We start from the raw sequence: 230,686 nt of genomic DNA, 5'->3' as shown, positions 1-230,686 counted from the left end.
GCAAGTTTGTTATTCATGGCGTTGTGCCTTTTGTCCCAGACGCAGCGCGCCGACTAACATCAATATCCAACCAATCAGGAAGAAGGTTCCGCCGATTGGTGTAACAAAGACCCATAATTTGAGTCCTGACAGCGCCAGACAGTAAAGGCTGCCGCTAAACAATACCGTCCCCAGAGCAAGACAGGCGCTGCTCCAGTAAAACCAAAAGCTGCTGCGATGTTGCATGGCAACGCCCAGCGCCAGAATCGCCAGAGTATGAACGCTCTGGTAGTTTAATCCGGTCTGAATCCAGGCCATTTCGGCCGAACCCAGAGATTGACTTAACACGTGCGCACCGAAGGCGCCAAAGGCTACGTAGATAAAGCCGCTGATAGCGGCAAAAATCAACATTGCACGACTGGTCATAGTAGTTGTTATCCTTTGAAATCTTTTGGATTTACGTTTGGGGCTGATCGTAACGAAAGCGCAGCTTTTCTTGCTCGCTGGCGGCACGCGCCAGGATCCACTGACGAAAGGCGGCTATTTTACCCAGTTCTGCCTGACTGTCATGACAAACAAGATAAAAAGCGTTTTTACTGATTAAAACTTCATTAAACGGACAAACCAGACGCCCGGCTTCAATCTCGGTTTGCGCCATCACGTTGTTGGCTAGCGCAACGCCCTGCCCGTGAACGGCCGCCTGTACCACCATCGCACTGTGGCTAAATATTGGCCCCTGCTGGACGTTAATATGTTGCAGACCCAGCTGCTTGGTGTAGGCCAGCCAGTCGCGGCGTGACGCATCGTGCAATAAAGTGTGTTTCGCCAGATCTTCTGGCGTTTTCAGCGCATTATCGCCCATTAACAGCGAGGGTGCGCAAACGGGCAGTAAATATTCGGCGTAAAGGCGCTCGGTGCGTAGTCCTGGCCAGTTGCCGCGCCCGTGAAAAATAGCTACGTCAACATCGTCCGATAATTTGTCCTCATCGCGATCAACAGCCTGGATGCGAACGTCTATCCCCGGATAAGCTGAGTTAAAGCCAGCCAAACGCGGCACCAACCATTGAATGGCGAAGCTCGGCGGCAAACTTACAGTCAATGCGCCCTTGGCACTGCGCGCCTGAAGCTTGCGCGTTGCCTCGTTCAGTGACGAAAATATTTCTTTAATATCCAGATAATAGCTCTGCCCTTCTTCGGTCAGCAGCAGAGAGCGATTGCGTCTACGGAACAGTTTTAAGCCCAAAAAGTCCTCAAGTGACTTGATCTGGTGGCTTACTGCCGCCTGTGTGACAAACAGTTCTTCGGCTGCCTTGGTAAAACTCAGGTGCCGGGCCGCTGCGTCAAACACACGCAAAGAGTTCAGTGGGGGTAAACGTTTTGACATGAAATGGATACTTCTCATTCAAGCTACGAGCCAAAGGCCAGTGCGCTATTTTAGTTATTAGTTTTTTTAATCCGAGACATTATAAATTGTCCATTGAGGATGTACAGGCAAAAACCTATAGTTGCGCAACTTCCAGTAGCCGGAACGAAAAGTTGATTGGTATGAGGATGCCGAGAGGCTTTTGGCTTGTGGTTGTGATGTTGTGTTTGTATTGTCTGGCAATCCAGACCAGTAGCTTAAATGCTACAAATTTTCACTTCCTGTACATTACCCTGTCTGTCCAAAGTGATTTTTTAGCACCGCAATTTGCGGTGCTTTTTTTTGCCTGCGGAATTAATTCCCTTCAGCCATCTCTTTTACTTCTGACTTATTAATCTGCTGTTTGTTACCATAGGCATCTTTGTAGCTGATCATACCGGTGTCACTGTCTGTGCTTGGTTTACCCTCGGCGACGATAGTGCGACCGTCGTTGGTGTGCATCACATAGTTGCTCGAACAAGCAGCCAGGGTACCGGCAAGTAAAACAGCTGAAACTACGGCGAAGATCTTCTTCATAATTAACTCCTGTAGATTAAAACACTTGAATTTTAGTGCAAATATCGCGCTAAAATTCGATAGCCATCATAATTCAGCATAACAAGCTTCTGGACTATTTCCAGGTAAGCATTCCTAAAGGTGATATAAGCCGATCCCCAGAACGGTGCCGCTTTCACCTTGTTTTAAGCCAGAACAGGACAGCCTAACACTATGACGCCTTTTGATTTCATCGAGTTTCGTCGCCATTTTCCCGCGCTGCGCCCCGACGACTCACCGCCGCTGTGCTATCTCGACAGTGCAGCAACGGCGCTAACGCCGCAGGCAGTGATCGACGCAACGGTGAATTACTATCAAAACGCCGGTGCCACGGTGCATCGCAGTCAGCATAAAGCCGCGCAGTCTTTAACTGAGCGCTATGAGCTGGCCAGAAGTCAGGTGGGTGATTTTATTGGCGCGCCGCAAGCGGAGGATATTGTCTGGACCCGCGGCACCACAGAGTCCATTAATCTGGTCGCTCAAAGCTATCTGCGTCCACGTTTGCAGCCCGGCGACGAAATTATTGTGAGTCAGGCCGAACATCATGCCAACCTCGTTCCCTGGTTAATGCTGGCGGAACAGTGCCAGGTTAAGGTGGTCACGCTGCCGCTCAATGCTGAAAATCTGCCGGATATCTCCACCCTGCCGGCACGGCTAAATTCTCGTACGCGCCTGTTGGCGATAAGCCAGATGTCGAACGTAACCGGTGGTCAACCTGATCTCACTACCGCCATTCGCCTGTCTCACGCCAACGGTACGCCGGTTTTAGTCGACGGTGCACAGGGCGTGGTGCACGGCCCCGTAGACGTTCAGGCTATGAATATCGATTTTTATGCCTTCTCGGGCCACAAGCTTTATGGCCCGACCGGCATTGGCGTGCTGTATGGGAAAACTGAATTGCTGGCCTCTATGGCCCCTTGGCATGGAGGCGGCAAGATGCTGACCCAAACCACGATGCAGCACTTTACACCCCAGCAGGTTCCACACCGTTTTGAAGCAGGAACGCCGAATATCGCCGGTGTTTTGGGCCTGGCGGCGGCGGTGGAATGGTTAAGTAGAGTTGACCGCATCACCGCCGAAGCCTACAGCGCCGAACTGGCAGCCACAGCAGAGTCTGCGCTGGGCAAACTGCCGGGCTTTCGTAGCTTCCGCCACGGTAACTCTTCAATTTTGGCCTTTGATATCGCAGGCATTCACCACAGTGATATTATTGCTCTGCTGGCTGAGAAAGGCGTTGCCCTGCGTGCCGGTCAGCATTGCGCACAACCGCTGACTGAGGCGCTGGGCGTGAGTGGCACACTGCGGGCGTCGTTTGCCCCCTATAATACCTTGCAGGACGTTGAGCGCCTGATCGACGGCGTTAACTTTGCCGTTGATCTTTTGTCCGACTGAATACCGATTAAATAAGAGAGAAATTATGTTAGCCCCGCACCCGTTTGGAAATGAAATTACCGAGCCGTCACTAATCGAAAAATTCTCGGATTTTCGCCAATGGGAAGACCGTTATCGCCAGCTGGTAATGCTGGCAAAAGTTCTGCCGCCGCTCGATGCATCATTGAAAACTGCCGCTATAGAACTGTCAGGATGTGAGAATCGCGTGTGGCTGGGCTATGAGAGAATGGAAAACGGCGGAATTCATTTTTATGGCGACAGCGAGGGGCGCATCGTTAAGGGCCTGCTCGCAGTACTGCTGACGGCAGTTGAAGGCAAAAAGCCGGAAGAGATCTTGAGTCGCGATCCGCTGGCGTTGTTCGATACTCTGCAACTTCGCCAACAGCTGAGCAGCAGCCGCGCCAGCGGTCTGGCTGCGCTCTCACAGGGCGTACAGGATATTGCCCACGCCTGTCTGGGATAACATTTTTATACGGTCGCTGTCGCACCTTTGGCCGCTTCCGCTGCCTGACGCTGCGCCTTAGCCATCATCTTCTTCAGCACGTGTGAAACCGCCACAAAGCCGAAGCTTGCCGTTACCATCGTGGCGGCACCAAACCCTGACTCACAGTCCATACGTTTCGGCCCTTCAGCGGTAGCACGTGAAGCACACACCTGACCATCGGGCTGCGGATACATCAGCGGTTCACTGGAAAATACACAGTCGATCCCCAGCTTGCCCTTGTTATTTCTGACCACGTTAAAATCATTTTTCAACCGCTCACGCAATTTGGCCGCCAGCGGGTCCTGAATAGTTTTCGCCAGATCGGCGACTTCAATTCGCGTCGGATCGATTTGCCCACCCGCACCGCCGGTAGTTACAACGGGTATTTTATAGCGACGGCAATAGGAAAGCAGCGCGGCTTTCGGTCGTACGCTGTCAATGGCGTCAATCACGTAGCTAAAATCACGGTTGAGCATTTCGGCAACGTTGTCTGGCGTAATAAAGTCGTCAATGCAGGTCACCTTGCACTCCGGATTGATCGCTAAAATGCGCTGCGCCATGATCTCAACTTTTGATTGCCCGACGTTTTCACGCAGTGCGTGGATCTGACGATTAGTATTGGTCACACACACGTCGTCCATATCAATCAGCGTGATTGCGCCAATGCCGGTGCGAGCCAGTGCTTCGGCCGCCCACGACCCCACGCCACCAATTCCAATCACACAGACATGTGCGGCAGAAAACAGCGCCAGAGCCTGCTGGCCGTAAAGTCGCGCCGTGCCGCCGAAACGCTGTTGATAAGCCTCAGAATATTCTGCCGCCATGTTGTATGACCTCTCTATCTACTTGCTAATGACTTATTTTCAATCTGAAAAAGGATTTTTTGCACCCTCAGCCGGAACCAGCTGTGACCCACCACTCAGCGTATTCGTCTGATAGCTGGTCATCAAAGGTGCGCTACTCTGCGTCGATTTTAACACCCATACGCGTCCATAGTGATTATAAAATCCTGCTGCATGCCCCGCGTCAGGACCAATACCTTGATACATATCGAAATGTTGTCCCTTAATCGCGCCGCCTACGTCGAGCGCAACCATCAGACGCAAATGATATTTGCCGGTAAATTTACCTTTATTGTCCAGCTCAGGCACTTCAGCCAGCAGCGAGGTACCGGTTGGGATAAGCGAACGGTCAGACGCTACCGACGCTTTAGCCACCAGTGGCACACCCGCCGCGCCTCTTACTGGCGCAAAAGGTTCGGGCTTGAAGAAGACGAATGACGGATTCTGCTCAAGAAGCTCTCGCACTTCTGCCGCGCTGTGGGCATCGGCCCAGTTGCGTATAGCCTGCATCGACATATCCTGACGCGCTACTTCACCTCGGTCGATAAGCACCTTGCCGATACTGCGGTAGGCATGACCGTTTTTACCGCCGTAGCCAAAGAACATCAGCGGACGACCGTCACCGTAGTCAACATAGCCGCTGCCCTGCACTTCCATCATGAAGTTATCCATCAGCGAGTTGGTATAGGCAACGGCATACTTACTGCTTAACGCCCCCGAATAAATGGCTGCACGGTCGGGTAAACGGCCACCGCGAGGTTTTGGCGGCATGCGGTACAGCGGATATTGGAACTCGCCCTGCGGCGTGTAACGCGCCTGTACTACCGGCGTGTAGTAACCGGTGAACTGCACGTTACCGAAATTATCCGCACCTTCCATCTGGTAAGCGCTCAAACCATGCTGGCTCAGCGTACGCGTATCGGCACCTGAGCGGACCCACTGCTCAATAGCTTTATAGGTACTGGTGTTACGGTTATAAAGAGAAGAGGATGCAGACTGCACCTCCAACACCTGATCCGCATAATCTCTGGCATTTACTGGCTTGCCGGTGGCGTTAGGCTCATTAACATACTCGAGCGCATTATCGAGTCGCCCATCCTTATACTGCTGTCCCCTGTCGGTGGGCCGTGATGAACAGCCGGCTAAAATGGCGATCACCAGTCCACTCAGCAAATACTTTGTCCAACGTCCTTTCATTAATGCACTCTCTTGCTCTGGGGAAGGGGAATATTTAAACGAGAACGATAACAAAGGGGGGAAGGGAAGGGAATTGTGCCAAACAAAAAAAAGCCTTAACGCAAAATGGCAGAAATTAGCAGCACAATGCGCAAAAATGGAGCAATAAACTGCTTTATCTCAATTAAATACAAAAAGGGGTTGCAACATTTAGCGTGGGGAGTATAGTTCGCCTCCATCGGACGCGGGGTGGAGCAGCCTGGTAGCTCGTCGGGCTCATAACCCGAAGGTCGTCGGTTCAAATCCGGCCCCCGCAACCAATTCGATGTTGTTTGATAAGAATTGGAAATGCGTTCGATAAGTACGTGATTTAATAGCGTATATAGTGTAGAGTAAGTCAGCAGTAAACGGACGCGGGGTGGAGCAGCCTGGTAGCTCGTCGGGCTCATAACCCGAAGGTCGTCGGTTCAAATCCGGCCCCCGCAACCAACTGACTGAAAGCATTAAAGTAGTGAGAAGTAACAGACTGTAGTAGACGGACGCGGGGTGGAGCAGCCTGGTAGCTCGTCGGGCTCATAACCCGAAGGTCGTCGGTTCAAATCCGGCCTCCGCAACCAATCTACTGAATTTTATATAAAGTCTGTTAAAAACAAGCACCCATCAGGGTGTTTTTTTTTGCCTGCAATTTAGAGAAACGGATACGCCACCGAGCGTTGAATCCCCTGCTTAGCGCCTTGCCAACATACCGCCTTCAGCAAAATAGGCTTTAATTCCTGCCAAAATCGATTCCGCCACCTGCTGTTGAAAATGACTGGTCTTCAATTTGCGCTCTTCATTGACGTTGCTGATAAAAGCCGTCTCTACCAGAATCGACGGAATATCGGGGGCTTTTAATACCGCAAATCCTGCCTGATCGACTTTATGCTTGTGCAGATGATTGACCTTTCCGATGCGCGTGAGCACCTCTTTACCAAATTTCAGGCTGTCGGTGACCGTCGCCGTTTGCAGCAAATCAAATAAAGTATGGTCAAGATAACGGTCGCCGCTTTTACTCACCCCGCCAATGCTGTCTGACTCATTCTGAGTCTGCGCCAGGAAACGCGCGGCCGCGCTGGTTGCGCCTTTGGTTGAGAGCGCAAATACTGAGGAGCCGTGCGCTGCGCGGTTGGTAAAGGCATCGGCGTGAATCGAAATAAACAGATCGGCACGCAGTTTGCGCGCCTTGGCGACGCGAACCTTTAACGGAATAAAAATATCTTCGTTGCGGGTCATATAAACCGTCATGTTGGGCTGCTGCTTAATGAGCTTTTGCAAACGCCGGGCAATCTGCAGCACCACGTCTTTCTCACGCGTTTTATATTTCCCAATCGCCCCCGGGTCTTCGCCGCCGTGACCCGGGTCGAGCATAATCACCAGCGGGCGCTCGTGCCCTGCTTTGCCGTCTTTCTTTTTCTCGGGCGGGAGCGTTCTCGCCACGTCTCCGCGGTTGTAATCCTCTAACAGTGCCAACAGCGGATCGTCCTGTTCACCGCCGCTGTTCTTCTCAGGATAAAGATCGACGACCAGACGATGGCGGAACTCTGCAACGGGCGGAAGAGTAAACAGGTGTGGTGCTGCGGTTTGCTTGAGCTCCACAACCAGCCGTACCGTGGATTTATCGAACTGCCCGACCCGTAACCGCTGAATATAAGGGTCACTCGCGTTAATCTTTTCACCCAACCCTTTAAGCACCGAGTTGAGCTGAACGTCTTCAATATCGACCACCACGCGATGCGGATCTTGTAACATAAACTGCTTATACTTGAGCGGCTGGCTCGACTCCAGCGTAATACGGGTATAAGTAGATGATGGCCAAACGCGTACCGCAACGACGTGCGAACTGGCTGCAGCACCCACGCGTGTTACGCTCAACAACCATGATGCTGCAACGCCCTGCAGGAGAAGACGTCGGCGAGAATTATGTTGTTCGTCAGGCATGTAGTCTCAAAGATATCAAAAGATGAGTAAAAGTAACAAAACGCAATAGGACGAACTTTAACGAATCGCCCCTCCCCTGTCATCCTTTGTATTGTCAGGATTTTTCAGTTTTTTGATTGTTAGAAATAATTGAATTTCAAAAACAGAGATTTCTTACTTGCCACAGGGTCATAAAAGAATAAAAATACAAAAATTACGAATAAAAATGCAAAAGAGGTTTTGCCGTGAAGGAACGAAGCACTGAACTGGTCCAGGGTTTTCGCCACTCAGTTCCCTACATTAATGCTCACCGGGGTAAGACTTTCGTTATCATGCTCAGTGGTGAGGCCATCGAACATGAGAATTTCACAAACATAGTCAATGACATCGGGCTGTTGCACAGTCTGGGCATCAGGCTGGTTGTGGTTTATGGCGCACGTCCGCAAATCGACACTAACCTGTCTGAGCATAACTATGAGCCGATTTATCATAAAAACACCCGCGTCACCGACGCCAGAGCTCTGGAGTTAGTGAAGCAGGCTGCGGGCCTTTTGCAGCTTGATATCACCGCGCGGCTCTCAATGAGTCTCAATAATACGCCGCTGCAGGGCGCGCACATTAACGTGGTGAGCGGCAACTTTATTATCGCGCAGCCATTGGGCGTAGACGACGGCATCGACTATTGCCACAGCGGACGCATTCGTCGCATCGATGAAGAGGCAATTCATCGCCAACTCGACAGCAACGCGATTGTCTTGCTGGGTCCGGTTGCAGTATCAGTCACTGGCGAAAGTTTTAATCTGGTTTCTGAAGAAGTTGCCACCCAACTGGCTATAAAGCTCAAGGCAGAAAAAATGATCGGCTTTAGCGCCGAACAGGGCGTTATTGACAGCGAAGACAACATTATCTCGGAACTTTTCCCGAATGAAGCGCAGGATTTCATTGAGAAAATTGAAGAGCGGAAAGACTACCAGTCTGAGACCGTGCGCTTCCTGCGCGGTGCAGTTAAAGCCTGCCGCAGCGGCGTGCGCCGCAGCCACCTGATAAGCTATCAGGAAGACGGTGCGCTTATTCAGGAACTGTTCTCGCGCGACGGTATTGGCACGCAGGTGGTGATGGAGAGTGCTGAACAGGTGCGTCGTGCCACGATAAACGACATCGGCGGAATTCTGGAACTCATCCGTCCGCTGGAGCAGCAGGGTATTCTGGTACGTCGCTCCCGCGAACAGCTGGAAATGGAAATCGATAAATTCACTATTATCGAACGCGATAACCTCACCATTGCCTGCGCGGCGCTCTACCCGTTTCTCGATGAAAAGATTGGGGAAATGGCCTGCGTGGCTGTGCATCCCGACTATCGCAGCTCGTCGCGCGGTGAAATGCTGCTTAAACGCGTAGCCAGCCATGCCAAGCAGATGGGCCTGACCCGACTCTTCGTGCTGACCACGCGCAGTATCCACTGGTTCCAGGAACGCGGCTTCAAGCCCGCCGACGTCGACGTTCTACCGATTCAAAAACAAGAGATGTACAACTACCAGCGACGTTCAAAAATCCTGATAGCAGATCTTTAATGGCCAAACGGTCAAATAAGAGACAAAAAAGGCGGAATGACTATCATCCCGCCTTTTTTATCATTTGCCGCTACCGTTAGCGAGAGGTCAGCCGCTCAACCAGGCCGCTACGCCTTTGCGTAGGCGTACTAATCGCCTTGGCTAATACCTTTTCACTGGCATAAAGCGACAGTTTTCGCTTGGCGCGGGTAATGGCCGTATAAACCAGCTCTCGCGTTAATACCGGTAAGAAATGGTTAGGCAGCACCAACAGCGTGTGCTCAAACTCCGACCCCTGCGACTTGTGAACCGTCATGGCATAGGCGGTATCATGCACCGGCAGACGGCTCGGCTGTACAGACTTTATTTGGCCATCGGGCAGCTGAAAATAAACCCTCAGCTCACCTAACTCATTGCGTAGGGCGATGCCGATATCCCCGTTAAACAACCCAAGGGCACTGTCATTGCGACTGATCATGACCGGCCTTCCTGCATACCAACGCCCGCCCAGTGCAGTTGGGCGACGAATTAGCCCCTGACGCTGCAGCAGTTGCTCGATGCGCTCATTTAATCCAGCAAGGCCAAACGGCCCTTCACGCAAGGCACAAAGCACCTGAAATTCGCTAAAAGTCTTCAGTATATCGGCAGGTGGCGCGGCATTAACCACCGCCTGCAAGTAGGGGCGATAACCCGCCACACAGGCATTGAGCAATGATTGAAAATCATCCGTTTCATTGAGCGGGAAACTGGCCACGTCGGGCAAATTTTGCGACAGCACCCGGCGGGCTGCGTGGCTGTCGCCGGAATTAACCGCGGCGGCTAGCAGACCAATGCCCGACTCGGCATCAAAGCGGTAGCTCTTACGCAGCAAGCAAAGCGTATCGCGCACGCTGGCAGGATGTTCACGTTCAGTGCCTTGAAGCGGGCAGCCGGTTAAACGCGCCAACTGTGCGGCGCGCGCTTGGCTGTAACCCTGCTCGGCGAAACGGCAAATATCGCCCAGCACCGCGCCAGCCTCTACCGAAGCCAACTGATCGCGGTCACCAAGAAAAATAACGCGTGCCTGAGCAGGCAACGCCGCGATCAGTCGGGCCATCATCGGCAGGTCGACCATTGAGGCTTCATCGACCACCAGCACATCAATATGTAGCGGATTTCCCCGATGATAACGCATTCGTTGGCTATTAGGCTGTGCGCCGAGCAGGCGGTGGAGCGTTGAAGCTTCATCGGGGAACTGCGCTCGCTGAGCTTCAGTAAGCTCAAGCCTTTGGCTGGCCTGCCCCAGTGACTCCGTCAATCTTGCTGCTGCCTTACCGGTTGGGGCTGCCAGTTGGATACGTAAGCGGCTCTCGGGATTAAGTTGCACCAACGCGGCCAAAAGTTTGGCCACCGTTGTCGTTTTACCGGTACCCGGCCCGCCAGAAATAATGGCAATACGACGGGTCGCGGCCACGGCGGCAGCGACTTTCTGCCAGTCAATGTCGTCCATACTGGCGGGGCCAAACAGCTGGTCAAGCACTTGACGCAGCCGCACTTCATCCACGAAAATTTCGCTATTTTTCTCAATAAAATCAATCTGTGGCGAGGTGTTTTCATCAATGAAAAACGCGGCAACCTGGCCTTCATCCTGCCACATTCTTTGCAGATACAGACGCTGCTGTTGCAGCACCAGCGGCGTAGCGTGAGTTCCGTCGCTCACCGCCGTATGCTGTTGCAACAGTTCAAGCCAGGCGGACTCATCGGGCTCGTCGGCCGCTAACCACATCGCATTCGCTAATGCCGGAAAACGACCTTCAAAAAGCCGATCAGGCTGCAGTTCATCAAGGCGTAAACACACGTGACCACGCCCTGCTTCAGCACTGAGGCTGGCAGCGGCAAGCATCATCGCCGGATTCTCGCCCGCCACCATGCGCGCAAACTGCACGTCCAGCGCCCGCAGCGCACCCAGCGCCATTGCCTGTTCATACAGTGAAATCATTACGCCACCTCCTGCGGCAAAGGCAGGCCTTTAAACAGCGCGTCCATCGACTTAATAAATTCCTCGCTGGGGCGGTGACGGAAAATGCCGTTGTTAGGATGCTCGGCATCTACGCCGCGCAAAAACAGATAAATGACACCGCCAAAATGCTGTTGGTAGTTATAGTTTGCTAACCGGTGCTGCAAATAGCGATGCAGGGCCAGCGTGTAAAGTTGATATTGAAGGTCGTACCGGTGGTGAGCCATCGCATTTTCCATGGCTGACTGCGTATAGGCACTGCTGTCTTCTCCCAGCCAGTTGGACTTGTAGTCGAGCAGGTAATAACGCCCTTGCCAACAGTAAACCAGGTCGATAAAACCCTTTAGCATGCCACGCACTTGCTGAAAGTTTAACGGCGGACACTGCGCAGAAAGGCTGTCGTGCGCACGCGCCAGGGCGTCAAGTTGCTCGGATTTAAGCAGCCCATCAATCGGCAAATAAAATTGCAGTTCGGACTGGTGTTGTGAAGGATCCAATGCGCTAAGCGACATCTCATGGTCGTCAAGTGGCGTGCTCAATACCGCATTGACCCACTCTTCCAACACGGGCAGCCATGCGGCGTCATAGCCTTGAGCCTCCAGCATCTCTTGCAACCAAGATGTCTCTACCGGCTGACTAAAGTCGATTTCCTCAAACAAACTGTGCAAGAAAGTCCCGGGCCCTGCACCACGAGGGAAACTGTGTGGCGTCATTTGCGGCTCGCGGTCCTGCGGCTGTTCGCCGGCGGCGTCAACATCCAGCTTCGGTAAAAGATCCTGAGCCAGCGCCGACCCGTGCTGCTGTAAACCCGAATAGCTGGTCACTCGCCAAAAATCAGCAATAGTGCGGCTTACCTGCGCTGCGACAAGCTGTGAAGACTCAACAACCGGCGGGATCCACACCGTTTGCTCATTACCACCGGCAGGTGAAACAGCAATATTTTCATCAGCCAGAGTCTGTAAACACTCGGCAAGATAGCCTGCATCACCCGCCTGTCCGTTTTGAATCAAATAACCCATCGCACCGAGATGTATATCAGTATCACCCTGTTTTTTGCGATTACCCTGCATCAATGGCGCAATGCCGAGACTACAGTGATAAACCGATCGGGTGAGTGCCACATACAGCAGACGTAAATCCTCCGCCAGTCGCTCTTCTTCTGCCAACTGTAGGCTCTGTTCATCCTCACTCAAATCAAGCAGTGCCGCGAAGCTGGTACGGTCATGGTAAAGACCTTTCTGCTGCTGACGGAAATTACTGATAAAGGGCAGCCAGACCAACGGATACTCCAGCCCTTTTGACTTGTGGATAGTGACAACTTTAACAAGGTGTTTATCACTCTCAAGCCGCAGCTGCTGGCTTTGTGACTGTGTGTCTGGTTGCGCTATTTGCTGAGCCAGCCAGCGCACGACGGCGTGTTCACTGTCGAGTTGCGCCGCCGCCTCCTGCAACAGTTCGCCCAAATGCAGCAGATCGGTGAGTCGACGTTCCCCTCCGGGATTAGCCAGCAAGTCTTCGGCAATATGGCGGCTTAAAATAAGACCTTTGAGCATCGGCAGTACGCCCCGCTGCAACCAGCGTTGGCGATAGCCGTCAAACTCGTCCACCAGCTTGTCCCATGCGAGCTCGTCTTGACTTAACGCATCCAGAGTCAACGCATCCAGCCCCATCAGGCCGGTTGCCATAGCGCTGCGCAATGTTCTCTCATGCTCCGGCGTCAATACGGCCTGCAGCAGCCAAAGTACATCCATGGCCTCAGGTGTATCAAAAACGCTGTCGCGATTTGAGAGATAAACCGAAGGAATATTGAGCACCGCAAGCGCATCACGAATAAGAGCGGCTTCGCGGCGACTGCGAATAAGGATAGTAATATCAGATGCCTGCACGGGACGACGTTTGTCTCCAGACACCAGCCACGCCTGCTGCCGCTGACCGGCGGTGAGCCAGTCACGAATCTGCGCAGCACAGTGCTGGGCCATAAACTGCTGATAATCGTTTACGCCAACGCCTTCACCAGGCTGTAGCCAACACTGCAGCCCGGGCTGTTTTTCTCCTTCCAGCTCAAAGCATAGGGCGGAATTTTTAGGCGCAGGCTGCACCGAAATAAAGGGGATTTCCGAGAACAAAAACGGTGACGGCAGCCGCGAGAATAGCTGATTGACACTCTTTACCATAGAAACCGACGAACGCCAGTTGGTGTCCATGGTGTAATGAGCACTCACTTCGGAACGTGCACGCATATAGGTAAAGATGTCAGCCCCGCGGAACGCATAAATCGCCTGCTTGGGGTCACCGATTAGCAGTAACCCACACTCAGGCTGGTTACCGTAGAGGCAGTGGAAGATACGATATTGCTGCGGATCGGTATCCTGAAATTCATCAATCATTGCCAGAGGATAACGCTGACGTATTGCCTGAGCCAATAGCTCACCCGAAGGCTGACGCAGTGCGTTATCAAGGCGACTTAGCAGGTCATCAAATCCCATCTCGGCGCGCTGGCGCTTCTCTTCGGCAATTGACCGACGTATTTCATCTAACGCGCGGGCAATCACCAGGTCACGGATGCTCAGTGGTTCTTCGTAAAGAAGGTCTATAGCATTAAAAACGGTGTGTTCTGGCGGCTGCCCTTTCTTTGTTTTCTCAAACAGTGTCGATTGCCTAAAACGCTCAAGTTCTTTCGGCAACGTGTAGCTTTCGGTCGGTTGAGAGGCCCAATCACCGACAGAGGCCAGCCAGTTAGGCAGATAACGACTGCTGTAGCTTCGCTTGTCGACGCCGGATTGGGTGATTTCACGCTCAAAGTCAGCGGCGCCCGTGCGCCACTGCTGTTTAATATCATCAATTCTGTCAACGATCCGCTGATGACGACTTTCAAGCGTTTCATTGCTATCAGGGGGAAAGCGCAACTGTGGTGCTTCGCCGTGAAGATAAGAGGAAAGGTCGGCAAGCAGCGCTTCCGGCCCACTCCACTCCTGCGACACCGCGCGTGCAATATTCAAAGGCAGTGGATAACAGTAGCGCCGCCAAAAATCCGCACAGGCCTGACGGCGCAGCGGCAGTTCATCCTGAATCAACGTTTGTTCAAAAAGAATGCCGGATTCGAACGCATTGTGCATCAGCATGCGCTGGCAGAAACCGTGAATGGTGTAAATCGCCGCCTCGTCCATCTGTCGCTCGGCAGCCAACAGGGTTGAGGCCGCCTCAGACAAATCGGCGATTTCAGTCATCAACATGGTCAGCACCGCGTTATGACTTTCACCACGAATGCAGGCCAGCCGCAGCTCGTGGATATTGCTGCGTATACGCCCGCGCAGCTCTTCGGTTGCCGCCTCGGTAAACGTCACGACCAGAATTTCTTCTACAGTCAGTCTGCGGGAAAAAGCCGCTTCCTTACCCAACCCCAGCAGCAGCCGCAGGTAGAGCAAAGCCAGCGTAAACGTTTTTCCGGTACCCGCAGAAGCCTCAATCAGTCTCTCGCCAGACAGCGGCAAAGTGAGAGGATCGAGCCTGTGCGGGATAATTTCTTTCATTATTTATTAACCTGATGTGGAAAGGTTTTTTGTAAACTTGAGGTTGTTGGATAGGTTTTCCAACCCGCAGGGGCGGCGTACTCTGGCGTTTTACTGTCATTGCCAGAAACCTGCGAAAGCATGGCAAAGCCGGTTTGGCTGATAACCGCCTGATGATAGAAGTCTGCCAGCTCTTTTTGCGTCAGCCCCTCAATCACGGCAATCACTTTTTCACGCGTGTTAAATTTGTCGTTACCACGGCTAAAGTCTTCACCAAATCGCCCGACCTCCTCGCCCATGGTTTGCGGACGCTGCTGCATTTCGTTCAGCAACCCTTGCTTGTACTGAGCAAACTCGTTGTCCTTCATGGCTCGCAGCCGCTGTTCAGCCTGAGGGTAAAATGCCAGATAGCGCTGGTAGAGATATTTGGGCTGCTTGCTGTTACTTTGCAGCAAGAATCCAATTCCCCACTGCTTGCCCACCGGCATCGGGAAAGCAAACACCGCATAGCCGAGCTGTTCCTGAGTGCGCAGTTGGCTGTAGAACCAAGGCTGAATAATTTGCCCCAGCAGAGCGCAATAGCCCATGCTTCGGACTTCATCATAGCCGACCGGCACATAGACTGCCGCCAGCGCGGAGTCAGTCGAGGTGCCCACTCGCTGCATATTTACCTTTTGACGATGGTTAACGATGATGCTGCTGCCACGCCACCACTGAGTACCCTGCGGTTTTATTTTGCTCTTAATATTATCGACCATTTTTTCAACCTGAGGCGCCGTCATATTGCCCATTACCAGGACTTCCAACGCTCCTTTATCAAGCAAGCTTTTGCGATAATCGATAACCTCCTGCAGCGTGATGCCCTTGACCATCTTTTCGCGGACTTCACGTTCGCTGTAAGGCAGTCGGGAGATCAACTGTACCGGCTGCAGCGCCAGCTCGAAGGCTTTACCCTTATCTGCGGCTGCCAGGCGCTCCAGATACCAAGATTTGGCCTGTTCCAGTTGCTCGGACGTGGGCACTATCTTTGGATACTGTTCAACCAGTTCGCTCAGCAAATCGGGAAGATGGTCCGTAAAGCCGTTGGCATTAAACTCCAGACCGTGATCCGGAGAGGTCGAGAAACTGATGCCGCCAATCGATGCCTGATAGCTTAGTTGGTCAAATGCGACCCCCGTCAGATAGTCGTTAAGGCCGTAGAGTACCTGCTTTCTGGCCGTATCTAAGGACTGTTCGCTGCGAAACGCCAGCGTCACGTCGGCTTTCGGTTCTGAAGAGAAATAGCGGCTCGGCATGTAGAGCACACGCAGCCCTTTTTGATTCACAATCAATGTCGGGCGGGTTTGCTCAGCGTTCTTGTTCACCACCTCAAGATTTTCAGGAATATACGGATTCAACAACGGTAAAGATAAGCTGACCTGTTTTTCCAACTGTTGCCATTGGGTAAAATCATTGGCCGAAACTTTATCAACCTCATAAGGTGCATCAACAAAATAGGCCATTTTGTTGTGCGGTTCATTGGGGCTAATAATCCAGAAACGCGCATGCTCGGGGGTCAATGAGTCAAGACGATTATCAATGGCCTGAGGGTCAAATCGGTCAGTAATATAGGGCGAGTCCAGCACGTGATCGACCGGCACACGTACCATGGTGTCAACCAGCCATTCCACGTAGTCCATATTTCGGGTCACTGCCGGATAGCGGAAATCCAAGGCCAGAACGTGGGCAATTTCGTCGAAATACTCTTTTTTAACGCCCTGCGAACGGATAAGCGATAAGTAGTTGAAAACTGCCGCGATCACGCGATTCTTCTCGGCAAGACCTTTATCCGTCAGGGAAACCGAGATGGCAAAAACCCCCATATTACCCTGCACCATCGGGTCGGCACCTGCACTTATACCGTCCGACAGACCCTGTTTTTGCAACCAGTCAGACAGCGTGTTTTTGCTACGATTACCAATTAAATAACTTATATAAGTATCTGTTTTACTGCGAAAAGCAGCACTATTGTTATCGATCGCAAACTCGATACGCAACTGTTTACGAGGCTCGGCCGGCACGTAATGAATGAGAATGCCCTGCTGTTCCGGTGTAACACTAGAAACGGTTATCGGCGGAACAGTGGCGTTATGATTAACGATTTTGCCAAAGGTATCAGATGCAATCTGCGCAAGTTCCGACAGAGGTTTATTGCTATAAATTACCCCCACCATCAGATTCGCGGAGTAATAACGATTGTAGAATGCTACCAGCGCATCGTGGAGGTTATTGCCTGGTTTGTCTTTAAGCGTATCGAGGTTGCCTCCGGCGTAGCGCGACCCGGGATGCAGAGGATTGAGTGTTTCGGCTCTGACCTGCCCCATGCGCATGCCGTCTCTTGAACGCGCCATCGTCAACTCGGCATTCACCGCATTACGCTCTTTGTCAGCATAATTAGCGTCAAGCAGTGGCTCACCCACCGCATCGGCAAGACGGTCGACGGCTTCTTTCAGGGCATCATTTTCAACTTCGAGATAAAACGCTGTGCGATAAGATGCCGTGCTGCCATTGTGGCTACCGCCGTGCATTTTCAGGAATTCGGACAGGCTTTCAGGTTTGGGGTATTTCTTTGACCCCATCAGCAGCATATGTTCGGTAAAATGCGCTAATCCGAGTTGTCCGTCGGGGTCTTGAAGCGATCCCACCGATACTGCCAGCGCTGCCAGCGATTTACTGGCGTCTGCATCAGAAACAAGGAGCACCGTCATACCATTGGCGAGTTTTATCCCCTGATACTGACGTGGATCGTTTTGGCTTTTATGTATTGTTTCTGCAATTGGTTGCCAGTCTGTTGCGGACCAGACTGCGGGGGCCCAAAACGTCAACAACAACAGTAACCCGCTTACACGGGTAACCTGTTTCAACATTACCTGTCTCCCTTGATTTAATATGAAAAATTCAGGTTAAGGAGTCGAAAGTGTGCGAACCCGTAACCAAAAGCATAGTAATTAACTCAGACCCCGTCAGAGGCAGATAGTTTTTTATAACGAAACAGCATTAAATCTATCCCGTTTTTCCTGCCATTGTATTAAGCCAGATTATGTTGAACTACCGGCAAAAGAAAGCGCTCTGATTCACGGATGATGGCTTCGATGTTTTCATTATCCAGTTGACGCATGGCCCGTTGCACATAAGGGTCTTGTCCTTCGCCCGGCACTCTGGCATCACCCTGCCAGGCCTGCACTAACTTATTAACGGCTTTGGTTTGCAGCTCGACATCTGTGCTGATAGCGCCTGTCTGGGTATCGAAGCAGACATCGAGCCATGCCCAACCACTTTTACTCAACAGTTTTAGCGGCGAACGTAGCCCTTCTCTGTAACCGGCAACCAGTATCTCCAGTTGGCTCAACGCGACGTCTGGCGGCAGATTAGCGTAGCGAAAAGCCGAGCCGCTACGACCAAACATTTTGCTTTCACCCTGACCACCGCTGGCGCAGTAAACCACGTGCTCAATCCACAGCAGCAGGCCATCTCGGGCCAGCAGTACCGCAGGCCGCCACCGCAATAGGCCATCGTCCTGAACCTGATGCAGCCAGCCGGTCAATTGGCCGTCGGCCAGTTGAAGGGTTAACTCCATGCTTGTGCTCTCGGTGCGGGCCTCGCTAACTTGGTCTGCGAGTTCAACCATCTCTTCACACTGTTTCTGCCAGTAAATCTCGCCGAAAGGCCCATAGGGCAGTCCGCCGGAGGCTTTTACATGGCTAAACAGAATAGCGGGATCCTGCTGCTCAATAAGCGCGTTGAGTAGCTGGGTGTTCAATTGATAACGATTCAAATTATCGAGAATAAAAGGCTCTTCATCCGAAAGCTCCGTCTCTTCAATAATAAAGCTCACGTTCAGTCGCATCTGGAAAAAAGCCTTAATCGGATGACGATAAAAACGCAGCAAATTATCCAGTGATATGTCGTTTAACGGCAGAGCCTCAAGTGGCTGATTAAAATCAGTCACCGGCTTACCTTCTCCCCCTGCAGCGGGTAACCATTCCGCGGCATAGCTCTGCATCTCACCTTGGTTGTCGAAATTACTGGCATCAAACGGCGTTCTCGAATGCCAATACTCAAGATGCTGACGCAGCCTTTTTTCACTGTCATCGGCGTTGAGTTCGCGGTCTTGCTCCAGGCAGTAGCTTTGCCCGATATACTCAAGCAGTTCGCTGACCAGCACGGAAGGGTAACGCTCACTGTTGTCTTGTATTGAACGGCCTATATAGCTGATATACAGCTTGTCCTGAGCGGACAGTAACGCCTCCAGAAAGAGGTAGCGGTCATCATCGCGACGGCTGCGGTCACCCCGTTTAACCTGTCGGGCCATTAAATCGAAACCCAGCGGCGGTAAAGTACGAGGATAAATACCGTCATTCATGCCGAGCAGGCATACGACCTTAAATGGGATGGATCGCATCGGCATCAGCGTACAAAAGTTGATCGGTCCTGCAAGGAAACGCTGACTTATACGCTCCTGGTCGAGTCTTGAGGCCAGTTCATCGCGAAGAATAGACAGCGGAACATCATCAGGATATTGCGCTGCGATACCCTGGTTAATCACCTTTTGCCACTGCTGCTCAATCAATGCGAGGGCCACTTCTGTTTCACCTTCTGGGGAGAAAAAGGTGTTGAGCAATTCGTGGCATACGGATAGCCAATCATTTAGCGAACGAGACTGCGCAAGGCGAATACGCCACTGACTCAACTGCATTAACAGTTCGGCAAGGTGTCCGGCAAGCTCGGCTGCAAGTCCCGTAGATTCATCATAGGGCAGCACACCCTGCCAGTCGCCCGCGCGGCTATCCATGGCATAGCCCAACAACATGCGCGTAAGACCAAAATGCCAGGTGTGCTGGCCGGTAGCGGGAAGGGCCAGCTCTCGCACATTGTCGTCGTCCAGTCCCCAGCGAATACCCGACTCGCCCACCCATTGACGCAGCAGGCGCAGACCGTCTTCATCAATTGAGAAACGCGTAGCCAGAGCAGGAACGTCTAACAGCCCCAGCACCTGTTCGGAGGTGAAGCGGCTTAATGGCAGGTCGAGCAGGGAAATAAAGGCCTGTAGCGCCGGATGCGACTGGCTGGCCTTGCGGTCTGAAATAGCAAAAGGCAGATAACGCTCTTTCGGCGCATTGCCAAATACTGCCTGAATATAGGGTGCGTAACTGTCGATATCCGCAACCATCACAATAATATCGCGCGGCGTGAGGCTATCGTCGTTTTCCATCATCGCCAGCAAATTGTCGTGCAATACTTCAACTTCTCGCTGGGGGCTATGGCAGATATTCACACTGACCGAGCGGTCTTGAGACTGCAGTACACGTTTAGTTTCACTGCTTGCCAGCGTCTCTTTTGTCATGCCAATAACGGCATGGTCTTCAAGATCAAGCATGTCCTGCTGAAGTGCATGCAGCAGGGTTTCATTCCCTACATCAACAAAAGCATGCACTTCCTGAATATCATCAACCTGAGACAGCAGATACATATGGTCGCGCCCCAGCTTTCCCCAAGATGCCAACAGCGGATTACTGAGGTTTTGCTCGCCTTCTTCATTGAAAAGCTGCTGAGCCAAGTGCGGTTCGCGAAACAGCGATGTTTCGACTGATTCAAGGTAGTGACGGCGTTTACGGCTCTGCAAACGCGCGAGAAAAGCATAGTTTTGAATATCGCCCCAATAGTAGCGGCAGGGGTTAGTAAACATCAGATGAATATCAATGTGTTTACCCAGTGCCTGTAGCGCTTGTAAATAAACCGGTGGCAGCGCTGAAATACCGCAGATGAATACCCTTTTGGGCAAACCCTCCGGGCAGGCGTCCGTGCTATTTAGCGCATGAATAAAGCGCTCATAAAGATTGGCCCTGTGCCATTCTGGCTGCTGCAGCGCCTCGGTGTATTCACACAGCGCCCGCCACAGCGGAGCCTGCCAAAGCTGTGATGCATCAAGCTGCTCGTCTTCAACCAGCTTTCCCTGCTGCCAGGTTTTTAGCCATTCCGGTCGGTACACCAGATATTGGTCAAACAGGTCAGCAACGCGTGCGGCCAGCTGATGAATTTTTCTTTTGTCACGATCATCGGTCAAATAGTTCTGCAATGCAGCAAACTCCGGCTCTTCAAGCTTGCCGGGCAGCAGCCACATCAGCTTCCAGGTCATGGCGTCTTTACTGAAAGCGCTCTCCTTGGGAATGCCGGGCAGCACCTTGGTGAACATGTCCCAAATAAACGTTGCGGGCAGCGGAAAAGCTATTTGAGCAGCAATACCAAAAGTCTGAGCCAGCTCCATTTGTAGCCACTGTGCCATTCCGGGGCTTTGGACCAGTATGACCTCTTGATGAAAGGGATTATCAAGAGGACGGCCTTCAATCAGCCGGGTAGTCAGTATCTTGAGAAGATCTAACTGATTGGAATGGTACACAGTAAACATAGCCGTTTCCTTGAGGCTCCTTAAGGAGCAAATATCTTCACGCTGCAGGCTCCCAGCCCTGTTATCAGACCGAGTAATTCATACTTTACCCACCCATTCACCTAAAGCAAAGAAAGGTGGGCAATAAACCTTTGTTAAGAATGATTAATCAGCATCTGGCCGACAAATCCAGCGACTTAATTGGCTGGTGTAGCGCAACGGGGTTTCTACGCTGATGGACACTCGCTGGCAATTTTCAGTGGCCTTGATATCAGTGATTTGCACCCGCCAGCCGTTTTTTTGCAGCACTTTACCTTTGCCCGTTACCGCGAAGCTTTCAAGTTGATCGTGAGCTTCACTCCAGGCCTGGCGCACATGCCATTGACGGCTGAATCCCTGGCTCAATGACTGATAATATTGCAGCAGGCCCAGTAGAGAAACGGAGAGTAACAATGTAGCAATTAGCGTTTCAGGTAAACTTAACCCTTCCTGTCGGCTCATCAGGTGCTTCCTTTTCGCTGCATTTAGTTTCGTCCTTGAACGGGCAAAAATCGAGCCAGCCATCTTTAATAGCAGTCAGTCGAATTTCACCAGCATTTATAATTTTCATAGTCGCCAGTTGGTATAAAAATACTGATTCTACAGCAGCGCCCTTCCCTTCTCCGCGTACGACGTAATGGTCGGCCAACTCGGCAGGTTTAAAACAGCTGCGCAGTTCAGAATTCGCCGAGCCAGCATCAGGGCGCTGCGCGCATTGCCATTGATTATTGGCTTGCAAGGCCCAGCGGCGGCTTATTCCCCAATTGAGTGATGACGCGGCTAACTCCCGGGCGACGAGATAATTCTTTTCACTGCGTGTTAATGAAAGAGCCGCATTCAGATGCTGATTAACGGTATTCAGCGCCAACAGGCCCAAGGTCATCATCATCATGATGGTCAGTATTAGGGCACTGCCGCGCTGACTGGCCTCATTCGACTGCCTGGACTTTTTCATTGCACTTTTACGACAGTATTTAGCCTGCTGCCTACTGAAGCATTTTTTTTCCAATTCGCCCGCATCTCTAATACCAGCAATTTACCGCCCGAATCACCCGTAATGGCAGAAAGCTGAAACTGTGAAAACTCGACTTCGCTAGGATCTAACATTCTCTCCCAGCCGGGACCGTTGCACTGTGTTACACCGCGCTGGCTTTCCAGCATCCGGTTGCGAAGCCGATAGCCAAAATACTCTGATTCACCATGACCGGCAGGCTCCCAACGCCCGTTTCGATTAAGGTCATAAGCGACGATGATGCAGGAATTTTTTGCCTCACCGCTGGCCTGCGTGATTACTATAGCCTTGCCGCTACATTTTCCGGCACAGAAACCCGCGCGCCTAAAATCCTTCTGCAACGTTAATGCCGTCTGTCGCAGTAGTTGATCAAGCTGATAGTGCTGACTCAGTTGCTGCGTTCGTTGGCGTAACATCGGGAAAAACTGCATCGCGCCTAAAATCAGTACACTGCCAATTCCCATTGCCAACATCGCTTCCGGCAGCGTAAACCCCTTTTGATTAACACGGTATGAAGCAAAATTTCTAATTTTCAACATAACGCAATACCGCCTAGGCTCTGCGTTTCACTGCACAGCCTTAAACGTCCTCTGGCAGAAAGAATAATTCGAATCGTTCCCGCCGAGTTGTGCAGACTAATATGCCCAGACTGGGCCATATTGCGCAGACCATAAAATCCCATGACCTTCTCGGAATAAGCTTTAACAGAAATATCTGGCGCAGTGAGTTGAAACATCCCTGGCTGGTGAGGCTCACATCTATCCGGCTTAACTCCGCTCCCCACGCAGCCCCCTTTTCCATCGATTGTCCACAGCAACCGTGTTTGGTTATTGCGGTAGGCCATCGACTGCATTCCAGTTAAATAAATGCGAAGACGCTGAACCTGTTGCTCTAGCTGCATTCTTTGCTGATGTTCACGCCACCCCTGTAACGACCACAGCCCCAGCATGGCTATCAGAGCCAGCACTAGCATGATTTCTATGAGGGTCATTCCCCGCTCTCTTGATGAAGTATTCATGTCCATGAGGCGAGTGTAGGGGGAAGGTAAAAAAACAAAAACCCGAAAAAGCAGACTACTCGGCATGCCTCGCAAAAAACAACGCTATGTTGCATAAGGCGGCATCAGCTCAGGAAGAGACATTCCAACACGCTGAATTTATGGGATAAAAATCTGTTAAGGATATTTTTTTGAGGTACAACGGAACAGGGGAAAGCAGCATAACCGAGAGGGAAATATACCGCCCGGGGGTGCCGGACGGTGGGAGTTAGCTATCGTTATTCAAGTCTAGATTGCAACCGGTGCCTTAATAGCAGGATGCGGGTCATAACCTTCGATTTCGAAATCTTCAAAATTATAATCAAACAAAGAGGCAGGTTTGCGTTTGATGATCAATTTTGGCAAGGCGCGAGGTTCACGACCGAGTTGCAGATGAGTCTGTTCCATGTGATTGCTATAAAGGTGAGTATCCCCCCCCGTCCAGACAAAATCACCCACTTCGAGGTCACACTGCTGGGCCATCATATGGACCAGCAGGGCGTAGCTGGCAATATTGAACGGTAAGCCGAGGAATACGTCACATGAGCGCTGATACAGCTGACAAGAAAGCTTGCCGTCTGCGACATAAAACTGGAAGAAAGCGTGGCAAGGCGCCAACGCCATCTGATCAAGTTCGCCCACGTTCCAGGCAGAAACAATAATACGTCGGGAATTAGGATCCTGCTTGAGCTGGTTTACAACGTTGGCAAGCTGATCGATCTGCTTGCCGTCGGGAGCACCCCATGCGCGCCACTGCTTACCATAAACAGGGCCAAGGGAGCCGTTTTCATCGGCCCATTCGTCCCAGATGGTGACTTTGTTATCACGCAGATAAGCAATATTGGTTTCACCTTTCAGGAACCATAACAGTTCGTGAATGATAGAACGTAAATGGCAGCGCTTGGTGGTCACCAGCGGAAAACCTTCTTGCAGATTGAAACGCATCTGATGGCCAAAAATCGACAATGTCCCTGTACCGGTACGGTCGGCTTTAGGTGTGCCTTCATCAAGCACTCGCTGCATTAATTCCAGATACTGTTTCATATTACCTCAAGACAATTGTTTCTGCGGGCGACGATAGGCCCAGATGACCATAATGATACCAAAGACAATCATCGGAATGGAGAGAATCTGCCCCATGCTGATGACACCGTCGAATAAACCAAGTTGAGCATCTGGCTGACGGAAGTGTTCAACGATAATGCGGAAGGCACCGTAGAAAATAAGGAACAAACCGGAAACGCTGCCCATTGGACGCGGCTTGCGAATAAACAAGTTGAGGATGATAAACAGCACCACGCCCTCAAGTAGCAGTTCATAAATTTGCGACGGGTGACGCGGCAATACGCCGTATTGGTTCAACAGCGGCTGTAAACTAGGGTTGGCCGCGGCGATAGCAACGTCTTCATCATGTGAACCCGGGAACAGCATAGCCCAAGGAACATCGGTAGTGACTCGCCCCCAGAGCTCGCCGTTGATGAAGTTACCCAGACGACCCGCACCGAGTCCAAAAGGGATCAGTGGCGCAATAAAGTCGGAAACCTGGAAGAAGGTGCGCTTGGTTCTGCGGGCAAACCACAGCATGACGACGATTACGCCAATCAAACCGCCGTGGAACGACATGCCGCCATCCCAGACTTTAAAAAGATACAGCGGGTTATCAAGGAAAAGAGGGAGATTGTAGAACAACACGTAACCTACACGGCCGCCGATAAAGACGCCAAGGAAGCCAGCATAAAGCAGATTTTCAACTTCTTCCTTTTTCCAGCCACTGCCCGGTTTGTTAGCACGACGGACGGCAAGCCACATGGCAAACACAAAACCCACGAGGTACATCAAACCGTACCAGTGAAGTGAAACCGGTCCGAGTGAGAAAATCACTGGATCAAACTTGGGAAACGCCAGATAGCTGTTACTCATCTATCACCACAAATTGATTGTTGTTGTGGGCCAAAAGCTCAATTTAATCAAAATCATACCCTAAGTAATTGAAGTTGAAGCTTCAACAACATCAGATGTAAAAATGAAGGGCTCAAGACCAGAGGAGCAAATGATAGCATAAGAGAGAAGAAGTCTGGTTCAACAGCGCTGGAAAAGAACTGTAAAAAAAAGTCTCGTTATTTTGTAACTCTCTAGCAATACGAGACTTTTTTTGTTCACAAAACAACCAGCATGCAGTTACTTACCGCCGCGGATAAGGCCACCTAAGCCACGGCGTTCCATGAAGGCCGCCGTCATATGGCGCACTTCGGTAGTAAACTGTGCCTTCAGAACGCGGCGTGCCAGCTCCTGTGCATCGGCAATATCAATTTGGCGCAGCAAGAACTTCACTCTAGCGACACTGCGTCCGTTCATACTGATATTACGAAAACCTAGGCCGACCAGTAAAAGTGCGCCCATTGGGTCACCGGCCATTTCACCGCACAGGCTAACGTCGATACCCGCTACTGTACTTTCGACAATAATTTGATTCAGAACGCGTAACATCGCGGGATGTAGGCTGTCATAAAGCCCCGCAACGCGAGTGTTATTGCGGTCAACCGCCAATAAGTACTGCGTCAGGTCATTGGTACCCACGGAGATAAAATCGACTCGGCCGGCAAGCTCGGGCAGCATGAATACCATCGACGGTACTTCAATCATCACGCCAATACGCGGTTTTGGCTGCGCGTAACCTAACGCCTCTTCCACTTCACGTCCGGCACGGTCAATTAATCGGCGCGCTTCATCAATTTCTTCGAGACTGGTGATCATCGGCAACAAAATACCCAGATTACCGGTCGCGGCATTGGCGCGCAGCATCGCTCTAACCTGGATCAGGAAGATCTCTGGCTGATCGAGCGTAATGCGAATTCCGCGCCAGCCCAGACAAGGATTTTCTTCGCTGATTGGCATGTAGGGAAGCTGCTTATCTGAGCCAATGTCCAGAGTACGCAAAGTAACCGGCTTGGCCGGGAACAGCTGCAGCATGCCCTGATACTGCGCAACTTGCTCTTCTTCAGAAGGAAAACCGCTTTGCAGCATAAACGGAATTTCAGTGCGATAGAGACCAATCCCGTCTACTCTGCCGCCAAACAGTTTTTCATGGTCAGCGCTTAGGCCGGCATTGAGCATCACCTGTACCCGCTCACCGCTTTGCATTTTAGCCGGTTGTTCTACATCACTTTCAGCGCGCTCACTCAGCTCCATCTCTTCACTGATCAAGCGACGATATTCATTAACCAGTACAGGTTCGGGATCGATTAACAGCTCACCGCGATAGCCATCGACAATCAGTTGACGCTGATTGAGCAGCGACGGCTGAATGTCTGCCCCCATAACCGTGGGTACGCCCATCGCACGAACAAGGATCGCCGCATGAGAGTTGGCGGCACCGTCACGGACTACTACGCCCTTAAGGCGCTCCTGTGGGACTTCAGCCAGCAGCGTCGCCGTGAGCTCGTCGGCAACCAGAATAAAGTTTTCAGGCCACTGCGTGTCACCCTGGGCAGTGTCATCGAGATGAAACACCAGTCGCTGCCCAAGCGCACGCAAGTCGCTGCCCCGCTCTCGCAGGTAAGTATCTTGCAAACTGGCAAACTGAGCCGCGAATTTCTCGACCACTTTTTTTACCGCCCACTCAGCCACTGCACCCTGATCGACCTCAGTAAATAACTCGCGCTTGAGCCTGGCGTCGTTTAACAGATGAGAATAGAGATCGAAAATTGCGGCGCTTTCTTTCTGCGCACTGGCGGTAAAACGCTTACTGAACCGGCGAAACTCTGCCCCCGCGTCTTCCAGGGCACGGGTTAAACGCTCGCGCTCGCGAACGGGGTCAAGCGTTGATGCCATGTAAACATGGTCAAGAGAAGGTTGGCTGCTGTCCTGCCAGCCGGTCCCGATAGCCACGCCGGGCGATGCGGCCAGCGCTTTGACGCGAGTCTGACGGAATCGCCCATAAAGGACATTAAGCTGGGCCTGTGAAAGGATCGCCGCCATTTGTGTGGCCAGCGTGACCATGAAGGACTCTTCACTTTCATCAAACTGACGATGTTCACGCTGCTGAATAACCAGCACGCCCAACAGCTGGCGTCGATGGATAACCGGCACCCCAAGGAAGGAGCGGAATAAATCTTCTTTAACCTGAGGAATATATTTAAAACTGGGATGGCTTTGTGCATCAGCGAGGTTGATGGGTTCTGCCAGACGGCCTACTAATCCGACAATGCCTTCATCAAATGCGAGTGCAATAGTTCGCCCGCGAGGCTTTTTCAAGCCTCGCGTAGCCATCAGGTAGTAACAACGACGATCGTTATCAGCGAGATAGATTGAACACACTTCAGTGTCCATCGCCTGACAGGTTTCATTAACCAAAACATCCAGCGCATCATTCAGGCTGGATGCCATCGCTACCTTTTCAACTATTTCTCGCAACCGCGTAAGCATTTCTTCGTGACTTAGCCTCTTTTTCGACGATAAGCGGGAGTTGTGCGGTTAATTGGCACTTCCTGCATTGGCATCACAGTTGTGGAAAACTCTTTCATCACCCGGCGATATACGTCACGTTTAAATGATACAACCTGACGTACCGGATACCAAAAACTCACCCAGCGCCACCCGTCAAACTCGGGCGTGCTGCTGCGTTGCATATTGATGTCTGCATCATTACACATGAGTTGTAACAGGAACCATTTTTGCTTTTGGCCGATACAGACCGGCTTTGTGTCCCAACGCACCAAACGTTTTGGCAATTTATAACGTAACCAGTTGCGGGTCGAAGCCAGAATACGAACGTCTTTTCTACTCAGTCCCACTTCCTCAAACAGTTCACGATACATGGCTTGCTCAGCCGTTTCTCCGGGGTTAATACCTCCCTGTGGAAACTGCCATGAGTGCTGTCCATACCGACGGGCCCACAACACTTGCCCCTGCTTGTCACAGATTACGATACCAACATTCGGGCGGTAGCCATCATCATCGATCACCGGACTACCTCGATAAGCTTAAAATGCATAGATAGTCTGATTGTTTCATACTACCAACAGGCGGTAAACCACTGGTTATCACTCTGTTCAAATGGGCAAAAGCGGGATAACTTTCGTAAAACCTCGAAGTTATAAACAGCCAGTGCGGTATTTAAGGAATTTTATTCACTTTTTCTGTGGATAGATATGTGAAGAACATAAGAGTAAGAGGGGTAAAACTAATTTCAACCTGGCGACCGGCCGCAAAAATATTAAAATTAACCCTATAAAAAACATAAGGTTATTGTGATATCCACCGGTTTAATACAGACAGCAACCTCAGGCTTTGCCCCCCAAGATCCTAAACTGGCGAAAGATCACACAATGTTGATTTTATCCACAGATAATTAACTGAATCAGGTTACATATGGGACAAAACCTCATAAAAACCCCCTCGTCAAGCCTGTAAATGGAAACAGTGCTACCCAATACTGTGGGTTATCCCACAAATCTGTGGATAACTAGGGGGGTGATCCTGTTCATTATCTCCGTCAACAGGTGGTCAACTCTAATAAAGGCATTCCATAATCCACAGAAAGGCGGAAAAAACCTATGGCAAATCATGCTATTATTAAGGTTAATCACAGCACGCAAATTTAATTTTTTGTGCTCGCCAAGGTGCGTACAATTTTTAACCAAAAAGACTGAGACTTTTTTATGTCGATCCCCCTACCCGCACTTCAACCTCCACAAGATGAGCACGCTTTACTTTTTCGCGCTCAGTCGCTGGCAGGATACACATTGGGCGAACTCGCAGAGCGGGCAAACCTGGCTATTCCGCCGGATCTAAAACGTGAGAAAGGTTGGGTTGGTATGCTGCTTGAAGTGTATCTTGGCGCCAGTGCGGGGAGTAAACCCGAACAAGACTTTCCTGAAATAGGCGTTGAGCTGAAAACCATTCCTGTTGACAACACCGGTAAACCGCTTGAAACCACCTTTGTGTGCGTTGCGCCGTTAACCGGTAACAGCGGCGTCACCTGGCAGAGCAGTCACGTTAAACACAAGCTGACACGCGTGCTGTGGATACCCGTTGAAGGTGAACGACAAATTCCCTTATCTGTTCGCCGAGTGGGTACGCCACTGCTGTGGAGCCCTTCCGCTGAGGAGGACGAACAGCTGCGCCAGGACTGGGAAGAGTTAATGGATCTTATCGTTCTGGGGAAAGTTGAAAGTATCACTGCCCGCCACGGCGAGGTGCTGCAGCTGCGCCCCAAGGCGGCCAACAATAAGGCCAGAACCGAGGCCATTGGTGAAAAAGGTCAGCCAATCATGACGTTGCCACGTGGCTTCTATTTAAAGAAAAGCTTTACCCGCCAACTGCTCGCCCGCCACTTCTTGCTTTAATCGTCAGCTTCCTCGTTACATTAGTCATTACATTCTGCAAATTGCCATTCTTTGCTAACATTAATGGGGAAGTCTAATCAGACCAATTCAAAGGGTTTTACAATGAAAAATTCTTTTAAACTCGTCAGCGCGATAGCGTTGGTATTTACCTTGGCGGGTTGTGCCAGTGATTATGTAATTGCGACTAAAGACGGCAACATGATTTTGACCGAGGGTAAGCCTAAACTTGATAAAAGTACTGGTTTGCTAAGTTATGAAGACGCTCAGGGCAACGAACGGCAAATTAATAATGACCAGGTCACTCAGGTTATGAAACGCTGATACTGGCTTATTGAGCCGTCTTGGCATCAAGACTTATGTGACGAGAACGACTCCCGGCGGCTTGCTCCGCCGGTATTTCTACTTGGCTTTAGCCAGACGTTATGGCAGTTCACCCCTTTTTTTCATGCCAGGCAATGCCACCGCAAGCTCCATTAATGCAATAACTGCTAATGCAGAAATAAACCAGAACTTACCGAGTTCAACCAGTATCCATCCCCCTATCGCCGGGAATCCAAATATCCCGATAAAATAGGCAACGACGAACCACGTTAATGCAGCGTGTCTGTTTTCCTGCGCCGATTCATTTATTGCCCACGTCTGAATAACCGGATAAGCCAGTCCGTAGCCCAGTCCGGTCAGAATAGCGGCCGCAATGTGAAACGACGGATGCATCCAGACACCCATTAATGCAATGAGACCCAAGGTCAGGCACGACAGCAGCGTAATTAGGAGTGGCCGACGCGGGATCACAGATAATCGATTGGCAAGCAGCAGCCTAGATGCCACAACGGTTATGGCATGCACCGCGTAAAAGGTGGCGGCCTTTAACTCGGTTCCTGCCAAAATAGAACTCTGAAACGACATCATTCCCGAAAATACGCAGCCGCCAAGCCCCACCATAATAATCGGACTTATCGCACTGCTGCGGGCGATCGTTGTGATTTTTCTGACCCAAGGCCGCAGTAAAGTTTCCTGCCGGCTGCGAGGTTCTCGCCAACCAAAAGAGAAAAACATTATTGAGGCGACAACACCCAGCAGCCCAACCCAGACAAAAGCAGTTTGGACAGACGTACTGGCTTGTTCAATCGCAACGTTGAGCAGAATAGGGCTGGCGCAAATCCCTGCCATTTGGAAGGCACTAAAGCGCGTAAACCAGTTTCCCCGCTCTGCGTCAGTGATGCGTTCTGACAGCGCCATCGGCGCGCTGATGTAAAATATGCCCCAACCCAAGCCAATTAGCAGCGTGGCAAAACGAATAACAACCTTGAGTTCGACATTGACGCAGCCAAACAGGACAAAACCGCCAGACATAGCCAACGCCGCTATCGCCGAAAGTCGCGAGGCTTCAATTCTACCTGAGAACCAGCCGACCAGAGGCACACCAATCAGAGTGCCTATCAAAGCAAGCCCCAACGTCTGGCCGGCATCGATATCGCTGCCGCCCTGCAAGCGAAAAAACGCTGAAATCAGAAAGGTCGCACCGTAACCTCCCGCCATAAACAACGTGCCGAAAAGTAGAAAAAATGCCGACGATGTTCGCATAGATGAAACTCCATTTTTGATTTATTTAATTGGAAATGGAGTGGGGCACCATCGAACGCAGTTTTTTCACAGCCTCATTCATGCGTAGACATAAATAACTCACTTCATCTTCATGATTAAATCTCCCAAATCCAATGCGCACACTAGATTGTGAATTAACGTCATTTACGCCTATTTCTTTTAAAACATGAGAAGGCTTATCACTTCTCGATGTACATGCAGAGCCGGAAGATAGCGCTACTTCTGGAATTTCCAATAATAGTGATTCCGCATCCACACCCAAAAATGAGATATTTAACAATCCAGGAACGATATTTTCAGGAGTTTTTCAGTTAAGAGTATATGAGTTAAATATTGTCTTACAGAACCCTCATGTATAACAAATATTTCACACATGTCTATTTGATATTTTCCGAAATCGATTTATATACATCCTGAATGCTATAATGTAAATTATTCAATCGCGGATTACGCTTTTGTGAATTAGTCAGCCCTTCTGCTAAAAACTGTAAACGGAAGATCCCAAGATGATCAAAAGCTACAGATATTCGTGGCAGATACCCCTCACTTTCCTGAATTTTTTTAGCACATGATAAAGCCGCATCGAATGCCATCAATTGACAATCCACTGTCACCTCATTACTTTCATTAAAATAAACTCGCGAGTTTCCCGCAAGAATACTTACCCGTCCCTTAGGTTGAAACATACCCCCTCCTTCCTAAAAGAAAAATCAGTTTATACAAAGCGACATGAAATCACCCAGAGATTATATACCCACACTTTCCAAGATATTTAATCACTCGTCACATCAAAAGAAAAAACAATAATTTTAATCGTTATTTAATAAAATACCTTTGAAAAAATAAACATTAAAAACAAAAAACCAAACCTTTAACCTTTTGGCTAAAGATGAATTACTCACCCTCTATATTAGGAAGAAAATAACAATATGACGACAACGAGTCGATTTATCTTTTTAAGAGCAGTGCATACATTGAAAGGTAGCAAAACGGGCGCTTTCCCGCTTTGCTCTTCCCCCTCTGGCATCGCTTGTATATAGTCAATACTGCGTGGCTGCTGCGATACGCGTTTTTTTGGCTATAACAAAGCACGTCCCTGTCTATAGCGGGGCACAACATTGAAGCGCCAGCCAGACATTCTCAGACACTAAGGAAGACAGGCAATGCAATATCACCGTATACCCCACAGTTCTTTAGAAGTGAGCGTACTGGGATTGGGCACCATGACCTATGGTGAACAAAACAGTGAAGCCGAAGCTCATCAGCAACTCGATTATGCCCTTGCGGCGGGTATCAATCTGATCGATACCGCAGAGATGTATCCGGTTCCGCCACGCCCGGAAACTCAGGGTCTGACAGAAAGCTATATCGGTAGCTGGATCAAGGCGCGCGGAAACCGTGAGAAAATCATTCTGGCGAGTAAAGTGGCGGGGCCTTCTCGCGGCAATGATGCCTCAATTCGCCCAGGTCAGGTACTGGATCGCAAGAATATCCGCGCAGCGTTGGATGCCAGCCTGAAGCGTCTGAATACTGATTATCTCGACCTTTATCAGCTGCACTGGCCGCAGCGCCCAACTAACTTCTTCGGCAAGCTGGGTTATACCTACAGTGCGGATAATTCTGCAGTCACGCTGCTGGAAACACTGGAAGCGTTGAACGAACAGGTGCGTGCCGGTAAAATTCGCTACATCGGCGTGTCGAACGAAACGCCATGGGGCGTGATGCGCTATTTGCAGTTGGCGGAGAAGCACGACCTGCCGCGCATTGTTTCAATTCAAAACCCGTACAGCCTGCTTAACCGCAGTTTTGAAATTGGCCTGGCTGAAATTAGCCAGCACGAAGGCGTTGAACTGCTCGCATACTCAAGCCTGGCATTCGGTACACTGAGCGGCAAATATCTCAACGGCGCTAAACCGGCAGGTGCGCGTAATACGCTGTTCAGTCGCTTTACTCGCTACTCTTCTGCCCAGTCAGAGGCCGCGGTGGTCGAATATGTTGGTCTGGCCAAAAAACTTAATCTGGATCCTTCGCAGATGGCGCTGGCGTTTGTTCGTCAACAGCCGTTTGTCGCCAGTACCCTACTTGGTGCAACGACGCTGGAACAGCTGAAGATTAATATCGATAGTCAGGATTTAACGCTGGATGAAGAGGTGATCAACGCGCTGGAAGCTATCCACAAACGTTTCACTATTCCTGCACCTTAATCATCGCCCGATGGCGACCCCCCCCTCCCGATTGATGGGCAGGGGACTTTTATGTGATCCCCTACCGATGCGATAGGGGATTTTTCTATCACTCTCGTCGAGCTTATGTACGCTGCTGTTTAATTTGCCATAACCACAGTCCGACAATTGCTAACGCAAATATCACCCCAAAGCCCACGCCAATCGCAATCACCGGTGCACCCAGCATCACCACCAGCGAGTACAACCCCAACATCAGCAACATTGCCGTGTTTTCGCCGAGGTTCTGCACCGCAATTGCATTTCCCGCACCTACCGTTTTTTTACCCAGATGCTGCAGCAACGCATTCAGCGGCACCACAAAGAAGCCCCCTAGGACCCCAATCAAAGCCAAAAGCACATACGCATTTATCATGCTGTGCTGAAGAGTAAATAACGTCACCACCACGCCAATACCGATGCCCGCAGGCAGACAGCGTTTAACCGTTTTAAGCGTTATCAGCCGTGCAGCGGCACCGGCACCTAGCACAATGCCGACTGCCACCATCGCGTTCAGCAGCGTAGGCGTAGTGTTATCCGTAATACCGAGTGCGACCGGTACCCACAGCACCAGCAGAAAACGCAGCGTCACGCCCGCGCCCCAAAACAAACTGGTGCCTACCAGCGAGAAACGCGTTTCACCATCGGCCCAAAGGGTGCGGCAGGCGCTGAAGAAGGTAGAAGACATTCGGCGCGGGTTCCAGGACTGCCCGGGGCGTGCCGCAGCCAGTTTGGGGATAAAAATATTCGCCCCCACCGCGGCCGCATAGGCTAAACCGCAAATCATCAGTGCCGCGGTGATATGCCAGTCTGCCAATGCGCCACCCGCTACGGATCCCAGTAAAATAGCCGCAATCGTCGAAGATTCCATCAGGCCATTCGCTTTAACCAGCTGATCGCCAGAGGTTATTTCACCAAGAATGCCATACTTGGCCGGTGAATAAGCAGCCGCGCCAACGCCGACCAGCCCGTAGCCGAGAAACGGGTTAAAACCGAAACAGATAACCAAAGCGCCCAGCAACTTCAGGCCATTGGAGAACATCATCACGCGCCCTTTGGCGAAGCTGTCGGCAAACTGACCGACGAAAGGGGCGAGAATAATATAGGCAGCGACAAAAGCCATTTGCAGCACTGGTTGGCTCCAGTCAGGATAAAGTTCCTGCTTAATGAGCGCCAGCGTGGCAAACAGCAGCGCATTGTCACCGAAGGCAGATAAAAACTGCGCAACAATGACGGCAGTCATGCTACGGGACATCAAGGGAAATTCGCTCCCCAGCGGTTTACTCATGCTTTACTCTCCGGTGTTTCTGCCATCTCTCGCAGGGTAACAAAATCGGGTTTGCCACTGCCTAAAAGCGGCAGAGCTTTAACGACACGAATATCGCGCGGAACGGCAAGCTCGGGGATGCCAAGCTCGCGGGCGCTTTTTGAAAGTTGCTCACGCGCCAACTGCGGGTCAGTGGTGAATAGCACCAGTGCTTCCCCTTTGGCGCTGTCGCTGCGCGAGGTGGCGGCATGTTGCTCGTCCGGTGAAGCATTGAGTGCAAGTAACTCAACGCTTTCAAGCGACACCATTTCACCGGCCAGCTTCGCAAAGCGTTTTACCCTGCCGCGAATGGCGCAGTAGCCTTGCTCATCAAGCGTAACGATATCACCCGTGTCATACCACCCTGCTTCCATCTCGCCCTGGGCATTTTCTGCAGCAGGTGTTTCAAGTACGCCGGGATTTTCGACCCGTAAATAGCCTTTCATAATGTTGGGGCCGCGCAGCTGGAGACGCCCCCCCTTTTCGATACCCGGTACCGTCATCAGGCGCGACTGCATACCCGGCAAAATTTTACCCACGGTGTTCACTTTGGCGGCCATCGGCACATTAATTGCCACTACGGGCGCGCATTCGGTCACGCCGTAGCCTTCAAGAATGCGCAGACCGAACTTATCCTGCCAGATTTGCTTAGTACTCTCAGCCAGCTTCTCTGCGCCGGCCACCACATAGCGCACACGTGCAAAATCATACGGATGAGCAAAACGGGCATAGTTGCCGAGGAAAGTGGAGGTGCCAAACAGCACAGTGCAGTTCTGGTCGTACATCAGTTCAGGCACAATGCGATAATGCAGCGGGCTGGGATATAAAAAAACGCGCGCACCGGTGATTATGGGTGTAAACAACCCCACCGTCAGCCCAAAAGCGTGGAACAGCGGTAACGCCGACATAAATCGGTCTCGCGGGGTAAAGTCGGCCACAGTACGAATTTGCTCAACGTTGGCGAGCAGGCTGGCGTGTGAGTGCACCACACCTTTGGGGTTCCCTTCCGAACCCGAGGTAAACAGCACGAGCGCTGCATCATCCGGCTGCTGATGCAGCATCGCACGACGCGGGAAAATAAGGTGAAAGAGGATCCACAGCTTGTCTTCACGCGTCACCGTGTCTTTCAAGTCCTCAAGATAAACCCATTTAACCTCGGTAACCTGCTCCGGCAAGTTGGTCAGCTTTCCCTTTTCCAGAAACTGGCGCGAGGTGACGATGGTTTGAATCTGCGCCGCTTTCACCGCGCTTTTTATTCCTTTGGCACCGGAGGTGTAGTTCAGCAGCGCCGGAATACGATTGCGCATTGAAGCGCCAAAAATAGCTGCGGCGGTAATGGTGGCATTGGGCAACAACATGCCAACGTGCTCTCCCTCAAGGGTAAAGCGTTGCAGAATGCGGCTCACGCCAAGTGATTTTTTAAGCAGTCCCTGATAGCTATCTTCTTTAAACGAGATATCGGCGATGCAGGGTTTACGGCGACCATAGCGTGTTTGCGCGGATAACAGCGCCTGATACAGCGTTTCTGGAGGTCGGGTTGCCATTCTGGCTTCCATCATGATGCTGTGCAGTTGCTGTCCGGCCAGTACGCGGCGGTCACGCGCGCGGGGAGCTTCGGGCATTGTCACGGTTTGCGGCGGAAGAACGTTAATCGATATTTTAGGGAACCAGCGCAGTTTGAAGCTGCCGTACAGGCGGCTGAAAAGGGTGTACTCCGCTCCATCAATGCGGATAGGAATAACCGTTGCCTGAGATTTCGCTGCCACAAAGGCCGCGCCATCATAAATTTTCATGAGCGAACCGGTCACGGTAATACGCCCTTCTGGAAACACAACCACCGGCCGCCCTTTCTCTATTTCACGTACCAGACGCTTTATTGCCATCGGTTTAGTGGGGTCAAGCGCCACAAAGTCGATGTAAGTGCTGAGCCAGCGCATGTACCAGCTCTCGGTAATATTGGAGTAAACGGCAAACACCGGTTTTATCGGCAGGAAAAGTACCAGCAGCATCGCGTCAATAAACGAAACGTGGTTGGGAGTCAGCAGCATTTTCGGATAGCTAAAAGCGGCATCAGCAGGGGTTACGCTAACGCGGAATATCACCTTAAACAGTGCGCGGAAAAATGAGTGTAATAACCGATAGAGCATTCCGTTCTCCTCAAAATTTATACCTATCCGAATGAGAACAGGCAGTTAACGAGGTTAGCATAGCGGAGCTTTCTTTGACGACAGCTATGGGATTTTAAGGAAAAAATCAGAACAAAATAAGGATGAAATAAGGACAAAAAAAAACCTACGCATCTGCGTAGGTTGGTGCAATTTTAATCGGTTTCAACATGCAGAACATGTTGGATGATTCACCAATCAATACCTCTGGGACCACCAACATTAGAGAAGCGCGGGATAATGCACTACCTTTCAATCGCAAGAGTTCTGCGCAAACTGCAACCAACTGTAAAATTGCCACAGGGAATGTAAAGTGGAGGTTTGGTTAATGTAACTTAGAGGTTAAATTTGGACAAAAGGCAAAAAAAAACCTACGCATCTGCGTAGGTTGGTGCAATTTCAATCGGTATCAACACACACTGTATGTTGATGATTCACCAATCAATACCTCTGGGACTGTTAATGTAGCCGCTTAGGCCCTCTGACAACCAGCGGGCAATCGCAACATTACGCCGCAAAGTGTAACCAGCGGTGAGATTCAAACAGCCGATACTTCAACCAGGCAGCTCATCGCATTTGGCCCCTGAGTCAACCTTGAGGTACCGATATCCAGCGTTAATACGTTTGGGTTACCAGCCTGCTCAGTTTCACTCCATTTTTTACCGAAACCCGGATTAAACCAGGCCCCGGTCGCCATCAATACTACGCTACGGGTAATGCCGTCATTTAAGGAAACGCCGGCCAGACAGCTGCCCCGTTCGTTGCTGACTTTTATAAGGTCGCCTTCTTTCAGATTTCGCATCGCCGCGTCTTCTGGGTGCATGTAAAGCGTCTCTTTACCGGCTGTTTTGTTACTTTGTGCCAGCGACGTCTGATCCAGCTGACTGTGCAGGCGATCCTTCGGCTGGATAGAAATCAGGTGCAGCGGCCACTTTTTGGCGGTTTCAGACCCCAGCCATTCAATCGGCGGCTGCCACTGCGGATGCGGTGCAAAGTCCTCATAGTGATAATCGGCAATTTTTTGGCTGAATAGCTCAATCTTGCCGCTTTGCGTTCCCAGCGGGTTAGCACGCGGACTTTTACGAAACGATTCAAAAAATACGTAATCTTTTTCAGGCTTCGGCAACTCGACAAAACCGCGCTCCCAAAAGGTTTCAAAATCAGGCCATTCAATCTCGGTGCCGTGCTGCGCTTCGCCACACTGTTTGTAAATTTGACGCAGCCAGGCATCCTCATCCCTGCCCTGCGTATAGGCTTCACGATAACCGAGACGCTCGGCCAGATCGGCAAAAATGTCATAGTCGTTGCGCGCCTGATGCTGCGGGGCCACAGCCTGATGCATCGCCAGCACGTAGCGATCGCGGGATGAACCGCCGATGTCATTACGTTCCAGCGACGTCGTTGCCGGCAGCACGATGTCGGCCATGCTGGCCGCCGAGGTCCAGACGTTATCCTGCACAATCACGGTGTCAGGTTTTTGCCAGCCTTTAACCAGCCGATTGAGCTGCTGATGATGGTGAAACGGATTACCGCCCGCCCAGTGCACCAAGTGAATATCAGGATACGTTAGCGTCTCGCCCTGAAATTCATAAGGCTGTCCAGGGTTGAGCAACATGTCGCTGATGCGCGCAACCGGGATCGACAGCCCGGAAGGATTGGGACCCGTGCTAACCGCCGGTCCCGGCGTATCAAAGCGCGGATTGCCTACGCTGTTCATTGAGCCATGACCAAACGAGAAGCCGCCACCCGGCAGTCCCACCTGCCCCAGCATCGCCGAAAGTGCAATCATCATCCAGTAAGGTTGCTCGCCGCGGTGGGCGCGCTGAACCGAATAAGAGCAGGTTATAAAGCTGCGTACACCTATCAACTGATCGGCGAGCCGCGCGATGCGTTCGGCGGGTATCCCAGTGATTGCACTGGCCCAGTCAGGCGTTTTCGCCACGCCGTCTTTAGCACCGGTAAGATAGTCTGCCAACTGCGGGTAACCGACGCAATGTGTAGCCAGAAACGCGCTGTCCTGCGCCTCTTTTCGCTGAATCTCAAAGGCTATCGCCATCATCAGCGCGGCGTCTGTATTGGGACGAATGGGTATCCACTCAGCGTTAACAAACTCCGGGCAGTCGTCGCGCATCGGACTGATATTAATGATTGGCGTGCGCTTTTTAGCCAACTGCTCGAGCGCCGGTTTTAGGGTATGTTCCACTGCCCCACCCGAGGCAACCTGCGCATTTTTCAGCGCCAGTCCGCCGAAGGCCAGCAAAATATCACAGTGTTCGACCACGCTCGGCCAGGTGGTTACGCGGCCGGTCAACGGAGTGTAGGTGCCTATCACATAAGGCAGAAAAAACTGTGCCGAACCCCAGCTATAATTCCCCTGCTGGTCAACGCCACCGCCACCGGCAAAGTAGAAACGGCGTACCAGCGAGCGCGCATGGTGTAAACGCCCAGCAGAAGACCAGCCGTAAGAGCCGTTAAAAATGCCGGATGCGCCATAGCGGTCGCGGACGCGGCGGTTTTCGTCGGCCACCAAATCAAGCGCCACGTCCCAGTCTACTTCAACAAAATCTTCGCGCCCGCGCAGCGTTCTGTCGCTGTTTTCTCTATTTTTCAGCCACGAACGGCGCACGGCAGGTTTGCGTATGCGCTTGTCTGAATAGACAAGTTCAGGAATAGAGGCAAGCATTGGTGAGGGATCGGCATCCGCAGAGTAAGGTTCGCAACGGATCAAACGACCGTTTTCCACAACGGCCGTATAGGCTCCCCAGTGAGCCAGCTGCGGGTAGCGTTTTATAGACATGATTCTCTCTGTGCAGGTGTTATATAAAATTGAAAGTGTCGCGCCATCGCCCGTCGTAGTTGGGGAGAGCCATTTTTTCTAAAAAAGCGTTATAGCTGACAAAATAGCAATCCTGCCGGTGAGACTCAAAGCACAAATGCAGATAAAGGCGCCGAATTGAGCCATTTAGGGCCGTTGCGCAGATTCCGCGGACTGAAAGGCTTAATTTATGAAGATTAGGCGAGTATTATTCGCCGTTTCAATACGCTTGCTTGTGAAGTTGCGATCTACACCCCTTGCGGACACCTGCATTTTCCGCAAAACTGCACCATGTAAACGTTTACCCTCAATACGTTGGATACTGATAATGGCTACGATTAAGGATGTCGCAAGACTGGCGGGTGTTTCTGTGGCTACAGTTTCACGCGTGATTAACCACTCCCCAAAAGCCAGTGAAAGCTCGCGCGATGCGGTAATGAGCGCAATGCAACATTTGCAATATCATCCTAATGCCAACGCCCGCGCCCTTGCACAGCAGGTTACCGAAACATTGGGCCTGATTGTCGCCGACGTCTCGGATCCCTTTTTCGGCGCGATGGTTAAAGCTGTGGAACAGGTCGCCTACGCCACCGGCAATTTTTTACTGATTGGTAACGGTTATCACAACGTAGACAAAGAGCGTCAGGCAATTGAGCAGTTAATCCGCCACCGCTGTGCGGCCCTGGTGGTTCACGCCAAGATGCTGCCGGAAGATGAACTGAGCAGCCTGATGAAACAGATCCCCGGCATGGTGTTGATTAACCGAACTTTACCGGAGTTCGAACACCGCTGCGTAGCGTTGGATGACCGCTACGGATCTTGGCTCGCCACGCGACATTTGATTCAGGCCGGACATCAGCGCATTGCGATTCTGTGTTCAAATCACAATATTTCCGATGCCCGCGACCGGCTGCAGGGGTATCTCGATGCCTTGGCAGAGCACGGAATTGCGGTGGATGAACGGCTTATTGTTTCCGCCGAACCGGATGAGGTCGGTGGCGAACAGGCGATAACCGAGCTTCTCGGCCACGGTAAAAACTTCACCGCCGTAACCTGCTATAACGACCCGATGGCCGCAGGCGCGCTTTCCGTTCTGAGTGATAACGGCATTGACGTGCCGGGCGAGATTTCACTGATTGGTTTCGATGACGTATTAATTTCGCGCTACCTGCGCCCGAGATTAACCACTATTCGTTATCCCGTCGTGGCGATGGCCAATCAGGCCGCCCAGCTTGCCCTTGCCTTGGCCAGCGGCCAGCCGCTACCCGAAACAACGCATATGTTTAGCCCAACCCTAGTCCGCCGTCACTCAGTCAGTGTGCCGAATCAGTGAAAAAAATTTAAACGTTTATGAGGCAATAAATTTATAAACCTACGTCATCGGGGTAGCGGTGACATTTATAGATGCGTACTGATTTGTTGGGATAATCCAGCGCGTTCCCCATGTAATGCCAACCGTAGCGCTCGTAATAGCCTGAAAACGTTGCCCAAAGATAGAGATGTTCATATCCGGCTGCTTGGCTGTATTCTTTTATGAAGCGCTGCATTTGCTGGCCCACTCCCTGCGAGCGCCACTCCGGGTGAACATACAGCGCCGCCAACCACGGGGTTAAGTCCTGACGGCTAATTAAATCACAGCGCCAAAGGCCGACGGTACCCACAATTTTTGTGCCCTGCAACGCAATAAACGTTAGCGGTAAATCGGCTGTATTCAGGCTGCTATCAATGACGCTGGAGAAAAACTCCCGCGTATTTTCGGCATCAAACTCCTGCCACAACCAGTCGATAACCCTGTCGCGATACTGCGGATGATCACGTAAATTTTCAATGCGTATCATGGCTATACCAGCTTACCCTGAAAAATGGGCACCGATTCGAACAGATAGCCGTCAAACTCCGGCGCATCGACGTCAGACAATTCCATCAGAGTATTTTTGACGTTTTCCATATGCTGCCACATCGCCTGGTATGAGCCCATCACGTCGCGACGGCGCAGTGCGGCAAGAATATTTTGATGGTCGGCTAACCACTTAAGGCGATAGCCGCGGGTAGCAATATGACTGTGCAACTGTTTCCAGAGTGGGCTGGAATCACGGTGCGCCCAAATATTTTTAACTGAATCGAGAAGCATCTGATTTTGCGTTGCACCCGCAATCAGCAGGTGAAACAGTTTGTCGTTGTCGCCGCTTTCGTCGTTGGCAACGATGGCGCTTTGCTCCTGCTCCAAGGTGCGGCGCAAATTTTCAATGTCTGATTTAGTGGCCATTTTGGCGGCAAAGGCGGCGATATTACTTTCGAGGAGCTGACGCGCCTGCAGAATTTCAAACGGCCCTATTTGCCCTTGATACAGCGAATCATCCTGCCCTTCTTCCTCAAGAGGAATGCGCACCACGTAAACACCCGAACCTTGTCGGATATCGACAATGCCTTCGAGTTCGAGCATCAGCAGCGCTTCACGTACGATGGTGCGGCTCACGCCATAGGTTTCGGCCATATTCCGCTCAGGGGGCATGCGCGAGCCAATCGCAAAATGTCCCTGTTTGATTTTTTCACGCAGATCGTGACCAATTTCCTGATATTGCTTTCTTTCCTGCGAAACCACGGCCTTATCCACTTTCTCACCTTACGCGCGGCAAAAACCGCAAAATATGCCCCGTGACAGGCCGCCTCACGGGGAGAAGCGGCCCTCTTTGTGGCCTAGTCTACCAAACCCAGCGCCTGATCGAGTACCTTTGCACCATTTAAGGTGCCATAGGCCACAGTATCAATCACCGCGATAGGGATCTGATAGCGGTCGGTAAGCTTTTTATTTTCAGTCAGTTTAAAGCGAACCTGCGGGCCAAGCAGCACGACGACCACATCCTGGCCAAAAGCTTCCAGCTCATCGCGCAGGTTTTGTTCAGGAATGGCGTAAATCTTGTATTCAAGCCCGCGCGCGGCCGCCTCTTTTTCCATTTTGGTCACCACCAGTGAGGTGGACATACCCGCCGAGCAGGCTAAAACAATACGTTTCATAATATTCTCCGGGTTATTTTTCTTCATCGTCCAAGGTTAATGACAGTGTCCGCTCATCCACCAACTGCTTAAACCAGTGGGAGGATTTCTTGCGACGGCGCTGGCGCTGATTTTCCAAGTCTATTTCGATCAGTCCGTAGCGGTTTTTAAAGGCATTCATGGGAGAAACGTTATCGGTAAAAGCCCACAACATATAACCGAGACAGTTGGCCCCCTCCTCGCGCGCCTTCAGCGCCCAATAAATATGTTCGGCGACGAATTCAATGCGGTAATCGTCCTGAATCTCTCCGCTTTGCGCGTCACGGAAACGGCCTTCATCCTCGATGCCCATGCCATTTTCCGAGATAAACCACGGCTTGTTGCCGTATTCGGATTTCATGCGCATCGCCATGTCATAAACGATTTTTGGATAAATTTCCCAGCCGCGGGACTTGTTCATTCGACGGCCCGGCAGTTCAAAGTGCTCGTAATAATAAGCAGGATGGAAAGGCGTTTCTTTATTCCACTCTCGGCTGGGTGCTTTCACCCGATGCGGGTAATAAAGATTAATCCCCACTTCATCGACGGTATTCTCGCGAATAATATCCAGCTCTTGCTGTGAATAAATAAAATCAACCTGGTGGCTGGCGAGGAGATTAAGCAACTCCTGCGGGTATTCGCCTTTAATAAGTGGATCGAGAAACACGCGATTGTAGAAAAGATCATAAAGATGCGCGGCCCGTTGGTCATGCGCCGCAGACGAACGCGCATAGGTCACTTCAGGATTCAGTATGACGCCAATACTGCCCTTGTCGGCATAGCCTTGGGCGCGGAACAACGCCACAACTTTTGCCGTCGCCAGCACCTTATGGTGATTCCACTGCATCCATTTAGTGGTGTTTTGCTCGTACGGCCAGCGAATGGCGTCGAGATAAACGCGCGTTTGCACGACAATCGGTTCGTTAAAGGTAAACCAGCGTGTCACTTTGCCAGCGAAGCGCTCAAAGACTTTTTCCGCATAGAGAACAAACAGTTCCACAACCTTTTTAGAACTCCAACCGTCATATTTTTCAATCAGATAGGCAGGTAATTCATAGTGTTCGAGGCACAGCATCGGCTCGATGCCCGCGCGGTGCATCTCGTCCAGCAGGTTGTCGATATAGCTGGCGTACTCTTCATCCACAATGCCATTTTCATAATCGGTAAGAAAACGTGCCCAGTTGATTGAGGTGCGGAAATGCGTCAATCCACTGGCCTTCATCAAGGCCACGTCTTCTTGGTAGCGATTAATAAAATCTGTCGCCTTGGCGGGACCGTAGCCGTTGTGCCACACGTGACGATCGTTTTTGTACCACAGGTCAAGATAAGAGTCCTGACCGGCCTTTTTGCCACTCCAGCCCTCGGTTTGCCAGGCCGAAGAGGCGGCCCCAAGGATAAAATCTTCAGGAACAGTGATTGAAATCTTACTCATGACTTATCTCCATTTTAAAGTCAGGCCGGACGCTGTACGGCGGCGGAGTGATTCTGCAGGGCCTCTTTCTGGGCCTGCTCGGCTCGGCGCGAAGCCACTTTAACGAACGGCAGATAAATACCGGTCGCCACCACGATGCACACCAGCTGCGTGACCACCGCGCCCATTGAACCGGCAGTTGAAAGCCAGGCATTAATCACCGGCGGTGTGGTCCAGGGCACCATAACAACGGCCCGTCCGGCAAAGCCTAGGCTGGTAGCAAAATAACCAATAGTGCCGGTAATTAGCGGGGTGATAATGAACGGAATGGCGAGGATTGGATTGAGCATGATCGGCATACCGAAAATCACCGGCTCATTGATATTGAAGAAGCTTGGCCCGAGCGAAAGTTTGGCAATCTCTTTCATCTCTTTTCGACGGGTGGCCATCAGCACCGCCAGCAGCAGGCCAATGGTGCAGCCCGAACCGCCAATGCTCATGTACACATCCCAAAAAGGCATGGTGATAATGTTCGGAATTTCTTTACCCTGCTCGAAAGCGGTCATGTTCACCATGATGGCGCCCAGCAGCAGCGGTTCACGAATAGGTTTAATCATCTGGTTGCCATGAATGCCGATCACCCAAAACAGCTGAGCGACAAACATCAGCAGCAAGATCCCCGGCAGACTTTGCATCACAGATTCCAGAGGACGCTGAATAACCTGATACACGGCGTCATAGAGATAAATACCGGTTATCTGATGGAAAACAAAACCAAAGGTGGCGATCAATACCACGGTAATAATTGCCGGGATCAGCGCAGAAAACGAGGCAGACACGTTGGGCGGAACGCTTTCCGGCATTTTTATCCGCAGCCTGTCGAAAGATTCAAGCTTGGAATATATTTCTACCGCAAGAATGGCAATAAACATTCCCAAGAACAGACTTTTAGTATCAGAGAATTGCTTCGCCAACACGTCTTTCACTTCCTGCATATGCCCGTTAACCATCATATCCAGCGTGGTCGGCGTGACCGCAATAAAGCAGATTACCGCCAACAGTCCGGGAAATAACGAGCGTGAACCGTTTATCTTTCCCAGTTCGATACCAATCAAAAATACCGCGCCAATGGTCAGAAAACTCAGCGTGGCATAATTAATACTGGTCATGATCGGTTTAAGGGTGGCGAGGAACGAAAATATCTCGAAATGCGCCAGGCCGTTTTTCGGATCCATCACCATGTTAGAAATAAGCACGGAGAATGCACCGACAATAATCACCGGCATCAGGGTGATAAATGCGGCCTTAATCGCCATAATATAGCGCAGGCTGTTAAAGGTATTGGCAAAGCCCCCCAGAGAATCAATAAAACGGTCTTTATAAGACATGACAGCACCTCTGCGTATTGCATGGTTGTGTTGTTGTTAGGTGTCGAACGTATGTTGTGTTGAAAACCAGCACTCATTGGTATGCCAAAAATAGCTTAATTAGACTTTATTTCTGTGATCGCATTCTCAGAAGCCAATATTGGAATTCCAATATGATGAATTACGCTAATTTTGGCATACCAATATGGAATTATGTATGAGTTTTGACCTAGAACAAACTGTAATGGAACTGTTGATCAATGCTGGGGAAGCGCGATCGTGCGCTATGATGGCGATTCAAAGCGCCCGCAAGCAGGAATGGCATGAGGCAGACCAGCAATTAGAGGCATCGCAAACGGCGGCACGCGAGGCGCATAAAGTTCAGACGCAGCTGATTGGGCTTGATGAGGGAAGCGGAAAAATCCCGATGACGCTGATTATGGTGCACGCGCAGGATCATCTAATGACCGCCATGCTGTGCCGTGACCTGGCCGAGGAGATTGTGTTGCTCAGGCGCGAAATGTTCGATAAAAATCAGTAAATTATTGGAAAATAAGGCAATAAAAAGCCGCGACGTTCAGTACGTCACGGCGTTTTCCCTGCGTCAGTTTAGTTAGATAAGTTCTAACGCCAGCAGCTCTTCAATCGTTTGACGGCGGCGGATCAGGCGCGGAACACCGTTTTCGAACAGCACTTCTGGGATCAGTGGACGGCTGTTGTAGTTTGACGACATGGAAGCACCGTAGGCGCCCGTGTCGTGGAACACCAGATAATCATCAATTTCAGCCTCGGGAAGGTGGCGAGTTTCAACGCCACCGCCAGCTTGTTGAGTAAATACGTCGCCGGATTCGCATAGAGGGCCGGCAATCACTGACTCACGCAGCGGCTGCTGGCTGAGGTCGCGGCCGTCAGCAGGCAGCACCGAAATATGGTGGTAACTGCCGTACATTGAAGGACGCATCAGCTCGTTGAAGCCCGCATCAACAAGCACGTAGTGACGGCGGCCCATGGACTTGGCCGCGCGAATTTGCGCCACCAACACCCCTGCTTCTGCTACCAGAAAACGGCCTGGCTCAATTTCAAGACTCACAGGATGCCCCAAATGCGCAGCGATTTGTTCACGAGCGCGGTTCCACAAACCGTAGTAGTGGTTGGTATCAATCGACTCCTCGCCGAACTGATAGGGGATCGATAAACCGCCGCCAGCAGAAATCGCTTCAATATCATGACCAAGCTCAATCACCTGCTTGACCATGGTGTCGCACACTTGCTCAAGGTGTTGATAATCAACGCCAGAACCAATGTGCATATGAATCCCCACTAGTTTGAGCTGATAGGCGTTAATTTTTTCCAACGCTTTCGGCAGGTCGCCAAACCAGATGCCGTGCTTGCTATTTTCACCGCCGGTATTGGTTTTCTGGCTGTGTCCGTGGCCAAAACCAGGGTTCACACGCAGCCATACCGGATGCCCCGGCTTGCGCTGACCAATCTGCTCCAGCATGTCGATTGAACCCGCATTGACCGGAATCGACAGCTCGGTTACGCGGTCCAACGTCGGTTGATCCAGAAGATCCGCGGTAAACACGATCTCACTGTGTTCGCCGGGCTGGTAACCCGGTTTAAAACCGGCCACCAATGCTCGCTCTATTTCGCCTAGAGATACGGAGTCAACTTTCACTCCCTGCTGGTGCATCAGGCGTAAAATATGGGTGTTGGAACTGGCTTTTTGGGCGAAGCGGACCACGTCGAACTGACGGAGTTGGGCGATTCGTTGCGCAATAACCTGCGCGTCGTAGGCCCAGATCGGACAGCCAAACTCCTTGACGGCTTTTAGAAGGTTATCACCGTTGAGTGCATTATCAGTATTATTCAGTGCAAATGGCATCACATTCTCCGATGATCAACTCGCTGTGACAGCGATTGATAAATATTAAGGATTAAACAGTTATAGCTGCATTATGACCGTCGCTGCCTCGGGGATAAAATATCTATTTAGTGGCAATCTATTCATTTATGATATGGCATTGCGCCTTCTTAAGGATTCACCCAGTGCCCGCTCTTTCCTTACGCCACATCGAGATTTTTCATGCCGTGATGACCACCGGCAACCTTACCGAAGCAGCATTGCTGCTGCAAACGTCGCAACCTACGGTAAGCCGTGAACTGGCCCGCTGCGAAAAACTGCTTAATTTGCAGCTTTTTGAGCGCTTGCGTGGGCGTCTTTTCCCTACGGCCCAGGGGCTTAGGCTGTTTGAAGAGGTTCAGCGCTCATACTACGGTTTGGATAGAATTATCAATGCCGCCGCCGGGATCCGCCAGTTTGAACAGGCACAGCTGTCGGTAGCCTGCCTGCCGGTATTCTGTCAGTCGCTGCTGCCCGCGGTGTGCCAACCTTTTCTTGAGCAGTATCCCGAAGCGAGTTTTAACATTGTGCCGCAGGAGTCGCCGCTGCTGGAAGAGTGGCTTTCGGCGCAGCGTCACGACTTGGGCATCACCGAGAACCCGCATACCCCCGCCGGTACCGAAAGGCAAACGCTGCTGACGCTGAATGAAGTTTGCGTACTGCCGGTCGATCATCCTCTGGCGGCAAAGTCGATTATTACGCCACAGGACTTTAGTGCGCTGAATTTTATCAGCCTGTCGGCGACCGACAATTACCGCCAACTGCTGGACATATTATTTTCAGAACGCGGTATCTCAAGACGGATGGTGATGGAAACGCACAGCGCCGCGTCAGTGTGCAGCATGGTGGCGCAGGGAATTGGCGTTTCGATTGTGAATCCGCTGACCGCACTGGAGTATGCGCGTCCGCCGGGTCAGGGAAGCGGCAGAATTGTGGCGCGGCCGTTTAGTGAAAACGTGCCTTTTACCGTGAGTCTGGTTCGCCCACTGCATCGTCCGGCGTCGGCGCTGGTTGATACCTTTATTGCCCACTGTCATCAGCAGGCCGCGCGCTTTCCCGCTCGCCTCGCCTCGGCACTTAAGGTTTAGCCCGGCGTGCGACACTCGCGCCGTCGTTTATCCAGCGCGGATTAGCGGCAAACCATTCAACCAGGAAGTCGAGTAACGCCCGCAGTGCCACTGGCATTTGCCGTCTAGACGAATAAATGGCAAAAATCCCCAATGACTGCGGCTCCCATTCCGGCAGCAGTCGCACCAGTTGGCCGCTGGCAATCAGCGAGGCCACGGAATAGACCGGCTGCATCACAATTCCCACGCCTTCTACCGCGCCGCTGAGTAAAACCAGTGATTCATTAGCACTCAAATTGCCGCTGACCGGCACACTGATCTTCTTGCCATCACGCTCGAAGTTCCACAGGCTTTTGCCAAAATAGGTGTACGTCAGGCAGTTATGCAGCGCCAAATCGTCGGGCTTTCGCGGCGTACCGTGGCGCGCCAGATAGGCAGGAGAAGCGCAAATGACGGAATCACAGTGCGCCAGCGGACGCGCAATCAGGTTAGGATCGAGATCGTTGGTAATACGCAGCGCCAGATCGATGCGTTCCTCCACCAGATTTACCGACCGGCTTTCTAGCTGCATATCAATGATGAGCTGCGGGTGACGTGCTAAAAATTCCGCTACTGCAATCACTACAGCTCCCTGACCAAACGACTGTGAACAGCTCAGGCGTAGCAGTCCGCGCAGGGCCTGATCGCCCTCTTGTGCCACACTTTCCATGTCGACCGCCAACTGCAGCAGTTGGCGGCAACGCAACAGGGTATTTTCACCGGCGTCGGTCAGGCTGAGCTTGCGCGTTGTACGATGCAACAAACGCGCGCCTGACCATTTCTCCATTTCTGATAGATAGCGGGTCACCATCGCCCGTGACATATTCAGCGACTCAGCGGCGTTGATCATCGATCCTCGCTCAACGATCGCCACAAAGACCTGCGCAGCAATAATTCTATCCATCGATGATTCGTCCGATTTATGCAACAAACAGTTGCACATTATCCGGTTTTTCCGGCGAGTTATGCAACGTAGAATTCTTGGCAAGCATCCTAATAACAAACCTCTGAGGAATCGTCATGCGTTTACTTTCACTCTCTTTCGCTGCCGCCGTGCTGTTGACCAGCGCACTGGGCGCACAGGCCGCCGAGAAACCGGCTCCCCTTAAACTCGACGTTTATAACCCCGGTGAGCAGAGTATGTTTGCCGTCTCTTCTGAAATCATCAGCGGCAATAAAGACGTGATGCTGATTGATGCCCAGTTTCAGCGCAACGATGCGCAAAAACTGGTCGAAAAAATTAAGGCCACCGGTAAAAAGCTCACCACGATTTATATCAGCCAGTCAGATCCTGACTTTTATTTTGGGCTGAGTACACTGCACGCGGCGTTCCCGCAGGCAAAAATTGTTGCTACTCAGGCCACGGTTGACACTATCAATGCAACTAAGGACGGAAAGCTGACTTTCTGGGGGCCGAAACTGCGTGAGAATGCGCCCGACAGCGTGATTGTTCCTGAAGTGTTAAAAGGGAATACGCTGTGGCTCGAGGGGAATAAGCTTGAAATAAAAGGCGTGATGGCCGACAAAACGTTTGTGTGGATCCCGGCGTTGAAAGCCGTGGTTGGCGGCGTGCTGGTTGATGGCAATAACATGCACGTTTGGGTTGCCGACAGCCAAACCAAAGAGCAACGCCAGAAGTGGCTAGCCTCGCTTGAGCAAATTACGCAGCTGAAGCCAACCGTGGTCGTACCGGGGCATTTCCTGCCGGGCGCGCCGCAGAACCTGGAATCAGTCAACTTCACTCGCCAATATCTGCAAACTATTGAGGCCGAACTGCCTAAAACGCAGAACTCCACGCAGCTTATTGCCGCCATGAAAGCGCATTATCCGCAGTTAAAGGAAGAAAGCTCGCTGGAGTTAACCGCCAAGGTACTGAAAGGCGAAATGAAGTGGCCGCAGTAAAAAACCCGCTTAGATATTTTTGGGGATAACTCAAAAAGCCCTCCCTAATCTTTGGGGAGGGCCAGGGTGCGCAATCCAGCGTCTCATTAGTCGCAGGAATGTTTAACTCATCAGCTCGCTGCACTCACCCGCACGTAGTCGCCAGAAGCCGTGACGTTTTGACCAAATCCACAGTCACCGATGCTTTTCAGACTTAGATTCTCGCCGGCAAAGTTCATGGTGACCGTACAGTTCGTTCCTTCGGCGGTGGCATCGTCAATTGAGCGGTATACCGCCTGATTATCCTTAATCGCCGTTACGGTTGAGAAATCCCCCACGTTCGGGCCGTAATAGAGCGACATCGCCCCCATATACAGGCCGCTGAAGTGGATGACAAACTGGCTTTCCTCCGGTTTCACCTCAATAGTGTTCCAGCTTCCCTGTCCGGCATATTGCCAATAAAGCCCCGCAGGGCCGCTGGAGCGTGGCGCCTCGGCAAGTTGGCTCTCGATTTTCGCGAGATTGAACTGGGTCTTTTTATCCTGCGGTGCCAGACTTAACCAGGCTTTTGCCTTACCGTATTGGCCTAAATGCATGTAGGTCAGAGCGATATTATTGTAAGCCGTTGCCGTAGCGCCTTCGGGTAAATGACAGAATTCACTCCAGGCAACCTGACTCTTGAACAGGTCCTGCGCCTTGGCGTAGGCGCCCTGCTGGTAAGCGGCTTTTCCGGCAGACGCATAAATACCCGTTTTCAGACAATCGGCTTTTATATCCGGTTCATCAATTTTTGCCCAAACGCTTGAGCAACAAAACCAGCCTACAATTAAGAACGCAGGCAACCAAAATTTCATCGATCTCCCCTTTGTATCGCTTCGGATCCACTGTGGCAAAGGTATAGAACTGTGGTGGACGAAAAACATCCTTACAAGTAGGGCATTGCCCTCTCGCACACTGTCACTCATTCTGGGATGATTAGGAACCACCACTTATTACTATTTTATATGGCTATTTATGACTAAAAAACCTGGGAAAACGGCACGGTGGCGTGCAGTCTGGCAGTTGATTAAGCCCTATTGGCAGTCCGAAGAAAAATGGAAGGCCTGGAGCATGTTGGCGGCAATCATCATTCTTTCGCTGGGATCTGTCTACCTCAGCGTGCAATTTAACGAATGGAACCGCGTATTTTATGATGCTTTGCAAAACAAAAACTTCCCGGTCTTCAAGCAACAGCTGTTTAAATTTACCTGGCTGGCGCTGATTTTTATTGTGGTCAGTATCTACAAAGTCTACCTCACGCAGGGCCTGCAAATGAACTGGCGGCGCTGGATGACCAACGAATATATGGATAAGTGGTTACACAACCACGCCTACTATTATACTGAACACCAACATCAGGTGGATAACCCCGATCAGCGTATCGCCTCCGACCTTAGCGCACTGACCTCGGGAACGCTGTCGCTGTCGCTGGGTCTGCTTTCGAGCCTGGTCACGCTGTTCTCTTTTGTGACCATTCTCTGGTCGGTGAGCGGCCCGATGAGCTTTATGCTCGGTTCGCACAGCTTCACCATTCCCGGCTACATGCTGTGGTTTGCCTTGCTCTACGCGCTGATTGGCTCGGTGATTATCGGATTTATTGGCCGTCCGCTAGTGAGATTGAGCTTTAACCAAGAATGGTTCGAAGCAAACTTCCGTTTCGGTCTGATCCGCATTCGTGAAAACAGCGATGCTATCGCGCTGTATCACGGTGAAAAAAGTGAGAAAAAACAGCTCGGTGACAACTTTGAGGCTATCCGATCCAACTGGTGGTCATCAATGCGCGTCACTCGACGCCTCAATTTTGCCAGCTCTTTTTATGGTCAGTTCGCCATTATCTTCCCGATTTTAGTTGCGGCACCGCGCTATTTTTCCGGCGCCATACAGATGGGCCTGCTGATGCAGATCTCCTCGGCGTTCGGACAGGTACAGGATTCTTTATCCTGGTTTATCAATGCGTTCAATGACTTAGCCAGTTGGAAAGCCTGCGTAAACCGTCTTGCAGGCTTCAACGCCGCTATCGATCAGGTGAACACCCAGCCGCGCAATATTTCTCTGGGCAACGCCAGCGAACATGATCTACAGCTGAACAACCTGACGCTGAATTTACCCAACGGTAATCCGCTGTTCTCCTCAGTAACGGCTGCATTGCCAACCGGCGCACGCGTGCTGGTTGCAGGCCCGTCTGGGTGCGGCAAGTCAACCCTGCTGCGGGCGATTGCAGGTGTCTGGCCTTACGGTTCAGGTGAGATTAATACGGCGAAAAGTAAGAAGCAGCTTTTCCTGCCGCAACGCAGTTATATTCCGATTGGCTCACTGCGTGAAGGGCTGATTTATCCGGAAGAAGACACGTTGGAGTACACGGAAGAACGGCTTTGCGAGGTGCTAAATCTGTGCAGCTTAGGCTATTTACAGCCGTTACTGGACCAGTACGCTAACTGGAGCCAGCGACTTTCGCCGGGTGAGCAGCAGCGCCTGGCCTTTGCACGCGCGATGTTGATTAAACCTGATATTCTTTATCTTGATGAAGCCACCAGTGCACTGGATGATGATACCGAGCAGCGCATGTACAGCCTCTTGCTTGAAAAACTGCCGCAAACTACCGTGGTCAGCGTGGCTCACCGCAACAGCGTCGCGAAATATCACCAGCAATGCTGGCGCTTCAAACTTCAGGATGACGGCCAATGCAGCATGACCAGTTCGGTTCTGCATGCACCCGCGCAGTAAACTGAATGATTGAGCTGAATTCCTAATAAAACCCCCACAGCGCATCTTCACTGTGGGGGTTTTTATTTATCTAACAATCGTCGTCATGACCGTGCTTTTACGATTTTGGAATTACTCCGTTATCACCACGTCAGGGAAGTTTAATTTCACACATTTTGCATAATCCCCCTGGATCAAGGCGCTCAACGGTGAGTTCTGCCAAGTTGCCAGCTTACAGGCATAGGATTTACCGCCCGGATTAGCCGATACATAACGGTCGTCGGCAACCCAATAGACCGGCATCACTGCACTGCTGTTATCGCCAAACACTTTCACATTTTTACAACCCAGCACCTCTGAATCAGAAACCGGTACGCCAAGCTGTTTAGCAAAGTCTTTGTAATAGCTGATGCGATTAGAAGACTGGATATTTTCAGTCGGTCCGCCACACTCAACGCCTCCGTTGATGATGGTGGTCGTAATACCAAAACCTGGCACACGCCCTTCGGCCAGATCATGTGCATTTGGCTGCCAAGTACCGTCCAGAGCAAATTGCATACTCGGTTTTGGAGACTGCGGATAAATATAGAAGAAGATTGCGCTAGCAAGATTCAACCACGTATCAGCAACTAAGTGGGGCTGTTTAAGCAACACGTTCACATCGCCGTACATGGACTGTGAAAATGCGCCGTAGTTGTAGTTATAGCTTAGCTGCTTGGCACCGCGGCCAAAGTAGCTAAGCTTGTTACCATGCTCATCTGTGGCACAAGGCCACGCCTTGCCCTGCCAAACTGCAGCGTTACAGGTGTCGCCAGTGTACATATCAAAGGATTTTTCACTGAGGTTCATTTCGCGTACCCAGTGCAGTCCCTGCTGCCACTGATGAACATCACTCTGAACGGCATGCTCACCCGTTTCCTGAGTGAAGTGCGCAAACATGGTGGCCAGCGTTTTTTTACAAATAGCGTCCTGGTCGCGACCGTCGTTGATATCACCACACAGCACCGGGAATTTACCGACCGCTTTCAGGAAATTTTCATAAGTATAAGCAACGTCGCGATGTGGGAAGAAAACATTCCATTTATGCTCATCAATTAGCGCTTCAACACGCTTAACGTTTGAGGGATTTTTCGCGTCGCCGGGCTTAATTTTCTCAACGACGCCATTATCAAGAGTACGCACCGATGCTTTAGTCAATTGCATCAGCTTCCCACTGGTCAGTTGATGCTCTATTTTATCGAGTTCTTTTTGGCTGATTGCTAAACCAGGGACCACTGCACCGCCCAACTGCGACCAAGCCGATTGCCAGGCGTGTCCTTCCCCCGGAACATACACGGGCGAGCTACTGCTGCACCATGGCGCAATATTACAAATGTACTCAATGCCTTTATTGGAAACCTTGTCACCCACGGCATAGGCTTTACCGATAACATAGCTTGGATGTTCAGACGGGGTGTCATCTGGGTCGGGCTTAGGGTCCGGCTTAGGGTCCGGTTTTGGATCTGGCTTAGGATCAGGTTTCGGGGGTACGACACTGTCCGCCATTTTTACCCAAGGACTGTCCCAGCTTTGGTGCGCTTCCAGAATAGGCATCTGTCCTGGATTTGCATACCATTGTGCCTTGAAGTCACTATTTTCATAGGTAACTTCAGAACCACCCTGGTAAGACTTTGACGAATCATATTTTTCAAATGCCAGAGCATTAAAGGAAAGTATGATACTGCTGGCAACGAAAGAGAGAACCAGTACTTTATTTTTCGCAATCAAAACAACGTCCCTATTAAATTTATTGATATTTCCAAAATATTCCCTGTGCGGTTATAAATTATGATGCCAAATTTATGCTGCATACTATCTCTGGAAGTAAATATAGAAAATTCTATAACATAGAAAGAGTATTCCCGTGAAAATACTGCAACGTTAAGAGGAAGGTTTGAGAGGCAGATTATGCTTAGGTTCGGGTGACCTATGCCCGTTCAAAATAATTTTTGGGCGACTGTCCACAAAATTTAGCATGACATTTGTTCAAATTGTATAGCTCACCATACAATTAACAAATACCGCAGGAGGGATAATGAACATCGATAAAAACTCGCTCATTCCATTTTACTTACAAATAGAACAGCAACTTACCGAAAAGATAAGCTCTAACGAAATTAAGCCCGGCGATGCAATCCCCACTGAAGCAGCGCTGTGCGAAATTTATGGCGTGTCACGCATGACCGCTCGCAAGGCGGTGGATTATTTGGTTAGGCAAGGACGCGTGGCGCGGTTTCGCGGCCGTGGAACCTTCGTTATCGACAATCGCAGTGAACATAAAATGGTTTTGCCGCTCGACCGCCACTTTACCTCAACTGAAATAGCGCGTGAGCTTAACCAAAATATTGAAAACAGAGTGTTGGAGTTTCGTAAAGTCAAAGCCGAGGAGGATATCGCAGATCTGCTGAACTTACAGGCCGATGCTCAGGTTTATTTTATGATTAGACTGCGGTTTCTCGATAATAAACCTTTTGTTTATGAAAAAAGTTGGATGCTGTATGAGCCTTTCCCCGATCTTACCCGAGAAGCGCTAACACACTCTAAATATGCCTATCTTCGAGAAAAAGGTTTTACTCCGGCGGGAAGCAATAAACATATTTCGGCAGAGCTGCCAGCCAATAAAATCAGACAATCGCTGGATTTATCACGCGATGAACCGATATTGCATGCGCGGTCTGTGGCATATTTTACTGACACAACGCCGTTTGAAGTCGCCGATATTTATTATAACCAGCGATATTTTAACTTTAGCCTAAGGGCGCGATGTGAAAAAGAATAAAGACGATAGATTAAGAATAGCCTACCGATCTTGAATGAGGTCATCACATCAGGATCGCGCAGGCTTACTGTAGATATAAAATAATTTTCTCATCTAAGAGTGCCGCATTATTTCTTAACGCCGACCGTTAGCGGAATATCAAAGGTAGAAAATTGTTTCGCTTTTTCTGCAACATACCCCGTTCTGGTAAAAAGAAATTCTTGGCCGTAGACTTTTATTCTTTCTGCAGGATTGCTCTTATTGAAGTCAACTTTAAGAATCGTTTCACCATAGATCTTATACTGCGGGCGGGGATTTTTGTGCACAATACTTTTTTCAAGCTCTTCTGGCGTGAGTTTAGGTTTAATCCAGGTTGTATTATTATCCGCTGATAGTGAACGCTGATACTGCAAGCCAAACACGCCTGTCATTAACGCTGCACGAAAGGGATTAACAAGGTTGTTTGTTATGGGTGCCGAGCGCAGTGCCACTGATTTATTAACGTTTTGAGTTCTCACTCTTAAAGGCGGCAGTTCAGGAGTGGGTTTAGATTCAAAAAATTGCCTAAGCGATTGAATTTTAGGCGACATTTCCGCTCGCAGCGGTTTAACTACATTAGATGAAATATTAACGCTGGTCTGTTCAAAGGACTTTATGAATTTCTTAAAACTTTCGCCAATTTTCATTTTCGGGAGAAATTCAGCGCCCAATGCTTTATATATTCCAGCCGACCTTGTGATTTGCATAAAACGTCCCTTTATTTCCGTTTGTTTTTTCAATACTAAACTGAAAAATTCCCCATCCCTAGAAAAAACCGCTCATGTGAAAATAATGAGCGGTTTCTATAAATTTAAATTAAAGGAACAATTAACTGGCGAGCTCGTTCTTCACGTCATGGGCTATTTTTTCAACCTGAGGCCCATATATAACGTGTACATCGTTCTCAGTCACCCGTTTTACGCCCATTGCACCGGTGGTCATTAATGTTTTATCAACGACCTGATTCATGTCTTTTACTTTGACGCGCAGGCGGGTGAAACAGCAGTCTACACTGTCGATATTTCCCTCCCCCCCCAACCCTTTAATAATGTTGCTGGTCTTGTCACTGGCGGTGGATGAGGACAACGCCGTCGCCGATGAGGGCGAGGCCGCAGACCCGCGCAACTCTTCGCTTTCGGCATCATCTTCACGGCCGGGTGTTTTGACCTGCATTCGCGTGATAATCCAACGGAATGAGAAATAATAAAGCGGTGCATAAATAATGCCGAGCATCAGCGGATACCACCAGTGGGTTTTACTGCCGCCCAGGATGCCAAAAATGACCCAGTCGATCGCTCCACCCTGCACGTTACCAATCATCACATTCAGCATTTGCATCAGCACAAACGAGAGCCCGGTCAGCACCGCATGCATCACATAAAGCACCGGGGAAACGAAGATAAAGCAGAACTCCAGCGGCTCGGTGATACCGGTCGTAAACGAAGCCAGCGCACCGGCAAGCATCAGCGCTTTAACTCGGCCCTTATGCTCAGGCTTGGCGCAGTGGTACATCGCCAGCGCAGCGGCAGGCAAACCAAACATCATTACCGGTATTTTACCCTGCGCCAGAAAACGCGTGGCCTGTCGGGTCACCTCGTCGTTGACAGTGCCCGGATGGGCCAGGGCGGCGTTGAAAATGTTTAGCGCCCCGACAATGCTCTGATTATCAACAGTGGTCACGCCACCCAAGGGGGTAAATCGTACGGTTTCGTTAATAATATGATGCAGCCCGGTCGGGATAAGCAGCCGCTCAGAGGTCGCATAGATAAAGGTGCCTGCCTCGCCGGTTCGCCCGATCAGTTCGCCCACCCATTGAATACCCAAGGCAATAGTCGGCCAAACCAGCGAGACCAGCACGCCCACTATCGGCAACACCACCACCGTGATAATCGGCACAAATCGCCTGCCGCCAAAGAAGGCAACCGCGGTAGGCAATACGATAGTGTAGAAGCGGTTATGCAGCAGCATGGTGATAAGCCCCACCAGCACCCCGCCGAGCACGCTCATGTTATAGGTAAAAATACCCAGCGTGTTGGTAAATTCCGAGGCGTAAATCAGCGCTTCGCTGGTGCCCATTCCCTGCGCGGTCAGGTGTTCAACGCTGGTGGTGGCTGGCGTAATATTTTGTGCCAGCAGGCTATAGTTGATGCCGACATGCATCGCAACGAAACCGATCACTGCGGAAAAGGCGGCCGTTGCCTTCTCTGCATTGGCCAGTCCCATGGCGGTTGCAACGGCAAAAAACAGCGGCAGGTTGGCAAACAGCGCACTCGAGACTTGTCTGATGAAGCCGATCACCAACTGGAGTGATTTCATTTGAGTAAACGTGTCGCCCATGACGTTTGGATTTTGCAACGCCGAGGCTAATCCCAGAAAAATACCTGCCGCCGCGATGACCGAAATCGGCGTCATCAGCGCCTTTCCCAAGTCGTGGATTTTACTTCCTAGTTTTAGCATGTCCCTTTCCCCTCAATGTTGACGCTTAAAAAACGCTCACTATTGAGTAAAGTCAGAGAATGTATAGCTGTATAGACAAAGAGTTCAGGTTTATGAAAGAGATCACAGTTTGTTAACAAATCGAAAGGAGGTTACAATGAAGGTGTAAAGTTTGTACGAAGCACTGTGCGGGCGAAAAAAAGCCCACATCGGACAGTGGGCGTCGGGGTTGCGATATACCGATTCATATAAAGCGGCTGCAACAATGCAAATATGAGAACTGCTCGCTCTCGATAACCACGGTAACGGCATTTTGCCGATACCCACAGACATTTCAGGTAAGGTCAATGTTAAAAAGTATGTCTTACTTTGATCGCGATCATACTTTTATGATTTCCTGCAAAAACTCTAAAGCAGAATATCCGTCTATTTAGTGCTGTTAAGTTGGTTTAGTTCTTCGTCATCGCTCGTTCAGAAAATTTTTAATCCCAAATAATCTGCATTGCTCACAAAAAATCACACGCGGTTTGATTTTTATTGTCATGTATTTTTGAAATATTAAGACATATCTGAAAACCAAATACATACAGAGTGATTTCACTGCCTCTCGTATAGTGGGGGACTTATTGAGAATGATTGTTCTCAACCCCTCAAGAGAGTGAATTCTATGCGCCTGAAGGTTCTTTCTGTCAGTACTGTGGTACTGCTTTCCGCTTGCGATGGTTCCGCTGGGACGGCCTCGCAACCTGCTGCTCAAGCTCCAGCCGTTGAATACGTCACCTTACAATCTAAACCGGTCACCTTAACGACTAGCCTGCCAGGCCGCACCTCTGCAGTAAGAACCGCAGAAGTTCGCCCTCAGGTCAGTGGTGTTATCTTGAAACGCACCTTTGTTGAAGGTAGCGAAGTTAAAGCCGGTCAACAGCTTTACCAAATCGACCCTGCGACCTATCAGGCTGCCTATGATAAAGCTCTGGCAACTTATAAAAGCGCAGCGGCAACCTCTACGCGCTACAAAGGACTGGTCGCCTCTCAGGCCGTTAGCCGTCAGGTTTATGACGATGCGGTAGCTACCACCGGTGAAGCGGCCGCTGACCTGGAAACGGCGCGTGTTAACCTGCAATACACCAAGGTTTATGCGCCAATTTCCGGTCATATTGGCCGTTCATCTGTAACAGAAGGCGCATTGGTCACCAACGGCCAAACCACCGACCTCGCGACTATCGACCAGCTTAATCCTATCTACGTTGACGTTAGCGAGTCCTCACTAGACATGCTGCGCCTGCGTCGCGCGCTGGCCGATGGCAAACTGGCCTCTGCCGGTGAAAACGCCGCTCAGGTCTCGCTAACGCTGGAAGACGGTAGCAGCTATAAACTGCCCGGCAAACTTGAATTCTCCGAAGTTACTGTGAACCAGAGCACAGGTTCCGTGACCCTGCGCGCGTCATTCCCTAACCCGAACGATGAGCTGCTGCCGGGAATGTTTGTTCACGCCACGCTGAGCCAGGCGGTTGATCAAAACGGTATTCTGGTTCCTCAAGAAGCGATCATGCATGACAACAAAGGCAGAGCGTATGTCTATGTTGTGAAAGCAGATAACAGCGTTGAACAGCGTGATATTACCACCGGTCAAATGATGTCCGGTAACTGGTTAGTCACGTCTGGCCTGAACGCGGGCGACAAAGTGATCACCGATGGGCTGCAGAGTGTACACCCTGGTGCCAAAGTTAACGGCAGCGAGCGTAAAGACGCTGAACCCAAAGTGGACGCAAATCTGTCAATGACTGACCCATCCGCGCAATAGAGGAATACAGATGTCGACTTTCTTTATTAATCGCCCGATATTTGCCTGGGTGATCGCGATTGTCATTATGATAGCCGGTGCGCTATCGATAATGAAATTGCCCATAAACCAATATCCAAACATTGCTCCTCCGGCGATTTCCGTGACCGTGACCTATCCAGGCGCATCCGCAGAAACGGCGCAAAACACTGTGGTTCAGGTTATTGAGCAGCAGTTGAACGGTCTCGACGGCCTGCGCTATATCGAATCGCAAAGTAACAGCGACGGCAGCGCAACCATTATTGTGACCTTTAATCAGGGTACTGATCCGGATATCGCGCAGGTTCAGGTTCAGAACAAAGTGTCTCTGTCCGAATCTCAGTTGCCTACTGAAGTGGTTAATCAGGGGATCCGCGTTGCCAAGTATCAGCAAAACTTTATGCTGGTTGTTGGCCTGGCCTCTACCAACGGCAAAATGAGCAACTCCGACCTGGGTAACCTGCTGGTCACCAAGCTGGAAGACCCTATCGTGCGCACCAAAGGCGTGGGTGACTTCCAGGTATTCGGTTCTGAGTACGCGATGCGTATCTGGCTCGATCCGTCCAAGCTGTACAAATACTCGCTGGTCCCAAGTGACGTCACGGCGGCGATTACCGCGCAAAACGTGCAGGTTTCTTCCGGCTCACTTGGCGGTCTGCCAACGGTTAAAGATTCAAAACTTAACGCCACGATTATCGGTAAAACGCGTTTCGACAGTGTTAAGCAGTTCCAGAATGTGCTGTTGAAAGTGAACACCGACGGTTCTCAGGTTCGTCTGAAAGACGTCTCCAATATTGATCTTGGTCCTGAGAGCTATTCAATTTCGACGACCTATAACGGCAGTCCGTCAACGGGTATCGCCCTGCGTCTGGCAACCGGTGCCAACGTACTCGACACCGCTAACGCGGTTAAGGCCACCATCGACGGCTTGAAATCTTCCCTGCCTGAAGGCGTGGAAGTGGTGTATCCGTACCAGACTTCACCGGTGGTCAGTGCATCGATTCATGAAGTGGTGAAAACCCTGATTGAAGCTATCGTGCTGGTGTTCTTCGTGATGCTACTGTTCCTGCAGAACCTGCGCGCCACCTTGGTTACGACGCTGGTTGTACCGGTAGTATTGCTGGGGACCTTCGGCCTGCTTAACGCCTTTGGCTTCTCAATAAACACCCTGACAATGTTCGGGATGGTGCTTGCCATCGGCCTGTTGGTGGATGACGCCATCGTGGTGGTTGAGAACGTCGAACGTGTCATGCACGAGGAAAAACTTTCCCCGAAAGAGGCCACCATCAAGTCAATGGGGCAGATTCAGGGCGCGCTGTTCGGTATCGCACTGGTACTGTCTGCCGTACTGATCCCTATGGCATTCTTCGCCGGTTCTACGGGGATTATTTATCGTCAGTTCTCGATAACTATCGTCTCGGCGATGGCACTTTCCGTGCTGATGGCGCTTATCTTTACCCCAGCGCTGTGTGCGACTATTATCAAACACAGCGATGACGACAAGAAAACCACCGGTTTTGCGGGCTGGTTTAACCGTACCTTTGATAAAGGCGCGGCTAAATATACCTCAAGCGTAGCGGGCGTTATTTCACGTCGTCGTCTGTTCATGGTTATCTATCTGCTGATCGTTGTTGCCATGGGGTACATGTTTACCCGCGTGCCAACGACCTTCTTGCCGGATGAAGACCAAGGCATTCTGTTCGTACAGGCAACCTTGCCAGCCAACGCCTCGGCGGAACGTACTCAGGAAGTGTTGGATCAGGTGCGTCAATACTTCCTGACCAGCGAAAAAGCCAACGTTAACTCGGTATTTACCGCCAACGGCTTCAGCTTCGCCGGTCGTGGTCAAAACGTCGGTATCGGCTTCGTCTCGTTGAAAGGTTGGGATGATCGTCCGGGTGCGCAGAACGGCGTGCAGGCCATTGCGGGTCGTGCAATGGCGCATTTTGCCGGCATTAAAGATGCAAGAGTGTTTGCCTTCGTTCCTCCTGCGGTTCTGGAATTGGGTAACGCCACCGGTTTCGACTTCTATTTACAAGATACCAACGCACAGGGTCATGCCGCGCTGATGGCTGCCCGTAACCAGTTCCTGGGCATGGCCGCACAAGACAAACGCCTAATGGCCGTGCGTCCTAACGGTATGGAAGACGAACCACAGTACCAGCTTGAAATTGACGACGAACGTGCGCAGGCGTTAGGCCTGAGCCTGAGCGACATCAATGACACCTTGTCTGCGGTGTGGGGTTCCTCCTACATTAACCAGTTCATGTACAACGATCGCGTTAAGAAAGTGTACATTCAGGGCCGTGCCGCCGCGCGCGTTACCCCTGAGGACCTGGGTAAATGGTACTTCCGCAACGGCTCGGGTCAAATGGTTCCTTGGTCAGCGTTTGGCAAAGGTAAGTGGGTTTACGGATCTCCACGCTTCGAACGTTTCAACGGTGTGTCTTCTGTTGAAGTGTTAGGTTCTCCGGCTGCGGGCTACAGCTCGGGTGATGCCACCCAAGCCGTTCTCGAGATAGCCAAAAAGCTTCCTCCGGGCTTCAAGATTGCATGGCACGGTCTGTCATACGAAGAACAGTCAGCAGGTTCTCAGACTCCGGCGTTGTACACGCTGTCGATTATCGTCGTGTTCCTGTGTTTGGCAGCACTATATGAGAGTTGGTCGATTCCATTCTCTGTCATGCTTGTCGTTCCATTGGGTATAATTGGTACCATAGGTGCCGTTTTACTCCGTGGATTGTCCAACGACGTCTTCTTCCAGGTAGGCCTGTTGACAACGGTGGGGCTGGCGGCCAAAAACGCCATCCTAATCGTTGAATTTGCCAAAGAACTACACGAAAAAGAGGGAATGTCGATCACCGAAGCAGCAATCGAAGCGGCTAAACTGCGTATCAGGCCAATTATTATGACCTCGATGGCATTTATCCTCGGCGTGGTACCGCTCACCATTTCTCATGGTGCCGGTTCCGGTAGCCAGCACTCGATTGGTACTGCGGTAGTGGGTGGGATGATAACGGCAACATTCCTGGCGATTTTCTTTGTTCCAATGTTCTACGTGGTCGTGGTTAATCTATTTACCCGTAAGTCAAAAAAACAAGATAAGCCGCATTCAGATACTGAGGTTTCGAACCATGAATAAACCACGTTTTGCGCTGCCGCTGTTCTCGGCGCTGACACTGACAGTACTTGCTGGCTGTACTATGGAGCCAAAGTACGACCGACCGGCACTGCCGGTCGCCACCGACTGGACCACCAGCAAAGGCGTTGATGCTGGCAAGGCTCAGGATATCGGCTGGAGTCAGTTCTTCAATCAGCCTGAAATGAAGCAGGTCATTACTTTAGCTCTGGCAAACAACCGCGACCTTCGTGTCGCGGCGTTAAATGTTGACACCGCGCGTGCCACCTTCCAGATCGACCGTGCAGCGTTGCTGCCGACGCTGGACGCCACAGGCAGTCAAACTGCTCAGCATTTACCCGGCGGCCTTTATTCAACGAAAAGCACCGGCCCGGTGACTTATCAGCAATACAGTGCGGGCGTAGGCGTCAGTGCCTACGAACTCGACCTGTTTGGCCGCGTACGCAGCCTGCGTGACCAGGGTCTCGAGACCTATCTGGCCACGGCGGCAACCCAGCGCGCGACGCAGATAAGTCTGGTATCACAGGTTGCAGAAGGGTATCTGAGCCTGGCGGCGGACAACGATTTGCTGAAACTGGCAATCGACACCGCCAACAGTCAGAACAGCTCTTACGAGTTAACCAAGCGCAGCTATGACCAAGGCGTAAGCAACTCGCAGGACTTGGCTCAGGCAGAAACCACCGTGCGCAGTGCGCAGGCTGATATTGCACAGTACACCCGTCAGGTTCGTCAGGACGTTAACGCCCTGACCCTGCTGGTTGGCGCTGAGATCCCACAGCAACTGCTGCAAAATGCCAGCTTGAACAACAACTGGAACTTCCCGCAAACGCCAGCGGGTCTGCCTTCCGATCTGCTGACTCGTCGTCCGGACATTATCGCTGCCGAGCACACGCTGAAAGCGGCTAACGCCAATATCGGCGCAGCGCGCGCCGCGTTCTTCCCACGCATCTCCCTGACCGGTTCTGCCGGGACTGAGAGCAGCAGCCTGAGCAACCTGTTCAGCGCGGGTTCCGGTGCATGGTCGTTCGGCCCGTCGATTAGCATTCCTATCTTTGACGGCGGCGTGAACAGTGCGAATCTGGACATTGCTAAAACCGAGAAAAAGATTGAGATTGCCAACTACGAGAAAGCGATTCAAACCGCGTTCAAAGAAGTTTCCGACGGTCTTGCCGGTCAGGCAACCTACGGCGACCAGTTGAAAGCAATTCAGCAGGAAAACGCCGCAAACCAGCGTAACTTTGACCTGTCACAGCAGCGCTTTAAAGGCGGCGTTGACAGTTATCTGAGCGTACTGGTCGCACAGCGTTCACTGTACGCCGCTCAGCAAACGCTGATTTCCACCAAGCTGGCACAGTTGAACTCTGACATTACACTGTTTAAAGCACTCGGCGGCGGCTGGAAGAAATAGTCCACTCAGCCTCGTAAGCTTTAAAAGTAAAACGCCAGCATTTCTGCTGGCGTTTTTTTATGTTCATTTATCACGATGTCCCGTTACTCTGCCGCCTTCCAGCCACCGCCGAGTGCAGCGATAAGCTTCACGCTGGTCACCATCTGCGTACTCAGCAGTGACAGGACGTTTTGCTGTTGGCTAAGGCTGGTATTTTCCGTTGAGGCGACGTCCAGATAGTCAATCATGCCTGCCTGATACTGATTGAACGTCACGCGCGCCGACTCTTTGGCAGACTGCGCCGCATTTTGCTGGGCAATCATTTGACTGTCGATGGTGTGAAGCTCAACCAGATAATCCTCGACTTCGCCCATGGCGGTCAGCACCGTTTGGCGGTAGGCCGCAACGTCGGCATCGTAGGCCGCTTCGGCTTCGGCAACTTTGCCGCGCGTCGCGCCGAAATCCAGCACCGTCTGGCTTAGCGACGGCCCTAACGACCAGACGCGGTTTGGCAGCGAGAATAAATTGTGCAGCACCGAACTGCTAAAACCACCGGATGCGCTTAGAGTGATATCAGGATAGTACGCGGCAGTCGCAACGCCCACGGCGGCGTTTGCCGACGCCATGGTGCGCTCAGCAGCGGAAATATCCGGACGACGCTGTAGCAGCTGAGACGGCAAGGCCGCCGGCATCGCAGGCAGTGTAAACTTGATAGGCGTAGCCGCCAGGCTGAACTCTGCCGGCGGCTTGCCAATCAGAATCGCAATCGCGTGCTCCAACTGCGCGCGCTGCCACTGCAAACTCAACGCCGACGCCTTAGTCGTTTCAAGCTGGGTCTGCGCCTGTGCCAGCGTGGCCCGCGACGTGTTGCCGCCGGTATACTGATTCTGAATCACCGTCAGGTAGCGCTGATAGGCCTGAATACTTTGTTGATAGAGCGCAATTTGCGCGTCCATCACCCGCAGTTGGAAATAGTCCTGCGCCAGCTCGGACTGCGCGCTGAGCGTGGCGTTGGCCAAATCTGCTGCGCTGGCCTGAACATTGGCCTTCTGCTCCTCTTCGGTGCGGCGCAGCTTACCCCAAATGTCCAGCTCCCAGCTCGCCCCAAGCTCGGCTGAATGCTGATTACTGGTGGTTTTCGCCGTACCGCTGCGCGTGCTGTCAACGGTTGCCGTCACCTGCGGGAACAGCTCCGCACGCGCCTGCGTCACTAATGCCTGTGCCTGACGATACTGCGCGGCGTACTGGGCCACGTTCTGGTTCGAAATCTGCACCTGACTCATCAATGCTGAGAGCTGTGGGTCTTGATACACTTGCCACCAGTCACCCTTGCTTTGTCCCTCTTTAGGCACCGCCGCCGTCCAGCCTTTCGCTTCTTTAAACGCGGTCGGCATCGTCACCGCAGGGCGATGATAGTCAGGGCCCACGGTACAGCCAACAACCATTAACACCAGCGCCAGCGGAGCCAGACGAAACAACGTTGAACCTGCTTTAGTACTTGTCATGACGGGCTTCACTTTATCAAGAATCATATTATTCATGGCGTTCAGGCTCAGATGGCGTGTGGTGCGGACGAATTCGCGCCCATAAACGCTTGGTTGCACGACTGCTTCTGTCCATATACAGGTAAACAACCGGCGTCGTAAACAGCGTGAGGACCTGGCTCATCGCCAATCCCCCAGCAATTGCCAACCCCAGCGGGCTGCGCAAATCTGCGTCACCACCACTGCCCAGCGCCAAAGGCAAGGCACCGAAAAATGCGGCCAGCGTGGTCATCATAATCGGGCGGAATCGCATCAGGCAGGCCTGCACAATGGCCTGCTGCGGCGAAAGCCCCAGCCTGCGTTCCGCATCAAGCGCAAAGTCGATCATCATAATGGCATTCTTCTTAACAATGCCTATTAGCAACAGAATGCCTATCAGCGCAATCACCGTAAGCTGAGTATTGGTCATTAACATCAGCAACAACGCACCAAGCCCCGCCGACGGCAGGGTGGAAAGAATGGTCAGCGGATGGATGTAACTCTCATACAGCATGCCCAGCACGATATATACCGCCGCCAACGCCGCTAAAATCAGCCACGGCATCTGCTGCGCCAACGCCTGAAATGCCTGCGCCGTGCCCGCATAGCCGGACTGAATAGTGTCCGGCAGACCAATTTTAGCCATTGCGGTTTTTACCGCTGACTGCCCTTCTTCGATAGACACGCCGTCGGCCAGGTTAAAGGCAATGGTGGTCGTTGCAGACTGCCCCTGATGCGCGACGGACAGCGGTGCATTGGCGCTGCTAAAGGTGGTAAAGGCCGAAAGCGGCACCTGATTACCCTCACTGGTCACCACGTACATCTGATTAAGCACGTCAGGATCGCTGGTAAAGTCCGGCGTCAGGTACATCACCACGTGATACTGGTTAAGCGTTTTGTAAATAGTCGCTACCTGCCGCTGGGCAAAGGCATTGTTTAACATTGCATCAATCGTTTTGACATTAACGCCCAGCTGAGTCGCTTTGTCGCGGTCGATATTGAGCATCACTTCTTGGCCGCCGGTCTGAGAATCCGAATCAACGCCGGTCAGCTGCGGCAGTGCACTCAGGGCAGCTTTAACCTTCGGGCCCCATTCACGCAGCAGCGACAAATCATCGGCCTGCAGGCTAAATTGATACTCAGAGTTGGCGCTGCGGCCACCGATGCGCAAGTCCTGCGCCGCCATCAGGAACAGCTGTGAGCCAGGCAGCTTGGCGGTCTCCATCATGATGCGGTTGGCAATCTGATTAGCCGTAGATTTACGCTGGTCAAAGTCTTTCAAGCGGATAAAGAACAGCGCCGTGTTACGCGATCCAAAGCCGCCGCTGCCCGCCGAGCTCATCACCGTGGCGACGTCTGGGTCATGCTGAATAATTTTGGCGTAATTAATCATCTGCGGCTGAATAGATTGGAAAGAGGTGTTTTGGTCAGCACGAAGCATGCCGATCAGCATGCCGGTGTCCTGCTCGGGGAAAAAGCCTTTCTCGACCACGGTGTAGAGATAAAAATTCAATACCACGGTGAGCATTAACACCACCATGGTCAGCGGCTGATGCCGCATTACCCAGTTTAGTCCGTTGGAATAGGCCTGCAACAGGCCATTGAGCCAGCGCTCGATAAGCCGATAAATACGCGGCTGGCGTTTTTCAACCGGCGGTTTGCGTTTTAAGAAGCGGGCACACAGCATGGGCGTCAGCGTTAAGGACACCAGCATCGAAATCAACAGCGAAATCGACAGCGTCACCGCAAATTCACGGAACAAACGGCCCACGATGCTGCCCATCAGCAGAATCGGAATAAACACGGCGATAAGCGACAGCGTCATCGACAGCACGGTAAAGCCAACTTCGCCCGCCCCGCGAATTGCCGCCCTCACCGGACTTAGCCCCTCTTCGATATGTCGGGTAATGTTCTCCAGCACCACGATGGCGTCATCGACCACAAAGCCGGTGGCAATAATCAGCGCCATCAGCGACAGGTTATCGAGGCTGTAGCCCAGCAGATACATGATGGAACAGGTACCGATCAGCGAAACCGGCAGCGCGAGCGCCGGTATTAACACCGCTCTGCCGTTGCGCAGGAACACAAACACCACGGCGATAACCAGCAGAGTGGCTTCGAGCAGCGTAGTTTCTGTGTCACGCAACGACTCTTTCACGGTCGGTGAGCGGTCCAGACCTACGCTAAGTTTCACGTCACCCGGCAGCTCTTTTTCCATCTCCGGTAAGGCATCTTTGATGGCACTGATGGTGGTGAGCATGTTGGCACCGGCCTGACGCGTGACCGCAATCATCACCGAGGGCGTGCCGTTGAAATAGCCGACGTTGTACTTGTCCTCCACCGAATCATAAACGTTAGCAATATCACTAAGGCGAATGGCGTTGCCGTTTATATAAGTCACGATCAGCTTACGATACTGCGCCGCCGTGCTTTGCTGGCCATTGCCCTCCACCATCCACGACTGTCCATTGCCCTGAAGTACCCCTTTAGGCAGATTGGTGGTGCTGTTAGCTATCGCGGTGCGAATAGTATCGAGCGAGATACCATACGAACTGATCGCCTGCGGGCGCAGGTCAATACGCACGCCAGGCAAGGCGCTACCGGTCAGTGATACCTGCCCCACACCGTTAACCTGAGCAATTTTTTGCTGCAGTTGGCTGGAGGCAATGTCATAAAGCTCGCCGTTGCTGCGCGTTGACGAGGTCAGTGCCAGCATCACAATCGGCGCATCGGCGGGGTTGGCTTTGCGATAGGTCGGCAGTGAAGGCATGCTGCTCGGCAGCAGCGAACGCGAGGCGTTAATTGCCGCCTGTACATCGCGTGCGGCACCGTTAATATCGCGGTCCAGGTCAAACTGCAAAACGATGCGCGTCGAGCCTTGCGAGCTGGAGGAGGTCATTTCACTGACCCCGGAAATGCTGCCCATCGCCCTTTCGAGCGGCGTAGCCACCGTCGCGGCCATCGTCTCGGGACTGGCACCCGGCAGGCTGGCGCTGACCATAATGGTTGGGAAATCCACCTGTGGCAAAGGGGCCACAGGCAGCAGGTTATAGCCCAACAACCCCAGCAGCACGATTGCCGAGGTGAGCAGCAGCGTGGCTACCGGTCGAAAAATAAAGAAGCGGGAAATATTCATTCCTGTTCCTGTACTTTACGGCGGGCCGGACGCCAGCGCGTCGCCAGTCGGTCAAACATCAGATAAATAACCGGCGTGGAGAACAGCGTCAGCACCTGGCTGAAGATAAGCCCGCCGACGATAACCAGACCCAGCGGCTGGCGCAGTTCTGCTCCGCTTCCGCTGGCCAGCATCAACGGCAGTGCGCCGATTAACGCGGCCATGGTGGTCATCAAAATCGGCCTAAAGCGCAGTAAACAGGCCTGATGAATCGCATCACGCGGCGACATATGCTGCTTTTGCTCCGCCTCAAGCGCAAAGTCGATCATCATGATGGCGTTCTTTTTCACAATACCGATCAGCAAAATCACGCCGATGAGCGCAATCAGGCTGAACTCGGTGCCGCTGAACAGCAGAGACAATAACGCCCCCACGGCGGCCGAAGGCAGCGTTGAAAGAATGGTTACCGGATGAATAAAGCTTTCATAAAGAATGCCGAGCACCACGTACATGGTCAGCAGCGCGGCCAAAATAAGCCACAGCGTATTGCCCGTCGCGCTTTCAAATGAAGCAGCAGACCCCTGATAACGCAGGGTAATACTGTCCGGCAGGCCGATTTCCGCACGGGTTTTCTTAATCACTTCCTGCGCCTGCTCAATCGAATAACCCTCGTTAAGGTTAAACGACACCGTCACCGCTGGAAGCTGATTTAACCGCGCTTGCAACAGTGCACCGGTGCGCATGTGAATGCTGGCAATCGAGGTCAATTTGACCATTCCCGTCGAGTTAGTGCCCGAGCTGCTGGACGTCGTTGAGCTGCCGGAAGCACTGTTGCTGTCGGTACTGGTCGTCGTGCTGCCTGTCGTACTGCTTGAGCTGCTGCTCGAACTGCTGCTGGTGGTTGAGCTACTGCTTGATGAACTGCTGCCATTGCTGGCCGCCAGATAAACATCATCAAATGACTCGGGTGATTGCTGATACTGCGGGGCCACTTCCAGCACCACACGATACTGGTTTGACTGGGTAAAGATAGTGGATACCAGTCGCTGTCCGAAGGCGTTATACAACGCCGTATCTACGTCGGACGCAGTAATGCCATAGCGCGCCGCCGCGTCGCGGTTAAGCTCGACGTAGGCCACCTGCCCCTGCTGCTGCAGGTTGCTGACCACGCTATTAAACTCCGGTTCCGCACGCAGCTTATCGAGCAGTTTTGGCGTCCAGCTCACCAGATTCGAGCTGTCGGTGTCATCAAGCGTAAATTGATACTGACTCGGTGTAACCTGATCGTCGACGGTCAAATCTTGCGAAGCCTGAAGATAAAGTTCAATGCCAGGGACGGAGGCCGTTTCCTGTTTCAAACGCGCAATAACCGCGGGCGCACGGTCGTCTCGCAGGCTAATCGCCTTGAGGCTAATCTGCAGACGGCCGCTGTTAAGGCTGGTGTTATTACCGTCCACACCAATGGTCGATGCGACGCTCTCTACGTCTTTGTCTTTTAGGATTATTTCTGCCAGTGCCTGCTGCCTGCGCCCCATTTCACTAAATGAAACATCCTGCGAGGCCACAGTGATCCCTTGAATCATCCCGGTATCCTGCGACGGGAAAAAGCCTTTGGGAACAATTAAATACAGCAGTGCGGTAAACACCAGCGTGGCGAGTGCGACCAGCAGCGTCAACCGTTGGTGATTGAGCACCACGGTGAGCATGCGGTCATAACCGGCAATCAGCTTGTCAAATACCTGCCCGCCCTTGCGGTAGAAACGGCTCTGCTTTTCTTCAGGAATATGGCGCAGAAGATAGGCGCACAGCATCGGTGTCAGGGTTAATGACACCAGCATCGACACAATAATCGACACCGCCAGCGTAATCGCAAACTCGCGGAACAGGCGTCCCACCACATCGCCCATAAACAGCAGCGGAATAAGCACCGCGATCAGCGAGAAGGTTAACGAGATAATGGTGAAGGCAATCTGTTTGGATCCGTTCAGCGCCGCCTGCATCGGCGTTTCGCCCTCTTCGAGCCGACGCGAAATGTTCTCAACCACCACGATGGCGTCATCAATAACAAAGCCGGTAGCAATGGTCAGCGCCATCAGCGACAGGTTATTGAGACTGAAACCGCACAAGTACATCACGCCAAAGGTGCCAACCAGCGAAAGCGGAACCGCCACGCTAGGGATAAGCGTCGCCGCCATGTTGCGCAGGAAAAGGAAAGTGACCATGACGACCAGTGCAATTGACAGCAGCAGTTCAAACTGCACGTCGCTTATAGACGCGCGAATGGTCTGGGTACGGTCAGAAAGCACAGTAACTTTGATGGAGTCCGGCAACGCGGACTGCAATTTTGGCAGTTGCGTCTTGATAGCATCAACCACTGAAATCACGTTAGCACCCGGCTGACGCTGAACGTTGATAATAATTGCCGGCTTATTGTTAGCCCAGGCCGAAAGATACTGGTTTTCCGGGGCTTCGCTCAGCGTGGCAATGTCTTTCAAACGCAGCGCCGCACCGTTGCTGTAGGTCACAATCAGATTGCCGTACTCTTCTGCCGTGCGCAGTTGATCGTTAGCGTCAATAGTAATTGAATGATGTTTACCGTCGAATCCGCCTTTCGAACCGTTGACATTACTGTTGCCAATCAGGGTGTTAATGTCTTCAAGCGTAAGATTATGCGCCGCCAAGGCACGCGGATTAACCTGCACGCGAACCGCAGGCTGATGCCCACCGGCCAGCGTAACCAGTCCCACACCCGATATTTGTGAAAGCTTGAGCGCCACGCGGGTGTTAACCAAGTCCTGCACTTTGGTCAGCGGCAGAGAGTCGGAAGTCACCGCCAGCGTGATCACTGCGCTGTCGGCAGGGTTTACCTTTTTATAGGTCGGTGGATTGGGTAAATCGCTGGGCAGCAGGCTGTTCGCGGCGTTGATTGCCGCTTGCACTTCCTGCTCGGCCACGTCGAGTGAAAGCTCCAGCGAAAACTTCAGCGTAATAATCGACGAACCTGTCGAGCTGGTCGAATACATCTGGCTGAGGCCGGGCATTTGCCCAAGCTGACGCTCCAGCGGCGCGGTAATCCCCGAGGCCATGACGTCAGGGCTGGCGCCCGGATAGAGCGTGGTCACCTGAATGGTCGGATAATCAACCTGCGGCAGCGCCGACGTTGACAGCATGTTGTAGGCAAAAATACCCGACAACAGTACCGCCACCATCAGCAAGACCGTGGCGACCGGCCTTTGGATAAAGAGGCGTGATGGATTCATTTAGGCCCGCTGTCTTTGCCGGTAGTCGCTTTGTCTACACCGGTTTTATCCGTTTTTTCCGTCCCCGCAGCGGCAGCGGCCGCGCTGGCCGCCGTCACGACCTGAACCTTGACGCCGTCGTTTAGTCTATCAATACCGGTAGTCACAACCTGTTCACCCGGCGTTACGCCTGATAGCACCGCAACCTGGTCATCGCCAAAGTTCGGTCCAGATTTTACCGCCGTGCGCACAACGCTGCCGTCCTGTTTAATAACATAAACGAAATCACCGTCGGAGCTGAGTTGCAGTGCGGCAGAGGGGATAACGGTCGCGTTTTCAAGCAGGCCGACCTGCAATCGCGCATTTACAAACTGATTCGGATACAGCGCGTCATCACTGTTATCAAACACCGCTTTGAGCTTGACGCTGCCGGTGGTGGTGTCGATTTCGTTGCTCATAAACTGCAGTTTACCCTGCGCCAGTACCTTGTCACCGTTTTGGTCAAAGGCGGTAGTAGGCATGGTTTGCCCGCTGCGCAGTGCTTTAAGGATAGTTTGCAGATTGCTTTGCGGCACGCTGAAGGTAACGGCAATCGGCTGAGTTTGGGTAATGGTAACAATGCCGGTGGTTGAACTGCTCGACACCATATTGCCCGGGTCCACCAGACGCAGGCCAACGTGACCGCTGATTGGCGCCGTAATACGTGCAAACTGCAGGTTCAACTTGGCAGCATCAATTTGCGCCTGATCGGCCTTCACCGCGCCGCTATACTGACCGGCGGTTGCAATTTGGCTTTCAAGGTCCTGACGCGCCAGCGAGTCCTGCGCATAAAGTTTGCGGTAGCGGGCCAACGTCAGTTGGGCACTTTTTTCCAGCGCCTGATTCTGCGCCAAATCTCCCTGATACTGTTCAAGCGTTGCCTGATAGCTGCGCGGGTCAATCTGCGCCAGCAACTGACCTGCTTCGACTTTCTGACCTTCGGTGAAAAAGACCTTCATCAGTTGACCGTCAACGCGGCTGGTGACCGTAACCGATGCATTAGGAACCACCGTTCCCAGTGCGCGCAGATAAACCGGCACGTTGGCCTGTTCTACCCTCCCCGCCTGAACCGGCGTAGCACCGCCTGCACCGGGCATTCCCCCTCTCATTCCGCCACGCATGCCGCCGCGGTGACGCTCGTTACCCGCGGGTGCACCGCCTGTTGGCGCACTCTTGTGAAAAAAGAAAAACCAGGCCGCTATCGCCAGTACGATAACAGTAAGAATTAACCACAACGTTTTGCGGTTTTTAGAACGAGATGAGGCAGTTGGCAGCATAAATTTCTTTAGTTCGCACGAGTGATGGGAAGAAACAGCTGAAAGAGGTCGTTCAACCAGATAGGTCCATTATCCAGAATTTACAGGTAGACTGTTTTTAGGACAACGTAAAGATTCAGTAAGCAAGTATGTACAAATAATTCATAAATGCCCACTATTTACATAAGAACATAAATGCAGGAATTTTAGGGTTTATCGAGGCAATATCAGGAGAAGTATAAATTAAGGCCCTGAAAATTCAGAGCCTGGAGAGTATTATTTACCGCCGTCCACGCTTAGCACTTGGCCCGTTACCCAGTTGGCCCAGTCGGAGGCGAAGTAAAGCACAGCGTGAGCAATGTCTTCCGCTGCACCGAGACGCTTCATGGCCACATTGTCAATGTGGCGTTTTTGGCCTTCGCTGCCCATCGCTTCCCACTGTTTTTCCGTTGAAGGATTACTGCGTACGAAACCGGGCGCCACGTTATTCACCGTAATATTCCACGGGCCAAGCTCGTGCGCCAGTTGGCGCGTCAGGCCAATCTGCCCAGCCTTGGCGCTGGCATACGCCTGAATACCGGTCAAACTTACGCCCAACCCTGCCCCGCTGGAGATGTTAATGATACGACCAAACTTTTGCTGCTTCATCGCACCGACGGCCGCCTGAGACATCAGGAATGCGCCGTTGAGATTAACGGCAACAATCGCCTGCCACTGCTCAAAAGTCACATCCTCCAGCGGCTGGCCCTTTTGGCCGACCACGCCACCGGCATTATTGACCAAGGTATCCACGCTTAATCCGCGCGCCGCCAGAGAAGCAAACAGCGCGTTCACCGCCTCGGGAGAACTGATGTCAGACTCCAGCGCTATGCAGCGCTCGCCACACAGCGCCGCCGTCTCATCAACCCGATCTTTTTGAATATCACAGGCAACAACCTGTGCACCGCGCTGTGAAAAAGCCAGACAAATTGCACGACCAAATCCTTGCGCAGCACCGGTTACCAGCACAGTGCGTTGGGAGAAATCAAAAGGGTTTTGCATGGGAGGTTTCCGCGTCAGGGTGTTCAAACAGTATAAGAGTGTTCAAGCAGTGCCAGCGTGTCTAACGATTGCGGCAGTTCACCGCATTCAATCAGGTGTATAAGCTCAACCAGTCGCGTGGTGAGTGGCATCGTCAGATCAAAGCCGATGCCGATATCAATGGCCGGGGCAATCTGCGCATCGACTTCGGTTTGGCGTTTGCGTACAGCCAAATCGCGCCAAATACCTGAGTGAGACTTCGCCGAACGACGGTTGTGCGCCACCATATCGTCAAAGGACTGCTGCGTATGTTCAGCACTGGCATCGGGTAAAAATGCCGAGGGATCAAAGCCGTCAAAGCCTTGCAGCTCAATACCCTGCGCGTGGGCAACCGCACCAATTTCGCGTGCTAGCGAAGTCAACAACGGACGAAATCGCGGCATCGCCAGCACATCGGCAATGCTGTCATCGGTCAAGGCAGTGGCAAAAAGCAGCGCACCATAAATCATTTTCGCCCACAGGAATCCCCAGATGTTGGGCGTGAGCACGGCCGCGGGATCAAAATGCAGCAGCAGGGTATACAACGCCTCGGTGCGCGGCCGCGTAATGGCATCGAGCTCACCGATAACCACCGCACCTCGTCCGCCGTGGTGGATAACGCCCGGTTCGATAAAGTCGGCACCAAAATTCAGAAAGGCACCCACCGTCCGTTCTGCACCTATTACTTCGGCAATAACATGCTCATTTAGCCCGTTTTGCATCGATACTACATAGCCATGCGGGGCAAGCAGTGGCGCTATTTGTTTAATCGCCGCCGCCGTGTGGTGAGACTTAACCGCCAAAAGTACACATTGATAATTACCGTCGAGATCTTCTGGCATGAAAGCCTGCGCCGGAACGGTTTTATCACCCAATGGCCCGGTGATGCGCAGGCCGTGCAAATTCATTGCCGCCACGTGCTCGGCGACGTTATCCACAAATATCACCGGCTGACCGGCTTCAATAAAGGATGCGCCTATCGCGCCGCCAATCGCGCCCGCGCCCCATACCACAATTGGGGATAGCGCCTGTGGCTCATTGGGAAAGGGCTCTTCTTCAAACAAAGTGGCTATCGACATCGGTTCTTCCTCCACATTAACAGCCAAAATCGGTGAGCTTAAAGCGCGCTGATAACGTCGCGAATTTCAGCCACTGCGGTTTGCCAAATAGCCAGCATCTCGTCGTCGGCACGCTGATAAAAACCGCCGTAGTTGCCGTCACCGAGATAGGCCCGCGCCTGCGTGGGGTCAAGTTTGCGTAGCGCCACCAAATCGAGCATCGGTTTACGTTCTTCTGGCATGGCTACGCCCGGCAAACGCGTCCAGGGGAAGTTTTCCATCCACGAAGCATGTGAGGCAACGGGGTCGATAGAAGCGACTTTTTCCCAGGTTTTCGGTGCATTCCACCAGTTGTGCAGTTGCACCGTGATACCCGGATTATTGACCATCCATTCGCCGATAATGTTCTGCGCCGGTGAATTTCCACCGTGACCGTTTACAAACAAAATACGACGAAAACCCTGTCGTTTCAGATTGTTAAGAATGTCGTAGATTAAGCCAATATAGGTTTGCATACTCAGACTGATGGTGCCGGGATAGTCGCTAAACGCGGGCGTCATTCCGAAAGGCATGACCGGAAAAACGGGAATACCGAAAGGCTCTGCGGACTCTGTTGCGACCTTCTCTGCCAAAATCGAATCCACCGAAAGGCTGAGGTAGGCGTGCTGCTCGGTACTGCCAAGCGGCACAATAACCCTGTCGTCGGTGGCAAGATAGCTTTCTAACTGTTGCCAGTTCATCTCACTGATTTTCATTGCGGTCCCCGGTGTTGGACGCTTGTAGAATGCCCTGCTGCAGTAGCGGAACCACAACTCGCTGGATCTCGCCTGCATCAGGAACGTGCCTGTATTCAAAGGATTGCTGCCCTTCACTCAGCTGAGAGGTGAGATCCTGAGCGCCGGTGGCATACACCAGTGCATCGGTCTCTTTTATAAGCTCTGACAGCTGAGGATCATCGCGGTGGACCACGATGACCTGGGTGACATGAGGTGCAAAACGCTCTACGCCGCGGGTCATCAACGACGTAAACTCTGGAAAAATAGACACCACCAGCGTGCGGGTCAGCGGCTCGAGCGAGGCCAGAGAGCGGCGGGTGGTTTCAGAAGGAATAAAGCTGATGTTCAGCAGCGGCAGTCCGGGCAAAAGCACGCTGACTTCGCGCCGGCGATGGGCGAAGGTCAGCAACAGGTCGGCGTCGCCAGCGCGTTGAAGCAGTAGCTCATCGTTTTTTAATTCTGTAATGGTAGTCGCTTCAACCTGTGCGATTTCACCCAGTGTTTCACTGATACACTGCGCATAGTCGCGCGCGGCGTCGATAAAATTACCGATCAAAAACACGGTTTTCTTTTTGAGCTGACGCTGTCTTTCACTGAATCGATTACTGACCAGCGCACCCAAATCTGAGGCGCTAAACCCCATCAGCATGCCACAATTAATCAGAGCATCCAGATGGCGATGCAGCTCATCGAGATTCTGGCTCGACGAACCTAATAACGAAGACGCATCCGCAATAAACGTACCGGCTCCCGGTTTGCTATAAACCAGTTCGGCCGCTTTCAATTCGCGATAAACCTGAGCCACAGTCATTGGCGCCACGCCGATTAAATCGGCCATTTCCCTGACCGACGGAAGCTGTTCGCCGGGCTTTAGTGCGCCAAAAGTGATCGCATATTCAATCATTCCGCGCAGTTGAGCGCCCAACGGAATAGAAGAGTTACGGTCGAGGTGGAATTCCATAGCCTGCCTTGGTAACTGTATTGGTCTACTAATACAATAATGCTGTTTTTTACAGCAATGCAAGCCATCTTCGAAAAATAATTGCGCAATTTAGTCAGAAATTTACACCACACTTACTTTGTTGCATTTTTTTTGCGCTGATTATTGACAAATTGTGACCAATGCTTCAAATATCGTATTAGTTAACTAGAACACAATCCACAACGGTATTTTTGCAGGTTCAGCCTTTAGCGTTTTTAAAGGCAAAAATTCTTTCCTGGCGAGCACTTTTTTCTGACGAACAGAGGGGCATGGTAATGAAAGTTAAGCCTAAATTGACATTAATGGCATTATTGGCAGTCGGTGCACTCGGTGTACTCTCTGCGCAGGCAGCCGAAGTAGTACAGCGCGGCGGCACCCTGATTTATGGCCGCTATGCCGACAGTAATTTTCTCGAACCGGTTTTAAACGAAAGTAACAATGATATCTGGATACTTTCCAACCTGTACGACACGTTGCTACTGCCCACCAGCGACGGCAAAGGCATCAAGCCCGGTCTCGCCACCGCCTGGAAGCTTTCAGATGATGGCAAAAGCGTCACCCTTACCCTGCGCCCCGAGACTAAATTCTCCGACGGCTCACCCATTACCGCAGAAGACGTAAAATGGTCGCTAGAACGCGCCGCTAAACCGGGCAACGGCGTATGGCAATTTTTGGTCAGCGCAATCGATAACGTGACCATCACTGACCCGCACACCGTGGTCATCCACCTGTCTCATCCCGACCCGGCCATTCTCAGCGCGCTGACGGTTTTCAACACCGCCATCATGCCCGAAAAACAGTTCGAGGCTGAACCGGGTGCGACTGATCATGATAAGGCCACCGCCTTTGCAGAGCATCCTGTTGGTTCGGGTCCGTTTATCCTGAAATCGTGGCAGCACAACTCGACCATGACGCTGGTGCGCAACCCCTACTATTGGGCAAAAGGCGCAGACGGGAAGTCGCTGCCCTACCTCGACGGCATCAAGTTCGAAATTGTGCCTGATGACGCGACGCGTATTTTGAAACTGCAGTCTGGCGAGCTCGACGGCGCTGAATTTATTCCTTATTCACGTGTAAAAGAGCTACAGGGCAATCCGGCGCTAAATATGGTGCTGTTCCCTTCAACACGTGTTGAAGTGGCCAGCGTCAATGCGCGCCCCGAGATTGACGGCAAGCCAAATCCCCTGGCGAATCCGAAAGTGCGTCAGGCGCTGAACTACGCGACCGACAAAGACGGAATTATCCAGTTGGTGACCTTTGGCCTGGGTAAACCGATGACGTCGTTTATGTCGACCTCAACCCCGCTGAGCTATGGCAACAAACCGCTCTATCCGGTCGACGTTGAAAAAGCGCAGGCGCTGATGAAAGAGGCCGGTTATGCCGATGGTTTCAGCACCAGCATGAACATTTTGGCAGGCAACGAAGACAGCCTGAGCATTGCTACCGCGCTGCAGCAAATGTGGTCGCAAATTGGCATTAAACTCACCATTAATCAGATGGATAACGCCACGCTCAATAACAACTATCGTAAAGCCAATTTCAGCACGCGCCTTGGGCCGTGGACCGACGACATTGCCGATCCAAACGAAATTACGTCGTACTACGCCTATTCCAAAAATATTCAGGCGCTGCACTCCGGTTGGAAAAGTGACGAGCTGGATCAATTGTTTGAAGCGTCGCAGAAAGAGACCAACCCGGAGAAGCGCGCAGAACAGTACAAGAAGATTCAGGCTATTTACAACGCCAGCGGCCCCACTATTCCGCTGTATGAGAGCTCCTACCCTGTGGCACTTAAAAAAGACGTGCAGGGATTTGTGCAGATCCCACTGGGTAACAACATCTTCACTGATACCTGGCTGAAGAAATAACGCGTTATAAAATCTGAATAACTTGAAGTCGTGAAGGCTGCGGCTTCAAGTATCAAGTTTTACAGAGGGACTGATGTGACAGAGTTTTCATACATTTTAAAGCGCATCCTATTAATTATTCCCACGCTGCTGGTTATTTTGGTGGTGACGTTTACCATCGTGCGTCTGCTGCCGGGTGATCCGGCCAGTGCGATGATTGGCGACCGCGCAACAGATGCCGACGTCGCGCGCATTAATAAAGAGTTGGGCCTCGACCAGCCGCTGCCAGTGCAGTTTCTCTATTTTGTTCGCCAAGTGGCGACGGGCAATCTCGGCAACTCTTACGCCATGCACGCGCCGGTGACCTCGGTTATTGCCGAACGTCTGCCGGTCACGCTGCTTCTGACCGCAATGGCGGCCTTTTTCTCGATTGTGATGGCTATTCCGCTGGCGTTTATTTCGGCGCTCAGACGCAACAGCGCCGCCGACGTGACGATTCGCGGCGCGTCGCAAATTACGCTGTCGATGCCGTCCTTTTATATCGGACTGGTTTTATTAACCATTTTCGCCGCCCAGCTGCACTGGTTCCCGGTGGGAGGCTACGGCGACACCTTCGGGCAGAGAATTTACCACCTGTTTTTACCGGCTATCACGCTGGCGGTGAGCATCACGTCGGTATTGATTGGCAGCCTGCGGAACTCGATTATTGCCGTGCTCGATGCTGAATACGTCACCTTTGCCCGTGCAAAAGGACTGAGCAGCCGCGTGGTACTGATGCGACACGTGTTGCGTAACTCACTGATCCCGATGTTGAGCCTGTTTGCACTTAATATCAGCACCACGATTGGCAGCGCGGTAATTACTGAAACGGTCTTTGCCGTGCCGGGCATCGCACGCCTGATGGTCGACAGTATTTTCAGCCGTGATTACCCGATGATTCAGGGGCTGGTGATTGTGCTGTCTGTCCTGGTGTCGCTGATTTTTCTGGTGACCGACATCATTCAGGTGATGATTGACCCGAGGAGAGCAAGATGAGCGAACTCATTGCCCAGCGTTCTATCACCCGTAAATGGCGCAAGCACCTGCCCTGGTCGTCGCTGCTGGGCTGCATCATTCTGGTCCTTAGCCTGCTGATGGCGTTTTTTCCACACTGGGTCGCCCCCTTCGATCCTCTTAAATTTGACTACCGAGCCATTTTGAAAGGCCCGAGCCTGCAGCACCTGTTCGGCACCGATAACTTCGGCCGCGACATCTTTTCGCGGGTGATTTATGCCTACCGTATTGACCTGCAAATTGCCTTTTTCACCACGCTGTTTCCAATGGTGTTCGGCACGCTGGTGGGCCTGCTGGTGGGTTACTACGGTGGCCTCGCCGAGACACTTTTTCAACGCATTGTCGATGCGGTGGTCACTTTTCCTTTACTGGTGTTGGTGATAGCCATTGTGGCCATTCTTGGGCCTGGGTTAAACAGTATGTACATCGCGGTCGGCATTATTTACTGGGTATTTTATGCCCGGTTGATTGCGGGTGAGGTCAGTATTCAGAAACGTCTTGAGTACGTCGCGGCTGGAAAGGTCATGGGCTATAGCCCGATGCGAATCATCTTCCGCCACGTTTTGCCGAACGTGATAACCACTACGCTGGTGTACTGGATGACCGACATGGCGCTGGCCATTCTGCTTGGTTCAAGCCTTGGCTACCTCGGCCTCGGCGCTCAGCCACCTACCGCCGAGTGGGGCGTATTAATTGCCTCAGGTAAAAACTTTATGGATACCGCCTGGTGGATAACTATTTTCCCCGGCATCGCCATTGTATTAACCGGGTTGGGATTTAGCCTGTTTGGAGACCTGCTGTCAGACTGGCTGCGTCCGGGAAGCCGTTAACATTAATGCCCGCACTGCGCATTAAGCCACTGACAAGACCTTAAGCCGTTAGCAAAAATGAGAGCAAACTATGCCCAGCCAAACGCGCGAACAAAATAGTCATACAGAAAATTTGCTCGACGTGAGCCAACTCAACACCCAGATCCACACGTCGCGTGGCAGTTTAAACGCGATCCAGAATGTCAGTTTTACCCTCAAGCCGGGAGAAATTCTGGGGTTGGTGGGCGAATCCGGCTCGGGAAAAAGCGTTACTCTCCGCTCCTTGCTGCGCCTGATGCCCGCCAACGCCGAGGTAAGCGGTTCGGTGAAGTGGCAGGGGCGAGAAATTTCGACCATGAAACCCGCCGAGCTGCGCGCGATTCGCGGTGGTGAAATCGCGATGATTTTTCAGGAGCCGATGATTGCCCTGAATCCAGTGCTCACCGTTTGGCGACAGATTGAAGAGAGCCTGCATGCGCACACCGACCTGAATCGCAAACAACGCCGCCTGCGGGCCGTTGAGCTGTTGAATCAGGTGGGTATTCCAGCACCGGAGTTGCGCCTTGATGACTATCCGCACCAGTTTTCGGGCGGCATGCGCCAACGCGTGATGATAGCCATCGCGCTTGCCGGTAACCCGCGCCTGCTGCTAGCCGATGAACCGACTACTGCGCTCGACGTCACCATTCAGGAGCAAATCCTTAAGCTTTTGTTCAGCCTACGCGACGAACTCGGCATGGGCATTATCTTTGTGACGCACGACCTCGGCGTAGTGGCGCAGCTGTGCGACAGGGTGGCGGTAATGTATGCCGGACGGATTGTTGAAAGTGCACCGGTTGGCGAGATTTTTAGCCGCCCTCGCCATCCTTATACTCAGGGGCTGATTGCGTCAGTGCCACAAAGCGGCGGCGAGCGAAAACCTCTGCTGTCGATTGAGGGCACGCCGCCTTCGCTGCTTAATCTGCCGCAGGGGTGCAGCTTCGGCCCACGCTGTCGCTATAAAACCGACGTCTGTCAGCAGCAGGTTCCGCCTTTGGAGTCTTTAAATTCGCTGCATCAGATGGCATGCCATCATCATGCCAATTTGGTCGCCACTTCATCGTCACAGCCGCTGTCGGAGGGGGTATAACATGAGTGACGTTTCCGTAAGCAAAACGATACCCATCGTCAGTGTTGAAGAAGCCATGGTGCATTTTCCGATTGCCCACTCGATTCTCGATAAAATTCAGGGCAAGCCGCGCCGCTATGTGCAGGCGTTAAACGGCGTGCGTCTGGAACTGATGCGTGGTGAAACGCTTGGCGTAGTTGGGGAATCTGGATGCGGTAAGTCAACTCTGGCGCGTGCCATGGTCGGGTTACTGCAAACCAGCGAAGGTAAAATTTATTTCAACGGCAAAGATATCGCCACCCTGCACGGGAAAGCGCGGCGCAGCTTTAACCGTCAGGTACAGATGATTTTTCAGGATCCGTACAGTTCGCTCAACCCGCGTATGACCGTCGGGCAGATGCTGACCGAGGCACTGTCGGTGCATAACATGTGTCCTAAAAAGGACATTCCTGCGCGTATTCGCCAACTGATGGAGCTGGTGCGCCTCCCGGCCGACGCCATTGACAAACTGCCGCACGAATTTTCCGGCGGTCAGCGTCAGCGCATCGGCATTAGTCGGGCGTTGGCGGTCGAACCCGAGGTGTTGATTGCCGATGAGCTGGTCTCGGCGCTGGACGTCTCGGTGCAGGCACAGGTGGTTAATCTGCTGCTCGACCTGCAGCAAAAGCTCAGCCTGACGGTACTGTTTGTCGCCCACGACCTGCGCCTGGTGCGCCATATTTCACACCGCGTGGCGGTGATGTATCTCGGCGAAGTGGTCGAGGTTGGCGATACCGAAGCACTGTTTCAAACGCCGCTCCATCCTTACACTCAGGCCCTGCTGCGCGCCGCACCGAGCATGGACCCGACCGATCGCGGTAAAAATGTTAGCCTGACCGGCGAACTGCCCAGCCCACTTTCGCCGCCTGCAGGCTGTCGTTTTCATACCCGCTGTCCGAATGTGACAGACCGCTGTCGCATAGAAAGGCCAATACTGGCGTCAAAACCTGGCGGCCAGCGCGTCGCCTGTCATTTAGTGTAAGAGAAAAAGAGAAGACAATGACTGATAAAACTGCCGCTATTTCCTTGGCGCTGCACGGCGGATGCGGCGTGATGGCCGAAGAAGACATGACACCGCAAGAGTGGGAGGAAGCCCGCGACGATCTCAAGCAGGCTTTGCGCGCCGGATGGCAAGTTCTGCAGCAAAACGGCAGCGCCGTGGATGCAGTGCAAGCTACCGTTTTAGTGATGGAAGATTCTATCTATTTTAATGCTGGCTTCGGTGCGGCACTTAATGCCAAGGGCGAGCACGAACTGGATGCGGCCATTATGGACGGCACTACGCTGGCCGCCGGTGCAGTTTGCGGTGCACGCCATATTCGTAATCCGGTACTGGCGGCCCGCAGCCTGCTCGACGGCGGCGAGAGCGTTTTGCTCAGCGGATCCGGTGCCGACGACTATGCCCGAGATCAGGGTCTGGCCTGCGTCGAGAGTGACTATTTTACCACCCCACGCCGCGTACAGGCGCTTGATTCTATGCGCCGCCACCAGATAGCGGGCACTTTCAAAGCGGCGCGTGAATCTGAAAAACACGGCACGGTGGGCGCCGTCGCCCTAGACGCACAGGGGCATCTGGCGGCGGCAACCTCAACCGGGGGCTATACCAATAAACCGGTTGGACGCATCGGTGACAGCCCGTTAATTGGCTCGGGCACTTACGCCCGCGACGGCGTTTGTGCCGTTTCAGGCACCGGTCAGGGTGAGTATTTTATCCGCAACGTGATGGCCTACGATATTGCCGCACGCATGATTTATGCCGGCGAAAAGCTGCAAACGGCTTCCGAGCATCTGGTGATGGGCGAATTTCGCGACCTTGGCGTGGGTGCAGGCGTTATTGCCATTGATGCCAACGGCCAGGTCAGTGCGCCCTACAATACGCTCGGCATGTTCCGCGCGTGGGTTACCGAAGACGGACGTGGCGTTGTAGCAAGCCATCATCAGCTCTATGACTTCGACCTGTGATTAAATTGTACAATAATTAACATTGACCTTGGCTTCACCGTTGATATCTTAAGGTATTGAAATTTTCCCGCACTGAATTGCCGTGCCTCACGTCGTTTCAGTGTGATATCGCAGGTGAATAAGCATGAGCATTACTCCTCATTCCAGGCCGGTTATAGGCGTGACGTTAGACAGCGAAGAAGCCGGTGGTTATGCCGATTATCCGTGGTATGCACTGCGTCAAAACTATATGGCCAGCCTGGCCGAGTTGGGTGCCGTCCCGCTGGCGCTGCCCCACCACGGCGAGCTGGCCGATGAATTTTTGGCCCTGTGTGATGGAATAATCGTTACCGGCGGTGCGTTCGACGTGCCGCCGGAACTGTTTAATGAGCAGCAAAGCAGTGACCAGGTTCGGCTAAAACCGGCGCGCACGCTGTTTGAAAGCGCGATTGTCAAAGGGGCCATGCTCCGCGACATGCCGCTCCTGGGGATTTGCGGCGGCGAGCAGTTGCTGGCCGTACTGACCGGTGGCACGCTTATTCAGCACATTCCCGACGCCCTGCCTGACGCGCTCGAGCACAGCACCACGGTAGACACCGAAAATGCGGGCGGCAAGAAACGCGCCCGTCATCAGGTTGAAATCCTTGAGAACACGAGGCTTAGCAAGTTAGTCAGCGCTCGCACATATGAGGTGAACAGTTCGCATCATCAGGCCGTGAAAACGCTGGGATCAGGCTGCCGCGTTAATGCGGTGTCTCCAGACGGGGTAATTGAAGGCATTGAGTGCGATGACTATTATTTCTGCCTCGGCGTGCAGTGGCATCCGGAGTATTTGCAGCATGAGCAGGACCGCCAACTGCTGAAAGCCTTTGTCGAAGCCGCCGACGACTATAAAAATGCGCGCCGTTCTTCCGGCAAGGCGATGGCCAAAGCCATGAACCTGTCTCACGGGAAATAACTGCCCATGTTTGCCGTTGAAAACGCGAAACAAATTAAGCAATGGCTAGAGCAACTGGGTATTGACAGCGAAGTGATTGCTCACCGCACTCTGCCGTTCTTTCCTGAAGTTGATAGCGCTTCTCTCGTCACCGCCGAGACCCATGCCGAAGGCAGAACCTTTCTTTTAACGCCAGAAGCGGCAGCAGCCTGGTGGAAACTGCGTGAATCTGCCAAGGCTGCTGGCATTGACCTGTATCTGGTATCAGCATGGCGCAGCGTTGAGTATCAAATGGCGCTGATCCGCAAAAAACAGCAACTGGGTATTCCTCCTGCGGCGTTTTTCAGCTACCTCGCCCCGCCCGGCTGCAGTGAACACCACACCGGCTGCGCCGTTGACATCAACACTCCTGACTGTGATGAGGTCAGCGGCGTATTTGGTGAAACGCCCGCTTTTGAATGGTTGCGACAACACGCAGGTGAATTCGGTTTTGTCATGTCTTTCCCCCTAAACAACCCGTGGGGATTTATTTACGAACCCTGGCATTGGTGTTGGCATCCCGCGCCTCAGTGAGACTGATAAAACGGATAAGTGAACAGCAATAAATGGCAGAGGTTAAGCCCAAAGTGAAATAGGGTTGAGACCCACAGTCTGCCGCTCCACATCCACGCCAGCCCATATATAAGACCGGACAACGCCGCGAAGATGACCAGTAGTGCGCCACCGGCAAGATGGGCCAGCCCGAATACCAGCGCAACAATCAGCAGCGCCGGAACGTCTCCCAACCATCCCGCCACGCGCTGCTGCAGATAGCCCCGAAACAGTGCCTCTTCAGCAAAGGAGACAAAAAAAAGATTTGCCAGCATAAAACTGCCTAGCCAATCGGGGAAATGCGGCTCAATGCGCAGGCCGCCGAGCATCACTGCCACCAGCAGTAAAAGGGGGATGCTCGCCGCTAACAGCAGCCACTGCCAGATTCGGGGGCTGAATCTGCTTTTTACAAACAGCAGGCTCGGCAACGCTGCCAGCAGCACAAAGGGCAGCAGCGCCTTGTCAAAATTAAAATACAGGGTAAATGGCGCACTGTGTGGCCCCGTTTTCACGGCGTCGAGTATTTTGGGATTAAAGAATCCGGGTATAAGATGCCCAAATAAAGCCAGCCCGGCGGCAAGTAGTAAAGCTTCTGCGCCTAACGTTAATGCATGCGAACGCCCCTGCGCATGCATTCTTACTCGCGCAATCAGCACAATAATACCGAGGATAATCAAACCTCGAAGATCGACAACGCCTGCTGCGCATGCCCATCCCACACTGATAACGCCCAACAGTAACGCCAGTGTGCGCTGCATGGGCAAGACGGCCAATGAGCCGGCTAGCATCCACCACATTTGAGTTTCTCCTTATCAGTAGCAGCTATTCTGCGGCGCTCATTATAGGTGATATTTCACGCTCAAACTTGTACATTACGACAATCGCCATAACAATAAAGCATTGATAAACATTTAAAAAACTTAACAAAGCGAGAAACGAACAATGGAACTGGAACTCTCTATTGATAACCTCTACCTAAAAATATTAACCCCAGAAGACGCGCCGCAGGTGCAGAACTATTTTGCCGTCAATCATAACCATTTGGCTCCTTGGGAACCGTTAAGGCCTGAAAACTTCTACTCCCGCGCTCAGGTGCATCAGCGGCTAGTCAACAGCCAAGCCGAAGCAGCGCTCGGCAGCAGCTATCAGTTTGGGATTATGAGCCGTATCAGCGGCGAGATGCTGGGGGTGGTCAGTTTTACCGGCGTTGTGCGCGGCGTGTTTCAGGCCTGTCATTTGGGCTATTCGTTGGCAGAGAACCAGCAGGGTCGCGGCGTGATGACGCAGGCGCTTAACCGTGCCATTAAATTTATCTTTGAGGACGTTGGCCTGCATCGGATCATGGCGGGTTATATCCCGAATAACGAAAAAAGCGCCCGCGTTCTCCAGCGCCAGGGATTCGAAAAAGAAGGCTACGCAAAATCCTATTTAAAAATAGCCGGTCAATGGCAGGATCACGTGCTGGTCTCGCTCATTAATCCTGCCCACCTCTCTTAGCCGGTGGCAGTGCGGTGATTCAACTTGATTCAGCACTGGAATAATAAATAAGCCTCAGCGTAATAGTTTAAGCGAGCCGGTCAGTGACTTAACCCATTTCTCCGGTCCTGCCAACCCCAGGCCGTCGAGTGTTTCCTCAGCCAAATTTCTTTCAGGAAAATGCCGCGCATACTCATCAAAGTTGTGCATCGCGCGGGCAAAGGCAGGAAATGGCACAATCGCCACCTCGCCTTCTGCCTGTAATGCTTTGTGCAAGAGTGCACTGATTTGATCTGCCGTGGCCTGCAGGATAGGAACCGGCAGTTTTGAACTCACGTCGATAGTCTTGCCATCGGCATCGCTAAGCCTGCCCCCCGCCAGCGCCGGGAACTTGGCCGCTAAACCTATCGCCACCGCACTGCTGGTATTGGCCAGCAGCCCTAATGGAAGCGCGGGGTTTACAATCACCGCAATACGCATTGTTTCTATCAAAATACTCTCCTTGTTGACCGCTGATACTTAAATTCTGATAAAAAATCATAACGATATTGCGCAGGAAAGTGCTTCCTTTTAACCGGTTAAACACGATAAATTTGGAAAATCCTACCGGATTTTTAATCAGATGAGGAAAGCCATGCCAACTCGACTTTTTACCCTGGCCGATATCAAGATCCTCAAGCAATTGCAGCAGGCGGGAAGAATAACCAATCAGGAGTTGGCCGATAAGGTAGGCATGGCCACCTCGCCGTGCTGGCGACGAGTGAAACAGCTCGAAGAAAGCGGCGTGATTGCCGGATATCAGGCCGTGCTGGACCGCCGCAAACTGGGGCTGGGGATCTTGGCGTTTATTCGGGTGAAGATAGACAGCCACAGCGAGGAGGAAGCACAGCATTTTGAGCGGCAGGTTGCGGCACTCGAGCCGGTGATTGCCTGCTACGCCGTGGCAGGCGACGCCGATTTTCTGCTGCAGGTCGTGGCCGAAGATCTCGACACTTTCTCCACCTTCGCCATGTCCACCCTCCGCCGACTGCCGGGGATTAAAGAGATGCACACGACGCTGGTATTGCGCGAGGTGAAACCACTCACCCCGCTGCCGGTGGGCGCGTAAACGCCGACGCACTGATTAACCTAATACCTTCTGCACGCAGCCTTTAAACTCGCGCACGCCAATTTCCAGCGCCTCAAGATCAAAGCGCATTTCGGGATGATGAAGCCCCGGCGTCAGATTGGCGCCCAATCCCCAGAATCCGGTGTTAACCTCAGGACGCTGGCGCGGATAGTGGAAAAAATCTTCACTGCCCGGGGTAAATTTTGGTTCAGTCAGCCCCTCGGCACCCAGCACCACCGATGAATGACCGTCGTGGTCGAGTTATCAGGAAACAATTCGCATAACAATCATGGCAATAATCGAGTTGAGCACGCTGGTCAGCATCAGCAGCGGCCAGTACTTCTTCGGCACATCGGCCACGCCCAACAAACGTCCCATGTACTGCAGCTGCGCGCCCATCAGGAAAATAGCCGGTGCCAGAATAGTTAACTGTGCAGGGTCTAATGTGCCCTTGCTCAGCAAGCTAATCGCCACACCGGTTCCGGCAGAAGACGACAACCACGCAGTCAGCAGAACGGTAACCGCTTCACCCGGCAAGCCCAGCAGGCCCATTAAAGGTGCAAAAAGATGACCCACGAAATTCATCACGCCCAGCAGGTTGAGAATTTCGGTAATAACGTAGGCCATGATGACGTTGGGCATCAGATTGTTAATGGCGATATTGAAACCTTTGCGCGCGCCAATAACAAAAATATCGAACGGGTTATTTGAAATCTTGGCTACATTACTCATTGTCGAAATCTCTTTTATAAACAGTATTCAGAACGAAGCGTACAAACACCGCGCCGACAAACTTCATCACAAACATCAGCAACAGCGGAACAATCACCGGAATAGTTAATGACGCGAACATCGCGGACCCAATGGTAAAGTAGTTATTAATTAACCCCGCGCCCGAATACTGCCAGGCGCCCATAATAACGACATCTTTGCGGGTAATACGTTTACTGTCGAAAAGCTCTTTACTCAACGCCGCGCCCGCATCGGTGCTTTGCAGGTCGGTAATTAATGCCAGACCGGTGTGCCCCGGAATGCCCAATATAGGTTTTAACAGCGGTGTCAGCAGCTTGTGCGCAGCGCGGATTGCCCCATAGTGGGTAAATATTTCCAGCAGTCCCAGCGCCAGCATTACTGTAGGCACCAGAGACAGTGCGAAGAGGAATCCTGCTTTGGCGCTGAGCCCCCCGGACCCAATAAAGGTGTCGGTGCTGGTATTTTTCATGGTGCCAAAAGCGCCGCCCAGCGTGGTAAAGTCAAACGCGCCCAGCCACGGCATGCCGTCCACTTTTAAAAAAGCGCCGGAGAACATTAAAATAACGGCAACCAAGGCAATATAAGCGCCTTTGCCGACTTTCCATTCTTCTGCTTCTTCGACCGGTTTATCTTCAGATATTCGTGTATCACTCATGCAGCCTACCTTCTTTGGTGTTAATTCGAATCCAATGCCCGTCAGTGCTTAATTAACCCCATGGCTAATAATCTTCTGACCATTACTATTACGTCGCGCATTTATTATTTTTCACTCATGAGAGATAAGGCAGGATCCGTGCCAATATGCCAAAAACAGCAAAACAATATTGCAAAATAAACATAAGCAATCTTAAGTTAAATAAATTAGAAAAAACCAACTAAAAAAATAAAAATTAATATAAGCACAAAAACCACCCTTAATTAAATAAGGATGGTAATCATTAACCGACTTAATAATCTGCTCACCCACCCACTTCGCGCACTATTTTGGAGCGCAGTGCATCAGAATAGAACCCACGTTGGGTAGGTGGCTTTGGGTTAACGCTGAGTCATGCGCTGTTTCCTGCGTCACCCAGAATGATTTCGGCCATCAGTGCCGCGCGCATCGCAATATCTGCAATAATAATGTGCTCGTGGCGCGCATGAATTCCTAATCCCGTCGCGCCCAACCCGTCAAGCGTGGCGATGCCCAGTGCAGAGGTAAAATTACCGTCACTGCCGCCGCCAACGGCTTTTCCTTCGAGATGAAGGCCCAAGCGTTTTACCGCCTTCTGCGCCTGTTGAAACAGTGCCAGGTTTTGCAGCGTTTGCTCCATGGGTGGCCGTGACATGCCGCCGGTAACAACCACTTTTGCGCCCGCAAGCTGCGGCCTGCAGGCTTTAATGGCCGCCTCTACCCGCACCGCTTCGGCCATATTGGTCACGCGCAGGTCAACGCCTAGCGTCGCCTCGTCCGCCACTACGTTGATTTTACTGCCGCCTTTTGCCACCCCTACGTTCACCGTAGTGCCAACATCAGGCGCGTTTAAGGCATGGAGATAAAGTATCTGGTGCGCCATCTCTTGCACCGCGCTAATGCCCTCTTCGGGATTATTGCCCGCATGGGCCGCGCGACCGGTGATGCGAACCTCAAAACGTCCCGACCCTTTGCGGGCAATTTTGGCCTCATTACTGTGTGCGACGGCCGGTTCAGCCACTAAAACGCGCGAAGAGCCGCGGGCCTGCTGCTCAATCCATTGACGGGAGCTGGGGCTGCCGAGCTCCTCATCGGAAGGACAAATCATGCGAATGCTGTGCTGTGCCAGACGGCCGGTCTGTATTAATGCACGCACCGCCCAGATGGACTGAATCAGACCGGCTTTCATATCCAACACGCCCGGGCCGTAAAGCTTGCCGTCTTCTTCGCGCAGCGGAATTTCGTCAATCTCCCACACCGTATCAAAGTGCCCGAGAATACTGGTGACCTGCGGGCCTTCACCGATGCAAAACAGCAAATGATTGCCCAATATGGGCTGCTGACAGACCTGAGCCGCCACGCCCAGACGTTCGTGCACCAGACTTTGCAGAACCTCACCACACAGATCAGTAGCTTCTTTATTCAACGAAGGAGACTGTGCTTGCACCAGACGTTTAATGTCACTGAGGATAAGCGGCGCGTGCTGCTGCAGATATTCATAAGGTGTGGCCATAGGTATTCCAGACATTGTGCATCAGTTTAGAGGTCAATTTGATTATCACTAACCTGGCGCTCCCTATAAATGTAGCGTCAATGAGTATATTGTTGACCTATAAGCAACAGTCATGAGTCGTTAAAATGAGCCAACTGTTTCACGAAAAGCAAATCAGCTATCTGTATGAAGTCGGTCTTCAGGGCGGTATCCGGCGAGCGGCGGATATTCTGGGCATTAATGCGTCGGTGATTAGCCGGCAAATCGCCCTGCTTGAACGTACTTTGCAACTGCCGCTGCTCGAACGCAAAGGCCGTAGCGTGGTGCTAACCGAGGCTGGTAAACTGCTGGCCGATGATTTCTTTGAAAGCCGCGAACGGCGAACCCGGCTCGAGCGCCATTTGAAAGATTTACGCTATATGAAAAGCGGCGCAATCGTCATTCGCGTGGGTGCAGGGTTGGTTGATACCTTTGTGGAGCACGTGCTGAAAAAGTTTGCCGCCTCTTATCCCCACGTGTTTGTCGAAATTGTGGCGGGCAATATGCAGAACACACTGGCGGCCATCGTTCAGGGAGAGGCCGACATGGCGCTGGCTTTTGGGCCGATTGGTAATCCGGAATTAAAGCGCCACAGCTTTCCCTGGGGGCCGATTTGCGCAGTCGTCAATCCGCAGCATCCGATTGCCCTTTTAAAGAAGGTCACTATTGAAGAGTTGAATAAGCATCGCCTGATTTCGCTGAGCGAAACATTTGGCTTGCAGCGCCACATGAACGCCATGTTCCAAAGTAAGGGCTACCTGTTTACTCCGGCGTACCGCTGTAACCTGTTTTCGACCGCCATGAGTTTGAGTATTTCAGGGATGGGGATTTCGTTTATGACCGCACAGGCGGCGGGCGAGCGGATTGAGCACAATATTCTGGTCGCCGTGCCTATCGATCATCCCATTGCGACCGAGGCGCAGTGCCATCTTTTACGCAATTCCGACCGAAGATTTACGCCGGCGGCACATCACCTCTGGCAACTATTGTTGAATTGTTTCCAGCAAAAGGGGGAGCGTGAAGCTCCCCCTGCGTAATCTTTCTCTTATATTAAAGAAAGGAACGTTTAGTGGAATGCACTCATCAGTTTGCCGAGGATAATCCCGACGACGCCGAAGTCCGCATCACCAAAGGTGGTGGAGTTAGACAGCCCGCCCAACACTGACAACAAGATTGCTGGCAGGAAGGAGATGATCAGTCCGTTGACGAAGGCGCCAACAATCGCGCCGCGACGTCCGCCGGTTGCATTACCGTAAACACCTGCGGTTGCACCACAGAAGAAGTGCGGAACCAGTCCCGGTACGATGATGCTCAGTCCCAACATCGGGAAGAAGAACATGCAGATAAGACCGGCGCAGAAGCTGCTCAGGAAACCGATAATCACCGCGTTGGGGGCAAACGGGAATACGGTTGGGCAATCCAGCGCAGGTTTTGCGTCTTTTACCACTTTATCGGCGATACCTTTAAAGGCAGGGACGATTTCGGCAATGACCATGCGCACACCGGCTAAAATAATGTAAACACCAGCAGCAAAGGTAATAGCCTGAATAATGGCGAAGATAATGTAGTTCTGACCGCCGCTGACCTGAGTCTCGGTGAATTCTTTACCCGCAATCAATACCAGAACGATAAACAGGATGGTCATGGTCAGCGCGATAGCGATTGAAGAGTCGTGTAAGAACTTCAGGTGTTTAGGCACCTTGAACTCTTCGGTCGAACGGCTGCCTTTACCAATCAGTTTACCCACCAGCGCCGCACAGAAGTAACCGGTTGAACCAAAATGGCCCAGCGCGAAGTCGTCAGTGCCGGTGATTTTACGGGTAAATGGCTGCAAGATAGCCGGTGATATCACCATCAGTGCGCCGAGGATCAGTGCGCCGGTCAATACCAGCGGGAATCCGCTCATCCCACCGGTTGCCAGAATCACCGCCAACATGGCTGCCATATAAAGCGTATGGTGACCGGTCAGGAAGATGTATTTTAGCGGTGTAATACGAGCAAACAGAATATTGAACAGCATGCCCAATATCATGATCATTGCCGTTGAAGTACCAAAATTCTTTTGTGCAATCGCCGAGACGACGTCGTTATTTGGCACCACGCCCTGAATATTAAAGGAGTGAACAAATAACTCACTGAAGCTGGTCAACGTGGTGGCAATAACGCCCGCACCGGCAATTAAAATCAGGAACCCCATGATAGTTTTCAGGGTGCCGGAAATAGTATCTGAGAAAGACTTTTTCTGTAGCAGCAGGCCAATTAATGAAAACAGGCCAACGAGTATTGCAGGCGTCCCTAGTACATCATTAATAATAAACGTGAGCATAAACCACTCCAAATAATCGGTAATATTGTCCCTTTGGCCTTTCAAGCGCAGAGGGAAACTGGCCGCCCTGTGGCAGCCTGAAAGGTTTGGGGCTTATCGTTATAGGCTAGGTGTTATAGATTATTGGTTAGAATTTCTTTGATTTTGGCGTTATCCAGCAGGTTATTCAAACCAAATACTGTGCGTTTACCGTCGTCCAGGCTAGCGATAATTTCGCTGGAACCAATATAGATATCAGCCGGTTCAGACTTGGCTGAGCTTAAGTCGGTATGGCTGACTTCGGCCTCTTTGCCCAATTCTTTGATGATTTTTTTAACGTTCATCTCAACGATAAAGCTGCTGCCTAAACCGTTACCGCAAACAATCAGGATCTTTTTCATATCACACCTTAAATTAGTATTTTTGGATAAGTGCATTCAGCGCCGAGTAGGTATCGGCTTTAATTAACGCCTGGAAGTCGTCTTCATCACTAAACAACTCAGCCAGATGTGAAATCATTTCCAGATGCTCGTCGCCGTTAATGGCGCAAAGCATAACGATCACGTAAACCGGATCGTTCTCTTCTGACTCAAAGTGCACGCCCTCTTTGACATAGAGCAGAGAAAGGCCCGGCGTCACCACGCCCTCTTCTGGTCGTGCATGCGGCATTGCCAACCCTGGCGCAATCACGTAATAAGGGCCGAGCTTTTCATGGGAGGCAAAAATGGCTTCAACGTAATCGGGAGTAATCGCACCCGCCTGCAGTAACGGCGCGGCAGAAATACTTACGGCGTCGCGCCAGCCCTCGACGCGCTCAACGATGTTTATTCTTTCCTGTGTTAACCATTTAGCGAGCATGAGAACCTCAGTCAAATAATGTTTTCAGGAGTATATGTGAAGCATCCGTCTATTTTCTGTGATGAGAATCGCAAAAGCTGTTAGCGCTAACACGTAAAATGATAACACGATGTTAACGCTAACAATTATTTGACCTATCGACTATAATTGGCCATAGGCGTAAAAAGGGAAAGGCCCGCAGGCCGCCATTGCGCAACGAACGACAGAGGAATAAATGAAGGTAAAACAACGGCGAAACTCAGGTAAGAGTACTTTGGCTGATGTCGCAAAAATGACCGGCGTCAGTACCATGACCGTTTCCCGCGTGCTCCGAGAGCCGGAAAAAGTTTCGCCCCAGGTCAGAGAAAAAATTGAAGCCGCGATCAGTGAGCTGGGCTACGTGCCCAATCTGGCGGCAAGCAATCTTGCGTCCTCAACATCTCGCCTGGTGACCATGGTAGTGCCTTCATTGAGCACGCCCGGCTGCGCCCTGTTTTCCGAAGCGTTGCACCGCGTTTTAAAGCCGAAGGGTTATAACGTCATTTTGGCCGAAGACCATTACACTGCGGCCGACGAGTCAAAATTGATTGAAATGATGCTGTCATACAGCCCGGCGGCGATGGTGATGTACAATTTTGACAGCACCGAAGAGAGCACTAATCTGCTGCTCAAGTCCACCATCCCGGTGGTTCAGGTCGGTGGCACCATCATCGACCCCTTGGGGATTAATATCGGTTCCAACTATGGTCTGGCCATCAAGCAGCTGATCAATGCGCTGGCGCTGAAGGGATACCAAAATATTGCCCTGCTCTGTGCGGCGCACGAACACCATATCGTGCAGCAAATTCTCAGCGGTTGGCACTCCGCCATGCTTTCGCTAAACAAGTCGCCGCATCGGGTGGTCAGCTCGACACAGCCCCCCAATGCGCAACTCGGGCAAAGTCTGCTGCCTGAAATATTGCTTAACTGGCCCGAGCTGGACCTGCTTATCTGCACGTCCGACGAGCTGGCAATGGGGGCGATTGCCGCCTGCCATAAAAAAGGGATCTCGGTTCCGGCCCAGTTGGCCGTCACCGGCCTGGGTGACAGCGACATTGCGCAGCTGTGCTCACCGGCGCTGACCACCGTGGCTGTCCCGTACAAACAAATGGGCACCCAGACCGGTAAACTGATTCTGGCCGCGATCAATGGCGATGAGATTGAAGAGAGTGTGACGCTGCCTACGCAGGTGATGTTACGCGCCAGCACCGCGGTACACTGACCACGGTGCGGGTAAAGTGTGACTAATCTAACTTACAGGCCCAGTGCTTCAAAATCCGACGCATCATGACGCTCAGGAAGTTGCTTGTCCCCCCAAGTGCGGTTAACGATGCGCCCACGCGCCACCGCCGGACGGGCCTCGATTTCATCGGCCCAGCGCAGCAGGTTGGTGTAAGACTTGGCGTCAATAAATTCGGCCGCCTCATACAGTAAACCTTTCACCAATGCGCCATACCAAGGCCAGATAGCGATATCCGCGATACTGTACTCATCACCGGCAATAAAGCGATGCTTCGCCAGCTGCTGATCGAGCAGGTCGAGCTGGCGCTTGGCTTCCATGGTAAAGCGGTTAATGGCGTACTCGATTTTGACCGGTGCATAGTGATAGAAGTGTCCAAAACCACCGCCGACGTAAGGCGCAGAACCCTGCAACCAGAACAGCCAGTTCAGCGCTTCAGTGCGCGCCGCGAGATCTTTAGGCAGGAAGTGGCCAAATTTTTCGGCCAGATACAGCAGGATCGCCCCAGATTCGAATACGCGGATCGGTGAAGATCCAGAGTTATCAAGCAGTGCGGGGATCTTGGAATTAGGGTTGACGTCTACAAAGCCAGAGGAGAACTGATCGCCTTCGTTAATTTTAATTAAATATGCATCATACTCCGCACCGCTCACACCCAATGCCAACAGCTCTTCCAGCAGAATCGTGACCTTCTGACCGTTTGGCGTACCCAGCGAGTAAAGCTGAATTGGGTGCTTGCCTACGGGCAGCGTTTTTTCATGCGTTGCGCCTGCAACAGGGCGATTTAGCTTGCCCCACGGGCCGCCGAGTTCATTGTCTAGCGCCCAGACCTTAGGTGGTTGATAACTCATGACACTTCCTCTGTATTTTATAGTATGAAGTTCTTGCCTGAAATCAGTGTAGACCAGACCGGTTACAGCGGATACTCACCCTGTGCTGTTGACCGACGCGTGATAATTCTCACACTTTACACATTCATTTTAAAAACGGGGTCACGGTGCAGTGATAAATGCCCAGTAAGAAGGCCTTTTTGTTAGTGAAATGTTAAACAAATGATCACTAAAACTTATAATTTAACAAATTACACAGAGTTTGATGAATGAGTAGATACCGAAATCTGAATTATTTAACCTAAAATTAACAAATTAAATCATAAAATTTAACACTTTCGGATTCTTATCACACTTCTTTAACTTTTAAACGATGGGTGGTTGAGACCTTTGATAATCTCGTGGTGTGGAAAAAATAACCACCCTACACATAACAAAGGTACAGCCATGAAATTTAACCTCGCATTAATCAATGCATGTGTAATTTCTGCATGCATGTTGATCTCAACGCCAAGCTTTGCCGCCAAACCTTACGATATTGCCGTGGTCGCTAAAGTCACCGGCATTCCGTGGTTCACCCGCATGGAAGTCGGTGTGAAAGAAGCCGCCACCAAATTAAACGTTAATGCCTACGAAGTGGGTGCATCAACACCGGATCCTGCTCAGCAGGTAAAAGTTATCGAAGACTTAATCGCCAAAAAAGTCGACGCCATTATTGTGGTTCCCAACGATGCCAAAGTATTAGAGCCGGTGCTTAAAAAGGCCCGTGATGCCGGTATCGTCGTATTAACCAATGAATCTCCTGACCAGCGAATTGGTCAATGGGATATCGAAACTATTGATAGCCAGAAATATGCGCAAGCCAATATGGATGCCTTGGCAACAGCAATGGGCGGCAAAGGCGGCTATGCTATTTATGTTGGCTCACTGACCGTGCCATTACATAACGCCTGGGCAGATACTGCCATTAAATATCAAAAAGAAAAATATCCTGATATGCATGAAGTGACCTCACGCCTGCCGGTGGCCGAGAGCATTGATAAGTCTTACTCCACCACGCTTGATTTAATGAAAGCGCATCCGGACCTGAAAGGTATTATTGGTTTTGGTTCTCTGGGCCCAATCGGTGCCGGTCAGGCAATTCAGCAGAAACGTGCCAAAGATAAAATCGCCGTAGTGGGCATAGCCATGCCTGCGCAGGCCGCGCCATACCTGGCTCGCGGCGACATTAAAAAAGTGCTGCTGTGGGATCCGAAAGACGCCGGTTTTGCACTGGTAAGCCTGGCCGATCAGATGCTGCAGGGTAAAGCCGTCACTAAAGACTTGACCATTGACGGACTGGGCAAAGCTGACGTGGATATGGATACCGGCGTAATTCGTTTTAATCGCATCCTTGAAGTTTCAGCCGATAATGCGAAAACCTTAGGTTTCTAAAATAAAAATAGACTCACCGTAGTTTGAGATAGTTTTAAATGGATTTTAATAAATCATTTTAATTAGGTTATTTTAATATGTCGGTGCGTAACCCGCACCGATATATCACCAGATGTGGTAAGGAAAATGTCGATGAACAGTTCTGCGACGCTTGATTCCAACGTGAGTCATTCCACTTCCCCGTCCGAGGCATTAATCAGCCTCGAACATATCAGCAAAAAGTTTCCCGGCGTATTAGCGCTGGATGATATCACGCTGACTTTAAATAAAGGTGAGGTTCACTGTCTGGCCGGTCAAAATGGCTGCGGAAAAAGTACAATTATTAAAGTTATTTCCGGCGTTTATCAGCCAGAAAAAGGCGCAGCTATTATGCTGGACGGCAAGTTATTTAATTCACTGACGCCACAGCTCTCGTCTTATTACGGAATTCAGGTTATTTATCAGGACTTGTCATTATTCCCTAATTTATCCGTTGCCGAAAATATTGCTATTCACCGCTACCTTCCCGGCGGCGACTTTTGGGTGCATAAAGAGGCGATGCGGCAAAAAGCGCTGGCGGCGATGAAACGCGTCGGCGTGGCTCTCGACCCCGATCGCAAAGTCGAAAAACTGTCGATTGCCGATCGTCAATTAGTGGCAATCTGCCGCGCTATTGCCGCCGATGCCAGCCTGGTCATTATGGATGAACCTACCGCCTCGCTAACCCGTACCGAAGTCAACGGCCTGCTGCGGGTGGTGAACGAACTGAAGGCTGCCAATATTTGCGTAGTTTTTGTCAGTCACCGTCTTGATGAAGTGATGGAAGTCGCCGACCGTATTAGCGTCATGCGCGACGGCAAACTGGTGGGCACCTATCCGGCCAGCGAACTCGACAGCAACGAACTGGCGTTTTTGATGACGGGGCAGCGCTTTAGCTACAGTCATCTGCCGCAGCGCGCACCCGCCGAGGTGACGCCACTGCTTGAAGTCAGCCACCTGACGCGCGCCGGTCAATATCAGGATATTTCACTGTCGCTGCGTCAGGGGGAAATTACGTCGATAATCGGCCTCCTCGGATCCGGGCGCACCGAGCTGTGTCTGAGCCTGTTTGGCATGACCAAGCCGGACAGCGGCGAGATCCGCATTAATGGTAAAGCGGTGAGTTTTCGCAGCAACCGTGACGCTATTCGCAACGGCATCGCCTACGTTTCAGAGGACCGGCTGACGCAGGGGCTTATCATGGAGCAGTCGATTTATGACAACACGCTGGTTTCCATCTTTAACAAATTGCAAAAACCCAGCGGCCTGATGAACCATCGCAAGGCCAAATCGGTGGTGAAAGACCTGATCCGAGACTTGAATATTAAAGTTTCTGACAGCGCATTGCCGGTCAAAACCCTGTCCGGCGGTAATGCTCAGCGCATCGCTATCGCCAAATGGGTGGCTACCGAGCCGCATATTCTTATCCTCGATTCGCCGACCGTGGGCGTGGATATCGCAAATAAGGAAGGTATTTATCGCATCGCCCGCGACCTCGCCGAGTCTGGCATGGCGGTATTAATGATTTGCGACGAAATTCCCGAAGCCTATTACAACAGCCACCGCGTGTTAGTGATGCGCAAAGGTGAGCTGGTTGCTGAATTCTCGCCGCATCAGTGCAGCGAAGCGCAGATTGCAGAGGTGATCAATGCGTAATCATTTTCGTAAGGCCTTGTCTCAACACGAGTTCTGGCTGGGGGTGCTGGTATTGTTGCTGGCCATTGGCCTGAGCCTTAGCACCAAAGAGTTTTTATCGCTGGGCAACCTGACCGACGTCGCCACCAGCTACGCCATTCTCGGCATTCTGGCCTGCGGGCTGTTCGTGGTGCTGATCGCCGGCGGTATTGATATCTCATTCCCGGCGATGACCTCGATAGGCCAATATGTGATGGCCAGCTATATCATTCATCACGGCGGCAGCTTCCCGGTCGCTTTTGCCATGGCCATGGGCGTGGGGCTGCTGCTCGGGCTGGTCAACGGCTTTTTGGTCTACTGGCTGCGGGTGCCGGCGATTATCATCACCATCGCCACGCTGAATCTGTACTACGGACTGCTGGTTTATTTCACCAACGGTACCTGGCTTTATGGCTTCCCCGACTGGTTTATGAACGGCATCAACTGGTTTTCGTTCAAGGGGGCCGACGGCTACGACTATGGCCTGACGCTACCGCTGCTCAGCTTGCTGGGCGTGATTATCGCCACCGGCGTGCTGATGAACCGTACCCGTATAGGACGACAAATCTATGCGATGGGCAGCAACCGCGACGCCGCCTCGCGTCTGGGCCTGAACATTCTGCGACTGCATTTTTATGTCTATGGCTTTATGGGACTGCTCGCGGGTATTGCGGCGGTCGTTCAGGCACAAATCACCCAGTCCGTTGCGCCTAACTCACTGCTCGGCTTTGAGCTGACGGTGCTGGCGGCGGTGGTACTGGGCGGAACCAGCATGACCGGTGGGCGAGGCTCGTTAACTGGCACGATTCTGGGCGTGATGCTGCTGGCGTTCCTGCAGAACGGCCTGACGCTGCTCTCGATCTCCTCCTACTGGCACCAGGTATTCAGCGGCGCGATCATTCTGATAAGTATCAGCAGCACCGCGTGGAATGAAAAACGCAAACTGGCGAAGGGCATTTAACATGAGCACATTAACCCGCTTTATCCCCGGTGACAGAATCATCCGTTTGCAGCTGCTGATTATTGTCGCCGTCGCCCTGCTGTTCTCTTTCACTCTGGGTGGGCGTTTCTTTAGTCTTGGCAATTTTCAGTCTATTTCTTCACAGCTGCCAATTTTAGGCATGCTGGCGCTGGGAATGGGCATCACCATGTTAACTGGCGGTATCAATCTGTCGGTGATTGCCGGAGCCAACGCCTGCTCGCTGGTGATGGCGGCGATTTTGGTCGCGCATCCTAATGAGCCGCTGTTTTTTGCGCTGGCGATGCTTGCCGGGCTGGCGGTGGCGGGGGTAATTGGCCTGCTCAACGGCTCGCTGATTGCCTATATTGGCGTTTCACCGATCCTCGCCTCGCTGGGCACCATGACCCTGATTGCCGGCCTGAATATTCTGCTGACCAACGGAACCGTTATCTCCGGTTTTCCGGCCGCTATTCAGTATCTGAGCAGTGGCAGTCTGTTGGGTATTCCTATCGCGCTGGTGCTGTTTTTGCTGGTGGCATTTTTACTGTGGATAGTGCTCGAGCACACCACGCTCGGCCGCAGCCTGTATTTAATGGGTTCTAACGAGCAGGCAACGCGCTTTAGCGGTATTAGAACCCACCGCGTGACGCTGGTGGTGTATGTGCTGTCGGCGCTGTTTGGCTGGGCCGCGGCGTTACTGATGATGTCACAATTCAACTCCGCTAAGGCCGGTTACGGCGACTCGTATCTTCTGGTGACGATTCTGGCTTCGGTACTGGGTGGAATTAACCCCGACGGCGGCTTTGGGCGAGTGATTGGCCTGGTGCTGGCGCTGGTGGTGTTACAGATGCTGGAAAGCGGCCTGAATCTGATGGGCGTCAGCAGCTATCTGACCATGGCGCTGTGGGGCGGCGTGCTCATCCTGTTTATTGCATTACAAAATCGTAAATCATAATCGACCTTAAAAGACATTGATTACAAAGAGATAAGGACCAAAACATGGCGAGTTATTTTATTGGCGTGGATGTAGGAACAGGCAGTGCTCGCGCAGGCGTGTTTGATTTAAAAGGACATATGGTCAGTCAGGCCAGCCGCGACATCACCTTATACCGTCCGAAAGCCGATTTTGTTGAACAATCCTCTGATGAAATTTGGGCCGCCGTGTGTAACGCGGTAAAAGATGCGATGAATCAGGCCGATATCAACCCGATTCAGGTTAAAGGCATGGGCTTTGATGCAACCTGTTCGCTGGTCGTGCTCGACAAAGAGGGTAAACCGTTGACGGTGAGCCCTTCGGGCCGCAGCGAGCAGAATATTATTGTCTGGATGGACCACCGTGCCATCACCCAGGCCGAAAGAATTAACGCCACCGGGCATCGTGTGCTGGAATTCGTCGGCGGTATTATTTCACCTGAGATGCAGACGCCGAAGCTACTGTGGCTCAAGCAGCACATGCCAACAACCTGGAACAATGTAGGGCATCTGTTTGATTTACCCGACTTCCTGACCTGGCGCGCCACACAGGACACCGCTCGCTCGCTGTGTTCGACCGTCTGTAAATGGACCTATGTCGGTCACGAAGACCGCTGGGACACCAGCTATTTCAAACAGATCGGACTGGAAGATTTGCTGGAGAACAACGCGGCAAAAATTGGTAGCGAAGTGAAAACCATGGGTCAGCCGCTGGGGCACGGTTTAACGCCGCGCGCCGCACGTGAGCTGGGCCTGATGCCGGGTACGGCGGTCAGCGTCTCGATTATCGATGCCCACGCGGGTAGCCTCGGCATTCTTGGGGCATCCGGCGCATCGGGCGAGACCGCCGATTTTGACCATCGCATTGCACTCATTGGCGGCACCTCAACGGCGCACATGGCAATGTCGCGGTCCGCTCGCTATATCGGCGGCATATGGGGTCCGTACTTTTCCGCGCTGCTACCCGATTACTGGCTCAACGAAGGCGGTCAATCGACCACGGGTGCGCTCATAGACCATGTCATTCAATCACATCCTTGCTATGCCAGCCTGCTGCAACAGAGCAAAGAGCGCGGCAAAACGATTTATGAAACCCTTAATACGCTGCTGCGTGAAATGGCCGGTGAACCTGAGAATATCGCTTTTCTGACCAAAGATATTCACATGCTGCCCTACTTCCACGGCAACCGTTCGCCTCGCGCTAACCCAACATTAACCGGCACCCTGACTGGGCTAAAACTGTCGCGCACGCCGGAGGACATGGCGCTGCACTATTTAGCCACCATTCAGGCGCTGGCGCTGGGCACGCGGCATATTATTGAGACCATGAACCAGAGCGGTTATGCCATTGACACCATGATGGCCAGCGGCGGTGGCACCAAAAATCCGGTGTTTGTACAGGAACATTCCAATGCCACCGGCTGCGCCATGCTGCTGCCGGAAGAGAGCGAAGCCATGCTGCTCGGCAGCGCAATGATGGGCACCGTGGCCGCAGGTGTTTATGAGTCACTGCCGGAGGCAATGGCCGCCATGAGCCGCATCGGCAAGACGGTGACGCCGCAAACCAACAAGATAAAAGAGTATTACGACCGAAAATATAAGGTGTTTCACGCGCTTTATGACGACCATATGAAGTATCGACGTCTGATGAAGGGGGAAGATATCTAGCGAAGGCAACCTTGTGGTAGCGGCTCTTTTAGGGCCGCCTCTCTTTTTTTTACAGGATGACGTCGTACTGCTGACGGCTAACGTCACTGAATCCTGCGATCAGATTTGCGCGGCACACCGGCTTAAACTGAGGATCGGTAACCAATTGGTGCAGCGCGCTTCTTAACGCTGCCAACTGACTGACGGACGTTTGGGGTCCGGTAATCAGCGGCAAACCGGGGGTTAACGGCGTTTCCCCGATTATTTTCAACTGCGCCAGCGTCTGCGGCTGATGCTTTTTTAACAGCGCAAAGGTGACACAGTCGATGGCGGCAATATCGGCCTCTTTCTGTTGTAACGCCAGCAACGACTGCCGATGACTGCCGCTAAAAATAACCTCACGGAAAAAGCAGCTCTCTTTACTCAGCGGCTCAACCATTTTACGCAGGGCATTATAGCCCGACTGAGAATCATCACTATTACACACTGCGGTGCGCTGCCTGAAATCGGCCAGATGTGCGCCTAACTCTTTTTGGCGTGCCACTAAAAAACTGCGGTAGCTTATCCCCTCACAGCCCGGGGCAGCATAGTGAAAACACCCCACCGGCTGTACGTCTGGGAGGCGAGTCACCAGCGGATAACCACAGGTTTGGCTGAGCAACAGCTGCGGCTGCAGCCAGTGTTCAAGCAAATTGTCAGGCCAATGCAGCTCTCGATTTTGTAATATCGTGCCCTGCTCGAGCAAAATTTTGCGCAGCGCTGACCACAGCGCCTCTACGTCGGGCGGGTTTACGGCATACATCGGCAGGGCAACGGCGTTACTCATGATTATCGGCCTCCTTGCTGAGAGAGGTTTGGCCCGGATGCGCCTTAACGTCTACCGAACGAAATAAAAATCGCCGCAGCCATTCACGGTATCCGCCCACCAGAAATCCCTGATTGAGCTGCAGATAGCCGTCTCGATACTGCATATAGATTTTACGCAGTCCGTACCATGGCACGCCCGGAAGATTGTGATGCACCGAGTGATAATTCAGATTAAGAAAAAGTAATCGCCAAAACAAGGATGCTTCGTTAATAGCCGATCGCGCCTGCGGGTCATCTGCGGCTTTGTGCTCCAGAAATGAGCGGATCTTAGTCAGGCTCAACGCCGGATAACTCACTGCCAGCAGGAAATAGAGAATAGAAAATCCCACGTGGTGCATCCACGCAAATACCGCCACCAGCAGCACGCCGTGAATCAGCCACATGGTCATCGCCTTGAGGTCAGCGCGGCGAAATGCCTTCAGCATACTGCCGAGCGTTTGCACAATATCGATAGCCGGTCCGAGCACGACTCTTCCGAGAAAGGTATTACGAATAATGATAATCCGACGCTGCAAAGGTGAAAATCTGCGCCAACGCGCCGGAGAGAAATAATAGGTTTCGGGATCTTCATCAGGAAACGTCAGATGCTGATCGCGATGATGCTGTAAATGCGAATCGCGGTACAGACCATAGGGATACCAGACGGCCAGCGGCATTAACCCCAACAGCTGATTAAATAACGGCGAACGGGTGGGATGGCCGTGAATTAACTCATGCTGCAAAGACATATACCAGGTGGTAAACCAAATCAGTAGCAGGGTAGCGGGAATAAGCCCCAGCGTTTGCCAATGGGCGAGCGTCGCAAACCAGCCCGTGTAAATAACCACCACCAGAGTCCAGGTAGGGAGTTCACTGCGCCAAAGCCAGGATTGGGATAAATGACGGATGTAATCTCTTTGCTGCGGGTGCAAATAATGGGCGCTCTTTTTACCACTCACTCTGGGCGTTACCTGCCTGGCGTTAAAGAGGGCAAAATGCAGTTTTTGTGCAGTAATAACAACAAACTTAAAAAGCATTGCTTATGAGGCAAATTGCTTATGCCGCATGTCGACATTGCGGTGGTCTGTTTGAAAGGGATGTCGTAGTGTATCAAGTAAGAATAGAACCTATATAAAGGGACTTATGATCCAGCTACTCACCCCCCGCTTAACGCTAACCAGACTCTGCGAGAGTGACTGGCCGTTCTTTCTGCAAATGCGCAAAGATCCGCACCTGATGAAATACATCGCAGAGATTGGCTCTGACGAGGCCGACCGAACGCGGTTTGAGAGTCGATTACACCATTGGCAGCCAGGCTCTGTGCACGCTCTCGATTTCATCATCAGGGACCGTTTAACGTCCGTTCCGCTCGGCAATATCGGCTTTAAGCCCGTTGAGGGAGAGGTTTCAGAGGTTGAAGTCGGTTATACACTGATTCAACAGGCTCAGGGAAAAGGCTACGCCAGCGAAGCACTCAAGGCAGTGATAGATTTTGCATTCAGCAACACTATTATTACCTCACTGCGGGCCGCCGTATTGGCGGGCAACTCAGGCTCCAGCAAACTACTGGAAAATAACGGGTTCAGCCTGAGTGAAATCATCACAGACGGGTTTTATATCAACGGCGAATATCACGATGACCTTATTTATCATTTGAGGAAATACTGAATCTTCGTCTGCAAAGTTGCAAAGCCGTAACTTCGCTCTATAGTTCGTGAACAAAAATAAAGTTTCAGGGGAAACAAATGCGCGTAAATGGGTTATCGAAGGGATTTTTTATCCTGATACTTTTCATTGTCACTATGGCGTTTATGGACGTACTTCAGCCGTACTATTCGTCCGTGCTGTGGGCGGCTATTCTGGCGATTATCTTCCATCCAATGAAAACCAAAATCAGGCACTCTCTGGGTGACAAGAACGGTATTGCGTCATTACTGACGTTGCTGGTTATCTGCCTGATCGTATTCACACCGCTGGCTATTATTGCCTCATCGCTGGCGATTGAATTCAACGTGGTTTATACCAAACTTCAGCATAACAATACGCAGTTGCCGACCATTATTGCCGATGTTATTCAGCATCTGCCGGTGTGGGCGCAGCATTCATTGGCCGAATACAATCTTGACAGCGCTTCGGGTATTCAAGAGAAACTCTCAGGATTTGCGCTAAAAGGCAGTCAGTATCTGGCAGGCAGCGTGTTCCTCATCGGTAAAGGCACGTTCAGCTTTGTTGTAGGCTTTGGCATCATGCTGTATTTGCTGTTCTTCCTGCTTAAAGACGGGTCGTATCTGGTGAACCTGATCCTCGAAGCACTGCCACTGTCCAAACACGTTAAACATCATCTGTTCCTTAAATTCGCCGCCGTATCCCGCGCGACGGTTAAAGGCACTGTGGTGGTGGCACTGGTTCAGGGTGCATTGGGTGGACTGGCGTTCTGGATAACCGGTATCGATGGCGTTCTGCTGTGGGGCGCGCTGATGGCCTTCCTGTCACTTATCCCCGCCGTGGGCTCGGCGATTATCTGGGTACCGGCCGCTATCTTCTTCTTTGCCTCCAGCATGTTGTGGCAGGGTATTTTCATTGTCGTATTCTTCGTGGTGGTTATCGGACTGGTGGATAATATTCTACGTCCACTGCTGGTGGGTAAAGACACCAAGATGCCTGATTACCTGATTCTGATCGCCACGCTGGGCGGTATGGAAGTTTACGGAATTAATGGCTTCGTGATTGGCCCATTGATTGCCGCACTGTTTATTGCCTGCTGGAACATCCTTTCCGGCCGCGATAATCAGGGCAATATTGAAGAGATTAATGAAGAGTTTATCGAAGACGGCAAAGCACCGCCTGAGGGCTGAGCATTGAGTCGTTAGAGATTGAGGCCCTGGTATTGAAAAATATCAGGGCCTTTTTATTGGATAGGCTGGAGTATAAGCGATGACCTTACCGCGGGCAGGTCGGTAATTTCGACGGATTCCCGGGTGCACAGTTTGGCTGTTGCGGCTGAGTCGGGTCTATCGGTTGTCCCGGCTGCGTCGGTTGTGTCGGCTGCGTGGGTTGAATCGGTTGGGGCGGCTGCTGGGGTTGCGGCGGCTGTCCCGGCTGCCTTGGCTGGGCTGGCTGCGTAGGTTGGCTCGCATAAGAGCCAAAGGATAACCCCAGCAGTGATGACAGCAGAAGAATGCTCAATATTCTTTTCATAACGCCTCGAAGGGTAACTTTCAGAAAATCTGTTATGAAAATATTATAGCGCCCTCTCCTGTATCCATGCAGCCTCTTGGGGCGAAGGCGGTTTTTTGCGCGACTGTCTTTCGTTACCACGTTTAGCTCACATTTAACAAACAGATGGGTGGAAACTGATTCTTATCGGGTTTAGTTTAATGCGACAATTTATTTTGCTGAAACTCGTAATAAAAAAACCTATATTTATAAATAAGTTAGACTTTCCCTGCGAGGTTGAATGGCTCTTTATTGCAGCACAGCGGTTTTATTCGATGGACAAAACAGCTAAAAATATCCACTTCATATATAAATGATTCTCAATTCTCTTTTTGTCAGTCACTTTTTCTTATTTTCGTACACATTTATGAACTTTCAGTAGTTCAAACTTTACACACTAAAATGATGAAAACTTACGCGCCGTGCTGGGCAAAATCAACCTATACCTGTATTATGCGCGCCGAATGTTGACAGACATTCCAATGGAATTTTGTTTAATTGATCTATTTTGTATGGCTCGCCTTCCCGCGAGCTTTTTTTTTGCCTCAAAAACCAAAACAACTCATTATTAATTAAAGACTTTTACCCATAATATGAACAATACTTTGCTGTGTCGCCGAAGAGAAAATTTCATCTTTAACGTGTTTCATCCCTAAAGACGCATAAAAGCGGCGAGCTCCCGTATTTTGTTGCAGAACCTGCAACCAGAGAAACGTCTGCCCATGCGCTCTCGCCATCAACGTTATTTCATCAAAAATCGTTCTGCCATATCCCTTACCGGTTTCTTCTGGGCTGAGATACAGCTTATTAAGTCGCGTTCCTGCCAGCGCCTCGCCGGCTATCTCACTGTGCCAAGTCAACTTGGCGATGCCTATCGGCCTGTCCGTTTCAGCGATTAACCAACACACGGCAGAGTCTCTAAGGCTGTGTTCAACCACGGGCAAAGCATATTCGCTTTCCAGAAAGTGAGCTAACTCGGTTTTCGAGGTCCACAGATGCGCGAAGGGGTAAGTTGTAAAACCAAGACTATTTAATAAAGCGGCATCATGAAGCTGGGCAATACGAAGGGAAAGAGGCATGGGGTCTCCAACAAAGAGCAGAAAGTGATAACTATCAATTGTCTATTTTGTAATCTGTTCTGATATTAAAGATTAATTTTACTCGGAGCAACGTTTCAGGGGCAGCAAGTAAACACTGTACGTTTATCAGGGTGGCAAGGAGGGGCCGCTGCGTGTAGGATCTAAGTTATTCGAAATAGATATAAAAGATTAATACGTAATAAACACGATGAATGGAAAATATCCCACGGACTGGGACTGCAAAGTTACCGTACATAAAAGTCTTTTTAAGCGCGCGCTTCAATCACGCAGTTTGATGGCCGTATGCGCCCTCTTCACCCTGATGATTGCCACCCATTTTACGCTCAACTTTTTATGTTGGTTTACCTGTGAAGTGCTGTTTAAGGCTTAGGTTAATCAAGCGTATTTTACAGTCTGCTGGGAATTTATCTAACTGCCACTCGTAAATCGCAGGCAAAAATAAAGGCCGGATATCCGGCCTCGTTTAGCGTGATAACTCTTGATTAGTTAGTGGCTTTATTTTTCAGGTCTTCCGCGCCTTGCTTGGTTTTATCCCAAGTTTTCTCTGTACCTTGCTTAGTGCTATGCCATGCTTTTTGGGAGCCTTCAGTCACTTTGCTACCGGTAGTGCCCGCTTTGCCTTCTGCAGCATGTTTAGACTTTAGCTTCAGCTCTGCACCCTTATCTTGCGCATGATGCAGCTTCTCTTTTGCCGTGTCAGCACCCTTGTTTGCCTGCGCTACCGTGTCGTCAGTTGCCTGAGTAGCTGTAGTAGCGGCGAAAACAGGCGATGCCAAAAGAAGTGCGGATAATGCCAAAATTGTCTTTTTCATGATTCCCTCATTTATGAGCTATTTTAGGTACACGCATACAGGATGGCACATTTTTCAGGTTTTGCGATTTAAGATAGAGCTGAAAATGACAAAGGGGTTCGTGAGCTTGGCCTCTTCATACTCTTTCGGAACCATAACTCACCACAGCAGTGGTGTCGCGAAATGAACAAACTCATGGTGAAGCCGATACCACAGAGCACCGATACGCCGTATCGCTGCAGCCATGAGCTGTAAGTATTGCCAGCGCTGACAAAAATATTTTCAATGAAGCGGGAACGCGACTGCCGGTGGCGATTTACTTGTTATTGCGCCCGTCACGCCATTTCTGCTCTAGCTGTAGAATAAGACTCAAAGAAGCCGGAAGTACCGTTAGCGTAATCAACGTGGCAACCAGCAACCCCCCCATGATTGCGTAGGCCATCGGGCCCCAAAAAACCTGTTCCGCAATGGGCACCATGCCCAAAATCGCTGCGCAAGCGGTAAGGAGTATTGGACGCGATCGATGCAAGGAAGCAGAGATTATGGCGGCTTGGCGTGCCATCCCTTGGCGAAAATTATTGTCCACTTCACTGATTAAAATCACGGCGTTGCGAATAATCATTCCCGATAAAGCGATGATCCCCAACAAAGCAACAAATCCCATTGCTGTTCCAGTGGGCAACATTGCCAATACAATTCCAATGAGTCCAAAAGGCGCCATTGCCAATGCAATGAACATGCGAGAAAAGTTCTGTAATTGAATCATCAGCAATACCAGCATAATGCACAGTGTTAGAGGTAGAACCCGATAAACTGACGCATTTCCCTTATCTGATTCGGCAACGGTTCCTCCCTCCTCTATACGATAACCAGACGGCAGGCTGGCTTGCATGCGCCTAACAATGGGCGCGAGCTCTTCAGAAACAGTTTCAGCATGCAGTCCCGGAGCCAAGTCCGTTTGTACGGTGATAAACGGCATGCGCTGGCGACGCCATATAATAGGATCTTCCACTCCCCATTCAAGCTGCGCGACCTGACTTAGGGGGATCTTACCTCCATTTTTCGAGGTGACTCTCAGGCTTGAAAGTGTATCAAGGTCTTGCCTTTCCTTGTTGTTTGCCCGCAGAACCACATTAATCTGCCGGTCTTGATCCCGAACAGTGGTCACGACACTTCCCGACCAAATAGTATTAAGCTCGTTAGCCAGGCTTTCTGAGGAAACACCCGCCGCCCTTGCGGCCGTTTGATTCACCTTGAGTGTTATCACCCTCTCCGGCTCGCCCGAGGTTAAATTTACCTCACGTGTAGAATGGTTATTCCCTATTTCCATCTCAAGACGCTGAGCCAAGCGGCGAACCTTGTCATAGTCTGGCCCGCTAACGCGATATTTCAACGGCCATCCCACCGGCGGCCCGAGTTCCAAAGGGGAAACTCGCGTCGTTATATCATTGAAATATTTTATCATTATGAGGTTAAGCTGATGCTGGAGCCGCTCTCTGTCATCGAGGTTTTTGGCCACCACCACTAACTGCGCCGTATTTTCATTATCAAGCAGGACGTCCATTGGCAGATAAAAACGTATGGCGCCAGACCCCACGTAGCTAGAGAAATGATCAACGTACGTATTGCCTTTGAGGATTTTTTCCAACCTTTCGGTCTGCCGCTGCGTTTCTGCCTGAGACGCATTGGCAGGAAGTGTCAGGCTGATTAACAGTTCTGGCCGGTCTGAGGAAGGGAAAAACTCGCCCTGCATAAATGTTGTGCCATAGGATGCCAACCCGAGAAGCGCGACGGCAAGCCCGAGGGTAGCCATACGATGCGCCAATGTTGCCTGCAAGAGTTGATGATAGAAGCGCATCACCTTACCTGGTCGAAGGTGATGAATCTTCATGCTCGACGGCAATAGCCAGTTCCCGATTAACGGAGAGAACACTATCGCCACCCCCCAGGAACACAGCAGCGCAATCAACACTACAGCAAACAGAGAGAAGCAATATTCCCCCGCGCTGGATGCGGCGAATCCTACGGGAATAAAACCAGCGATCATCACCAGCGTGCCGGTGAGCATGGGGAACGCCGTGGTTTGGAAGGCGCAAGTCGCGGCTTGCCAGCGGGTATCCCCAGCCTCCAGTCGCGAGACCATCGCTTCAACCGTTATCATTGCGTCATCGACCATCAAACCCAATGCGATGATTAACGCGCCGAGAGAAATGCGCTGCAATCCTATACCCGCCAACATCATCCCGATAAAGGTCATCGCCAGCACCAAGGGAATGGCCGCCGCCACCACAAGCCCAGCCCGCATCCCCAATGAGACAAAAGATACCGCCAACACAATGACGACAGCCTCAGTCAACACTCTGACAAAACCGTCTACGGCATGTTTTACGACAGCAGACTGATCGGCTACTTTCGTCATATCGATGCCGTGAGGAAGCCCGTTGCCGATATCCTCCATTCGCGCGTTAAGTGCCTGGCCGAAGCTAAGCATATTGCCGGTTTTAGCCATTGAGATGGCAAGACCCATGGCGGGTTTGCCGTTCACTCTGAAAACAGGCGCGGGGGGGTCCTCACTTTGACGGCTAATCGACGCGATATCGGTGAGGGGAATGTAGTGACCCGCAATGTACAATGTAATGCCAGCAAGACTTTGCTGCGCGTTCAGCGCCCCGCTTACGCGCAGGGCAATATTTTCGCGGTCGCTACGCAATGTGCCGCTGGGCGCCACGGCGTTTTGTTGCTTCAACGCCTCCGTGACCTGCTGGAGAGTGATCCCCATACCGGCCAGCTGGCGCGGTGAAAAGGCGATCGTCATCTGCTCTTCCTGCCCCCCTAATAATGTGGTCTTTCCAATATCAGGGAGTGACGCGAGGCTGCGCTGAATATCCTCAACGTTGTCTCGTAGTTCACGCGCCGTGAATCCCTCAGCGCTAAATCCATAAATGGTGCCGTAAGTATCATCAAACTCATCGTCTACAGCTGGCCCTTGAACCCCCTTGGGAAGCGAAGTGGAAATATCCTGCATTTTTTTTCGCAACTGGTACCAGATTTCAGGCACCAAAGCAGGCGGGGTATCGTCGCGGAGATTGATATTGACAGTCGAGCTGCCAGCACGAGTATGGCTTTCCACAAAATCGAGATAAGGAAGCTCTTGCAGCTTTTTTTCCAAAACATCCGTCACCAAATTAACCGTGTCATGTAAGGTCGCGCCCTGCCACTGAGCGGAGACCACGGCGGTTTTTATCGTGAATGCTGGATCTTCATTACGCGGTAAATTTTCATAACACATCACCCCAGCAGCCAGAATGACTAACATAAAAAAAGCCAACAGCTGTTGATGCCCAAGAGCCCAAGCAGAAAGATTAAACGATGACGGGGACGATTTTTGGCTCATTCTGCCCTCTCCCCCAGGCTCACTCGCTCACCGTCCCGCAGCTTGCTAACGCCGGCGGTGACCACGATTTCTCCCGGCATAATCCCCGAGAGAATATAAATATCTGACAAGGAAAATCTATCGATAACCACCCGTCGACGTTCAAGCCGCAGACGGCTTGGGTTCACCACGAATACGGCAGGATGCCCATCAGCCTGCGTGAGCGCCGAAGCAGGAAGGCGAAGGGTGCGTTGCCCGACTGCCGGCAACGCACCCTGCACGCTGGCACCAAGCACCATAGCAGCAGGAGGATTTTCCAGTGTGACCCGAGCACGCCATGTGCGGGTTTGCGGGTCGGCCTGCGGGCTGACATCACGTAATATTCCGAGGGTTTTAACAGCAGGTTCAGAAAGCAGGGAAACGCTAAAGGTGGCCGAACCTTTCAGCGCCGCGACCTGCACTTGCGAGAGATCGAACACCGCATCTCGTTGGCCAGATTCGGCCAGAGTTACCACCGTTTGCCCTGCGCTAACGACCTGCCCGACCGAAGCGCTGACTTGGGTAATTACACCGTCAGCCGGGGACACAAGCCGCGTCCAGGAAAGGGTATCTTGTGCATTTTTTAGCGTATTTTCACTGGTTTGAAGACGCGACGCCGCTGACTGCCATTCGGACGTGGCGTTATCGAGCTGAACGCGAGCAATTGCCCCTGCGGGCATTAACATTTTCATTCGCCTGAGATTACTGGCTGACATCCGCTCGGCCACGCGCGCACTGAGCAGGTCGGCGCGGGCGCTACTGAGCTGATTCTCGCTGGCCTGACTCTCAAGGCTTGCCAGAAGCTGGCCTTTTGAAACCAGATCCCCAACGTCCACCTTGCGATTGAGTAAGCGGCCATCTAAACGAAAACCCAGCGTTAGCTCGTCGTGGGCGCGTATCTCACCGGTTTGGGTGAACGACGTTGAAAATGAAAACTGAGGTGCAACGACACTGCGCACCGGGCGAGGCAACGCCACTTTCTTTTGCGTTTTATCGCCACAGCCGCTGAGGCCTAAGCAAAATAGGCAAAATAGGCACGCAATAATACAGTGCGTCAGTTTGCATGAGGATATGACGTGGCCCAGCGCGTGCCGGGCAAAGTGGGTAAACGTGTCTGTCATAACTGAACCCCTGAATTGATATAGCGCTATTCAATCCAGCTTCTGTCCAGATTCATTGGATATTTCATCAAGGAAGCGTCAAGACAGACACTTTATTTCATATTTACTCAGCGGCGGCTTGTTGTTTGGCAGGCAGCTCGATGCTCACCATTAATCCACCGTCGGTAGCATGATAGGCGATGATCGAACCGCCGTGCGCCTCACAGATTGCTCGGGCAATGGAGAGACCTAAACCACTGCCCCCGAAGTGGCGAGCACGAGACGTTTCCGCTCGAGTGAATCGTTCAAATATTTGCGAAAGAAATGCGTCCTCTACGCCCTGCCCTCGATCACAAAATAAAATCTGCCATCCTGCGGGCAAAGGACAGACTTTAATCGCCAACTCACCGCCTTCTGAGGCATAGCGCAGCGCATTTTCCATCAAGATGGTAAAGACCTGCCCCAGACGGAAAGGATCGCCCACATAGCGGCAATCGCCCGCGGCCTCAACGGAAATATTCATATCAACGGCCGCCGACTGAGGCTTTAACCACGTCACTCGCTCTCGCAGCAATTCCGCCAAATCGACTTCGCATTTATCCAGACTTAGCTGGCCAGCATCCGCCAGAGAGAGAAGATGCAGCTCTTCGATAAGCCGACTTAAATGAACGAGCTGTTTCATGACCATCTCGAGCTGCCGCGGTTCTGCTTCAAAGACACCGTCAAGCATGCCCTGAAGCCTTCCCATTGCAGCCGTAAGCGGCGAGCGCAACTCATGCGCCATCGCCACATGAGAGGTACGAAGCTCTTTATCATAGCGAGCGAGCTTGAGCGCCATTGTGTTGAAGTCTTCGGTGAACTGAATCAACTCGGCGGGCGCCCCTTTTACCGGCTCCGCTCGGGTGGAAAATTGCCCCCGTGATACCGCGCCAGCCGCAGAGGCCAGGCGGCTAAATTGAGAGGATAAGGGGCGTGCCGAGCGTAATCCCAATACGAGGATAAAAGGAATGGTAACAACAACCAACACGCCGACCATTATCCAGTCCGCCGACGCAATCGAAGGAACGGAATATTGAATACCCCACCATTTATCGACAAGCTGATGAAAACGTAACGGATTGGCCGCAGGATTTTCCAGCAATACCCCCAGTTCATTTCTCACAGAAAGCGGCATTTGATGAAGGATCCAAAGATTCACCAAAGCAAAACGAATCCACATGCAAAAAGCGATGACGATGACCGAACCTATCGCGAGCATGAGAATACGCACGCAAATCCAGCGCCAAAGAGATTGATGATTCTCCTTAATCATGGCTGTCTGAACCTGTAACCCACGCCTCGAACATTGACCAGTACGTCGCTAACACCCGCAAACTCCAGCTTTTTACGCAAATTATAAACATGGGTGTCGACAACGCGTTCTAACGCCTCACTCTCCGGCAAGCAGCGTTCGAGGAGATACTGGCGTGAGAAAGGCCGCGTTGGGGCGCTCATCAGCGTGGTCAATACGCTAAACTCGGTGGGGGTTAAATCCAGATAGTTCAAGCTTCCCGTATCGTCTGTGACGCTGGCGACAAGGGCCTCAGTGTCAACGTCTAAATTCTGCCAGCGCAACGATCCCGACGCGGTGTTTTCTGCCAAAGAGGATGTTCTGCGTAACACAGCCTGAACTCTTGCGACTACTTCGCCGGGATTGTAGGGTTTAACGACGTAATCATCAGCGCCGTAGCGTAGCGCACCGATCTTGTCCGGCAAGTCACCCATCGCCGTCACCATAATGACTGGCGTATTACTCTTGCGGCGCACGGCTGACAGCACTTCGGTTCCGCTCATTCCCGGCAACATCACATCAAGCAAAATAAGGTCTGGTTTCCAACGTTGAACTATTTCAAGCCCAATCAGCCCATCTGCCGCAATCACAACCTCGTATTTTTCCCGCTTTAAATAGGCGTCGAGCACGTCGGCTGCATCAGCATCATCTTCAATAATCAGGACTCGCTTTGTTTGCATGTTCACTACCTTGACCGTTTCTTAATATTTCCCCGACAGTAAATTGACACTGCCTCTTCATACTCTGCGTTTCAGACGCGGCTGCAATCCGCTTTTGTTGGTCGATTAATGAATGATGAGTGATGAGGAGTTACGATGATAACCAGAAAACTGTTGCTGCACATTATCTGTTTTGCCTTCACCAGCAGCATTGCCGTTGCACGTGCGGAGACTGCCACACCGGCGCCGAGCCTGACAGTAGGCATGGGAGGAGAAAATTCGCCGCGTTACAGCGGATCGGATAAACGACACTGGCAGGTTGCCCCCGTACTGCAGGTTCGGGACGGGGCATTTTTCTTCGATAGCCAGAAAGGCCTAGGCTATGACCTGCAAAGCGACAACGGTTTTTATCTCGAACATACGTTGGGATATAGTCTGGGCCGTTCAGATCAGGACTCAAACTGGCGAGACGGTTCAAACAAACTTAAAGGCATGGGCAATATCAATGCCGCATTGAATACCGCCATCGCGGTTGGCTGGTCAGTGACCCCCTGGTTGACCTTCGAAGGTAAAGCTACGCTCCCACTCACCGACGGGCAAGGCGTGCAGTATCGGACATCGGCGACGCTGCTTCCCTTCCAGAATGAAACTGACACGATAGCCCTTCAAAGCGCGGCACTGTTTGGCGACAGCCGTTACATGAATACCTTTTATGGCGTGAGTCACTCACAGGGTCTTCGTTCAGGTTATGCCCCATACCAGGCCAACGGCGGATTTTATGGGGTGGACAGCAGCTTGACATGGAGCCACCAGTTCACTGCGCACTGGGGCACGTTGGCCAGTATCGGCTATACCTGGCTAGACAAACAGGCCAAGGATAGCCCAATCGTGTTCAGACCCAACCAGACGTCGGTAAATATGGCAATACTTTATACATACTGATCCCTCGAAACTCATTAAGGTGAAGAGGGTAAATTACGTGTAAATATCTCTGATATAAAACGGGACATAATTCTCTCGTTTTAATCAAAAAAAAATTGCCAGTAAAGCAACATTTAGGTACATGAGGAAAATAATAAAAATCATATCGAAGCGTTACTTTTTTTGACATGTTTTATCTTCAAAAGCAGATTTTGATTCTTTGGCCTCATTGTCAAAAGACTCTTCTAAAAGTTTTATTGCATACAGCAGAGATTTTTCTACAGACTGTCGAGATTCTTTCTTCTCGCGCAATGTTGACTTCAAAAAATCTGCTATTTCGGATTTATTTGTTTCTTTTCCCATCACGGCAAAATGAAAAGCAGTATCGCCAATCAATTTACACGCTTCAGCATAGAGTGCATTGGGTTCTTCATAACTCATTGTAACTCCAAAATTCTAGTGATAGGTGAACAGGTTATTGACGTGCATGTAAGAAGAATTTAGTGCTTCAAAAACGAGGTCAACTTCGACTAATATTTTCTGAGCTAAATCCTCATTATTTGCATCGATCATTTTTAGGTTTAATTCACTAGACCAAACAATTTCGCTGGGGATGTTTTGTTCGTTTAATTTTACTATGTGGCGTGAAGCGCCTCTTGAACTCACGGCGTTAACAGCTGCCTTCAAAATATCAGTGGGGCAATCGCTGTTTGTCAGAATAACCACACTTTTAGAGTGATATATTTTAGAAAGATCAAGAACAGTCTCGAACATAGTCGTAAGCCTTGCTTTTTCTTTTTCTAGCATATTTAAAATATCCTCTGCTAGTTAGGTTCCTTGGTGTTGGTAAGAATTGGACAGCAAACATGATATTTTGTTTTTTTAAATAATTTTAATTTGTACCTGTGTCATAAAATCCACATAAATACAGACCTAAAAAGGACAATATCAATACCGTATGCAGATTGAAAAAAACGTCATAAGCCCTCTCACTGATATTGTTGTACTTTTTAGTCAGCTATTTTTGCCATTCAGGTAAGAAATAGATATCAGAACTCTTTTTCATCATTTGCCCTATGGGTTAAGGGATCATATTAAGAAGAAGCGTTTTCAAATCATCCAAAAGCCCATCACGCTCAGGCCAAATATGTATAACGTGTGAAGACCCGCTTAACAGAAAATACAGGGTACTGTTCATGCTGTCAGGCTTGGTAGGTGCAGGTCGACTTTTTGCAGGCATCAGCGACCGGTGCGGAATGGCAAATTTACCGTCAAAAATGCTTTGGAACAGATCGCGGAAATAGCGGGGCTATTTATTCATATCGGCTGTTTGGGTGAGTCATATGGGAAAAAGCATGAACATCGGTGTGCTACGTGGTTCGCAAAATTGCTCTGCTTCACAGTGTTAGTTACAGAGAGTAAAACTAATGGATGGCTTTAAGCCATGTCCCTTAGGATTCAGTTAGTTAGGAAGCTTTAAGAAGTGTCTTGGAGCGGGTGAAGGGAACCCAAGCATCGAAGACAATAGGTTACTAACTCTTTGTTTCTTAAAGACCATTGAACCCAGTTGGTTACGGTGTAGGTTACACATCGAGTTATCTTTGGTCAAGCTTCAGTTCGATTCCCAAATAAGGAGTAGAACCTGTAGCACACCTCCCCGTCATGACTTTACGTACAGCATTCGGAGGGCCGATGGGGGGACTTGAGGATGGGACTATGTATTAAGTGGGTCCTCAGATTTTTGTTATACATCCCCCACGGGTCGGTACCTTGGTAAACTAAAAGTCCTCTATTGCCCACCCAAGAGCCTAACCAAAGCCATCAGAAAGACAGACAGTAGGTAAGCATCGTGTAATGACATAAAGTCCATAACGGGCCTCCTGTGTGTCTTTAGTTAATGTTACCGGTAACATAAAACATACCTAGACATCCGGTTTAAGGGACATCTAGGTAACTGGGGCTAGTGGGTCTGAGTATTGGATTAGCTTGCAGCGCCGAACTGAATACGTTTAACAACAGGCAGGACCGCAGGTTTAACACCACCTCCCATTACTACGCTCGTAGCAGCTTCTGCGACCACGAATACTTTCCCTAGAACCTCAAGGTCATGAGCTTGAGCGTCACCGTCTCGACTGAGGACAACCGAAACATGTTCACCATCATGGCGCAGGCAGCCGAATGAAAGAGCTGTAAACCCCTTAGCCATCATGAAGACTCCACGGTCAGCCCCGTTGTAGTAAGCGAGGTCTGTTCCCAGCATGTCTTTGATGGCCTCGTCACCACCAAACCCTTGTTTAGCAGCCAGACGTCCGAGAGCTTTTAGCTGGGACTCATGGGCGATGATACCGTAATCAGACACCTGCGAGCCTAGAGAGGACTCCGTGTTTTCAAATAAAGCGTCCATGATGGTTTCAGCTTTATCAGAAAGGGAGCCAGTGAGCGGCGTGTGAGTGACTGACTTCAGTAACTTGGAGGTCGTCAGGACGTCAACCATCTGAGAGTTAATGGAGCGGACTACATTTTCGCAAATGTTCAACGCATCTTGGTGCAGGGTCTGGGAGGTGTAGCCAGTGGTCACCTTGGCATCCCATAGCTTGGACTGGAAGCTGACTAGCAGCGCCTTCTCGATAGGCTCTACGGTAATCTCAGACCCAGAAGGGGCTGTTACGACTTCAGGTTTACCACCACCACGGACTGGTACAGCAACAGAGCGGTCAGCCAGAGTGTGAGAAATGATAGGGGTCGGCCATGAGTTACGTGTCGGCAACAGTTCCACAGGGAAAGGTATATTAGCAGTAGCATCGGTCAGGACGCTGTTCAGCATCTGTTTGACCATTTTAGCCAGCGATAGAGCGTATACCTGTGGGTCTGCATTGGTCGGCAAGCCTTCATCAATGCGAATGTTATCACCATTAATGATGCACGCTGGCTCAATACCGAACTGCTTGGAGGCTTCCCCTGTGGTCTGACGGGTAGAAGCAGCATTACCAGTTAGAGGACCGGTAGTATTAAAGGTCTGAGCTGCATCAGCGCTATTTGTTACGGTTACGTTTGTCATAATAATTATTCTCCGAATTAGTTTTCTGTTGGGGTCCCAACCTTGGGTCAGGACCAAATGTCACTTGAGGCTAGCATTGCTAGTGTGGCCGTTGGTGGGCTGGGGCTTAAATGTTATCCATCCAGTTCATACCTTCCACCAGACCAGCGGCGCGGCTATGGTTGCTTGAGGTCATCGCTTGTCTGACTAAATCCCCATGTTCTTGCATGGCCCGTTTACGTGCAGCCCGTTCAGCATCCCGATTGTCGCGCTCAGCCTCACTCATAGTCATCTCTGCAAAGCGTTCCCGCTGCTGTCTAGCCATCGCTTCCTGTTCGGCTGCTGCCTTGGCCTTGGCTTGTTGATGGAGGCTGTAAGCGGCCACTAAATCTTCACTGAAGAAGTTCTTGATGTTGACTCCAGCAGCTGCAAGTTGCTCTAGGAGTTCCAGTGCAGGAGCGGAGCGTGCTGGCAGGCCTGAGAGATAGGCAGGGATTTGGGTTTTAATGGCAAAGCTGAGAGGCTGTTTCTGACCCTCAATGACACAGGTGTTTTCGTAAAGACTAATGTCGGAGACTTGGAGTTTAAAATCGTTGTTATCGAACATCATGATTAGGTTCCTTCTGAGTTTGTGTGTGTGAGCTTATCGGTCTCGCAGGCAAGGTAATGCCTACGGTCTCCCCGCATAGGTCAGCTCAAAAGGTTAAAATTAGGTTATGGCTGAGGAGCTTAACGCGCTCAAAACTGAGCAGGTTGGCGAGTTACTAACGTGAGCTGACGACAGTTTCATAGCGACCAGTTGCGCTATCAGTTCGTTTCGTGGTCGGCGCTCGCGGGTCGCATCTTCTGGGTCCAGACCAAGCTCCTTCAGGATGACTTCAGTCCTGTAGCCACGATAACGGAGAGTCATACGGCCCTCAGGTGTGCGCGGGTCAATGAATCGACGGTCAGGGACTCTACAGTCTGGCTTTTGGACTTTGGGGCTAGCAGAGCTTGTTGGTATGTTAGAAATCATAGACATAAATAGCCTCCACACGGCCAGCCCAGACGCTCTTAGATGGGATTAGACTTAACGCTCTTTCCTTGGTCATAGTACCATTCTGGACAGCTTTATAGAGGTGCTCAGGGCTACGTTGGTCAACCTTTTTGAAGAGTCGGTTACACTGCCTAATAGCATAGTCTGCATCAGCATTGGTGTGACGCTCCAGTAATTCGGCCTCGGCTCGATAGCCTAGCTCGACCATCTTGTTAGCCACCACAGCGGCAACTTCCGGCATTGCTAAGACGGCCTCGAAGGCTGCGTAGACCATATCTTCGAACTTGAAGGAGACCCAACCGGCATAGCGTAGAGTTACCTGCTTGTCTGCAAGAATGTGGGATGTAACACCCTGACCTAATGACCGCATTTTTTGCGGGCATCCTGCGAAGCGCTTAGCCTCTATTGTTCGCCATTCAGATGGAGCTTTAGAGCGGGTAAGACCCAACGTCTTCCAAATCTCTGTCAGGTTCCACAGCCCGCTATCATCAGCTTGGAATGGATGACCGTCGATATGGATAATGTGGTGAGAGTTATTCATTGCTTGATTCCTTTTTGTTTTGCATCCTGAAGTCACACCCCATCTGACCACTCAAAGTCCCCAAGCGAGGGAGACCAGAAGGCAACAGGATGCAAACAGAACGGCTTTAAGATTGAAGTAATGACGTGTGAGGTCATGGTATGTAATTTCAGTCTGGAAATTTCACCTGAGTGACTCGAAGCCTCTGATACTAGACGCGTTGAGGTCTAACCACCGATAGGCCAATGAAGGAGTGAGACCCCAGAGAAGCGGCTGCGATTAAGCAGAAGGACTGCGGCTTGAACAGCCAGTGTTCCTATAGTGATAGTTAAGGTCGAGTCCTATGCAGCAGGTCTCTCGACCCTAGGGGAATCTTAAAAGCGGTGGGGTTTAGGGCACAGTTTAAATAACTACAGAGACCAATAGTCCAGACAGCCGAAGGCGCCCGAGAGACTCAAGGTGAAGAGGGTAATTGTGATTAGACAATCCATCTAAACTTATTACCTATGGGCTGGCTTAAAGTGCCGACTGGAGTCTTACTTTAAGAAACCATAAGTCTAACCTTAGCTTATGGTCTTTTTAATTGTTTTTTATCAAACAATCACTCAGACCGGATTCTGGACTTTAAGTCTCAGCCCCATCCTGCTGGTCAGACTCAAACCTCAAGCCCCGACCCAAACTACTGGTCATACCTCCTTGAGTTTCCGCCCGTCCTGAAGATTAACTCTTCTGGGATTATGTTCTTCAATATCTCGCACAGCGTTTATGTCAGAGCCAACGATTAAGTCGGATGACTACTACTGCTCTCCGCCCGCCAAGGAGAAAGATACCTACGTTAATGAAATAAGCTTTGAGTCATTTCCTTCGAGAGGCTAGGGACTGCGCAGATGGTTTCCAATCCGGTCTGCTGCCCGTGGTCAAAGCTAAGTAATTTGGTCAGGACTATCTCGTCCTCCTATAGTGATAGTTTAGTCCCCACGACCCGCCAGCCTTACTCGTGAGCTCCTTGCTGCTGTTCTTTCGCCTTCCTATCTCGATTTTCAATGCCCTTGAGTGCCCCTTCCGGCATACTGTTAAACATGGCTTCAACTTCTTTTGGTCTGGTAATCTGCTCAGTGACAATAATATTCAGCAGTTTAAATAGACCATGTGCCAACTGTGGGTCGTCATCAATGCTAATCTCTCCCGGATGGACAGCCTGATTTCCAACTATACGACAGATGTCAGCGGCTCGCTGGACAAGCGGAGACAGCCCTTTAGCTACAAGGGACTTAATGTCCGTGTCGATATGCTTCCCCGGTTCGCCAAGGTGGACCATCAGCTTCTGAAGACTCAAGCGCAGGAGTGCAGCAGCACCTTTAGGAGACAGATTAATAATGCTTCTGGCTTCCATATAGTCGGACTTACAGTCTTCTGGCATATCTGTATTAGGCATTTCGATAGTAGAGCTTTGCGGGATAATTAGTTTATCATCATGCCAATAGGCCAATCCTTCGCAACGTGAACATATGCTTAAATCCATGTGCGCATTATAGCCATAACTACCATTTGAATAACTTAATGAAAACCATTCTTGCTTTGCGTAAGCCTCACAGTGTGGGCAATTAAAAGCCTCTTCACGATGCTCTGGTGCTGTGTATGGTACTGCCATTTATTCCAGTCCCCTTATAAACATCAGCCATTACTTTAACCAATCTGTCTACCTCGACCTCTTTAGCGTAACGGTCGTAAGTTATAGACCCTGAGCTATGACCCATAATCGCCTGAGCATACGCCAATTCGACCCCATGTTGTTTTAACTGGGTCGCAACAGTATGTCGAAACGAGTGGAACGCTAAGCCGCTACGGTCAGCGAGGACTTTAGGCAGCAACGTTCGGTTAAACCATTTGCTCACCTGCTCACCGTAACCGTTCTTCATTAAGCGCAGCCCCTCAAACAACATAGCATCATCGCCGGCAGCTTTCCTACGGCCCTCCACCAATTGCATAAAGTCAGCTAGGGCAAAACCATAAGCCCCATCGACCAGAGGCACACAGCGGTCACTGTGCGGATTCTTGATGCTCTTGCCTGATAAGCTGGTATCGTCCTCATTGATATGAATATACGGCGTCCCTGCTTCAGTGGTCTTGATGTCTTTGACCTGAAGTTGAGACACCTCATTGATTCGGGCTCCAGTAATGGACGCTATGGCTGGTACGAAGTAATGAAAAGGCTTACCAGAAGGTTTCCTTGAATAATCCTTTGCGGCATTAAGTAAAGCCACCACCTGCTCAGGATGGAAAGCACTTCTAGCGTCTGAAGCTTTACGCAGAGGGACCTTAAGCTCGAGACCTTCCGTTAGATTCTTTTTAATGAGGTCGTTACGCAGTGCCCATTTAAAGATTGCCGCCATCTTGACGAGATATTTGTTATTGATGGTCACGACATCCAAGCATTCAGAGGACCTATCGTCGATACTACGAGCCAATATTTTAGCCAACGATAATCCCTTAAATCGCTGCTTACGATTCTTTGGCAACAGCTGGAGGACTTCACGTACTCTATGCATGTCGGAACGAGTGGTCTCGCTTACATCGTTAATATCCAGATAGCCAAATATCTCAATAAGGGTCGCATGGGCTGCTCGGTTCTCGCTTAAAGTCGCAGGCTTCCAGTTCTGAATATTCTCCTGCTCGAATTGTTCGACCAGTGAAGACAATGAGATGACTTTAGGTGATGGGACTTCCGGTAATACAGATAGGGACGAGTGGACGACTGGAAGCGGCTCAAGGTAAGACAATAAGCTCGAACTGTCGCCTTTAAGTCTATCCTGACACGCCTTAAGTACAGCAATAACATCGTTGATATAACGGTGCTGACCTATGCTCAGGCTTTCGGTCGCAACAGCCTCTCGGAGATTTGTCTTGATGTCGTCATATTGGTCAAAATAAAGCTGGTACGACTCAGGGTTATTAAGGTCACGGCTGACCCCTAGCTCCCACTCGACGATTGTCCGCAAGTGCTCCCTCAGTTCTTCATAAGAGGCATTCGGGTTGTCTGCGTGGATTGCTTTAAGTGCCGACTGAATATGTCTGGAGCGAGCCATGGCTGTGCGTCTGTCCTTAGTTCGTAATGATACTGAGGTCAACTTATAACGCTGCGTAAGGTTCAAGCAAGCATGGACTCGGAGTCTGATATAAAAAACATTATTACGTTGGTAAAGGTATGTGTGGGAATAACTCATGTGCTGAGACCCTAGGTCTGCTCACCATATCAACACCATTTAGTCACAGTGTTAGTTACAGAGAGTAAAACTAATGGATGGCTTTAAGCCGTGTCCCTTAGGATTCAGTTAGTTAGGAAGCTTTAAGAAGTGTCTTGGAGCGGGTGAAGGGAATCGAACCCTCGTATGCAGCTTGGGAAGCTACCGTTCTACCATTGAACTACACCCGCTTCGATGTGTGGCTGGCATTATAACGGGTTACGCAGTACTAGCAAGGAATGCATCCAAATAATTGCTGAGGATTTAATCATTTAGCTCAAAAAACATAAAGGGGTCGCCTGTATCACAGGCGACCCCTTTGTTTATTAACAGCGCTTAAATGAAGAAGCGCATCTCATGCTTAATCGATGCCGTATCCTGTGCAATAAGCGGCTTACTCAATCGGCGTCAGCAGTTCGATATTCTTATTACCTAACTGTTTTGGACTGGTGATGACATTTTTGTCTTCACGGATCTTTTTGACATCGTCGGCGGTGACGGGTTCTTGCGCCATGTTGCCCCAGCTGGTGCGGATAAAGTTCACCACGTCGGCCACCTGCTGGTTGTTCAAACGCCAGCCGAAAGCAGGCATGGTGATGTTCGAAGGTGCACCGATAACGCCCGGCAATGTATTACCGGTCAGCACGATGTGGATGAGCGACGTTGGATCTTTCGCCAGCACCACCGGATTACCTTTCAGCTCTGGGAAGAAGCGCTTATAGCCAGTCCCATCGGTCTTATGACACGCGGCGCAGCTGTCAACATACACGGCGGCGCCGGGTTTGCTGTCGTCACCTTTCCACAGTGCTTTTGCCACGCTGTCGTCCGGCTTGAAGGCCGGTTTGCTGCTGTCTTTGGCATCCAGCGACTTAAGGTAGCGAGCGATTGCCGTGGCGTCTTCCGGCGTCAGGTACTGCAAGCTGTGTTTCACCACGTCGGTCATACCGCCAAATACGGCGGTGTGATCGTTACGGCCGGTGCGCAGGAACTGCACCAGATCGTCTTCGCTCCAGCGACCCAATCCATCCTGATTATCGCCACGCAGATTGCTGGCGGTCCAGCCATCAACAGGCGCCGCGCTGCCGGAGAGGAAGTTATTACCTTCGCCATTATTCATGGCTTTTTCCTGCATGGTGATGCTGCGCGGGGTGTGGCAAGCGCCGCAGTGGCCCAGGCCTTCAACCAGATAACGGCCGCGCGCAAGCTGCGAGTCTTCATCAAGTTTACCGGCGAAAGGCTGCACCTTCGGCGCGAAAGCGGTACGCCAGATAGCCAGAGGCCATCTCATAGAAAGCGGCCACGGAATATCGCTGTCGCGGTTAGGTTCGGCAACCGGCTCAACGCCGTGCATGAAGTAGGCATACAGCGCCTTCATATCTTCATCGCTCACTACGGAATAGGACGGGAACGGCATCGCCGGATACAGCGTCTGACCGTTTTTCGCCACGCCTTTACGCACTGCTTTTTCAAAATCTTCGAGCGTGTAGTCGCCGATGCCGTTGGTTTTATCCGGCGTGATGTTAGTGGAGTAAATAGCGCCTATCGGCGTGACCATTTTTAGCCCACCGGCAAACGGCTTGCCGCCCGCCGTGGTATGGCAGGCCACACAGTCACCGGCTCTCGCCAGATATTCACCGCGTTTAATCAGGTCCGCATTGGCGCTATCATCGGCCAGTGCAGCAAAGGCCACCGATCCCAGGAACAAAGCAGAAAGTAATGTTTTCATAGCGATATCCTTATGCCTGTACCAGTGGGCCTGGGTTTTTCAAATAGGTCTCACGGATTGCTTTTGCAGACCAGTAAGTCAATGCTGCCACCATGCCGGTTGGGTTATAACCCAGTCCCTGCGGGAAAGCGGAGGCACCCGGCACAAAGACGTTGTGCACGTCCCAGCTTTGCAAATAGCGGTTAACGGCGCTGGTTTTTGGATCTTCACCCATAACCGCCCCGCCGTTCATGTGGGTGGTCTGATAAACGGTGCTGTCGAAATGCGTATTGGCATTTTTAGGCGCACCGGTGATCAGTTTCGGGTTCATCGCTTCGGCGATTTTGTGCATTTTGTCGTACATGAATTGCGACATCTTCACGTCGTTTTCCTGCCAGTCAAAGGTCATGCGCAGCAGCGGCTGGCCGTAGACGTCTTTGTAGGTCGGATCGAGGTCAAGATAGTTTGCACGATAAGACTGATGCGCCCCGTGGGCGTCCATTGAAACGTTGTGGGTGTAAGCATCGGCCACCGCAGCCTTCCACTTGCTGCCCCAGTTTGGCGTGCCCGGAGGGGTTGGCAGGCCTGAAATTGGCTTGGAACCGGCCTGGTTTACCCAGAACGGTGAGCCGCCGACGAAGCCGTATTTGGCGTGGTCGAAGTTGTCGGCGTTGAAATCGTCGACACCCACACCGGCTCCACCGGCACCAATAAAGGTGTTAGTGAACTTGTCGGTCTCAAAAAAGGTTTTGATGGTGGTCAGGTTTTGGTACGCAAAGTTGCGGCCCACTACACCTTCGTTAGTCACTGGATCATAAGGTTTACCGATGCCAGAAAGCAGCATCAGGTGAACGTTGTGGAACTGGAATGCGGAGAGAATAACCAGATCAGCTGGCTGCTCAATCTGCTGGCCGAGCGCGTCCACGTAGGTCACACCGGTAGCGCGTTTTTTGTCACCGGTCAGGTTAACGCGCAGCACGTAGGCATTGTTGCGCAGCTCAAACTTCGACTCCTGACGCAGCGACGGCAAAATATTGACGTTCGGTGAAGCTTTGGAATACATGTAGCACGCATAGCCGCTGCAGTAGCCGCAGAAGTTGCACGGACCCATCTGTGCGCCGTAGGTATTGGTATACGGGCCGGAAGTGTTGGCAGACGGCAGGTCGTAAGGATGATACCCCACGGACTCCGCAGCCTGAGCAAACAGCTGAGCAGAATAGGTGCGTTTTTGTGCCGGAAGCGGAAAACGGTCGGAGCGGTCTGGCGCAAACGGATTTCCGCCTTTGTCTTTACCAACTAACTGACCTTTAATCGTCCACGGCGAACCGGAGGTACCAAACACTTTCTCGGCTTTGTCGAAGAACGGCTCCAGCTCGTTATAGTTAACGCCGAAGTCCTGAATGGTCATGCCCTCAGGAATAAATTTCTTGCCGTAGCGTTCTTCATAGTGGCTGCGCAGGTTTAATTCGACAGGATCCACCCGAAAATGTACGCCAGACCAGTGCAGACCTGCGCCACCGGTACCGGTTCCAGGAAGAAATGCATTAAGCTGGCGATAAGGCATGGCGGTCTGGGTCACGTTGTGACGAATAGTCACCGTGCTTTTCGACAAGTCCTGGAACAGCTTTTTACGGATGTTATAGGTCAGCTCATCCACTACCTGCGGATAGGCGCCGTCTGGATAGGTATCACGGCTCGGCCCACGTTCTAGGGCAACCACGCTCAAACCGGCTTCAGTCAGCTCTTTGGCCATAATTGAACCGGCCCAACCAAAACCGACGATGACTGCATCAACTTTCTTCATTGCTTTAGACATAATTACGCTCTTTCACCACTGATAGACACCGGCGGGAACGGATAACGTTCGCCGCGTTCAACCCAGTCCATAAAGTCTGCACGGGCACCGGGGAATCCGATGAGCTTCCAGCCGACCATCTGGTGATTGCCACCGTGGATCGGGTCACTGAAGAAGCCTTCACGGGTGTTTTGCAGCAGGAAAGAGAAGAAAACTTTGCTAGGAACCTGTTTGAACTCGGCTTTGCCGCTCTCAAATTCCATCAGTAGGGACTCTTGCTGCTCTGTCGTCAGCTCAGTGAATACCTTGCCGAATTTGGCTTTTGAAAAGTCATTGGCATCGCTGATACCCAGCTGATAAATCGCGAAAGGCCCCAGCGGCAACTGGTAACCAAAATCATGTTCGGCTTCAGGATGAAAAGGCCCCTGCATGTACCAATTGGCACCGGTGGCATAAGGCGTATCCATTTGACGGTCGATGAACTCAGGCACACCGGCTTCCAGCGCGCCAGGCCCACGATCGTCGGCCGGAATAAGCCGCGCGACTGCAGCCTGCACAAAGGCGTACTCTTCGGCGGTAAATTTGGTGGGGTGATAATCAGGGGCCTTCACAGCAGATGACGACTCGGACGGCTTTTGTTCACCGGCCTGAGCGGGCGCTGACATAGCCATGAAACCGGTTCCATTTAAAGCCACAGCGGGAGCAATTGCGATGGTTTTGAGAAGGAAGTCTCGACGGGAATTTCCAGTAGTTTTAGACGACATAGCGGGTGTTGAATAACCAAAATGTTGGGGAAATTTGTTATACGCCTATTACCAGCGTTATAAGTTGTTAATTCCTTCCTTACATATCAGGAAGAATATGTAAAAATTTTACCACAATGTTAATGAGTGTAATTGGCTATTGATGCCAATAAATGTTTCACCTTGTAAACTTACGCTTATAAATTACAAATAATACTGTAATTTTTACGCATAAATTTTAAGAAAAAAGTTAACGATGCAGCAGGATTTTCAAGATAAAAGTGAGGGGATTTAGCGTGATACGACAATATAGCGAAGAAAAGAATTCACCCCCTCCTTGGCAGGAGAGGGTGTAGCACGATTACTTCTGTGGGCGCATGGCCGGGAACAGAATAACGTCGCGGATGGTGTGGCTGTTGGTGAACAGCATAACCATACGGTCGATACCAATGCCGAGGCCGGCGGTTGGTGGCATACCGTGTTCCAGCGCGGTCACATAATCTTCGTCATAGAACATCGCTTCGTCATCGCCTGCGTCTTTCGCCGCAACCTGGTCAGCAAAGCGCTGAGCCTGATCTTCTGCGTCATTGAGCTCAGAGAAGCCGTTTCCGATTTCACGTCCGCCGATAAAGAACTCGAAGCGATCGGTCACTTCTGGATTCTCGTCGTTGCGGCGCGCCAGCGGAGAAACCTCAGCTGGGTATTCGGTAATGAAGGTCGGCTGAATCAATTGGCTTTCAGCGGTTTCTTCAAAGATTTCACACACGATACGGCCCAGACCCCAGCTCTTCTCGATTTTAATACCAAGAGATTCCGCGATAACCGTCGCCTTCGCCATGTCTGCCAGATCGGCTACGTTGGTTTCAGGACGATATTTAAGAATGGCTTCGGTCATGGTCAGCTTGGTAAACGGCTTACCGAAGTCGAAGGTTTGATCGCCATACTGCACAACGCTGCTGCCGAGAATAGTTTCGGTTAGCGTGCGGAACAAAGATTCTGTCAGCACGATCAGGTCGCGATAATCCGCATACGCCATATAGAGTTCCATCATGGTGAACTCTGGGTTATGACGCGGAGAAACGCCTTCGTTACGGAAGTTACGGTTGATCTCGAATACGCGGTCGAAGCCGCCCACCACCAAACGCTTAAGATACAGTTCTGGCGCGATACGCAGGTACATGTCGATGTCCAGCGCATTGTGGTGAGTGATAAACGGACGCGCAGAAGCACCGCCGGGAATAACCTGCATCATCGGCGTTTCAACTTCCATAAAGTCCTGCTCAACCATGAACTTGCGGATGCCAGCCATGATTTGTGAGCGGATTTTAAAGGTGTTGCGCGACTCGTCGTTAGCAATCAGATCAAGATAACGCTGACGATAACGGGTTTCCTGATCGGCAAGGCCGTGGAACTTGTCTGGCAACGGACGCAGCGCTTTGGTCAACAGACGCAGTTCAGTAACGTGGATAGAGAGTTCGCCGGTCTTGGTTTTGAACAGCTTACCGCGTGCACCAAGGATATCGCCCAGATCCCACTTCTTGAACTCTTCGTTGTACTGACCTTCAAGCAGGTCGTCACGCGAAACGTACAGCTGAATACGACCGCCAACGTCTTGCAAGGTGACGAAAGACGCTTTACCCATGATACGGCGGGTCATCATACGGCCACCCACGGTGACTTCGACGTTTAGCGCTTCCAGCTCTTCGTTTTCTTTGTTGCCATATTCAGCGTGCAGTGCATCAGAAATGCTATCACGACGGAAATCGTTCGGGAAAGCGATGCCTTTTTCACGCAAAAGGGCCAGCTTCTCACGACGCGCTTTCAGCTCGTTGTTAAGTTCCTGCACGTGTTCTGCGCCCTGTGGCTGCTGCCCAGATGGTTGTTGCTCAGACATTTCGGTTCCTTATAACCCGGCTTTCAAACTTGCTTCGATGAATTTATCCAGGTCGCCATCTAATACGGCCTGTGTATTGCGTGTTTCAACACCTGTGCGCAGGTCTTTGATACGTGAGTCATCCAGAACGTAGGAACGGATCTGGCTGCCCCAACCGATATCAGACTTGTTGTCTTCTGCCTGTTGTTTATCAGCATTTTTCTTTTGCATTTCATACTCATAAAGCTTGGCTTTCAGCTGCTTCATGGCCTGATCTTTGTTCTTATGCTGTGAACGGTCGTTCTGACACTGCACCACAATGTTGGTTGGCATATGTGTAATACGCACCGCAGATTCGGTTTTGTTGACGTGCTGACCACCGGCACCGGAGGCACGGTAAACGTCGATACGCAAATCTGACGGATTGATTTCGATGTCAATATCGTCGTCAACTTCAGGATAAACGAACACCGAACTGAAGGAGGTATGGCGACGACCGCCCGAGTCGAACGGGCTTTTACGTACCAGGCGATGCACGCCGGTTTCAGTACGCAGCCAGCCGAACGCATAGTCACCAATGATTTTGACGGTGGCCGATTTGGTGCCAGCAACGTCGCCATCAGATTCTTCAATGATTTCGGTTTTGAAGCCGCGAGAATCGGCCCAACGCAGGAACATACGCAGCAGCATGCTGGCCCAGTCCTGAGCCTCGGTGCCGCCGGAGCCTGCCTGGATATCCAGATAGCAGTCGGCACTGTCGTATTCGCCAGAGAACATACGACGGAATTCAAGCTGTTCAAGCTTGGTCATCAGCACGTCAAGCTCAGCTACGGCTTCATTAAATGTTTCTTCGTCTTCAGCTTCAATCGCCAACTCAAGCAGACCGGTCACATCTTCACGGCCCTGAGTCAACTCATCAATGGTATCGACAATGGCTTCCAGCGCCGAGCGCTCTTTGCCCAGCGCCTGCGCGCGTTCAGGTTCGTTCCATACGTCCGGCTGTTCCAGCTCGGCGTTTACTTCTTCGAGGCGTTCTTTCTTGGCATCATAGTCAAAGATACCCCCTAATAACCGCGGCCCTTTCGGCCAAGTCTTGAATGCGGTTTTTTACCGGATTAATTTCAAACATGATTTTTTCGCGTCTTACGTTGAGTCAAATCTGGCACAGCGCCATTCGAACCGCACATTCTAAAGGAATATGCGGCTGTTTTATAGCAAGTCGAGTGACAATTACACTAATGAAGAGATATTGCGTGACTTAGCGTGGCCACAGGTACTGGATCATCAGTTGAACGTTACGGTTACCGCGGTATTCGTTGATATCCAGCTTGTAGGCCAGTTGCACCTCGCGCACGCTGCTGTCGGGCCATAAAGTAGGGTCGATATTAAAGGCAATACCGTCCAGTAAAGGACCACCGCCTAGCGGTTCGATCATCAGTTTCAAATGCCGCTCTTTCAACAGTTTTTGCTGCAAAATACGGAAAGTGCCGTCGAATACCGGTTCTGGGAACGATTGCCCCCACGGCCCGCCCTCGCGAATCTGCTCGGCGGTTTCTATCGACATCTGCTGAGATGTCAGTTCGCCGTCAGACCATACCACGCCCTCAAGATAAGACGGGTCGAGCCATTCGCCCACCAGCTCGGCAAAAAGATCGCGGAACTGGTCAAATTTATCCGCTTCCAGCGAAAGACCCGCAGCCATGGCATGACCGCCAAACTTCATCATCAGCCCGGGATTAAGGGTATCAAGCCGCTCCAGCGCATCGCGCATGTGTAACCCATTAATTGACCGGCCCGAACCTTTGAGCACGCCATCACCGGCAGGGGCAAAGGCGATGACCGGACGATTGAAGCGTTCTTTCAAGCGCGAAGCCAGTATACCGACCACGCCCTGATGCCACTCGGGATGATACATCGCCAGTCCAAACGGCAGATTCTCAGTGCTTGTTTCTAACTTTTCGCATAAAGCCAGCGCTTCAACCTGCATTCCCTGCTCGATTTCCCTACGCATCAGATTCAGTGCGTCAAGGTCACCCGCCAAGGCCCGAGCCTGCGCCATGTCTTCGCTGAGCAGCAGCGCTACACCTACCGACATGTCGTCAAGCCGCCCCGCCGCATTGAGCCGTGGCCCAAGCGCAAAACCCAAGTCACTGGCGGTGAGCTGGCGTGCCTCGCGCCCTGCGACTTCGAGCAACGCGCGAACGCCTGGGCGGCACTTACCGGCGCGAATTCGGTTAAGCCCCTGATAAACAAGAATTCTATTGTTAGTATCCAGCGGCACCACGTCGGCGACAGTCCCCAACGCAACCAGATCCAACCATTCGGCCAAATTAGGCATCGGCAGTCCGCTCTGCTCAAACCAACCGCTTTCGCGCAGCGAGCTGCGCAGCGCAAGCATCAAATAAAACGCCACGCCAACGCCCGCCAGCGACTTGGACGGGAAAGCACAGCCGTGCAAATTAGGATTGATAATCGCTTCGGCAGCCGGCAGCGTTTCACCCGGCAAGTGGTGGTCAGTGATCAGTACCTGAATGCCCTTTTCATGTGCCAGCTCAACGCCCGCATGCGATGAAATACCGTTATCAACGGTGAGGATCAACTGTGCGCCGCGCGCCGCAGCCTGCTCAACCACTTCCGGACTTAGCCCGTAGCCGTCTTCAAAACGATTAGGCACCAGATATTTCACGCCGTCGTAGCCCATACTGCGCAGCGACAACACGGTCAGCGCCGTGCTGGTTGCACCGTCGGCGTCAAAATCCCCGACAATCATGATCTGTAGACGCTCAGTCAGCGCGTTTTGCAGCAGTTTTACGGCATCATCAATGCCGTCGAGCTGTTTATAGTCGAGCAAACCGCGCACGCCGCGCTCAAGTTCCTGACTCTGTTTTACTCCGCGCATGGCGTAAAGACGACGTAGCAAAGGGGGCAGGTCCGCGGGTAAATCGGCGCCTTCCTGTGCCTCACGACGGCGAAGCTGGGTCTTGACTGTCACGAAAATCAACCACCTATATAATTTTTGACGGCAGGGGTGTCATCCGACCGTCCGTTAAAGTCTTATGCTTTGATACCCAGCATGGCGGCCATTGCCTCAGGCGGTTGGTAGCCCGGAACCAGCGTTCCGTCTTCCAGCACCACGGCCGGTGTTCCCGTTACGCCAAGCTGTTGACCTAGCTCAAAGTGTTTGGAAATATCGACTTTGCTTTCAGCAGTTTTGGCAATAGGGGAAACGGCGTCGCCGCGCATTGCCTCATCCAGCGCCTTTTTGCGGTCGCCGGTGTTCCATATTGACTGCATCTCTTTTTCAGTGGGCGACCCCAAACCGGCGCGCGGGAAAGCAAGATAACGCACGGTAATGCCGAGATCATTATAGCCTTTCATTTGCTGATGCAGTTTGTGGCAATAGCCGCAGGTAATATCAGTGAATACCGTGATCACCCGCTGCTCTTTCGCCGCCTTGTAAACGATCATCTCATTTTGCAAGGCATTGAGTTTAGTGATCAATGCCTGATTGCTAAGATTAACCGGGCGCTCACCGCTCACGTCGTACAAAGGTCCCTGCAGCACATATTTACCGTCTTCACTGACGTAAATCACGCCCTGCGGAGTCGTTACCGCTTTTAAGCCTTTGATAGGTGAGGTGTTGACTTGCGCATTTTCAAGGCCAATCTTCTTGAAGGTGTTTTTCATGGCGGCATCGTCGGCGTGTGCTGCCTGAGTTAAACCTGCGGCCACCAGGGCCAGCATGAGTAGAGTTTTTTTCATCGTTACGTCCTTTGTTCTCCCTCGGATCAGGCACGAGGGTGATGTTGTTGATGTAGCTGCTTTAGACGCTCCGTTGCTACATGAGTATAAATTTGCGTGGTCGACAGGTCACTGTGGCCCAAAAGCATCTGCACGACACGTAAGTCTGCACCGTGGTTCAACAAATGAGTGGCAAAAGCGTGCCTTAACACGTGCGGCGACAGTCTTGCCGTATCGATACCGGCCAGCACCGCATAGTGTTTAATTCGGTGCCAAAAGGTCTGACGGGTCATTTTTTGACTGCGGTTGCTGGGGAAAACAATATCCAGTGACTGGCCGTTCATCAACCAAGGTCTGCCGTGCTCTAGATAGTTTTCCAGCCAATAGACAGCCTCTTCTCCCAACGGCACCAGCCGCTCCTTGTCACCCTTACCAATAACCCGCACCACGCCTTGGCGCAAACTAATATCGCTCAATGTCAGCCCCACCAGCTCGGAGACGCGTAGCCCGGTAGCATACAGCAGCTCGAGCATAGACTTATCTCGTAACTCTAGAGGAATATCTGTACTTGGGGCCGCGAGCAGCGATTCAACCTGCGCTTCACTGAGGTCTTTAGGCAACCGCTGTGGCAGTTTGGGCGACGAGAGCAGCGCCGTTGGGTCATCGTCACGCAGTGACTCGCGGTTCAAATATTGAAAGAAACGCCGCATCGCACTCAGCAACCGCGCAGAGCTGGTCGCCTTATAGCCGCCCTCGACCCGCTCGGCAAGGAAGGATTGCAGCTCAAGCGCCTGTACCTGAAGCAGGTCTGTCTCATGATGGTCCATCCACATCAGCAGCGACTTCAGGTCTAGGCGATAGGATGCCAGCGTGTTTTCGGCGAGGTTTCTTTCAAGCCACAGCGCATCGAGAAACTGTTCGACCAGCATGTGGGCATCGTCTGGTTTAGGCACATTCTCTCCTTTGTCCTGTTTCCAGGGTTGGCCGAGGGTGAAGGTAATACCCGCGCATTATGCCTTAATTTGGCACAAATCTGGTACACTGACCGCCATTCATTGATCGACTAAGTACGGCAGCAAGCATAATGAAGATTGGTCTTTTCTATGGTTCAAGCACCTGTTACACCGAGATGGCGGCTGAAAAAATCCGCGAAATCCTGGGTGAAGACTTGGTGGATCTGCACAACTTAAAGGATGTCGACCCTGCTAAAATGGAGGAGTACGACATTTTGATTCTGGGTATCCCCACCTGGGACTTCGGTGAAATTCAGGAAGACTGGGAAGCAGTATGGGAGAGGCTTTCGACCCTCAACCTGCGTGGAAAAATCGTTGCCATGTATGGTATGGGCGATCAACTGGGATACGGTGAATGGTTCCTGGATGCACTAGGCATGTTGTATGACCGCCTCTTGCCGCTTGGCGTACAGTTCATCGGATTTTGGCCAATCGAAGGCTTTGAGTTCACCAGCCCAAAACCGCTTAGTGCAGACGGTAAGCACTTTGTGGGCCTGGCGCTGGACGAAGTCAATCAGTTCGAGCTAAGCGAAGACCGCCTGCAAGAGTGGTGCGACCAGATTCTACTCGAGATGGACGCCCTGCTCTAAGCGTTCACGCAGGGTCTGCCCTCCGCCTTGTTACTCAGTAATTAGAGCGGAGGGTGATTTTTGACCGGTGTCGCATCGCGTTTTCCGGTAAGCAACACCTGCCTCAGATTACGCCACTCTTCCTCACTCATGCTGTCTGAAGCCAGCCAAAGCTTATTTTTTTTACCACGAAGCGCCTTAAACCAGCCACGCGGCGTGTGTTCTCTCTTGAGCGATAACAAAATACCACTGTCGATCATCCAAACCGGCTGTTTTATTTTCCACTCCTGCTTGCGCCATAGGAGTCTGTCCTGCGCCAGCAGGCTGATTTCGCCGTGACGTGCGCTGATACGACGCTGACTACGTATCGCCTGAGATACCACAATAACCAGTAAAACCAGCCAGATAACCCAATCTTCAGGCGGCCAGGGCGTAAGTAAGATCGCTAAAATTAGAATGCCATGAACTGCCAACGAGAAAAGCTGGCTACGCCACGACACCCTTAAATCACATTGCCACAGGGCCACGGTCTTTATTTCGCGTTTGAATCAGGTTAACCATACGCTTCAACTCCACATCGTCCGGCTCACCGTAATTCATTAACCAGTTAAACAAGTCGGGGTCGTCGCACTCCAGCAAGCGGGCAAATTGCTGTTTGTCTTCATCGCTCAGGGTATCGAACTCATAATTAAAGAACGGCATGATAGCCATATCGAGTTCTTTCATGCCGCGGCGGCAGGCCCAGTGGATGCGTGATTTGTTATTTATATCCATGGTGCTGATATCCATATAAAGGCTCTTTTTAACGGAATGGCTCATCATCGACGTAACTGTACTGAGGCGTTCATTTTTATCATTCAGCCTTGATTCTACCAGCCCAGTCTGTTCTCGCGTAACTATTCAGTGTAAGGATGTCACACGATGTTCATTTTTGGGTAACGTGCCGCAAAATAGCAGGTCGTGATGGTAACGACTAAGCAATCGATGCGAGACGTACCGTAAACAGTATCAATAAGTGTTTTCAAAGCGGGCCAGCTCTTTTACCATGCCTGTATACCTCCCTAAATCAGCAGCACAGGATTAGGAAATATCATGGCGTACAAGTATCCGTTCCCCCCGCAGAAACCTGCATCTTCATCGCATCTTCCACTGACTATTATGTCGTTGGAAGACTGGGCGCTGGTCACTGTGACCGGTGCTGACACGCTCAAATACCTGCAGGGTCAGGTCACTACCGACGTTGAGAAACTCGCGCCCGACTGCCACGTGCTTTGCGCGCACTGCGATGCCAAAGGCAAGATGTGGAGCAACATGCGTCTGTTCAAGCGCGGCGACGGCATGGCGTTTATTGAACGTCGCAACCTGCGCGACAACCAGATGCACGAAATGAAGAAGTATGCGGTGTTCTCAAAAATCACCTTCACCGCAGACGACGACGTCGTGCTGCTTGGCGTGGCCGGTTTTCAGGCCAGCGCGGCGCTGAAGAGTATTTTCTCAACGCTGCCGGATGCCACTAATCAGGTTGTTCAACAGGACGAATCGACTCTGTTGCACTTTGCCCTGCCTGCCGAGCGTTATCTGATTGTGACCAGCCCCGAGAAAGCACAGCAGATTACACAAGAAATTGGCGAACAGGCGCAGTTAAACGACAGCCAACAGTGGCTGGCGCTAGATATTGAAGCGGGTTTTCCGGTGATCGATACCGTTAACAGCGTGCAGTTTATCCCGCAGGCCACCAATATTCAGGCACTGGAAGGCATCAGCTTTACCAAAGGCTGCTATGCCGGTCAGGAGATGGTAGCACGTGCGAAATATCGCGGTGCCAACAAGCGCGCCCTTTATTGGCTGGCGGGCAAGTCAAGCAAAGTGCCTGCAGCGGGCGATGACCTTGAACTGCAACTGGGTGAAAACTGGCGTCGTACCGGCACCGTGCTGGCGGCCGTTCAGTTGGGAGATGGCTCAGTGTGGGTTCAGGCGGTGCTGAACAATGATTTGAATACCGACAACCTGCTTCGTGTGCGTGATGAAGCCGCAAGCTCTCTGCGCATTCAGCCGCTGCCTTATTCGTTGGAAGAAGAGAAGTAAGCAACACCGACCACTGACTACAATGAGTTTGAACATTGTGGTACTCCGACCCCCGCAGACAGAATAGAAAACGCCTTCTGCGGGGGTAATTAATTACCTCTACACAGGTTATTTACAGGGTGCGTGCATGTCCTTCGCGCCCATCTCACGCCAGACCCCGAATATACCGTCAGAACCCGGTGTATTCCCCACCGTCCACCAGCCGTTAAACCACTCTTTGCCCTGATAAGAGACTTTCACACAGGGTTTAGGATAGGTTTTTGAGCGATCCCACGCGGGTACTGTGCTGGTGACTTCGGGCTGTTGCGTCATGCTCACTGCACGAGTGGCATAGGCTCCCTTAACATCCGTTACCGTGACTTCAAAACTATAAAGGGTTTTTTGGCTCACGGCTGAAAGCTGCGCAGTTGACTGCAATTTATTAGGTGAAACGAGGGACACGGTCGGTCCTGCAACCTGCTTCCATCGGTAGATTAACTTTTCACCCTCTGGGTCATAACTGCCTGAAGCACTGAGGGTAATTTTCCCCGCACCCGTAAGGCTTGTCGGATTAACAGAGGCATGGGCAACAGGAAGTAAATTATCTGGCTCGCCCACGACGGCTTTTTCGACTTTCAAAACGAAATCATCAAAATGGACGTCTGACATTTCTCCGCTTTTTTTAGTAGCCTGAACCTGCACGGCTAACGTTGCGCTGTCCGCAGGCAACGCCATGACAATATGATTGTCTAACCACTTATTTTGAATACTTTGTGTATCAACCGCTTTTGTTTGCAGCGTACCGCCCTGCTTGTCGCGAGCAATAAGGCTTACCGTGCCGAAATCACCGTCTCCCCAGCTGTTACTTTTAAAGCTCAGTGTGGCCGTTGACTCTCCCTGGCTTACCGTTGCATTATCCAGGCGAATACTTTGGGTCATTTGGTCCTGGCGTGCATAATCTGCGGCACTGTCACTTAGGCGGGCGGTAAAGAAATAACCCCCCTGCGCAGGCTTGATTCCGTCCTGGGTTTTGACTACACGAAATTGCCCTTGATCAAGATGCCAATGTGATAGATCGCCGCTTTCAGCACTCGCATTTTGCAGTTTTGCCGAAAGCGGTTTTTCAACGCCTTGCGAAAGATCATAACGAATGTCGTTGTCTCTATTTTCCCAGATTGGAACGTTTAGCTTTTTAAGCTCGAGTGCGCTAAGGCTTTTCTTCGTCTGTTGGGTGATCGGCAGGCCCCATTTATCGAAGAAAGGCGTCAGGTCGTAGCCAGAAAGGCGGCTGGTTTCCAGAATAAAGCGCTGAACTTTTTCATCTGAGTTAGCAGGTTGCTGCTTTTGCGGTATTTCACGGTAAACCTTGCCAAGTCGGGCATAAAAATCACTGCCAAAGGTCAGATCAAGCTGCCAGAGCATCGCGACTTTGGTGAACAGGCTATCGAGATTGTGATAATCGCGTTTGGATTGATTCAGATAGGGGAAGACATCCTCATCCCAAAATCTGCCATATTCCAGCCTTGAGCCCATGCCCATTTCACGCTGGACGTAAAGTGAGGTCAAATTCACCACCACTTCGGTCATGTTGCCGCCCCCCGCCGACGTTCCCCAATCCATCGGGATCATCTGGAACTGATGTCCCAGTTCATGCCAGCCCCCCCAGCCTTCTTCGCTGGTCAGGAGTTTATTATCAACAACGTCTCCTATTGCGTCCTCGGTACAGGCTTGCATCCGCCACGAGCCCGAATTCATATACCCCCCGCAGTTGTTATTATTAGCCACGCCGGGCAAAGATATGCCGTCTAACCAGTGAAAGCGGTGACGAATACGCTGGTGCGGGCTGTTTGTATTTTCGTCGATCAAACCGTACTGATTTTCAGCAAACGTAACAATTTTGTCCCAATTTTTAAGCATCTCCTCAGGGCCTTTTGAGCCAATATATTTCACGGCTTTAGCGCGGCGCAAAGTGATCATCATTCGCTTACTGACTAATTCGACATAGGGAATATCGTTAAATTGACTCAGCATCTGCTGATAGTCTTGGGCGCTGTGCTGATTCAAAACAAAACGAGCAAAGGGTTTTGCACCTGAGCGGATGTTTATCTTGATATCACCGGTAATTGGAGCGTGATAATTAGCGATATAGATGATGCCGCTTTTTTCCGAAACGAGGGTATTGTCACCCTGTTTCAGCGCCTTTTTGAATGCGTGCTTATAGTGAGTGGTTCTGTCATCAGGTGTAGTAACAAAAAACGCCAAAGCAGGTGTTAGACTCCCCCCTTGATGGTTGACATTAATCTCCACGGTCTCGCCTTTTTCCACCCAGAAACCAGTGGATTGCAAAGGCGTTTGATCATGCCAGCGGTACTGTTTTTCGACCATGTTCGGTTCGCCAGGTTGGTCTAAAACAAATTGACGAGGAGATTCGACTGAGCCGCGCATCTGCGAGAGTGAGGATGAAGATTCTGCAGGCGTATTTGCAGCGACCGTGGCTGGGTAGAGACAAAATAACGAAACAGCCAGCGTCGAGTATTTGAATAAGGTCCGTTTAGACATAACTTCCTCTTTTATATTTATATTTTGAAATATATGGACACAAATATAAACGAGGTGATGTTCAGAACATTCCTGATTGAGCAGAGAATAATAGTTTAAAAATAGAGAAAGTTACCTACAAAGCACATGAGGCTCTGTAGGTAATCATCAGAAGGGATGTTTATCTAACGTACCTGTTTTATCTAACGTAATAGTAGATAGCCAGAAAGTGGCAGAAACATCCACCAAGCACAAAGCCGTGCCAGATTGCATGCCCAAATCGAATACGCTTCGAGGCATAAAAAATCACCCCCAGCGTGTAAATAATGCCCCCCGCAGCCAGCAGAATAACGCCGCCGTGAGAAAGCTTCATCGCCAGCTGATAAATCACAATCAGCGACAGCCAGCCCATGGTCAGGTAAATAACCAAAGACAACACTTCAAATCGGTGGGCAAATGCCAGCTTGAACACCACGCCGAAAGCGGCAATCGACCAGATAACGACCATTAATCCGTTTGCCAGCGGTGAATCCAAGCCCACCAGCAGGAACGGCGTGTAGGTGCCGGCGATCAGTAAATAAATGGCGCAATGGTCAAGTTTTTTAAGCCAATACTTGGCTTTTTCATGCGGGATCGCGTGATAAAGCGTGGATGCCAAAAACAGCAGGATCATGCTTCCGCCATAAAGGCTGTAGCTGGTAATAGCCATGGCGCCCGCATTGGCACCCACCGCCTGTACCAGTAAAAGCACAAGACCCACTATGCCAAAAACTACACCAACGCCGTGACTGAGGCTATTAGCAATTTCTTCCGCCCACGGATATCCCGGTGGTGATACTTTAACCATACGTTGAGACCCTCGAGACCAGAAAATACACAATTTAACTGCAACCGCACTGTATATGAGATCAATTCCAGTGTACACGTGTAAGCTTAAATATTGTATAAAGCGATGTAACGAGGGCTCAGCCATCTTTACAATCCACGGGATACTCATGCGATTCCCGGTTAAAAATTTTTAATGAATCGTGGCTTAGAACATGATTTTTTTGCCTTTTAGCCGTATCGTACTCAATACAATGCATTCAAAATGCAGGGTTAAAGGATTTTTCTGAAACAGCCGTCTCTAAATGACTAAGGTGTAATTATGTCCGTAGCCTCTCCGGCACTTAATTTCGGCCCGATGACCGAAGTTTTTCAATTTCTTATGGAAATCGATAAATTGAAAAGCGTGCAACGCCGTACCAAAGTGTTAGGTACACAGCGTCAGGAAAATTCGGCGGAGCACAGCTGGCATTTCGCCGTTGCGGCTATGAGCCTTGCGCCCTTCGCGGAAAAAGATGTCGATATCCAAAAAGTGATCCGCATGGCGCTGCTGCACGATATCGTCGAGATTGATGCGGGTGACGTACTGGTCTATGACCTGGCGGCACGCGAAGCCGTCCACTCAAAAGAAGTTGAAGCCGCTAATCGCCTGTTCGGCATGCTGCCCTCACCGCTGAATCAGCAGTTTCTGGCGCTGTGGAATGAGTACGAGGCGGGTGAAACGCCAGAAGCTCGCTTTGCGCTAGTCATCGATCGTGTTCTGCCGGTGGTGATGAATCTTAATAATAAGGGCCAGAGTTGGGTGGAGAACAACATTCGCCTGGAGCAGGTGCTTTCGCGCAATGCATTTATCAGCGAAGTGAATCCACTGCTTTGGGAACACCTGCTGGTGCATCTGAACAACGCCCACGAACAGGGCTGGCTGAAGTAGTTTTTTATGAGTCATAACCCTCCCGGACTGTAAAAATTCTGGGAGGGTTAATGATTTTTATTTAGGCAGACTCAGCGCGGTCTGCTCATTGTAAGGTTTCATGATTCCGTCAGCCTGCTTCTGCGCCTCGGCTGCTGCCGCTTCCGGCGTCAGTTTGGCATCGTTCATCAGAGCACCCAGCTGGTTTTCCATCGCCTGACGCACGGCAACAGTTTCATAGGTAGCATACCACGGCATCGCATACTTAAGCTGTTGCAGGGCAACTGCAGCCCGCGAATCTTTGGCAATATAGTCCTTCATCTCTGGCGTATCGTAAGACGCGATACGTGGTGAGAAGTAGCCGGTGAATCGACTCCAGCTGCCGTTCACTTTCGGGCTGACCAGATACTGCAGGAAGGTGTAGGCTGCTTTTTTCTGCGCGTCAGAAATGCCCTTGAAGCTGACCAGACTCGCTCCGCCGATAGTCACCGCATTGCGCACTTCCTTCGGCATCATCGCCACGCCTAGCTCGAAGTCTTTGGTATTTTCCCGCATAAAACCCAGCGCGCCGGTACTGAGCATGGTCATACCCAGTTTGCCTGAGAAAAACGCCGCACTGATTTGTTTCGAATTCAACACGCCTTCCGGCATCACTTTGTCGCGATACACCAAATTCTGCCAGAAACGCAGCGCGCCAATGGTCGAAGGCTGGTTGTAATATACTTCGCCCGGATAGTCGGCGTTGTAGTAATTACCGCCGTTGGCGCGAGTCAGTGCAGAAAGTATCCAGGCGCCGTAGTCATCATTGGTTGACGGCAGCATAACGCCCCACTGCCCTTTGGCCTGGTCGGTGAGTTTTTTGGCATCGGCCAGCAGTTCGGCCCAGTCGGCCGGTGGATGATCAATACCGGCCTTCTTGAACATGTCTTTGTTGTAATACAGAATCGGTGTCGAATTGTGGAACGGGATAGCGTAAGTCACGCCGTTAACTTGAGCATTTTGGCGCATCGCGGGCCAGAAGTTTTGAGTCAGGAACGGCGTCGCCTTTTCATTGCCGTATTGGAACAGTTCGTCCATCGGCAAAATTTCATTTTTAATCGCCAGATCGGCGGTAAAGTTGGCTGACATAATCACCAGCGCCGGTGGCTCGCCCGATTTTGCCGCAGCCTCGGCCTTCACCTTAGTAGTGTCGTAGTTGCCGGTGAAAATGCCGCGCACTTCCACGTCATTCTGCGACTGGTTGAACTCTTTAATGACCCGCGTCATTTCCATCGTCAGTTTGCCATCGACCGGCGCGGGGAACATAAAATCAATACTCTGCTTGGCTGATACGCCGCCGGCGGTCATCATCGTGACCGCCAAGGTGAGCGCCTTAATATTACGCATGCTGCATCTCCCGGTGTAAATTTAGCTGGTTTTGGCCTGAAAAAAGGTGAATGTCCTGCAAAGAAAAACTCAACGTAACCTGTTGATTAGCCTGTGGTGCATTGCCACGGTTTTCTCTCAGGTAACGCAGTGCGCCGAGCGAGGTTTGGGCATGATTGAGATAGTCCGCTCCCAGCAGTTCGCAGTAAGTCAGTGACGCGGTAAGCATAATTCGCCCGCTATCGTCGCCACTGCGTGGAGTAAAGCGGGCATCGTCTTCGATATGCTCGGGTCTGATGCCAAGATAAACCTCGGTCAACTGGCGTGCGTGGGCGGTATCGGGCAGGTGAACGGCCTGGTTATCGACCATCACCACGCCATCGCGGCAAGGCAGTTTGAAAATGTTCATCGCCGGTGTGCCAATAAATCCGGCAACGAACAGATTGGCCGGATGAGCGTACAGCGTTTGCGGCGCACCGATTTGCTGTAAATGACCGCCGTTAAGCACCGCAATGCGGTCAGCCATGGTCATGGCTTCCATCTGGTCGTGGGTCACGTAAACGGTGCTGGTTTTCAGCTGCTGGTGCAGTGTCATGATACCGTCGCGCACTTCGGTTCTCAGTCGTGCATCCAGATTCGACAGCGGTTCATCCATCAAAAAAAGTTTAGGGTCACGCACAATAGCCCGCGCCATCGCCACGCGCTGGCGCTGGCCGCCGGAAAGCTTGCCCGGCTTGCGGCCCAGCAGTTCACCTAACTGCAGCAGATCTGCCACTCTGTCTACCCGCGCCCGATGCTGCGACTTGGGTTCATTACGCATACGCATGCCGAAAGTAATGTTCTGCTCAACGGTCATGTGCGGAAAAAGCGCGTAGTTCTGGAAGATCATCGAAAAATTACGCTCGCGTGGCTCAAGGTCGGTGATGTCGCTTCCGGCCTGCAAAATACGCCCTTCGCTGACCTGTTCGAGACCGGCCAGCAGGCGCAGCAGCGTACTTTTCCCACATCCTGAAGGCCCCACCAGCACCAGAAATTCGCCGTCGGCGATTTCCAGCGACAGGTTATTGACCGCCATACTGCCTTCAAACTGTTTACTGACGTTCTCCAGACGAATGCTCGACATTATTTTTCATCCACCGGGCAACTGATATTGGCATCGTAAAGATACGGTCCCGGATACTGCGACAGCGGGTGTAAATAGCTGACCAAGCCAGTTTTATCCACCAGGCGATGCATCAGACAGGCGGCAGGTTCAAGGTTATAAAACGGTGCCGGATTCTCATGATAGTAAGGCACCTGATGCACCGTGCCCGGAATGGTAGTGATGATCGCCTGACGATATTGGGTGAAAATCAGCCGGTGGGTGTGACCACAGAAAACGCGACACAGCGACGGGAAACGTTCGATCAGCGCCAGCAGCTGGTCGCCGTTTTCACAGGCGATGCTGTCCATCTGCGCCGAGCCAAGCTTCATCGGCGGATGATGCATAAACACCGCCGTCGGTTTATCGCCGCCCTGCTCCAGCTGTGCCTCAAGCCAAGACAGCGTTTGTGGCGTTAACCACCCCTTTGATTCACCCGCCAGGCTGGAGTCGATAAACAGCAGGCGCATGTCGAAATCATCGACCGCATAGTGCATGTTTTGCGGATCCGTCCCCAACTGCGGGCACAGTGGCCCCATGGCTTCTAAAAACTGCGCTTTGTCATCGTGATTGCCCGGAATGATGTACAGCGGGTAACGCAGATTTCCCAGCGTATGGCGGGCAACCTGGTATTCGCTGGCCAGACCGCAGTTAACGATGTCACCGGTAATAACAACCGCATCCGGGCGTTCTTCCAGCGCATTGAGCTGGCTGACCACTTCAGCATTGCAGGCATTGACGTCGATAAAGTCATACAGTTTGCGGCCGTGGCTGCGAAAATGCATGTCGGAAATTTGAGCTAAAAACATGGAAACTCCTTATTTAATGCCTGAAAAACCGAAGCTTTTAAGGAACTGTTTCTGAAAAAGAACAAACGCCAGCATCAGCGGGAAGCACACCATCAACGTGCCTGCGGTAATTAATCCCCACTGCCCGCCCGACTCGGCGCCCATGGCAAACGACACCAGACCTACGGTCAGTACTTGTTTGTCGGGATCGTTAAGCACCATCAGCGGCCATAAATATTCGTTCCAGTGATAGGTGATACTGACGGTGGCGAACGCTAAAATAGCGGGCCACGACATCGGAATAAGTACGCGGAACACCACCTGCCACCAACGACAGCCCTCCATTAACGCCGCCTCTTCAATTTCACGCGGGATAGCCAGAAACGCCTGACGCATCAGGAACACGCCAAATGCCGACGCGAAATACGGCATCATGGTGCCGGTTAGCGTATTGAGCAGGCCTATCTGTTTAAGGATCATCATATTGGGCACCATCATGATGACCGGCATGATCATCAGTTGGATAAGCAGCAGGTAAAACAGCGCCTGCTTGCCGCGAAACTCGTGATAGGCAAACACGTAGCCTGCGGTGGTGATAGTGACCAGCTGAACCAAAAAAGTGCCGAAGGAGAAGAACAGCGTATTGGCATACAGCCTCAGCCAGTCGGCGCTTTCCCAGGCTTGCTTAAAGTTGTCGAAGGTCAGAGGAAAACGCGGCAGCATAGAGGCCATGTTGGGCGAGAAGCTGCTTTCGCTAAAGGCCGATGAGAGCATCCAGATAAAAGGCGTCAACCACAGCAGCGCCGCACAGCACAGCAAAATTGGCAATGTCATACGCGAAGTACGACGCAGCAGCAGTGAACCTCGGCGTGCACCGGTCTGACTGCCGACGGATTTTTTCAGCAACGGCTGAGGGGATGTTTCAACGCTCATGGTGGGCTCCTCTTTCCAAAACGCGCAGATTAAGAACCGAGAAGGCAAACAGCAGCAACAGAGTGATAAAAGTGGCGGCGGAGGCCTTGCCTAGGTCGTGCGTATCGTTAGCGAGGCTTTGAATGTAGTAAAGCAGCACTGTGGTCGCGTTATTCGGGCCACCCTGCGTCATCACCGCCACGTGGTCGATTTGGGTAATGGAATAAATCAGCGCAATGGTCACCACAAAGCTTATCGTCGGTCGCAGCAGCGGCAGTGTGATGTAAAAAAATACCTGCGTGCGCGACGCGCCTTCCATCAGCGCGGCTTCGCGGGCCGATGCGGGAATAGACTGCAATCCGGCCAAGAAAAACAGCATGTAGTAACCGGCAAATTTCCATACGCCAATCACGCTCAGTGCAATCAGCGCGCTGTTACTCATGCCGAGATAGTTGTTGTTCATCGGACCAAAAAATTTGGCAAGATAGTAGTCGAGCAGGCCCATTCCAGGCATAAAAATAAACAGCCACAGCGTTGCGGCACTGACCAGTGGAATGATCATTGGGAAGAAAAAGGCAGTGCGCAGCCAGCGATTGAGCGAGGTATTTTCCCATAAGGCCACCGCCAACAGCAGTGCCAGCACAATACCGGGGATCACTGTCATCAGAATGTAGGCGAGATTATTGAGCAGAGCGCGCCAAAAGACGGCGTCTTCAAACAGGCGCTGATAGTTTTGCAGGCCGACAAAAGGCGGGTTGGTGCTTGCCATACGGCTGTCGAACAGGCTGTCCATCGCCGAACGCAGCAGCGGGAAATAGGTAAAGGCAAACAGAAAGACCAGAGTCGGCAGTAAAATCAGGTAAGGGAAAATCTTGTGTCGCATCGCTATTTTTCCAGCGGGTCTTAATAGGATGCTTACCCTAGTCTTTCTGTATTTCAGTAAAATGTCAGTTATGTGATTGTTTATTACTCAAATGTTACTGAACAATCCGCTTGATTGCGGTTGACTGCCGCGCGAGCGCTTCCTCATAGGTTGGCATTGAAGAAGCCGCACCGGCTCTTTCTACGCAAACTGACGCATAGGCGGAGGCAAAGCTCGCCGCATCGACCAACGCGACGCCGCTGGCAAGCTGGGCAGCCAATGCGCCGTTGAAAGCATCGCCCGCGCCGGTGGTGTCTTTAGGCACGGCGGCGAAGGCAGCAACCAGCTGGGTCTGCCCAGCCACGGACAGCAGCGCACCCTGAGTGCCAAGCGTGATAATCAGCGCATTAATCCCTTTACCGTGCAGCACCCCCGCCGCCTGCTGGGCAGAAGAAACATCTTTCACTGTGATACCGGTCAGCAGGGTGCATTCGGTGGCATTTGGCGTCAGTAAGTCAACTTTTGCCAACAGCGCATCGGAAACCGGCTGGAAAGGGGCTGGGTTCAAAATGATGTAAGTGCCAGCTTCAGTCGCAATATCAATGACTTTCTCAATCGCTGGAAGATTGTTTTCCAACTGGGTGAGCAGAATATCAGCGGCGGCGATAGCGGGTCGGCATGACTCAATTTCATCCTGCGTGAAGGTCAAATTGGCGCCAGGATCAACGGCAATCATATTTTCTGCATCAACACCGGCGACGTAAATAAGCGCGTTGCCGGTGGGGAAATCGGCGGTAGAAAACAGCGTAACCGCGTCAAACCCGGCACTGTCGAGATGGCGACGGGCAAAAGTGCCAAAATCATCGCGCCCGACTTTACCGATGTAATGCACCCGTGCACCCGCACGCAGCGCCGCAACCGCCTGGTTGGCACCTTTGCCTCCCGCACCCATCATGCTGTTGTGTGCAATCAGCGATTCGCCGGGCTGCGGAAAGCGTGACATTCCCGCCACGATGTCCAGGTTGAAGGACCCTAATACGCAGACTTTGCCTTTTTTCATGCCTTTCTCCTTACTGGCATTTCCATGCCGGAACTCTGTGGTTCACAACGTTCAAAGTCGCGCTGTGCGGCCAGACAGGCACCACGGCAGCCGGTTTCATCCGTCACACCGCTTTGCACAATTCGCAGGCCGTTTGCCGGCTGTGGGCCACGCAGATGGCTGCGGATTTGCTGCTCAAGCCGCTCACTCGGGAACCCGGCCATGGCGAGAACGCCGCCGCCCAGCACCAGATATTGTGGGTCGAGAATGTTCATTTCGGTAGCAATCGTGCGCCCCAATCGGTCAACAAACGCCAATAATTCAGGATGTTTGCCGTGCACGGTAAACAGGTCGGCGAAGGCGGTATCTGCGGCGTGTTGGCGTTTCCATCCTGCCAACCAGTTGCCCGAGGTCAGCGTTTCAACGCAGCCCACTTTTCCGCACGGGCACAGCGCCGGATTACCCTCCAGAGGGATATGCCCCAACTCACCGGCCGCGCCGTGTGCGCCGTGATAAAAGTCCTGATTAAGCCACAAACTGTTGCCCAGACCGGTGCCTAAATATACGCCAACCGCCACGTCAGGCAAGGTGCCAAGACGAGTTAAGTCCCACCACATCAGGTGGTTAACATCTTTGTCCATCACCACCGGCAGACCCAGTCTCGCCGATAGCAATCGCGCTACCGGCTGGTCGTCCAGCGCCGGAATAAACGGCAGCGACAGCACGGTTTGGCGGTCACGCGAGAGAATTCCCGGCAGACCCAGCATCACTCTGACCACCTGTCTGGCGTGGCCTGCCTGCTGTAAATAGTGGCTAATAAGCTGCTGTAGCCCGTCGAGCGGGTCACTCAGGCCAGCCCACGACTGGGTCGCCACTTTTTTGTATCCGTGAAACTTTTTATTGCCGTCCATCAGCATCAAACGGGTGTTGGTGCCGCCAATATCTACGCCGAGAAAACAGTGCATACGGCTCTCCTGCCCTTAGGCTGCCTGACGTGCCTGACGCATCTGATCGAGCATTTTGTCCCACGCCTTATCCAGATCTTTATCTAGATTGAATAGACCGGAGGTGCCCACAATTAACACTTCTGCCCCCGCGCCCATCAGATCCTGATAAGTACGCTCGTTGCAGGATCCATCAATCTCGATCAAATACTTATAGCCGTGCTGTTGTTTCAAATCGCGCAGCTGGCTGACTTTGTTGAGCATTTCAGGAATAAATGGCTGACCGGCATAGCCCGGATCCACTGTCATGATGGTGATTTTATCCAGCAAGTGAATATAGTGCTGAATGAACTCAACCGGCGTGGCCGGGTTAAGCACAATGCCTACTTTCTTACCGAATGAGCGGATCTGATTGATCACGCGGAAGGCATCACGGTTGATGGTTTCGGCATGAGGACAGATATAGTCGGCACCGGCCTTAGCGATCGCCTCGATAAAATCGGTAGGATTTTCAACCATCATATGAACGTCGAGCAGCAACTGAGTGTGTGGGCGGATCTGCTCGATAAAGAACGGCGACAGAGTGATATTTTTCACATAATGTCCGTCCATAATATCGATATGCAGCATGTCGGCACGGCGATTGAGCACAGAAAGCTGCTCTTTGATATCAAACAGGCTCATACACATTAATGAAGGCGAAATTTTGTATTCCATAGCGTTTTCCTAAGGGCCCCAGAGGCCGAGGTTCAAGATAAGTGTCGGTATTGATGCGTTTTCAATCATGCTCAGAGCTGAGCAGCACGCGCCTTGGCGGCACTGCGCCGGCTGGCTCGCTGCTGGAGATAGCGGGTGCGGAAGAATTTCACCGCCAGCACCACAATCAGCACCACGCCCCACATCGCCAGGCTAAAGTGCGGGCTGACATTGAGCAGATTGAGCCCGGTGGCAATCACCTGTAGAACAATCAGCGACAGCACCACGCCGCTGACCTTGCCGAAGCCGCCAAACGGGTCGGTTCCGCCGAGAATGATCGCCAGCACGGTCAGCAGTAAATAAGAGTCGCCGTAGCCCATGCGTGCCGAGTTAAACCGCGCCATCATCACCAGACCGGCAATCACGCACAGCATGCTCGAGAGCACGTAGATGGCGATTAACACGCGGTGGGTGTTCACGCCGCTGAAATGGGTGGCATTAATGTTGCTGCCGCTCATGTAGATGTATTTCCCCAAACGAGTGCGCTCAAGGAATACCGAGATAACTACCGCAGTGGCGAGGAAAATAATCAGCGGTACCGGCACGCCAAACACGGTTTCTGCGCCGATAAAGCGCACGATGTCCGGCATTCCGCTCAGCGCCGCACCGCGTGAAAGATAGATACCAATCCCGTTAACCATCGTCATGGTGGCCAGCGTCACCAGAATCGGATGCGCGCCGATATAGGCCACCAGTGCGCCAGTCAGCATGCCAATCACCAGTGCCAAAACCATCGCGCCGACCAAGGCAATCGTCAGCCAAACGGCCTGCATCAGCATGCTGGCATCCGGCGGCAGATAAGTCATAAACACCCAGGCCATCAGCAGGCTGGTGAGGTTCGCGGTGGCGATAATGCACAGGTTTAAACCCCCACTGAGGATAGGAATAAACATCGCCAGCGTCAGTAGGCCCAGTTCAGGCAGTTGGAAGGCCACGCTCATGAAGGTCGCGTCACTAAAAAAGCGGCCCGGCATGGCGATACTGAAACCCACCACCACCAGAACCAGCAACAACATCAGCCCTTTATTGGTCGCATCAACTTTGAAACGCGGAAGCTGAGGCGCTTTACTGCCCGTTTTTTCTTTCATTAACAGACTCTTTGATTTAGCAAACATGGCGGCATTCCTTAAATATCAGCAAAGACGGGGACCAGAAAAAACGGACATCAGGCAAAGCCAACGTCGGTTTCTTTGCGTTTTTTGTAATGCGTAATCGTAATAGCCACCACAATGACCCCGCCGATCACCACGTTCATAAAGTAATTAGAGACACCAATAAGATTCAGGCCGTTTTTCAGAATGCCAATCAGGAACACGCCCATCAGCGTGCCGACGACACTTCCTTTACCGCCGTTAAGGCTTGCGCCACCCAGCACTGCCGCCGCCAGTACGTCAAGCTCGCCGCCAACCAGCGCATTGGGCACCACTTCCCCGACGCGATAGACCTGCACCAACCCGCCTACCGCCGCCATCGCCCCTAAATACCCATAGGCAAACAGATGGAGCAGGCCAACGCGAATACCGATACGGCGTGCCGATTCCTGATCCCCGCCCACCGCAAACAGCTGGCGTCCGAGGTGCGTTTTATTGAGCAATACCCAGGTCAGTGCGGCCACCAGCAGCATCACCACAATCGGTAGGCCAATCTGGTAATGTTCTGCCCCCACGCTAAACGGCAACACTTTGAGCGGCGTCACCAGCCAGTCAGGCAGGTCATAAAGGCTGGTGCCCTTGGTGAGCCACATCAGCATGCCAAACAGCAGCGACTGCATGCTGATGGTCACAATGATAGAAACGATACGCAGGCAGTAAATCAGCACCGCATTCACCATGCCCAGCGCGGTGCCAATCGCCACCGCCAGCACAATGCTCCCGAGCGGATTGCTCATGCCGTAGCTGATGGCGAGCGTCGCGATGATGTACTGCACTACCGAAGCGACAGCGGCGAAGGAGATATCGATACCGCCGGTGACCAACACCACGAACAGGCCGAGAGCGAAAATACCGCTCACCGCGTAGCTTTCGCTGAGGTCCAACAGATTGCGCAGCGTTAAAAACTGGTTGCTGAGCACGGAAAAAATCACCACCAACGCCAGCAATACCCAGGCCAGATAACCTTCGTTACTGGACGGTTTAAATCGTTTTAAATTAAGCATTCACCGCCTCCGCAAGCTGCTGCTGAGTTATTCCGCGAGGGAAATATTCGCCCATCACCGTGCCTTCACTAAAATGCAGCACACGATCGCAGTTGAAATACACTTCTGGCACTTCGTCAGAAATCAGCAAGATAGAGATCCCTTCCGCCGCCAGCTGATGGATCAACTGGTAAATACTGGCTTTGGCCCCCACGTCGACGCCCACGGTTGGCGAGTCGAGGATCAGGATCTTCGGCTGCGTCAGTACCCATTTGGCGAGCACGATCTTTTGCTGATTACCGCCGGAAAGCGTGGAGATCGCCTGATCCGGATCGGCCACTTTGACGCCGAGTTTTTCGATCCACTGGTAGACGATTTTGTTTTTGCGGTATTCATCGATCAGATGAAAACGACTGCGTAGCTGATCCATAATGGCCAACACAGTGTTGTCCCCCACCGACTGCTGCTGCACCAGCCCTAGCGTCAGCCGATCTTCCGAGACGTAACCAATACCGGATTTAATCGCATCCTCATGACCGCGAAAACGTACAGGTTTGCTGTCGAGATAGATTTTTCCGCTGTCAGGCTTGGTCATGCCAAACAGACTCAGCGCCAGCTCGGTGCGCCCTGAACCAAGAAGCCCGCACAGGCCGAGCACTTCGCCCTGATACAGTTTGAGATTGACGTTGTGATACTGATCAGCACGGCTGAGATTATCGAGCTCGAGCATGATGCGTTCGTCATGCTGGTTAGCCGCCTTCAGCGCGTAGTTGAGTTTCAGACCGGTCATCAGCTCGGTCAGTCGTTCACTGCTGACCTCAGACGCCGGGAAGGTGCCCACTTTTTGCCCGTCGCGGATAACCGTTACGCTGTCCGAAATTTCAAGCACTTCATCAAGACGATGACTAACGAACACCACGCTAATCCCTTTCGCTTTCAGGTAATGCACGGTGCGCAGCAGTTGATTCACTTCGGTGCGAGTCAGCGAGGCAGTTGGCTCATCCATAATCACCAAACGTGCATCGGCCACCAGCGCACGGCAAATGGCGACCTGCTGGCGTTGAGCAATCGGCAGCGCGGACACTTTGCTGTCCAGGTCCAGCGTGAAGTTCAGCTCGTCGAGAATGCGCTGTGCGGTTTGGCGCAGACGGCCCGGACGATACCAGCCGAGCAGGCCATGCAGGTTGTGTTCAAAAGCAATATTTTCGGCGACGGTCAGGTTCGGGAACAGCGACAGGTCCTGGTAAATCACCTGAATACCAAAGCTGCGCGCCTGATCCGGCGTCAGTCGGCTAAAGGTCTTGTCGCCGAGTGAAATTTTGCAGCCATTATCGGGCTGGTAGACCCCCGAGATAACCTTGATGAGCGTGCTTTTTCCGCAGCCGTTGGTGCCGGCCAGACAGTGCACTTCGCCCGGCATCAGCCGCAGAGAAATATTGTTCAACGCACGCTGTCCGCCGAAGGTCACTGAAAGATTTTCGACGTCGATTAACGGACGAACGTCTTCAGCGCCTGAGGTGTCATGTTGGAAAATCTCGGAGATCGCCATAATTACAGCCCCATTTTGACCAGTTTCGGCAGATTTTCTTTGTCGAGACTTTCGGTACGATTACCCACAATGGTGTGAGTCGTTTCATCGACCTTCACCTTGCCCATACCTTCAATGTCCATGCCGTCGGTGATTTTCTCGCCTTTAGAGATCATGCCAGCGATACGAACAAAGATTTCACCCGCGACCATTGGGTTCCAAATGTAGCCGCCGGAGATGGCACCGCTTTTAACCAGTGAAGAACCCTGACCCGGACTGAATGGCCCAAATACGCAGATATCACCGGCTTTACCGCGGTTAAGCACCGCACGGCCCGCGCCAATAGGACCCTGTGAACCAATCGCCAGAATGCCTTTCAGATCGGGATATTTAGACATCAGATCGTTAGTGGTGCGGATGGTGTCATCCAGAGATTCAGCGACGCCAAAACGGTCACCCACCTGATGCATATTCGGGTAATGTTCCTTCTGATATTTCACGGCGGCATCGGCCCAGGTTTTGTGCACCGGTACCGTCAGGCTGCCGACATAGATGGCGTAGCTGCCGGTTTCTTTCATACATTTCGCCAGCGCAATCATGTGGTTAATGCCGTGCTGCTGCGCATCAACCATTTCAAAATCCCAGTCAGCGTATTTCTGATCCGGTGATTCATGGGTGATGACTTTGATACCGGCGTCACGCGCGCGTTTAAGCACCGGCTCAAGCACCTTGGCGTCGTTTGGCACCACGCCAATGATGTCGACTTTCTGGGCAATCAAGTCTTCAATCGCGCGCACTTGCAGCGCCGGGTCAGCGCCGGTTGGGCCGACCTGCCAGGCATCAATGCCCTCTTTCGCCGCTTCCTGTTTAATGCCGACTTCCATGGCGTTGAACCATGGATTACCGCCCACTTTAACCACGACCCCCATGCGAATTTTGTCGGCCGCGTGCGCCGAAATAGAGAGGAAAGCGGCTGCAAACAGGCAGGCAAGTACAGTTTTCTTCATGTTTTTTTACTCCACAAATTGTCAGTTTTTTACCGCAGTCAGTGGCTCACCACGGCTGTTATTGTTGTTGTGACTTATAGGTAAGATGTTTTTGGTTTAAACAGGAGATGAGTCTCCCCGGTGTGTCTTGACGCTAACTTGCTTGTTTCTAACCGGGGCAACCTCAATCACATTGACGTTGCTCCAGGCCAATTCCTGACGGAATTCGTCGTCCTCCAGCGAATCGGTGATCAGCGTATCTATTTCCCGATAGTGGCAAATGCGAGCAAAGGATCGGCGACCAAACTTGCTGGAATCGGCCAGCAGAACTTTGTGTTCCGACGACAGCAACATTTGCTGTTTTAGCCGGGCATGGTGCTCGTTGCTCTCGCGGATCCCACCTTCATGGCTAATGCCGTGACAGGAGAAAAACAGCTTGTTAATCACGAACTCTTTTAAGATTTTCTCGGCCAATACACCGATGAAGTCTTCATATTTCGCCGAATATTCACCGCCCAACCCGATGGTTTTGACGTTGGCCTTGGCCGCCAGGGTCTGGATGATATGCAGCGAGTTAGTCAATACCACGAGCTGGATGTCGGGCAATTGCCGCGCTAAAAACCAGCTGGTCGAGCTACTGTCGAGCAGTAAACAGTCGCCGGGATTAATCAGCGCCAGTGCCCGTTTAGCAATGCGGGTTTTCTGGTCCGGCGCCTGGTTACTGCGTTCGCGAAATGATTCACCCTGCTCAATCTGCGCCGGCACATAGAGCTTTTCGCTTTCGTGCTGCTCGACAAATACCGCGCCTCCGTGGCTGCGCAACAACGCGCCGCGTTTCTCCAGCAGCGCGAGGTCACGGCGAGCCGTTTCCAGCGATATCTGGCACAGTGTGGCAACTTCCTGAACCAGCACCCGACCGCGTTGGCTAAGGATTTCGGTAATAAAGCGATGACGTTCAACAGGCAGCATTTTTTTCCCCTTCCCGATAGTGAATAAGATACGCAAGCGCAGGCTTTCTGAATGCGCGTTGCCTCATAACGGGCCACGCGGTCTTATCGCCGCGCTCGCCGTGTGATATTTGTCAAAAAAAAATGAGATAAGGTGAAATGGTAAATTCAAGATCTGTGGCGGGGCCTGCATTAAATCGCTTTCAAGGTTGCAAGTTGTCACGAGTGTTTCAGCAAACGGTCACAATTCCTCGGTTCAACAAGTGACCGAAAGTGACCGTTTGTGTTGGATTGCCCGAATTCGGTCATCCTGAAGGGGTTTTATTTGAATAAATAAAAAGCGACCGCTAAACGGTCGCTTACACAAGGGGTGACTGGAATATAACGAGGTCGGACTTTTATAGCGGTTTTTTGGCCGTCTCCTTGGCGGCAAACACGGCCAACAGAGTGATCAGCAACGTCAACGTGACGTAGCATGAAACCGCCAGCGTCGTGTTGTACTCTTTAAACAGCGTGGTAATAATCAGCGGTGCAAAGCCTCCGCCAACAATCCCTGACAGCGTGTAAGCCAGCGAGGAACCGGCATAGCGCACGCGGGTGGGGAACTGCTCGGTGACAAACGCCGCCTGCGGCCCGTACATAATGGCGTGAACCTGCAGGCCGCCGATCACCGCGAGGCAGATAAGCACCGGATGCGCACTGTCGAGCAGCATAAAGAACGCGAATGACCAGACGATAGCCAGTGCGGCACCCATAATATAAACCGGCCGACGTCCCCATTTATCCGAGAGCGCCCCGAACATTGGCACGGTAATCGCGTTACCCAGTGCACCGAGCATAGTGGCCGTCAGCGCCAGAGGTCGCGGCAAGTGCAGAACAGTCGTGACGTAGGTCAGCGTAAAGACCACCACCAGCGCATAAAGCACGTCTGAACCAATACGTGCACCACCTGCCACCAGCAGTGGACGAAAATGCTGGGTGAACACTTCTTTAATCGGCGTGTGGGTGGTGTTTTTCGTCTGCTCCAATTTAAGAAATGCAGGCGTCTCGCCTACGCCACGGCGCAGCCACAGCCCAAAGACAACCAGTACCAGGCTTAATACAAACGGAATGCGCCAACCCCACAACAGGAAGTCATCGGCCGACAAAAATACCGTAACCAGTGTGATGAGTCCGGTACCAATCAGCGTGCCGCAGGAAGGGCCTACCTGTGCAAACGAAGCGTTGCGGCCGCGCTGTTCTGGCTTGCCGTGTTCCATAGACAGCAGCACGGCACCGGCCCATTCGCCACCCAGGGCGATGCCCTGAATAAAGCGCAGGCTGACCAACAACAGTGGACTCCAAATGCCCCAGGTTGCATAGCCGGGCAGCAACCCCATTAACGCCGTAGTCACGCCCATGATCACCAGTGTTGTCACCAGCACGAACTTCCTCCCCAGCACGTCGCCTAAATGACCAAACACCATGCCGCCGATTGGTCTTGAAACATACCCTACCGCGTAGGTCGAAAACGCCAGAATGGTGCCAACCAGCGGATCAAACGAGGGGAAAAACACGTGGTTAAAAATCAGCGCCGCCATAATGTTGTAAACGGTAAAGTCATACCATTCCAGCGCGGTGCCTATCGAACTGGCGGCCGCCAGACGCCCTGTCTTTGGCGGCGTGTATTCATCCTTGGCGGTATTGGGCGGCAAAACCTTGGGATTATCGGTAGAAGAAAGACTCATGATTTCAACTCCTGTGCGGTAAGTTGCCAGCCGAGGCTATAGTGCAGCACGTCAGCCAATGGAAGGTTTAACGCGTGGCAGGCGTGGGCGGCCAGACGCTGTGAGGCTTCGGCGCTGCTGCTTTCAATCAACATCATAGGGAGCAACTGCCGGTTTTCAGGAGACTCTTTCGGCAACGGCGTACTGAGCGCAGTATCCGGCGTCAACAGGCTTGAATGAATGAAACCAGCATGAGCAAAAAGCGTATTCCCCAGCTCGGCGATTTGGTTTTCCAACGAGCCAACGGGCAGAGTCACAATGGCCAGATGACTGCCGCTGCCCAAACCTACCTGCGCGCTGATGGCACAAACGCGACGCATCGGTGACTGCATTTTTTGCAGATTAGCCACCGACCATTCCGTTTGTCGCGTGAAGGCGGCGTGATACGCAGCGGAGGTGAAACTTTCCAGCGATTCGGTTTTATACAGGCCAAGGTATTGGCGTCCGCCCTGCAAAGACTGATAGCGCGTACCGGAAAGAAATCCTTCAATACGTACGCGCTCTTCGACGTGTTCGCGATCGTACCATTGGTTAAAGTCCGCCTCGTCCTGCGCGGCGACGTCGGTGGCGACAAAAAGCATGCCCTGATTTGAAGAGTTCATCATTAATCCTGTCGTTTTCCAGAGTGGGAGTGAATGTGTGTTAAGTCATTGCTTTTGATACTTATATATTTGTTATTTTTAAACTTTAAGGCAGCGTTCTATTTCCAACGCCCAGCTCATTAGCGCCTCGTCCTGCATCGGCAGTGCAGCCACCATCAAACCCACCGGTGCATCACCTTGTGCATGACAAGGTAGCGACACCGCACAGCCGTCCAGGAAGTTAATCACCGACGGATTGCGCAGCGCCGCGCCATTAACACGGAAATAGGCCTCTTCGTCGGCTTCCAGCTCGACAATCGTGGGAGCAATAAAAGGCACAGTCGGCATTAACAAGGCGTCGTACTGTTGGACCTTGCTACTGACGCGCTGCTGCCAGTCGGCACGCTGCTCGACTAAACGCTGGCGGTCACTTTCACCCAGCGGTTCACCGCGGCGAATGCGCGACACTACGCGCGGGTCATAACCGTCAGCGCGTTGTTCGATAAGTGACCTGTGCCAGGCCCATGACTCCAGTGCAGTAAATCCACCGGTGGCGTTAATGGTGGCCAGCTCGGCGATTTCTGTTAGAGGAATTTCAGAAACCTTAGCACCAGCCTGCTTAAGTGCTTGTACTGCATGGGAAAAAGCAGTAATTACCTGCGTGTCCAGGCCATCCAGCACGACAGTCTGGGGCACCGCAAAATGTGCGTCGGTGAGTTTTTTTACCGTCAACGATAGAGGCTGAGAGGCGATCGCAGCGTCCAGCGCCACGCAGCTCGCCACGTCGTGGGCAATAGTCCCCACGGAGTCTAAAGAGACGGAGAGTGGCAACACGCCGTCCATCGAAATTCTGCGCGCCGTAGGTTTAAAGCCGGTAAGGCCACAAAACGCCGCCGGAATACGCACGGATCCACCGGTGTCACTGCCGACGGCGCCAAAACACATGGCATCGCTGACTGAAACGGCGGCACCGGAAGATGAGCCACCCGGAATACGGCGCGAGTCGCGATCCCATGGGTTCGCAGGTGTACCGTAGTGCGGATTAATGCCGAGACCCGAGTAGGCAAATTCGGTCATATTGGTTTTTCCAACGATGACGGCACCGGCTTTTAGCAGTAATTCGACGATGGCGGCATGCGAGGAGGCAACAGGTGCATCGGCCAGAACCCGTGAGCCGCCGGTGGTCGCTTCACCCTTTATGTCAAACAGGTCTTTAATCGAAATCGGCACGCCGTCGATGGGCGAAAGTGCAGCCCCTGAGGCCCGGCGTTGCGCTGAAGCCGCCGCCTGTTCGCGCGCCCACTGTGCATAAACGTGGGTAAATGCCAATGCGCCTTCACCCTCGGCCACGTTGATATTTTCCAGCGCTTGCTCGGTCAGTTGTTCTGCGGTCACGGTGCCGAGTGCCAGTTGTTCAATCGCCTGCTGCAGGCTTAAAGAGAGGTGAGAAGTCATTGCGATGCTCCCAGTTTCAACATACGTCATGATTAGCGGCGCGATTAGGCGACGACGGGTAATTCAATACTTTGATAGGTATGGCTAATCGTGCGGCCTAATTGTTCGTCTACCAGTTCCATACGAAACTCTGTTGCAGGACGAATGCCACCTATCGCCGAAACGGTGCCACAGGTCATGCCCAGACCGTCGGCCGGAACTTCGCCATTGTTCAAATAGCGGTTCAGCAGGTCATCGGGTTTACGCAGGCTCGACAGCGGGCCTTCCTGATATAAACGGAACTCGCCCTCTTCTTTTATCCAGGCGCGCAGAACAAGCTGGTCCCAATGCTCGGCCACTTCACTCATGCGCCAGGCCACCGTGGCCACCGGTTTCACACACAGCTGTTTGGAGAGCGCCACACTGTGGGATTCCAACTCGCGATCGGTGTGGTCCGAAGCCAGTGAGACGTACAGCTCACCTTGATGAGTGAAAATAAAGACTTCTGCCTCGCCAGAGCTGGCGGTTCCAATGACTTCTACCGATTTATTTTGTGTCAGTTGGTTAGCCGCAACGCGGTAGAACAGCGGCACTGCACTTGGGCGGGGCACGCCCAGGACTTCCAGTTCACTAATATGGTGCATGATGGCTTCAGGATCGCGCCCGGCCCATCCTGCGATAACCAGCCTGTCTATCTCGACCTCAAGGGTTGCTGCGCTTGGGCTGGCAGGCTTTTCAGTGGCTAAAATGGCAGGCAGGCTAAAGGTAAGTTTCATCGGGTAAATCCTCTTTATTGCATTCTTTTTAAAAACACAGTGAAATTTCACTATAACTTCATTCATTAAATAAGCGATTTCCGTGCCATGTTTTTGTGTAGAATGTCTAAAAATCTTTTCAGCAGGAGCTGGATGTGAAGACTGATGTCACAGAAACGCAGGAAAGAGCGGTGAATGAAGAGTCAGGATTATCGTTAAACGAGCAGGCGTATCGTCGTTTTAAGCAGGCGCTGGTCACCCTAAGCTACAAACCGGGTGAATATTTAAATACTGCTCAGGTAATGAATGACCTGGCAATGGGACGCACGCCGATTAATCAGGCAATCCACCGTCTGTCTAACGAAGGGCTGCTGCAGATTATTCCGCGCAAAGGAGTGATGGTGTCGCCGCTGTCTGTCGATGACGCACTGGAGTTGATTGAGGTTCGATTGGCCAATGAAATGCTGTGCATGCGTCTCGCCAGTTCGCGTATTTCAGCGCAGGACATTGCCAGCCTTGAAGCGATAAACCAGCAAATTGAAGTGGCAACCCAACAGCGCGACCGGGATGGGATGATGTTGCTGGACAACCAATTTCATCAGCAATTGGCCAAAATTGCCGGCAACAAGATGCTGATGGACATTCTCAGCGTACTGCACGCTCAGGCGCAACGGTTTTGGGCCAGCTCGCTGTCGAAAGAGGGGCACATGCAGGAAGTTATCGAGGAACATCGGGCTATCATCAACGCGTTGGCGGCACAGGATGCTCAGGCTGCGGCAGATGCCGCCGAGGTGCATATTCTGTCGTTTCGTCATGCGCTGCTGCGAGGGTAAACCGTTGGCAAACGTCATCCATTGAGTGTGAAAACGAGCGGTTTACTGCTGCCCATTTTTCCCTGATTGCGTATGATGCTTACCTGCCCTACCCAAGATACCCACAATTAAAGGAATAATTAACGATGACAGCCGTAAGCCATATTGTTAATGCTGCCGCTAAAAAAAGCGTCGGCTGCCTGTTACTGGCGCTGATTTCCCTTTCTACGGTGCCCGTCTTTGCCCAGGCTTCTGAAAACGGCAATCTACCGGGGCTAATCAACGAACGTCTTTCTTATATGAAGGATGTAGCCAGCAGCAAGGCAGAAAACCATCAGCCGGTAGAAGTGCTGGCGCAGGAAGACAAAGTATTAACAGCGACGCAAAAAACCGCCGAGAGTTTGGGCCTCGATCCCGAGTCGATCAAACCCTTTATCGTTGCACAAATGAGCGCCGCCAAGGCCATTCAATATCGTTACCGTGCTGACTGGCTCGCCGCACCAGAGACTGACTGGAAGCCTCGGCCACTGGAGCAGATCCGTAACGATATTGCAGGGCTATCAACCCGAATTCTTCAACGCCTCGCCGTTGAGTTGAAGGCTAACGGACATATTTCGCCAAACAATCAGGCAGAGTTTATTGCCCAGCTTGATCAAAAAAATCTCAGTGAAGCCGATAAAATTCAACTCTTTAAAACGCTTGAGCAAGTGCGTTTAAAGTAATTGCACTGGGATAAATACCCGTAGCCGTTGAATCCGCTTTGCCCCTCAGTGGCGTATCCGCATTGCCTGAGATAAGCCCGTTATAAAAAAATCCCTGACAGTGACGTCAGGGATTTTTTGTTTATGCTGTAAACCCTGCACGATTAAGCAACAGGGTTTGGTCCAGCGGCGATTATTCGTAATCGCTGATAGGTACGCATGAGCAGAACAAATTACGGTCACCGTAAACGTCATCAAGACGTTTCACCGTTGGCCAGTATTTGTCGTCACTTCCCGCAGGGAACACCGCTAGCTCGCGGCTGTAGGCGTGGTTCCACTCGCTGACCAACTCGGCCTGAGTGTGCGGCGCATTCACCAGCGGGTTGTCCTGCAACGTCCATTTGCCTTCGGCCACGTTCGCAATTTCACCGCGGATAGACAGCAACGCATTGATAAAGCGGTCAATTTCAACTTTGCTTTCAGACTCAGTGGGCTCCACCATCAGTGTGCCCGCAACCGGGAACGACATGGTTGGCGCATGGAATCCGTAGTCGATCAGACGTTTAGCAATGTCCATTTCACTGATGCCGGTGGTCTCTTTCAGCGGACGAATATCCAGAATACATTCGTGCGCCACGCGGCCGTCACGGCCGGTATACAGCACCGGATAAGCCTCTTTCAAACGGGTAGCAATGTAGTTTGCATTCAAAATCGCGACCTGACTTGCCTGCTTCAAACCTTCTGCCCCCATCATGCGGATGTACATCCAGCTGATTGGCAAGATTGATGCGCTGCCAAACGGTGCCGCAGAAACTGCGCCGTTTTGCGTCAATACGCCGTCAATCTGTACCACACTGTGGCCTGGGACAAACGGTGCTAAATGGGCTTTTACGCCGATTGGGCCCATGCCCGGACCGCCACCGCCGTGTGGGATACAGAATGTTTTATGCAGATTAAGGTGCGACACGTCCGCGCCGATGTAACCCGGGGTTGTGATACCGACCTGCGCATTCATGTTAGCGCCGTCGAGGTAAACCTGACCGCCGTACTGATGAACAATCTGGCACACTTCACGAATGGTTTCTTCATACACGCCGTGGGTTGACGGGTAGGTCACCATGATACAAGAGAGCGCATCGCCCGCCTGTGCCGCTTTTTCGCGCAGGTCACTTAAATCGATGTTGCCCTGTTTATCACAGGCCACCACGACCACAGACATGCTCGCCATCTGCGCAGACGCCGGGTTAGTACCGTGCGCCGAACTTGGGATCAGACAGATATGGCGGCTGCCTTCGTTGCGGCTTTCGTGATAATGGCGAATAGCCAGCAGGCCCGCGTACTCGCCCTGTGCACCCGAGTTAGGCTGCATACAAACGGCGTCATACCCCGTCAGTTGAACCAGCCACTGAGACAGCTGACCAATCATCTGCTGATAACCGCCCGCCTGCTCAACAGGGCAGAACGGGTGCAGCTCGGCAAACTCCGGCCAGGTGATAGGGATCATTTCTGCGGCGGCGTTAAGTTTCATGGTGCAAGAACCCAGCGGGATCATCGCCTGATTCAGCGCCAGATCCTTTTTCTCGAGGCGGTGCATATAGCGCATCATCTCGGTTTCACTGTGGAACTTGTTGAACACCGGATGGGTCAGGATCGGATCCTGACGCAGTACGGCGGCAGGAATTGAGTTGCTGTCCGTGCTGGCAGCCTTGTCGAGTTGGTCGATATCCAAACCATTTTCGTCGCCAAGCAGCACCGCGAACAGTACCTGCACATCTTCGCGTGAAGTCGCTTCGTCGAGCGTGATGCCCACCGCACCGTGAATATCCGTACGGAAGTTTAAACCAAAGCTCAGGGCGCGATCCAATACGGCGGCTTTATCCTGCACCTCAACGGTCAGGGTGTCGAACCAGCTGTTGTGGCGCAGGGTCAGGCCACCTTTTTTCAGGCCAGCGGCCAGAATGTCGGTCAGGCGATGAATGCGCCCGGCAATGCGTTTCAAACCTTCAGGGCCGTGGAAAACGGCGTACAGGCTGGCGATGTTGGCCAGAAGCACCTGAGAGGTACAAATGTTGGAGTTGGCTTTTTCGCGGCGAATATGTTGCTCGCGAGTTTGCATCGCCATACGCAGCGCGGTGTTACCGGCGGCATCGCGTGAAACACCAATGATGCGACCCGGCATTGAGCGCTTAAACTCGTCGCGGCAGGCAAAGAACGCAGCGTGTGGACCGCCGTAGCCCATTGGTACGCCAAAGCGTTGCGCAGAACCGAATACCACGTCGGCGCCCTGCTTGCCCGGTGCGCTCAGCAGCACCAACGCCATGATGTCAGCGGCCACGCTGGTGATGATTTTACGCGATTTCAGTTCAGCGAACAGCGCACTGTAGTCGTGTACTTCGCCGGTGGTGCCAACCTGCTGCACCAACACACCGAACACGCCGTCGAGATCCAGTACTTTTTCAGCTTTATCAACGATGATATCAAAACCAAAAGTCTCGGCACGGGTACGCACGACGTCCAGCGTCTGCGGGTGCACGTCATCGGCCACGAAGAAGCGGTTGGCGTCTTTGAGTTTACTGGCACGCTTGGCAAGCGCCATCGCTTCAGCGGCGGCGGTCGCTTCGTCAAGCAAAGAAGCAGACGCCAGGTCCAGACCGGTGAGGTCAAGAGTCAAGGTTTGGAAGTTCAGCAACGCCTCGAGACGCCCCTGAGAAACTTCTGGCTGATACGGCGTATACGCCGTGTACCAGCCTGGATTTTCCAGCATGTTGCGCAGAATGACCGGCGGAGTCAGCACCGCGCTGTAACCCATCCCGATATAGGATTTGTAACGCTGGTTTTGGCTGGCAATCGCTTTCAGCTCAGCCAACGCCTGATGCTCGGTTACCGCATCGCCCACAGCCGGTGGGCCAGGTAACTGGATATCCGCCGGAACAATTTGCTGGATCAAGGCGTTTAACGAACTCGCGCCTACGGTTTCCAGCATTTGCTGTTGCTGTGAAGATGAAGGACCGATATGGCGACCAATAAAGGCTTCGCTGTGTTCAAGTTGGCTGAGAGTCTGAGTCATGTGCTACGCATTCCTGAAATCTTGCATTGAGGTATCGGGAGTTTTCTAAATCTTTGTCTATACCAAGAACATTTATTTCCGTCATTGGCGTTACAGCAAGGCGGCAGGTTTGTAGAGTCCCAAGAGCTTACATAAGTCAGTGACTGGGGCAAACAAACGCTGCCAACGCCGCAGTAACGTCAAGAGCGACGAGAAATTAGTCTTCCAGAGTGGCTTCGTAGCCTGCGGCATCAAGCAAGTTGCCGAGCTCTGCTTCGTCAGAGGCTTTAATATGGAACAAGAAGCCTTCACCGTACGGTGCGCTGTTAACTAATTCAGGAGATGACTCCAATTCGCTGTTAACTTTCACGATTTCGCCGCTGATTGGCGAATAAATATCAGACGCTGCCTTTACAGACTCGGCAACGGCGCAGTCTTCGCCGGCGGCAACGGTGTGGCCAACTTCTGGCAGGTCGACAAACACCATGTCGCCCAGTAATTCTTGCGCGTGCTCGGTGATACCTACGCTGTAAATGCCATTACCTTCTGAGCGAACCCATTCATGAGAGGTGGCGTATTTCAATTCTGCTGGAACATTGCTCATAAATAATCTCCGGAAAAGTTTTTAATTAATTTTTTGAAATCAATAATTTTCAAGGCGGTAAACGTTAATAATCAATAGATTATTCGTCCATCACACCAGGCTTTTACCGTTACGGACAAAGCCTGGCTTGGTCACGCGAACCGGCATTTCACGGTTGCGGATTTGCACAATCGCCTGCTCGCCAATGCCCGCAGGCACGCGAGCCAGCGCAATGCTATAGCCCAAGGTTGGAGAGAACGAACCGCTAGTGATCACGCCTTCGAGCACATTACCGGCCGCATCGGTGAAACGCACCGGCAGCTCATTACGTAATACACCTTTTTCGGTCATGATTAAACCAACCAGCTGCTCGGTGCCCGCTTCACGCTGTTTTTCCAGCGCATCGCGACCGATGAAACGACGATCTTCCGGCTGCCAGGCGACAGTCCACCCCATATTGGCGGCCAGCGGCGAAACGCCTTCATCCATTTCCTGACCATAAAGATTCATGCCCGCTTCCAGACGCAGCGTGTCGCGTGCGCCCAAGCCAGCAGGTTTTATGCCTGCGGTCAGCAGCTTCTGCCAGAAGTCGGCAGCCTCTTCCTGCGGCAGAGCAATTTCATAACCCGCTTCACCGGTATAACCCGTGGTAGCGATAAACAGTGAACCGGCCTGTACACCGAAGAAAGGCTTCATGCCGCTTACCGCCTGTTTTTGCTCGTCGGTAAACAGTGTTTCGGCGCGTTCTTTTGCCTGCGGACCCTGCACGGCGATCAGCGCCAGGTCATCACGAACGGTCAGTTCAATGGCAAATGGCTTGGCGTGTTCGGTAATCCACTCCAGGTCCTTTTCACGGGTTGCAGAGTTCACGACCAGGCGGAAGAAGTCTTCAGTAAAGAAATAGACAATCAGGTCATCAATAACCCCGCCGGAGGCATTGAGCATGCCGGTGTAGAGCGCTTTACCTGGCTGAGTCAGTTTGGCGACGTCGTTGGCTAATAAATAACGGAGGAACTCGCGAGTGCGTGCACCGTGCAAATCGACGATGGTCATATGGGAGACGTCAAACATGCCGGCATCCTGACGAACAATGTGGTGTTCATCAATCTGGGAACCATAGTGCAGCGGCATCATCCAGCCGTGAAAATCGACCATGCGCGCACCACAGGCGACGTGTTCATCATATAACCGAGTCTGCTTTGTCATCTTATTCCTCATTCTTTTCCGAAGCGATTACCCCGATCCTCAATCAGCGGCTCAATGGATATCGAGATAGCCTGTTTAAAGAAAACCGGTGCAAGAACTGTGCCGACGCAAACGATACCTTTCGTTGAACGTTATCACTGAATGCCCCTGCTAACCATAAGTTAAAATATACATTACTGTGAGGTTGTCAGGAATTTTCGGGTCGTATGATGCAGAGTTTTTGACTGGAAAAATGGGGTTTATGACGCAAAATCTATAATTAAACTATAAATTGCTCGATGTTATATAACGCCGAGGCCGAATTTCGCGTCATATGCCGTTCGCGAAACCCGACCCCAGATTAGAAAAAGTAATGGAAAAAAAGGAATGGAATTAGATTATTTCAGCTGAAGCTCTTTGGTCTGCAGCCACTCGGGTAAATCATTCAGCCCCATCGCCTGACGCAGCAATTTTGGCTTCACGCCCGGCAACGAGTCCGCCAGCGTCAGGCCAATATCACGCAGCAGTTTTTTGGCCGGATTATTGCCGGCGAACAGTTCACGAAAGCCCTGCATACTGGCCAGCATCACCGCCGCGCTGTGCTTACGTTTGCGCTCATAGCGACGTAAATACATGTGCTGCCCAAAGTCTTTACCTTCACGCTGTAATCGTTTGATTTCAGAAGACAACTCCGCCGCATCCATAAAGCCGAGGTTCACGCCCTGCCCGGCCAACGGATGTACGGTATGCGCCGCATCACCGATTAACGCCAGACGCTGTGCGGCAAAGCTTCGCGCATAGCGGCCGGTCAGCGGGAAGGTTTGGCGTTCGCTCACCACCTGACACACGCCGAGGCGCAGGTCAAAGGTGCTGGCCAGAACCTTGTTGAACTCTTCTTCGGATAACGCAAGCAAACGCTCGGCCTCTTCGGGAGAAACCGACCAGACGATGGAGGAAAGATTCGCATCGGCCAGCGGTAAAAAGGCCAAAATACCTTCCCCGTGAAACACCTGCCGTGCCACAGATTGGTGCGCCTCTTCGGTACGAATTGTCGCCACCAGTGCATGATGACGATAATCCCAGAAGGTCAACGGAATGTCGGCATGCTGGCGTAGCCATGAATGTGCACCGTCGGCACCCACCACTAAACGGGCGGTGATCATGCGGCCGTCTTCAAGATTGATAAAGGCTTCATTCTCGCCCCAGGCCACGTTTTTTAGCTGCGCGGGTGCAAAGATTTCAATATCACTGAGCTGCTCGGCGCGCTGCCACAGCGCTCGGTGAATGACCTCATTTTCGATAATGTGTCCCAGATGGCTGAAACCGTATTCGTCGCTGCGAAAGGCGATTTTGCCAAAACTGTCGCGATCCCACACTTCCATCCCCTGATACGGACTGGTGCGTTGGGCAATAATGTTGTCCCAGGCACCAATGTGCTGCAGCAGGCGCTCGCTGGCGGCGTTGATTGCCGAAACGCGTACGCCAGGGATTTCGGGCAGTGGATTATCATCAGGCTGACGGTTTTCAAGCACGGCAATGCGCAGACCGCTGCCGCTTAGGCTGCAGGCTAGCGCAAGTCCGACCATGCCACCGCCGGCGATAACCACATCAAAAGATTGCATAATTTATTTTATTCCTGTCATTTTTCTGCGGTCAGACAAGGCCTTTGCAAGCGCATTCAGCGTTCTGTCCAGCCCAGCGTTCGGCGAGTAAAGGCGTCACGCAGCGTAGGGATGCGTTCCATGGCCATCAGGCCAAGATTACGCCCTACCACCAGTGGCGTATAGCGATTGGCAAACAGACGCACCAGACCATCGGTTATGCCGACGGTTGCGCGCTGGTCCGGCTGGCGGCGCTGTTGATAGCGACTCAGTACCTGATAGCTGCCGATATCCTGATTCTGCCGCCACGCGTGGGCCACGGTTTCACTCAACGTCATGACATCGCGCAGGCCGAGGTTAAAGCCCTGTCCGGCAATCGGATGCAGCGTTTGCGCTGCATTGCCCACCAGCGCCAGCCGATGGCTAATATGTCCGCTGGCGGTGAGTAATTGTAGGGGATAACTGTGACGTGCGCCGGTTTGCTGCATTTTACCCAGGCGCCAGCCAAAGGCTTTTTGTAGCTCATGCAAGAACTGTTCATGGCTCCAGCCGTTCACTTCATCGCGTCGTTGAAGGGGATGACACCACACCAGCGAGCTGCGGCCTTTCGACATCGGCAGCAGCGCCAGCGGGCCATGCTCGGTAAATCTTTCGAATGCGCGACCGGCGTGAGGCAGTCCGGTGGTGATGTTGGCAATGGTGGCTATCTGCTGATAGCTTTCACGCTGCCAGCTTAAGCCACAGGCCTGCGCCAGCGTAGAATTTGAGCCGTCGGCGGCCACCAGCAGGCTAGCTTGCAGCGTTTCACCGTTGTCTAGCGTCACGCTGGCGCTGTCGGCTTGGCGACTCACCGACACCACGCGAGCTGGACAGTGCAGATGCACACCCGGCGCCTTAGTCAACAGGGCAAAAAGATGCTGGCCTGCGTCGTGCAGCTCAACAACCTGCCCTAATGCCTCTACGCCATAGTGATTGGCATTGAGATTCACAAACCCGGCGTGGCCGCGATCGCTGACATGAATGTCAGTGATCGGCGTAGCGCAGTTGGATAAGGCCGACCAGACACCAATCCCCGCCAGCTGCTGGCAGGTGCCCTGCGCCAGTGCAATGGCGCGCGCATCAAATCCCGGATGAGTGAAGTCATCGGGTGAGGTTGCTTCAATCAGGTGAATCGGCACTCGGCCCTGAGTCAGTGAGGACACCGCCAATGCCAGCGTGGCACCGGCCATGCCACCGCCTACAATAATCATGCTCATCGCGTTATCTTGCCGCCGCCATCAGAGCTTCGATATCGTCGGCCTCTTTCACCACGTCCCCGGTCAGAATTTCAATGCCGGTTTCAGTGATAACGATGTCGTCTTCGATACGAATTCCGATGCCTCGATAGGCTTTCGGTACGTCGGCGTCCGGCGCGATGTAAAGGCCTGGTTCGACGGTCAATACCATGCCCGGTTCCAGCTTACGGCTGCGGTCGGTAGTGCCATAGTTGCCAACGTCGTGCACATCTAGCCCCAGCCAGTGAGACAAGCCGTGCATGAAGAATTGGCGGTGTGCCTGTTCGGTAATCAGTTGGTCAACGTCGCCCTTCATCACGCCAATGCCTACCAATCCTTCAACCATCACGCGTACCGCGGCTTCAGTGGCTTCCTGAATACTGCTGCCCGGGCCAAAGACTTCAAGCGCCTTATATTCGGATGCCAGCACGATGTCGTAAATCTGGCGCTGTGCCGGAGTGAATTTGCCGCTGACCGGGAAAGTGCGAGTAATATCACCCGCATAGCTTTGGTATTCACAGCCCGCATCAATCAACACTAAATCGCCATCGCGCAGCTCACTTTCGTTTTCGGTGTAATGCAGAATGCAGCCATTTTCACCGCTGCCCACGATGGTGTTGTAAGACGGCGTGCGAGAGCCGTGGCGACTGAATTCGTAGTGAATTTCGCCTTCAAGGTGATATTCATACATGCCCGCGCGGCAGGTTTGCATCGCGCGCGTGTGCGCTTTGGCGGTAATTTCACCGGCGCGGCGCATCACGGCAATTTCCTGCGGCGATTTGATCAGGCGCATCTCATGCACCCAGGGACGCCAATCGGTAACAGTGGCAGGCGCAGAAAGATTTTGCCGAAAGCCTTTACGCAATTTTTCCATCGCCCGGTCAACAATGCCGTCGGCGTAGGCATAATTGCCCTGCGCGTGATAGAGCACATCCAGTCCGTTAAACAGCAGGTGAAGCTGGTCGTTGATATCGTCAAACGGCAGTGCACGGTTCACACCCAGACGTGAAGGCGCGGCGTCTTGCCCCAGTCGACGACCAAACCAGATTTCAGCGGTTAAATCACGCACGCGGTTAAACAGCACGCTGTGATTATGATTTTCATCGCTTTTCACCAGTACCAGTGCAGCTTCCGGTTCATTGAAGCCGGTCAGATACCAAAAATCGCTGCTCTGACGATACGAGTATTCGCTGTCAGCGTTACGGGTTGCCTCCGGGGCAGCAAAAATAACGGCCGCACTGCCGGGTGCCATCTTGGCGATAAGTGCCTGACGACGCGCTTCGTATTCCTGCTGAGTAATGCTCACTGTTGTCATCACCTGCTCCTGAAATCGGATGTTATCCACGTTAACTGGGCTGTTTTTATTCGTTTTATTGTCAAGCTTGGGTGCTAAAACCCAAAAATTTTAGTGCAAGGTACGCTGATTTTCCGCCGCGGTCGGCCTGCTGTGTCCAAATTCACCAAAGCACAGGATTGCCGATACGCGTACATATTCGATGACTTCTTCGAGCGACTGAGCCAGCATTTCCTGATCTTCGTCTTCTTCGTAACCCAGTTGTGCGATGCTGCGCAGATCGTCAATCGCTTCACCGACCTCGCCTTTCACCTGAGCAAGTTTAGGCTGCATCATGCCAAGCCCGAGCATGAAGTGGTTAACCCAACCAGCCAGCGCATCGGCACGCTCAAACACGCTGGTATCGTCGTCCGGCATCAGCATTTTAAATTCAAAACTGTCGTCTTCCAGCGTGTCCGAGGTGATTTTTCGGAGTTGTTGAAGCATGTCGGCCAGCGAGTGACTAAAGGCCATCCCTTCGTTGGTCAGGTCATGCACCAGCGTCAACCAGCTGCCGTCACGGTTGCCGCCGCAGAGTAAGCCACTGATAAGTCCATGCATTTCCGCAGGCGTCAGGGCAACAGACTGCTGCTTCAGATTTTGATTCAGCGAATCATAGTTTGGATAAGTATTCTCAATAGACATGCGCATTCGCCATCGTTGGCTGGATAAGTTCGTGTTATGCTACCACCAAGGCAAGTCTCAGTACCAGATTCGCGAGCCAAGCGTCCGCGCTAAACGGCGTTGCAAATCAGGGGTGAGGTATATATAGTTGCGCCCGCTTTCGATGTCCTGCGCGTTTGGCAGTGTTTCATTCGGGGGCTGGCGAATAATTTGGCAGGAAGGTGGCATGTCTGCACAACCGGTAGATATACAAATTTTTGGTCGCTCATTAAGAGTAAATTGTCCGCCAGAACAACAAGAAGCGTTGAACATGGCTGCCGAGGATCTTAATCAGCGGTTGCAAGATCTTAAAGTTCGCACTAGAGTCACAAATACAGAGCAACTCGTATTTATCGCGGCATTGAATGTTTGTCACGAACTTGCTCAAGAACGCTTGAAAACTCGCGACTATGCCTCCAATATGGAACAGCGTATTCGCATGTTGCAACAAACCATCGAGCAGGCTTTGCTCGAACAAGGACGCATCACTGAACGTGAAGGGGCGCCTTTCGAATAAGTCAAACTGTTGATATTTATCTCATTACGTGAGAGACTGATTCCACAGTAAGAATACAAAATTTCTCTGAGATGTTTGCCAGCGGGCCCGTCCCCTGAGCCGATAATTAGTACCAACAGAATGTGATGATCCGCAATCGGTGCGCATGCTCGGTCCGCCGAGAAGCCTAAAGATTGTGACTGAACGTTCACCTTGAACCATGGGTTCAAGGGTTACAGCCTGCGGCGGCATCTCGGAGATTCCCCTTTCTTTCCCGCACTCTCTTCTTTGGCTTTTTCTATGTCCTTTACAGCTCAACACGCGCTGATCAGGCAAGCTATTCGTACCGAAGTACGCCAGCGCAGAAAACAACTTACCCAGCAGCAACAACAGCAGTTTGCCCTGCAAGCAGCGCAGCGCATCGCCAATCATCCCAAAGTTCAGCAGGCTAAAACGTTGTCCGTTTTTCTGTCTTTTGACGGAGAACTCGACACTGCGCCGCTGATAGACAGACTGTGGCAAGAGGGCAAAACGCTTTATTTGCCAGTACTGCACCCTTTCACGGTGGGCCATTTGCTGTTTCTACGCTATCGTCCCGAGACAAAGCTCGTACGGAATCGTCTGAATATTCTTGAACCGGTGCTCGACGTGAGAGAGATTTTGCCGCTCAATCAGTTAGACATCATCCTCACGCCGCTCGTCGCCTTTGACTCACTGGGGCAACGCTTGGGTATGGGCGGTGGATTTTATGACCGTACGCTGCAGCACTGGCGCGAAAGTGGCCCTTACCCGATAGGTATTGCCCACGACTGCCAGTGGGTGAATACGTTGCCGAGTGAGGAGTGGGATATTCCGCTGCCCGAGATTTTGACGCCGGGCAAAAGTTGGTGCTGGCCGGATTAACTCCGCAGCTTAGTTCCCTCCTCTCCTTTGCATTACCTTTCTTCTTAGAAAATTAAAGAGACTTCTTAGCCAAGATAGACGTTTTCTCTATGTTTTATATAGCAAAATCCTCATCAGATTATTGTTACATTATATTACATAGGGAAGTGAACATGAAAAAACACTACGGATTAACACTTGCAGCACTCGCGGTAATAGCATCGATCAATAGTGCGAATGCTAATGATGTATCTGCTAAAACAGCAGCTTTCATGTTGCCTAATATTCAGGCTCCTATGTCTAGCAGCAGTGAACGAGAAAAAGGTCAGTTTCTTAAGCTGTCAGCGCTTTTGCGCGATACCGACTCAGTATCAGTAACCGAGTTGTCGGCATCCTCTACGGCAACAATGGTCAGGGATACGAAGTATAAAGACGCCGCTGTTTATACCGGAAAAATGCCGTCATTAAGCCGCTCTGCAGGGTCAACGGATATGGTTCTGGTCGTTCGTGAAGACAAAAGTTTTCTGGCGATGTATCCCGATCAGCATAAAATTATTTACAGCACACCTTCAGGTGAACAAACTCAAATCACGTTCAAAAAACCCATTTTTTCCCAAGAAGATACGCTAATCCCCGCAACTCAAGGCGATGCTTTACAAACTTTGGCGCGAGATGGCAGCTCTCTTTACCAAGGAGATATTGATAAAGACGGCTATATTGTTATCGATGTTCTTGCCGGTTTCTCAAAAGCCGCAGCGAAAACGATTATTGATCCTGAAGCCTTCGCGCTTGCTCAGTTAACCACAGTCAATCAGGCTTTAAAAAACTCCCGCATTGAAAAAATACGCGTCAGGCTGGTAGGCACACAAATCATTGATCAGGATTACTCGATTACTGGCGATACGCTATCACAGATAAATCAACTATTTAGCAAAGGTATGTCTGAACATGGCCCCGACCTCGTCGCTGTTTTTTTCGAGGGTAATAATGATGATACGGCTATTGGCTGGGCCTACCTCAATGGCCGCTACAGTATTAACGCGCTCTACGCTTCAACTTCCCTGCGCCATGAATTGAGCCATAACATCGGTGGTAACCATTGTTGGTCAGGCAGTGGCGATAATCATGGCTGGGACAACGATAAAACCCAAACCATACAGTGTGGTAACGATATCGGCTACTTCTCCAATCCCGATTTGCAAGACAACTATGGTTTGCCGATCGGTGACAAGAACAAGGCCAATATGGCGCGAGTCTGGCGAGATAATGCGGCAAAAATCTCGGGCTACAATCCAGCAGTGATCCCTTTTGATCACGAAAAATCGCTAATGCTGGCAGAACAAAGCGTTAAGCTGAACAAATCCAATAATTATCTGCATCGTATCGAACTTAACGTGCCGGCCAATACCCATAGATTGGCTGTCAGTGCCGTACCGGGTCCGCAGCACGAAGAAACCAGCAAATTTAGCCTTTATCTCAGCAAAGGAAGCTGGCCTTCGGCCAATGATTACGACTATAAAGGGCGTGAAGCATGGAATACCTCTTTGGGTGTGACCAAGCCCGCTGCTGGAAAATGGCACTTGGCGGTTGCCTCTAAAAACACAGCGATAGACGATATTATTGTTCGTGTACAAGCCTTTACCGAATCTGGTGAAGAGATTGTACCCGATGAGGTCTCCACCTCGCTGCAAAATGCGGGCGCAGAAACCGGCAACCTAAGTGGCTGGAAACTGACTCAGGGACAATTCCGCGTGGTGACCAGCCAGGACGGTATCCTGCCAGCCAAAGGGAAATACTTCTTTACCGCGAGAATCAATAATAGCGCGGCCAATAATGCCACCCACGACCAAATAAGCCAGAGCATCGCCTTGGACAAGTCTTTAGTCAGTCAGGGCAATAGCGTTGCCAAACTGCAATTCAAGAGCAATGGTTTTGGAGACGGTGATTACGGTACTGTCTATTTGATTGCTAAAAATGCAGCGGGGGCGACGCTTAAAACGGCGCAGGTAAATACTCAAGGCCTCTACAAACGTTGGCTGGATAATACGGTCTCAGTTGACCTACCAGCACAGGCAACGCTACTCGAAGTTCAAGTGCAGGCAACGAAAAAAGCGGGGGCAACATCAGACGTACATTTTGATGATTTTATTCTCAATATCGAGAAAAAAAGCAATGATGGAGACGATAATCAGCCAGAGAATCATGCTCCGACTGCCGTTGCAAAAGCCACGCCAGCAGAAATTACCGGTTCAGGCAGCGTCATTTTATCGGCCGTGGGCAGCAGCGACCCTGACGGCGACAGCCTGAAGTACCAGTGGAGACAGATATCTTCTGGCCCACAAATTACTCTCAAAAATGCTCAAACCATTCAGGCTACAGCATCATTCCCCGCCGTGGAAAAACAAACCACCTACCGTTTTAACGTCACAGTGACGGATTCGCACGGTGCAAGTGCCACCAGTGAAACTCAGGTTACGCAAAAACCTGCGGCAACCGCAGCCAACCCTCAATGGATATCCTCAACAACCTATCCTAAGCCCTGTGTAAAAGTATCTTATCAGGGGAAACAATGGATGAACGGTTGGTGGACGGTAGGCAATGTGCCGGGTGTCGATGGTACATGGGGAGTTTGGCGCGAAATTGGTGACAAAAATATGCACGCTAGCTGTAAATAGCGGCTGACTTTTTTACAGCTGTGATATTAATGAAAAGGGGCATCTCTCGATGCCCCTTTTGCCATTCAAAAATTAAAATTGCTAAAAAATCAATCAGTAAAGCAGGCGCGCGCGAATGGTGCCTGGGATGGCTTTCATCAGCTGCAGCGCGTTATCAACGGTTTCGATATCGGCTTCAACGTCGATAACCACATAACCCACTTCTGGACTGGTCTGCAGATACTGAGCAGCAATGTTGATGCCCTGCTCGGCAAAAATCTGGTTGATACTGGTCAATACGCCAGGACGATTTTCGTGGATGTGCAGCAAACGGCTGGCTTTTTCGCTGTGCATTGGCAGCGAAGCCTCCGGGAAGTTAACCGCAGACAGCGTAGAACCGTTGTCTGAGTATTTCGCCAGTTTACCGGCCACTTCCAAACCAATACCTTCTTGCGCTTCCATGGTAGACCCGCCGATGTGCGGTGTCAGGATCACGTTATCAAACTCACACAGCGGCGAAATGAACGGGTCACTGTTGGTCGCAGGTTCTTCCGGGAATACGTCGATGGCAGCACCTGAAAGGTGCTTGCTGCGCAGCGCGTCACACAGTGCAGGGATATCAATAACGGTTCCGCGTGAGGCGTTAATCAGCAGCGAGCCAGGCTTCATCTGTGCCAACTCTTCAGCACCAATCATATCTTTGGTGTTGGCGGTTTCAGGCACATGCATGGTGACCACGTCGCTGGTGTTAAGCAGCTCGGTCAGACTTGGGATCTGCTGCGCATTGCCTAGCGGCAGTTTGCTTTCGATATCATAGAAGTAGACCTTCATACCCAGACCTTCGGCCAGAATACCCAGCTGCGTACCGATATGGCCATAGCCCACAATACCCAGACGTTTTCCTCGTGCTTCATAAGAACCGACGGCCAGCTTGTGCCAGATACCACGGTGCGCTTTGGCGTTAGCAGCCGGAATGCCGCGTATCAGCAGCAGCATTTCGCCCAGCACCATTTCTGCCACGGATCGGGTGTTGGAGAACGGCGCGTTAAATACCGGAATACCGCGCTTGGTCGCAGAATTCAGGCTTACCTGGTTGGTACCAATGCAGAAACAACCGACGGCAACCAGTTTTTCAGCAGCAGCAAAGACTTCTTCGGTCAGTTGGGTACGGGATCGGATCCCGACGAAATGCGCATCACGGATTGACTCTTTCAGCGCTTCACTATCCAGCGCCCCTTTATGAAACTCGATATTGGTATAACCCGCTGCGTGAAGCGTGTCGATAGCGCTTTGATGGACACCTTCAACCAGCAGAAACTTAATTTTGTCTTTTCCGAGTGATACTTTTGCCATTTCCCGACCCTACTGTTTTATTCATACCGGCAGTAACGCATACCGAAAGTTATTCATGCTGAATGCAGACTTCAGAAGTCACTGCTTTATGCAGTTCACAGTCAACATAACAAAATTTTTGCTACGGGCAATACAAACGATTGCCTACCCGATAGCACAAGCCCTAGCTGGTCCTACATTTTTCAGAACTTAATACTCAAATTCTGGAACAGCGTGGAAGCAAACGTCAAAACGGCGTCTTTATGTGACATAAGTCACCAAATTGGCCGTTTTAAATAAAAGATGATTCAGGCGGTAAATTATCATCTTCATAACATTACATTATGCTAACGACCCCAAAGAGATCGTAAGCTTATCGCCAGCACTACTTTTTAATGACTTTTACGCCGTCTGGCGAACCCACCAGCGCGATATCTGCACCCCGGTTGGCAAACAGTCCAACAGTCACTACGCCGGCAATGGCGTTTAACTTATTTTCCAGCGCGATGGCGTCAAGAATGCTCAGGTTGTGTACATCCAGAATAACGTTGCCGTTGTCGGTGACCACGTTCTGGCGATACTCCGGCAGGCCGCCGAGCTTCACCAGTTCACGTGCTACATAGGAGCGCGCCATTGGGATAACCTCAATCGGCAGCGGGAATTTTCCCAGCACGTCGACCTGCTTGGAGGCATCAACGATACAAATAAACTTGCGGGAGATAGCGGCGATGATTTTTTCACGGGTCAGCGCCGCGCCGCCGCCTTTGATCATCTGCATGTGACCGTTGATTTCATCCGCACCGTCGACGTAGATGTCGAGTTCGTCAACTTCGTTGCTATCAAACACGTGAATGCCGAGGCTTTTAAGCTTGGCCGTTGACGCGTCAGAGCTGGACACCGCGCCTTCAATCTGGTGTTTAATCGAACCGAGCGCATCAATAAAATGCGCCGCCGTTGAACCGGTGCCTACGCCAACAATCGTGCCTGGTGTGACATATTCCAACGCTGCCCAACCCACCGCTTTTTTCAGTTCATCCTGAGTCATGGTCATTTTTCTCTTTCAGTAGACAATCTGCCTTGAAGTGGTGATCAGTATAAAGCATGGTCTGAGCAATTGGGGAGTACACTTATGCCCAAAAAGCGGAAGATTTTGTGCGCCACAAATTTGAATGAACTGTGGCATAGTGTCTGAATAGGTTTTAATTCCAGACGAGCAAGGAATAGATTTTCGATGAAACGCCCAGACTATAGAACGTTGCAAGCGCTGGACGCTGTGATCCGTGAGCGCGGCTTTGAACGTGCGGCACAAAAGCTGTGTATTACCCAATCCGCCGTTTCTCAACGAATTAAACAGTTGGAAAATTTATTCGGACAGCCGCTGCTGGTGCGTACTGTTCCTCCTCGTCCAACCGAACAGGGCCAAAAGCTGCTGGCGCTGCTGCATCAGGTGGAACTGCTTGAAGAAGAGTGGCTGGGCGGTGATAACATCAACGACAGCAATGACACCCCGCTGCTGCTCTCTCTGGCGGTGAACGCCGACAGTCTGGCAACCTGGCTTCTACCGGCGCTGAAATCGGTGCTGGTTGACTCCCCTATTCGTCTGAACATGCAGGTCGAGGACGAAACCCGTACTCAGGAACGTTTGCGCCGTGGCGAAGTGGTGGGGGCCGTCAGTATTCAGCCGCAGCCTTTGCCAAGCTGCCTTGTGGACCAGCTCGGTGCACTTGATTATCTGTTTGTGGCCTCAAAAGGCTTTGCCGAGCGTTATTTCCCCAATGGCGTTACCCGCTCTGCGCTGCTTAAAGCACCGGCGGTAGCCTTTGACCATCTCGACGACATGCATCAGGCATTTTTACAGCAGAACTTTGATTTATCGCCGGGCAGCGTGCCGTGTCACATCGTGAACTCGTCGGAAGCTTTCGTACAGCTCGCCCGTCAGGGCACGACGTGCTGTATGATCCCGCATTTGCAGATTGAAAAAGAGTTGGAAAGCGGCGAGTTAATCGATTTAACGCCGGGTCTTTTCCAGCGCCGAATGCTGTTCTGGCACCGTTTCGCACCGGAAAGCCGCATGATGAGAAAAGTCACTGACGCCCTTCTTGCACACGGCCGTCAGGTACTCCGACAAGACTAATTTACTGTTCATCATTCAAGCTACAGGGGTGTTGGCTTCACTCACTCACCCAAGTCACTGAGTGGACTAAGCGCCTTGGGAACAGCTCATTTTGCCGCCTACCTGTAGCTCGACGGGTTTTAAGTAAAAAACGTTATTTAGCTGCGTCGCCGTTTTTCAGTTCAAACACCACATCTACCTGATCGTCAAAGTGAATGCTCTGCTGCTCGTAGGTTTGAGCGGCATCACTTTGTCCAGTGGCGTCGGCCGTTTTATACATTCTGGCAACCGGCATCGGCTGATAGTTGGCAACGTGATAGCGAATGCTGTAAACCTGTCCAAGCTGGCTGTGGAAGCCTTCGGCTAGCGCTTTAGCCTGCTGCGTAGCGTTATCGATAGCCTTCTGGCGTGCCTGGTCACGGTAGGTATCCGGATTGGCAACGCCCAGTTCAACGGCGCGGATCTCGTTTAAGCCGGAACTCAGCGCGCCATCAAGCAGCTCATTGAGTTTGTCGAGCTTGCGCAGGGTGACCTGCACCTGACGCACGGCGCGATAGCCTTTCAGCACGCTGCTGCCGTCTTTCAGGTAGTTATATTCTGGCTGAGTGCGCAGATTGGCGGCGTTAATGTCTTTCTTATCAATGCCGTTCTTCTGCAGGAAGGCAAAATACTCGGCTACGCGCTGGTCGGCCTGTTTCTTGGCCGAGGCAGCGTCTTTCGCGGAAACATTGACTTCAATTGCCAACGTAGCGATGTCTGGAACGGCATCAACGCTCGCTGTACCTGAAGTTACCACATGCGGCCCTTCTGGCACTTCAGCAGCCTGAAGTGCAGCAGGTAGTGTCCCTAATCCCAACATGGCGGCCATAGCCAATGCTTTCAATTTCACAGTGTTTCCCTCATTCATCTGGTGAGCAACAACACTAGCACAGTAGTTTGGCAGCGAAATTAAGATTAGTGATAAATTATTCAGAAATGCAGGTTCTGTAGCGCCAGCTGCAGGGCTATGCCCCACATCACCAATCCCACAACGGTGTTAATCGCCCGCTGGGTTTTTCCTTTGTTTAACCAAGGAGAGAGCAGCGCGGCTAACATCGCCAGGCCAAAAAACCACAGCGTTGAAGAAAGTACCGCCCCTAATGCAAACCACGAGCGCTCATCGCTGGCAAGACGCCCACCGAGGCTACCCAGAACCACAAAGGTGTCAAGGTAAACGTGCGGATTAAGCCAGGTTACCGCCATCATACTCACCACAATCCGCCAGCGGCTTTTTGCCATCACTGTGGCTTCAACCTGCAGCGGGTTAGCCGCCATGGCGGTACGAAAAGCGCCCCAGCCAAACCACAGCAGAAAAGCCACGCCGCCCCAGCTCACAATAAACAGCAGCGTGGGATAGTTGTCGAGCAGCGCACTGCCGCCAAAAATTCCGGCGCAAATCAGGGCAATATCGCTGGCTGCACAAAGCCCCGCAATCATCAGATGATATTGGCGGCGGATACCCTGATTCATCACAAACGCATTTTGCGGACCGATCGGCAAAATCATCGCGGCACTCAGCATCATTCCCTGTAAGAATGTCGAAAACATGGCAAAACTTCCTTATAACAAGTCTGGAAAAGGTTTCTGCCGCGCAGTGTATGCAAGAGTGAACATTAGAGGAAATGGATTTTTCTAATCGAGCATTAGTTAGGCTTATGTTGAGATCTCTTTTTAATTCTAATAAAAATTAAACCTGTAAACCCCTTTTATTTATTAAGCCTTTTAAATAAAAATTAAATTAATAAAAAGATACTAATACTCTCATCGATTAATAGACGAATCTCATTCTGAACTTCTTTTATATTCGCGTAGAGAACAGATAATACCTCGTGACGAGTAAGTCCAATTTTCAATCGATTAAATTTATATATAATAAGTTCGTAACAGGGGTATTATGAAAAAGATTATTAAACTTTCAATGGTTGCTATTGCAACTTGTTCTGCACTTTATGGGGCCAATGTTATTGCAGCCCGCTTCAACGCTCAAATGCCTGACGGAACCGTTGAAATAACGGCAAAAGAGTCGGGTACGCTCAAACCTGTAGAGCAAGGCGAATCGGGTGCGGTCAGTAAATACCGCGGCGATCGCCCAACGGCAAAATTAAAATGGCGTTCAACTTGGGTAGATTCGGAGATGGCAGGCCAACACCCGCACAGCCCAATTAACTATGAATTGGTCAACGTAAAATATAAAGATGCGCATGACGTTAATCCGGAATCAACCGGAAAATTAACCACCAATGGTTATGCGGGGAATATGGAACATAACGTTCCTTTTAACGTGACTAAAAACAGTAAAATCGTGGGCCTCTATGTTCCCGAGTGGTCATATTGGGATCAGGCTCATCCTGCCGAATTTACACCGGCAAAAAATCTGACCCATGTGTTCTACAGCTTTATCGGCATGTGTGACTACGGTGCCGAGCGCCCGACGGGCACGCTAAAACCAAGTGAAAATGACGGCCTTAAGGCCGAAGGCAATCTGCGCGGCCAGAAGATCATTAAAGGCATGTGTGGTCAAGGTCCTCTACCAACCGAAAATGGTGATGTGAGCTGGGATGAATCGGCGGGTAAAAACTCGCCGGCCAAGCAGCAGGGCGACTTCAATTTAACAAAATTTGATCCGCAGGCTTCACACTTCATGTTTAAAGCGATGGAGGCAATGAAAAAAGCGCATCCAAACCTGAAGGTAATGGTTTCTGTCGGTGGCTGGACGCTCAGTTCCCCCTTCAACGGCATGGCAGAAACCTCAGCCTCTCGCGCTATTTTTGTTAAATCTGTCGTTCAGTTCCTCAAAGATCATCCTTACGTAGACGGCATCGATCTCGATTGGGAATTCGTCGGCGGCGGCGGCCCAACAACGCATAAAGAGGGGCTGGCATTAAGCGGCATGTACAAAGAAAAAGAAGCTTACACCCACGTGGTGCATGAACTGCGCGTGGCGATGGACAGTGAATTCGGCAAAGGCAGCAAACAGCTGAGCGCCGCCGTCAGCGCATCTCCGGCCAAACTGGCTGCGATTGATTTTGACGCGGTAAAAGACGACTTCGACTTTGTTAATATCATGTCTTATGACATGTACGGGGCGTTTAGCCGCAACCCGGGGCATCAGACCGCCGTTCATGCAAAACCGCTGATCGGTGCTTACTTCGCCGAGGGCGCAGATAAAAATCTGAAAGATGATATCGGCCAAGAGATTGTTGATGCAAAAGGTCAAAAAATTACCGGCGCAGAAGCGATGCGCGGCTTCAGCACCGAGGGTGCGGTTAACGCCATTTTGGACAATAACCCAGAATTCCCGTCTACCAAACTGGTGATCGGCGCAGCCTCTTACAGCCGCGGTTGGCACACCGTTCGCGTGCCGGCCAAGCTGGATAAATTGTTCTGGCACGGCATTGCCGATGGCAAATCTGTCAGCCGTGAAGGCTTGGGCAGTCATGGTACGTTTGAAAATGGCGTGACTGACTTCCGCGAAATTTACGATAATTACATCGCTAAAGGCAAAGATTTCTATTACGACAAACAGGCTGAAGCGGCTTACGTCTGGGAGCCAAAATCGAACGATGCCCACACCGTTGGCGCCCACGTTGAAACTCTCGACTCGCAGCGTTCAGTTATCGCCAAGGGCGAACTGATGAAAAAATATAATCTCGGTGGCCTCTTCGCCTGGGCAAGTTCGACCGACAATGGCCTGATCCTCAACACCATGAATGCCGCGGTGTGTAACAAAAAAGCCGACGGTAACTATTACAGTTTCAGCGAACACTACAACGGCGAAGTTAATACCGCAGTGGTCGAAAAAGATGCCAAAGGTCAGGCAACAAAAGTTGCTGAAACGGTATCAGGCCCGATGACCTATCGTTTTGACGGTCAGGCGTATTGCTTAGAGAAAGAAGAAGGTCAGGCCGAGCTGCCGATTGCCAATGCAGGCAAAGATATTGTTAAAATTAAAAGCGATGGCTGGCCCGGAACCATGAATTTGCTTGATGGAGGATTGAGTCAACACGCTGTCTCTTATCATTGGAAAATTCTTCAAAGTACAGTGCCTATGGAATTAAGAGAATTAGGCGACGATCCTGCACAAACAGGCCAAAGCCTGCAGGGTAAGTCTGTTTTTGCGCAAGTAGCCAGCAATTTCAAGAACAATAAAATTCCGACCACAAACCAAGCGGTATTTGAGTTAACCGTGGTAAATAAAGACGGAAAAACAGCCACTGACTATGTCAAAATGACCTTCATTCCTGCAACAGCCAGTATCATTGGCAGCAGAGTGATTACTCAAGGTCATACGCTTAATTTAACTGCCGAAAGCAATGTTCCCAATGCGATTTCATATCAATGGCAGATCAGTCATCGAGGAGCAAAAGAATCCTTGTACATCAAGAAGAATAAAACACCAGACTTTATATATAACACTAAAGCCTTACCTGTCGGCGAGTACGATGTTGACGTTTTTATTCAGACTAAGAGCGGCCGTGATTCTGTTTTTGCGGAAAAATTAGAGCATCTGACTATCGTTAAGGAAGCGGTTAAACCCGACGATGAAATCAAACCGGATACCAAATACCCTGCCTATAAAGAGGGTACAAAATATAAAGGCGGCGATATCGTCACCGGTACAGATGGCAAACATTATGAATGCCGCAATGATGATGGTCGTCACGGCTGGTGTGGACAGGCGGCAGGCTTCTACGCGCCAGGCACCGGCAGCGCTTGGACCGAAGCCTGGAAGCTATTCACCAAGTAATCTGAAAGCAGTTTAACCTAGAAAGTAAAACGCCCTGAAATCAGGGCGTTTTGTCGTTCAATTTCAGTCAGGATTACTCGGCCTTGGCCGCTTCTTCCTGCTTAGCCTGCGCCTCGGCGCTGCGATACAGATGCACGTCCATCTGTGGGAACGGGATGCCAATGTTGTTGGCATCCAGCGCTTCCTTAAATTTCTCCAGCAGATCCCATTTAACGTTTTGAGAATCGCCGTTGGTGGTCCAGTAACGCACCACGAAGTTCAACGTCGACGCGCCCATTTCGTTCAAACGGATCACCACGCCTTTGTCTTTGAGCATACGCTCATCGGCATTGGCAATGTCACCCAATACTTTTTTAACCAACGCAATATCAGCATCATAAGCCACACCGACGATGATATCAGTACGGGTGGTTGGCTCACGCGAGGTGTTAATGATGTTACCGGCGATGATTTTACCGTTTGGTACAACAATGACTTTATTATCAACGGTTAGCAGCGTAGTAGAGAAGATCTGCACCTGCGTTACCGTACCCGCTACGCCACCCAAATCGACATATTCACCGGCGCGGAAAGGACGGAAGATAACCAGCAACACGCCCGCCGCAAAGTTCGACAGTGAACCCTGTAATGCCAAACCTACGGCCAAACCGGCGGCACCAATAACGGCGATAACCGAGGTGGTCTGCACGCCAATACGCCCCAGAACGGCAATCAGCGTAAAGGCAATAATCGCATAACGCACCAGCGCAGACAGGAAATCGGAAACCGTCAGGTCAATGCCACGAAGACGCATCACCCGACTGACTGCGCCAGAAACCACGCGAGCAACAATTAAGCCCACCACCAGAATGGCGATGGCAGCGACGATATTAACCGCGTAATGGACCAGCAATTCCTGATTTCTGACAAACCACGTTCCGGCATTATGAATGCCGCCTACCACGTTCAAATCTTCCATTTCACACACCCTAGCAAGCAATAATGAAACCAGACATTCGCACTAAAATGCACGACGAATGATGCCTAAGCCCTTAAGGGTAACCAAGATTCGGCGTAACTGCCAACTTGCACTTACGCTTTGCGTACTTTCTAAACGTCCGCTATGGGCTCACCGGTCGGGTTTCACTCACCCGCTGAGACGGTTTAAACGCCTGTAACGGTCCTCGCCCCGTCAGGGTAAAAATAGACACCAGGGTAAACGCCAGCGCAATCAGCCCTAAAATCAGGTAGGTGCCGTGGAAACCCACTTTGCCATACATCTCGCCGGCGAAAATCGACATAAAAATCATCGCAATTTGCTTGAAGAAGCAGAAACAGACCAGATAAATAGTGGCCGAAAAACGCACTTCAAACACCGAAGTGATGTACTTGAAACAGCCGACAATCAGGAACGGGATCTCGAACATATGCAGCGTTTTCAGCAGCACCACTTCGACCGGAGTACTGGCAAACGACGAACCAATGATGCGCACTGACATAATGGCTCCGGCCAGCAGCAGCGCGTTCTTGCCGCCGATGCGGTTAACGATGGCAGGCGCAAAGAACATAATAAACGCATTGAGCAATTCACCCAGGGTGGTGATGTAGCCAAACACCCGCGTACCCTGATCCGCACTGCTAAAGAATGAAGTAAAGAAGTTGGCAAACTGCTGGTCAAACACTTCATAGGTGCAGGAAACGCCGACAACATACAGCCCGAGGAACCAGAGTTTTTTATCCTTAAGCAGCTCCGCCGCCAGTCGCAGATTGAAAGGCTTACTGTTGGCACCCAGCTCATTGGCAACCTTGGCGCTGGCCCCTACCGCAGGTTTGGCAATCAACAGCAGAATGGCCAAAATAACCGCACAGCCGGAGCCGAGCCAGAAAACAAACTGGTTATTGATGGTGAACATTATCCCCACCACCGAGGCACAAATCGCCCAGCCCACACAGCCAAACATGCGCGCACGCCCAAACTCGAAGCTGCTGCGGCGGCTGACTTTCTCAATGTATGCCTCAATCGCCGGTGCACCGCCGTTGTAAATAAAGCCGAGATAGATGCCGCCGACTATCGATCCCAACAGGATATTGGTTTGCAGCAGCGGACCAAAAACGTAGATAAAGAACGGCGCAAACAGCACCAACATGCCGGTGATAATCCACAGCAAATGTTTTTTCAGACCAAGCTTGTCGGAAAGCAGGCCAAAAAGCGGCTGAAACACCAAGGAGAAAAATGAGATACAGGCAAAAATAACACCGGTATCACTTTGGTTTATATGATTGATATCGTGCAACCAAATCGGGAAGAATGGGAAATAGGCGCCCATGATGAAAAAGTAGAAAAAGAAGAACAATCCAAAGGTCCAAAAATTGGTATTTCGCATGTAGTTCATGGTAACTCCTCAGCCTTGATGGCCGCCCAGCCTGCGCTCAACGCGCGCGGCGGGGCAGCGAGCATTACTTGCCTAACCAGGTCAGCGAATAGCGATATTCACCGGCCGTCAGTAAAAATTCCGGGCTGACGCTTGGACTCCATGAATCATCACCGCCCACGCCCATTCGGAAAGCGTCAATATTCAGCCAAGTGCCCGCTTCTTCTTTCAGCAGATGGCGATGGCTGGTGTCCATCAACTGCTTCAGGCTGAAGCGGCTCAGGCCAAAGGAGAAATCACCGCGCAATTGCAGGTTGCCGTAATTCAATTCACAGGTGCCGCCGCGCGAGCCGTTTTCAGACGGGAACACGTACGGCGTGTAAAGCTGCGCCAACGGCAACTTCCAGCGAGAAAATTGCGCGGCAAGCTGGCGATCGGGATAGTTTTCATGCGGGCCAAGGCCCAACCACTCAACATTTGCTGAAACCTGACGCAGGCAGCAGCTCAGACCTATTCGCGCCGGAGACGGTAAACTGCTGGCAACCTGCACCTGCACGTCAATGCGCATTTCGCCCTCGGCAGTGATGCGATAGGTTTTACGGCTGATGAGCGCAGCCTGGGATGAGGCGACGCTGGCATTAAAGAAAGCGTGCTCGGTTTCAACACACACTGCATCGGCAAGGCGATAGGCCTGAAAACGCAGCAGTTGCGACTCAAGCTGATACATACCCGCTTTTTTCCAGCGCTCGACCCAGGCATGAGGATCAATTCTTGTCGCTTCACTGACGCCGATGTCATTATCCAGCGGCGCACGTACAAACTGGTCGACAAGCGGCGAAAGCAGCTGCTCTTCGCTGCCCTGCCACCACTGTTCAAGCAGGCCGCTGTGGCGATTGAACTGCCAACGCTGACCCCCCTGAATAACCTCAACACCGTCGGCATGTTGCTGCAGTTCGGGTGCGGCCAAATGTTCTTTAGCAGGCGCGGGCAAACTTAACGCACGCGGCAGCGGCCACTGATGCCAGGCACTGCGATGACCAGCCGTTGACCAGTCAGTGGCATCGGGTTGAGAAATATCAACATTCAGCCACAGCTCACCAGACGCAGTAACCGCCGGGAAATCGCCCAGCTCAATGCGCTGACGGCCCTGTGGTGCGATATCGAGCCTGATTTCACCCTGTTCTAAACACGCACCGTCAAGCTCAATACGCCAGTTCAGGCGCTCGTTATCACTGCGGCGGAACAGGTATTCGCTGTAGACGTCGATCACCAACGGCTGCTGACTGACCAGTTCAAAGCGGAAAAATTGCTGCGCGCGCTGGGCTTCGAAAAGCGCGGGATGCGGCGTACGGTCCTGAAATACCAAACCATTCATGCAGAATTGACGATCGTTGGGCGTATCGCCAAAGTCGCCGCCGTAGGCCGAGTAGCTCACACCGTCGTCGCCGGTGCGGGTCAGACTTTGATCGACCCAGTCCCAGATAAAACCGCCCTGCAGTCTTGGATGGTCACGAAACGCTTGCCAGTACTTGTCGAAGCCGCCGAGGCTGTTGCCCATCGCATGTGCGTATTCACAGAGGATCAGCGGACGAGTTTCATCCGGCATGCCGATCCATTTTTTAATTGACCACTTCGGCACCGCCGGGAATGGCTGATCCTGATCCACGCGGGCATACATTGGGCAGATAATGTCGGTCGCTGCGCTGTTGGCACCGCCGCCTTCATACTGCACCGGGCGCGTCGGATCGCTAGATTTTATCCAGCGATAAAGTGCATCGTGTGTGGATCCATGCCCTGACTCATTGCCCAGCGACCAGATAATAATGCTGGGGTGATTCTTGTCACGCTGCACCATGCGCGTCACGCGTTCGCTGAACGCATTGAACCACTGCGGATCGTCGGACAGGCGGTTCATCGGCTGCATGCCGTGGGTTTCAATATTAGCCTCGTCCACGACGTACAGCCCGTAGCGATCGCAAAGCCTGTACCAAAGCGGATGATTCGGATAATGCGAGCAGCGCACGGCGTTGAAATTGTGCTGCTTCATTAACAAAATATCCTGCAGCATGGTGGCTTCATCCACCGCCTGCCCTTTTTCAGAATGATGTTCGTGCCGATTGGTGCCGCGGATAAGCAACGGCTGGCCGTTAAGCTTGAGCAAACCCTGACTGATTTCGACGTAACGGAATCCCACGTCAAACGCTTCGGCCTCGATCAACTTATCCTCGGCGTCGAGCAGTGAAATCACCGCCCGATAAAGATGAGGCTGTTCAGCGCTCCACAGTAACGGCTTATCCAGCGGCAGACGCAGCGTGATTCGTTCGTGATAAGCCCCGCGCTCGTCAATAATTTCACTGCCCAACGGCTGCACGTCTTCAGCTACCTTCTGCTCGCCGCGCCAAAGTTGAACATTAACTTTTAATGCGCTCGCCGCTTCCTCGCTGGCCGCTACGCTAATTTTTGCTTCAAGCTCACCGAGTGAATAATTGGCGTGTAGATGGGTCCGCAGCTGGACGTCAGTTAACTGGATTGCCGGCTTATGCAGCAGGCTGACGTCGCGGAAAATACCACTCATCCGCCACATGTCCTGGTCTTCAAGATAGCTGCCGTCGCTCCAGCGCAGCACCATTACCGCCAGACGATTTTCACCGTCCTGCAGATATTGCCCGAGGTCAAACTCCGCCGGCAGTCGGCTGTCCTGGGAATAACCGACCCAGTGGCCGTTACACCACAGATAGAAGGCCGAATTGACGCCGTCGAAGATAATTCGCGTCTGGCCTTGCTCGCGCCAGGCGCTGTCTACCGAAAATGTGAGCGAATAACATCCCGTAGGGTTATCTTCTGGAACAAACGGTGGATTCACCGGAATAGGATAACGAACGTTGGTATAAATGGGCGCGTCGTAGCCCGACATCTGCCAGTTTGAAGGCACCTGCAAATCATCCGCATGCGGTAAATCCGCCTCAAGCCACTCGGCAGGCACCGCCTCAGGGCGGCTGAAGTAACTGAATTTCCACACGCCGTTTAGGCTGCGCAGGCTTGAGGAATTACTGTCCGCCTTGGCTTCATCAGCATTACGCCAGCTTTGAAAAGGAGGATGGGCCGGTAACCGATTAACCTGGGTGCAGACGGGGTTTTCCCAGTCGCGCCGCGCCAGCACCGCACTCAGCGGATTTAATGCCTCTTGTGTATAGCCTTTCATTACCCTACCTCACCAAAATGTTATGCGCTCACATTAATGTTTTTAAAATGGCTGCAGTCGAGGATGAAGTAAAGAAAGCTGCGTCAAGAAGGCGACGGGGATCACAATTTCAGCGCGATAGGTGCACGCGGGCTTAAAGTTGCTCGAGCTGGCGGGCGATACGTTTGAGTTCCAGCGCCAGTGACTGCGCAGAGTCGGGAGACTCTCCGGGGGCCGATGTTGTTTGGCGCAGCATCAATCTGGTATTGAGCAGCAACGAACCGGGACTGGTCTGCTGCGGATGTTGCAGCATCTGCACCATGCGGTTAACGCTTTCGCGACCGCTGAGGCGAAAATCTTGGGCAATGGTGGTTAACGGCGGTTGAAAATAGGCACTGTCTTCAGTGTCGTCATAGCCAACCACAGAAAGCTGCTGAGGTACAGTAACGCCCAGCTGGTGGGCTGCGCGGAGTACCCCAAGCGCCATTTGGTCGTTTGCCACCAGTATTGCGGTAGGCCTTTGCGGCGGGTTAAGCAGATTCAGCGCCAGCTGATAGCCGGAAGCCGAACTCCAGTCTCCATGCAGCACGCTAAAAGCCTCAAGCTGATGCGCGGTCAGGCCCGTAAGCCAACCCTCGTAGCGCAATCGAGCGGAGACTGACTCCAGCGGCCCAGTCAGCAAGGCAATCTGCCGGTGCCCAAGCGCAAGCAGATGCTCCAGCCCCTGCATCGCGCCCTCTTGTGGATCGAAAAGAATGCTGAGCAGATTGGCCTGAGGATCAACATCCAGAAACAGCACCGGCAAATTGCCACAGCATTGTTTCACCTGCTGGGCGTTGTCAGTTTCGAGCGGAACATTAATCAGAATACCGTCCACTCGCTGCGCAATCAGTTCATTGACGGCGGCGCGGCAGGACTTCAGCTGCAGGTCCTCAACCATCGAGATAACAACGTGATACCCCAGCTGATTGGCGCGAGTTTTGATAGCTGAAGCCCCTTGAGAAGGCGCATTGAGGGCTAAATTAGTGCTTGCCAGCCCAAGGGTGAAACTCTGTTTGCCGGCCAACTGCTGCGCCATGCGATTAGGCACATAGTTCAGCTCGTTCATTGCCGCTTCAACCCGTGAACGCGTTTTTTCAGAAACTTGTGCAGCCTGATTCAGCACGCGGGAAACCGTCTGATAAGAGACTCCGGCGTGACGAGCAACGTCATCGAGCGTAACAGATTTTGGCTTATTCAACGGCGGCTTCCTGACTGGGTTGATTAAAGACAATGCAAAGACTGCGCTCCGATAATAACAGATTTCTATTCTTATCGAGCAAGCGGCGAAACCTAAAGGCTTGCAGGCTTGCAGGCTTGCAGGCTTGCAAGGACTGCAAGGACTGCACCCATTTAGATCAACATTCGTCATTTATAAAGCAAAAAACGCTCACTTCACGCACGAAATCGAACTAACAAGCACAATGACTGGATGCCAATGAAAATAAACGCATAGCCTGTGAATCACATCAAAAAATAATAACATCAACCTTTCAATGAGTTAACCCTAGCCTCTCTCCAAACTTCCCACCCATGGCCCGAGAATTGCTAATCCTCATCCGGACAAATATTTCTACCTTTGGGGAAAATGGATGGATATGCAACAGTCACAAAGTCAGCTGAGAAGAGGGTTAAAAAACCGTCACATCCAACTGATCGCTCTGGGCGGTGCCATTGGCACCGGCCTATTTTTAGGTATCGCCCAGACCATCAAGATGGCAGGACCCTCGGTACTGCTGGGTTATGCTATCGCCGGGATCATCGCCTTCTTTATCATGCGTCAGCTCGGCGAAATGGTGGTGGATGAACCCGTTGCTGGCTCATTCAGCCACTTCGCCAACAAGTACTGGGGCGGATTTGCTGGCTTTATGTCGGGTTGGAATTACTGGGTGCTTTATGTTCTGGTCAGCATGGCAGAACTCAGCGCGGTCGGTATTTACGTTCAATATTGGTGGCCGGAAATACCCACCTGGGTTTCAGCGGCTCTGTTTTTTGTCGCAATAAACCTCATCAATCTCACCAGCGTTAAAGTGTATGGGGAAGTCGAATTCTGGTTCTCAATCATTAAAGTCGCGGCTATCGTCGGCATGATTGCCTTTGGTGCCTGGCTGCTGGCCAGCGGTCACGGTGGTCCGGAGGCCAGCGTGGCCAACCTCTGGCAATACGGCGGCTTTTTCCCCAACGGCATCAGCGGGTTGGTGATGGCAATGGCGGTGATTATGTTCTCGTTTGGCGGATTGGAGCTGATCGGGATCACCGCAGCTGAAGCAGATAACCCACAAAAAAGCATTCCGAAAGCCACTAACCAGGTTATCTATCGCATCCTGCTGTTCTACGTGGGCGCGCTGGCGGTGCTGCTGTCGCTGTATCCTTGGCAGAAAGTGGTGGAAGGCGGCAGCCCGTTTGTTCTCATTTTCCACGCACTCGACAGTAATCTGGTGGCCACGCTGTTGAACGCCGTTGTACTTTCCGCTGCGCTTTCTGTTTATAACAGCTGCGTGTTCAGCAATAGCCGTATGCTGTTCGGATTGGCAAAACAGGGTAATGCCCCTGCCGCGCTGCTGAAGGTGAATCGCCGCGGCATTCCGTTCAACGCGCTGAGCGTCTCGGCTTTGGCGACCGCGCTTTGCGTACTGCTTAACTATCTGATGCCAGGTAAGGCCTTTGAGCTGCTGATGTCCCTGGTGGTCTCTGCTCTGGTGATTAACTGGGCAATGATCAGCATCACCCACCTAAAATTTCGCAGCGCTAAACGTGACGCAGGGAAAAAGACACATTTCCCGAGTCTGGGTTACCCCGTGACCAACGCGCTGTGCCTGCTGTTTTTGGCCGGTATTTTGGTGATTATGTTCCTTACGCCGGGGATTCAGATTTCAGTCTGGCTGATCCCGGTATGGCTGCTAGTGCTGGCCGTCAGCTATCGGCTTAAAAAGAAGAAAAACACCGCCGCAGCGGGAAATATTGTAGAAATTAATAATCTATAAAAAGGGCGAGAAATGAAAAATTTATTACCTTGGGTATTGCTGGTCGCCACCGGGAGCGCCAGCGCAGCCTCTCATCTACAAAGCGTGGTGAAACAGGGTACGCTGAACGTTTGCACCACTGGCGATTATAAGCCTTATACCTTTTTGAAACCGGACGGCAGCTATGAGGGCATTGATATTTCGATGGCGGAGTCATTGGCAAAAAGCCTGGGCGTGAAGACCAACTATGTGAAATCAACCTGGAAAACGCTGACCCCTGATTTAGTGGCGGAAAAATGTGATATCGCGATGGGCGGCATTTCGGTCACGCTGGCGCGCCAGCAGCAGGTATTTTTTGCCGAGAAAATGGACGTAGACGGTAAAATTCCGCTGGTGCGCTGTACTGACGTCAAAAAGTATCAAACTATTGAGCAGATAAACAAACCGTCGGTACGCTTGATTGAACCGGCCGGTGGCACAAATGAGGCTTTTGCCCATGCTTATCTGCCGAAAAGCAATCTGACACTAACGCACGATAATGTCAGTATTTTCCAGCAGTTAGTCGATAAGAAAGCCGACGTAATGGTCACTGAAGCTTCTGAGGCACTGTATCAGAAAAAATCGCACCCTTCTCTGTGCGCGGTTAATCCTGACAAGCCGATGCAGTACGGTGAGAAGTCCTACATGCTGCCAACCGACGACATTAGCTGGAAACTGTACGTTGACCAATGGCTGCATCTGGCGCGTGCGACAGGCGAATATCAGAAAATTGTCGCCAACTGGCTGTAATCACTATTTTCCAAAAATCAGCATAAAAAAAGGGGCCATTCGGCCCCTTCTCTCAATCACAACGATAAAACAGTCTTAATTACAGACGGTCTACGTCGTTCAGTTCGTGGAACGCCTGCTCCAGACGAGTCACCATAGAGGACTGTGCAGAGCGCAGCCATACGCGTGGATCGTAGAACTTCTTGTTCGGCTTGTCTGCGCCTTCCGGGTTGCCCAGCTGGGCCTGCAGGTAAGCTTCGTTCTTTTTGTAGAACTGCAAAATACCGTCCCAGTTTGCCCACTGAGTATCAGTATCGATGTTCATTTTGATAACACCGTAGCTGATTGATTCTTTGATTTCAGCAGCAGAAGAACCTGAACCGCCGTGGAACACGAAGTCCAAGGAGTTGTGTGGCAGGTTATGTTTCTTGCTGACGTAATCTTGGGAATCACGCAGAATAGTTGGGGTCAGTTTAACGTTACCTGGTTTGTAAACACCGTGAACGTTACCGAATGACGCGGCAATCGTGAAACGAGGGCTGATGGCGCTCAGTTTTTCGAAAGCGTAATCAACATCTTCTGGCTGGGTATACAGTGCAGAGGCGTCCATGTGGCTGTTATCAACGCCGTCTTCTTCGCCGCCGGTGCAACCCAGTTCAATTTCCAGAGTCATGTCCAGCTTGGCCATGCGCGCCAGATACTTGCTGCTGATCTCGATGTTTTCTTCCAGAGACTCTTCTGACAGGTCAATCATGTGGGAAGAGAACAGTGGCTTGCCGGTCGCCGCGAAGTGTTTTTCGCCCGCGTCCAACAGACCGTCGATCCAAGGCAGCAGTTTTTTCGCACAGTGGTCGGTGTGCAGAATAACCGGCACGCCGTAATGTTCTGCCATCAGGTGAACGTGTTGTGCACCAGAGATTGCGCCCAAAATAGCCGCGCCCTGTGGTACGTCAGTTTTCAGACCTTTACCGGCGATAAATGCAGCGCCACCGTTGGAGAACTGAATAATGATTGGGCCTTTAACTTTCGCAGCCGCTTCAAGAGCAGCATTGATAGAGTCGGTGCCTACACAGTTAACAGCCGGAAGAGCAAACGCATTTTCTTTAGCAACTGCGAATACTTTCTGAACGTCATCACCAGTAAGAACACCTGGTTTTACGAAATCAAAAATTTTAGACATATTACGTTGTCCTGTTTCGTCGGTCGTAGATGGATTGAATCGGATTACAAAATACAGCGTGAGCGGGCGAATACTCTCACCCGCTCGCGATTATTACTTCTTGGCACGCTCTTCCAGCATCACAACGGCCGGCAGCTCTTTTCCTTCAACGAACTCAAGGAATGCGCCACCGCCGGTAGAGATGTAGGAAATTTTGTCAGCAATACCGAACAAGTCGATTGCTGCCAGAGTGTCGCCGCCGCCAGCGATAGAGAACGCGTCGCTATCGGCAATGGCGTGCGCCACAATTTCGGTTCCTTTACGGAAGTTAGGGAACTCGAATACGCCAACCGGGCCATTCCACAGAATAGTTTTGGCGTTTTTCAGGATTTCGGCCAGACGCTGTGCAGACACGTCGCCCATATCCAGAATTTGTTCTTCGTCTTTGATATCGGCGGTAGATTTCAACGTTGCAGTAGCCGTCTCGGAGAACTCGGTCGCCACGCGAACGTCGGTAGGAACCGGAATATCACAGGTTTCGAGCAGTTTTTTGGCGGTACCCACCAAGTCTGCTTCGTACAGTGATTTACCTACGTTGTGGCCCTGTGCGGCTACGAAGGTGTTGGCAATGCCGCCGCCAACGATCAGCTGGTCTGCAATTTTAGACAGCGCATCAAGCACGGTCAGTTTAGTTGAAACTTTAGAACCGCCCACGATAGCCACCATTGGACGTGCTGGATTACCCAGCGCTTTGCCCAAGGCTTCAAGCTCGGCAGACAGCAGCGGACCCGCACAGGCGATAGGAGCAAACTTGCCTACGCCGTGAGTTGATGCCTGCGCACGGTGGGCGGTGCCAAAAGCATCCATTACATAAACGTCGCACAGTGCTGCGTATTTTTTAGAAAGAGTTTCGTCGTCTTTCTTTTCGCCTTTGTTAAAGCGAACGTTTTCCAGAACAACCAGCTCACCTTCAGCAATATCCACGCCGTCGAGGTAGTCTTTAGCCAGGCGAACAGGAGAAGACAGTTTCTCTTTCAGGTAGTTAACAACCGGCAGCAGAGAAAACTCTTCGTTATATTCGCCTTCGGTAGGACGCCCCAGATGCGAGGTCACCATCACGCGCGCACCTTGCTTCAGAGCGATTTCGATGGTTGGCAAAGAGGCACGAATACGTGCATCAGACGTCACTTTACCGTCTTTAACCGGCACGTTGAGATCCGCACGAATCAGTACACGCTTACCTGCTAAATCCAGGCTGCTCATCTTAATTACAGACATGGTGAATCCTCTATTCTCTTTAAAGTTGCTGAGGGCGTAACCAGCCGTAGCCGATTTGCCTTACTAGAAACCGCTTGCGGACATTGCCAACGTGGTGTCGAGCATCCTGTTGGCAAAGCCCCACTCATTGTCGCACCAGACCAACGTCTTTATCAGACGCTGACCACTGACCCGCGTCTGTGTGCCATCGACGATGGCGCTGTGTGGGTCATGGTTAAAATCAGTAGAAACTAATGGTAGTTCGGTATAGTCAACAATACCACGAAAAGCACCATTCGATGCCTTTTGCAGCAGCTGGTTGACCTGCTCAACGTCGACCTTCTCGGACACGAAAACGCTAAGATCAATGGCAGTAACGTTGATAGTCGGCACACGCACCGAAATCGCCTCAAAGCGGTCACAGAACTTGGGCATGATACGGGTAATGCCGGCAGACAGCTTGGTATCAACGGGAATAATTGACTGGCTGGCTGCGCGAGTACGGCGTAAATCGGGATGATAGGCGTCAATCACCGGCTGGTCGTGCATCGCGGAATGGATGGTGGTGACCGTGCCGAATTCAATGTCGAACGCGTCGTCCAAAAGTTTGATAATAGGGATAATACAGTTGGTGGTACAGGAAGCGTTGGAGACGATGCGGTGCTCGCGTTGAAGCAATTGATGGTTCACGCCGTAAACGACCGTCGCATCAAGATCGGGTCCACCAGGATGGGCAAAAAGGATTTTCTTCGCTCCGGCGGCCAACTGCGCTTCGCCGTCTTGACGACTGCCGTAAACACCGGTGCAATCGAGGACAACATCAATGCTCAACTCGCCCCAAGGAAGCAGACTGGCATCGGGCTGGTGTAACAGGCGGATAGTATCGTCGCCAACGGAAAGCACATCGCCTTCCTGGCGCACGTCCCACGCAAAACGTCCGTGGCTGGAGTCGTATTTCAACAAGTGCGCCATCCCTTCAGGACTGGCCAACTCATTGATTGCCACAACGCTGATTTCTGCACGGCGACCAGATTCGTATAATGAGCGCAATACGCTACGGCCAATGCGACCAAAGCCATTAATTGCGATACGTATTGGCATACTTCTCCCTGTTACACGGTTGTTACCTAATTACGATAACCCTATAGTAATGCAGTGCGCCTTTGCGGTGAATCATCATCGCATCTTATTAGACGCAAATCAGAACTCTACACCCCAGCCAAGTTAAACATGTTTACGTCCAGCAAGCGACGTTTGCTTAAATAACCACAACTGAAACGGTTCAGCCGAGCATAAACCAAACTTTGCACAAAGGAAATATTTCGCCGCATTTTGGTTCGTTTTGCATTCCGTTCGCTGAAAAAACCAGCAGTAAAAAATTTTATCTTCGCCAGTGCGGAAACTATTCTATAAAAAATGTTATTTAAAGTGATTGATGCAAGTCATTAAGGTGAACATTTTTGAGTACATTTTCAGAACCTGAGTTGCCATAAAAAAGGCCCCGGCTTTCACCGGGGCCTTTTTAGGCCTGCTTCAAACAATCTCTGACGATAAAAGACTTATTTCAGCAGCGCCTGCGCTTTCGCGACCACGTTGTCTACCGTAAAGCCGAACTCTTTGAACAGCAGCTCCGCCGGCGCCGACTCACCAAAGGTGGTCATGCCCACGATAGCGCCGTTCAGGCCCACGTATTTATACCAGTAGTCGGCAATGCCCGCTTCCACCGCCACGCGCGCCGAAATCGCTTTCGGCAGGACGGACTCGCGATAGGCTTCATCCTGCTTGTCGAACGCGTCGGTTGACGGCAGCGACACCACGCGTACCCGGGTCCCCGCCGCGGTCAGCTTGTCGGCCGCTTCCACGGTGATACCCACTTCAGAGCCGGTGGCAATCAGGATAACCTCTGGCGTGCCTTCGCTGTCCTTCAGAATGTAACCCCCGCGCGCCACGTTCGCCAACTGCTCGGCGGTACGCGGTTGCTGGGTCAGGTTCTGACGGGAGAAAATCAGCGTCGTCGGGCCGTCGTTGCGCTCAATCGCGTATTTCCACGCCACCGCGGACTCGACCTGGTCGGCCGGGCGCCACAGGCTCATGTTCGGCGTCACGCGCAGGCTGGCCAACTGCTCCACCGGCTGGTGCGTCGGGCCGTCTTCGCCCAGACCGATAGAGTCGTGGGTGTAAACGAACACGTTGCGGATTTTCATCAGCGCGGCCATGCGCACCGCGTTACGGGCGTACTCCACGAACATCAGGAAGGTCGCCGAGTACGGCAAGAAGCCGCCGTGCAGCGCGATGCCGTTGGTGATGGCGGTCATGCCGAACTCGCGCACGCCGTAGTGAATGTAGTTACCCGCCTGGTCGTCGCCGATTGATTTCGAGCCGGACCACATGGTCAGGTTGCTCGGCGCCAGGTCGGCAGAGCCGCCCAGGAACTCCGGCAGAATTTTGCCGAAGGCTTCCAGCGAGTTCTGCGACGCCTTGCGGCTGGCGATGTTCGCCGGCTTGGCCTGCAACCCTTCGATGAATTTCTGTGACTCGGTTTCCCAGTTCTGCGGCAGCTTGCCGTTAACGCGACGGTCAAACTCGGCGGCCAGCTCCGGGTAGGCTTTGGCGTAGGCGGCGAACTTGTCGTTCCAGGCCGCTTCTTTGGCCTTACCGGCTTCCTTGGCGTCCCACTGGGCATAAATGTCCTGAGGAATTTCAAACGGCGGATAGTTCCAGCCAATCGCTTTACGCGTGGCGGCCACTTCGTCCGCACCCAGCGCGGCGCCGTGCACGTCGTGGGTACCGGCCTTGTTTGGCGAACCGAAACCGATGATGGTTTTGCACAGGATGAGCGTCGGCTTGTCGGTCACCTTGTGGGACTCTTCGATAGCCGCTTTAATCGCGTCAGGGTTGTGGCCGTCTACGTGACGAATGACGTGCCAGTTGTAGGCTTCAAAACGCGCCGCGGTGTCATCGGTGAACCAGCCTTCTACGTGGCCGTCGATGGAGATGCCGTTGTCATCGTAGAACGCGGTCAGTTTACCGAGCTTCATGGTACCGGCCAGCGAGCACACCTCGTGGGAGATACCTTCCATCATACAGCCGTCGCCCAGGAAGGCGTAGGTGTGGTGGTTGACGACGTCGTGGCCTTCGCGGTTGAACTGCGCGGCCAGCGTGCGTTCGGCGATGGCAAAACCGACGGCGTTAGCAATCCCCTGACCCAGCGGGCCAGTGGTGGTTTCAACGCCTGGGGTGTAGCCGTACTCCGGGTGACCTGGGGTCTTGGAGTGCAGCTGGCGGAAGTTGGCAAGCTCGTTAATCGGCAAGTCGTAGCCGGTGAGGTGCAGCAGGCTGTAAATCAGCATAGAGCCGTGACCGTTTGAGAGGACGAAGCGGTCGCGGTCGGCCCAGTGCGGGTTGGTCGGGTTGTGGTTCAGGTAATCACGCCACAAGACTTCGGCGATGTCGGCCATGCCCATAGGGGCGCCAGGGTGGCCGGAATTCGCTTTCTGCACGGCGTCCATGCTGAGTGCGCGGATAGCGTTCGCAAGCTCTTTACGAGAGGACATGTTCTACTCCAGGTCGGATTAAAAAAGCAGTCGAAAAAATCATTTTCTCAGACTACGTATTAAAACGGCAATCTCTATTACTGCACGGAACACACTTATCGAAGCGGCGCTGGGGGCATAGAGTTTTTAGTCTACCCAACTATATCGCCCCCGCTGGCAAAAACCAATCTTGGCACACGGCTTATAAGGAGATGTTGTTTGGCAGGTTGTTTTATAAAAACTTTCGCTGCCGTTTTGAAAATTTTGTGGCGGGATCGAAGCAGAAAGAAACAAAAAGACCCGGTATTACCGGGTCCTGATTTTCGTTAACGGCAAGCGTCTGAGAAATTATTCGCCTTTTTTATCGGCCTGCACGTGAAGCATTTCCAGAGCCAGCGTCGCCGCGGCCAACGCGGTAATTTCTGACTGGTCGTAGGCCGGCGCAACTTCAACGATGTCCATGCCCACAATGTCAAGGTCCAGATTTTTCAGGCCACGCACCAGTTTCAACGCACGGTCGGAGGTCAGTCCGCCAATCACCGGCGTACCGGTTCCCGGAGCGTGCGCCGGATCCAGACAGTCGATGTCAAAGCTTAGATAAACCGGCAAATCACCGACGATCTGCTTAACCTGCGCCAGAATATCGTCAACGGTGCGGTCATTCACCTGCGCCGCGTCTAATACGGTGAAACCTAGGTCTTTATCAAATTCGGTGCGGATACCAATCTGTACCGAGTTTTCAGCAGAGATCAGACCCTCTTTCGGCGCATGATAGAACATAGTGCCGTGGTCAAATTTGCTGCCGTTGGAGTAAGTATCGGTATGCGCATCAAAGTGAACCAGCGCCATTTTACCGAACTTTTTAAAGTGAGAGCGCAGCAGCGGCAGAGTCACAAAGTGGTCGCCACCGAAAGACAGCATGCGTTTACCGGAGGCCAGCAGTTTGTCTGCGTGCTCTTCCAGGTTGTTCACCAGGCTCTGCGCATCGCCGAATTCGTACACGACGTCGCCGCAGTCAACCACTTTCAGGCGGTCGCGCAGGTCGAAGTCCCACGGCCAGCGCTTGCCTTCCCAGGCGAGATTTACAGACACCTGACGGATAGCCGCCGGGCCAAGGCGTGAACCCGAACGGCCAGAGGTGGCCATATCGAAAGGAATACCGGTGATAACCCACTCGGCATCGCTGTCGTATGGCTCAAAATTCACCGGAAAACGCAGGAAACCAAACGCGTTGGAAACCAGCGAGTTATCAAACTTATGCCCCAAAGTGCTCATAACTTATCCTTTATATAAAAGCCTCGCGCGAGTGATGTTCCGCGAGGCCATGGTTCTCAGCCGTTGCTTAAATGTTGTCGTCTTCTAAATAAGTGTAACCGTACAGACCGCTCTCGAACTCTTCGATAAACTGCGCCTGAAGTCCTGCATCGAGGTCGGTTTCTTTAACCTGGTCACGAAAACGGGCCAGCAGAACGTTCGGGTCCAACTGCACGTATTCCAGCATGTCGGCCACGGTATCGCCTTCGTCGGACTGCTGCACTTCAACGCTGCCGTCAGGAAAAACAAACACGTCTACCGCTGCGGTATCGCCGAACAGGTTGTGCATGTTGCCAAGAATTTCCTGGTAGGCGCCCACCATAAAGAAGCCCAGCGCCGGCGGATTTTCAGGATCGTACGGCGGCATTGGCATGGTGGTTGCCACACCGTCACCGTCAACGTAGTGATCAATAGTGCCGTCGGAGTCGCAGGTGATGTCGAGCAGCACGGCGCGGCCAACCGGTGGCTTGTCGAGACCTTCCAGCGGCAGAACCGGGAACAGCTGGTCAATACCCCAGGCGTCCGGCATTGACTGGAACAGCGAGAAGTTAACGTAAAGTTTGTCGGCCATGCGCTCCTGCAGCTCGTCAATGATAGGACGGTGCGCACGGTTGCTCGGGTCGAGCTGCTTCTGAATAACGTTACAGATATTGAGGTAGATTTCTTCCGCCCAGGCGCGCTGGGTCAGGTCGAGAATACCGTGCGCATACTGCGAGTGAACGTCGTGCAAGTCCATCTGGCAATCATGCAACCACTCGCGCAGAGAACGACGGTTCTCTGGGTCGTGCATTTCGTTCCAGGTGTCCCACAGGCTCAGCAGCGCACGCGGTGCGTCTTCAGCAGGTGCCACCGGCGGCGTAAATTCATTACGCTCAACGCCAATGACGTTGGAAACCAGCACCGTATGGTGTGCGGTAACCGCACGTCCCGACTCGGTTATCACCGTTGGGTGCGGCAGGCCGTGCTCATTACAGGCGTCGCCAATACCCCAGATAACGTTGTTGGCGTATTCGTTCAAACCATAGTTAACCGAGCAGTCAGACTGCGAACGCGTACCTTCATAGTCCACGCCCAAACCGCCGCCGACGTCGAAGCACTGAATGTTCACGCCCAGTTTGTGCAGCTCAACGTAGAAACGCGCAGACTCACGTACGCCGGTAGAAATGTCGCGAATGTTCGACAGCTGTGAGCCGAGATGGAAGTGCAGCAATTGCAGACTGTCGAGACGGTCTGCGTCACGCAGCATTTCTACCAGCTGCAGCACCTGCGCCGCCGCCAAACCAAATTTGGACTTCTCGCCGCCGCTTGACTGCCACTTGCCGGAACCCTGCGAAGAAAGACGCGCACGCACGCCCAAACGCGGGATAACGTTCAGGCGCTCGGCTTCTTCAAGCACCAGCTTAATCTCGGTCATTTTTTCAATAACCAGATAGACCTTGTGACCCAGCTTCTCGCCGATCAGCGCCAGGCGAATGTATTCACGGTCTTTATAGCCGTTACACACGATAACCGAACGGGTCATGCCCGCGTGCGCCAGAACGGCCATCAGCTCAGCTTTAGAACCGGCTTCCAGGCCCAGCGGTTCACCGGATTCAACCAGTGATTCAATCACGCGACGGTGCTGGTTTACCTTGATGGGATAAACCAGGAAATAGTCACCCTCGTAGCCAAATGACTCACGGGCGCGCTTAAACGCTCCGTTAATCGAGCGCAGACGGTGTTGTAAAATTTGTGGGAAACAGAACAGCGCAGGCAGACGTTGACCGTCCTGCTCACGCAAGTCTTTAACCAGCTGTGCCAGGTCGACGCGAGCTTCAGGTACGTCCGGATCGGGACAGACGCTGATATGACCTAACTCATTGACGTCGTAATAATTATTGCCCCAATAGGCAACGTTATAAGTGCGCAGCATTTTGCTGGCATCACGGTCGTTCACGGCAACCTCCTGCATGGAGCGCAAAGAAACACTGTCGCCCGCATGAGACGGACGGTGGGAATGCATGTCATCAGACATAGTTAATACCCTTTTCTACACTGACAGCATGGCCAGCCACTATCGCAGTAACAACAGGTGAGAACAACCCAGACAAAGCCGAGAAACGCGCAGCAAAAACCGGACGCTCAACCCTGAAAAAAAGTTGTTCACTCATATAATTGTAAATCACGTTGTCAGACTCCGTGGAGCGAGTCAGAAGAAACCATGGGAGAACTGCCCCCAAAGGTCGCAGGCTACATCAATAATTTGGGGGAAAATGGCGTTTAGCCGGCCCGAGAATCTTGAGTAGCGCCGAGATGTCTGTGACTGACCTGTCTATAAGACAGCCGTGTAGAGACACGCTGTTTATAACATCGGATAGATGACAGAATTTTTTCACAGTGGTGGGACGCAGAAATTAAATGCGTCTGCTGGGGATGCTGTTGAAATGTAACAAGCGGTAAAAAGTGGGTCATTAACCTAACCACCTCCACAGGTGCCACGCAAAAGTGCGAGCATCCAGCCAAATATAGGGCAAAAGAGAACAGTAATTACTGGAATACGCTGCGTAATCGCCTAAAGATGAAAGATGGCAGCGCGGGGGCGTTTATACCGATAACCCTGTAAAAATGCAAAATGAAAATGAGGTCAAAGCTGTTTCGAACAGTGAATGTCACGCAAATTCGGCACAATATGAATACGACTGCAGTAAAAAAGGGCTGGCAATCACATTAAAAGCTGTCCTAAAATAGCCATCCAGATGTTAATCCGTCCATACCCAAAGCGATTTGGAGTATACTCTGACAAACCGTCAAACGGCTTCAGGATGGGCTTCAAATCTGTCCTTTTTCAAGTTGCCTAGTTTGGCAGCAATCTCTAACCGTCGTATGAAAGGTAAAGAAGATAATGGCTAAACACCTCTTTACGTCCGAATCTGTTTCAGAAGGACATCCAGACAAAATCGCAGACCAAATCTCTGATGCCGTTCTCGACGCGATTTTAGAACAAGATCCAAAAGCGCGCGTAGCGTGCGAAACCTACGTTAAAACCGGTATGGTTTTAGTGGGGGGCGAAGTGACCACCAGCGCTTGGGTAGACATCGAAGAGATTACCCGTAATACCATCCGTGAAATCGGATACGTCAACTCTGAAATGGGCTTTGACGCCAACTCTTGCGCCGTGCTGAGCGCCATTGGTAAGCAATCTCCTGATATCAATCAGGGCGTTGACCGCAGCGATCCCCTTGAGCAAGGCGCTGGCGACCAGGGCCTAATGTTTGGTTATGCGACCAACGAAACCGACGTGTTGATGCCAGCACCCGTGACCTACGCACACCGTTTAGTGCAGCAACAGGCCGCAGTGCGCAAATCAGGCTCACTGCCTTGGCTGCGTCCGGATGCAAAAAGTCAGATCACTTTCCAGTATGACGATGGCAAAATCGTCGGTATTGACGCCGTTGTGCTGTCTACTCAGCACTCTGAAGACGTTAACCTGAAAGATCTGCAAGAAGCCGTGATGGAAGAAATCATCAAGCCGGTTCTGCCTACCGAATGGCTGAACGCTTCTACCAAATTCCATATCAACCCGACTGGCCGTTTTGTTATTGGTGGCCCAATGGGTGACTGCGGTCTGACCGGTCGTAAAATTATCGTTGATACCTACGGCGGTATGGCGCGTCACGGCGGCGGTGCTTTCTCTGGTAAGGATCCTTCCAAGGTTGACCGTTCTGCTGCTTATGCCGCACGCTACGTTGCGAAAAACATCGTTGCCGCTGGCCTGGCTGACCGTTGTGAAATCCAGGTTTCCTACGCTATCGGCGTTGCAGAACCGACCTCTATCATGGTTGAAACCTTCGGCACGGGTAAAATCTCTAACGAACAGCTGACTCTGCTGGTTCGCGAGTTCTTCGACCTGCGCCCATACGGTTTGATTCAGATGCTTGATCTGCTGCACCCAATCTATAAAGAAACGGCTGCTTATGGTCACTTCGGTCGTGAACATTTCCCTTGGGAAAAAACCGACAAAGCCGCTCAGCTGCGTGAAGCCGCCGGCCTATAATGGGTTCGACGGTGTAATGCGCCTCAGTCAACAACACAACCCTGCCCTTAGACGGCGGGGTTTTTTTATGCCCAATAACGTCACGCTAGCATTAAGAATTAGGCTAAAATGAAAACGGTTACAGAATATAAATGCTTACTAATTAGTTAATTACAGAAATAATCACTAACAGTTTCTCAGGAATTGATTGATTTAAATCAAGGGATAGACTAAAACTCTACATCGCTAACGCGCCCACCTAGACAAAGTCATAAAAGAGCTCGCCAGAACCCGTTTGTCCACGTACGTTTAAGTGTAAGCGATTACAACTCTGTGATCTGGCGCACTTTATGGCGGTGCAAGGGCAAATAACATAGCTGGCAAAGTATTATAGCCATTTTTCGGAGGCAGGATGAGTAACTCAACGTCATATAAGACAGGGAAGCGCTCTAACAAGAGTGTGACTTTTTTTGTCTGTTTTCTCGCCGCATTGGCTGGGCTGCTGTTCGGTCTGGACATCGGGGTCATAGCAGGCGCCCTTCCGTTTATCAGTCACGATTTCCAAATTTCCAGCCATGAGCAGGAGTGGGTCGTCAGCTCCATGATGTTTGGCGCCGCAGTAGGTGCCGTCGGCAGTGGTTGGATGAACTTCCGTATTGGTCGTAAGTATAGTCTGATGATCGGTGCCGTGCTGTTCGTCATCGGCTCACTGGCTTCGGCCCTGTCACCCAATACTGACGTTCTGATTGTTGCGCGCGTGCTGCTGGGCTTGGCAGTCGGCGTAGCCTCTTATACCGCACCGCTGTATCTTTCTGAAATTGCGCCTGAAAAAATTCGTGGCAGCATGATTTCAATGTATCAGCTGATGATAACCATCGGTATTCTGGCGGCCTATCTGTCTGATACCGGCTTCAGCTACACCGGCGCATGGCGCTGGATGCTGGGCGTTATCACTATTCCGGCCCTGCTGCTGCTGGTTGGCGTGTTCTTCCTGCCGGACAGTCCGCGCTGGTTGGCGGCCCGTGGCAACGATGATAAAGCACGTCGCGTGCTCGAAAAACTGCGCGACACCAGCGAGCAGGCCAAAAAAGAGCTGAATGAAATCCGTGAAAGCCTGAAAGTGAAACAAGGCGGCTGGTCACTGTTTACGGCCAACAAAAACTTCCGCCGCGCTGTGTACCTCGGTGTTCTGCTACAGGTCATGCAGCAGTTTACCGGCATGAACGTCATCATGTACTACGCACCAAAAATCTTCGGTCTGGCTGGTTTTGCCAGCAATTCACAGCAGATGTGGGGCACGGTTATCGTCGGTCTGGTTAACGTATTGGCCACCTTTATCGCCATCGGCCTGGTTGACCGCTGGGGACGCAAGCCTACGCTGATTCTGGGCTTCCTGGTCATGGCAGTAGGTATGGGCGTGTTGGGCACCATGCTGCACATTGGCGTAGAGTCCATGGGTGCCAAATACTTCTCTATCGCCATGCTGCTGATGTTTATTGTCGGCTTCGCAATGAGCGCCGGGCCGTTGATTTGGGTACTGTGTTCTGAAATTCAGCCGCTTAAAGGCCGTGATTTCGGTATCACCGTTTCAACGGCCACCAACTGGATTGCTAACATGATCGTCGGTGCAACCTTCCTGACCATGCTCGACAATCTGGGCAACGCCAATACCTTCTGGGTCTATGGCGCGCTGAATCTGGTGTTTATCTTCATCACCCTGGCGCTTATTCCTGAAACCAAAAACGTTTCTCTGGAACATATCGAGCGTAACCTGATGAGCGGTAAAGCGCTGAAAAACATCGGTGAATAACACACTCGGGCTTGTTGCATAACATCCATAAAGGCACTCATTGAGTGCCTTTATTTTTTTGCCCACCAATGTTCTTGCACAAACCTTGCTGTCGGATTTATGCTTAAAAACATGAAAAGCACCAGACTCCCCATAGCCTTGCAACAAGCTGTTATGCGCTGTATGCGAGAAAAACTGCAACTTGCTAACCAGAAGCTGGATACCACCTATCCAGAGCCTGAAATCAACTATCAGCAACGCGGCACCAGCGCTGGCACTGCCTACCTGCAATATTGGCAGATACGGCTCAATCCGGTGCTGTTGATAGAAAATCAGCAACAATTTATCGATGAAGTGGTGCCACACGAACTGGCCCATTTGCTGGTTTATCGCCGTTTTGGTCGCGCCGCTGCTCCACACGGGAAAGAATGGCGCTGGATGATGGAGTCAATTTTAGGCGTTCCCCCCCGCCGCACGCACCCGTTCACCGTCACCTCGGTGCAGAGCAAAACCTACCCCTATCTGTGCGAGTGCCGTGATCATCAGCTAACGGTACGTCGTCATAATAAGGTAATGCGCAAAGAGGCTGAATATCGCTGCAGCCACTGCGGTACGATACTGCGTTTCAAAAGCCATTAAAGCGCTAAAAGCATTGCCTAACCGCAGCGCCTAACTCGTTAAAATATATCTATTATCTCATTGATAGCGCGTGGGGCATCCGCTACCCTGCCTGCTTTTAGTTATTAGGCTGTTCTGGAATATGTCTCGCAAAATCGGGCTGTTGTTGTCACTCATCGCTTTCTCCTCTTTTAGCTCGCTTGGTCGTTCAAACGACGATATAAAAATCAATAATTTCAGCCAGGCGAAGGCCGCGGCGGTAAAAATAAATCACGATGCACCGACTTTTTACTGTGGCTGCAAAGTCAGCTGGACCGGTAAAAAAGGCACGCCGGACCTGCAATCCTGCGGCTATGTTCCGCGCAAAAGTGCCCAACGAGCCGAACGCATTGAATGGGAACACGTGGTTCCGGCGTGGGAGTTTGGCCACCAGCGTCAGTGCTGGCAAAACGGCGGCAGAAAAAATTGTGCAAAAGACGCAGGCTATCGCCAGATTGAAACGGACCTGCATAATCTGCAGCCCGCAATCGGTGAAGTGAATGGCGATCGCAACAACTTTCAGTACAGTCAGTGGAATGCGCCTGCCGACCAGTATGGCCGCTGCGAGATGAAAGTTGATTTCAAAAACAAGGCTGCGGAGCCTCCCGCTCGCGCTCGCGGTGCCATTGCCCGCACCTATTTTTATATGCGCGACCGCTATCAACTCAGCCTGTCACGCCAGCAAACGCAGCTATTTACCGCTTGGGACAAGCTCTATCCGGTCACCCCGTGGGAGTGTGAACGCGATAATCGTATTGCCGCGGTGCAGGGGAATCATAACAACTATGTTCAGCAGGCTTGCCAGCGGGGAAACAGCTAACCTACTATATCTCCCAGCTCTGCTTGCCAAGCACGCTCCGTCTTGATGAACAGCCGAGCGTGCTGCTTAACAGCGCCAAGGCGCTGTTTTGTATTTTAGGACTACATAAGGACCACCGTGTCACATGCGAATACCGCGCATTTATCACCCCGAGCAACTTATCGCGCACAGCGAAGTCGCACTGAGCGAAGACGCCGCTAACCACGTAGGCCGCGTGCTGCGCATGCAGCCGGGTCAGCACGTTCAGCTGTTCGACGGTTCAAATCAAGTGTTCAACGCCAACATCACGCGCGTTGACAAGAAAAGCGTACACGTGCAGCTTGCCGACGCAGAGTTGGCCGATAATGAATCACCGCTAAATCTGCATCTCGGTCAGGTTATTTCTCGCGGTGAGAAGATGGAATTCACCATCCAAAAATCTATCGAACTGGGCGTAAACACCATCACGCCGCTGTTTTCAGAGCGCTGTGGCGTTAAACTGGACGGCGAAAGGCTGGCCAAAAAGCTGCAACAGTGGCAAAAAATCGCCATTGCCGCCTGTGAGCAGTGCGGAAGAAACCGCGTGCCTGAAATACGTGAAGCGATGTCGCTCGAGCAGTGGTGCGCCGAGCCGGACAACAGTTTGAAGCTAAATTTACACCCTCGCGCCAGCCACAGCATAAATACGCTGCCACTGCCGGTAGAACGTGTGCGATTATTGATTGGTCCTGAAGGCGGGCTTTCCGCCGACGAAATTGCGATGACCACGGGTTACGGATTTACTGATATCCTGTTGGGACCGCGCGTTTTACGCACAGAAACTACAGCGCTCACCGCCATAACCGCCCTGCAGGTGCGTTTTGGCGACTTGGGCTAGAAGCCGTCTCTAAAGGAGAGAAGATGATTAAGCTTGGCATCGTGATGGACCCGATTTCATCCATCAATATCAAGAAAGACACCAGCTTCGCCATGTTGCTGGAAGCTCAGCGTCGCGGCTATGAACTGCATTATATGGAGATGAACTCTCTTTATCTGCGCGGCGGAGAAGGTCGTGCACAAACCCGCAAGCTGCTGGTTAAGCAAGATTACGAAAACTGGTATCAGTTCGGCGACGAGCAGGACATCGCGCTGCATGACCTCGACGTTGTGCTGATGCGAAAAGATCCGCCGTTTGACACCGAGTTTATCTACGCGACCTATATTCTTGAGCGCGCAGAAGAGAAAGGCACGCTAATCGTTAATAAACCGCAGAGCCTGCGCGACTGTAACGAAAAGCTGTTCACCGCCTGGTTCCCTGAATTAACGCCGGACACGCTGGTCACGCGTAATGCTTCCCAGTTGAAAACTTTTTACAAAGAACATACCGACGTCATCCTCAAGCCGCTCGACGGCATGGGTGGCGCGTCGATTTTCCGTCTCAAGCCGGAAGACGCCAACGTATCGGTGGTAATTGAAACCCTGACCGAACACGGCAGCCGCTATTGCATGGCGCAAAATTACCTGCCCGCCATTAAAGACGGCGACAAGCGCGTTCTGGTTGTCGACGGCGAGCCTGTGCCCTACTGCCTAGCGCGGATCCCTTCACAGGGCGAAACCCGTGGCAACCTGGCCGCCGGTGGCCGTGGCGAAGCGCGTCCGTTAAGTGAAAGCGATTGGGCAATTGCGCGCGCCGTTGCTCCTACGTTGAAGAAAAAAGGCCTAATCTTTGTCGGCCTGGACATCATCGGCGATCGTCTGACCGAAATTAACGTGACCAGCCCAACCTGTGTACGTGAAATCGAAGCCGCATTCCCGGATATCTCCATTACCGGAATGCTGATGGATGCCATCGAAGTCCGTCTCGCAGCACGTTAATATGTCATTAATGGCGGCAAGACACTTTGCCGCCTGCTATTTTTATAGCCAACAATAAAGTATTCAAACATTTATGAATCTACAGCATCACTTTCTTATTGCCATGCCTGGACTGGAAGAACCTCTGTTCAAACGTTCAGTTATCTACGTGTGTGAACACAACGACGACGGCGCAATGGGCCTGGTGATCAATAAACTTGTCGACGATTTTACCGTCAAGAATGTATTAGATAAGTTAGACATCAACCCAATGCCGCGTGACCCAGCGATTAACCTCGACCGTCCCGTATTTTCGGGTGGCCCGCTGGCTGACGATCGCGGATTCATTCTGCATACGCCGCGTAAAGGCTTTGGTTCAAGTATTCAGATTTCTGAACACACAATGATAACCACCTCGAAAGACGTGCTTGAAACCTTAGGCACCCCTGACCAACCGAAAGACGTGCTGGTTGCGCTGGGCTATGCGGCCTGGGAACAGGGTCAGCTAGAGCAGGAGCTGTTAAATAACAGCTGGCTGACCATCGAAGCCAACAGCGATATTATTTTCAGAACGCCGATTGCCGACCGCTGGCGTGAAGCAGCCAAAATGATTGGCATTGAAGTCAGCCAGCTTGCCACCCACGCAGGCCACGCATAATGGGCAACCGCACGCTGTTTGCCTTCGACTTTGGCACTAAAAGTATCGGCCTGGCTATCGGCCAGGAAGTGACCGGTACTGCGCGCCCGCTAACGTCCTTCAAAGCGCAGGACGGCACGCCAGATTGGCAGAAAATCGAAAAACTGCTTAAAGAGTGGCTGCCTGACCTGGTTATCGTTGGCCTGCCGCTTAATATGGACGGCACCGAGCAGCCATTGACTGCCAGAGCTCGCAAATTCGCCAACCGCCTGCATGGCCGTTTTGGCGTTCAGGTTGAGCTGCACGATGAGCGCCTCAGCACGGTTGAAGCACGCGCGGACTTGTTCGAGCGCGGGGGATTTCGTGCGTTGGACAAAGGCAGCGTTGATGCCGCGTCGGCGGTGATTATTCTTGAAAGCTGGTTTGAGAATCAATGGAATAAGCCCTAAAGGGCCATTTCCCTCAGCCTTAAAGCAATCCTGAATCACTCCGCTGCTGCCTGCTCTGCTCAAAGGTCTGCATTCCGGCCCCTGAACCGGTTTGCAGGCTGTCCTGCAACTGATGCGTTTTACCCTCACGAATCAAATTACACACCGCCGGGGTTGAAGTCAGCATCTCATACAGCGCAACCCTTCCCCCTTGCCTGCTAACCACGAGCCTTTGCGCCAAAATCCCGCGCAGGCTGCCCGCTAACTGGGCGCGCACAAAGGCTTTTTCCTCGGCGGGAAAAACGTCAATCAATCGATCTACCGCCTGAGCGGCGTGGCGGGCGTGCAGCGTAGCCAATACCAGATGCCCGGTTTCTGCCGCTGTGAGTGCCAGCCTGATACTCTGCGTGTCGCGCAGTTCCCCCAGCAGCAGCACGTCTGGGTCCTCACGCAGCGCAGCGCGTATCGCCTCGGTAAAACAGGGCGTATGGGTGCCCATTTCTCGCTGCTGAATTAAACAACGTTGGCTAGTATGCAAAAATTCAATCGGGTCTTCCAACGTGATAATGTGCCGAGTGAGAGTTTGATTAAGGTGGCCTATCACGGCGGCAAGCGTGGTCGATTTACCGCTACCGGTGGCACCGGTTATCAGAATTAGACCGTCCTGCAGCTCACTGAGGGTACGCAACACCTCGGGAGCCTGCAGACTGATAAGACTTGGGCAGTGCTGGGGCAGCGGCCTTAGTGCCAGAGAAAGCCCGGCAGACTGGCGAAAAAAATTGACCCGCACGCGCCTGCCGCTGGCGAGCGTCACTGCGGCGTCCGCCTGACCTTTATGCTGCAGCTCGTATAATCGACTGCTGTCGAGCCAAGCTTCGCTCAGCGCCAACAGCTGCTCATGGCTTAAAGGTACGCTGAATTCGCCGGTCGTCAGCTCGCCGTCAATGCGTAACATCGGACGTTGTCCGGTACAAAGGTGCAGATCTGAAGCATTTTGCTTTACACTAAGCTCCACAAAATTATTGATATCCATTTGAAAATCTCCTGAGCCAATATGAACGAACGTCAGCATTCAGCTATTGCGGAAAATCTACAGCAAGTCAGAGAGCGTATCGCTTCTTCTGCCGCCCTTTGCGCGCGCGCTCCAGAAGAAATCACTCTGCTTGCCGTTAGCAAAACCAAGCCTGCGAGCGCTATCGAAGAAGCGATCGCCGCCGGGCAACTGGCCTTTGGTGAGAACTATGTTCAGGAAGGCGTGGAAAAGGTGGCCGCCTTTGCTGGTCATCAGCCGCCGCTGGTCTGGCACTTTATTGGCCCTTTACAGTCCAATAAAAGTCGCCTGGTCGCCGAGAGCTTTGATTGGTGCCATACCATTGACCGCCTGAAGATTGCTCAACGCCTTAACGAGCAGCGCCCTGCGGGTAAAGCACCTCTGCAGGTGCTGATCCAGGTGAATATCAGCGATGAGCAAAGTAAATCGGGGATCACACTGGTCGAAGTCGCACAGCTGGCCGCAGAGATTGCCGCTATGCCAAATCTTACCCTGCGCGGGTTAATGGCGATCCCGGCCGCCGAGAGTGAATATTCGCGTCAGTTGGCCGTTTTTAGCCAAATGACTGAGGCTTATGACCAGTTGAAGCAGCACTATCCTCAGGTCGATACGCTTTCAATGGGAATGACCGACGACATGCCCGCCGCCATCGCCGCGGGCAGCACCCTGGTCCGTATCGGCACCGCTATTTTCGGTGCCCGTGACTATTCGGCGTAAGATAATTTCAAAAACTGCGAACCCAGTACCGGGACCTGCAGCATCGCTACAGCGTTAAGTACGGCGGGTAGAAAGGAGCACTGTTCATCATGCAACATCGTAAAATATGCTTTATTGGCGCCGGTAACATGGCAGGGGCAATTATCGCAGGACTGGTTACCAGCGGATATCCGGCTAATTTGATCAGTGTCTGCGCGCCCTCTGGTAAAAATCGTGACGCGCTGGCAGAAAAATACGGCACTCGCAGCAGCAGCGATAATATTGCCTGTGCCAAAGAAGCCGACGTGGTCGTGTTGGCCGTTAAACCGCAGCTGATGGCCGACGTGTGCAGCGAGCTGCATAAGCAAGTCGATTTCAGCGGTAAGCTGGTGCTGTCGATTGCCGCTGGCGTGAGCGTGGCGCGCTTCATCGCGCTGCTGGGCAACGGGCTGAACATTGTGCGCGTGATGCCTAATACGCCCTCACTGGTGGGTAAAGGCATGAGCGGGCTGTATGCGTCAGAGCAGGTCAGCCAGCAGGACCGAGATTTCAGCAGCGAGCTGATGTCGGCGGTAGGTAAAGTGTGCTGGGTTGACACCGAAGAAGGGATCAATCACGTTATTGCCGCGGCGGGCAGTGCGCCAGCTTATTTCTTCCTGTTTATGGAAGCGATGCAGCAGGAAGCACAGCGTCAAGGTCTGAGTGCTGATACTGCACGTCTGCTGGTGCAACAGGCGGCGAGTGGCGCGGCGGCGCTGGTTGAAGCTAACCCTGAAACACCACTGTCTACGCTGCGTGAAAACGTGACGTCCAAAGGCGGCACCACCTTTGAAGCATTAAAAGTATTTAATGAGCGCGAACTGTCGGCTATCGTTGCCGAGGCAATGCAGGCTGCGATTACCCGCGCACAGGAAATGGAAAAACTTTTCTAGTCTGCCGCTGTAAATATTTTAGCTGTTAGTTTTAACGTTGGCCTGTCGTTTCAGGTCAACATCGTTTAGGGAAAAAATTGAAGTAATTCAAAGTAAAGCTTTGGATTATCGATCACAAGAATAAGGTTATTTATGCTCACGCTGACTTTCCTGGTCAAGACACTGATTGACCTCTATGTCATGGTTTTACTTTTACGCATCTGGATGCAGTGGGCGAGGACCGATTTTTACAATCCATTCTCGCAGTTTGTTGTTAAAATAACCCAGCCAATCATTGCGCCGATGCGCCGGGTCATTCCTCCGCTGGGGCCTATAGACAGTGCATCGCTGCTGCTGGCTTTCCTGCTGATGACGATTAAGTACCCGCTGCTGCTGCTGGTTCAGGGCGGTGGAATATCGCTGAGTCCGTATAACCTGCTGTTTGGCCTGATTGCGTTGGTGAAGTCCGCCGGTTATCTGGTGTTCTGGCTTATCATTATCCGCTCACTCATGAGCTGGGTTAGTCAGGGACGCGGCGCGATGGATTACGTGCTGATGCAGTTGACCGAGCCGCTGATGGCACCCATTCGTCGAATTATTCCGGCGATGGGCGGCATCGACTTCTCAGCGATGGTGGTTATTCTCATTCTTTATATGCTGAACTATCTCGGCATGGATTTGTTGGGCGAGCTCTGGTTCCTGCTGTGATCCGCAGTCGCTAAAACGCGGCGGGCAGTCGCGGGTTGTTTATCAACTCGTCGTGCTGTCCGCCGCGTAAATATTTTAATTTCAGGAAGTAGAAATGCAAAAAGTAGTACTGGCCACTGGCAACCCCGGAAAAGTGCGTGAACTCGCCTCGATACTCGCCAACTTTGGTCTTGACGTTGTGGCGCAAACCGAGCTGGGCGTTAATGACGCCGACGAAACCGGTCTGACTTTTATCGAAAACGCAATCCTTAAAGCACGTCATGCAGCCGAGATAACCGGATTGCCTGCCATCGCTGATGATTCGGGACTGGCGGTCGATTTTCTCGGTGGTGCACCGGGAATTTACTCTGCGCGTTATTCCGGTGAAGGTGCTACTGATCAGAAGAACCTCGAAAAACTGCTGGATGCGCTAAAAAACGTGCCGGAAGGCCAGCGTCAGGCACAGTTCCACTGTGTGCTGGTGTATATGCGTCACGCCAAAGACCCTACGCCGCTGGTTTGTCACGGCAGCTGGGCCGGTGAAATCATTCGCTCGCCCGCGGGCGAAGGTGGCTTTGGTTACGACCCGATCTTTTATGTTCCCGCCTTGGGCAAAACTGCCGCAGAGCTGACGCGCGAAGAAAAAAGCGCGGTGTCTCACCGTGGCCTGGCGTTGGCTCAGTTACTGCAAGCCATGTCCGGGGCTGCTGAAAAAAATGCGTAAGCTCCCGCCGTTAAGCCTTTATTTGCATATCCCGTGGTGTGTTCAAAAATGTCCATATTGCGATTTCAACTCGCACGCCCTCAAGGGCGAGGTGCCGCATGATGACTACGTAGCCCATCTGCTTGCGGACCTGGACGCCGACCTGCATCTGACTTCTGGGCGCACGGTAGAGACTATTTTTATTGGCGGAGGCACACCGAGCCTGCTGAGCAGCGAAGCGATGCAAAACCTGCTCGACGGCGTTCGCGCCCGCCTGCCAGTGGCTGCCGATGCTGAAATCACGATGGAAGCGAACCCGGGCACCGTTGAAGCCGACAGATTCAGTGCTTATCAGCGCGCCGGTGTGAACCGTATTTCCATCGGTGTGCAGAGCTTCAGCGCTGAAAAACTGGAGCGCCTTGGCCGTATCCACGGGCCGGAAGAAGCTAAACGTGCGGCGCATCTGGCGACCGACTTAGGCCTGCGCAGCTTTAACCTCGACCTGATGCACGGCCTGCCGAACCAGACGCTGGAACAGGCGCTCGACGATTTGCGTCAGGCCATTGCGCTCAACCCGCCGCATCTTTCCTGGTATCAGCTGACCATTGAACCCAACACTTTGTTTGCCTACAAAACGCCGGTATTGCCGGACGACGATGCGTTGTGGGACATCTTCGAGCAGGGCGACCAGCTGTTGACTGCCGCCGGATATCAGCAGTACGAGACCTCGGCCTATGCCAAGCCGGGCTATCAGTGCCAGCACAACCTTAATTATTGGCGCTTTGGCGATTACCTCGGCGTGGGCTGTGGCGCGCACGGCAAGCTGACTCAGTCCGATGGCCGCATTCTGCGCACGGTGAAAACCAAACATCCGCGTGGCTACATGCAGGGTCGTTACATGGACAAACAGCACGAGGTTGAGAGCAAAGAGCTGCCGTTCGAGTTCTTTATGAATCGATTCCGACTGCTTGAAGCAGCACCGCGTGAAGAGTTTGCGATTTATACTGGATTGGACGAGTCTGCTATTCGTGCGCAGCTCGACGATGCAATCGCCAAGGAGTACCTGGTTGAAACGGCCACACACTGGCAGATAACCGAGAAGGGAAAGTTGTTCCTGAACTCACTGCTGGAACTTTTTTTGGCTGACTAGTCGTGCTCCCCCATCCTAACCTTCCCTCACTGAAAAGAGCGGGAAGGTTAGGGCTAGGGTGCGGGGCGTCGCGGCACCCAAAACAAACGCTTTAGAATTACTTAATATCGGCCAACAGTTCTCGGCGCTGCTCTTCAAGCGAGGTCACACGATTACAGACACTGTGGCCAAAACCTTCAAACTCGCTCTGCTGTCTCTTCCACTCGGCCTGAACCGCCTGCTGCAGCCCGCCGAGATTGCTCATCATCGCCTGCAGAGGATTGCCGCCGCTGGTAACCTGACGCGTGCCCATTTCATTCATGCTGTCCTGCATTACGCCACCCATGGTTTGCTCAACCAGGTGTTGACCGTCCTGCTGCACTTTGTCGATAGCCTGATGGTGAAAAGTCAGGCCGTCTGAACGATGCTCGATAATGCGGTTCATCTGCTGTTTAAGCTGGCCGTCGAGGGTGGTCAGGCGATTGCGCACGTTACTGTCGGCCCCCAATTGCTTAACGATAACGCCGTCCATCGCCACGCGAGCCTTTTCAAGATGTGCTTTGGCACCCTGATCGATCCACGGTAAATCACGACGCAGCGCGGCCTGATAATCAATCGCTTCCTGACGCTGTTTAGCCGTCAGAGAAACCGCTTTTCCATTCTGGGTCAGGTCACCGTTGGGAGAAATCAGCAGATTGCCGCTGGCACCCACGACCTGCACCGTCTGCGGCTTGATAACAATGTCGTCCTGCGGCTTGGCACTGCACTGGAATTCTGCGTGAGCCTGCAGCGCCGTCAAGGCAATCAGACCGACCAGGCCGTGTTTCAATCCGCTTTTTGTTAACGCTTTTGCTGACGTTCTTGTAAACATTGTAACTCCCTTAGGTCATACAGACAGCGGGCAAAGCCTGGCTGTCTGTCTGCACTGATTTAAAATATCGAACGGCCAATGCGTTGCGCCAATAGTTCTAAGGCAGCAGTTCCTGCCAAAGAGTTCCCTGCGATATCAAGCTCTGGCGACCAGACGGCAATGCACATCTCTTCGGGCACGACGGCAATAATGCCACCACCCACGCCAGATTTACCCGGCATTCCCACCCGATAAGCAAACTCTCCAGCACCGTCGTACATGCCGCTTGTAACCATTAACGCATTGATATGCCTAGCCTGAGAGGACTCAATCAGCGGTTGATCACTGCCGGGCGGCACGCCTTTGTTAACCAGATAAAGGAAAGTACGCGCCAGTTCACAGCAGCTCATCTTAAGCGAGCAGTAGTTAAAATAGGTCTGCAAAACGGTGATGACGTCATTTTCAAAATTACCGAATGATTTCATCAGATAAGCGATAGCCGCGTTGCGGTCCGAATGTTCAAACTCGGAGCGTGCCACCAGCGGATCGTAGTGAATGTCTTGTTCATCCGCAAGTTGGCGTACCACTTCCAGCATGCGCTGCTTGGGAGCAGCAAGACGCGTTTGCAGCATATCGCAAATGACCAACGCGCCCGGATTGATAAACGGATTGCGCGGCTTGCCCTTTTCCAGCTCGAGCTGAACCAGCGAGTTAAACGGCTGCCCGGAAGGTTCTTTGCCCACCCGCTGCCAGATCTCATGCTCTTCATAGCGGCTCATCGCCAGCGTCAGGCTCAGCACTTTGGAAATAGACTGAATAGAGAAACGGGTGTGGGCATCACCGGCATAAAATTGTTGGCCGTCTACCGTGCACACTGCAATCCCCAGGTTTTGAGGGTCAACAGTCGCCAGCGCCGGAATATAGTCCGCCACTTTTCCCTGCCCAATCAAAGGCCGCACCTGTGAAAGGATCTCATCCAGCAGGCCGTTATCTAATTCAGTCGACACCGTTATTCCCTTTAAATAATAAAAGCGCCATGAAGGCGCTTTAGATAACTGATTCAGAGATTCAAAATGAGAAAATCAATCCCACCAGATATCGAACAGTTCGCTCACTTCAACGTCCTGCATTTTATGGTCTTCCAACCATTTTTTCACCAATTCACGATGTTCGTCGGTGCAAAGCCCAATTTCCTGCAGGCAAACCAACCCTTCCCACTGCAGATAACCGCTGCCGTCAAAGGCCAGTTTACTTGGCTCAATCGCGCCTTCGATGAAGGTGTCCAGCGCCGCGTCGATAGTCTCAACGTCAGTTCCCTCAGGGAAGCGCCATTTTACTGAGAAACCCAGCTCTTGAAACTCTTCAATGTGTAACTTCTTACGTAAACGACGACTACGATTCTTAGCCATTATTGCTTCCTCTCAAACATCAGATCCCATACGCCGTGGCCTAAACGTTGGCCACGCATTTCGAACTTGGTTACCGGGCGCGATTCTGGACGCGGCACATAGTTGCCTTCCGCCGATAGATTGCCATAGGTCTCAACGCGGGTCATCACTTCGAGCATGTGCTCGGCATAAGGTTCCCAGTCGGTTGCCATATGGAATACGCCACCCAGTTTCAATTTACGGCGCACCAGTTCCACGAACGGCGTCTGAACGATGCGGCGCTTGTTGTGGCGCGCTTTGTGCCACGGGTCAGGAAAGAATAGCTGCACCATGTCCAATGAGCCATCGGGGATCATGGTTTCGAGCACTTCAACCGCGTCGTGACACATAACGCGCAAATTGCCGACGCCCTCTTCCTGAGCCGTAGCCAGACATGCACCCACGCCCGGTGAATGCACCTCAATACCGATAAAGTTTTGTTCAGGGTGCTGCTGGGCCATCGTCACCAGCGAGGTGCCCATCCCAAAACCAATTTCCAGCACGGTGTGCGCTTCGCGACCAAACAGCGAGGCAATCTCGACAGGCTGCGACTGATATTCAACGCCCATCACCGGCCAGAGAGTATCCAGCGCATGCTGCTGACCTTTAGTCAGACGCCCCTGGCGGCGTACAAAACTGCGGATACGGCGCATGGCGCGACCGTTTTCATCAAACTCCGGTGAAATGACGTCATTTTTCATAATGCTTTCTATCTGTCTGGCGATAAATTTAGGGAAAGGCGCATTATCCAAAGATACCCAGCTTTAGCAAGCGATCGTTTAAAATCGGATACTTCGTTACCATTTTGCGTGTAAATGAATGCAAGTGAAGGAAAGTTCCGGTTTACAGCTCACAGACTCTATGCTGCAATCCTTAGCTGAATTTTAACCCCCCGACGGAGGCTGCAAAACGCCTATGATGGACGCGCATCGGTTCGCGCCTGCGGTACTCGATTGGTATCAACGCTATGGTCGCAAGACCCTGCCGTGGCAGCTCGAAAAAACGCCCTATAAAGTCTGGCTCTCTGAGGTGATGTTACAACAAACTCAGGTGGCGACCGTTATTCCTTATTTTCAGCGCTTTATGGAGAATTTCCCCACCGTTACTGCCTTGGCAGCTGCTCCGCTCGATGAGGTTCTGCACCTGTGGACCGGGCTGGGCTATTACGCCCGCGCCCGCAATTTGCACAAGGCCGCGCAGACTATTGTGGCACAACATCACGGTGAATTCCCGACCACTTTTGAAGAAGTTAATGCCCTTCCGGGCGTTGGCAGGTCCACCGCCGGGGCCATTCTGTCTCTTTCATTGGGCCAGCACTATCCGATTCTTGACGGCAATGTTAAGCGCGTTTTAGCCCGCTGTTATGCTATTGAAGGTTGGCCGGGCGAGAAAAAAGTTGAAAACCGGCTGTGGAAAATCAGTGAAGACGTCACGCCAGCGGTGGGCGTTGAGCAGTTTAATCAGGCAATGATGGACCTCGGCGCGATGGTTTGCACCCGTTCGCGGCCAAAGTGCGAGCTGTGTCCACTCAGTTTTGGCTGCGTCGCCTATGCCAACCACAGTTGGGCCAACTATCCGGGTAAAAAACCCAAAAAAACGCTACCGGAGAAAACCGCCTGGATGCTGATGATTCAACAGGGCAACAACGTCTGGCTCGAGCAGCGTCCGCCTGTTGGCCTGTGGGGCGGCCTGTTCTGTTTCCCGCAGTTCACCAGCGAAGACGAGCTGATCATCGGCGGCAAGAAGTACGACGTACCACGCAAATCAATGCAGCAGGGGATTGCTTTTCGCCACACTTTCAGTCATTTCCACTTAGATATCGTGCCAATGTGGGTAAATATCGAGTCAGCAGCGGGTTGCATGGATGAAGGCTCGGGTCTCTGGTATAACTTAGCGCAGCCACAGTCTGTCGGGCTAGCGGCTCCGGTTGAGCGTCTGTTGAATCAGCTGGCAAAGGATCTGCCCCGATAACAAAATTTTAACCCTAACCTGCTGAATAAAAATAACATTATTTTTTAGCAGGGTAGAGTCTGGCCACTAGGCCATTGATGAGGAATGAAGTATGAGCAGAACAATTTTTTGTACGTTCTTGAACAAAGAAGCCGAAGGCCAGGATTTTCAGCTCTATCCGGGCGAAGTGGGTAAACGTATCTTCAATGAGATTTCTAAAGAAGCCTGGTCAGAGTGGATGAAAAAACAAACCATGCTCATCAACGAGAAAAAATTAAGCATGATGAATCCTGAAGACCGCAAACTGCTGGAGCAGGAGATGATCAAATTCTTGTTCGAAGGCCATGATGTGCATATTGAAGGTTACACCCCACCTTCACAGTAAAACCCAATACCCGCGGGTATTTATGATTGGGGCTAGCGTCTAAACGGACGATGGCCCTATTTTTCATCACGATATGGCTATTAAGATGAAGAAAATTTTAGCGTTGCTGGTTATCGCACCTTTACTGATTTCCTGTTCGAGCAATAAAAAAGACCTTTTTAACGAAGCTTACGTCAAAGACACCAACGGTTTTGACATTTTGATGGGCCAATTTGCCCACAATATTGAAAACATCTGGGGCATGAATGAAGTTCTGATCGCCGGTCCAAAAGACTACGTAAAATACAGCGATGCTTATGAAACCCGCAGCCACATTAACTTTGAGGCGGGTACTATTACCATCGAGACTATTTCAGGCCTCGACCCTGCCGACAAACTGCGTCAGGCGATAGTGAAAACCCTGTTGGTCGGCGAAGATGCCAGCGGCGTAGACCTTTACTCCGACGCCAACGATATTCAAATCAGTAAAGAACCGATGCTTTACGGTCAGGTACTGGACAACACCGGGCAACCTATTCGCTGGCAGGGCCGTGCGACCAGTTTCGCCAACTATTTGTTGCAGTATAAACTGCAACAACGCCAGTCCGGCATGCACATTATTTACTCCGTAACCATTCAGATGGTGCCAAACCACCTGGACAAACGTGCGCATAAATATCTGCCGCTGGTGCGTGAAGCCGCCGCGAGATACGGCGTCGATCAGTCACTGATCTTAGCCATTATGCAAACCGAATCTGCGTTTAACCCGTATGCGGTCAGCAATGCCGACGCCTTGGGTCTGATGCAGGTAGTACAGCATTCGGCCGGCGCTGACGTCTTTAAATCGGAAGGGAAATGGGGCAAGCCAAGCAGAAGCTACCTGTTTGATCCAGCAAATAATATTAACACTGGCACGGCGTATCTGGCGATTTTGCAGAACGCCTACCTGGCCGGAATTGCTAACCCGACCTCGAGACGTTATGCGGTAATTACCGCCTATAACGGCGGTGCGGGAAGCGTGCTTCGCGTCTTCTCGAGTGATAAAACGCAGGCGTTTAACATGATTAACAATATGTCGCCGGGCGATGTTTACGACACGCTGGTCAGCCGTCATCCATCCGGTGAATCGCGTCGTTATCTCTACAAAGTTAACAATACCCAGAAAAGCTATCGTCGCACCGACTAGCCAGCCTGGAATTTGAAGCATATGAAACGGAGACCTTGGCGGATCTCCGTTTTTTTTTGTTCAATTTTTATAGTTTTGAGCGAATTATGAAAATCAGTCTGTAAAACCGTCTTATATTTATTGATTGCACCAACCCTTAACACATACCTGTTAGTTATCGCCTTTTTCCCAATTAAATCAAAAACCACTGCCTTTGCGGTGAATTTTTTACGGATGTCACATGCCCATAAACCCACTCTCTTTGCCGGTTATTCAACGCCCTCTTTCCGCTCAAAATTTCCCTCTTTCCCCGTCAACTACGTCAGCAAGCAGCAACCTGGATTACCTGGATCTGGCCCAGAGCAGCCACGGCCTCACCCGAGAGTTGATTAAGGCCATGCACGCGCCTCCTGATGCAGAAATCGATTGCACCCTGAAAGTTCTGGATGACATTTTGCAAGCCGCCGAAATGCAGTCTGCAGAATTATTCTCGCAGGCATCCGTTGAAGACTTTTATCTCCGGAAAGGCTTAACCGATTACATCATGGAAGGTGAGCCCGTTGTTGACCGTGAAGTGTGTCAGGCACTGAATATTTTGGCCCAAAATGGCCTGACGCCGCTTCATTCTGAAGTCGGTAGCGCAGGCTGTTGGCCACGACTCAAGCACGTATTACAGCTTTCAAATGACGAGAGGCTGGCAAGATATTTGCACAATACCAAGAATATCGCCCTGCGAAGCGTTATTTGCGTGGCAATTCCTACTCTATTGCGGCAAATGGTGGCTTATTTTATTGAATCTGGCTTAGAGACTTGCTCAGCCAATAAAACGACGCGAATGACATTGGCAGTGTTTGCCGGAACGGTTCCGCTGCTGCTCAATCTGGGGGGCGGCATACGTGATTATATGCAAGGCACAGCGACCGCCGTGACGCAATTTGCACGGGCATTTAACGTCGTGATCTCGAGCGCAGCGCTGATTGCCGCGGGAACAACCGGCGTACTGGCAGGATTAGCCTCAACGCTTCTCTCTTTCCACGCCTACAGCGTGCTTCGTGAATGCGGACAATCTCTTTTTCGCCTCAGTGACAATACACAGGTACACGTTGGCAGCACGCTCGGTACAGCAGCACTTTACATTCCCAATCAGATTGGCATTTCATCGGCCATGTCTTATCTGGCCTCGCCTTCCGGCGCTGGCGCCGCATTACAAAATTGCTCGTTTACAGATACCGTAATAAACGACCTGTTTAGGGCGGGGCTGAATACGCCGGGGGAAATACTGGATGCTATGGTGTTCAGCGGATTGAACAGCTTACAAACCGGCACCGAGTTACGTAACCACCTTGAGGTCGGTTTACCGGATCGCCAGCAGATTTCCGACACGCTCTTTAATGCCTTGGCGGCCAGGACGGCGTTAATGAATACCCCCATACTGACCGCCTCCTCATTGGAAACCGCTTTTGCACACTATTTTGACGAAAGGACTTTAGTTCAACTCAACGATATATTGACGTCTGGAGTGCTGGGCACGCTTTATCCACTGTTTGTTGCAACCGTAGCCGGGCATCGTGCCACTAGAAAGAGTCCGAACGACTCGGATTGCTAGTTTTTATTAATAAAAAAACGGAGCTAAAAAGCTCCGTTTTAACCTTGAGACTGCCCCATAAAACCGATTTATTCGGCGATCACATAGCCCATTACGCGTTTCCAACCCACTGGTTTTTTCTCGACGTAAACGCCCTGCAGTTCAGGAGAGAAGCCCGGTAGAATGTTTATACCTTCTTCCAGCGCCATGAAATAACGCTGAACCGCACCGCCCCAAAGCTCGCCGGGAACCACGCAGAGCACGCCCGGAGGATAAGGCAGCGCGCCTTCTGCCGCAATACGGCCCTCCGCCTGACTGATTGGCACCAGCTCGACGTTGTCGCGAATAAACTCGCTGTGCGCGTCTTGTGCATTCATCACCACCTGCGGGAAGCCCTTCTCGCGGAACATCTCTTTTTGCAGCTCTTTCACGTCGAAGCTGACATAAAGATTGTGCATTTCCTGACACAGTTGGCGAATGGTGTAGTCGCGATAACGCTCTTCATTTTTACGATACACCGTCGGCAATACTTCACTCAGCAAAGCATCTTCTTCAATATAACGCTCAAAACGAGCGATTTCGGCCACCAAATGCTGCATTTTCGACTCAGTTTCAGCCGGCGTCAGCAGGAACAGAATCGAGTTCAGGTCACATTTTTCCGGCACGATGCCATTTTCACGCAGGTAGTTGGCCAAAATAGTCGCCGGAATACCAAATTCGGTATATTTACCGCTGCTGGCATCAATACCCGGCGTAGTCAGTAACAGTTTGCACGGGTCTACGAAGTACTGCTTTTCGGCATAGCCGGCAAATGCATGCCAACGCTCGCCCGGAACAAAGTCAAAGAAGCGCACATCGTTAGCCATCATTTCAGTGTCATGATCCTGCCACGGCTTGCCGTCAACTGTCGGAGGCACAAACGGCTGAATCATCGAACACTGGTTGAGCAGCATTTTACGGGCGTCGATACCCAGCTTGACGCACTCCATCCACATATGTTTTCCACTGCCGCCGGCGTGCATGCGGGCATTGACGTCAAGTGCGGCAAACAGCGGATAAAACGGACTGGTTGAGGCGTGCATCATAAAGGCGTTATTGAGTTTTTTATGGCTACAGTGACGCTTCTGGCCCTTGATATGATTATCTTTTTTATGGATCTGTGAGGTCTGCGAGAAACCGGCCTGCTGCTTGTGAACCGACTGGGTCACAATAATGCCTGGATCGTTTTCGTCCAGCTCCAGCAGCAGCGGAGAGCACTCTTTCATCATCGGAATGAATTGCTCATAGCCAACCCACGCGGAGTCAAACAGGATGTAATCACAAAGATGACCAATTTTTTCAACCACCTGACGGGCGTTATATACCGTACCGTCGTAGGTGCCCAGCTGAATAATTGCCAGGCGGAACGGACGTTTCTCACCCGCGCGTTCTGGTGCAACCTGCTGAATTTGCTTGCGCAGATAGCGTTCGTCAAAACAGGCGGCATCAATCCCGCCGATAAAACCAAACGGGTTACGTGCAGTTTCAAGATATACCGGCGTCGCGCCCGCCTGCAGCAGCGCACCGTGATGGTTTGATTTATGGTTGTTGCGGTCGAACAACACCAAATCACCTCGGGTCAGCAAAGCGTTGGTGACCACTTTATTGGCCGCCGAGGTGCCGTTGAGCACAAAATAGGTTTTATCGGCGCTGAACACTTTCGCCGCATGTTTCTGTGCGTCTTTCGCTGACCCTTCGTGGATAAGCAGGTCACCGAGTTTAACGTCGGCGTTGCACATGTCGGCACGAAAAATGTTTTCGCCAAAGAATTCAAAGAACTGGCGACCCGCGGGATGACGACGAAAGAATTCGCCCCCCTGATGTCCCGGGCAGGCAAAGGTGGAGTTTTCCATTTCGACGTACTTTTTTAAGGTATCGAAAAACGGCGGGAACAAGCCCTGCTCGTACTCGTCGGCAGCGGCTTCAAGCTGGGCGGCATAAAACGCCTGGTTAGCATCGGCCAACGCAAAAACGCCTTTCAGCGCCGACAAAAAGTTTGGAGAAACCTGTTCCGCCCCCTGTACTGCAACAAACGCGGGGATGCTGAATCCCAAGGCTTCAACGTCCGCCAGCCTGCCGTTATTAAGGTCATCCACGGAAATCACTATTGCCGCAATGTCGGTATAGTCCGCGTTATCGAGGCTGACTACGCCGCGCGGTGTGTCGAGATGGGATGCCAAGGAGGCGCTTGCTGCTATTTTTAACTGTTTCATATTACAGGGCTCTCAAACGGTTAAGTAAGAGGGTGTGCCAGAGTGGCACGGCAATGAGCAGGTTAATTAACGCGGAGGAAACTTTCAGGATAATCCACGCGCAGAGACCGGCCCGGCAAAGTGACGTTAGCTAAGGGGTGATGTCCGAGTTTTATCAGGCAAGGCTTAGTATAAAGCATAGCTGTTACAGAACGATTTACCGGTCTTAGCCACGTCTGATAGACATCAGTAAAATCAGAGTCACGCTCTATTTTTAACAATGCCTAACAGCGAGCAAAGGCTAGCCTTACCGCATGAAAGGATTTACAACGGGAGAAAAGCAGGCGTTATAGCGGTCACTGCACCCTGACGTCATCATCAATGTTCTGTGGCACTGGCTGAAAGTGCAATCTGATAAAACGGTCATGTGCCGCAACCCTCTTGAGCTGTCGCGAAGAAAGAAAGTAACTTGTGCGATGCAAATAAATCGGCGCAATAATCGCACCTTTTACCCTTGGGTTCAAGCATCAAACCTTGTCAAAAAATGATTGATTTCAGGGACGATGCGGGCGGGGAAATGCAGCGGGCTTTAAGGGGATAAAAGTCGAGAAACGCCGCCCGGATGCAGCAGCCAGCACCCGCAGCGGAGCTTAATGAAAGCTAAGGTTTTATCACAATTCCTGTCGGGTTGGACGGAACAGAATTTCGTTGATTTCGACGTCTTCCGGCTGGCTGATAGCAAACGCCAAGCGTGATTGAGGCCCATTCTCGACTTGAAAGCCTGTTAATCCTATCCAATGGGAGTTGGGAATTACTTCTTATATTGCTCATCAGTGACTTTTTCCAACCATTCAATCGCGCTGCCGTTTAGCGACTCGGCGATGGCAATATGCGTCATGGCATTGTTGGGCGTTGCTCCATGCCAGTGTTTAACCCCTTCGGGGATCCAGACAATATCGCCCTGATTGATCTCTTGAATTTCACCGCCCCACTCCTGAAGCCAGCCGCGCCCATAGGTCACGATCAGCGTTTGGCCCAGCGGATGCGTATGCCAGGCATTGCGTGCACCGGGTTCGAAAGTAACGATGGCACCGCCGACGCGGGCCGAGCCAGTGCCCTGAAAAGGCGAATCGATACGCACCTGCCCGGTGAAATATTCGCTCGGCGCTGCGCTGCTTGGCTGCTGTCCAGCGGCAATAATTTTTATACTCATATTTTCTCCACGGGTGCGGGATACCGCTATTAAGGGGGTTATGACGCGCTGATTTAAAAAGAAGCCAGCATGAAAGGTAGCAGCTCTCAATGCCAAGGTGTAGTCACATTAGTGTGCATGAACCTATGAATACCGCTCAAAGATATGAATAAAATCGATAAACGACAAATGATATAAGAAATGATTATGATTTTCGTTTGTATTTAGAAATTTAATTGATAATCTTTGCATCCATTAGTCGGCTTACCCCTATGCCGACGGAAATGATAAGAACAAAAAGGGTGAGAATTTATCAGCCCGCATGGTTATTAAGATTATAAAACTCGTCAAATCAATCCATTAAACGATTTTAGGCATTTAAGGGAAAGTCATGTTAGTGCGCGCGTCAAAGTTCAGTGGCAAAAAATCAACCCAATCCGCAGAGGTTCGAACACAGTGGAAATCGACACTCTCGGTGCTCACCGTTCTTATTGGTTCTGTGTTATATGCCCATCACTCTGACGCCGCAGAAACGACTTCGCCAAAGTCAGACATCCTAGTGGTTGATGCCACCGCCAACAGTCCTGACGGCACAACGCCGGAAAATAGCGGCAAAGCGTATGCGGTTAAAACCACAACGGCCGGTACTGGCCTGACGCTGGCGCCACGCGACGTACCGCAGTCGGTCAGTGTAATAACCCAACAGCGCATGCAGGACCAAAATCTGCAGACCGTTGGCGAAGTGCTGGATCAAACCGTCGGCGTTTACAGCCAAACTACCGACAGCGAACGTCAGCAGTATTATGCCCGTGGTTTCGAAATCAATAACTACACCTTTGACGGCATACCTACCAACGTGACCGGTGCATGGAACTTCGGGGACTCCACCGAAGATACCGCAATTTATGACCGCATTGAGGTCGTACGCGGCGCAACTGGCCTGCTTTCAGGTGCGGGTAACCCTTCCGCCTCAGTCAATATGGTGCGCAAACACGCCGACAGCAAAACCTGGACCGGCACCGTCACCGGCACTTATGGCAGTTGGGACAAGCGCCGGGGCGTGGTTGACGTGCAGGGTCCGCTCAACGATTCAGGCACCGTGCGCGGTCGCGTGGTGGCCGGTTATCAGGATAAAGATTCTTATCTCGACAACTACAAGGCGCGAAAGGCCTTCATCTATGGCGTGGTTGACGCCGACATCACCGACAATACCAAGCTTTCCGTAGGCTACGACTATCAGCAAAGCCGTGTGCGCGGCTCTACCTGGGGTGGCATCCCCACCTGGTACACCGACGGCAGCAAAACCACCTTCTCGCGCAGCTTCAATCCGGCACCGAACTGGGCGCACTACAACGTGGATTCCAAAAAAATCTTCGCCGATCTGAGCCATCAGTTTGACAACGGCTGGAACATTCGCGCAAACGGCACCCATTCCGAAACCACTTTTGATTCCAAGCTGATGTACATCGACGGCTTCGCGGATAAAATTACCGGCATCGGCGCGACAGGCTATGGCGGCTGGTATCAGGGTAAACGAAAGCTGGACTCGGTTGACGTGATGGCAAACGGTCCATTCCAACTGCTGGGCCGCCAACATGAGCTGATTGCCGGCGTCACGTACAGCCGTCAAAACAACAGTTACAACGCATCAACGACGAGCTTTAGCCCCGAACAGATTGGCAATCTCAATGACTGGGACGGCTCAATGGCCGATGCCAACTGGGATTCCATGACGCCTTATTCTGCTGAAATTATTCGTCAGAAGTCCGCCTACAGCGCCGCTCGTTTCTCGCTCGCCGACCCACTCAGTTTGATTGTCGGTGCGCGCTACACCCAATGGAGCGCCGAAGAGACGGGTATTTACACGGGCAGCTCCAGCTACGAAAAAAATAACGTTACGCCATATGCCGGTCTGGTTTATGACATCAATGAAACTTGGTCGGCCTACGCCAGCTATACCTCAATCTTCCAGCCGCAGGACTACAAAACCGTTGACGGTAAACTGCTGGACCCTATCAAGGGTAAAAGCTACGAGGCGGGGGTTAAATCTGACTGGTACAACGGCAGCCTGATTGCATCAGCGGCCGTATTCCGCGTCGAACAGGATAATTTAGGCCAGCAAGACGGCAGTAAATTCGTGGAAGGCAGCTCCGACCAAGCCTACTATGCGGCGCAAGGAACCGTCAGTAAAGGCGTCGAATTTGAGATTAACGGCGCCGTTACCGATAATCTGAAGGTAACCTTCGGGGGCACCACTTACAGCATTAAAGATGGGGAGGGCAACGGCGTGAGCACTAACCTGCCGCGCACCGCGTTCAAGCTGTTCACTGGCTACAAACTGCCGGTCCCACAGGATATTACCGTGGGCGGTGGAGCGACCTGGCAGAACAGAACCTATCAGGACACCACCGGTGTATCCGGCGAAAATGTGCGTATCTATCAGGGGAGCTATGCGCTTTTCAACCTGTTCACCCGTTATCAGATTACGCCACAGCTCTCTGCCCAGCTCAACGTCAATAACCTGTTTGACAAGACGTATTACACAAACCTGAGCAACTACATCGTCTATGGCGAACCGCGTAACGCCTCAGTTTCACTGAGTTACAGCTTCTGATAAAGCGTATTGCCGATGATGGACAGGTGCCATCGTCGGCAGCTTGTAGAGGGGAATAATCAACGCGTTCTGGCAGGCTATTATGGCTTCTTATTCAATTCGCTAAAGGGCACACCGCCGCGCGATTTATTGACCGCCTTGGTCTCAACAATCGACACCACCACGCGCTCGGCATCGACGTCAAAAGATTCCACTACCGCCTCGGTAAGCTTCTTCATCAACTTGGCTTTTTGCTCATCAGAGCGCCCTTCTACAGCATAAACCACGATCTCTGGCATGTTTTTCTCCCGATAAGCAAGTCTCGACCCGCGTGGATCAAAATAATAATGTTTAAAAATAATACACTAGCCGTTAACCGACCACATTAATTTTAGTAACAATAATTGAACACTTTAACCTAACGTAATACAGGGATATTATGTGCAAAATATAAAATGATTGCGCAAACATTCTCCTTTTCAATGCGTGTCGGCTTCTGGAACCCCAGTGGAAAAAGCAGTGAATAACGATAGAAATCCTGACAAAAATCAGTCCCGCTCCCCAACGCTTGAAGACGTTGCCAGAGCTGCCGGCCTGTCGCCGATGACGGTGAGTCGCGCGCTTAACAATCCGAAGGTGGTGCGACCCGGCACCATTTCACGGGTGATGGAGGCAGTTAACAGCACCGGCTATATTCCGAATATGTTAGCCGGTGGCCTGACGACCAAGCGTACCAAACTGATCGCGGTGGTTGTCCCGCAAATCAATAACAACATGTTTGTCGATACCGTGCAGGCGATTGGTGACGAGCTCGCTCTGCGCGGCTATCACATGCTGCTCTGTATTGTCGGTTACACCACAGAGTCTGAAACCGACATTGTTTCTACCCTGCTGACCCGCAGGCCGGACGGCATGGTGCTGACCGGGATCCACCACTCTTCAGACCTAAAAAGAGTGATCCTCAACGCCAATATTCCGGTGGTAGAAATCTGGGATATGACCCCAACGCCGCTGGATATGCTGGTCGGCTTCTCTCATGAAAAAATCGGTCATGCCATCGCACACTATTTTCTCGAGCAAAACTTTACGCGATTTGGCCTCATCTGTGCGTCTGACCGTCGCGCACAGGTGCGTAAGAACGGCGTGATCGACGTTTTACGCACCCGTCCAGAGTGCTTCATTCGCGACATTACCGTCACGGCGCCCGCCAATATGGAAGTCGGACGCCGTGGCTTAAGTCAGCTAATAGAAGAAGGTAAAACGTTCGATGCCATCATTTGCACCTCCGACACGCTGGCACAG

The 230,686-nt window shown here is 51.8% G+C and carries 192 protein-coding genes, 4 tRNA genes, 1 other RNA gene and 2 pseudogenes (2 of these 199 only partly in view); 70 read left to right on the top strand and 129 right to left on the bottom strand.

Features of this window, described 5'->3' with window-relative positions; translation table 11 throughout:
- From rlmM to GA565_RS05565, 4 genes are all read right to left on the bottom strand, one after another.
- Window positions 1–17: the 5' portion of a 23S rRNA (cytidine(2498)-2'-O)-methyltransferase RlmM gene (gene rlmM, locus GA565_RS05580; protein WP_055773033.1), read on the bottom strand. 1,090 nt of this gene lie to the left of the window's left edge; only the first 17 of its 1,107 coding nucleotides appear in the window; it begins with the start codon at window positions 15–17; its stop codon lies beyond the left edge, outside the window.
- The gene (locus GA565_RS05575; RefSeq protein WP_084983561.1) at window positions 10–405 is read right to left on the bottom strand and encodes a DUF423 domain-containing protein; all 396 of its coding nucleotides are present in this window, start codon (window positions 403–405) and stop codon (window positions 10–12) included. Before GA565_RS05575 ends, rlmM begins: the two co-directional genes overlap by 8 nt.
- Window positions 406–436: 31 nt before the next feature.
- Window positions 437–1,363, bottom strand: a complete 927-nt coding sequence (locus tag GA565_RS05570) for a transcriptional regulator GcvA (RefSeq protein WP_055773026.1) — start codon at window positions 1,361–1,363, stop codon at window positions 437–439.
- Between the two features lie 333 nt (window positions 1,364–1,696).
- Window positions 1,697–1,918, bottom strand: a complete 222-nt coding sequence (locus GA565_RS05565) for a YgdI/YgdR family lipoprotein (protein ID WP_055773023.1) — start codon at window positions 1,916–1,918, stop codon at window positions 1,697–1,699.
- A 192-nt stretch (window positions 1,919–2,110) separates the two neighbouring features.
- Between GA565_RS05565 and csdA the strand changes: the two genes are divergently transcribed.
- Window positions 2,111–3,328 carry a cysteine desulfurase CsdA gene (csdA, locus tag GA565_RS05560; protein ID WP_152197675.1) on the top strand — a complete coding sequence of 406 codons (1,218 nt, stop codon included), beginning with the start codon at window positions 2,111–2,113 and terminating at the stop codon, window positions 3,326–3,328.
- Window positions 3,329–3,353: 25 nt separating this feature from the next.
- Entirely contained in the window at window positions 3,354–3,791 is a 438-nt protein-coding gene (csdE, locus tag GA565_RS05555) for a cysteine desulfurase sulfur acceptor subunit CsdE (RefSeq protein ID WP_055773018.1), read from the top strand.
- 5 nt (window positions 3,792–3,796) lie between these two features.
- Here the strand turns inward: csdE and tcdA are convergent, their stop codons facing one another.
- Entirely contained in the window at window positions 3,797–4,636 is an 840-nt protein-coding gene (gene tcdA, locus GA565_RS05550) for a tRNA cyclic N6-threonylcarbamoyladenosine(37) synthase TcdA (protein WP_152197674.1), read from the bottom strand.
- Between the two features lie 39 nt (window positions 4,637–4,675).
- Window positions 4,676–5,851 carry a murein transglycosylase A gene (gene mltA / locus GA565_RS05545; RefSeq protein ID WP_152197673.1) on the bottom strand — a complete coding sequence of 392 codons (1,176 nt, stop codon included), beginning with the start codon at window positions 5,849–5,851 and terminating at the stop codon, window positions 4,676–4,678.
- 222 nt (window positions 5,852–6,073) lie between these two features.
- On the opposite strand from mltA, the gene GA565_RS05540 reads away from it, so the two are divergent.
- From GA565_RS05540 to GA565_RS05530, 3 genes are all read left to right on the top strand, one after another.
- Window positions 6,074–6,150: transfer RNA gene (locus tag GA565_RS05540), tRNA-Met, on the top strand.
- A 92-nt stretch (window positions 6,151–6,242) separates the two neighbouring features.
- Window positions 6,243–6,319: transfer RNA gene (locus tag GA565_RS05535), tRNA-Met, on the top strand.
- A gap of 51 nt (window positions 6,320–6,370) precedes the next feature.
- Window positions 6,371–6,447: transfer RNA gene (locus tag GA565_RS05530), tRNA-Met, on the top strand.
- 109 nt (window positions 6,448–6,556) lie between these two features.
- On the opposite strand, the gene amiC is transcribed toward GA565_RS05530, so the two are convergent.
- Window positions 6,557–7,807 carry an N-acetylmuramoyl-L-alanine amidase AmiC gene (gene amiC, locus GA565_RS05525; RefSeq protein ID WP_152197672.1) on the bottom strand — a complete coding sequence of 417 codons (1,251 nt, stop codon included), beginning with the start codon at window positions 7,805–7,807 and terminating at the stop codon, window positions 6,557–6,559.
- Window positions 7,808–8,031: 224 nt separating this feature from the next.
- Between amiC and argA the strand changes: the two genes are divergently transcribed.
- Window positions 8,032–9,357, top strand: a complete 1,326-nt coding sequence (gene argA / locus GA565_RS05520; protein WP_152197671.1) for an amino-acid N-acetyltransferase — start codon at window positions 8,032–8,034, stop codon at window positions 9,355–9,357.
- 76 nt (window positions 9,358–9,433) lie between these two features.
- On the opposite strand, the gene recD is transcribed toward argA, so the two are convergent.
- From recD to rppH, 12 genes are all read right to left on the bottom strand, one after another.
- The gene (gene recD, locus GA565_RS05515; protein ID WP_152197670.1) at window positions 9,434–11,314 is read right to left on the bottom strand and encodes an exodeoxyribonuclease V subunit alpha; all 1,881 of its coding nucleotides are present in this window, start codon (window positions 11,312–11,314) and stop codon (window positions 9,434–9,436) included.
- Window positions 11,314–14,862: an exodeoxyribonuclease V subunit beta gene (gene recB, locus GA565_RS05510; protein ID WP_152197669.1), complete on the bottom strand. Its 3,549-nt coding sequence runs from the start codon at window positions 14,860–14,862 to the stop codon at window positions 11,314–11,316. Before recB ends, recD begins: the two co-directional genes overlap by 1 nt.
- On the bottom strand, window positions 14,862–17,747 hold the full coding sequence (gene ptrA / locus GA565_RS05505; protein WP_152197668.1) for a pitrilysin: 2,886 nt from the start codon (window positions 17,745–17,747) through the stop codon (window positions 14,862–14,864). The genes recB and ptrA overlap by 1 nt, the downstream gene beginning before the upstream one ends.
- A gap of 161 nt (window positions 17,748–17,908) precedes the next feature.
- Entirely contained in the window at window positions 17,909–21,286 is a 3,378-nt protein-coding gene (gene recC, locus GA565_RS05500; protein ID WP_152197667.1) for an exodeoxyribonuclease V subunit gamma, read from the bottom strand.
- Window positions 21,287–21,430: 144 nt separating this feature from the next.
- Entirely contained in the window at window positions 21,431–21,766 is a 336-nt protein-coding gene (locus GA565_RS05495; protein ID WP_152197666.1) for a prepilin-type N-terminal cleavage/methylation domain-containing protein, read from the bottom strand.
- Window positions 21,735–22,196 (bottom strand): YgdB family protein, encoded by a 462-nt coding sequence (locus GA565_RS05490; RefSeq protein ID WP_226950913.1) that lies wholly within the window; start codon window positions 22,194–22,196, stop codon window positions 21,735–21,737. The genes GA565_RS05495 and GA565_RS05490 overlap by 32 nt, the downstream gene beginning before the upstream one ends.
- A gap of 59 nt (window positions 22,197–22,255) precedes the next feature.
- On the bottom strand, window positions 22,256–22,855 hold the full coding sequence (locus tag GA565_RS05485; protein ID WP_152197664.1) for a prepilin peptidase-dependent protein: 600 nt from the start codon (window positions 22,853–22,855) through the stop codon (window positions 22,256–22,258).
- Window positions 22,849–23,334, bottom strand: coding sequence for a prepilin peptidase-dependent protein (locus GA565_RS05480; RefSeq protein ID WP_152197663.1), 486 nt, complete (start codon window positions 23,332–23,334; stop codon window positions 22,849–22,851). The genes GA565_RS05485 and GA565_RS05480 overlap by 7 nt, the downstream gene beginning before the upstream one ends.
- A gap of 267 nt (window positions 23,335–23,601) precedes the next feature.
- On the bottom strand, window positions 23,602–24,396 hold the full coding sequence (gene thyA / locus GA565_RS05475; RefSeq protein ID WP_152197662.1) for a thymidylate synthase: 795 nt from the start codon (window positions 24,394–24,396) through the stop codon (window positions 23,602–23,604).
- Window positions 24,397–24,402: 6 nt separating this feature from the next.
- Complete coding sequence (gene lgt / locus GA565_RS05470; protein ID WP_055772973.1) at window positions 24,403–25,272, bottom strand: prolipoprotein diacylglyceryl transferase; 870 nt, start codon at window positions 25,270–25,272, stop codon at window positions 24,403–24,405.
- A gap of 258 nt (window positions 25,273–25,530) precedes the next feature.
- Window positions 25,531–27,777, bottom strand: a complete 2,247-nt coding sequence (gene ptsP / locus GA565_RS05465; RefSeq protein WP_152197661.1) for a phosphoenolpyruvate--protein phosphotransferase — start codon at window positions 27,775–27,777, stop codon at window positions 25,531–25,533.
- Window positions 27,778–27,788: 11 nt separating this feature from the next.
- Complete coding sequence (gene rppH, locus GA565_RS05460) at window positions 27,789–28,316, bottom strand: RNA pyrophosphohydrolase (RefSeq protein WP_055772967.1); 528 nt, start codon at window positions 28,314–28,316, stop codon at window positions 27,789–27,791.
- A gap of 696 nt (window positions 28,317–29,012) precedes the next feature.
- Between rppH and mutH the strand changes: the two genes are divergently transcribed.
- Window positions 29,013–29,699 carry a DNA mismatch repair endonuclease MutH gene (gene mutH / locus GA565_RS05455; protein ID WP_152197660.1) on the top strand — a complete coding sequence of 229 codons (687 nt, stop codon included), beginning with the start codon at window positions 29,013–29,015 and terminating at the stop codon, window positions 29,697–29,699.
- 102 nt (window positions 29,700–29,801) lie between these two features.
- Window positions 29,802–30,020: a YgdI/YgdR family lipoprotein gene (locus GA565_RS05450; protein WP_055772962.1), complete on the top strand. Its 219-nt coding sequence runs from the start codon at window positions 29,802–29,804 to the stop codon at window positions 30,018–30,020.
- 99 nt (window positions 30,021–30,119) lie between these two features.
- Here the strand turns inward: GA565_RS05450 and GA565_RS05445 are convergent, their stop codons facing one another.
- Window positions 30,120–31,283: an MFS transporter gene (locus GA565_RS05445; RefSeq protein WP_152197659.1), complete on the bottom strand. Its 1,164-nt coding sequence runs from the start codon at window positions 31,281–31,283 to the stop codon at window positions 30,120–30,122.
- Between the two features lie 398 nt (window positions 31,284–31,681).
- A complete protein-coding gene (locus GA565_RS05435; RefSeq protein WP_152197658.1) occupies window positions 31,682–31,990 on the bottom strand; it encodes a hypothetical protein in 309 nt (102 codons plus the stop codon).
- A 477-nt stretch (window positions 31,991–32,467) separates the two neighbouring features.
- Between GA565_RS05435 and GA565_RS05430 the strand changes: the two genes are divergently transcribed.
- Window positions 32,468–33,508: an NADP(H)-dependent aldo-keto reductase gene (locus GA565_RS05430; RefSeq protein WP_152197657.1), complete on the top strand. Its 1,041-nt coding sequence runs from the start codon at window positions 32,468–32,470 to the stop codon at window positions 33,506–33,508.
- Window positions 33,509–33,611: 103 nt separating this feature from the next.
- On the opposite strand, the gene lplT is transcribed toward GA565_RS05430, so the two are convergent.
- The 3 genes from lplT to GA565_RS05415 all read right to left on the bottom strand — a co-directional run bounded on the left by lplT (window position 33,612) and on the right by GA565_RS05415 (window position 39,794).
- Window positions 33,612–34,814, bottom strand: a complete 1,203-nt coding sequence (gene lplT / locus GA565_RS05425) for a lysophospholipid transporter LplT (protein WP_152197656.1) — start codon at window positions 34,812–34,814, stop codon at window positions 33,612–33,614.
- The gene (gene aas / locus GA565_RS05420; RefSeq protein ID WP_152197655.1) at window positions 34,811–36,979 is read right to left on the bottom strand and encodes a bifunctional acyl-ACP--phospholipid O-acyltransferase/long-chain-fatty-acid--ACP ligase; all 2,169 of its coding nucleotides are present in this window, start codon (window positions 36,977–36,979) and stop codon (window positions 34,811–34,813) included. Before aas ends, lplT begins: the two co-directional genes overlap by 4 nt.
- Before the next feature lie 556 nt (window positions 36,980–37,535).
- Window positions 37,536–39,794 carry a molybdopterin guanine dinucleotide-containing S/N-oxide reductase gene (locus tag GA565_RS05415; protein ID WP_152197654.1) on the bottom strand — a complete coding sequence of 753 codons (2,259 nt, stop codon included), beginning with the start codon at window positions 39,792–39,794 and terminating at the stop codon, window positions 37,536–37,538.
- A gap of 346 nt (window positions 39,795–40,140) precedes the next feature.
- Between GA565_RS05415 and galR the strand changes: the two genes are divergently transcribed.
- The gene (gene galR / locus GA565_RS05410) at window positions 40,141–41,145 is read left to right on the top strand and encodes an HTH-type transcriptional regulator GalR (protein ID WP_152197653.1); all 1,005 of its coding nucleotides are present in this window, start codon (window positions 40,141–40,143) and stop codon (window positions 41,143–41,145) included.
- 31 nt (window positions 41,146–41,176) lie between these two features.
- Here the strand turns inward: galR and GA565_RS05405 are convergent, their stop codons facing one another.
- The 5 genes from GA565_RS05405 to GA565_RS05385 all read right to left on the bottom strand — a co-directional run bounded on the left by GA565_RS05405 (window position 41,177) and on the right by GA565_RS05385 (window position 45,644).
- Window positions 41,177–41,650, bottom strand: coding sequence for a GNAT family N-acetyltransferase (locus GA565_RS05405; RefSeq protein WP_152197652.1), 474 nt, complete (start codon window positions 41,648–41,650; stop codon window positions 41,177–41,179).
- 2 nt (window positions 41,651–41,652) lie between these two features.
- Complete coding sequence (locus GA565_RS05400) at window positions 41,653–42,426, bottom strand: FCD domain-containing protein (protein WP_055772932.1); 774 nt, start codon at window positions 42,424–42,426, stop codon at window positions 41,653–41,655.
- A gap of 83 nt (window positions 42,427–42,509) precedes the next feature.
- Complete coding sequence (locus GA565_RS05395; RefSeq protein WP_152197651.1) at window positions 42,510–42,827, bottom strand: PTS sugar transporter subunit IIB; 318 nt, start codon at window positions 42,825–42,827, stop codon at window positions 42,510–42,512.
- A gap of 13 nt (window positions 42,828–42,840) precedes the next feature.
- Complete coding sequence (locus GA565_RS05390; RefSeq protein ID WP_152197650.1) at window positions 42,841–44,277, bottom strand: glycoside hydrolase family 1 protein; 1,437 nt, start codon at window positions 44,275–44,277, stop codon at window positions 42,841–42,843.
- 20 nt (window positions 44,278–44,297) lie between these two features.
- On the bottom strand, window positions 44,298–45,644 hold the full coding sequence (locus tag GA565_RS05385) for a PTS sugar transporter subunit IIC (RefSeq protein WP_152197649.1): 1,347 nt from the start codon (window positions 45,642–45,644) through the stop codon (window positions 44,298–44,300).
- Between the two features lie 196 nt (window positions 45,645–45,840).
- On the opposite strand from GA565_RS05385, the gene GA565_RS05380 reads away from it, so the two are divergent.
- Window positions 45,841–46,164, top strand: coding sequence for a PTS lactose/cellobiose transporter subunit IIA (locus GA565_RS05380; protein WP_152197648.1), 324 nt, complete (start codon window positions 45,841–45,843; stop codon window positions 46,162–46,164).
- Between the two features lie 72 nt (window positions 46,165–46,236).
- Here GA565_RS05380 and lysA read toward each other — a convergent pair whose 3' ends face one another.
- Entirely contained in the window at window positions 46,237–47,508 is a 1,272-nt protein-coding gene (lysA, locus tag GA565_RS05375) for a diaminopimelate decarboxylase (protein ID WP_152197647.1), read from the bottom strand.
- A 164-nt stretch (window positions 47,509–47,672) separates the two neighbouring features.
- On the opposite strand from lysA, the gene GA565_RS05370 reads away from it, so the two are divergent.
- Window positions 47,673–48,614 carry a LysR family transcriptional regulator gene (locus tag GA565_RS05370; protein WP_152197646.1) on the top strand — a complete coding sequence of 314 codons (942 nt, stop codon included), beginning with the start codon at window positions 47,673–47,675 and terminating at the stop codon, window positions 48,612–48,614.
- Here GA565_RS05370 and GA565_RS05365 read toward each other — a convergent pair.
- The gene (locus tag GA565_RS05365) at window positions 48,604–49,536 is read right to left on the bottom strand and encodes a LysR family transcriptional regulator (RefSeq protein ID WP_152197645.1); all 933 of its coding nucleotides are present in this window, start codon (window positions 49,534–49,536) and stop codon (window positions 48,604–48,606) included. The genes GA565_RS05370 and GA565_RS05365 overlap by 11 nt on opposite strands.
- A gap of 116 nt (window positions 49,537–49,652) precedes the next feature.
- On the opposite strand from GA565_RS05365, the gene GA565_RS05360 reads away from it, so the two are divergent.
- On the top strand, window positions 49,653–50,534 hold the full coding sequence (locus tag GA565_RS05360; protein WP_152197644.1) for an MBL fold metallo-hydrolase: 882 nt from the start codon (window positions 49,653–49,655) through the stop codon (window positions 50,532–50,534).
- A 110-nt stretch (window positions 50,535–50,644) separates the two neighbouring features.
- Here GA565_RS05360 and GA565_RS05355 read toward each other — a convergent pair whose 3' ends face one another.
- Window positions 50,645–51,367, bottom strand: a complete 723-nt coding sequence (locus GA565_RS05355; RefSeq protein ID WP_152197643.1) for a tetratricopeptide repeat protein — start codon at window positions 51,365–51,367, stop codon at window positions 50,645–50,647.
- A gap of 160 nt (window positions 51,368–51,527) precedes the next feature.
- On the opposite strand from GA565_RS05355, the gene GA565_RS05350 reads away from it, so the two are divergent.
- Window positions 51,528–53,276 carry an ABC transporter ATP-binding protein/permease gene (locus GA565_RS05350; RefSeq protein ID WP_152197642.1) on the top strand — a complete coding sequence of 583 codons (1,749 nt, stop codon included), beginning with the start codon at window positions 51,528–51,530 and terminating at the stop codon, window positions 53,274–53,276.
- Between the two features lie 111 nt (window positions 53,277–53,387).
- Here GA565_RS05350 and GA565_RS05345 read toward each other — a convergent pair whose 3' ends face one another.
- Window positions 53,388–55,022 carry a glycoside hydrolase family 19 protein gene (locus tag GA565_RS05345; protein WP_226950912.1) on the bottom strand — a complete coding sequence of 545 codons (1,635 nt, stop codon included), beginning with the start codon at window positions 55,020–55,022 and terminating at the stop codon, window positions 53,388–53,390.
- Window positions 55,023–55,329: 307 nt separating this feature from the next.
- Between GA565_RS05345 and GA565_RS05340 the strand changes: the two genes are divergently transcribed.
- Window positions 55,330–56,073 carry a GntR family transcriptional regulator gene (locus tag GA565_RS05340; RefSeq protein ID WP_152197641.1) on the top strand — a complete coding sequence of 248 codons (744 nt, stop codon included), beginning with the start codon at window positions 55,330–55,332 and terminating at the stop codon, window positions 56,071–56,073.
- 107 nt (window positions 56,074–56,180) lie between these two features.
- On the opposite strand, the gene GA565_RS05335 is transcribed toward GA565_RS05340, so the two are convergent.
- Window positions 56,181–56,798, bottom strand: coding sequence for a hypothetical protein (locus tag GA565_RS05335; RefSeq protein ID WP_152197640.1), 618 nt, complete (start codon window positions 56,796–56,798; stop codon window positions 56,181–56,183).
- Between the two features lie 121 nt (window positions 56,799–56,919).
- The gene (locus tag GA565_RS05330) at window positions 56,920–58,548 is read right to left on the bottom strand and encodes a PTS transporter subunit EIIC (RefSeq protein ID WP_152197639.1); all 1,629 of its coding nucleotides are present in this window, start codon (window positions 58,546–58,548) and stop codon (window positions 56,920–56,922) included.
- 646 nt (window positions 58,549–59,194) lie between these two features.
- Here GA565_RS05330 and GA565_RS05325 point away from each other — a divergent pair.
- Genes GA565_RS05325 through GA565_RS05315 form a run of 3 tightly spaced genes read left to right on the top strand, consistent with a single transcriptional unit; the run spans window position 59,195 to window position 64,896 of the window.
- Window positions 59,195–60,331 carry an efflux RND transporter periplasmic adaptor subunit gene (locus tag GA565_RS05325; protein ID WP_152197638.1) on the top strand — a complete coding sequence of 379 codons (1,137 nt, stop codon included), beginning with the start codon at window positions 59,195–59,197 and terminating at the stop codon, window positions 60,329–60,331.
- A gap of 10 nt (window positions 60,332–60,341) precedes the next feature.
- The gene (locus tag GA565_RS05320; RefSeq protein ID WP_152197637.1) at window positions 60,342–63,491 is read left to right on the top strand and encodes an efflux RND transporter permease subunit; all 3,150 of its coding nucleotides are present in this window, start codon (window positions 60,342–60,344) and stop codon (window positions 63,489–63,491) included.
- Window positions 63,484–64,896: an efflux transporter outer membrane subunit gene (locus tag GA565_RS05315; protein ID WP_055772885.1), complete on the top strand. Its 1,413-nt coding sequence runs from the start codon at window positions 63,484–63,486 to the stop codon at window positions 64,894–64,896. Before GA565_RS05320 ends, GA565_RS05315 begins: the two co-directional genes overlap by 8 nt.
- Before the next feature lie 83 nt (window positions 64,897–64,979).
- Here the strand turns inward: GA565_RS05315 and GA565_RS05310 are convergent, their stop codons facing one another.
- The 8 genes from GA565_RS05310 to GA565_RS05275 all read right to left on the bottom strand — a co-directional run bounded on the left by GA565_RS05310 (window position 64,980) and on the right by GA565_RS05275 (window position 77,901).
- Window positions 64,980–66,380: an efflux transporter outer membrane subunit gene (locus GA565_RS05310; RefSeq protein WP_193311878.1), complete on the bottom strand. Its 1,401-nt coding sequence runs from the start codon at window positions 66,378–66,380 to the stop codon at window positions 64,980–64,982.
- A gap of 28 nt (window positions 66,381–66,408) precedes the next feature.
- Window positions 66,409–69,534: a multidrug efflux RND transporter permease subunit gene (locus tag GA565_RS05305; protein ID WP_152197635.1), complete on the bottom strand. Its 3,126-nt coding sequence runs from the start codon at window positions 69,532–69,534 to the stop codon at window positions 66,409–66,411.
- The gene (locus GA565_RS05300; RefSeq protein WP_152197634.1) at window positions 69,531–72,773 is read right to left on the bottom strand and encodes an efflux RND transporter permease subunit; all 3,243 of its coding nucleotides are present in this window, start codon (window positions 72,771–72,773) and stop codon (window positions 69,531–69,533) included. The genes GA565_RS05305 and GA565_RS05300 overlap by 4 nt, the downstream gene beginning before the upstream one ends.
- Window positions 72,770–74,068 carry an MdtA/MuxA family multidrug efflux RND transporter periplasmic adaptor subunit gene (locus GA565_RS05295; protein WP_152197633.1) on the bottom strand — a complete coding sequence of 433 codons (1,299 nt, stop codon included), beginning with the start codon at window positions 74,066–74,068 and terminating at the stop codon, window positions 72,770–72,772. The genes GA565_RS05300 and GA565_RS05295 overlap by 4 nt, the downstream gene beginning before the upstream one ends.
- A gap of 255 nt (window positions 74,069–74,323) precedes the next feature.
- The gene (locus GA565_RS05290; RefSeq protein WP_152197632.1) at window positions 74,324–75,088 is read right to left on the bottom strand and encodes an SDR family NAD(P)-dependent oxidoreductase; all 765 of its coding nucleotides are present in this window, start codon (window positions 75,086–75,088) and stop codon (window positions 74,324–74,326) included.
- A 23-nt stretch (window positions 75,089–75,111) separates the two neighbouring features.
- Window positions 75,112–76,185: a ketopantoate reductase family protein gene (locus tag GA565_RS05285; protein ID WP_152197631.1), complete on the bottom strand. Its 1,074-nt coding sequence runs from the start codon at window positions 76,183–76,185 to the stop codon at window positions 75,112–75,114.
- Between the two features lie 38 nt (window positions 76,186–76,223).
- Entirely contained in the window at window positions 76,224–76,919 is a 696-nt protein-coding gene (locus GA565_RS05280) for a creatininase family protein (RefSeq protein WP_152197630.1), read from the bottom strand.
- Window positions 76,906–77,901: a GntR family transcriptional regulator gene (locus GA565_RS05275; RefSeq protein ID WP_152197629.1), complete on the bottom strand. Its 996-nt coding sequence runs from the start codon at window positions 77,899–77,901 to the stop codon at window positions 76,906–76,908. The genes GA565_RS05280 and GA565_RS05275 overlap by 14 nt, the downstream gene beginning before the upstream one ends.
- A gap of 296 nt (window positions 77,902–78,197) precedes the next feature.
- On the opposite strand from GA565_RS05275, the gene GA565_RS05270 reads away from it, so the two are divergent.
- From GA565_RS05270 to GA565_RS05235, 8 genes are all read left to right on the top strand, one after another.
- Window positions 78,198–79,790, top strand: a complete 1,593-nt coding sequence (locus GA565_RS05270; RefSeq protein WP_152197628.1) for an ABC transporter substrate-binding protein — start codon at window positions 78,198–78,200, stop codon at window positions 79,788–79,790.
- A 75-nt stretch (window positions 79,791–79,865) separates the two neighbouring features.
- The gene (locus GA565_RS05265) at window positions 79,866–80,804 is read left to right on the top strand and encodes an ABC transporter permease (protein ID WP_055772859.1); all 939 of its coding nucleotides are present in this window, start codon (window positions 79,866–79,868) and stop codon (window positions 80,802–80,804) included.
- Window positions 80,801–81,652 carry an ABC transporter permease gene (locus GA565_RS05260; protein ID WP_055772856.1) on the top strand — a complete coding sequence of 284 codons (852 nt, stop codon included), beginning with the start codon at window positions 80,801–80,803 and terminating at the stop codon, window positions 81,650–81,652. The genes GA565_RS05265 and GA565_RS05260 overlap by 4 nt, the downstream gene beginning before the upstream one ends.
- A 70-nt stretch (window positions 81,653–81,722) precedes the next feature.
- Window positions 81,723–82,760 (top strand): ABC transporter ATP-binding protein, encoded by a 1,038-nt coding sequence (locus GA565_RS05255; RefSeq protein ID WP_152197627.1) that lies wholly within the window; start codon window positions 81,723–81,725, stop codon window positions 82,758–82,760.
- Between the two features lies 1 nt (window position 82,761).
- Complete coding sequence (locus GA565_RS05250; protein ID WP_152197626.1) at window positions 82,762–83,760, top strand: ABC transporter ATP-binding protein; 999 nt, start codon at window positions 82,762–82,764, stop codon at window positions 83,758–83,760.
- Between the two features lie 17 nt (window positions 83,761–83,777).
- On the top strand, window positions 83,778–84,740 hold the full coding sequence (locus tag GA565_RS05245) for an isoaspartyl peptidase/L-asparaginase family protein (protein ID WP_152197625.1): 963 nt from the start codon (window positions 83,778–83,780) through the stop codon (window positions 84,738–84,740).
- 124 nt (window positions 84,741–84,864) lie between these two features.
- A complete protein-coding gene (locus GA565_RS05240; RefSeq protein ID WP_152197624.1) occupies window positions 84,865–85,677 on the top strand; it encodes a gamma-glutamyl-gamma-aminobutyrate hydrolase family protein in 813 nt (270 codons plus the stop codon).
- A 6-nt stretch (window positions 85,678–85,683) separates the two neighbouring features.
- Window positions 85,684–86,229 carry a D-alanyl-D-alanine carboxypeptidase family protein gene (locus tag GA565_RS05235; RefSeq protein WP_152197623.1) on the top strand — a complete coding sequence of 182 codons (546 nt, stop codon included), beginning with the start codon at window positions 85,684–85,686 and terminating at the stop codon, window positions 86,227–86,229.
- On the opposite strand, the gene GA565_RS05230 is transcribed toward GA565_RS05235, so the two are convergent.
- Window positions 86,223–87,044: a CPBP family intramembrane glutamic endopeptidase gene (locus GA565_RS05230; protein ID WP_152197622.1), complete on the bottom strand. Its 822-nt coding sequence runs from the start codon at window positions 87,042–87,044 to the stop codon at window positions 86,223–86,225. The two genes, GA565_RS05235 and GA565_RS05230, sit on opposite strands and share 7 nt — an antisense overlap.
- A gap of 145 nt (window positions 87,045–87,189) precedes the next feature.
- Between GA565_RS05230 and GA565_RS05225 the strand changes: the two genes are divergently transcribed.
- Window positions 87,190–87,744, top strand: coding sequence for a GNAT family N-acetyltransferase (locus tag GA565_RS05225; RefSeq protein ID WP_152197621.1), 555 nt, complete (start codon window positions 87,190–87,192; stop codon window positions 87,742–87,744).
- A 54-nt stretch (window positions 87,745–87,798) separates the two neighbouring features.
- On the opposite strand, the gene GA565_RS05220 is transcribed toward GA565_RS05225, so the two are convergent.
- A complete protein-coding gene (locus GA565_RS05220) occupies window positions 87,799–88,203 on the bottom strand; it encodes a DUF2000 domain-containing protein (RefSeq protein ID WP_152201322.1) in 405 nt (134 codons plus the stop codon).
- Window positions 88,204–88,357: 154 nt separating this feature from the next.
- On the opposite strand from GA565_RS05220, the gene GA565_RS05215 reads away from it, so the two are divergent.
- Window positions 88,358–88,831 carry an Lrp/AsnC family transcriptional regulator gene (locus GA565_RS05215; protein WP_152197620.1) on the top strand — a complete coding sequence of 158 codons (474 nt, stop codon included), beginning with the start codon at window positions 88,358–88,360 and terminating at the stop codon, window positions 88,829–88,831.
- 15 nt (window positions 88,832–88,846) lie between these two features.
- Here the strand turns inward: GA565_RS05215 and GA565_RS05210 are convergent.
- From GA565_RS05210 to GA565_RS05195, 4 genes and pseudogenes are all read right to left on the bottom strand, one after another.
- A pseudogene (locus GA565_RS05210) lies at window positions 88,847–89,065 on the bottom strand (amidohydrolase); the annotation flags it as partial.
- 30 nt (window positions 89,066–89,095) lie between these two features.
- A complete protein-coding gene (locus tag GA565_RS05205) occupies window positions 89,096–89,563 on the bottom strand; it encodes a YjiG family protein (RefSeq protein WP_152197619.1) in 468 nt (155 codons plus the stop codon).
- Window positions 89,556–90,239, bottom strand: coding sequence for a nucleoside recognition domain-containing protein (locus tag GA565_RS05200; RefSeq protein WP_152197618.1), 684 nt, complete (start codon window positions 90,237–90,239; stop codon window positions 89,556–89,558). Before GA565_RS05200 ends, GA565_RS05205 begins: the two co-directional genes overlap by 8 nt.
- A gap of 391 nt (window positions 90,240–90,630) precedes the next feature.
- Entirely contained in the window at window positions 90,631–91,770 is a 1,140-nt protein-coding gene (locus GA565_RS05195) for a M20 family metallopeptidase (protein WP_152197617.1), read from the bottom strand.
- Window positions 91,771–91,895: 125 nt separating this feature from the next.
- Here GA565_RS05195 and GA565_RS05190 point away from each other — a divergent pair, with 125 nt between their 5' ends.
- Entirely contained in the window at window positions 91,896–92,825 is a 930-nt protein-coding gene (locus tag GA565_RS05190; RefSeq protein ID WP_152197616.1) for a LysR family transcriptional regulator, read from the top strand.
- Between the two features lie 29 nt (window positions 92,826–92,854).
- On the opposite strand, the gene GA565_RS05185 is transcribed toward GA565_RS05190, so the two are convergent.
- From GA565_RS05185 to GA565_RS05175, 3 genes are all read right to left on the bottom strand, one after another.
- Window positions 92,855–94,114, bottom strand: coding sequence for a PTS ascorbate transporter subunit IIC (locus GA565_RS05185; RefSeq protein ID WP_152197615.1), 1,260 nt, complete (start codon window positions 94,112–94,114; stop codon window positions 92,855–92,857).
- A gap of 113 nt (window positions 94,115–94,227) precedes the next feature.
- On the bottom strand, window positions 94,228–94,494 hold the full coding sequence (locus tag GA565_RS05180; protein ID WP_152197614.1) for a PTS sugar transporter subunit IIB: 267 nt from the start codon (window positions 94,492–94,494) through the stop codon (window positions 94,228–94,230).
- 13 nt (window positions 94,495–94,507) lie between these two features.
- The gene (locus GA565_RS05175; RefSeq protein WP_152197613.1) at window positions 94,508–94,951 is read right to left on the bottom strand and encodes a PTS sugar transporter subunit IIA; all 444 of its coding nucleotides are present in this window, start codon (window positions 94,949–94,951) and stop codon (window positions 94,508–94,510) included.
- Between the two features lie 214 nt (window positions 94,952–95,165).
- On the opposite strand from GA565_RS05175, the gene GA565_RS05170 reads away from it, so the two are divergent.
- Complete coding sequence (locus GA565_RS05170; RefSeq protein WP_152197612.1) at window positions 95,166–96,191, top strand: LacI family DNA-binding transcriptional regulator; 1,026 nt, start codon at window positions 95,166–95,168, stop codon at window positions 96,189–96,191.
- A gap of 32 nt (window positions 96,192–96,223) precedes the next feature.
- Here the strand turns inward: GA565_RS05170 and yghU are convergent, their stop codons facing one another.
- Window positions 96,224–97,060, bottom strand: a complete 837-nt coding sequence (yghU, locus tag GA565_RS05165; RefSeq protein ID WP_152197611.1) for a glutathione-dependent disulfide-bond oxidoreductase — start codon at window positions 97,058–97,060, stop codon at window positions 96,224–96,226.
- 426 nt (window positions 97,061–97,486) lie between these two features.
- On the opposite strand from yghU, the gene GA565_RS05160 reads away from it, so the two are divergent.
- The 5 genes from GA565_RS05160 (at window position 97,487) to GA565_RS05140 (ending at window position 103,766) form a co-directional block, all read left to right on the top strand.
- Window positions 97,487–98,473: an autoinducer 2 ABC transporter substrate-binding protein gene (locus GA565_RS05160; RefSeq protein ID WP_152197610.1), complete on the top strand. Its 987-nt coding sequence runs from the start codon at window positions 97,487–97,489 to the stop codon at window positions 98,471–98,473.
- Window positions 98,474–98,605: 132 nt separating this feature from the next.
- Window positions 98,606–100,147: a sugar ABC transporter ATP-binding protein gene (locus GA565_RS05155; protein ID WP_226950911.1), complete on the top strand. Its 1,542-nt coding sequence runs from the start codon at window positions 98,606–98,608 to the stop codon at window positions 100,145–100,147.
- Window positions 100,140–101,126, top strand: coding sequence for an ABC transporter permease (locus GA565_RS05150; RefSeq protein ID WP_152197609.1), 987 nt, complete (start codon window positions 100,140–100,142; stop codon window positions 101,124–101,126). Before GA565_RS05155 ends, GA565_RS05150 begins: the two co-directional genes overlap by 8 nt.
- A 1-nt stretch (window position 101,127) precedes the next feature.
- Window positions 101,128–102,081 carry an ABC transporter permease gene (locus GA565_RS05145; protein ID WP_152197608.1) on the top strand — a complete coding sequence of 318 codons (954 nt, stop codon included), beginning with the start codon at window positions 101,128–101,130 and terminating at the stop codon, window positions 102,079–102,081.
- A gap of 44 nt (window positions 102,082–102,125) precedes the next feature.
- Complete coding sequence (locus GA565_RS05140; RefSeq protein WP_152197607.1) at window positions 102,126–103,766, top strand: FGGY-family carbohydrate kinase; 1,641 nt, start codon at window positions 102,126–102,128, stop codon at window positions 103,764–103,766.
- Window positions 103,767–103,815: 49 nt separating this feature from the next.
- Here GA565_RS05140 and GA565_RS05135 read toward each other — a convergent pair whose 3' ends face one another.
- Together GA565_RS05135 and GA565_RS05130 are read right to left on the bottom strand one after the other, a co-directional pair.
- Window positions 103,816–104,571: a phosphate/phosphite/phosphonate ABC transporter substrate-binding protein gene (locus GA565_RS05135; RefSeq protein ID WP_152197606.1), complete on the bottom strand. Its 756-nt coding sequence runs from the start codon at window positions 104,569–104,571 to the stop codon at window positions 103,816–103,818.
- Window positions 104,564–105,550 (bottom strand): fatty acid desaturase, encoded by a 987-nt coding sequence (locus GA565_RS05130; protein WP_226950910.1) that lies wholly within the window; start codon window positions 105,548–105,550, stop codon window positions 104,564–104,566. The genes GA565_RS05135 and GA565_RS05130 overlap by 8 nt, the downstream gene beginning before the upstream one ends.
- 184 nt (window positions 105,551–105,734) lie before the next feature.
- Between GA565_RS05130 and GA565_RS05125 the strand changes: the two genes are divergently transcribed.
- Both GA565_RS05125 and GA565_RS05120 read left to right on the top strand, forming a co-directional pair.
- Window positions 105,735–106,259: a GNAT family N-acetyltransferase gene (locus tag GA565_RS05125; protein WP_152197604.1), complete on the top strand. Its 525-nt coding sequence runs from the start codon at window positions 105,735–105,737 to the stop codon at window positions 106,257–106,259.
- Window positions 106,260–106,336: 77 nt separating this feature from the next.
- Window positions 106,337–107,446, top strand: coding sequence for an AI-2E family transporter (locus GA565_RS05120; RefSeq protein WP_152197603.1), 1,110 nt, complete (start codon window positions 106,337–106,339; stop codon window positions 107,444–107,446).
- Window positions 107,447–107,531: 85 nt separating this feature from the next.
- Here the strand turns inward: GA565_RS05120 and GA565_RS24600 are convergent, their stop codons facing one another.
- From GA565_RS24600 to GA565_RS05080, 8 genes and pseudogenes are all read right to left on the bottom strand, one after another.
- The gene (locus tag GA565_RS24600; protein WP_193311877.1) at window positions 107,532–107,789 is read right to left on the bottom strand and encodes a hypothetical protein; all 258 of its coding nucleotides are present in this window, start codon (window positions 107,787–107,789) and stop codon (window positions 107,532–107,534) included.
- 590 nt (window positions 107,790–108,379) lie between these two features.
- Window positions 108,380–108,886: a GNAT family N-acetyltransferase gene (locus tag GA565_RS05110; RefSeq protein ID WP_152197602.1), complete on the bottom strand. Its 507-nt coding sequence runs from the start codon at window positions 108,884–108,886 to the stop codon at window positions 108,380–108,382.
- 503 nt (window positions 108,887–109,389) lie between these two features.
- Entirely contained in the window at window positions 109,390–109,719 is a 330-nt protein-coding gene (locus tag GA565_RS05105) for a hypothetical protein (protein WP_152197601.1), read from the bottom strand.
- A 161-nt stretch (window positions 109,720–109,880) separates the two neighbouring features.
- Window positions 109,881–109,949 (bottom strand): annotated as a pseudogene (locus tag GA565_RS24935) (Na+/H+ antiporter NhaA); the annotation flags it as partial.
- 65 nt (window positions 109,950–110,014) lie between these two features.
- Window positions 110,015–113,092, bottom strand: a complete 3,078-nt coding sequence (locus GA565_RS05095) for an efflux RND transporter permease subunit (protein WP_152197600.1) — start codon at window positions 113,090–113,092, stop codon at window positions 110,015–110,017.
- The gene (locus GA565_RS05090; protein ID WP_152197599.1) at window positions 113,089–114,231 is read right to left on the bottom strand and encodes an efflux RND transporter periplasmic adaptor subunit; all 1,143 of its coding nucleotides are present in this window, start codon (window positions 114,229–114,231) and stop codon (window positions 113,089–113,091) included. Before GA565_RS05090 ends, GA565_RS05095 begins: the two co-directional genes overlap by 4 nt.
- Before the next feature lie 103 nt (window positions 114,232–114,334).
- Window positions 114,335–115,522, bottom strand: a complete 1,188-nt coding sequence (locus GA565_RS05085) for a cell wall metabolism sensor histidine kinase WalK (RefSeq protein ID WP_152197598.1) — start codon at window positions 115,520–115,522, stop codon at window positions 114,335–114,337.
- Window positions 115,519–116,220, bottom strand: coding sequence for a response regulator (locus GA565_RS05080; protein WP_152197597.1), 702 nt, complete (start codon window positions 116,218–116,220; stop codon window positions 115,519–115,521). Before GA565_RS05080 ends, GA565_RS05085 begins: the two co-directional genes overlap by 4 nt.
- A gap of 135 nt (window positions 116,221–116,355) precedes the next feature.
- On the opposite strand from GA565_RS05080, the gene GA565_RS05075 reads away from it, so the two are divergent.
- Window positions 116,356–117,141 carry a MipA/OmpV family protein gene (locus GA565_RS05075; RefSeq protein WP_152197596.1) on the top strand — a complete coding sequence of 262 codons (786 nt, stop codon included), beginning with the start codon at window positions 116,356–116,358 and terminating at the stop codon, window positions 117,139–117,141.
- Between the two features lie 153 nt (window positions 117,142–117,294).
- Here the strand turns inward: GA565_RS05075 and GA565_RS05070 are convergent, their stop codons facing one another.
- The 16 genes from GA565_RS05070 to xerD form a co-directional block, all read right to left on the bottom strand.
- Window positions 117,295–117,561, bottom strand: coding sequence for a DUF2767 family protein (locus tag GA565_RS05070; RefSeq protein WP_152197595.1), 267 nt, complete (start codon window positions 117,559–117,561; stop codon window positions 117,295–117,297).
- 15 nt (window positions 117,562–117,576) lie between these two features.
- A complete protein-coding gene (locus tag GA565_RS05065) occupies window positions 117,577–117,927 on the bottom strand; it encodes a hypothetical protein (RefSeq protein ID WP_152197594.1) in 351 nt (116 codons plus the stop codon).
- A gap of 1,174 nt (window positions 117,928–119,101) precedes the next feature.
- Window positions 119,102–120,178 carry a hypothetical protein gene (locus GA565_RS05060; protein ID WP_226950909.1) on the bottom strand — a complete coding sequence of 359 codons (1,077 nt, stop codon included), beginning with the start codon at window positions 120,176–120,178 and terminating at the stop codon, window positions 119,102–119,104.
- A gap of 106 nt (window positions 120,179–120,284) precedes the next feature.
- A complete protein-coding gene (locus tag GA565_RS05055) occupies window positions 120,285–120,767 on the bottom strand; it encodes a hypothetical protein (RefSeq protein WP_152197593.1) in 483 nt (160 codons plus the stop codon).
- A 394-nt stretch (window positions 120,768–121,161) separates the two neighbouring features.
- Window positions 121,162–121,734: a hypothetical protein gene (locus GA565_RS05045; protein ID WP_152197591.1), complete on the bottom strand. Its 573-nt coding sequence runs from the start codon at window positions 121,732–121,734 to the stop codon at window positions 121,162–121,164.
- 970 nt (window positions 121,735–122,704) lie between these two features.
- Window positions 122,705–123,364 (bottom strand): DUF4145 domain-containing protein, encoded by a 660-nt coding sequence (locus GA565_RS05040; protein WP_152197590.1) that lies wholly within the window; start codon window positions 123,362–123,364, stop codon window positions 122,705–122,707.
- On the bottom strand, window positions 123,330–124,937 hold the full coding sequence (locus tag GA565_RS05035) for a site-specific integrase (RefSeq protein ID WP_152197589.1): 1,608 nt from the start codon (window positions 124,935–124,937) through the stop codon (window positions 123,330–123,332). The genes GA565_RS05040 and GA565_RS05035 overlap by 35 nt, the downstream gene beginning before the upstream one ends.
- A gap of 135 nt (window positions 124,938–125,072) precedes the next feature.
- Window positions 125,073–125,146 (bottom strand) — tRNA-Gly (locus GA565_RS05030).
- Window positions 125,147–125,349: 203 nt separating this feature from the next.
- The gene (locus GA565_RS05025) at window positions 125,350–126,681 is read right to left on the bottom strand and encodes a cytochrome c (RefSeq protein WP_152197588.1); all 1,332 of its coding nucleotides are present in this window, start codon (window positions 126,679–126,681) and stop codon (window positions 125,350–125,352) included.
- Between the two features lie 10 nt (window positions 126,682–126,691).
- Entirely contained in the window at window positions 126,692–128,476 is a 1,785-nt protein-coding gene (locus tag GA565_RS05020) for a GMC family oxidoreductase (RefSeq protein ID WP_152197587.1), read from the bottom strand.
- 2 nt (window positions 128,477–128,478) lie between these two features.
- Window positions 128,479–129,219, bottom strand: a complete 741-nt coding sequence (locus GA565_RS05015) for a gluconate 2-dehydrogenase subunit 3 family protein (protein ID WP_152197586.1) — start codon at window positions 129,217–129,219, stop codon at window positions 128,479–128,481.
- Between the two features lie 340 nt (window positions 129,220–129,559).
- Complete coding sequence (lysS, locus tag GA565_RS05010) at window positions 129,560–131,092, bottom strand: lysine--tRNA ligase (RefSeq protein WP_152197585.1); 1,533 nt, start codon at window positions 131,090–131,092, stop codon at window positions 129,560–129,562.
- A 9-nt stretch (window positions 131,093–131,101) separates the two neighbouring features.
- Window positions 131,102–132,200 (bottom strand): peptide chain release factor 2 gene (gene prfB / locus GA565_RS05005; RefSeq protein WP_152197584.1). Its coding sequence is split into 2 segments (ribosomal slippage): window positions 131,102–132,124 and window positions 132,126–132,200, totalling 1,098 coding nucleotides; the frame shifts between segments, so codons are not numbered across the junction.
- Between the two features lie 129 nt (window positions 132,201–132,329).
- Window positions 132,330–134,063, bottom strand: coding sequence for a single-stranded-DNA-specific exonuclease RecJ (gene recJ, locus GA565_RS05000; protein ID WP_152197583.1), 1,734 nt, complete (start codon window positions 134,061–134,063; stop codon window positions 132,330–132,332).
- A 62-nt stretch (window positions 134,064–134,125) separates the two neighbouring features.
- Window positions 134,126–134,833 (bottom strand): bifunctional protein-disulfide isomerase/oxidoreductase DsbC, encoded by a 708-nt coding sequence (dsbC, locus tag GA565_RS04995; protein ID WP_152197582.1) that lies wholly within the window; start codon window positions 134,831–134,833, stop codon window positions 134,126–134,128.
- A 26-nt stretch (window positions 134,834–134,859) separates the two neighbouring features.
- A complete protein-coding gene (gene xerD / locus GA565_RS04990) occupies window positions 134,860–135,741 on the bottom strand; it encodes a site-specific tyrosine recombinase XerD (protein WP_152201317.1) in 882 nt (293 codons plus the stop codon).
- Window positions 135,742–135,896: 155 nt separating this feature from the next.
- Between xerD and fldB the strand changes: the two genes are divergently transcribed.
- Window positions 135,897–136,415: a flavodoxin FldB gene (gene fldB / locus GA565_RS04985; RefSeq protein ID WP_152197581.1), complete on the top strand. Its 519-nt coding sequence runs from the start codon at window positions 135,897–135,899 to the stop codon at window positions 136,413–136,415.
- Window positions 136,416–136,456: 41 nt separating this feature from the next.
- On the opposite strand, the gene GA565_RS04980 is transcribed toward fldB, so the two are convergent.
- Both GA565_RS04980 and sdhE read right to left on the bottom strand, forming a co-directional pair.
- Entirely contained in the window at window positions 136,457–136,894 is a 438-nt protein-coding gene (locus GA565_RS04980; protein WP_255474441.1) for a protein YgfX, read from the bottom strand.
- A 7-nt stretch (window positions 136,895–136,901) separates the two neighbouring features.
- A complete protein-coding gene (gene sdhE / locus GA565_RS04975; protein ID WP_055773174.1) occupies window positions 136,902–137,168 on the bottom strand; it encodes an FAD assembly factor SdhE in 267 nt (88 codons plus the stop codon).
- A 318-nt stretch (window positions 137,169–137,486) separates the two neighbouring features.
- Here sdhE and ygfZ point away from each other — a divergent pair, with 318 nt between their 5' ends.
- Window positions 137,487–138,479, top strand: coding sequence for a tRNA-modifying protein YgfZ (gene ygfZ / locus GA565_RS04970; protein WP_152197579.1), 993 nt, complete (start codon window positions 137,487–137,489; stop codon window positions 138,477–138,479).
- 108 nt (window positions 138,480–138,587) lie between these two features.
- On the opposite strand, the gene GA565_RS04965 is transcribed toward ygfZ, so the two are convergent.
- Together GA565_RS04965 and GA565_RS04960 are read right to left on the bottom strand one after the other, a co-directional pair.
- Complete coding sequence (locus tag GA565_RS04965) at window positions 138,588–141,017, bottom strand: M60 family metallopeptidase (RefSeq protein WP_152197578.1); 2,430 nt, start codon at window positions 141,015–141,017, stop codon at window positions 138,588–138,590.
- 178 nt (window positions 141,018–141,195) lie between these two features.
- Window positions 141,196–141,843: a hemolysin III family protein gene (locus tag GA565_RS04960; protein ID WP_152197577.1), complete on the bottom strand. Its 648-nt coding sequence runs from the start codon at window positions 141,841–141,843 to the stop codon at window positions 141,196–141,198.
- Between the two features lie 300 nt (window positions 141,844–142,143).
- Between GA565_RS04960 and GA565_RS04955 the strand changes: the two genes are divergently transcribed.
- The gene (locus tag GA565_RS04955; RefSeq protein ID WP_055772684.1) at window positions 142,144–142,752 is read left to right on the top strand and encodes an HD family hydrolase; all 609 of its coding nucleotides are present in this window, start codon (window positions 142,144–142,146) and stop codon (window positions 142,750–142,752) included.
- Window positions 142,753–142,809: 57 nt separating this feature from the next.
- On the opposite strand, the gene GA565_RS04950 is transcribed toward GA565_RS04955, so the two are convergent.
- The 17 genes from GA565_RS04950 to GA565_RS04870 all read right to left on the bottom strand — a co-directional run bounded on the left by GA565_RS04950 (window position 142,810) and on the right by GA565_RS04870 (window position 160,690).
- Window positions 142,810–144,117 (bottom strand): ABC transporter substrate-binding protein, encoded by a 1,308-nt coding sequence (locus GA565_RS04950; RefSeq protein ID WP_152197576.1) that lies wholly within the window; start codon window positions 144,115–144,117, stop codon window positions 142,810–142,812.
- On the bottom strand, window positions 144,110–145,219 hold the full coding sequence (locus tag GA565_RS04945; protein ID WP_193311876.1) for an ABC transporter ATP-binding protein: 1,110 nt from the start codon (window positions 145,217–145,219) through the stop codon (window positions 144,110–144,112). Before GA565_RS04945 ends, GA565_RS04950 begins: the two co-directional genes overlap by 8 nt.
- Window positions 145,219–146,046 (bottom strand): phosphodiesterase, encoded by an 828-nt coding sequence (locus GA565_RS04940; protein ID WP_152197574.1) that lies wholly within the window; start codon window positions 146,044–146,046, stop codon window positions 145,219–145,221. Before GA565_RS04940 ends, GA565_RS04945 begins: the two co-directional genes overlap by 1 nt.
- 9 nt (window positions 146,047–146,055) lie before the next feature.
- Window positions 146,056–146,958 (bottom strand): carbohydrate ABC transporter permease, encoded by a 903-nt coding sequence (locus GA565_RS04935; protein WP_055772673.1) that lies wholly within the window; start codon window positions 146,956–146,958, stop codon window positions 146,056–146,058.
- Window positions 146,948–147,820 carry a carbohydrate ABC transporter permease gene (locus GA565_RS04930; protein WP_084983392.1) on the bottom strand — a complete coding sequence of 291 codons (873 nt, stop codon included), beginning with the start codon at window positions 147,818–147,820 and terminating at the stop codon, window positions 146,948–146,950. The genes GA565_RS04935 and GA565_RS04930 overlap by 11 nt, the downstream gene beginning before the upstream one ends.
- Window positions 147,821–147,914: 94 nt before the next feature.
- A complete protein-coding gene (locus GA565_RS04925; protein WP_152197573.1) occupies window positions 147,915–148,859 on the bottom strand; it encodes a ribokinase in 945 nt (314 codons plus the stop codon).
- Window positions 148,856–149,803 (bottom strand): allose kinase, encoded by a 948-nt coding sequence (alsK, locus tag GA565_RS04920; RefSeq protein ID WP_152197572.1) that lies wholly within the window; start codon window positions 149,801–149,803, stop codon window positions 148,856–148,858. The genes GA565_RS04925 and alsK overlap by 4 nt, the downstream gene beginning before the upstream one ends.
- Before the next feature lie 15 nt (window positions 149,804–149,818).
- Complete coding sequence (alsE, locus tag GA565_RS04915) at window positions 149,819–150,499, bottom strand: D-allulose 6-phosphate 3-epimerase (protein ID WP_055772662.1); 681 nt, start codon at window positions 150,497–150,499, stop codon at window positions 149,819–149,821.
- A gap of 71 nt (window positions 150,500–150,570) precedes the next feature.
- On the bottom strand, window positions 150,571–151,626 hold the full coding sequence (locus GA565_RS04910) for an ABC transporter permease (protein WP_370518019.1): 1,056 nt from the start codon (window positions 151,624–151,626) through the stop codon (window positions 150,571–150,573).
- Window positions 151,627–151,703: 77 nt separating this feature from the next.
- Complete coding sequence (locus tag GA565_RS04905; protein WP_084983389.1) at window positions 151,704–152,693, bottom strand: ABC transporter permease; 990 nt, start codon at window positions 152,691–152,693, stop codon at window positions 151,704–151,706.
- Window positions 152,686–154,221 carry a sugar ABC transporter ATP-binding protein gene (locus GA565_RS04900; protein ID WP_152197570.1) on the bottom strand — a complete coding sequence of 512 codons (1,536 nt, stop codon included), beginning with the start codon at window positions 154,219–154,221 and terminating at the stop codon, window positions 152,686–152,688. The genes GA565_RS04905 and GA565_RS04900 overlap by 8 nt, the downstream gene beginning before the upstream one ends.
- 2 nt (window positions 154,222–154,223) lie before the next feature.
- Entirely contained in the window at window positions 154,224–155,207 is a 984-nt protein-coding gene (locus GA565_RS04895; RefSeq protein ID WP_152197569.1) for a substrate-binding domain-containing protein, read from the bottom strand.
- 96 nt (window positions 155,208–155,303) lie between these two features.
- Window positions 155,304–156,155, bottom strand: coding sequence for a DeoR/GlpR family DNA-binding transcription regulator (locus tag GA565_RS04890; RefSeq protein ID WP_152197568.1), 852 nt, complete (start codon window positions 156,153–156,155; stop codon window positions 155,304–155,306).
- A gap of 376 nt (window positions 156,156–156,531) precedes the next feature.
- A complete protein-coding gene (locus tag GA565_RS04885; RefSeq protein ID WP_152197567.1) occupies window positions 156,532–157,860 on the bottom strand; it encodes an MFS transporter in 1,329 nt (442 codons plus the stop codon).
- Window positions 157,857–158,501 (bottom strand): DUF4286 family protein, encoded by a 645-nt coding sequence (locus GA565_RS04880; RefSeq protein ID WP_152201315.1) that lies wholly within the window; start codon window positions 158,499–158,501, stop codon window positions 157,857–157,859. Before GA565_RS04880 ends, GA565_RS04885 begins: the two co-directional genes overlap by 4 nt.
- Before the next feature lie 78 nt (window positions 158,502–158,579).
- Window positions 158,580–159,935, bottom strand: coding sequence for an amidase (locus tag GA565_RS04875; RefSeq protein WP_152197566.1), 1,356 nt, complete (start codon window positions 159,933–159,935; stop codon window positions 158,580–158,582).
- A gap of 44 nt (window positions 159,936–159,979) precedes the next feature.
- Entirely contained in the window at window positions 159,980–160,690 is a 711-nt protein-coding gene (locus GA565_RS04870) for a DUF2848 domain-containing protein (RefSeq protein ID WP_152197565.1), read from the bottom strand.
- 134 nt (window positions 160,691–160,824) lie between these two features.
- On the opposite strand from GA565_RS04870, the gene GA565_RS04865 reads away from it, so the two are divergent.
- Both GA565_RS04865 and GA565_RS04860 read left to right on the top strand, forming a co-directional pair.
- Complete coding sequence (locus tag GA565_RS04865) at window positions 160,825–161,502, top strand: GntR family transcriptional regulator (RefSeq protein ID WP_084983385.1); 678 nt, start codon at window positions 160,825–160,827, stop codon at window positions 161,500–161,502.
- A gap of 125 nt (window positions 161,503–161,627) precedes the next feature.
- Complete coding sequence (locus tag GA565_RS04860) at window positions 161,628–162,203, top strand: chorismate mutase (protein WP_152197564.1); 576 nt, start codon at window positions 161,628–161,630, stop codon at window positions 162,201–162,203.
- Window positions 162,204–162,375: 172 nt separating this feature from the next.
- Here the strand turns inward: GA565_RS04860 and gcvP are convergent, their stop codons facing one another.
- The 7 genes from gcvP to GA565_RS04825 form a co-directional block, all read right to left on the bottom strand.
- Window positions 162,376–165,249 (bottom strand): aminomethyl-transferring glycine dehydrogenase, encoded by a 2,874-nt coding sequence (gene gcvP / locus GA565_RS04855; protein ID WP_152197563.1) that lies wholly within the window; start codon window positions 165,247–165,249, stop codon window positions 162,376–162,378.
- A 196-nt stretch (window positions 165,250–165,445) separates the two neighbouring features.
- Window positions 165,446–165,832 carry a glycine cleavage system protein GcvH gene (gene gcvH / locus GA565_RS04850; protein ID WP_152197562.1) on the bottom strand — a complete coding sequence of 129 codons (387 nt, stop codon included), beginning with the start codon at window positions 165,830–165,832 and terminating at the stop codon, window positions 165,446–165,448.
- Between the two features lie 90 nt (window positions 165,833–165,922).
- A complete protein-coding gene (gene gcvT, locus GA565_RS04845) occupies window positions 165,923–167,017 on the bottom strand; it encodes a glycine cleavage system aminomethyltransferase GcvT (RefSeq protein ID WP_152197561.1) in 1,095 nt (364 codons plus the stop codon).
- 377 nt (window positions 167,018–167,394) lie between these two features.
- Complete coding sequence (gene ubiI / locus GA565_RS04840) at window positions 167,395–168,618, bottom strand: FAD-dependent 2-octaprenylphenol hydroxylase (protein ID WP_152197560.1); 1,224 nt, start codon at window positions 168,616–168,618, stop codon at window positions 167,395–167,397.
- 56 nt (window positions 168,619–168,674) lie between these two features.
- The gene (gene ubiH / locus GA565_RS04835) at window positions 168,675–169,853 is read right to left on the bottom strand and encodes a 2-octaprenyl-6-methoxyphenyl hydroxylase (RefSeq protein WP_152197559.1); all 1,179 of its coding nucleotides are present in this window, start codon (window positions 169,851–169,853) and stop codon (window positions 168,675–168,677) included.
- 4 nt (window positions 169,854–169,857) lie between these two features.
- Window positions 169,858–171,171 (bottom strand): Xaa-Pro aminopeptidase, encoded by a 1,314-nt coding sequence (gene pepP, locus GA565_RS04830; protein WP_152201314.1) that lies wholly within the window; start codon window positions 171,169–171,171, stop codon window positions 169,858–169,860.
- 105 nt (window positions 171,172–171,276) lie between these two features.
- Window positions 171,277–171,849 (bottom strand): YecA family protein, encoded by a 573-nt coding sequence (locus GA565_RS04825; protein ID WP_055772618.1) that lies wholly within the window; start codon window positions 171,847–171,849, stop codon window positions 171,277–171,279.
- Window positions 171,850–172,054: 205 nt separating this feature from the next.
- On the opposite strand from GA565_RS04825, the gene zapA reads away from it, so the two are divergent.
- From zapA to GA565_RS04805, 4 genes are all read left to right on the top strand, one after another.
- Window positions 172,055–172,384 carry a cell division protein ZapA gene (gene zapA, locus GA565_RS04820; protein ID WP_009637913.1) on the top strand — a complete coding sequence of 110 codons (330 nt, stop codon included), beginning with the start codon at window positions 172,055–172,057 and terminating at the stop codon, window positions 172,382–172,384.
- A gap of 60 nt (window positions 172,385–172,444) precedes the next feature.
- A non-coding RNA gene (ssrS, locus tag GA565_RS04815) (6S RNA) lies at window positions 172,445–172,627 on the top strand.
- A gap of 36 nt (window positions 172,628–172,663) precedes the next feature.
- Entirely contained in the window at window positions 172,664–173,266 is a 603-nt protein-coding gene (locus GA565_RS04810; RefSeq protein WP_152197558.1) for a 5-formyltetrahydrofolate cyclo-ligase, read from the top strand.
- A gap of 152 nt (window positions 173,267–173,418) precedes the next feature.
- Window positions 173,419–175,920: an Ig-like domain-containing protein gene (locus GA565_RS04805; protein WP_152197557.1), complete on the top strand. Its 2,502-nt coding sequence runs from the start codon at window positions 173,419–173,421 to the stop codon at window positions 175,918–175,920.
- Between the two features lie 93 nt (window positions 175,921–176,013).
- On the opposite strand, the gene serA is transcribed toward GA565_RS04805, so the two are convergent.
- Together serA and rpiA are read right to left on the bottom strand one after the other, a co-directional pair.
- On the bottom strand, window positions 176,014–177,252 hold the full coding sequence (gene serA, locus GA565_RS04800; protein WP_055772600.1) for a phosphoglycerate dehydrogenase: 1,239 nt from the start codon (window positions 177,250–177,252) through the stop codon (window positions 176,014–176,016).
- A gap of 364 nt (window positions 177,253–177,616) precedes the next feature.
- The gene (gene rpiA / locus GA565_RS04795; RefSeq protein ID WP_055773157.1) at window positions 177,617–178,276 is read right to left on the bottom strand and encodes a ribose-5-phosphate isomerase RpiA; all 660 of its coding nucleotides are present in this window, start codon (window positions 178,274–178,276) and stop codon (window positions 177,617–177,619) included.
- 186 nt (window positions 178,277–178,462) lie between these two features.
- On the opposite strand from rpiA, the gene GA565_RS04790 reads away from it, so the two are divergent.
- Window positions 178,463–179,365: a LysR family transcriptional regulator ArgP gene (locus GA565_RS04790; RefSeq protein ID WP_055772597.1), complete on the top strand. Its 903-nt coding sequence runs from the start codon at window positions 178,463–178,465 to the stop codon at window positions 179,363–179,365.
- 133 nt (window positions 179,366–179,498) lie between these two features.
- On the opposite strand, the gene GA565_RS04785 is transcribed toward GA565_RS04790, so the two are convergent.
- Together GA565_RS04785 and argO are read right to left on the bottom strand one after the other, a co-directional pair.
- Window positions 179,499–180,233 carry an oxidative stress defense protein gene (locus tag GA565_RS04785; protein WP_152197556.1) on the bottom strand — a complete coding sequence of 245 codons (735 nt, stop codon included), beginning with the start codon at window positions 180,231–180,233 and terminating at the stop codon, window positions 179,499–179,501.
- An 80-nt stretch (window positions 180,234–180,313) separates the two neighbouring features.
- Window positions 180,314–180,931: an arginine exporter ArgO gene (gene argO / locus GA565_RS04780; protein WP_152197555.1), complete on the bottom strand. Its 618-nt coding sequence runs from the start codon at window positions 180,929–180,931 to the stop codon at window positions 180,314–180,316.
- A gap of 346 nt (window positions 180,932–181,277) precedes the next feature.
- On the opposite strand from argO, the gene GA565_RS04775 reads away from it, so the two are divergent.
- The gene (locus GA565_RS04775) at window positions 181,278–184,130 is read left to right on the top strand and encodes a glycoside hydrolase family 18 protein (protein WP_152197554.1); all 2,853 of its coding nucleotides are present in this window, start codon (window positions 181,278–181,280) and stop codon (window positions 184,128–184,130) included.
- 73 nt (window positions 184,131–184,203) lie between these two features.
- Here the strand turns inward: GA565_RS04775 and mscS are convergent, their stop codons facing one another.
- The 4 genes from mscS to GA565_RS04755 form a co-directional block, all read right to left on the bottom strand.
- Window positions 184,204–185,088, bottom strand: a complete 885-nt coding sequence (mscS, locus tag GA565_RS04770) for a small-conductance mechanosensitive channel MscS (protein ID WP_084984473.1) — start codon at window positions 185,086–185,088, stop codon at window positions 184,204–184,206.
- A gap of 142 nt (window positions 185,089–185,230) precedes the next feature.
- Window positions 185,231–186,502 (bottom strand): MFS transporter, encoded by a 1,272-nt coding sequence (locus GA565_RS04765; protein WP_152197553.1) that lies wholly within the window; start codon window positions 186,500–186,502, stop codon window positions 185,231–185,233.
- A 64-nt stretch (window positions 186,503–186,566) separates the two neighbouring features.
- Window positions 186,567–189,683 carry a beta-galactosidase gene (locus GA565_RS04760; RefSeq protein WP_152197552.1) on the bottom strand — a complete coding sequence of 1,039 codons (3,117 nt, stop codon included), beginning with the start codon at window positions 189,681–189,683 and terminating at the stop codon, window positions 186,567–186,569.
- Window positions 189,684–189,816: 133 nt separating this feature from the next.
- A complete protein-coding gene (locus tag GA565_RS04755; RefSeq protein WP_152197551.1) occupies window positions 189,817–190,902 on the bottom strand; it encodes a LacI family DNA-binding transcriptional regulator in 1,086 nt (361 codons plus the stop codon).
- Window positions 190,903–191,293: 391 nt separating this feature from the next.
- Here GA565_RS04755 and GA565_RS04750 point away from each other — a divergent pair, with 391 nt between their 5' ends.
- Both GA565_RS04750 and GA565_RS04745 read left to right on the top strand, forming a co-directional pair.
- Window positions 191,294–192,685 (top strand): amino acid permease, encoded by a 1,392-nt coding sequence (locus GA565_RS04750; RefSeq protein WP_152197550.1) that lies wholly within the window; start codon window positions 191,294–191,296, stop codon window positions 192,683–192,685.
- A 12-nt stretch (window positions 192,686–192,697) separates the two neighbouring features.
- Complete coding sequence (locus GA565_RS04745) at window positions 192,698–193,453, top strand: transporter substrate-binding domain-containing protein (RefSeq protein WP_152197549.1); 756 nt, start codon at window positions 192,698–192,700, stop codon at window positions 193,451–193,453.
- A 79-nt stretch (window positions 193,454–193,532) separates the two neighbouring features.
- Here the strand turns inward: GA565_RS04745 and fbaA are convergent, their stop codons facing one another.
- From fbaA to speA, 6 genes are all read right to left on the bottom strand, one after another.
- Complete coding sequence (fbaA, locus tag GA565_RS04740) at window positions 193,533–194,612, bottom strand: class II fructose-bisphosphate aldolase (RefSeq protein WP_055772568.1); 1,080 nt, start codon at window positions 194,610–194,612, stop codon at window positions 193,533–193,535.
- A 93-nt stretch (window positions 194,613–194,705) separates the two neighbouring features.
- Window positions 194,706–195,869 carry a phosphoglycerate kinase gene (pgk, locus tag GA565_RS04735; RefSeq protein WP_152197548.1) on the bottom strand — a complete coding sequence of 388 codons (1,164 nt, stop codon included), beginning with the start codon at window positions 195,867–195,869 and terminating at the stop codon, window positions 194,706–194,708.
- A gap of 63 nt (window positions 195,870–195,932) precedes the next feature.
- Window positions 195,933–196,949, bottom strand: a complete 1,017-nt coding sequence (gene epd / locus GA565_RS04730; protein WP_152197547.1) for an erythrose-4-phosphate dehydrogenase — start codon at window positions 196,947–196,949, stop codon at window positions 195,933–195,935.
- 458 nt (window positions 196,950–197,407) lie between these two features.
- The gene (gene tkt / locus GA565_RS04725) at window positions 197,408–199,402 is read right to left on the bottom strand and encodes a transketolase (RefSeq protein WP_152197546.1); all 1,995 of its coding nucleotides are present in this window, start codon (window positions 199,400–199,402) and stop codon (window positions 197,408–197,410) included.
- 327 nt (window positions 199,403–199,729) lie between these two features.
- Window positions 199,730–200,656 carry an agmatinase gene (gene speB / locus GA565_RS04720; protein ID WP_152197545.1) on the bottom strand — a complete coding sequence of 309 codons (927 nt, stop codon included), beginning with the start codon at window positions 200,654–200,656 and terminating at the stop codon, window positions 199,730–199,732.
- Window positions 200,657–200,723: 67 nt separating this feature from the next.
- Window positions 200,724–202,709 carry a biosynthetic arginine decarboxylase gene (gene speA, locus GA565_RS04715; protein ID WP_152197544.1) on the bottom strand — a complete coding sequence of 662 codons (1,986 nt, stop codon included), beginning with the start codon at window positions 202,707–202,709 and terminating at the stop codon, window positions 200,724–200,726.
- 867 nt (window positions 202,710–203,576) lie between these two features.
- On the opposite strand from speA, the gene metK reads away from it, so the two are divergent.
- The 8 genes from metK to ruvX all read left to right on the top strand — a co-directional run bounded on the left by metK (window position 203,577) and on the right by ruvX (window position 210,871).
- On the top strand, window positions 203,577–204,728 hold the full coding sequence (gene metK / locus GA565_RS04710; protein ID WP_152197543.1) for a methionine adenosyltransferase: 1,152 nt from the start codon (window positions 203,577–203,579) through the stop codon (window positions 204,726–204,728).
- 391 nt (window positions 204,729–205,119) lie between these two features.
- Window positions 205,120–206,517 (top strand): sugar porter family MFS transporter, encoded by a 1,398-nt coding sequence (locus GA565_RS04705; protein WP_152197542.1) that lies wholly within the window; start codon window positions 205,120–205,122, stop codon window positions 206,515–206,517.
- 111 nt (window positions 206,518–206,628) lie between these two features.
- The gene (locus GA565_RS04700; RefSeq protein ID WP_152197541.1) at window positions 206,629–207,135 is read left to right on the top strand and encodes a SprT family zinc-dependent metalloprotease; all 507 of its coding nucleotides are present in this window, start codon (window positions 206,629–206,631) and stop codon (window positions 207,133–207,135) included.
- Window positions 207,136–207,256: 121 nt separating this feature from the next.
- Window positions 207,257–207,973, top strand: coding sequence for a deoxyribonuclease I (gene endA, locus GA565_RS04695; RefSeq protein ID WP_152197540.1), 717 nt, complete (start codon window positions 207,257–207,259; stop codon window positions 207,971–207,973).
- Window positions 207,974–208,097: 124 nt separating this feature from the next.
- A complete protein-coding gene (gene rsmE, locus GA565_RS04690; protein WP_152197539.1) occupies window positions 208,098–208,829 on the top strand; it encodes a 16S rRNA (uracil(1498)-N(3))-methyltransferase in 732 nt (243 codons plus the stop codon).
- A 23-nt stretch (window positions 208,830–208,852) separates the two neighbouring features.
- Window positions 208,853–209,806, top strand: a complete 954-nt coding sequence (gshB, locus tag GA565_RS04685) for a glutathione synthase (RefSeq protein ID WP_055781877.1) — start codon at window positions 208,853–208,855, stop codon at window positions 209,804–209,806.
- A gap of 73 nt (window positions 209,807–209,879) precedes the next feature.
- A complete protein-coding gene (locus GA565_RS04680) occupies window positions 209,880–210,443 on the top strand; it encodes a YqgE/AlgH family protein (RefSeq protein WP_055781880.1) in 564 nt (187 codons plus the stop codon).
- The gene (ruvX, locus tag GA565_RS04675) at window positions 210,443–210,871 is read left to right on the top strand and encodes a Holliday junction resolvase RuvX (RefSeq protein ID WP_055781883.1); all 429 of its coding nucleotides are present in this window, start codon (window positions 210,443–210,445) and stop codon (window positions 210,869–210,871) included. Before GA565_RS04680 ends, ruvX begins: the two co-directional genes overlap by 1 nt.
- A 19-nt stretch (window positions 210,872–210,890) precedes the next feature.
- On the opposite strand, the gene GA565_RS04670 is transcribed toward ruvX, so the two are convergent.
- A complete protein-coding gene (locus GA565_RS04670) occupies window positions 210,891–211,883 on the bottom strand; it encodes a type IV pilus twitching motility protein PilT (protein ID WP_152197538.1) in 993 nt (330 codons plus the stop codon).
- Between the two features lie 21 nt (window positions 211,884–211,904).
- On the opposite strand from GA565_RS04670, the gene GA565_RS04665 reads away from it, so the two are divergent.
- The 5 genes from GA565_RS04665 to hemW all read left to right on the top strand — a co-directional run bounded on the left by GA565_RS04665 (window position 211,905) and on the right by hemW (window position 216,048).
- Entirely contained in the window at window positions 211,905–212,618 is a 714-nt protein-coding gene (locus GA565_RS04665; protein WP_152197537.1) for a YggS family pyridoxal phosphate-dependent enzyme, read from the top strand.
- 89 nt (window positions 212,619–212,707) lie between these two features.
- On the top strand, window positions 212,708–213,529 hold the full coding sequence (gene proC, locus GA565_RS04660; protein WP_152197536.1) for a pyrroline-5-carboxylate reductase: 822 nt from the start codon (window positions 212,708–212,710) through the stop codon (window positions 213,527–213,529).
- Window positions 213,530–213,661: 132 nt separating this feature from the next.
- Window positions 213,662–214,216, top strand: a complete 555-nt coding sequence (locus tag GA565_RS04655; protein WP_055781895.1) for a YggT family protein — start codon at window positions 213,662–213,664, stop codon at window positions 214,214–214,216.
- Between the two features lie 94 nt (window positions 214,217–214,310).
- On the top strand, window positions 214,311–214,919 hold the full coding sequence (locus GA565_RS04650) for an XTP/dITP diphosphatase (protein ID WP_152197535.1): 609 nt from the start codon (window positions 214,311–214,313) through the stop codon (window positions 214,917–214,919).
- On the top strand, window positions 214,912–216,048 hold the full coding sequence (gene hemW / locus GA565_RS04645) for a radical SAM family heme chaperone HemW (RefSeq protein WP_152197534.1): 1,137 nt from the start codon (window positions 214,912–214,914) through the stop codon (window positions 216,046–216,048). The genes GA565_RS04650 and hemW overlap by 8 nt, the downstream gene beginning before the upstream one ends.
- Window positions 216,049–216,145: 97 nt before the next feature.
- On the opposite strand, the gene GA565_RS04640 is transcribed toward hemW, so the two are convergent.
- The 4 genes from GA565_RS04640 to trmB all read right to left on the bottom strand — a co-directional run bounded on the left by GA565_RS04640 (window position 216,146) and on the right by trmB (window position 219,005).
- On the bottom strand, window positions 216,146–216,898 hold the full coding sequence (locus GA565_RS04640) for a DUF2884 domain-containing protein (protein WP_152197533.1): 753 nt from the start codon (window positions 216,896–216,898) through the stop codon (window positions 216,146–216,148).
- A 59-nt stretch (window positions 216,899–216,957) separates the two neighbouring features.
- A complete protein-coding gene (glsB, locus tag GA565_RS04635; RefSeq protein WP_152197532.1) occupies window positions 216,958–217,884 on the bottom strand; it encodes a glutaminase B in 927 nt (308 codons plus the stop codon).
- A 75-nt stretch (window positions 217,885–217,959) separates the two neighbouring features.
- Window positions 217,960–218,286: a YggL family protein gene (locus GA565_RS04630; RefSeq protein WP_055781908.1), complete on the bottom strand. Its 327-nt coding sequence runs from the start codon at window positions 218,284–218,286 to the stop codon at window positions 217,960–217,962.
- Window positions 218,286–219,005 carry a tRNA (guanosine(46)-N7)-methyltransferase TrmB gene (gene trmB, locus GA565_RS04625; RefSeq protein ID WP_152197531.1) on the bottom strand — a complete coding sequence of 240 codons (720 nt, stop codon included), beginning with the start codon at window positions 219,003–219,005 and terminating at the stop codon, window positions 218,286–218,288. Before trmB ends, GA565_RS04630 begins: the two co-directional genes overlap by 1 nt.
- Before the next feature lie 217 nt (window positions 219,006–219,222).
- On the opposite strand from trmB, the gene mutY reads away from it, so the two are divergent.
- The 4 genes from mutY to GA565_RS04605 all read left to right on the top strand — a co-directional run bounded on the left by mutY (window position 219,223) and on the right by GA565_RS04605 (window position 223,389).
- Entirely contained in the window at window positions 219,223–220,275 is a 1,053-nt protein-coding gene (gene mutY, locus GA565_RS04620) for an A/G-specific adenine glycosylase (RefSeq protein WP_152201312.1), read from the top strand.
- Between the two features lie 91 nt (window positions 220,276–220,366).
- A complete protein-coding gene (locus tag GA565_RS04615; RefSeq protein WP_055781919.1) occupies window positions 220,367–220,639 on the top strand; it encodes an oxidative damage protection protein in 273 nt (90 codons plus the stop codon).
- 85 nt (window positions 220,640–220,724) lie between these two features.
- Window positions 220,725–221,804, top strand: a complete 1,080-nt coding sequence (gene mltC / locus GA565_RS04610; RefSeq protein WP_193311875.1) for a membrane-bound lytic murein transglycosylase MltC — start codon at window positions 220,725–220,727, stop codon at window positions 221,802–221,804.
- 220 nt (window positions 221,805–222,024) lie between these two features.
- Complete coding sequence (locus tag GA565_RS04605) at window positions 222,025–223,389, top strand: hypothetical protein (protein WP_152197529.1); 1,365 nt, start codon at window positions 222,025–222,027, stop codon at window positions 223,387–223,389.
- Between the two features lie 68 nt (window positions 223,390–223,457).
- Here GA565_RS04605 and speF read toward each other — a convergent pair whose 3' ends face one another.
- Entirely contained in the window at window positions 223,458–225,620 is a 2,163-nt protein-coding gene (speF, locus tag GA565_RS04600) for an ornithine decarboxylase SpeF (protein WP_152197528.1), read from the bottom strand.
- Window positions 225,621–226,410: 790 nt separating this feature from the next.
- The gene (locus tag GA565_RS04590; RefSeq protein ID WP_152197527.1) at window positions 226,411–226,812 is read right to left on the bottom strand and encodes a cupin domain-containing protein; all 402 of its coding nucleotides are present in this window, start codon (window positions 226,810–226,812) and stop codon (window positions 226,411–226,413) included.
- A 370-nt stretch (window positions 226,813–227,182) separates the two neighbouring features.
- Here GA565_RS04590 and fhuE point away from each other — a divergent pair, with 370 nt between their 5' ends.
- The gene (gene fhuE / locus GA565_RS04585; protein WP_152197526.1) at window positions 227,183–229,405 is read left to right on the top strand and encodes a ferric-rhodotorulic acid/ferric-coprogen receptor FhuE; all 2,223 of its coding nucleotides are present in this window, start codon (window positions 227,183–227,185) and stop codon (window positions 229,403–229,405) included.
- Between the two features lie 80 nt (window positions 229,406–229,485).
- On the opposite strand, the gene GA565_RS04580 is transcribed toward fhuE, so the two are convergent.
- Window positions 229,486–229,743, bottom strand: a complete 258-nt coding sequence (locus GA565_RS04580) for a tautomerase family protein (protein ID WP_226951017.1) — start codon at window positions 229,741–229,743, stop codon at window positions 229,486–229,488.
- A 160-nt stretch (window positions 229,744–229,903) separates the two neighbouring features.
- Here GA565_RS04580 and GA565_RS04575 point away from each other — a divergent pair, with 160 nt between their 5' ends.
- Window positions 229,904–230,686 carry the 5' portion of a LacI family DNA-binding transcriptional regulator gene (locus GA565_RS04575; RefSeq protein ID WP_226950908.1) on the top strand. The gene runs 240 nt beyond the window's last position, so only the first 783 of its 1,023 coding nucleotides appear in the window; its start codon is at window positions 229,904–229,906; its stop codon lies off the right edge, out of view.

The sequence above is a fragment of the Rouxiella sp. S1S-2 genome (genome assembly GCF_009208105.1).
Classification (GTDB): domain Bacteria; phylum Pseudomonadota; class Gammaproteobacteria; order Enterobacterales; family Enterobacteriaceae; genus Rouxiella.
The sequence above is the reverse complement of the archived record's forward strand: the minus strand, read 5'-3'. Positions and strand labels throughout refer to the sequence as shown.

What these genes read in the sequence shown, in the direction of transcription:
- galR (WP_152197653.1), top strand. Translation starts at nt 40,141, where the DNA reads ATGGCTACGATTAAGGATGTCGCAAGACTGGCGGGTGTTTCTGTGGCT.
- gcvT (WP_152197561.1), bottom strand. Translation starts at nt 167,017, where the DNA reads ATGACAAAGCAGACTCGGTTATATGATGAACACGTCGCCTGTGGTGCG.
- GA565_RS04750 (WP_152197550.1), top strand. Translation starts at nt 191,294, where the DNA reads ATGGATATGCAACAGTCACAAAGTCAGCTGAGAAGAGGGTTAAAAAAC.
- GA565_RS05110 (WP_152197602.1), bottom strand. Translation starts at nt 108,886, where the DNA reads ATGCCTCTTTCCCTTCGTATTGCCCAGCTTCATGATGCCGCTTTATTA.
- GA565_RS05095 (WP_152197600.1), bottom strand. Translation starts at nt 113,092, where the DNA reads ATGAGCCAAAAATCGTCCCCGTCATCGTTTAATCTTTCTGCTTGGGCT.
- GA565_RS04860 (WP_152197564.1), top strand. Translation starts at nt 161,628, where the DNA reads ATGACAGCCGTAAGCCATATTGTTAATGCTGCCGCTAAAAAAAGCGTC.
- GA565_RS05120 (WP_152197603.1), top strand. Translation starts at nt 106,337, where the DNA reads ATGCGCGTAAATGGGTTATCGAAGGGATTTTTTATCCTGATACTTTTC.
- GA565_RS05075 (WP_152197596.1), top strand. Translation starts at nt 116,356, where the DNA reads ATGATAACCAGAAAACTGTTGCTGCACATTATCTGTTTTGCCTTCACC.
- mltA (WP_152197673.1), bottom strand. Translation starts at nt 5,851, where the DNA reads ATGAAAGGACGTTGGACAAAGTATTTGCTGAGTGGACTGGTGATCGCC.
- GA565_RS05445 (WP_152197659.1), bottom strand. Translation starts at nt 31,283, where the DNA reads ATGCGAACATCGTCGGCATTTTTTCTACTTTTCGGCACGTTGTTTATG.
- GA565_RS05435 (WP_152197658.1), bottom strand. Translation starts at nt 31,990, where the DNA reads ATGTTTCAACCTAAGGGACGGGTAAGTATTCTTGCGGGAAACTCGCGA.
- GA565_RS05495 (WP_152197666.1), bottom strand. Translation starts at nt 21,766, where the DNA reads ATGAGCCGACAGGAAGGGTTAAGTTTACCTGAAACGCTAATTGCTACA.
- GA565_RS05160 (WP_152197610.1), top strand. Translation starts at nt 97,487, where the DNA reads ATGAAATTTAACCTCGCATTAATCAATGCATGTGTAATTTCTGCATGC.
- rsmE (WP_152197539.1), top strand. Translation starts at nt 208,098, where the DNA reads ATGCGAATACCGCGCATTTATCACCCCGAGCAACTTATCGCGCACAGC.
- speF (WP_152197528.1), bottom strand. Translation starts at nt 225,620, where the DNA reads ATGAAACAGTTAAAAATAGCAGCAAGCGCCTCCTTGGCATCCCATCTC.
- tkt (WP_152197546.1), bottom strand. Translation starts at nt 199,402, where the DNA reads ATGTCCTCTCGTAAAGAGCTTGCGAACGCTATCCGCGCACTCAGCATG.
- GA565_RS05080 (WP_152197597.1), bottom strand. Translation starts at nt 116,220, where the DNA reads ATGCAAACAAAGCGAGTCCTGATTATTGAAGATGATGCTGATGCAGCC.
- GA565_RS05055 (WP_152197593.1), bottom strand. Translation starts at nt 120,767, where the DNA reads ATGATGTTCGATAACAACGATTTTAAACTCCAAGTCTCCGACATTAGT.
- GA565_RS04590 (WP_152197527.1), bottom strand. Translation starts at nt 226,812, where the DNA reads ATGAGTATAAAAATTATTGCCGCTGGACAGCAGCCAAGCAGCGCAGCG.
- GA565_RS05125 (WP_152197604.1), top strand. Translation starts at nt 105,735, where the DNA reads ATGATCCAGCTACTCACCCCCCGCTTAACGCTAACCAGACTCTGCGAG.
- GA565_RS04705 (WP_152197542.1), top strand. Translation starts at nt 205,120, where the DNA reads ATGAGTAACTCAACGTCATATAAGACAGGGAAGCGCTCTAACAAGAGT.
- GA565_RS04640 (WP_152197533.1), bottom strand. Translation starts at nt 216,898, where the DNA reads ATGTTTACAAGAACGTCAGCAAAAGCGTTAACAAAAAGCGGATTGAAA.
- ubiH (WP_152197559.1), bottom strand. Translation starts at nt 169,853, where the DNA reads ATGAGCATGATTATTGTAGGCGGTGGCATGGCCGGTGCCACGCTGGCA.
- GA565_RS05450 (WP_055772962.1), top strand. Translation starts at nt 29,802, where the DNA reads ATGAAAAATTCTTTTAAACTCGTCAGCGCGATAGCGTTGGTATTTACC.
- GA565_RS05025 (WP_152197588.1), bottom strand. Translation starts at nt 126,681, where the DNA reads ATGAAAACATTACTTTCTGCTTTGTTCCTGGGATCGGTGGCCTTTGCT.
- GA565_RS04650 (WP_152197535.1), top strand. Translation starts at nt 214,311, where the DNA reads ATGCAAAAAGTAGTACTGGCCACTGGCAACCCCGGAAAAGTGCGTGAA.
- GA565_RS05225 (WP_152197621.1), top strand. Translation starts at nt 87,190, where the DNA reads ATGGAACTGGAACTCTCTATTGATAACCTCTACCTAAAAATATTAACC.
- GA565_RS05155 (WP_226950911.1), top strand. Translation starts at nt 98,606, where the DNA reads ATGAACAGTTCTGCGACGCTTGATTCCAACGTGAGTCATTCCACTTCC.
- GA565_RS04765 (WP_152197553.1), bottom strand. Translation starts at nt 186,502, where the DNA reads ATGAACTACATGCGAAATACCAATTTTTGGACCTTTGGATTGTTCTTC.
- GA565_RS05335 (WP_152197640.1), bottom strand. Translation starts at nt 56,798, where the DNA reads ATGCAAATCACAAGGTCGGCTGGAATATATAAAGCATTGGGCGCTGAA.
- GA565_RS04775 (WP_152197554.1), top strand. Translation starts at nt 181,278, where the DNA reads ATGAAAAAGATTATTAAACTTTCAATGGTTGCTATTGCAACTTGTTCT.
- gcvP (WP_152197563.1), bottom strand. Translation starts at nt 165,249, where the DNA reads ATGACTCAGACTCTCAGCCAACTTGAACACAGCGAAGCCTTTATTGGT.
- GA565_RS04790 (WP_055772597.1), top strand. Translation starts at nt 178,463, where the DNA reads ATGAAACGCCCAGACTATAGAACGTTGCAAGCGCTGGACGCTGTGATC.
- lysS (WP_152197585.1), bottom strand. Translation starts at nt 131,092, where the DNA reads ATGTCTGAGCAACAACCATCTGGGCAGCAGCCACAGGGCGCAGAACAC.
- GA565_RS05240 (WP_152197624.1), top strand. Translation starts at nt 84,865, where the DNA reads ATGAGCATTACTCCTCATTCCAGGCCGGTTATAGGCGTGACGTTAGAC.
- tcdA (WP_152197674.1), bottom strand. Translation starts at nt 4,636, where the DNA reads ATGGCGGCAGAATATTCTGAGGCTTATCAACAGCGTTTCGGCGGCACG.
- GA565_RS04745 (WP_152197549.1), top strand. Translation starts at nt 192,698, where the DNA reads ATGAAAAATTTATTACCTTGGGTATTGCTGGTCGCCACCGGGAGCGCC.
- GA565_RS04655 (WP_055781895.1), top strand. Translation starts at nt 213,662, where the DNA reads ATGCTCACGCTGACTTTCCTGGTCAAGACACTGATTGACCTCTATGTC.
- GA565_RS05315 (WP_055772885.1), top strand. Translation starts at nt 63,484, where the DNA reads ATGAATAAACCACGTTTTGCGCTGCCGCTGTTCTCGGCGCTGACACTG.
- GA565_RS04630 (WP_055781908.1), bottom strand. Translation starts at nt 218,286, where the DNA reads ATGGCTAAGAATCGTAGTCGTCGTTTACGTAAGAAGTTACACATTGAA.
- GA565_RS05380 (WP_152197648.1), top strand. Translation starts at nt 45,841, where the DNA reads ATGAGTTTTGACCTAGAACAAACTGTAATGGAACTGTTGATCAATGCT.
- GA565_RS05185 (WP_152197615.1), bottom strand. Translation starts at nt 94,114, where the DNA reads ATGCTCACGTTTATTATTAATGATGTACTAGGGACGCCTGCAATACTC.
- GA565_RS05485 (WP_152197664.1), bottom strand. Translation starts at nt 22,855, where the DNA reads ATGTTGAAAATTAGAAATTTTGCTTCATACCGTGTTAATCAAAAGGGG.
- GA565_RS04910 (WP_370518019.1), bottom strand. Translation starts at nt 151,626, where the DNA reads ATGAAAGAAAAAACGGGCAGTAAAGCGCCTCAGCTTCCGCGTTTCAAA.
- GA565_RS05070 (WP_152197595.1), bottom strand. Translation starts at nt 117,561, where the DNA reads ATGAGTTATGAAGAACCCAATGCACTCTATGCTGAAGCGTGTAAATTG.
- argO (WP_152197555.1), bottom strand. Translation starts at nt 180,931, where the DNA reads ATGTTTTCGACATTCTTACAGGGAATGATGCTGAGTGCCGCGATGATT.
- mltC (WP_193311875.1), top strand. Translation starts at nt 220,725, where the DNA reads ATGAAGAAAATTTTAGCGTTGCTGGTTATCGCACCTTTACTGATTTCC.
- zapA (WP_009637913.1), top strand. Translation starts at nt 172,055, where the DNA reads ATGTCTGCACAACCGGTAGATATACAAATTTTTGGTCGCTCATTAAGA.
- GA565_RS05480 (WP_152197663.1), bottom strand. Translation starts at nt 23,334, where the DNA reads ATGAATACTTCATCAAGAGAGCGGGGAATGACCCTCATAGAAATCATG.
- GA565_RS05320 (WP_152197637.1), top strand. Translation starts at nt 60,342, where the DNA reads ATGTCGACTTTCTTTATTAATCGCCCGATATTTGCCTGGGTGATCGCG.
- GA565_RS05305 (WP_152197635.1), bottom strand. Translation starts at nt 69,534, where the DNA reads ATGAATATTTCCCGCTTCTTTATTTTTCGACCGGTAGCCACGCTGCTG.
- gcvH (WP_152197562.1), bottom strand. Translation starts at nt 165,832, where the DNA reads ATGAGCAATGTTCCAGCAGAATTGAAATACGCCACCTCTCATGAATGG.
- GA565_RS05230 (WP_152197622.1), bottom strand. Translation starts at nt 87,044, where the DNA reads ATGTGGTGGATGCTAGCCGGCTCATTGGCCGTCTTGCCCATGCAGCGC.
- alsE (WP_055772662.1), bottom strand. Translation starts at nt 150,499, where the DNA reads ATGGAATACAAAATTTCGCCTTCATTAATGTGTATGAGCCTGTTTGAT.
- GA565_RS04950 (WP_152197576.1), bottom strand. Translation starts at nt 144,117, where the DNA reads ATGCGTAATATTAAGGCGCTCACCTTGGCGGTCACGATGATGACCGCC.
- GA565_RS05405 (WP_152197652.1), bottom strand. Translation starts at nt 41,650, where the DNA reads ATGATACGCATTGAAAATTTACGTGATCATCCGCAGTATCGCGACAGG.
- GA565_RS04605 (WP_152197529.1), top strand. Translation starts at nt 222,025, where the DNA reads ATGCCCATAAACCCACTCTCTTTGCCGGTTATTCAACGCCCTCTTTCC.
- GA565_RS05415 (WP_152197654.1), bottom strand. Translation starts at nt 39,794, where the DNA reads ATGTCTATAAAACGCTACCCGCAGCTGGCTCACTGGGGAGCCTATACG.
- ruvX (WP_055781883.1), top strand. Translation starts at nt 210,443, where the DNA reads ATGGGCAACCGCACGCTGTTTGCCTTCGACTTTGGCACTAAAAGTATC.
- GA565_RS05015 (WP_152197586.1), bottom strand. Translation starts at nt 129,219, where the DNA reads ATGTCGTCTAAAACTACTGGAAATTCCCGTCGAGACTTCCTTCTCAAA.
- lgt (WP_055772973.1), bottom strand. Translation starts at nt 25,272, where the DNA reads ATGAGTAACAGCTATCTGGCGTTTCCCAAGTTTGATCCAGTGATTTTC.
- lplT (WP_152197656.1), bottom strand. Translation starts at nt 34,814, where the DNA reads ATGAGTAAACCGCTGGGGAGCGAATTTCCCTTGATGTCCCGTAGCATG.
- GA565_RS05190 (WP_152197616.1), top strand. Translation starts at nt 91,896, where the DNA reads ATGAGCCAACTGTTTCACGAAAAGCAAATCAGCTATCTGTATGAAGTC.
- GA565_RS05570 (WP_055773026.1), bottom strand. Translation starts at nt 1,363, where the DNA reads ATGTCAAAACGTTTACCCCCACTGAACTCTTTGCGTGTGTTTGACGCA.
- GA565_RS05325 (WP_152197638.1), top strand. Translation starts at nt 59,195, where the DNA reads ATGCGCCTGAAGGTTCTTTCTGTCAGTACTGTGGTACTGCTTTCCGCT.
- GA565_RS05290 (WP_152197632.1), bottom strand. Translation starts at nt 75,088, where the DNA reads ATGCAAAACCCTTTTGATTTCTCCCAACGCACTGTGCTGGTAACCGGT.
- csdA (WP_152197675.1), top strand. Translation starts at nt 2,111, where the DNA reads ATGACGCCTTTTGATTTCATCGAGTTTCGTCGCCATTTTCCCGCGCTG.
- GA565_RS04615 (WP_055781919.1), top strand. Translation starts at nt 220,367, where the DNA reads ATGAGCAGAACAATTTTTTGTACGTTCTTGAACAAAGAAGCCGAAGGC.
- ygfZ (WP_152197579.1), top strand. Translation starts at nt 137,487, where the DNA reads ATGGCGTACAAGTATCCGTTCCCCCCGCAGAAACCTGCATCTTCATCG.
- GA565_RS05365 (WP_152197645.1), bottom strand. Translation starts at nt 49,536, where the DNA reads ATGGATAGAATTATTGCTGCGCAGGTCTTTGTGGCGATCGTTGAGCGA.
- gshB (WP_055781877.1), top strand. Translation starts at nt 208,853, where the DNA reads ATGATTAAGCTTGGCATCGTGATGGACCCGATTTCATCCATCAATATC.
- ubiI (WP_152197560.1), bottom strand. Translation starts at nt 168,618, where the DNA reads ATGCAATCTTTTGATGTGGTTATCGCCGGCGGTGGCATGGTCGGACTT.
- GA565_RS05300 (WP_152197634.1), bottom strand. Translation starts at nt 72,773, where the DNA reads ATGAATCCATCACGCCTCTTTATCCAAAGGCCGGTCGCCACGGTCTTG.
- ptrA (WP_152197668.1), bottom strand. Translation starts at nt 17,747, where the DNA reads ATGTTGAAACAGGTTACCCGTGTAAGCGGGTTACTGTTGTTGTTGACG.
- recD (WP_152197670.1), bottom strand. Translation starts at nt 11,314, where the DNA reads ATGATTTCACTGTATGAACAGGCAATGGCGCTGGGTGCGCTGCGGGCG.
- GA565_RS05105 (WP_152197601.1), bottom strand. Translation starts at nt 109,719, where the DNA reads ATGAAAAAGACAATTTTGGCATTATCCGCACTTCTTTTGGCATCGCCT.
- GA565_RS05270 (WP_152197628.1), top strand. Translation starts at nt 78,198, where the DNA reads ATGAAAGTTAAGCCTAAATTGACATTAATGGCATTATTGGCAGTCGGT.
- rpiA (WP_055773157.1), bottom strand. Translation starts at nt 178,276, where the DNA reads ATGACTCAGGATGAACTGAAAAAAGCGGTGGGTTGGGCAGCGTTGGAA.
- trmB (WP_152197531.1), bottom strand. Translation starts at nt 219,005, where the DNA reads ATGAAAAATGACGTCATTTCACCGGAGTTTGATGAAAACGGTCGCGCC.
- GA565_RS04760 (WP_152197552.1), bottom strand. Translation starts at nt 189,683, where the DNA reads ATGAAAGGCTATACACAAGAGGCATTAAATCCGCTGAGTGCGGTGCTG.
- GA565_RS04935 (WP_055772673.1), bottom strand. Translation starts at nt 146,958, where the DNA reads ATGAGCGTTGAAACATCCCCTCAGCCGTTGCTGAAAAAATCCGTCGGC.
- GA565_RS04880 (WP_152201315.1), bottom strand. Translation starts at nt 158,501, where the DNA reads ATGAACTCTTCAAATCAGGGCATGCTTTTTGTCGCCACCGACGTCGCC.
- GA565_RS05245 (WP_152197625.1), top strand. Translation starts at nt 83,778, where the DNA reads ATGACTGATAAAACTGCCGCTATTTCCTTGGCGCTGCACGGCGGATGC.
- GA565_RS05280 (WP_152197630.1), bottom strand. Translation starts at nt 76,919, where the DNA reads ATGAAAATCAGTGAGATGAACTGGCAACAGTTAGAAAGCTATCTTGCC.
- GA565_RS04700 (WP_152197541.1), top strand. Translation starts at nt 206,629, where the DNA reads ATGAAAAGCACCAGACTCCCCATAGCCTTGCAACAAGCTGTTATGCGC.
- alsK (WP_152197572.1), bottom strand. Translation starts at nt 149,803, where the DNA reads ATGCACTGTTTTCTCGGCGTAGATATTGGCGGCACCAACACCCGTTTG.
- GA565_RS05145 (WP_152197608.1), top strand. Translation starts at nt 101,128, where the DNA reads ATGAGCACATTAACCCGCTTTATCCCCGGTGACAGAATCATCCGTTTG.
- dsbC (WP_152197582.1), bottom strand. Translation starts at nt 134,833, where the DNA reads ATGAAAAAAACTCTACTCATGCTGGCCCTGGTGGCCGCAGGTTTAACT.
- GA565_RS05350 (WP_152197642.1), top strand. Translation starts at nt 51,528, where the DNA reads ATGACTAAAAAACCTGGGAAAACGGCACGGTGGCGTGCAGTCTGGCAG.
- GA565_RS05020 (WP_152197587.1), bottom strand. Translation starts at nt 128,476, where the DNA reads ATGTCTAAAGCAATGAAGAAAGTTGATGCAGTCATCGTCGGTTTTGGT.
- GA565_RS05430 (WP_152197657.1), top strand. Translation starts at nt 32,468, where the DNA reads ATGCAATATCACCGTATACCCCACAGTTCTTTAGAAGTGAGCGTACTG.
- GA565_RS04875 (WP_152197566.1), bottom strand. Translation starts at nt 159,935, where the DNA reads ATGACTTCTCACCTCTCTTTAAGCCTGCAGCAGGCGATTGAACAACTG.
- GA565_RS04900 (WP_152197570.1), bottom strand. Translation starts at nt 154,221, where the DNA reads ATGGCGATCTCCGAGATTTTCCAACATGACACCTCAGGCGCTGAAGAC.
- GA565_RS04955 (WP_055772684.1), top strand. Translation starts at nt 142,144, where the DNA reads ATGTCCGTAGCCTCTCCGGCACTTAATTTCGGCCCGATGACCGAAGTT.
- GA565_RS05150 (WP_152197609.1), top strand. Translation starts at nt 100,140, where the DNA reads ATGCGTAATCATTTTCGTAAGGCCTTGTCTCAACACGAGTTCTGGCTG.
- mutY (WP_152201312.1), top strand. Translation starts at nt 219,223, where the DNA reads ATGGACGCGCATCGGTTCGCGCCTGCGGTACTCGATTGGTATCAACGC.
- GA565_RS04885 (WP_152197567.1), bottom strand. Translation starts at nt 157,860, where the DNA reads ATGAGTCTTTCTTCTACCGATAATCCCAAGGTTTTGCCGCCCAATACC.
- GA565_RS05255 (WP_152197627.1), top strand. Translation starts at nt 81,723, where the DNA reads ATGCCCAGCCAAACGCGCGAACAAAATAGTCATACAGAAAATTTGCTC.
- epd (WP_152197547.1), bottom strand. Translation starts at nt 196,949, where the DNA reads ATGCCAATACGTATCGCAATTAATGGCTTTGGTCGCATTGGCCGTAGC.
- recB (WP_152197669.1), bottom strand. Translation starts at nt 14,862, where the DNA reads ATGAAAGAAATTATCCCGCACAGGCTCGATCCTCTCACTTTGCCGCTG.
- GA565_RS05490 (WP_226950913.1), bottom strand. Translation starts at nt 22,196, where the DNA reads ATGATGATGATGACCTTGGGCCTGTTGGCGCTGAATACCGTTAATCAG.
- mutH (WP_152197660.1), top strand. Translation starts at nt 29,013, where the DNA reads ATGTCGATCCCCCTACCCGCACTTCAACCTCCACAAGATGAGCACGCT.
- amiC (WP_152197672.1), bottom strand. Translation starts at nt 7,807, where the DNA reads ATGCCTGACGAACAACATAATTCTCGCCGACGTCTTCTCCTGCAGGGC.
- lysA (WP_152197647.1), bottom strand. Translation starts at nt 47,508, where the DNA reads ATGCCATTTGCACTGAATAATACTGATAATGCACTCAACGGTGATAAC.
- GA565_RS04870 (WP_152197565.1), bottom strand. Translation starts at nt 160,690, where the DNA reads ATGAAACTTACCTTTAGCCTGCCTGCCATTTTAGCCACTGAAAAGCCT.
- serA (WP_055772600.1), bottom strand. Translation starts at nt 177,252, where the DNA reads ATGGCAAAAGTATCACTCGGAAAAGACAAAATTAAGTTTCTGCTGGTT.
- GA565_RS05140 (WP_152197607.1), top strand. Translation starts at nt 102,126, where the DNA reads ATGGCGAGTTATTTTATTGGCGTGGATGTAGGAACAGGCAGTGCTCGC.
- GA565_RS04940 (WP_152197574.1), bottom strand. Translation starts at nt 146,046, where the DNA reads ATGTTTTTAGCTCAAATTTCCGACATGCATTTTCGCAGCCACGGCCGC.
- GA565_RS04895 (WP_152197569.1), bottom strand. Translation starts at nt 155,207, where the DNA reads ATGAAGAAAACTGTACTTGCCTGCCTGTTTGCAGCCGCTTTCCTCTCT.
- fldB (WP_152197581.1), top strand. Translation starts at nt 135,897, where the DNA reads ATGAAGATTGGTCTTTTCTATGGTTCAAGCACCTGTTACACCGAGATG.
- GA565_RS04965 (WP_152197578.1), bottom strand. Translation starts at nt 141,017, where the DNA reads ATGTCTAAACGGACCTTATTCAAATACTCGACGCTGGCTGTTTCGTTA.
- sdhE (WP_055773174.1), bottom strand. Translation starts at nt 137,168, where the DNA reads ATGGATATAAATAACAAATCACGCATCCACTGGGCCTGCCGCCGCGGC.
- GA565_RS05085 (WP_152197598.1), bottom strand. Translation starts at nt 115,522, where the DNA reads ATGATTAAGGAGAATCATCAATCTCTTTGGCGCTGGATTTGCGTGCGT.
- aas (WP_152197655.1), bottom strand. Translation starts at nt 36,979, where the DNA reads ATGCTCTATCGGTTATTACACTCATTTTTCCGCGCACTGTTTAAGGTG.
- GA565_RS05250 (WP_152197626.1), top strand. Translation starts at nt 82,762, where the DNA reads ATGAGTGACGTTTCCGTAAGCAAAACGATACCCATCGTCAGTGTTGAA.
- recC (WP_152197667.1), bottom strand. Translation starts at nt 21,286, where the DNA reads ATGTTTACTGTGTACCATTCCAATCAGTTAGATCTTCTCAAGATACTG.
- hemW (WP_152197534.1), top strand. Translation starts at nt 214,912, where the DNA reads ATGCGTAAGCTCCCGCCGTTAAGCCTTTATTTGCATATCCCGTGGTGT.
- pgk (WP_152197548.1), bottom strand. Translation starts at nt 195,869, where the DNA reads ATGTCTGTAATTAAGATGAGCAGCCTGGATTTAGCAGGTAAGCGTGTA.
- speB (WP_152197545.1), bottom strand. Translation starts at nt 200,656, where the DNA reads ATGAGCACTTTGGGGCATAAGTTTGATAACTCGCTGGTTTCCAACGCG.
- ptsP (WP_152197661.1), bottom strand. Translation starts at nt 27,777, where the DNA reads ATGCTTACGCGGTTGCGAGAAATAGTTGAAAAGGTAGCGATGGCATCC.
- thyA (WP_152197662.1), bottom strand. Translation starts at nt 24,396, where the DNA reads ATGAAACAGTATCTGGAATTAATGCAGCGAGTGCTTGATGAAGGCACA.
- GA565_RS05390 (WP_152197650.1), bottom strand. Translation starts at nt 44,277, where the DNA reads ATGAGTAAGATTTCAATCACTGTTCCTGAAGATTTTATCCTTGGGGCC.
- GA565_RS05175 (WP_152197613.1), bottom strand. Translation starts at nt 94,951, where the DNA reads ATGCTCGCTAAATGGTTAACACAGGAAAGAATAAACATCGTTGAGCGC.
- GA565_RS05045 (WP_152197591.1), bottom strand. Translation starts at nt 121,734, where the DNA reads ATGAATAACTCTCACCACATTATCCATATCGACGGTCATCCATTCCAA.
- GA565_RS04810 (WP_152197558.1), top strand. Translation starts at nt 172,664, where the DNA reads ATGTCCTTTACAGCTCAACACGCGCTGATCAGGCAAGCTATTCGTACC.
- mscS (WP_084984473.1), bottom strand. Translation starts at nt 185,088, where the DNA reads ATGGAAGATTTGAACGTGGTAGGCGGCATTCATAATGCCGGAACGTGG.
- xerD (WP_152201317.1), bottom strand. Translation starts at nt 135,741, where the DNA reads ATGCTGGTCGAACAGTTTCTCGATGCGCTGTGGCTTGAAAGAAACCTC.
- GA565_RS05235 (WP_152197623.1), top strand. Translation starts at nt 85,684, where the DNA reads ATGTTTGCCGTTGAAAACGCGAAACAAATTAAGCAATGGCTAGAGCAA.
- metK (WP_152197543.1), top strand. Translation starts at nt 203,577, where the DNA reads ATGGCTAAACACCTCTTTACGTCCGAATCTGTTTCAGAAGGACATCCA.
- GA565_RS04925 (WP_152197573.1), bottom strand. Translation starts at nt 148,859, where the DNA reads ATGAAAAAAGGCAAAGTCTGCGTATTAGGGTCCTTCAACCTGGACATC.
- GA565_RS05385 (WP_152197649.1), bottom strand. Translation starts at nt 45,644, where the DNA reads ATGTCTTATAAAGACCGTTTTATTGATTCTCTGGGGGGCTTTGCCAAT.
- GA565_RS05330 (WP_152197639.1), bottom strand. Translation starts at nt 58,548, where the DNA reads ATGCTAAAACTAGGAAGTAAAATCCACGACTTGGGAAAGGCGCTGATG.
- GA565_RS05310 (WP_193311878.1), bottom strand. Translation starts at nt 66,380, where the DNA reads ATGACAAGTACTAAAGCAGGTTCAACGTTGTTTCGTCTGGCTCCGCTG.
- GA565_RS05355 (WP_152197643.1), bottom strand. Translation starts at nt 51,367, where the DNA reads ATGAAATTTTGGTTGCCTGCGTTCTTAATTGTAGGCTGGTTTTGTTGC.
- GA565_RS05395 (WP_152197651.1), bottom strand. Translation starts at nt 42,827, where the DNA reads ATGAAACGTATTGTTTTAGCCTGCTCGGCGGGTATGTCCACCTCACTG.
- GA565_RS05340 (WP_152197641.1), top strand. Translation starts at nt 55,330, where the DNA reads ATGAACATCGATAAAAACTCGCTCATTCCATTTTACTTACAAATAGAA.
- GA565_RS04805 (WP_152197557.1), top strand. Translation starts at nt 173,419, where the DNA reads ATGAAAAAACACTACGGATTAACACTTGCAGCACTCGCGGTAATAGCA.
- GA565_RS05200 (WP_152197618.1), bottom strand. Translation starts at nt 90,239, where the DNA reads ATGAGTGATACACGAATATCTGAAGATAAACCGGTCGAAGAAGCAGAA.
- GA565_RS04945 (WP_193311876.1), bottom strand. Translation starts at nt 145,219, where the DNA reads ATGTCGAGCATTCGTCTGGAGAACGTCAGTAAACAGTTTGAAGGCAGT.
- GA565_RS04665 (WP_152197537.1), top strand. Translation starts at nt 211,905, where the DNA reads ATGAACGAACGTCAGCATTCAGCTATTGCGGAAAATCTACAGCAAGTC.
- GA565_RS04930 (WP_084983392.1), bottom strand. Translation starts at nt 147,820, where the DNA reads ATGCGACACAAGATTTTCCCTTACCTGATTTTACTGCCGACTCTGGTC.
- GA565_RS05090 (WP_152197599.1), bottom strand. Translation starts at nt 114,231, where the DNA reads ATGACAGACACGTTTACCCACTTTGCCCGGCACGCGCTGGGCCACGTC.
- GA565_RS04680 (WP_055781880.1), top strand. Translation starts at nt 209,880, where the DNA reads ATGAATCTACAGCATCACTTTCTTATTGCCATGCCTGGACTGGAAGAA.
- fhuE (WP_152197526.1), top strand. Translation starts at nt 227,183, where the DNA reads ATGTTAGTGCGCGCGTCAAAGTTCAGTGGCAAAAAATCAACCCAATCC.
- GA565_RS04670 (WP_152197538.1), bottom strand. Translation starts at nt 211,883, where the DNA reads ATGGATATCAATAATTTTGTGGAGCTTAGTGTAAAGCAAAATGCTTCA.
- GA565_RS05565 (WP_055773023.1), bottom strand. Translation starts at nt 1,918, where the DNA reads ATGAAGAAGATCTTCGCCGTAGTTTCAGCTGTTTTACTTGCCGGTACC.
- GA565_RS04960 (WP_152197577.1), bottom strand. Translation starts at nt 141,843, where the DNA reads ATGGTTAAAGTATCACCACCGGGATATCCGTGGGCGGAAGAAATTGCT.
- GA565_RS05060 (WP_226950909.1), bottom strand. Translation starts at nt 120,178, where the DNA reads ATGACAAACGTAACCGTAACAAATAGCGCTGATGCAGCTCAGACCTTT.
- endA (WP_152197540.1), top strand. Translation starts at nt 207,257, where the DNA reads ATGTCTCGCAAAATCGGGCTGTTGTTGTCACTCATCGCTTTCTCCTCT.
- GA565_RS05285 (WP_152197631.1), bottom strand. Translation starts at nt 76,185, where the DNA reads ATGTCGATAGCCACTTTGTTTGAAGAAGAGCCCTTTCCCAATGAGCCA.
- GA565_RS05135 (WP_152197606.1), bottom strand. Translation starts at nt 104,571, where the DNA reads ATGAGTAACGCCGTTGCCCTGCCGATGTATGCCGTAAACCCGCCCGAC.
- GA565_RS05180 (WP_152197614.1), bottom strand. Translation starts at nt 94,494, where the DNA reads ATGAAAAAGATCCTGATTGTTTGCGGTAACGGTTTAGGCAGCAGCTTT.
- GA565_RS05195 (WP_152197617.1), bottom strand. Translation starts at nt 91,770, where the DNA reads ATGGCCACACCTTATGAATATCTGCAGCAGCACGCGCCGCTTATCCTC.
- GA565_RS05360 (WP_152197644.1), top strand. Translation starts at nt 49,653, where the DNA reads ATGCGTTTACTTTCACTCTCTTTCGCTGCCGCCGTGCTGTTGACCAGC.
- GA565_RS05220 (WP_152201322.1), bottom strand. Translation starts at nt 88,203, where the DNA reads ATGCGTATTGCGGTGATTGTAAACCCCGCGCTTCCATTAGGGCTGCTG.
- speA (WP_152197544.1), bottom strand. Translation starts at nt 202,709, where the DNA reads ATGTCTGATGACATGCATTCCCACCGTCCGTCTCATGCGGGCGACAGT.
- GA565_RS24600 (WP_193311877.1), bottom strand. Translation starts at nt 107,789, where the DNA reads ATGAAAAGAATATTGAGCATTCTTCTGCTGTCATCACTGCTGGGGTTA.
- GA565_RS05035 (WP_152197589.1), bottom strand. Translation starts at nt 124,937, where the DNA reads ATGAGTTATTCCCACACATACCTTTACCAACGTAATAATGTTTTTTAT.
- GA565_RS05040 (WP_152197590.1), bottom strand. Translation starts at nt 123,364, where the DNA reads ATGGCAGTACCATACACAGCACCAGAGCATCGTGAAGAGGCTTTTAAT.
- GA565_RS05065 (WP_152197594.1), bottom strand. Translation starts at nt 117,927, where the DNA reads ATGCTAGAAAAAGAAAAAGCAAGGCTTACGACTATGTTCGAGACTGTT.
- GA565_RS05260 (WP_055772856.1), top strand. Translation starts at nt 80,801, where the DNA reads ATGAGCGAACTCATTGCCCAGCGTTCTATCACCCGTAAATGGCGCAAG.
- GA565_RS04825 (WP_055772618.1), bottom strand. Translation starts at nt 171,849, where the DNA reads ATGTCTATTGAGAATACTTATCCAAACTATGATTCGCTGAATCAAAAT.
- GA565_RS04890 (WP_152197568.1), bottom strand. Translation starts at nt 156,155, where the DNA reads ATGCTGCCTGTTGAACGTCATCGCTTTATTACCGAAATCCTTAGCCAA.
- GA565_RS04905 (WP_084983389.1), bottom strand. Translation starts at nt 152,693, where the DNA reads ATGCTTAATTTAAAACGATTTAAACCGTCCAGTAACGAAGGTTATCTG.
- GA565_RS05170 (WP_152197612.1), top strand. Translation starts at nt 95,166, where the DNA reads ATGAAGGTAAAACAACGGCGAAACTCAGGTAAGAGTACTTTGGCTGAT.
- GA565_RS05205 (WP_152197619.1), bottom strand. Translation starts at nt 89,563, where the DNA reads ATGAGTAATGTAGCCAAGATTTCAAATAACCCGTTCGATATTTTTGTT.
- yghU (WP_152197611.1), bottom strand. Translation starts at nt 97,060, where the DNA reads ATGAGTTATCAACCACCTAAGGTCTGGGCGCTAGACAATGAACTCGGC.
- GA565_RS05275 (WP_152197629.1), bottom strand. Translation starts at nt 77,901, where the DNA reads ATGGAATTCCACCTCGACCGTAACTCTTCTATTCCGTTGGGCGCTCAA.
- csdE (WP_055773018.1), top strand. Translation starts at nt 3,354, where the DNA reads ATGTTAGCCCCGCACCCGTTTGGAAATGAAATTACCGAGCCGTCACTA.
- GA565_RS05575 (WP_084983561.1), bottom strand. Translation starts at nt 405, where the DNA reads ATGACCAGTCGTGCAATGTTGATTTTTGCCGCTATCAGCGGCTTTATC.
- fbaA (WP_055772568.1), bottom strand. Translation starts at nt 194,612, where the DNA reads ATGTCTAAAATTTTTGATTTCGTAAAACCAGGTGTTCTTACTGGTGAT.
- GA565_RS05215 (WP_152197620.1), top strand. Translation starts at nt 88,358, where the DNA reads ATGCCAACTCGACTTTTTACCCTGGCCGATATCAAGATCCTCAAGCAA.
- proC (WP_152197536.1), top strand. Translation starts at nt 212,708, where the DNA reads ATGCAACATCGTAAAATATGCTTTATTGGCGCCGGTAACATGGCAGGG.
- GA565_RS05295 (WP_152197633.1), bottom strand. Translation starts at nt 74,068, where the DNA reads ATGCTGCCAACTGCCTCATCTCGTTCTAAAAACCGCAAAACGTTGTGG.